The organism is Haemophilus haemolyticus, assembly GCF_003490595.1.
Lineage (GTDB): Bacteria > Pseudomonadota > Gammaproteobacteria > Enterobacterales > Pasteurellaceae > Haemophilus > Haemophilus haemolyticus_L.
The window spans coordinates 1-176,677 of sequence record NZ_QQGY01000005.1; the positions used below are offsets into that span (position 1 = coordinate 1).

Here is a 176,677-nt window from a genome sequence, read left to right on the forward strand (position 1 = left end):
AGCCATCACATTGGATACCACTTGGGTTGGCAATCACCACATCTGCTTTTTTGCCCGCCACTTCCACATAACCTTTTAAACGGCTTGGATTCGCTGAATTTACCTCGTTAAGAATCACTTTTGCTTCGCCGCGAGTAAGATTCGGGTTACCTTGCACCCAGCCCGCCATTTGCGTTTGTGTTGCTTTACGAGCATTGTTTAACACGGCACCTTTCTCTGCTACATCAAATTGTGAATACTGGTTACGTGATACGCCACCTGCACTTGGTGTTTGAATATTTACTTGCGGTAAACCATTCGCTGTTTGAAGTACTATGGGTTGTTGATTACCCGGTGCTGATTTATCTGCACGAATCGCCATATCTTCTGCATGAACAGAAGGCATTAAAAAGACGAAGCCTAATGCTAACATTAAGCTAAAATGAATGGAGTTGAGGGAGAAGGAAAGTGCGGTTGAAAATAATCCTATTTTTTCTTGTTCTGAGCTCACATTTTCACTTTGTGCTTTACCTTGCGATTTTGCCAGCTCAGAGGCCACCACTAGCTGGTTTAAAACTCTACTGAAGATGATTTTATAGTGCTTTTTATTCATTTAGTGAATCCTTAAAAGAGAAAATGGATCTTAATTATGGATTTAGCATTAAAACAATGAAAAAGGCTCTTTGACATTAGGTAAGAAAAGTAATGAGTTAGACGTTTTAGGTCAAGGATATAGAAAGAATTTTGAGATCTAGATCGCAAAATTATTTTAGGACGATAAAAAAATAAAGAGCTATACTAAATAAAGACTAAAAATTCCATTTGGGTTAAACCGACATGAGACAAAGTCGCCTATCAGGTATCACAGCGAGAAGAGACTGTGAACTAGTTAATGTAAACAAAAATACAGCAACTTACTATTTTCATCGTTTACTTTTATTTATCTATCAAGCTTGGAAATGTTTGAAGGAGAGATCCAAGTATATGAAATCTATTTCTGTAGTGTTCATAAGAGTAAACGAGGTCGCGTGCTACGGGTAAAGTCGCTGTATTCGATCTTTTCAAGCGAAACAGTAAGATTTATACCCTTGCGGTGCCAAGTACACAATCTGCAACATTACTACACTACCTATTATCCATGAACAAGTAAAGCCTGATAGTATTTGTTTACACCGATACTTACCGTAGTTATGATGTTCTATGTCAGCGAATTTAGCCATTTTTGAATCAATTACTGTACGTATTTTGCTGAAGATCATAATCACATAAATGGAATTAAGAATTTTAGTTATCAAACCAAACGTCATTTACGTAAGTTTAATGACATTTCCAAAGGGCATTTGGAGCTGTATTTGAATAGGAGCGAAGGGCATTTTAATAATAGTGACATAAAATCTTAGATTTCTATTTTAAAACAATTAATTAAGATAAGCTTAGTCTAGTTATCTAGTACAGCCCCTTTAAAATATAAATTTCAGTGTAAGTTTTATAAAGTTTACACCAATGTTATCTCATTCAACATATTATCCAAATACTTAAACTATCAAGGTAACTCTAGTTCACATGATAAAAGCTGAATTCTTGTAGTATTTTAAGTTGCAATCGTTCCCCACTCCATTCATAAAAGTGCGGTAATTTTTCTTGATGATTGACAAAAGCGGCTAAATAAACAGGGAGTTCATCAGTAAACCACAACTGGCCTTGCGGACAATAATCTGAAAAAATTTTCTGTTTTTTCGGAAAATGACGAACATTGGATAATTTTACGATTCCAAATCCTTGGGATTTCAATACGGCTTCGCGCAAACACCAACAACGATAAAAAGTCTTCAAAGAAGACTGCTGATGATGAAACCAATCAATTTCTTCTTTTGGTGCAATATGTTCCATCAACGCCGTAAAATTTCTTATTTTAGGAAATTCAATATCAATTCCAACCGCACTTTTTTCTTCATTTCTAATATCTAATATTACCGCCACCCAATCACCAGAATGGCTAATATTAAAATCTATTCGCTCATCAAGAAAATAAGGTCTGCCACTTTCAGTACGATGAATTTGAGATAAAAGTGCGGTGGATTTTCCTGATATTTTTAAAAGTTGAAAAAGTAATAAATGAGCAAGCCGACGGCACTGATGACGCTGAAATACACGGGAGCTATCCGTTTCAATTTGATATAGATTTTCTGGAATCAGTTCATCGGGTAAGGATTCCAAAGAAAAAGGTTGATTTATATTGCCGTAGGCGATGTAGGTTGTCATAAAAATAAAAGCACCATTCAAAGGTGCTTTTATATTAAAAGGATTTAGTTTGTGTGTAAATTAGCGAATCACTAATTCCGCTACAGAAACACCGACCAAGCAAGCGACAACAACCCCAATTAAACCTGGCACCATGAAACTGTGGTTAAAATAATATTTACCAATTTTCGTTGTACCCGTTACGTCAAAGTTTACTGTTGCAATGTCTGATGGATAATTTGGAATGAAGAAATAGGCATAAGTTGCAGGCATTAAACCAACCAAGATTGGCGCAGGAATACCTAAGCCAATACCAACAGGTAATAACATTACGGCTGTTGCTGCTTGGCTATTAATTACGACTGAAACTGCAAATAATGCTAACGCGAATGTCCAAGGATAAGTTTGAACCATATCAGTAATCGCGGCTTTAAATTCTGGCATTGCGTATTGGAAGTAAGTATCGCTCATCCAAGCAATACCATAAATCGCAATAGCTGCCACCATACCAGACTTAAATACCACGCCATTTGGCACGATTTGAGGATTCGTTTTCGTTGCGAGTAAAATCACACCACCAAAACAAAGCATCATCATTTGGATGATTAGCGACATAGAAATCGCTTTTCCGCTACCGATAGTGCGAATTTCAGGAATCATCGCAATCGCAACAATCACCACCAATGCTAATAAGAACAAATAAACTGATTTTTTGGCGCCTTGTGGAAGGGCTTCATTCAATGTTGTGCTTGTAGTATTTAAAATACGTTCGCGCCATACTGGATCTTGTAAACGACGTTGATATTCAGGATCTTGTTCTAACTCTTTACCACGACGCATACTATATAAAGAAAGCGCTATCGTACCCGCTAAGGTTGCAGGAACAGTCACACAAATAATATCTAACAAACTAATATGCTCAAAACCCGGCATTGCAGTAATTTTACCTAGATAGAAGACAACAGCTGCAGAGAGTGGACTAGATGTGATGGCTAATTGAGATGCAACCGAAGAGGCTGCCATTGGACGTTCTGGACGAATTTTGTTTTTCAATGCAACATCACCAATGATTGGCATAATTGTGTAAACAGAGTGACCAGTACCAAGCATAAACGTTAATAAATACACGACCAATGGGCCGAGTAAAGTTACACGTTTTGGATTTTTACGGAGAATGCGTTCGGCAATTTGTAACATAAATTTCAAACCGCCTGCAGCTTCAAGTACGGATGCACAAGTCACCACCGCAAGAATGATGAGCATTACATCAATCGGTGCTTTCCCCACTGGCATACGGAATACGAAAACTTCGATAGCAAGACCGATACCAGAAACAACGCCTAATCCGATACCACCGTAACGGCTTCCCATATAAAGCATTAATAATAAGAATAAAAATTCTAAATAAAGCATAAGCACCTCAAAAATAAAAAAACTGTAAAAATAATACCCTTTTTGAGGAATAAAACTAGATATTTTTTAAATTTTAGAGCAAGAATTTAATTAAAAGGTAATTCAGATCAATTTTACAATGTAGGAATAAGGGAAAAGTGCGGTGATTTTAGAAAGAAATTTTTGAAAAAAAATTAGGCGACTTAAAAAGTCGCCCAACTTGAAATTATTGATTGTTTTGCACGTAGTCAATCGCAGATTGAACAGTTGTGATTTTTTCAGCTTCTTCATCTGGAATTTCGATATCGAATTCTTCTTCTAAAGCCATTACTAATTCAACTGTGTCTAAAGAGTCCGCACCTAAATCTTCAACGAAAGAAGCTTCAGATTTAACATCTTCTTCTTTAACACCTAATTGTTCAACGATGATTTTTTTCACGCGTTCTTCAATACTCATTTGTTTTTCCTATTTTGTTGGTTTTAACTCATAAAAGAGCGGTTAGTGTATGTATTTTTTATCAACTTGCAACTATTTTATAGGCTGGTCGCACCACAAAATGGGCAATCTGAATACACACATTAAAAATAGTTACGTACCTTTGCATACGCTCAAGGCGTAACCAAGCTACACTGCGAATGGGATTCTAACATTATCTAAAATCTTTGGCTATGATTTTATGTTTAGAACGCCACTCAAGTCTAAATAAAGAGAAATGCTGATTTTCAGCATTAGCTCATATATAAACCACCATTTACATGCAACGTTGTACCAGTAATATAACCTGCATCATCAGAAGCTAAGAAAGCAACGGCTTTAGCAATATCTTTAGCTTCGCCTAAACGGCCAGCAGGAACATTAGATAAAATACCCGCTTTTTGTTCATCAGTAAGCACTTCTGTCATATCCGTTGCAATAAAACCTGGTGCAACCACATTTACAGTAATACCACGTGCAGCCACTTCTTTCGCTAAAGATTTAGAAAAACCAATCACACCCGCTTTTGCCGCACAATAGTTAGCTTGTCCTGGATTCCCCATTGAACCCACCACTGAACCAATATTGATGATACGACCAAAACGTTTTTTCATCATTGAACGTAACATGGCTTTAGAAAGATGATACACCGAAGTTAAGTTAGTTTGCATAATATCAAACCACTCATCATCTTTCATACGCATCAATAAATTATCGCGAGTAATACCTGCGTTATTCACGAGAATATCAATATCGCCAAAATCATTTTTAATTTGCTCAAGTAAAGTTTCAATAGATTCTTTATCCGTTACGTTTAAAACTAAACCTTTACCTTTATCTCCTAAATATGCAGAAATTGCTTCTGCACCTTTTTCAGATGTTGCAGTACCAATTACAAACGCACCTTTTGAGCTAAGTTCTTCTGCAATCGCACGACCGATACCACGAGTAGCCCCTGTCACTAAAGCAATTTTACCTTGCATTTTTCCTTCCTTTTACGCTAAAAATTCTTCTACAGCATTGAATGATGTAACATCATTTACAGATATTGCTTGTAAATCACCCACAATGCGTTTGGTTAAACCATTTAATACTTTACCCGGACCCACTTCAACAAGCGCTTGAACGCCATCTTGCGCCATTTTTTCAACTGTTTCAGTCCAACGAACTGGGCTATATAACTGACGAACAAGTGCGGTACGAATTTCGGCAGCTTCAGTTTCTGCTTTCACATCAACGTTATTTAATACCGATGTTGTTGGTGTATTAATTTGAATATTCTCAAGTGTTACCGCTAATTGCTCAGCTGCAGGTTTCATCAAGGCACAGTGAGAAGGTACGCTTACGGCTAACGGCAATGCACGTTTTGCGCCTGCTTCTTTACATAATGCAGCCGCACGCTCAACTGCAGCTTTCGCACCAGCAATAACGACTTGACCCGGTGAGTTAAAGTTCACCGCAGATACGACTTCGCCTTCCTCTGCTTGTTTACAAGCATTAATAATTGCTTCATTATCCAAACCAATAATCGCATACATTGCGCCAGTGCCTTCAGGCACAGCTTGTTGCATTAATTTTCCGCGCAATTCCACTAATTTAATCGCATCTTGGAAATCCAACACGCCAGCACAAACTAACGCAGAATATTCACCTAAGCTATGGCCTGCCATCACTTCTGGTTTTAATTGAGGAAATTTTTCTTGCCATACGCGATAAATAGCGACTGAAGCGGCCAAAAGTGCGGGCTGAGTTTGCCAAGTTTTATTAAGTTCTTCAGCAGGGCCTTGTTGAACAAGATGCCATAAATCATAACCAAGCGCATCAGATGCTTGTTTAAATGTTTCAGTAACGATTGGATATTCAGTTGCAAGATCAGCAAGCATACCGACAGTTTGGGAGCCTTGGCCTGGGAAGACCATTGCGAATTTTTTCATTATGTTTTGTCCTATTGTTTTTTAATTGAAAATTCTTCTTCGGTAATTAAAATCGGGTTTCGCCGATGGCGACTTACTTTTTCTTTGCCTCGCCAAAGAAAAAGTAAGCAAAAAGAAAAGCGACCCTGCTTTTCCTTGTTTCCTTTGTTCCATTGAATTTGCTTAACGGAAATTTTCTGAACTCGCTACGCTCAAACAGACGAAAATTTCCTACAAATTCAATTACACAAAGGTGGAAAAGAAGGGAACCCAATTTGTTCTTTATCCGATTTAAAGTGCGGTCAAAACTCAAAATATTTTTTGTTCTTAAAATGAATTCAAAATTAACCGCACTTTTTAAATAATGCTCCGATAAATTCGGGGCCCCATATAAATCGCCTTTGCGACTTTCAATTTTTAGGCAATTTGCGTCTGTTTGAGCGTAGCGAGTTCAGCAAATTGCCGTTAAGAAAATTGAAACAAAGCAAAGAACAGCGATTTAACTGGGGCGTGTTTTCTTTGCCTACTTTCTTTTACACGAGTAAAAGAAAGTAGGTCGCTGTCAGGCGAAACCTGACAACAAAATACCAAAAGTGCGGTCAAATTTTACCGCACTTTAAAATCATCAATAATTATATCAAATCAACTAAAATCTCACTAATGCTGAACCCCAAGTCCAACCACCGCCAAAGGCTTCTAATAATAATAACTGCCCACGTTGAATACGGCCATCTCGAACAGCTTCATCTAAAGCGACTGGCACGGTAGCTGCACTGTTGTTAGCGTATTTATCTAACGTTACCACCACTTGCGACATATCCATTTCTAATTTTTTAGCTGTTGCTGTAATAATGCGTAAATTTGCTTGGTGTGGCACAAGCCAGTCTAAATCTTTTTTATCTAAATTATTGGCTAAAAGGGTTTCTTCCACCACATTTGAAAGTTCACGAACTGCCAGTTTGAAGGTTTCGTTACCTTGCATCTCGATATATCCAGATTTTTCTATACCACGTTCTGGCTGAGCTAAAACAAGGGCATTATGTTTATCCGCTGAAGCATGCAAATGAGTAGAAATAATCCCTTCTTGTTCACTCGATTCAAGAATGACCGCTCCCGCACCATCACCAAATAACACAACAGTGCTACGATCAGTTTCATCTAATTTACGAGAATTGAGATCTGAGCCTATCACTAAGGCTTTTTTCACTTTACCTGCACGAATAAATTGATCTGCCACGCTCAATGCATAGACAAAGCCTGTACAAGCTGCGGCTAAATCAAAAGAAATCGTATCATCAATATTTAATAACCCTTGTACTTGGCATGCGGCACTTGGATAAGCGTGTGAATTACTTGTTGTTGCAACAATAATCAGTTCAATATCTTGAGGATTAATTTGAGCAGCTTCGATCGCATTTTTTGCCGCTTCAAATCCCATTGTTGCAACAGTTTCATCTGCCGCTGCGATACGACGTTCACGAATACCGGAACGAGTGACAATCCATTCATCTGATGTATCAACCATTTTTTCTAATTCCGCATTGGTGCGGATGTAGCTTGGTAAATAACTACCAGTAGATAAAATTCTGCTATTCATAATAAATAAAAATTAAGTCATTAATAACGAGCAAGCCCAGCCAATATTTTTTCTGGAAGTTGCTGGCGAGCTTGGAAAGCGGCATCAGCAATAGCATGTGCAAAAGCATTCACATTTGCGCTACCGTGGCTTTTTACCACCACAGCTTTTAAGCCAATAAGTGATGCGCCATTATATTCATCAGGATTAATTCGTTTCAAGCGTTTATAGCGTTGTTTAAATACAAAGCGAAAAATCCAAGCAAGAATGGGCTTTATAAAACGTGAATTCGCTTTATCTTTAAACAGAGATAACAAATTTCTCACTGCCCCTTCTAAGGTTTTCAACGCGACATTGCCTGCAAATCCATCACTCACAATCACGTCGGCTTTTCCATTCAGTAAAACGTCACCTTCGATAAATCCGACATAATTAAGTGCGGTTGATTTTTGCAGTAAATTAGCGACATCACGAATAGATTGATGGCCTTTAATTTCTTCAATACCAATATTCAATAATCCAATTCTCGGATACACCAAATTAAGTCGAGCTTCAGCAAAAATCACGCCCATTATAGCAAATTGATAAAGATTTTCCGCACTACACTCAATATTTGCACCAAGATCTAACATCACTGATTTTTCACCATCAATGGTCGGAATCAAAGAAATCAATGCAGGGCGTGCAATGCCTTGTAAAGGCTGTAATAAAATCTTCGATAATCCCATTAATGCAGCTGTATTGCCCGCACTTACACAACCTTGCGCTTCGCCACGTTGTACAGATTCCAATGCTAAACGCATTGATGTACCTTTACTATGACGCAATGCATAAGATATGCCTTGATTATTTTCGATAACACTTGAGCAATGTTGAACTTGTATTCGTTCTAAAATTGATTGAGAACACTTATTGAGAAGAGGAGAAATTTGTTGACTATCGCCAAAGAGGATTAAAGAAAGCTCAGGATCATTTTCCAACGCTAAAAGAGAGGCAGGGATAGTAATACGGGGACCAATGTCCCCGCCCATCACATCTAACGCCAAGGTTAGACGAGTCAAGTGAATACCTATAAGTAAAAATTACTTATTGATCACTTTACGACCACGATAGTAACCGTCTGCAGTTACGTGGTGGCGTAAGTGAGTTTCACCGCTTGCTTTATCTACTGATACAGCAGCAGTTGTTAAAGCATCGTGTGAACGACGCATATCACGACGTGAACGAGATTTTTTGTTTTGTTGAACAGCCATTGGCTATACTCCTAAATTTAATTTACTTTTGCTTTAAATTAGCTAATACAGCGAACGGGTTCGGTTTTTTTGCCAATTCTTCCGGCAATTCGCCAAAAACCTGTTCCTGCGCGGACACTTCACAGTGTTCAGATGAATGCATTGGGACAAGCGGTAGAGCTAAAATAAGTTCGTCTTCCACTGTACCAATTAAATCTATTTCGCCAAACGCATTAAATTCGATTGGTTCATAAATTTCGGGCAAGTCATCAGCCTGATCCCAATTAGCCACTGGACTATAAATAAACTCACACTCCAATGTTTGTTTGTAAGGCAAATTACAACGCTGACATTCAAGCTCGACATCAACCTGTACTTTACCTTTCATCACCACTAATTTTTGTGGATCAACATAAAACGATAATGTTACCTGTGCATCGCTGAGCACGTTTACCACTGATTCCGCCAAACGCTCAAGCTGATTAGCAGCATAATAGCCAACATAATCAAGCCGTCTTTGAGCATCTTTTACCGGGTCAACGGTTAGGGGTAGTTTTACCTTTTGCATAGGGCGTGAATATTACCTGTTGTTTCGAAGATAGTCAAAGAGAAATCGTGGATTTTCTAAAATTTACGCTGTAGCAACCGCACTTTTGACTCAATTTTATAATTTTCATCTTAGTTCACGTCGATTTCATTTACAGGAACGTCCAGAAGCAACGCGATTAACGCGATTAAAAAAACACCTCAAACAGCTCAAAAAAAAAACAATTAAGATTGGAATAGGATAAAAAACATACACCGCAAACATAAAAATGATCTAAAATAACAAAACCTTTTTTAGCGCATAAAATAATACCCCAAAAAAATATCCTACTGAGAACGGTTATCAATGAATAGCCTATCAATACATCTCAAGTAAGAAAATCAAAGGGAAAAATAACTATGAAAAATGAAACAATCGCCCTCTGCCTCCTTTCTGGCTGCCTGCTGGCTGCGGGTATGGAAAAAAGCATTGCCGCTTCCGGTACGATTTTGGAAAAACCCAATCATACGGCGGCGATAGCGGGCAAAAATCAGACCAACGAACATACTTTCGATTATTCGGGCGAAACTGCCGTCACGCCGATTAATTCCCTAGTTATTGCCGCCTATGACAAAGGCGCGAAAAATACCATTACAGTCAAGGGCAACCCGTCTGTCGGGGAAAAGGATTTGAAAGATGCAAGTGGTGAAGCGTCGTTGAAAGATGCAAGGGGCGAAGTGTTGAAAGAACCCGCGCATTGGACCATCGAAAAGACAAAACCTATAGGGCAGGTGCACAGCGGTCGATACACGCTTTCGTCAACTGTTGCTAATGCTGGGATTTTGTTGGCAGACAAAAGCTATGAAGGGAAGAACAATATTACTTTGGAAAACGTATCCGTCAAAAATACCTCCTCAAAGAATGCCATTCACGCAAACGATACTTTGACAGCCTCTGGTTTCGGTATGTCGGACACAACCCTGACTTTTAAGGGAAACAACTATCTTTATACAGACGGCACCAAAACAAGCGACAAAACCCAAGGGAACGGCATACATTTATTCAAGAATAATGGAACCAAACAATCCACAGAAACCAAAAACCATACCAAAATCGAGTCGGAAGCGGGTTCCAATCTGAACATATACGTCAAATCCGGAACGTCTAGAGGGCGCGGCATCGGGGTAACGCAATATAAGGACGTAATCATCAACACGTCGGGACCGAGAAAAACGGTTATCAATCAGACCGAAATGGATTTTCGCGGCGCGGTCAGCATCAAGGTGGATCGCGGCGATAATAAGAACGCCGAAAACTATGGTGTTTATGTGGGGAATCTGCCGAGAAAAATCGGAAACAGCGAGGATGTGCCGGACGATTCGTACAACCGCGTTACCTTTCATAGCGATGTGAAAATAGATGTGCAACCTGTACTTGATGAAGAGGGAAAACAAAAATCTATTGGAGATGCTTTCAATGTTGATGGTAAAAACAGTAAAGTTGAAGTTAAAGGCGATGGAAAAGTACAAATCGACGGTGATATTCACGTTCTGAATGGGGGCAAAATTGAATTAAATCTAAAAAACAAAGACTCCTATTTCCACGGAGAAGCTCATATTGGTAAACGACAATATGGTGGTGATCCAGATGACCCGAACGATAAACCAAATGGACAAAATCTGTTTGATGAAAACCGTGATGGTTCAGATCCTGATAAAGCTAATACTAAATTTAATTTTACTATGACCAACGGATCTCGTTGGGATGCGACGAATACATCGAAGATTAATAATTTTAATATTTCCGATGGTGCTACCGTAAACTTTGGCAATTCTAAGCGGAATATTAATATCTCCGTGGAAAATTTGAAAGGTGATAGTGGTACTTTCAATATGCATGGAAAGATTGCTGATTTTACTAGTGAGAATAAAGGTCAAGGTATAGCTGATAAATTAATCGTTCGTAAATCTAGCGAGGGCGATCATAAAATAATCTATAAAGATGATGGAACTGCGCCTACGAAAGGAAATGAATATATAAAGCTCGTAGAATATGTCACAAAAAATAAAGACGATATTAAAGGACATTTCAAGTTAATTAATGGCACCACTGATCAAGGAGCCTATGAGTTTACATTGACGCGTCCAGATGATTCTAAACTTGTTAAAATTGAAGGTAAAGATGAAAACGAAGTAGTTCGTGATGACTTTTACTTAAATCCAACAGGGCGGTTAAGCACTGGTGCACAAGGTGCGGTAATTTTAGGCGATATTATTTATCAATCTAATTTGACTTTAACTGAAAGTTTACATCAACGCTTAGGCGAAGTGCATTTTAATAAAGACCTCATCAAACAAAAAGATATTTGGGTTAAATATATTAATGGTGAATACAGTGGTTCGCGAAGTATTAAAGTGGGTCAATATACTAATCGTTATCAAGGCTTAAAAATAGGCCATGATTGGGTGAAAGAAAGAGGAAATTGGATAAATTATAATAGTCTATCATTTGGATATATCAGTTCCGCTGCAAAATCACAAATATATCCAGGTAAAATTAAACTTAATGGCTCAGAATTAGGCTTATATTCTTCTTGGTTAAACAAGAAAAATGACTGGTATTTTGATTTCTTTACGAAAGCAATAAGCTATGGTGGCGGTTATGACTTACTTAGCCCGTCAAAAAAATCGGTTAAATCCCCAACAATACACACTTTTACTTATATACTTTCCGCAGAAACAGGGAAACGGATTAACTTAAGTGAAACAGCTAAACGTGTAATCTATTTACAACCAGAGGCTCAATTAGCCTATCATGCCACTGGCGGATATGCGTTTAAAGCATCGAATGGACTTGATATTAAAACAGAAAAAGTCACCAGTTTAATTGGTAGAATTGGTTTTCGTGCAGGGCTGGATTATTTCAATGAGAAAAATCTACATCCTTATATCAAGCTAATGTATGAAAGAGAATTTTTAGGTGAAATGCAACACACATTTAATGAAGTTGCAGTTGAGAGATTCAGTAATAGAGGAAGTTGGTGGGTTTATGGCTTTGGGCTTTCTTATATGAATAAAGCGAAAAATACGCAACTCTATTTCGAGGCACAACGTTCTTCAACGCATAACTTTAAACAAAATTGGCAAGCTCATCTTGGTGTAAGATACTTGTTCTAATTAATACGCCACAATGGCACACGCTTTCAACGTGTGCCAATTTTTTTACCTTGATTATTTCCCCCAATCATCAAAAAAGTTGGCACATTGATAAAAATTGCTATAATCACGCCTCTTTTTTTAACAAGGAAAGATAATGATGACTTCAAATTCTTATTGGCAACGCTTGAAAGTGGCATTTCAATATATCATGCCGCAAATTTATTTAACTCAAATTGCAGGCTGGTTTGCTAAACAAAAATGGGGTGTGCTAACCCATGTTGTAATTAAAGCTTTTGCAAAAAAATACAACATTGATATGAGCATTGCGCAAAAAGAACAATTTTCTGATTACGCAAGTTTTAATGAATTTTTTATTCGCCCGTTAAAAGAAAACGCGCGTCCAATTAATCAAAATCCTACCGCACTTTGTTTACCAGCAGACGGTCGCATTAGCGAGTGCGGTCATATCGACGATACTCTTTTATTGCAGGCTAAGGGGCATTTTTTCAGCCTAGAAGACTTACTGGCAGAAGATCAAGAATTAGTGGAAGCCTTTAAAAACGGTGTGTTTGCTACCACTTATCTTTCTCCTCGTGATTACCACCGAGTACATATGCCGTGCGATGGTACGCTACGCAAAATGATTTATGTGCCAGGCGATTTATTCTCTGTGAACCCATTTTTAGCCCAACATGTACCCAATTTATTTGCGCGTAATGAACGTGTGATTTGTGTATTTGATACTGAATTTGGCACAATGGTACAAATTTTGGTCGGTGCAACTATCACTGCAAGCATTGGCACAACTTGGGCGGACGTGATTAATCCACCACGCCACAACGAAGTGAAAACTTGGACTTATGAAGGCGAAAGTGCGGTCAAATTATTGAAAGGTCAAGAAATGGGTTGGTTCCAACTTGGTTCGACAGTGATTAATTTATTCCAAGCAAATCAAGTCCATTTAGCTGATCATTTAAGCGTCAACGAACCTGTTCGCATGGGCGAAATTTTGGCATATAAAAAATAATTTTTTAACGAAAGGAAAACATCAAATGAATTTTGAACAAGTAAAATTAGAAAGCATTTCTGAAAAAGGTAGCTACGGGATTGGTTTACAAATTGGACAACAATTAGCCGATAGCAAAATGGAAATCACCGTTGAAGCGGTGGCGAAAGGCATTTTTGATGCATTAAATCATAATCAACCAGCATTAGACATCAATGAGTTAATGCAATCCGTTCAACAACTTCAACAGCAAGCAGCTGAGGCACAACAAGCACAATTTAAAGCCATTGAAGAAGAAGGCAAAAAATTCTTAGAAGAAAATGCGAAAAAAGCAGGCGTAAACATAACCGATAGCGGTTTGCAATACGAAATCATGACTGAAGGCAATGGCGCAAAACCATCTGCAACAGATAAAGTGCGAGTACACTACACTGGTACATTACCAGATGGCACCGTATTCGACAGTTCTGTTGCTCGCGGCACACCAGCTGAATTCCCAGTAAATGGTGTAATTCGTGGTTGGGTTGAAGCATTACAAATGATGCCAGTTGGTTCTAAATGGAAACTCACTATTCCACACGAACTTGCTTACGGTGAACGTGGCGCTGGCGCATCAATTCCGCCATTCTCAACACTCGTATTTGAAGTAGAATTATTAGATATTCTTTAATCGAAAAATATGATATCTATAAAGGCAAAGCTATAAAGGTTTTGCCTTTATTGTTAAAATAATGTTATCATTTTACCTGACAAATTTCATTTGTCTTATATCGCAAGTTTTGTGTATAGGAAAATGGGCACTTCTTTTTTCACTGCATTCATTATTTATACCTTTCTTGCAAATCTTTCTTTTCAATAAATTTAGGTTATCTTATGAAAGAGATTTGGCTACAATTTAAACAAAATTACTTAATTAAATACTGGAATCCGATTGTCGCAGTGACTGCAGCGGGTTTGCTTTCCGCTTATTACTTTGGGGTAACAGGCACTTATTGGGCTGTTACAGGGGAATTTACTCGGTGGGGAGGACATGCATTACAAGCATTAGGCGTTGATGTATCTGAATGGAGTTACTACAAAATCATAGGAATGCAAGGTAACATCTTCTCACGTGTTGATGGCGTAATGATCTTAGGCATGTTTGCAGGTTGTATTTCTGCAGCACTTTGGGCAAATAATGTAAAATGGCGCAACCAACCACATAAACGTCGGATTGTTCAAGCTTTAATTGGCGGTGCATTAGCAGGATTTGGTGCACGTTTAGCAATGGGATGTAATTTAGCTTCACTTTTTACAGGTATTCCACAATTTTCGGTACACGCTTGGTTCTTCACTATCGCAACAGCAATAGGTACTTATGCTGGTGTGAAAGTCACATTATTACCAATATTTCGCGTTAAATTAGAACTGAAAAAAGGCGCAGCGAAAATAAAAGAAACAGATCCTAAACAAGCACAACGCCGTTTCTGGATTGGTATGGTTGTATTTTTTGCTTATCTTATTGCTTCACTTTATGTAATGACTCAATCTATTAAACTTGGTTTTGCTATGGTTTGTGGTTTGGCTTTCGGGTTATTAATTGAACGAGCTCAAATTTGTTTTACCTCAGCTTTCCGTGACTTATGGGTAACTGGGCGTGCTTATATGGCAAAAGCTATTATTTTTGGAATATTAGTGGGCACAATTGGTGTATTTAGCTACATTCAACTTGGCGTCTCGCCTAAAATTATGTGGGCTGGCCCCAATGCTATTATTGGCGGTTTATTATTCGGCTTTGGTATTGTACTCGCTGGTGGTTGTGAAACAGGTTGGATGTATCGCTCAATGGAAGGTCAAGTACACTTTATGTGGGTTGGCTTAGGTAATGTAGTCGGTTCAACTTATCTCGCCTATGTTTGGGATGATATAGCCCCTGTTTTAGCACTTGATTACGAAAAACTTAATTTACTAAAATCTTTCGGGCCCGTAGGTGGCTTACTTGTGAATTACGGTTTATTAATTTTATGTTTAATTGCCGTAGTCTGGTGGGAACGTCGTTTCTTAGCCAAAGCAAAATCTCAAATAACCGCACAAACTGGCTGTGGATGTAATTAACCAAAAGGAGCATAATCATGGCATTTACTATTGTTCAAAAATTAGATAAAGATCCAAAAGACATTTCACCCGATTATACATTAGATACGTTAGGCGAACCCTGCCCTTACCCCGCTATTGTAATGTTAGAAACCATGCCACAATTACAAAAAGGTGAAATTTTAGAACTATTAAGCGATTGCGCACAATCTATCAACAACATTCCTATTGATACTAAAAATCATGGCTATACACTGCTAAGTGTAGAGCAAGATGGAACAAAATTACGTTACTTAATTCAGCGTTAAAAAATGGCTCCATAAGGAGCCATTTTTTATCTACCCATAAAATCAAATTAATCTTCGCCCCAAACCTCTTTAGCGATTTCTTCGCGTGTAACATAAATGCCCGTATCCCACTGAATAGGATACATTAATTGATTGGGACTAGGGATGGTATATTTAACTATGCTACGATCACCAACAATAACATTCAATTTCTTTAAATGCTCAATAAATAGATGATTTGGATACCTCATCTAACTGAGCTTGGAATAACTTTGTAATTTCTTGATCTTCAATCTCAGTTAATTGTTCACAAGAAATTTCACCTGATGAAAATTTTAAACGAGCCTATTTTAATCCTTATGAACGTAAATAAGAGCCTACAGTGTCTGCATGTAATGGGAGGATTTTTGACATTTTACTTCCTTATTTTATGATTTAATTAAAAGAATCCTAACGTATTTTCAACATCCCTTCTACTTTTCACTAATTCCTTGTGAACAAGCATAAGCTGAGCTCCACGCCCACTGGAAATTATAGCCACCTAGCCAGCCCGTCACATCTAATACTTCACCAATAAAATATAAACCGCTTACTTGGTTGCTTTCCATTGTTTTAGAAGAAATTACTTTAGTATCCACACCGCCCATTGTCACTTCAGCCGTTCGATAGCCTTCCGTGCCATTTGGGGTAAATTCCCAGTGATGAATAAAATCCACCAGATTTTTTACCCGCACTTTGCTGATGTTAGCGATAACTTCATCTTGCACAAGGCCTTGCTCAATCCAAAGCTCGACCAATTTTTTCGGAAGTAATCGAACCAAGATGGTTTTCAACATTTGTTTTGGCGAAGATTGTTTTGCTTGATTAATTTCCTCTTCCAAATTGTGGTTCGGTAATAAATCGATTTCCACTGACTCAGTGGGTTGCCAATAATTGGAAATTTGCAACACCGCAGGGCCTGAAATACCACGATGAGTAAATAAAAGCTGGTTGTGAAACGATTTTCCGCACTGCGCCGTGATCGTGACTGGTAAGCTAATACCTGAAAGTGCGGTTAAAAATTTGTCTGTTTCTCGATAAGTAAAAGGCACTAAACTCGCACGTGGAGGAATAACGGGAATATCAAATTGTTCTGCGATTTGATAGCCCAATGGCGTTGCACCAAGCCCAGGCATAGAAAGCCCACCTGTGGCAACAATCAAATTTTTACATTGCCATGGGGTTGAATTTACCTGTAAAACAAACCGCACTTTTTCATCATTTTGAATCCGTTCAACTTGAGAAACTTCGCTACGCAGTAAAATCTTAGCACCATATTTATCGCATTCAGATTTCAGCATTTCAACGATTTGTTCTGCGCCATCATCGCAAAATAATTGTCCCAATTCCTTTTCGTGATAAGCAATCCCCTGCTCCGTCACTAAAGAAATAAAATCCCAATTGGTATAACGAGCAAGAGCTGATTTGACGAAATGAGGATTTTGCGAAAGGTAATGAGCTGGCGTAACCTCTAAATTGGTGAAATTGCAAAATCCACCGCCCGACATCAAAATCTTACGTCCGATTTTTTTGCCGTTATCGAAAACTGTCACCGACTTGCCTAATTTAGCCAACTGTGCAGCGCAAAATAATCCTGCGGCACCTGCACCAATAATAATATTTTCAGAATATTGGCTCACGGATTTTGTCCTTTTTCACCACGTTGTAAAAAATCCAACATCTTCATTCGTTGAATAACTGAACGACGATCCACTGCCGCATTACCAGAATCTAATAATTGCTGTAAATAGGCACTGGCTTGTTGGTATTGGCGATTTTCTAAGGCAATTGTCGCCAGCAAAGAAAGGCTAGATACTTCATTTTTATCTTTTGCCAAAGCCTCATTCAAAAGTTGTTCTACTTTTGGGGTCACTTGCTGGCCTGCTTGATAATAAAGTGCGGTGGCTGCCAAGCCTAAAATATTAGGTTTACTGCCTGATATTTTTTCCGCATTAGAATAAGCCACAAGCGCGCTATCAAATTCATTATTCTGCACATAGGCTTCCCCAAGTTGAAGCCAAGTTTCCGCATTATTCGGATCAGTTCGCAGTTTATTTTGGATCTTCTCAATCACATTTTCATTTTTATGTTCATCATTCATTTCAACATTTTGATTATGTTGCTCAATCATTGATTGCTCGCCTTGTTGAACACGACTAAAACGATCAAGAGAAAAATAATAAGCGGTTGGAATAGCGATGAGTAAAGTAAAAAGCACAAAATAAATTTTGCTATTCACTTTTCCCCTAGAAAGTTTACTTGGCTCCCCTTGCTTGCGGGGGGAGCTGCCAAAGGCTGAGGGGGGAAAAATTATTTCATCATTCTCTAGTTGTTGTGCAACCACTTTTTCTGAAAACTGTTTTTTTCTATTTGAAAAATAAAGCAATGCGGCAGCTAAAATTAAAAGAGCGACTGGCAACAGCCACAATAACGCCGTATTCCATTTGAACGGTGGTTTATAATTCACAAAATCACCAAATCTAGCGGTCATTTGATCGATAATTTGCTGATTACTTTTGCCCTCATCCACCATTTTGTACACTTCAAGACGCAAGTCATACGCAATAGGTGAATTAGATTCCACCAAATTTTGGTTTTGACATTGTGGACAGCGTAAAGATTTTGCCAACTCTACGGCGCGAGTACGATCATCTTGATTTTGGAATTGATAGGTATCCACCATTTCCGCTTGGGCGAATAAGGAAAATGCGAATAAAAGTGCGGTCGCAAAAAAGACTGTTTTTTGAACCAGAATAAAACCGCGAGTAAAAATATCTAATATGCTTTTCATTTGTTCTTCAATGCTTCAATTTTGGGCAAAAATACCGTTTGCCAAGTTTCTTTATCCAGTAAACCTGAATGGCGATAACGAATCACACCATTTTCATCCACAAGATAAGTTTCTGGTGCGCCATCCACGCCTAATTTTAATCCCAATTCCCCATGACTATCATCAATGGTTAAGATGAACGGATTGCCCATTCTCTTAAGCATTTCAATGCCATTTTGCGGATTATCGCGATAATCTACGCCCACAATAGGCAACGTTTTTGAAATCTCAATTAACAGCGGATGTTCTTCTTTGCAATAACCACACCAACTGCCCCACACATTTAATAAAAATGGCTGTTTAGGAAAATCCTTCGGGCTTACGATTTGTGATGGCTCATGTAAATTAGCCTGATAAAACTCTGGAACAGGTTTATCAATTAAAGCCGACGCAATTTTTTTCGGATCTTGATTTAACCCAGCAATTAGTAATATACACACTCCTAAAAGCACAAAGAGCGGTGCAAAAAAGATAAGTTTTTTGTTCATTATTTTTCCTGTTTTCTGCGTAATCCGAAAACGCTACAAAGTGCGCCAAAGGCCATTAAAATACCGCCAGCCCAAAGCCAACGAATCAGCGGTTTATAATGTAAGCGGAAAGTAAATTCTCCTTTGCCGAGAGAATCGCCCATCACAATATATAAATCGCCCCAGAAACCGCCATCAAGCCCCACTTCGCTCATTGTCATTGTACGCACATCGTAATAGCGGCGCTCTGGGATAATTTCTGCATAAGGTTTACCATTTTCAGTTACGTCAAAAAAGGCAACTTCTGCCGTAAAGTTCGGACCGATTTCATTAGAAAATTGACGATAGTGAAATTCATATTGCCCCAACTTTTGACTTTGTTGCGGCGCTAAACGCACACCAATTTCACTGCCAAAATAACCGCTCATCACCGCACCAATGGTCACAATTGCCACGCCACTGTGCGCTAAAATCATACCAAATTGAGACAAACGAATTTGTCGCCAATTTTGCCATAACGTGACGAATAAAAGCCAAATCGCAAGAGTTAATAACACAAAGGCGAAAGCGTGAAAATTCAACGCAGAATTATGGCGTAGCTGTTGCCAAATCATCAAGCCAGCAAGAATTAAAGACGGAATAAGCAACCATACACAACGTATCAATAATACGCGCTCAAATTGCACCCAACGTATGGTAAGTGAAATCACCATTAGGATTAAAATCGCTGTAATAATTGGGAAGAAAATACTATTAAAATAAGGACTTCCCACCGAAATTGAGCCCCAATTCATCGCTTGGAATAACATCGGGTAAAAGGTGCCTAAAAAGGTGGAAACAGTGGCAATAGTCAGCAAAATATTCAGTAATAAAATGCCACCCGATTTAGAAACAAACTGAAACTTCACCGCACTTTCTGATGAACTGCCCGCACGCAAAGCGAATAAACCAAAGGCTAACACTGTCAAAACAAAGAAAATTAATAACAACACATAACCGCGCGTGTTATCCAATGCAAAAGCATGTACAGAAGTGAGTGCGCCAGAACGAACAATAAACGTGCCTAATACGCTAAAGGCAAAAGCAAGCAAAGAAAAAAGCGTAGTCCAATAACTAAATATGCCTTGTTTTTCCGTCGCCATTAAACTGTGTAATAACGCCAAACCAAGCAACCAAGGCATTAAAGAAGCATTTTCTACGGGATCCCAGAACCACCAACCGCCCCAGCCGAGTTCGTAATATGCCCACCACGCTCCAAGCACAATGCCAATGGTTAAAAACAACCAAGAAACCAACACCCAGCCACGCATTGAACGTGAAATTTGTCGTGCAGATTGGTTATAAATCAATGCACTCAAACTCATCGCAAAATTCACCGAAAAGCCCACATAACCAACATATAACAAAGGTGGATGAAAAATAAGTCCCACATCTTGCAACATTGGATTGAGATCGCGCCCTTCTGCGGGTGCTGGGAAAATGCGTCCAAATGGATTGGAATAAAATAAAATAAACACCGCAAAGCCAAAACAAATCAATCCCAATAAAGATAAAGATTGAGCTGAAAAAGTGCGGTCATTTTTTCGATTAAAAAAAGCAAAGGCAGCAAGCCATAAACTCAATGAAAATAACCAAAACAACATTGAACCTTCATGCCCGCCCCAAGTGGCAGCCACTTTAAAAAATGTAGGTAATTGGGAATTAGAATGTGCCGCTACATATTCAAGGGTAAAGTCATCCACCGCAAAAGAATAAGCAAGTAAACCAATTGAGAACGTCGTCGCAAGGGTAAAAATATAACTAAGCGGCCAAGCGGCATTAATTAAAGTCGAATTTTTTTTGAGTAACCCAAATTGAGGCACTAACGCAAGAAAAAACGCGCTAGCTGTTGCGAGTAAAAGAAGGAAAAAGCCAAGTTCTGGGAGCATAATGTCGTCGTTTTCTTCGTTGAGGTTCAGATTCGTCCATTGACGAGTTATTTACTAATTAAAAAAACACACGCCAATTTAAATCCGTATTAAAGTGCATTTTTCTCACCCGAATTCTACCGAAAATCCTAAATTTTGCACGCAGTTTGTGATTCACTTCAATAGGATAAATATGATTTGTACGGTAGATTTTTCACAAAAAAATAGCGCCCTATTGGCGCTATTCTAGTTATCGAAGAATTAATTATTAAATTCAGCACCTAAACAAGGGCGAATTTTATTTAACATTTCTTTTATTACACGTGATGGTGCGGCGATGATATTTCCGCTGCGTAAGTAGCCGTTACCTGCATCAAAATCACAGACTAAGCCTCCTGCTTCACGCACGATTAAATCGCCAGCGGCACAATCCCATGCTTTTAAGCCCATTTCAAAATAACCATCAATACGGTTTGACGCTACATAGCATAAATCTAATGCTGCAGAACCAGTGCGACGGAAATCCGCAGCATCTTCAATTAAGGCATTCATCATTGCAAATTGAGTTGGCATTAATTTTGGTTGTTTGAATGGGAAACCAGTCGCTAAAATTGAACCTTGAATTTCACGTTTACTATCTACACGCAAACGTATTTCATTTAATTTTGCGCCTTCACCACGCACAGCGGTAAATAATTCATTGCGGATTGGATCGTAAACAACCCCCACTTCAGTACGATTTTTTACACGAATTGCGATAGACACGGCAAAATGAGGAAGGCCCATCATAAAATTACGGGTACCATCTAGTGGATCAATCACCCATTGTACATCGCTATCTTTGCCTTCAAGCGCACCCGTTTCTTCACTGATGATGGTGTGATCAGGATAAGATTTACGAATAATTTCAATGATTTCTGCTTCTGCCGCTTTATCAACGTTTGTCACATAATCATTAATACCTTTTTGTGTGCTTTCGATAGCATCACGGCGTTCATAATTTTTAGCAATCACATTGCCCGCTTTTCGTGCCGCACGAATTGCGATATTTAACATTGGATTCATATTTCCACCAGATTTTAAAGAACAGAAAAATTCCGCGCCATTATAGCGAGATTTGCCAAAATAACCAGTTGAAAATTATAAAACAATGGTTTTTATAGGTTTTCAGAAAAAGTTTGCGATACAGATCGCAAAAATAGCATGAAGTGATTTTTAGACTGATTATTTGCCATTAAAGTGCGGTAGAAGATTGGAGTGTTTTATGCAGAAAGGTGTGACATTAGTAGAATTATTGATTGGGCTAGCAATCATCAGCATTGCGCTGAGTTTTGCCGTGCCATTATGGCAAACGGATTCACCTAAAACGATTTTAGCCAAAGAGCAATATCGCCTGTATTTATTTCTACGACAAATTCAGGCTCGGGCAGAAAATTCATCGGAAGTGTGGTTTTTACTTATCAATCGAAACCTTGCGACACAACAATGGTGCTTAACGGCACAAGTAAAAAACGATCAAACTTGCGATTGCTTAAACCCAACAAACTGCCCGAAAGAAACCTATGCTCATTTTTACTATCCTTATTTTCCTCAAAAAACGATGATTCAAAGCCATTATATTTATCCCAAAGAAATCACGCGATTTTATGGGGCGCGTAATACCAGTGTCACTCGTTGTTTTATTCTACAAGCAGAAAATGAACGTACATTATTTTCATTTTTCAATGTTGGCAGTATTCGTTTGAAAACCAATCAAGCGGCTAGTGCATGCAATCAATCATGAAAACATTATTAAAAGGGCAAACCCTATTAGCACTGATGATTTCGCTAGCATTGTCGTCTTTATTATTGCTAAGCATTTCGCATTTTTATGTGCAAATACAAAGGCAAAACCAACATATGTTATTGCATTTAAAACTACAAGCAGAATTACAACGAACATTACAGCTCATCGGTAAAGATCTTCGTCGATTAGGATTTAGAGCATTAAATACAAAAGCAACAGAAAGTAATTTATCTTTATTTGAATTAGATGAACAAGGCACTGCCATTTTCATTAGCCAAGAAGATAACGCACTACCTAATAGCTGCGTGTTGTTCTTTTATGATTTAAATAAAAATGGATGTATTGGCAAAGATTCGCCAAAAACCTGTATGAAAAATGGGAAAAATACCTCCAAAAACAGTACAGAAGAATTATTCGGTTATAAAGTGAGTAACAAAATGATAAAAACCAAACTGACTTATCAAAGTGTTATTCCAACTAATTGCACAGCAGAAACTTGTAAACGTGCTTTTCAACAAACCGCTTGCAACGCAGGAGGCGGTTGGACAGATTTATTAGATAACAATGAATACGAAGTCACTACCCTACAATTTAATTGGTTAATTGAAGGCAAAGGATTAGAAATCAAGCTAAAAGGAAATTTAAAACAAGCCCCAAACATCAGTTATGAAACATCCCTTGTCGTTGCGCTCTGGAATCAAAAACAATGAGAATACAAAAAGGCATTATTACGCTGACTATTCTGATTTTTATTTCAGGTTTATTAACCGTAATCTTATTGTTGGATGACAGTCATTTAAGTTTTTTTCGTGCGCAACAAAATCAACGAAAACACTATGTGGAAAGAACATTACAACTGCAAAACATGACAGAGGAGAAAAAACAAACTGCCTGCCTTGATTTACCGTTAAATAATAATGAAAGTGTAAAGCAAATCAGCATCACGCTTGATGGTGCTGCCGATGCCATTCAATATTTTCTTTGGTGTGAAAGAATGAGCCTATTTAAAAAATCTCCTACAAAAGGCGATAATCAAGGTGCATTGAAAGATTTTATTCACACAGAAAAACTAGCGGATTTTCGACTGCACTTTTCTTCCCTGCCCAAGATTTTAAACGCGAATAAAACCCCTAAACTTTATTGGTTTTCAGATTTTCAAGCGGAAATTGAAATTAATGGCACCGTGTCTGCCGTATTAATTGCGGAGGGAGATTTAAAACTAACGGGCAAAGGAAAGATTAGTGGCGCAGTGATCACCAACGGAAATCTAACTTTAGATGGAGTGACGTTGGCCTATGGAAAACCTGTCGTAACAACCTTAGTGCAACAATATAGTCAGTGGCAGTTGGCAGAAAAAAGTTGGAGTGATTTTAATGTTCCAGATGAATAAAGGCATGTCGCTCACTACCCTATTATTTTCCTTGGCTTTATTTAGCGTTTTATTTATTGCTTTCAATCAATGGACGGCAAGCCAAAGAAAAAGTGCGGTGAAAACTTATCAAGATTTTCAGGCGATACAGATTGCGGAGAATCAAGCTCAACGCCAATTTTTAGGGTTAGCTTGTGAACAATTAATACAACAAAATAGTTTAACTTTTCGTGTTCAATGTCAAAACGAACGCGTCATTGTACGCTATCCGATGGGTGAAATTTCGATAAAAACTAAGTAGAATGACCTTGTCTTTTTCTAGATTAAATCATCAAAAGGTCGCCATTGTGTTCATTGTTTACTACTCAAATCAACTCGAAAAACAAAAAGAAATTCTTTCGTCCTTATTCAAATCTTTACCGCCTGAAGATCCTTTTCAGCAGGATATTATCTTGGTGCAAAGCCCGGGTATGGCACAATGGCTGCAAATTGAATTAGCGAAAGAAACAGGCATTTCAGCGAACCTCAAATTTCCTATGCCAGCAAGTTTTATTTGGCAACTTTATGCTCAAAATTTACCCGCAACGGCATCGGAAAACCCTTTTGATAAAGATTCAATGATGTGGCGTTTAATGCGCTTAATCCCAACTTTTCTCGAGAAAGCAAGTTTTTCACCTTTACGCAATTATTTAGCGTCCTCGCCACATTCTGAACAATACAAACTTTATCAACTCAGCAGCAAAATTGCTGATTTATTTGACCAATATTTGGTTTATCGACCTGAATGGATTTTTGCTTGGGAAAAAGGCGAAGATGAACAAATTACTGCTCAAATACAAAAACAACAACCTAACCTAAACAATACTTTGTTTGAGCAAATTCAAGGCAACACAAAATGGCAAGGTGAATTATGGCGTGCATTGGTTGTCGATGTTAAATCAGATGTGGGTGATGCCACCCATCGAGTGGCTTTGCATAATCAATTCTTAGCCTTGCTTGCCGATAAAAAAGCACCGAAAAAATTACCTTCACGCATATTTATTTTTGGTATTCCTGCGCTTCCAACAGCTTACCTCAATATTTTGCAAGCGATGTCATCAGAAGTGGATATTCATTTATTTTTTAATAATCCATGCCAAGAGTATTGGGGAGATATTAGCGATTTACGCCTCGATTATTTGCGTTCTCGTCAGCGTTATCAATTGGATAAACAAGATAAAAATCAACCGCTCTTTTCCGAGGATCAACTTTCTCAACTAGAAAACGCTCAATTTGATGTCACTTATCAAAAAGAAAACCTTCAAGTAGGCAATCCGTTACTGGCTGCTTGGGGAAAAATGGGGCGAGATTTTCTTTACACCTTGGTGCGAGATGAAGAACATATTCCAACTTATCCCATCAATGCCTATCAAGAAATTGAATCGAACAGTTTGCTTGGACAATTACAGTCTCAAATTCTACATTTAGAAAATAAACCGCTAAATATCGCAAAAAATGACCGCACTTTAACCTTACATTCTTGCCACAGTGCTATGCGGGAAGTAGAAGTATTGCACGATTATTTACTGGATTTATTTAATCAAGATCCTAACCTTACGCCAAAAGATGTGGTTGTCATGGTGGCAGATATTAACCAATACACACCTTATATTCAGGCAGTTTTCGGGCAAAAAAATAGGGATGCGCCACAAATTCCATTTTCACTTTCGGATAATAAACTTTCAGAAAGCGATGTGTTGGTCTCAAGTTACTTAACTTTATTACGCTTAAAAGAAAGCAATTTTAGTGCCGAAGATGTCTTAGCATTGTTGGATATTCCTGCGATGCGAGAACGATTTAATATTTCTCTTGCTGATTTACCATTAGTGCGAGAATGGGTGGCGGATTCAGGGATTCGTTTCGGTTTGCAAAAAAATCAAGATTGTATCAATTTCAATTCTTGGCAGGCTGGATTAGAACGAATGATTTTAGGCTATGCAATGCGTGAAGAACACGGCATTTGGCAAGATAGTCTGGGCTTAAACAGCAGTTATGGCTTAAAGGGCGAGCTTGCTGGAAATTTATCTCACTTTTTCACCGCACTTTCCGCGCTGCATGAAACGCTGCAACAAGCGCATTCCATCGAAAAATGGCAAGAGATTTTAACCGAACTTTTATCAGATTTCTTCGTGCAAAATGAAGACACAAGCGACACGGTTTTCTATATTCAAGAGAAAATTAATGAATTAGCTGAACATCTAAAATCTCTCCATTTTACTGAAGAATTACAAGCAGATGTGATTGCCGATGTCATCACAATGAAATTGGAAGATTCACCAAATAGCCTCAAATTCCTTGCAGGGAAAGTAAACTTCTGCACCTTATTACCAATGCGTTCTGTGCCATTCAAAGTAGTTTGTTTACTTGGAATGAATGATGCGGATTACCCTAGAACACAAACACCAAACAGTTTTGATTTAATGCAATATCACCATCAAAAAGGCGACCGTGTTCGCCGTGATGATGATCGCTATTTGTTCTTAGAAGCCTTATTGGCAGCACGTGATTATTGCTATATCAGCTATGTTGGCCGTTCCATTACAGATAATCAACCGAAAGAACCTTCTGTATTAGTAAGCCAACTCCTAGATTATATTAATCAAGGGCAAACCGAACATACTCTTACGGTGATTGAGCATCCAATGACCGCATTTAGCCCAGATAATTTCAAATATAACGAGAAATTCACCCGCTCTTTTGCGACAAAATGGTTGCCAATCGCGCAATTTGACGCGACTGCTAGCAATTCAGAATTTGCCGTCACTATGACAGAAAACCCAGAAAAAATCGAAGAAATTGAACTAGATCGTTTAGTCAGCTTTGTGGAAAACCCAGTGAAATTTTTCTTTGAAAAACAACTCGGTGTCTATTTCCGTGATGAAGATGCTCGTATTGCCGACAGTGAAAACTTCACCTTAAGTGGGTTAGATAATTACGCACTCAATAATGACTTAATCTATCTTGATGAACAAAATTTTGCTGATTATTTTAGACAAGCAGAAGTTAAAGGCGTGTTACCTCGAGCCGAATTTGGAAAAGTTTGTGCTGAAAATATTCGGAACAATGTTCTTGAATTTAAAAAGAAAATAGCGGATCTTGACGAAGCTAAACATGCTTCCGTCGATTTCAATCTCTCCGTAGATTGGCAAAATGAAAATCAAGAAATTCGTCTATTTGGTTATATGGAGCCTTTATTTGGCGATGATTCACAGGTGATTCAGTGGCATTTTGCGAAATACAAAGATCGCTATTGCATCCGTCCTTGGATTTATTATTTGATTCAATGTGTCACACAAGAAAATGCGATACCACCAAAATTAATTACACAAGATCAAGTGATCGAATTACCGCCTATTGAGCGTGAAGTTGCACTTGCTCAATTACAAATTTACGTAAAAGATTATTTACAAAGTCAAATTGAAATCCAATTGGTGCCAACAGTAAGAAATATAAGTGATTTTATTGTAAGTGATGAAAATTCCGTTTCTGAAAAACTTCAGGAATTAACTGAAAGTAATGGTTTCGGGGCAAAAGCTGATCCATATTGGTCACGAGTATTAGCGCAGACCTCAAGATTTAAACAACCTGAAAATATTGAAAAATTATTAAAACAAACAAAAGATTGGTTTGGCTTATTATTCGTACAAAAGAAAACAAGAAAGGCATAAAGCTAATCGTCAAAGAACCGATTTTTTGCTAAGATAACTGCCCTTTTTTACGGAGAATTTTCTATGCGCTGTCCATTTTGTTTTACAGAAGAAACCAAGGTAATTGATAGCCGTTTGGTATCGGATGGCTATCAAGTTCGTCGCCGTCGTGAGTGCGGTCATTGTCATGAACGTTTTACTACCTTTGAAACAGCCGAATTAATCGTACCCAAAATTATTAAAACTGACGGCACTCGAGAGCCGTTCAATGAAGATAAATTACGCAGTGGTATTCAGCATGCGTTGGAAAAACGCCCTGTAAGTGCGGATGATATTGAACAAGCAATTAACCATATAATTTTTCAATTACGTGCGACGGGTGAACGTGAAGTACCAAGTAAACTGGTTGGAAAACTCGCGATGAATGAGTTAAAAAAACTCGATAAAGTGGCTTATATTCGTTTTGCATCGGTCTATTTGAGTTTTGATAACATTAATCAATTCACCAAAGAAATTGAGAACCTAAAGGATTAATCATGAGCGAATTTTCCGCACAAGATCGCAAATTTATGCAACGCGCCTTGGATTTAGCCGCCAAAGGACAATATACCACCACACCGAATCCATCGGTGGGATGCATATTGGTAAAAAATGGTGAAATTGTGGGGGAAGGCTTCCATTTTAAAGCGGGGCAACCTCATGCTGAACGTGTTGCCTTAGCTCAAGCTGGCGAAAATGCAAAAGGTGCAACCGCTTACGTCACCTTAGAGCCCTGCTCTCATTATGGTCGCACACCGCCTTGTGCATTAGGATTAATCGAGGCTGGTATAGTTAAAGTCATTGCAGCTATGCAAGATCCGAATCCTCAAGTCGCAGGGAAAGGTTTGAAAATGTTGTCTGATGCAGGTATCGAAAGTGCGATGAATTTATTAAACGATCAAGCGGAAAAAATAAATAAAGGCTTTTTAAAACGAATGCGTCAAGGTATGCCTTTTGTTCAACTCAAACTCGCCATGAGTTTAGATGGACGAACAGCAATGGCAAGCGGAGAAAGTAAATGGATTACGGGCCCTGATGCTCGTTCGGACGTTCAAAAAATGCGTGCAAAATCATCCGCACTTTTATCCACTTCTGCGACAGTACTTGCAGATGATCCAAGTCTGAACGTACGCTGGGATGAATTTCCTGAAAATCTTAAAACAGAATATAAAAAAGAAGATCTTCGCCAGCCTGTGCGAGTCATTTTAGATTCACAACATCGCATTCAGCCGACTCATAAACTTTTTTTAACTCATTCTCCCGTTTGGTTAGTCTCTAGTGAAACACGAGATTTAACAGGCTTTCCTGATTTCTGTGAACAAATTATTCTTCCAAAAGAAAATTTACTAAAAGAATTAATGCGAGAACTGGGAAAACGACAAATCAATACCCTTTGGGTAGAAGCTGGAGCAAATTTAGCGGGTAGTTTAATTGATGCAAAATTAGTAGATGAATTGATTATTTACGTTGCGCCCAAATTACTTGGCGACAATGCTCGTGGTTTATGCCAATTACCGAATTTAACTAAACTTGCCGATGCACCATTATGGCAACTCAATGAATTAGAACAAATCGGTGACGATATAAAATTAACTTACACACCGAAAGGAATCTAAATGCTTAAAAAACTTTTCCATTCCGCACTTTGGGGCTTGGCTGCTGCGGGCGTGATTTTGTTTGCGGTTCCAAGACTGAATAACAGCAATATTTTCACTTCAGACGATATTGTATCGTTCAAAAATGCGGTGCGGATTGCCTCTCCAGCAGTAGTGAATGTTTATAACCGCTCTTTTTCTTCCGCCAGCATTAATGATAATGATCAGCTACAAGTGAATAACTTAGGTTCTGGCGTGATTATGAGTAAAGATGGCTATATTCTGACGAATAAACACGTTATCCAAAATGCGGATCAAATTGTAGTAGCGTTACAAAATGGAAATATTTTTGAGGCTAGTCTTGTTGGTTCGGATAATCTCACCGATCTCGCTGTTCTCAAAATTCGTGCAAATAATCTTTCAACCATTCCACAAAATTCAGATCGCCAAGCTCACGTTGGTGATGTGGTATTAGCAATCGGTAATCCCTACAACTTAGGACAAAGCGTGTCTCAAGGTATTATTAGCGCAGTGGGACGTAATGCCGTAGGTGATTCTGTTGGTAGACAAAACTTCATCCAAACCGATGCTTCAATTAACCGTGGCAACTCAGGCGGCGCATTAATTAATTCTGCAGGGGAATTAGTTGGAATTAGCACCCTTAGTATTGGGAAAACCGCCAATGAAATCGCAGAAGGACTAAATTTTGCGATTCCAATGGATATTGCAAATGATGTTTTACAGAAAATTATACGAGATGGACGCGTTATCCGAGGTTATTTTGGTGTGCAAAGCGACATCAGTTCAAGTAGTGAAGAGGGCATAGTCATCACTGGTGTAAGCCCAAATAGCCCAGCAGCAAAAGCAGGAATTCAATTAGGTGATGTCATTTTGAAATTAAATAATCAAGAAGGCATTTCAGCCCGAGAAATGATGCAAATTATCGCAAATACAAAACCTAATTCAAAAGTTCTCGTCACCATTCTACGATTAGGAAAAATTTTACAACTTCCTGTTGTCATTGAAGAATTTCCGGTAAACTAAAGGTGGATAAAAATCCACCTTTCCAAACAATTCAATAATATAAATTAGAAGCGATAAGATACGCCTAAATTATATCGAATATCACGATAATTATGGGTGCCCATGTAATAGCCAACATTTGTCCATACGGAAAGATTATCTGTGATATGCCATTTATCAATCCCGACCTCAATATTTTTCAGATCTTTTATCCCTTTAATTGAAATCGCTTTTTCATCAGTGACTACACTTGTTTGATTTGTATGATGCCACCAATTTAATGCCAAATAAGGTTCGCCATGATTTGGGTGATTTAATGATTGTTGGTAAAAACGCACACCTAAACGTGTAATGAAATAACGAGGATTTAACACTGCCACTTCTTCACCCATATCTGGTTTATGGAAGTGATAGTAAATAACCTGACCCTGTGGCTGAACGTAATAAGCATAATTATCCGTTTGCTTTAATAACTTATTGTATCCAGCCTCTAATGAAGCTTGAAGTGCGGTCGTTTTATAATCCGATCTTTCATCGCTTGTATTCACTTTAGTTTTTAAGCGATTCACTTGGATCCAGCTATCCACATACCAGTTTGGTTTTTCCCATGTTGCGTAGAGCCCTAGAGAATATCCCTTTGTGCTACTGCGTACTCTTTCATCATCTTCAACCAAATAGGTTTCTGATTTTTGACGACCTAAACTCACATAGGCACCTGCTGTAAATTTGCTGGTTCCCTTGTTATATTTCAACGCATCATATCCCAACTGTAGGGTATCTGAATGCGCATCGGCTTTTGAATCTACACCATTAAGCTGATATTTCGTATTATGATGATAAACCCTCGCCCAAGCTGTATGCTCCTCTGGTAATTTATCTTTCGCTGCACGATCATGGAATGTGTGAGTAAACAAATTCTGGCTTGCCGCAAAGCCTGATACAATGCCTGCCACTTCCTTACGGAAAGTCGGGAGTTGTTCTAAATACCAGTTACTATAGCCGTCTGTATCATGAGCCACATTATAAAACTTATACTTATAACGACCATATTTTGATTCAACGAGAGAAAATGCATTTTCATCCGATGATTGGGTTTTAACCAATTTCACTCGATTTTTCATTTTAGCTGCTAACTTTGTAGGATCCCTAAACTCAATTTTAGTCGTACCACTTGCTTTTCCGCCGACATCAAGTAAATCGAATTCACTTTTGCCCGCACTTGCGTCCACATTCATTTTTAATAGGCTTTTTTCTCCCGCTCCAGTATAGTCACCCGAAGTCACAAGTTTTGTGCCTTGAAGACCATTATTAAATTCAATGGTGCTGCTATTTTCAACATTGCCTGAAGTAGTTAATGTACCTGTTAAACTCACTGTTCCCTGATTTGTAAAATTTCCTTTTACGTCAGCGTTAGATGTAACATTAATAGCACTACTTTCTGAATTTTTTACTTCTGGGCTATTTAATGTTTTACCTGCTAGCTCGATCTCAGCATTATTAAAAGTGATAGATTGATTGAATTTAGCATCATGTTCCTTAATATCCCATTTACCTTGCATTTCTAAATGCTCGAAACCAACATATTTATCCATACCGGCCTCAACATGATGAAGCTCACTATCTTTATCTCTGCTCACAACAAGGGTTTCATTGGCTCCATCCGCTTCTAAAATATCTTCAATAATTGTTTTTTCATTAACTATAACACGAGTTTCAGCTTGCTTTCGGTCAATATAAGAATTCTTTAAAAGTGTAGAGTTTTTTAAATCGACTGTTAATGTTTGTGTACCACCATATATATTTACTAATGCTGTACCGCGATTAACAAATAAGCCCTTATCAGCCATAAGGAGAAGCCCGTCAATCTTACCTGAATTAATAAAATATCCGTCCTTAAATGTCATTTGTATATAGCCACTTAGCTTTCCACTATTTACTCCATATAAGTTATTTGCGCTAATACGAGGACGTTCTGCAAATGGATCAGTCATAAAGCTTATCAGCTGATCATATGATCTGAAAAGTTCATTCAATCCGACAGTATTTATATATTCTCGTTTTGATATTGGATGCCCTCCACGGGTATTATTAAACTCTCCCGTATTAGAAAAATACAAATCGCCCCCATCAATACTCATGTCATCTAATTTACCGCTATTTAAAATAGCGGCCTCCCCCCCAGAAATACCATGTTTATAAAAATAACCTTTATTTTCTAATACCATTATGTTATTCGCCCGTATCCATCCACTGGTATTTGTTGTTATTTTTCCATTATTTTTAAAATAAAAATCATTTTTAGAACGTAAATGTATTGCAGATTCCTCACTTCTTGTTCCTTTTCCAGTAATATTTCCATTATTTTCAATATAAGCGAGATTATTTATTCCTGAACCATACTGCCCATTTTGTCCCCAACGCGTAGAAAAAACTTCTGTAATTGATGCAATATCAGTAATATTGATCAACTTTAGATTATTTACTGGGGGGCGCGATGATTGAAGAGCAAATAAATAAGATCTACCATCAATAGGCTTATTATAAAGTCCTGATACACTTTCATTTCCGTCAGAAAATACGGACTGTCCTTCAAGTTTACGATCATATACAATTTTTTCTTCTTCTTTCTTAATATGATCAACAGCATTGTTAATATGCTCTGTAATAGAGGCTTCTGCTGCCTTATACTCTTTTTCATTACTAGGTATTAAAGGTTTATTTTCTTCCGAATTAGAATCCTGAGAATATGCTGGAAAGGAAAGGAAAGGAAAGGAAAGGAAAGGAAAGGAAAGGAAATTTTCACAAATTTCACTATTAATAATCTATTTAATTCCATAATTTTTTATCCTTGTTTACTTTAGAGAAGATTTGAAATTATGACTAAATTTCATACAATAATCAATAATGCTTTTGAACTTTATCCTAAGATCTTTTCTGACATTTCGGGCAAAAGAAACTATTACGTTGCCCTATGACTAAACTTTCAATTTTTGTACCGCACTTCGGACAAGGTTTATCTTTATTGCCATAGACCAGTAATTCTTGCGCAAAATAACCGGGGCGACCATCGGGCTGTAAGAAATCTTTAAGTGTCGTCCCACCTTGAATAATAGCTTTTCTCAATACATCTTTAATCGTATTCACTAAGGAAATACACTGATTGCGGGTCAGATTTTTAGCGAGTTTAAGTGGATGAATACCACAAATAAACAAACTTTCATTCGCATAAATATTTCCAACGCCCACCACCACGGCGTTATCCATCAAGAAAGTTTTAAGTGCGGTGGATTTTTGACGAGATTTTTTGAATAAATATTCTGCATTAAATTCATCAGAAAGCGGTTCAGGTCCCAGCTTTAAGAAAAGATGAAAGTCATCTAAATTCTCCGTCCACAACCATGCACCAAAACGACGAGGATCGTTATAACGCAATAATTTGCCATTGTTCATCACAATATCAATATGATCATGTTTATCTATTGCGCTATCCTGTGGCACAATTCGCACCGAACCTGACATGCCCAAATGCCCGATGATATAACCTTTTTCAGTGTGAATAATCAAATATTTTGCTCGACGAGTGAGATCGACAATTTTTACATTTTTTAGCGTTATCAATTCCTCTGATACGGCCCAGCGCAATTTAGGCTGGCGCACGACAACTTTCTCAATCGTAAAATTCTTAAGATAAGGGCTAATACCACGTAGTGCAGTTTCGACTTCGGGAAGTTCCGGCATGATTTGTTCCTTAATAAATTCGTGATACAAAAAAACCCGAACAATGTCGGGCTTTTTCTAAATAAGCAAAATTATTTGATTTTTGCTTCTTTATAGATAACGTGTTTACGCACTACTGGATCAAATTTTTTGATTTCCATTTTTTCAGGCATATTACGTTTATTTTTATCAGTTGTGTAGAAGTGACCGGTCTCTGCAGTAGAAACTAAACGGATTTTCTCACGAGCGCCTTTAGCTGCCATTTTTTAGCTCCTTAGATTTTTTCGCCACGAGCACGGATTTCAGCTAATACTGCATCAATGCCTTTTTTATCAATAATACGCATACCTTTCGCAGTTAAACGTAAGGTTACGAAACGGTTTTCACTTTCAACCCAGAAACGGTGAGTATGAAGGTTTGGAAGAAAACGACGACGTGTCGCATTCATCGCGTGTGAGCGGTTATTACCCACAGCTGGACGCTTGCCTGTTACTTGACAAACTCTAGACATAATAATCTCCAATAATTAAATATAAGCTCGAGCTTACGGTTCGGATTGTTTAAAGCCAGTTAAAACTAGCTTGCTACCTCGTCAGGTCGCGCTAATCCGACCCGCTTACTATATTAAAGGTCGCAAATTATACTGGCTTTGTTTTCATTTCTCAAGTGTAAATGCGATTTTCCTGAATGTAATCGGTAAAAAAATGGTCAATATTATAAAAATTTATAATAAACAATTCTCCGCGAAAGAATAACAATCGCTTTTCCCTACAATTAAATGATCAAGCACGCGAATTTCCATTAGTTCAGCCGAATCTTGAATTTTTTTAGTAATAAGCTGATCCGAATAACTCGGCTCCGTTATACCCGAAGGATGATTATGCGCCAAAATTAAAGCTGCCGCATTACAATAAAGTGCTTCTTTAATTATTTCCCGAGGATAAACAGCTGATACATTAATTGTCCCTAAAAATAACCGCTCTTTTTTAATCAGACGATGTTGATTATCCAAAAATAAAACCATAAACACTTCTCTTTCCTCATGTTGCAATTCAGTGAGTAAAAAAAGTTTTACCGTTTCAGGATCATTAATAATTGGCGTACTTAACATCTCTTGCTTTAAATAACGCTTGGTCATTTCCGTAATTGCTTGCAGTTGAATAAATTGCGTAATGCCTAAGCCTTTTACGGAACAGAAGGCTTTTTCATCCGCAGAAAGTAAAGCATGCAAGGAACCAAAATGTGATAAGACATTTTTCGAAAGCTGAATGACTGGGCAGCCTTTTATGCCAGTTCGTAAAAAGATCGCCAGCAATTCATAATCAGCGAGAGTTTCTACGCCAAATTTAAGCAATTTTTCGCGCGGCATTAAATCATTGTTTTCCATAAAATATTGAACGCAAAATAGAAAAAATTTTGACCGCTCTTTTCTCATTTTACGAGCAACTTATACAAAGTCTGCGATATGTATCGCAAAAATAGCATTGGGCATTCAATAAAATTAAAGTAAAATAACGGAATTGTGGCTAAGTACTAACAAAGGTTGAAACATGAAATTAAACGGAAAGCATATTGTAGTTGGCATAACTGGCGGAATTGCTGCCTATAAAACAATAGAGTTGATTCGTTTATTACGTAAAGCAGAAGCTGAAGTACGTGTAGTATTAACCCCAGCTGCAGCAGAATTTGTTACGCCTTTAACGTTTCAAGCCATTTCAGGCAATGCTGTCGCACAATCTTTACTTGATCCACAAGCAGAGCTGGCAATGGGGCATATTGAACTCGCCAAATGGGCTGATGCCATCATTATTGCGCCAGCTAGTGCAGACTTTATTGCCCGTCTTACTGTCGGCATGGCGAATGATTTACTTTCAACAATTTGTCTTGCGACTAATGCGCCAATTTTTCTTGCGCCAGCAATGAATCAGCAGATGTATCACCAATCCATTACTCAACAAAATTTAACGACTCTTCAAACTCGAGGGATTGAGCTTATCGGCCCCAATAGTGGTTTTCAAGCTTGCGGCGATATGGGGAAAGGGCGTATGTCAGAACCAGAGGAAATTTTTACCGCACTTTCTGACTCTTTCTCTCAAAAACAAGATCTACAAGGATTAAATGTCGCCATTACAGCAGGCCCAACGCGTGAAGCAATCGATCCTGTTCGTTATATTTCTAACCATAGTTCAGGTAAAATGGGATTTGCAATTGCTGAAGCATTTGCCGAACGTGGGGCGAACGTCACGCTGATTTCAGGGCCAGTGAATTTAACAACACCAAAAAATGTAAATAGAATTAATGTCACCTCAGCACAAGAAATGTGGCAAGCCTCTCTTGAAAGTGCGGTGAAAAATCAAATTTTTATTGGTTGTGCGGCCGTTGCTGATTACAGAGTAGCTGAAGTTGCTGACCAAAAAATCAAAAAATCAGGGGATGAAATATCAATCAAGTTAATTAAAAATCCCGATATTATCTCAGATGTAGGACATTTAAAAACACATCGTCCTTTTACTGTTGGATTTGCGGCCGAAACCCAAAATGTTGATGATTATGCAAAAGATAAACTTGAACGCAAAAATCTTGATATGATTTGTGCCAACGATGTATCTGGCGGACAAGTTTTTAACGCTGATGAAAATGCCTTGCAGCTTTTCTGGAAAAATGGTTATAAAAAATTATCGCTAAAATCGAAAGTGGAACTTGCAGCTGATTTAGTTAATGAAATCATAGAACGCTATCAAAAAACCTTATAATTCCAACCGCACTTTTACCTAAAAATGAATTTCAAACGGAGTATGACATGAAAAAAATTGACGTAAAAATTTTAGATTCTCGCATTGGAAATGAATTTCCTCTGCCAACTTATGCAACTGAAGGTTCGGCAGGTCTCGATTTACGTGCATTGATCGATGAAAGCTTTGAAATTCAACCAGGTGAAACTAAATTAATTCCGACGGGCCTTTCAATTTATATTGCAGATCCAAATTTAGCGGCAGTAATTTTGCCTCGCTCGGGTCTTGGTCATAAACACGGCATTGTACTAGGAAACCTTGTGGGATTAATTGACTCCGATTATCAAGGGCCATTAATGGTATCAATGTGGAACCGTGGAAATGAGCCATTCAAAATTGAAGTCGGCGATCGCATTGCTCAACTTGTTTTCGTGCCAGTAGTACAAGCTGAATTTAATATTGTAGAAGATTTTCAACAAACCGAACGTGGTGAAGGTGGTTTCGGTCATTCAGGTAAACAATAATTTATGGTAGAAGAACAATTATCTTTATCAGGCGTAGAAGACATTGCGCCTAAAATTGAAACACCAAAAATTGAAAAAAGAACGGTAAAAGAACGTCGTCAGCAAGTGCTTACTGTGTTGATACATATGCTTCATTCCGAACGCGGCATGGAGCGTATGACAACGGCTCGTCTAGCAAAAGAAGTGGGGGTATCAGAAGCCGCGTTATATCGTTACTTTCCAAGCAAAACAAAAATGTTTGAAGCCTTAATCGAGCACATTGAAAATACCTTATTAAGCCGTATTACCGCTTCTATGCGTAACGAAACCCAAACAATGAATCGCATTCATGATATTTTACAAACAATTTTAGACTTTGCCCGTAAAAATCCTGGGTTAACTCGAATTCTAACGGGTCATGCATTAATGTTTGAAGACGCTCAATTACAAGTTCGAGTCGCACAATTTTTTAATCGTCTTGAAATGCAGTTTGTCAATATTTTACAGATGCGAAAATTGCGTGAAGGACGCGGCTTTAATGTGGATGAACGCATAATTGCTTCGCATTTAGTGACACTATGTGAAGGACAATTTATGCGCTATGTTCGTACTAACTTCCGTCTGAATGCAAGCCAGTCTTTCGAACAACAATGGCGTTTTATCGAGCCACTTTTTGCCTAATTGACTTTACCGAGTAAATATATGATTATTCCTTGGCAAGAACTGGAAGCAGAAACATTAGATAATATCGTAGAAAGCGTAATTTTACGCGAAGGAACCGATTACGGTATAGAAGAACTTTCACTCAACCAAAAAAAACAACTTTTACTGACTCAAATTCGCAATGGAATTGCGGTGATTGTATGGTCTGAATTGCATGAATCCATTGACATCAAAAATAAAACGGAATTTTTGAAACAGGAATGTAAGGAGCACGAATGTCAAATGAATTAACCGAAATTGATGAAGTTGTCACCTCCTCTCAAGAAGAAGAGACAACTCAACGAGATCCAGTTTTAGATTGGTTTCTTACTCACTGCCATTTACATAAATATCCCGCAAAATCGACTTTAATTCACGCAGGTGAAGATGCAACGACACTTTATTATGTCATTAAAGGCTCTGTAATGGTGTCAGCAAAAGATGATGAAGGTAAAGAGATGATTCTCACTTATTTGGGTGCAGGACAATTCTTTGGTGAGGCTGGATTATTTGATGAAGGTTCAAAACGCTCTGCTTGGGTAAAAACAAAAACAACATGTGAAATTGCTGAGATTTCTTATAAAAAATATCGCCAATTAATTCAAGCAAACCCAGAAATCTTAATGTTTTTAACCGCGCAATTGGCAAGACGTTTACAAAATACTTCACGCCAAGTCAGTAATTTAGCATTCTTAGACGTGGCAGGTCGTATTGCTCAAACGCTAATGAACTTAGCTAAACAGCCTGACGCAATGACACATCCTGATGGAATGCAAATCAAAATTACACGTCAAGAAATAGGGCAAATGGTTGGTTGCTCACGAGAAACTGTAGGACGTATTATTAAGATGTTAGAGGATCAGAATCTTATCCATGCCCATGGAAAAACCATCGTAGTGTATGGCGCAAGATAATTTTTCATCATAAATCATTCAAAATGAAACCATCCAAAATCAATTTGGATGGTTTTTGTTTAATTAGAAATAATATTCAAAACATTAATTGACAATTAATATAAAGGATTCTATCATTACCCAACTTCTTACAAATATAGTGGGAAGACAGGATTGGTCTCCTGATATAGTGGCTTTAAAGGTTTATAACCTTATTGCATAGTTTTATGCCGCAAAAGCTAGAACACCAAGATGCATTTTCTAATCTATGGTGGGCTAGGTAGAAATCCCGCAGGGATGCGTGCAGTAAGCCACTTGCTGTTAAGACCAATTCTGCTTAGTTCCACCACCCTTATTTCAAATTCCCTAGCTTTTTCTATCTCACCTTAATTAATCTTTTTTCTTTCTAGTAAAACTAATACCTCATAGTGAGATGTTTGCGGAAACATATCAAAAAGTTGAATTTTCAATGGTTTATAAAAAGTGAGATGCTGTAAATCTTTACCCATTGTCACAGCATTGCAGCTGGAATACAAGATAAAGTGCGGTTGAATTTGGTTAAGAAATTCACTTAATTCCTTTCCAATTCCACGACGAGGCGGATTTACAATCACAAGGTCTGGCTTATTCTCATCTTGATTTTTCATCACACTCGCCGCATCGAGGGATTGGAAATTTACATGTTCTAAACCCAATATTTTAGCGGAATGACTCGCAGCAAAAATAGCGGATGAGGAAATTTCAAGTCCAGTCAACTCAATACTTTTTCCCCATTTTTCCTGTAAAGCTTTCGCGCAATGTAAGCCAAATCCTCCCACGCCACAAAATAAATCCCAGACTTTATAGATTGGTAATTCTCTTACCCATTGCTGAGCGGTTGCATATAATCCCGCCGCCACTTTAGGATTGGTTTGAAAGAAACCTTGTGGGCGAATAAAGAGCGGAATACCGTTGAAATTCTCAGGTAAAAATTGTTGTTCTGTCAGAAAAATCTCTTGTTCACCTTCTAAGATAGCTGCGTGTTGTGGTTGTAAATTAATGCTAACCACTTCTAAGTGCGGTAATTTTTCCAATAATTTGGGTAATTCTCGACGAATTAATGGCAATTTATTTTCTGTGCGCAATACAAAGCGCAACATTAATTTTCCCGTCGCAATACTTTCTGTCAGCAAAATATATTTAAGCTCACCTTTTTGTTTAGCAATGTTATAAGGTACTAAACCAGCACGACCAATAAAATCCTTCAAAACTGGAAAAATCAATGAAAAATGAGTTGGATAAAGGGGACAATCACACAAATCAATCGCACTTTGCGGATCATTAGGATTTTTTAGAATGCCAAGTATCGGGCGTTCAACACTACCACTAACAACCATCTTAGCTTTATTACGAAAGCCTTGTTCATCAGATTGAAAAGGAGCCAACCATTGAGATCCATCGCAATTAATAGAAATCAGTTGCTGCTTTAAATGATGTTGTTTTTCAGTTAATTGTTGACTATAAGGTATGCCAAGCCATTGACAAGAACGACATTCATTTTGTTGATAGTATCGACAACCAATCATTTTCTTGCGGCCTGAATATCTAACCAACGGCCTTGAATATCTGCGAGATTTCGATGATTCAGTTTCCAACGTTGATCTAAAACCAAGTTATTCCACTTGATCACTCTACGTTTAAATAAATTTTGTAAGCGAGCTTGACGAGCCATAAAGTGCGGTTCATTTTCATTAAGTTTTAGATTATCTAATACTTGAATGACACCTTCACGTTCATTGCACAGTAACAAAAGATCACAACCTGCATTCAGTGCTTTTTTGCTACGCTCTACAAAATCACCCATTACACCGGCGCCTTTCATACCGAGATCATCGGAAAAAATTGCACCTTGGAAATTTAATTGTTTTCGTAAGATTTCTTTCAACCAATATTCTGAACCACTTGCAGGCTGACTATCACATTGTCTATAAATGACATGCGCAGGCATAATAGCATCGAGTTTATTTTGTGAAATCAACTGCTGGAAAGGTTGGAGATCGCCACTAAAAATTTCGTCTTTTGCGCGATCATCATAAGGTGTTTCTAAATGAGAATCGGCTAATACATGGCCATGGCCAGGGAAATGTTTACCTGTAGATGCCATACCAGCTTGATGCATACCATCAATAAAAGCGGTTGCTAAATTTACCGCACTTTTTACATCAGATGAAAAACTGCGATCACCAATCGCTCGACATTCATGCCCCAAATCCAGCACCGGCGCAAAACTCAAGTCAATATCCAAGGCAATCATTTCTGCAGCCATTTGCCAACCTGCTTCTTTAACGAAGTTCACTTGTTCAGTTGCTGACAATATTTCTTGAAAAGCCTGCATTGAAGGCAACATTGTGAATCCATCACGGAAACGTTGAACTCGTCCCCCTTCTTGATCTACCGTGATCAATAAAGGCTTTTTCACTCGTTGACGAACAGAACGAATTAATTCTTGAATTTGTTCTCTATCTTCAAAATTTCGAGTAAATAAAATCAATCCCGCAACAAGAGGATGAAAAAGTAGCTCAACCTCCTCTTGTTCCAACTCTTTTCCTTTTAAATCAATTAACAACGTGCTCATAAATTATTTTAAATAAAGGCGATAATTTCTACTTTCTACAGTGGGTTTAATTAAATCGATCGATTTCTCTTCTTGTGGTTTTAGCAACAATTGAGCGCAATAGCTCTCTTGCTGATTTTCCCAAGTTTGGGTTACCCCTAAATAATCGTACCAATACAAGTAGTAACTTATATTCAAAAGTTGCTGACTTTTATTTTTTATAAGCGCTGATTTTTGACTCGTTTCAACTTGAATTAAAGGCGAAAGATTAGATGTGATATTCAAAATCGGCTTCGTTGAATAAGTTAAGTTTTCTACTGAACTTGAACAAGCAGCGAGCACAAGGCTCGCCAAAATTAAAAAATATTTTTTCATTATTTCGCTAACATTCTACCTAAAGGTTCACCACCGACTAAATGCATATGTAAGTGGAATACTTCTTGCCCACCATGTTTATTGCAATTCACAATTAGGCGATAACCGTCTTCCGCGATACCTTCTTCTTTAGCGAGTTTAGCCGCCACGCTAAATAATCGACCTAGCGCTACTTCATCTTGCTCCGTTACATCATTCACTGTTGGGATTACTTTATTTGGAATGATCAAAATATGTGTTTTAGCTTGTGGTGAAATATCACGAAACGCAGTGACTAATTCATCTTGATAGACAATATTTGCAGGAATTTCTTTACGGATGATTTTACTAAAAATTGTTTCTTCTGCCATTGTTTGCTCCCTATAAAAAAGTGCGGTGAATTTACCGCACTTTTTATCAAAATTTATCTGAGATTGCAATTTAATCAATTATTGCTGTGCTTCATCATCTTGATTGATGAAAGAATCATTTACTTCAATTTTAGCTCTCTCACGCAATCCTTGCATTAATTGAGCTTGAACTTCTGCCTGACTTGTACGTAATAATTGAGCACTAAATTGACTTAATTCTTTATCGTTAAGTACGCCGTCTTCTACTTTATTTAAAGCAATAATAATCACATCGCCTTTCTCATTACGAGCCACTTGGTAAATCGTTTTACCTGATGCTGGTTTAGCAATTGAGAATACGCCATTTGTTAAAATTGGATCTTTATTTTCACTTAAAGTAAAAATTTGCTCACTTGAGAAATTAATTCCATCCACTTTCGATTCAGCATTTTCGCTTAATGCTTTCACCGCTTGTTGTGCTTTTTCGTTAAGAACATTTTCAGCCTTCTGGCGTTTTAAGAACATTTCAATATCTGCTTTCGCATCTTCCAATGTTCTCACACCTTCAGGTTTATGATCTAACACTCGCACTACAATAGCGTGATAATCGCCGACATTCAAAGGCTCTGAATTAGCGCCACCATTGGCAATATCAGATTCAAAAACGGCAGAAATTACATTAGGGAAATTTAATTCTGCAGGTACATTTTGACGAGAAAAATAACCGCTCTCTTGAACTTTAACACCTGCAACTTGTGCCGCGGTATTCAGTGATTTGCTATCCTCAAAAGCCTTATCACGCACTTGCTTTTCAATTGCATAATAACGATTTTCTAATAAGGATTTACGCACTAAATCAGCAACCTGTGCTTTCACTTCATCTAAAGTTTGAGCTTTACGTTCTTGCACTAAAACAATATGGTAATTGCCATCCACATTGATTGGTTGGCTATATTGCCCAACCTGCAACGCAGCTGCGGCATCTTCAAAGGCTTTTGGTAATTCATTCGCATTTACCCAACCCAAATCACCACCATTCTCACCAGAAACTTTATCTAAAGATTTAGCTTTAGCTACATCAGCGAAATTTGCACCTTTTTGTAATTCATCGTAAGCAGACTTAGCATCTTGCTCATTTGCAAATTGAATATGTGCTAAACGCTGAGTCATAAATTGAGCTTTATTATCTTGATAATATTGCGCAATTTCTACATCTTTAACTTCGATACCTTTTTCGATTTGGCTACCTGAGAGATCAATATATTGAACCTTCACTTGTTCTGGCTGAACAAAAGATTTTTGATTAGCTTCGTAATAAGCTTTAATTTCATCATCGGATACCGATTGCTTTGCCATTTCATCCGCAAGAGATAACGTCGCTAAGCGCGCTGAACGTTTTTGGAAGAAAACTTCTGCGGTATTTTTTGCCTGAACAGGCACGATAAACTCACTGTTAGCAACACCACTTTGCATTTGTTCAAGAGTCAATGCGCCACGCAAAATAGCCGCATAACCATCTGAACTTAAACGATTTTGTTGTAATACTTGTTGATAAACAGAGTTATCAAATTTGCCATTAACTTGAAAATTAGGATCTGTCACGATTGCTCGTTTAATCATTTCATCACTGACGCCTAATTTTAATTCTTTCGCATATTGACGAAGCAATTCTTGATCAATCATTCGATTGATGGTGCTTTGACGAAGTGCGGTAACAAATTCAGGAGAATCTGACTGAGCCATAAATGCTTCGCCTTCGCGTTGTGCACGAGCCTCAAATTCTTGGTTGTAGCGATTTAAAAAATCTTGTTGCGAAATCACTTCACCATTAACTTTTGCAGCATAAGTATCATTTGAACTAAAAAGATAGCCAGACATACCGCCGACTAAAAACGATAAAGTAATCAAACCCAAAATAAACTTAGCTGCCTTTGAATTTGATAAATTGTGCATTTTTTCAATTAACATTCTATAACCCTTGTTATAAACATAAAATTTTCCCCGATTATAATCTAAACGTAGAAAATTAGCATCTTAAAAAGTGAAAACACCGTGCTCATAAAGCAAGCTAATACCAATTCCAATCAGCACTATTCCACCAAAAATCTCCGCTTTTGATCTAAATTTTTGCCCAAGAAAATGACCGCTCTTTACGCCGAATAATGAAACGATAAAAGTAGTCAGTGCAATAATTACCATAGCCGAAAAAATATCGACAGAAAGAAAAGCAAAAGATATGCCAATTGCTAAGGCATCCACACTCGTAGCTAAACCCAAAGTCAATAAACGTTTCAAATTTATAGATGGCTCTACACTTGCTTCGGAATCAGCATTTAATCCCTCACGCACCATATTAATGCCAATTAATGCAAGTAAAACAAAACCAATCCAATGATCCCAATCTTGAATCATTGAACTGAATTGCAAGCCTACAAAAAAACCTATTGCAGGCATGATACCTTGGAAAAACCCAAAACAGAGAGAAATATAAAGAGCGTGTTTGCAACGAAAAGATCTTAATGCAGCACCTTTAGAAATGGATACAGCAAAAGCATCCATTGATAAGCCCAGTGCAATAATACAAAATGTATAAAAGCTCATAATTTAGAAATTATTTTCCAATACAGAAAGAGCTAAAAATATTACCTAGCAAGTCATCTGATGTGAATTCGCCTGTAATTTCACTCAAGTGAGCCTGTACTAAGCGTAATTCTTCCGCTAAAAGTTCTCCTGCATGAAATTCTGTAAGTTGAACCAAACCGATTTGCAAATGATCTGCGGCTTTCTCAAGTGCATCTAAATGCCGACGACGAGCTAAAAAGCCTCCTTCCATGCTTGTTTGGAAACCCATTGCTTGTTTCAAATGTTCACGTAAAAGTTGTACACCATCATGCGTTTGAGCGGAAAGACTAATTATTTGATAACCGGTCTCTTCGCTTTCACTTGCTTGTTCGCCATTTAAATCAATTTTGTTTCGAACAATAGTGACAGGCAACGTTGTGGGTAATTTTGCTAAAAATTCTGACCGCACTTTGCTTAAATCTGCACTTTCAGGATCGCTACTATCTAACATCAAAATAATACGATCGGCTTGTTCAATTTCCGTCCATGCGCGAGAAATGCCAATGCGCTCGACTTCATCGGTTGCATCCCGAAGACCCGCGGTATCAATAATATGCAATGGCATGCCGTCGATATGAATATGCTCACGCAGTACATCACGCGTTGTACCCGCAATATCTGTAACGATAGCCGCTTCGCGACCAGCAAGCGCATTAAGCAAGCTCGATTTGCCTGCATTCGGACGACCAGCGATCACTACTTTCATACCTTCACGTAAAATAGAACCTTGTTTAGCTTCAGAGCGAACATCTTCTAACTGATTAATAATACCGCGTAAGTTTGCTTCAATTTTTCCATCCGCCAAGAAATCAATTTCTTCATCAGGAAAATCAATGCTCGCTTCTACATAGGTGCGTAAGTAAATAACAGAATTAACTAATTCATTTACTTTCTTCGAAAATTCACCTTGCAAAGATTTTAATGCTGAGCGTGCTGCTTGTTCTGATGTTGCATCAATTAAATCCGCAATCGCTTCCGCTTGAGCAAGATCCAATTTATCATTCAAAAAAGCTTGTTCAGAAAACTCACCCGGTCTCGCCAAACGGATTCCGTCAATTTGCAAAATACGTTTGAGTAATAAATCTAATACAACCTGCCCACCGTGGCCTTGCAATTCCAGAACATCCTCACCAGTAAATGAATTTGGTGATTTGAAGTAAAGAGCAATCCCTTGATCTAAAACAGTGTCATCCGCATCCTTAAAAGGGAGATAATCAGCCATTCTTGGCTTAGGACATTTCCCCAACACCGCTTGTGCAACTTCTGTTGCTAAAGGCCCAGAGACTCTTAAAATCCCAATACCACCACGACCTGGCGCAGTAGCTTGAGCAACGATTGTTTCTTTCATATAAAACCTATTATTGTCTGGGGGTAGATATGTTTCCTAGGGTAGGTATACCCTAGGTTCATCCCAGTGCTACCCCTTTGGGGTAGAGCTTGATGTTCCCTAAAGGGGAACTACTATCACTATAATTAACCGTGGGTATACCTACCCACGGTTGATTACCTAGGGCAAGTGCTATTACCTAGGGTAGGTATACCCTAGATTCATCCCAGTACTACCCCTTTGGGGTAGAGCTTGATGTTCCCTAAAGGGGAACTACTATCACTATAATTAACCGTGGGTATACTTACCCACGGTTGATTGCCTAGGGCAAGTGCTATTACCTAGGGTAAGTATACCCTAGGTTCATTGCAGTGCTACCCCTTTGGGGTAGCGCTTGACGTTCCCCAAAGGGGAACTATTATAACTATAATTAACCGTGGGTATACTTACCCACGACAGCAAAATAAAGAAAGGCACTATTCGTGCCTTTCTTTTTGCCAGTTAGTGACTATTTCTTACGGGAATGTAACCCTTTTTTCTCTAACCCTCGATAAATTAATTGCTGTTGTGCAATTGTAATTAAGTTAGAAACTAACCAGTACAACACTAAACCAGCAGGAAACCATAAGAAGAAGAACATAAAGACTAATGGCATAAAGTTCATCACTTTTTGCTGCATTGGATCAGCCACTGGCGTTGGCGACATTTTTTGCAACAAGAACATTGAGATACCCATTAAAATAGGGAAAATATAATAGGGATCTTGTGCTGATAAATCTTGAATCCAACCAAAGAATGGAGCATGGCGTAATTCAACAGCTTCCATAAATGTCCAATATAATGCGATGAAGATTGGCATTTGAAGAAGAATTGGTAAACAACCACCGAGTGGATTTACTTTTTCTTCTTTGTAAAGTTTCATCATTTCTTGGCTCATACGTTGACGATCATCACCAAAACGTTCACGCATTTCTTGCATTTTAGGTTGCAACATACGCATTTTAGCCATTGATGTATATTGTGCTTTCGTAAGTGGATACAAAATTGCTTTCACAACGATTGTTACACAGATAATCGCTAAACCCCAGTTAGATACAATCCCTTGAATAAAGGTTAATAACCAGAATAACGGTTTAGCAATAAACCAAGCCCAACCGTAATCAACGGTTAAATCTAAGTGATTTGCCACAGTAGCCATTTGATTTTGAAGTTTAGGGCCAGTCCATAATGAACTTGTAATCGTCTCTTGGCCACCAGCAGGAATAGTGACAACTGGGCCACGATAACCGATTGAAGCAACATTATTTTTAGTATCTGTAATTGTGTAAAGTTGATTATTTACATCTTGATTAGGAATCCAAGCAGATACGAAATAATGTTGTAATACTGCAACCCAACCAGCTTTAGTATCAATAGAAAGATTATTATCCTTCATGTCACCAAAACTATATTTTTTATAGTTAGTTTCTGAAGAAGAATATGCGCCACCAGTATAAGTTGGCATTGCGACATTACCAGAGCTTTCAACAATAGAATGTTTTAATTGACCATAAGGCTCAACTTCAATAGCTTGACCACTTTGGTTATCAATCTTGTAATCTACGCCTAAATCATAGCTACCACGTTTTAATACGAAGATTTTTTGATAAGTCACACCATCTTTTTCAAAGAGAAGAGGAACAGAAAGAGACGCTTGACCATCTGCTAATTTAAAATTATCACCTTCAATTTGATATTGCGCACGACCAGAACGAGTATCGATACCGTTTTTACCAATTAAACCACTTTGTGCAATATACACATGTTCTTTGGTGTCTTTTAATAACTCAAATGGTGTTTTGGAATCCAATTCAGCATCATATTTTAATAATTCAGAACTAATTACATCACCGCCTAAAGTATCAACTTTCAAACGGAATACATCGTTTTCAAGGGTAATAATACGGCCATGAGTTTGAGAATCTGCTACGACTTGTGAATTAGAAGAAGGAGAACTTGCCGGAACATCAGAATTGGCAGTCATTGAAGTTGTTTGCTCAGTTGGCACCTGTGGATTTTTATCCAACTGCCATTGCTGATAAACAAGGAAAGAAATAAAAATTAGCGCTAACACTAATAGGCTACGTCTTGAGTCCATTATTTTTTCTCATCGTTATTATTGATTTTAGGTGGAACAGGATCGAATCCACCAGCGTTCAAGGGGTGACATTTTAATACACGTTTTAGAGTAAGCCAACTACCTTTTAACAATCCATGTGTTTTTAACGCTTCAATGCCATAGCAAGAACAAGTAGGCACAAACCGACAACGCGGTCCGATAAGAGGACTAATAACAACTTGATAGAAACGAATAAATCCAATTAAGATTTTTGCACCAAACGAATGTGTCGTTGCCATAATTTTTCTAAGATTTGCACAAAAGAGCTATTATCAAGCTTACCAATACCACCTTTTGCAACAAAAACAAAATCACATGCGGGTAAACGATGTTGCGATAAACGAAAGCTTTCTCGCACTAAGCGTTTAATACGATTACGATCATGGGCTCGTTTTAAATGTTTTTTAGCGACAGTCAAACCTAAGCGAGGATGCTCAAGATTATTTTTTCTGGCAAGGATGGTTATTTCTGGAGTGCTACCTCTGAACGGTTGTTCGAAGACATTTTTGAATTGAACGGGAGTTAACAAACGTAACTCCCTTGAAAAGTTCAGCTTAACCACTAAGAACGGTGATTATGCAGATAAACTTTTACGACCTTTAGCACGACGACGCGCTAAAACTTGACGGCCATTTTTAGTTGCCATACGAGCACGGAAACCGTGAGTACGACTACGTTTTAATACAGAAGGTTGAAATGTACGTTTCATTGTAATCTACCTAAATCCAGATTATGAGTTAATAAAAATAGAGCGCAATTCTAATCATAAAATACGCGTTCGTCAAATAAGAAACGGAAATTTTTCGGGAAAAACTCTCGGACTTCCAAAATCGGGGGGATTATACGGATTTTTGTATAAATCTCAAGCCGATTTTTTAGAAGATTTTTCCACGCATTTATTGTAAAATCTCCACCAATTTTTACCGCACTTTTCTCTATTACAAAAACAACAAGGATCCTTTTGTGAATCTCTCAAATCTTTGGCAAAGTTGCCTGTTACAACTTCAAGATCAAGTTTCAGCCAGCGATCTTAGCACTTGGCTTCGTCCTTTACAGGCTGATGTGGTGGCGGATAATCACATTGTTTTATATGCTTCTAATATGTTTGTGAAAGGTTGGGTGGAAACTCATTATCTCGCACAAATCCAGCAAATTTGTCAAACACTTGCACAAAATCCTGAACTTCGCATTTCATTAAAAGAAGGGGTCAAGCCTGCACCTAAAGTAGTAGAAAGTGCACCAAGTGGCAATCCTAAAACAGAAAGTGCGGTAGATTTTCAAGCTGAATCTAGTGCTTCAGTAAAATTTGAATCGCATCTCAATACTAAACACTTATTTGATAACTTTGTTGAAGGTAAATCGAACCAACTCGCACGCGCAGTCGGTCAAAAACTTGCTCAAGCTCCAGGCGAACCTTCGGCCAATCCTTTCTTTTTATATGGCGGTACAGGTTTAGGTAAAACCCACTTGTTACACGCCATTGGCAACGGCATTTTAGCCAATAAACCGAATGCCCGTGTGCTTTATATTCACGCAAATAACTTTATGCAACATATGGTAAAAGCAGTGCGTGATAATAAAATGGATCAGTTCAAAAAATTCTATCGTTCTCTCGATGCGCTTTTAGTGGATGACATTCAATTTTTCGCTGAAAAAGAAAAAACTCAAGAAGAATTCTTCCATATATTCAATAACTTATTTGAGACTGGTCGCCAAATTATCTTAACGTCAGATCGTTACCCTAAAGAAATTGAAAAAATTGAAGAACGTTTAAAATCACGTTTTGGCTGGGGCTTAACAACAGCCATTGAGCCGCCCGATCTTGAAACGCGTGTAGCAATTTTATTGAAAAAGGCGGAAGAACATAATATGAACTTGCCAGAAGAAGTTGCTTTCTTCATTGCTCAACGCTTGCGTACCAACGTGCGTGAACTCGAAGGGGCGTTAAATCGAGTAAAAGCAATGCAAGACTTCAAAGGCGGTGACATTGATATTGATTTCGTGCGTGATACCTTGAAAGATATTTTGGCTCTACAAGAACGCTTGGTTACCATTGAAAATATTCAAAAAGTGGTGGCTGAATATTATCGAATTAAGGTTTCAGATTTAAAATCAAAAAGTCGTGCACGTTCAGTGACTCGTCCTCGCCAAATTGCCATGGCATTAGCAAAAGAATTAACAAACCGCAGTTTGCCTGAAATCGGTCGCGCCTTTGATCGTGATCACACTACCGTATTAAACGCTTGCCGCGAAGTACCAAAATTCCGCGAGCAAGACAATAGCATTCAAGAAGATTGGGCGAATTTGATCCGCACTTTGTCCGCATAAAAGGAGAACGCAATGCAATTTAGTATTTCAAGAGAAAATTTATTAAAACCGTTGCAACAAGTATGTGGCGTATTGAGTAGTCGCCCAAATATTCCAGTATTAAACAACGTCCTGTTGCAAATTGAAGATAATCGATTGACTATCACGGGCACAGATTTGGAAGTCGAACTCTCTAGTCAAACTCAGCTTTCATCGTCCTCTGAAAATGGCACTTTTACGATTCCAGCAAAAAAATTCTTAGATATTTGCCGCACTTTATCTGATGATTCAGAAATCACGGTTACTTTTGAAGAATACCGTGCATTAGTGCAGTCTGGACGTAGCCGGTTTACACTAACAACTCAACCAGCAGAAGAATATCCCAACCTCACGGATTGGCAGTCTGAAGTAGATTTTGAATTACCGCAAAATACCTTTCGCCGTTTAATTGAAGCCACTCAATTTTCCATGGCAAACCAAGATGCGCGCTATTTCTTAAATGGTATGAAGTTTGAAACAGAAGGCAATTTATTGCGTACTGTGGCAACAGATGGCCATAGACTTGCGGTGTGCACCATCTCGCTTGAACAAGAATTACAAAATCATTCTGTGATTTTACCGCGTAAAGGCGTGTTAGAATTGGTTCGTTTATTAGAAACAAGCGATGAACCAGCACGTTTACAAATCGGCACCAACAATTTACGTATCCATTTAAAAAACATTGTATTTACATCAAAATTAATTGATGGTCGTTTCCCTGACTATCGCCGAGTGTTGCCTCGTAATGCAACGAAAATTGTCGAAGGCAGCTGGGAAATTCTTAAACAAGCCTTTGTACGCGCGTCAATCTTATCGAATGAGCGCGTGCGTAGTGTGCGTTTAAACTTAAGCGAAAACCAACTAAAAATTACAGCCTCTAACACCGAGCATGAAGAAGCGGAAGAAATCGTTGATGTCAATTACAATGGCGAAGAATTAGAAGTGGGCTTTAATGTCACCTATATTCTTGATGTGCTAAATGCGCTTAAATGCAATCAAGTTCGCATGCGCTTAACTGATGCCTCTTCTAGTTGCTTAATTGAAAACTGCGAAGACAGCAGTAGCGAATATGTAATTATGCCAATGCGTTTATAATATGGCGATTTCGCGTTTACTGGTCGAAAAATTTCGTAACTTAACAGCCGTGGATCTTGATTTTGATCCCGGCTTTAACTTTTTGGTCGGCAACAATGGCAGCGGGAAAACAAGCTTATTAGAAGCCATTTTTTATCTTGGTCACGGACGCTCATTCAAAAGTGCGGTAACAAATCGCATCATTTCTTACGACGAACCTCACTTTACCTTATTTGGACAAATCCAAGAAAGCCAACATCAATGGTCTGTGGGATTACAAAAACTTCGTCAAGGCAACACGTTAGTAAAAATTAACGGAGAAGATGGCAATAAAATTTCCGATCTTGCTCATCTTTTGCCAATGCAATTAATCACCCCAGAAGGCTTAACCTTACTGAATGGGGGGCCAAGTTATCGCCGAGCATTTTTGGATTGGGGACTTTTTCACCATCAAACAAGTTTTTATGCGGCTTGGAGCAACCTTAATCGATTACTCAAACAAAGAAATGCAGCACTTGCACAAAATCAGCCCTACTCCGCTATTAAAGTTTGGGATGTCGAGCTTGCCAAACTCGCTCATCAAGTGAGTCAATGGCGTGCCGAATATGCAGAAGCGCTACGCCCTGAAATCGAGCAAACTTGCCAACTTTTCCTATCTGAATTAGAAATTAATGTCAGCTTTCATCAAGGATGGGAAAAAAATACGGATTACGCTGAGATTCTTGAGCAAAATTTTGAACGAGATCGTGCCTTAAATTACACATTTTCTGGCCCTCAAAAAGCTGATTTTCGTTTCAAAGCACAAGGGTTGCCAGTGGAAGATGTGCTTTCTCGTGGACAGCTTAAACTTTTAATGTGCGCATTAAGATTGGCTCAAGGCGAGCATTTAATGAAAGAAAAACAACGCCATTGTATTTTTTTGATCGATGATTTTGCATCGGAATTGGATCAATATAAGCGAGCACTGTTGGCAGAACGATTACAACAAAGTGGCTCACAAGTGTTTGTTACAACCATTACTCAAGAACAATTAAAAGAGATGCAAGTCGAAAACAGAAAAATGTTTTCAGTCGATAATGGAATCATTAAAACCTTAGATTAGCTCCCAAAGTGCGGTGAAAAATAATTGAATTTTTAAAAGTTAGACATAATTGTCATTAGCCAGTAATTTATTGGTGAATATAATTCACTTTTTGAACAATTTATGGTAAATAACGCCCCTAAAATAAAACTGGCAAATTAACACCACAACATATCACCAAGATTTGAATCACCTCATAGCTTTATATAAAAACTGTGTCCTATCAAATCTACTTTTTAAAATCAATTTATAAGGACAGCCAACATGCTAAATAAAAAATTCAAACTTAACTTTATTGCCCTAACTGTCGCCTATGCGCTAACCCCTTATACAGAAGCCGCATTAGTTAGAGACGATGTGGATTATCAAATATTCCGTGATTTTGCAGAAAACAAAGGAATGTTCTCTGTGGGGGCAACAAATGTGCTGGTAAAGGGTAAAAATAATAAAGATTTGGGCACTGCCTTACCTAACGGTATTCCGATGATTGATTTTAGTGTGGTAGATGTAGATAAACGAATTGCCACGTTGGTGAATCCACAATATGTAGTAGGTGTGAAACACGTTGGTGGTAATGTGGATGAACTTCATTTTGGGAATTTAAATGGAGAGAGAAAGTATGGAAACTCCATTCAACATCGAGACGTATCATCAGAAGAAAATAGATACTTGACAGTTAATAGAAATGATTTTCCATCTACTCCTAGTGCAAAAGATGAGCAAAAACGTCGTGAAGACTACTATATGCCACGCCTTGATAAATTTGTGACCGAAGTCGCTCCTATTGAGCCATCAACCGAAAGTAGCAATAAGGGCGAATATAACAACGCCGATAAATATTCTGCTTTTGTAAGACTTGGAAGTGGTAGTCAATTTATTTATGAAAATGGAACACGCTATGAACTATGGTTGGGTGAAGAAGGCAAGAAGCATGATGTAGGTGGCTACAACCTCAAATTAGTTGGCGATGCCTATACCTATGGCATTGCAGGTACGCCTTATAAAGTGAATCACACAGACGATGGACTCGTTGGATTTGGTGATTCAACCGAAGATCATAACGATCCAAAAGAGATATTATCTCGCAAACCGCTTACTAATTACGCTGTTTTAGGCGATAGTGGCTCACCGTTATTTGTTTATGATAAAGCTAAAAAGAAATGGCTTTTCCTTGGGGCTTATGATTTCTGGGGTGGTTATAAGAAAAAATCTTGGCAAGAATGGAATATTTATAAGCCTGAATTTGCTACAACCGTTCTTAACAAATACGATGCAGGTTCTTTAAGTGGTGCTAACACACAATACAATTGGAATCCTACTGGCAAAACAAGCGTTATTTCTAATGGTTCTGAATCTCTAAATGTTGATTTATTCGATAGTAGTCAGGATACTGACTCTAAGAAGAACAATCACGGAAAAAGTGTGACTCTTAGAGGAAGTGGTACTCTTACCTTAAATGGCAATATCAATCAAGGTGCTGGCGGATTATTTTTTGAAGGTGATTATGAAGTTAAAGGCGCTTCAGATAATACTACTTGGAAAGGAGCTGGTGTATCTGTCGAAAAAGGAAATACTGTTGTATGGAAAGTGCATAACCCTCAATATGATCGATTAGCTAAAATTGGTGAAGGTACCTTAGTTGTACAAGGAAAAGGAGAAAACAAAGGGCAACTTAAAGTAGGGGATGGAAAAGTTATCCTAAAACAAGAGGCTGATTCTTCGGGAAAAGTTAAAGCTTTCTCTATGCTTGGAATTGTAAGCGGTCGCCCAACCGTTGTTCTCACAGATGAAAAACAAGTAGATCCTAGCTCTATTTACTTTGGATTTAGAGGGGGACGATTAGATTTAAACGGTAATTCACTTAAATTTGATCATATTAGAAATATTGATGAGGGTGCAAGATTGGTTAATCATAATACCAGTAAAGCCTCTAATGTAACTATTACTGGGGATAGTTTGATTACTGAACTAGGTAAGATAACTATATATCGCCCACAACCTGAAGAGGTAGAACAACCTTTTCTTAATCGAACTGCGAAATATGGACAAAACCTTTATTACAGTAATTATTGCTATAAATATTACACATTAAAAAAATCAGGTAGCCTCCGCGCTGAAATGCCTTGTAATGGAAAAGAAAGTAATCAAGATTGGCTATATATGGGTGAAAATGAAACAGATGCCAAAATAAATGTAATGAATCATATCAACAATGAGCGTATGAATGGTTTTAATGGCTACTTTGGTGAAGATGATGGTAAAGGTACAAATGGTGAATTAAATATCACTTTTAGCGGTAAAACCGATCAAAATCGCTTTTTATTGACAGGCGGAACAAACCTTAACGGTGAATTAAAAGTTGAAAAAGGTACATTATTCCTTTCTGGCAGACCTACACCACATGCAAGAGATATTGCTAATATTTCTTCAACGGAAAAAGATCAACACTTTACTGAAAATAATGAAGTGGTGGTAGAAAATGACTGGATTGACCGCACTTTTAAAGCAACCTCAATGAAAGTGAGTGGCAATGCCTCACTTTATTCAGGTCGCAATGTTGAAAGCATTACTTCAAATATCACAGCTTCTGATAATGCAAAAGTGCATATTGGCTATAAAACAGGCGACACAGTTTGTGTACGTTCTGACTATACAGGCTATGTAACTTGTACTAATAACCAATTATCTGATAAAGCATTAAAGAGTTTTTCACCTACCAATATGCACGGCGATGTAAATTTAACAGGTAATTCTGTATTTACATTAGGTAAAGCTAATCTATTCGGTACAATTCACAGCACAGAACAAAGTGCGGTGCATTTTGAGTCAAATAGTCAATGGCATTTAACCGGGAATAGCCAAGTTAACCAATTAGTAATGAATGGGGGGGATATTCATCTCAATGCTAATAATGCCCTAGAAACCACAACGGCTTACAACCAATTAACCGTAAATAATCTTTCAGGACAAGGGAGATTTTATTATTTCACCGATTTAAGCCGCCAACAAGGCGATAAAGTCGTGGTAAATCAATCCGCAAGCGGTCAATTTACCCTTCACGTTCGCAATAAAACAGGTGAACCAAAATACGATGCGTTGGAATTATTTAATGCGTCCACAGCACAACACAATAATTTAACTTTAACGCTAGATGGAGGAAAAGTCGATTTAGGTGCCTACAGTTATACACTTCAAGAAAAAGATGGAGTATGGCGACTTTATAATCCAAAAATTGAGGAAGAAATTAAAGCAAAACAGTTGGCTAAACGAACGGATGAACCTCAAAATACGCCTGTGCCAAAGGCACCAAATGTGGCTAGTTCAAACCAAAACGATCCTAATTTTAGTCGTACAGAAATTGGCAACTCAGCTAAAATTGAAGCACCTCAATTTGTGATGCTTACTTATAAAGATCCTAACGGAAATATTTTAGATGAAACAGTCGTATTAAAAACTTCATTTGATGAAAATACTGCGAAGAATCAAAAATCTTTTACAGGCTTAATTGTAGATTCAATTAAACCAAATGGTATCAATGCTTATGTGATTACCTATAAAAAAGATGACACGCAAGCATTAGCCGAGGCTGCACGTCAAGCGGAAGAGACTCGCAGAGCAGAAGAAGCCGCACGTCAAGCGGAAGAAGCTCGCAAAGCAGAAGAAGCCGCACGTCAAGCGGAGGAAGCTCGCAGAGCAGAGGAAGCCACACGTCAAGCGGAAGAAGCGCGCAGAGCAGAAGAAGCCGCACGTCAAGCAGAAGAAGCGCGCAGAGCAGAAGAAGCCGCACGTCAAGCGGAAGAAGCGCGCAGAGCAGAAGAAGCCGCACGTCAAGCAGAAGAAGCTCGCAGAGTAGAAGAAGCCGCGCGTCAAGCGGAAGAAGCGCGCAGAGCAGAAGAAGCCGCACGTCAAGCGGAAGAAGCTCGCAGAGTAGAAGAAGCGCGCAGAGTAGAAGAAGCCGCTCGTCAAGCGGAGGAAGCGCGCAGAGTAGAAGAAGCAGCGCGTCAAGCGGAGGAAGCGCGCAGAGCAGAAGAAGCCGCACGTCAAGCGGAGGAAGCTCGCAGAGTAGAAGAAGCCGCTCGTCAAGCGGAAGAAGCGCACAGAGCAGAAGAAGCCGCACGTCAAGCGGAGGAAGCTCGCAGAGCAGAAGAAGCCGCACGTCAAGCGGAAGAAGCGCGCAGAGTAGAAGAAGCCGCACGTCAAGCGGAGGAAGCGCGCAGAGCAGAAGAAGCCGCACGTCAAGCGGAGGAAGCGCGCAGAGCAGAAGAAGCAGCACGTCAAGCGGAAGAAGCGCGCAGAGCAGAAGAAGCAGCACGTCAAGCGGAAGAGGCTCGTAAAGCTGAAAAATCACCTCAGAATGAACAACGCGATCTCATTAGTAAAAATACCAATGCTGTACTTTCTGACTCAATGGCAAAAGCACAATTTGTTGCATTAAATGTTGGAAAAGCGATTTCTCAACATATTAATCAACTAGAAATGAATAATGAGGGGCAATATAGCGTTTGGGTATCTAATTCTTCGATGAACGAAAATTATACCTCAAGCCAATATCGTCGTTTTAGTTCTCAAAGTGTAAGAAGCCAATTAGGCTTAGATAAATCTGTGATGAGAAATATTCAACTAGGTGGTATATTGACTTATGTTCGGAATAGTAACAGCCTTGATGAGGCAACAAGTAAAAATACTCTAGCACAAGTTAATTTCTATTCTAAATATTATGCGGATAATCATTGGTATTTGGGCATTGATTTAGGCTACGGCAAGTTCCAAAGCAACCTACAAACCAATAATAATGCTAAATTTGATCGTTATACCACACAAATAGGCCTAATAGCTGGAAAAGCGTTTAACATAGGGAATTTTGGGATTAAACCAAGTGTAGGTATTCGTTATGGCTACTTATCAAGCTCTAATTTTGCATTAGGTCAAGATCGCATTAGAGTAAACCCTATATCCGTCAAAACAACCTTTGCTCAACTTGATTTAAGTTATACCTATAACTTAGGCGAGTTTTCCATTACACCAATTTTGTCTGCTCGATATGATGTAAATCAAGGCAACGGAAAAATTAATGTAAATGGATATGATTTTGCTTACAACGTTGAAAATCAACAACAATACAATGCTGGCCTTAAATTTAAATACTATAATGTAAAATTAAGTTTAATTGGCGGATTAACAAAAGCGAAACAAACAGAGAAACAAAAAACTGCCGAAGTAAAACTAAGTTTTAGTTTTTAATACGCCTCTTTGAATTAGCGTTCTAGATGGCAAAGCCCCATGTATGATTTGCACCCCAAAAGTTGAACGAAACAATCAACTGATTAAGGTGCAAATTTTTTATGGTAAAATCCCTCCGTCATTTAAACAACAAGTGATCAATTTTGATCTGTAACACAGTAAAAATTACTTTCAGTGTAAAATAAAAGGACTAAGCCCTGTGAGTTACAGAACTCAGTCCTTAATTTAACAATCTAACTTTTTGAGAGTTAATCAGTTATACACCTTCATTGTATCGAGTAAAACTTATCCTGTGAAATTGGCAAACCACCCTAAATTTGCGCCGACTTGTGCCACAATGTTTAACACACCGAATAAGATCACAAAGCCAACCATAAAATTGCCACCGTAAACTTTATAAGTCGCATTTGGGAATTTTTGACGGCTTGCTTTAGCAAGAAGTGCAGGTACGATTGCAGCCCAAATGGTTGCTGCTAATCCTGCATAACCAATGGCAATCACAAAACCATAAGGGAATTGTAAACTTAATAATAGCGGTGGTAAAAATGTCACCAATGTGGTTTTTGTTCGTCCTAACAAGCTGTCGTCAAATTTGAACAGATCCGCAATATAGTCAAATAAACCTAACGTTACGCCTAAGAATGATGTGGCAATCGCCATATAAGCAAAGAAATTTAATGCGACGGCAAGGTATTCTACTTCAATATATTTATGTAACGCCTCCAGTAATGCGGAAACATCGCCACCTTTTTCAATTACCGGAGCAAATTCGTTGCGTGGCAAATTACCTTGCACAGCAAGTTGCCATAAAATATAAATTACGAGTGCTAACCCCGTACCAATAAAGATTGATTTCATGACTCGGCGACCATCACGGTTGTAATATTTTACTAAGCTCGGCACATTTCCATGGAAACCAAAAGACACTAAGCAAACTGGAAGTGCGGTGAATAAATAAGGTAAATATGTTTGTTCACCCTCAGCAACAGTATTGAATAAAACTTCTGTTTTTACAGAGCTTAATAAACCGGTAGTAGAAAGGAAAAAAGCGACCACCATCCCGACAATTAACACGGTTGTGAAACGGTCCACAGCTTTGGTTGAAAGCCACACGAAGGCTGCAAGAATAAGGCAGAAAATTAAAGATCCTGAAGTTCTTCCAATATCCACCGCACTTTCAGCAGAACCGAATGCTTGGTTGAGCAGATTTTGTGTAATGCCTCCGCCAGAGGTGATGTAGGCATAAGTCAGAATATACAAGACGAAAGCAACGGAAAGACCATTGATAATATTCCAACTTTTTCCTAATAAATCTTTAACGATGGTGTCAAAACTTGAACCTGTTGGATAATGTAGATTAGCTTCTAGGATCATTAATCCTGATGTTGTCATACAAAACCAAGTATAAATTAAAGCGAGAATTGAACCAATAAACCATACACCAGCTGTTGAAGTTGGGTTAGCCAGCATGCCTGCACCAATAGCTGTACCAGCGATGATCATCGCACCACCGAAGAGAGAAGGTAATCTTTGTTGTGTCATAAAATGCCTCTAAAATAAATTTGCACTATTATAGTAGTGCAAAAGGAAAGTGCAATATATTTATATCGACAAAAAATAATAAATTCATATAATCTGCGTCAGTTCAAAAAAGGATCACTTATGAAAAAACAACTTAAAAGTTTTGCTTTTTCGCTATTAGCTAGTTCACTTATCACAGCTTGTGCTGATTCGGCTTCTATAAATCGAGAGGCTGCGAGTAGTTATGCTCAAGAAATGGGAAAAATTCGTACTCAGGGTGCAATTGATACTTCATCAAATACTGCAAAACGAATTCACCATGTGTTCCATAAAATGGTGAATTATGCAAACCAAGCTAATGAAACCGGACAGCAATTTAACTGGCAAATTAATGTTATTAAGTCAAAAGAATTGAATGCTTGGGCTATGCCGGGCGGTAAAATGGCGTTCTATACTGGGTTAGTTGATACTTTACAACTTAATGATAACGAAATCGCGGTGGTAATGGGGCATGAAATGGCTCATGCATTAAAAGAGCATGGTAAAGCTAAAACTAACTTTGGAACCGTTAGCAATATTGTTGGGGCCATTGGAGGGACTGCATTATCCATTGCAGTTGGGACGGATGTGACTGATTTGGTTTCGCTTACTAAAGATTTTGCTTTAGACAAACCTTATTCTCGTAGCGCTGAAACTGAAGCAGATGAAGTGGGATTAATGTTAATGGCTCGTTCTGGATACAACCCACAGGTAGCGCCAGGATTGTGGCAAAAAATGGCAAAAGCGTCTGGTGGTTCTCGAGGTGCTCTTGATGTGTTAGCTTCTACTCATCCTAGTGATCAGTCTCGTCAAGAAAACTTACAACGTTTATTACCTGAAGCGATGGAGCTTTATAAAGCTGCTAAAGATAAAAATGGCTAAATAAATTTAGTCAAAAAATGATCTGCCTCAAAATCTGGACGATTAATTCAAGGACTGACAACGATATCGTATCGGACTCCGTCCTTTTAATTTCAGTTGGATCCGACGGTGGTTATAATAGTCCAAATAATCCCTTACCTATTCACCTATCTATTCTTTCGTTTTATTGAGTTATACCCTGCTCGGCAAGTATTCTACGATAAGCACTCATCTGATACTGCCAGCCTTGGTCTGAATGTTAAATCAAGCCCTCAACCTTATTCTGGCGTTTGCCCGCCATGTTTAACATTGACTTGTGCCCCATCTTTTGCTTTACCGTTACCCATTTTTGATTCGGGGCAGTTATCGTAAAATTACGCTCAAAACGATTCGGGGCAATATGGCCTATTGTGCCTCGATAGGTCATGAATTTCTTGCGTTTTCTTAACCGCACTTGGCGTCCGAGTACCGCATTAGAAGTTGGATTTTCTTGTGATTTATCGTTGCCAGACAGGCTGAACACTTCGGTAGCCATAATCAGGATGATTGACTTTGATGCGTTTAATGGCCTTTTTCAGCTGCGCCCCCTTATCCAGTTTAATCTGAAGTTTAGCAAAAAATGCACTACGTGCTAACCGTACAAATCCTAAAAGCCATTTTAATGGGTAATGCGTTCTTAACCTTTGGATAATTTCCTTTACTCGGTTTCGTCCTGAAATCTGGGCCTTCTCAATTCATTTAGGTAGGCTTCAAGCTGTAAAATTCTCAGGCGTAAACGCTCTTCTTCAGTTTTGGGTGGCGGTGGCATTTTTGCATATTTGAGTTTCATCGGCGGTTGTCCTGATGGTTTACGGAGAATAAGTTCTTTTATGCCACTTTTTTCAAACCGTTTTAACCACATCCCAACTAGGGAGTTGGAAGGAATATTGTAAAAACGCGCGGCTTCTCTAATACTCATTTTTCCATTCAAAATAGGGTGGGGAGCCTGTAATTTAAATTCTATTGTGTAATGTTTACCCATAAAAAAATCTGCACCTCAATTGTTGGTTGTTGAGTCCAACTTTTAGAGTGCAGATCAAACTTTCACCGTTTTTTTCTTAACTAGGATTAGATTTGTGTTAAATCTACGTTTTTAGTTTCTTTTGACGCTAATAATGCCAATAGCGTCATGAGGGCATTGATTGCTAAATAAATACCTACGCCTATCACACCAAATGACGCATTAATTTTTAAAGAAATCATCGCCGCAATCGTTGCACCAATAATGGATGCCAAATTATAGGCGAGAGATGCGCCTGAATAACGCACTTCCGTTGGAAATAATTCTGGTAATAGCGCAGCCATTGGACCAAATGTCATCCCCATGATCGCCATACCAATTACTAAAAATGCAAATACGCTAACTGGAGTGCCATTTTCTAAGAATAACGGCATTGTTAAACCAAGCACACCGATAGCAATAGTCACCCAAATCAACCATTTACGGCGACCAATTTTATCGGCATAAACACCAGAAATACTGATAAAAATACCAAATACAATAGCACTAATTAATAACAAGCCAGTAAATGTATTTGCTGGGATTCCTAAACCAAGCGCATAACCTGCTTCAGAAAGCTTTGGTGCTGTTCGAGAATATGCCTGAGCAAAAGCCGTCATAATGTAAAACAGAGAATAAGTTGCCACCATAATAAATGTGCCAATGATCATTGGTTTTAAGTGTTTAGTAAAAACAACACTCACTGGTGCATTCAATTTTTTGCCTTTTTGCTCTGCTTCCACAAATACGTGGCTTTCGTGCAAAGTTAAGCGAACATATAAGCCGACAGCGACCAATAAAACAGAAGATACAAACGGAATACGCCACGCCCATTCAACAAGTGCATTATGACCAAGCAAATAGCTAACTAAGAAGAATGTTCCATTAGCGACAAATAAACCAATTGGTGCGCCTAATTGAGGGAAAGTACCGTACCAAGCTCGTTTTCCTTCTGGCGCATTTTCTGTTGCAACTAAAGCTGCACCGCCCCATTCACCACCGAGTCCAATACCTTGACCAACACGGCATACGCAAAGCAAAATCGGCGCCCAGATACCGATTTGAGCATAATTAGGAAGTAAACCAATTACTACCGTTGAACCACCCATTAAAACAAGGGAGGCAACCAAGGTTTTTTTACGACCAATTTTATCGCCAAAGTGACCAAATAATGCCGAACCAATAGGACGTGCAAAAAATGCTAAAGCAAGCGTAGAAAGAGAAAGTAAATCATTAGAAAGCGGATCATCGCTATGGAAGAATTGCGTATTGAAAACTAATACAGCGGCAGCCGCATAAATATAATAATCAAAAAATTCGATTGCCGTACCGACCATCGAGGCTAACGCCACTTTCATCGGATTATTACGAAGTTGTGTAGACATTGTGTTTCCTTAGTAGTTTATTATAAAGAGAAAGGATTGAATCCTAGCATTTTAACTAAGGTCTAGCAATTTTTAATATGCAATTTTCTATTTTTTTAGAGAAATATTTTGAATTTTCTAAATGTGAGTTATGCCCAGCGGAAGGAATGGTTACTAAATTAATTTGATTTTCTTTGGCTAAAACTTGGAACTTATGATCTCGTTCGCCACAAAAATAAAAAAATGGCAAAGCACTTAACCGCACTTTTTCACTAAAATCAGGTTGTTTCGATAGACTTGTCGCCAGCAGCATCTTGCCAATATTTTCACCGCAATTTAATTTTCGTTTTTCAACTAACTTCTGTCTTTCTTCTGCAGTCAAATGAGAAAACACGGGCTGTTGATACCAATCATTTAATACATTTTCTGGCGATTCTTGCATAAAACGTTGCGCCCAAGCAAAATCATGTTGAAAACGAGCCTGCTTTTCTTCGTCAGTTTTTAAACCTAGATTCGCGCCTTCTAAAATAACACCTTGCAAATTAGATCGTTCCACCTGAGCATGCAGTGCATAATACAAAGCGATCCGTCCACCTAGAGAATACCCAACAAGAAAATAGGGTTCATTTTTCACCACACTTTTGATTTGCTGAGATAAATACTCCGCCGAATCTTCAAAATTTGCGACTTCAATGTCTTTAGCTTGCCCATGAAAAGGTAAATCTAGCGCAATACAATTAAAGTGCGGTAGATTTTCAATGACTTGTTTCCAGTCGTTTTTTGCACCAAGAAGTCCGTGAAGAAAAATGATGTTTATCATTGAAGGGATTATTGATAGAAGTAATAAAATACGGCGGACTAAAGCCCGCCTACAGAATACTTAAGCACCAATCACGGCGTGACTAATTTGCTCGATTAAGCGTTTATACAAACTACTACCATCACTCGGATTCGTTTTAATTTCAATTAACGTTGCCTTGCGACGACTATAAGCCTGTTTAACAACGGAATTGAGATCCGCCCAAGTATAAGGATGAGCGTATTTAAGATCGAACATTGCCGCGATTTGAGAAAAATCGCCATTATGCGGTAATCGATAGAACTGATCTTTGACTTGTTCATCCACAGGTAACATATCAAAAATCGCGCCACCATTATTATTGATCACAAAGATTACCGTTGGTTGCGTAACGTTTTTGAATAATGCGAACGAATTTAGATCATATAAAGTGGACGTATCGCCAATCACCGCAACAACAGGTTTATTTGAACCAATACCTATTCCCGCAGCCGTAGCCAACAAACCATCAATTCCACTTGCGCCACGATTGGTATAAACGGGATAACTTTCTGGTAATTGCGTTAGTGCATCAACAAGACGAACAAGTAAACTATTACCTAAAAATAAAACACCGTTATAAGGTAAAAGTGTTGGTAAACGTAATGCGAGCGAGGCTTCCGTTAAATTTCCGCCTACTTGCTGTTCAATAAAAGTCGCACAGAACTTAGATAAAGCTAACGGCTCAAGTAACCAAGGCTTTTGGCGTAAAGGTGGATGCGCACGCAACCAATGATGCACTTTAGCATTGAATCTTGTCAATGAATGATGGTAAGGATCTAATGCTTTACCGCTTTGTTCAACTAGCCAAAATTCCCCTTTAAACGCCTGCAAGAATTGATTAATGCGTTTACTAATAAAACGCGCGCCAAATTGAATCACAATATCAGCTTGTAGAAGTTTTTCACGAACAGTTTGGTTTGCTAGCCAAATATCTTCATAAGGCGTCGTTGGAACAACACCCGATTGAATATCCGTCAGTAATACCCAGCCCATAGCACTTGCCCAAGAATTAATGCCCATCGCTTGTTCTGCAGGTAATTGACCAACCACAACTACACCACGTTTGGTACGCCAATGATCCCAATTTTCATGCATTAATACTTCGTGCTGTTGAGCTTCCACATTCATCCAAGGCTTAGTTTGAATTAACCAGCGTTGTAACGGCAGCAGCCAAGGGTGAGAATCTACTTCCTCATCAGTTGCATTATAAAGTGGCTCGGCAAATGGCACATTAATATGAACAACACCACCTTGTTGTTTTTGTTGGAAAGCTGCCTGTTCAAGTAGAGAAATCAACCACTGCGCAGAATAATCAGAGTTTGGTTTAGGTAAATTAACATTTGCAACCGGATACTGACCAAACATATTTTGCTGCAAAATAGCTTGATTTGCACCGCACTCCCAAAGTTCTGGTGGACGATCAGCAGTTAAAACAAATAAATTCACACCTGTTTGGCGTGCTTCAATAATTGCGGGATAAAGGTTTGCAGTCGCCGTACCTGATGTCACAATAATGGCAACAGGCGATTGAGTTGCCTTAGCAATACCCAAAGCAAAAAAACCTAAACCGCGTTCATCAAAATGCGTATGACAAGTGACTGAACCCGCATTTTGCAAACGTACGGCTTCAAGAGTTAAAGGTGTCGAACGCGAACCTGGCGCGATACAAACGTGAGAAACGCCTTGGCGCACCAAGGTTTCTAAAATCACTTTCGACCAACAACGATTAAACACGCTTACCGACATTTTTTTCTCCGTTATCATTTTTCTTCTGCAAACAAGGAAATTAACCCTGCTGCTTTACGTTCAATTTCTTTCCATTCTTCCAATGGCTGCGAGCCTGCCACAATGCCCGCTCCAGCAAATACACGAATACGATGACCTTCAATAAAGGCAGAACGAATCGCTACACAAAACTCTGAACATGCATCGCTCATCACGCCCAATGTTCCTGCATACCAGCCTCGATCAAAGGTTTCAATTTCTGACAAAATCATCTTGGCTTGTTGCTGTGGCAAACCCGATACCGCAGCTGTAGGATGAATCGCTTTTAATATATTTACATCTGCATAATGTGCGGTCAAATTTGCACGAATTTTACGAATCAAATGCTGTACTTTACGTAACGGTTTCAATTCCACATTGCTTACATCAAAACTTTCTACTTGCTTACGTAAATTCTGCGAAATATCTTCTACAACCAACCAATTTTCTTTTAAATTTTTCTCGTCATTTAACAACCAATTGGCTTGAGATTGCGTTTCTTCCTCACTTTCAGAAACCGATGCGGTTCCTGCCAAAGCCTCGGTTAGCAACAAGTTATACTCTCGAGCAAATAGGCGTTCAGGCGTAGAACCAACAAAAACCGAATAAGGATTTTCAGCCCACAAAAAATGATAACAACCTTGATTTTGTTTTTCGCTTTCTGCTAAAAAATCGTACGCATTAATCGCTTGCTTTAAATGGAAGGTGGTTTCATTGGCTAATACAATTTTTGTCAGTTCCCCACTTTTAATTTCTACCAAAGCCTGATTTACCCAATCACACCAAGTTCTTTCGTTAGCTCGAGGCTCTGTATGCAAAGGAATTTGTTTTGGCAAAGCAGAAAGTGCGGTGAGATTTTCAAAAGTTTTGAGGTGAGCTAAAGTATCATTCGCACCTTGCTCATCTTTCACAAAAAATGATACCAACGCACCTTTCTCATCCTGTTCAACAAGAATTTTTGGCAATACAAATTGTGCAGCGCCTTGAAATTGCAAACCGCCGACCAGTGGAAAACCACTTTCTTCAATAAACTCTTGCGCTAAATTTAACTGTGAAAATGACTGCACTTCACCAAGAGCAGCCAATGCTTTTTCTTCATCACGAAAATGTAAATAAAATTGAGGATACGCAGATTGACCTTTCAGCCACGCCAACAAATCGACCTTGTCCAGTTTCACCTGAAAACGGACAAGTTCATTCGTTGATTGCTGTAAATATGCGTGAATTTGCGATTTTAACTCGCCTATTGCCTGCGCTAAATCATTCATTAGATTTTGTTTTAAATACACAAAAAATTAGCCGTATTCTACCGCAGATTGTTAATGACAAAAAATTTTTTTACAAAATCTTTTCAATATTGAAAATTCAGCGTAAATTAACCGCACTTTTCTCGAAAAATTTATTAGAAACAAAAGGATTTCACTATGCGATTATTCCCAAAATCCGACAAATTAGAACATGTATGTTATGACATTCGCGGGCCAGTGCACAAAGAAGCACTACGCTTAGAAGAAGAAGGCAATAAAATTTTAAAACTAAATATCGGTAATCCCGCACCTTTCGGCTTTGAAGCACCAGATGAAATTTTGGTTGACGTATTGCGTAATTTACCGTCAGCTCAAGGCTACTGCGATTCAAAAGGTTTATATTCTGCTCGTAAAGCCATTGTTCAATATTATCAATCAAAAGGGATTCACGGCGCGACAGTCAATGATGTGTATATTGGTAACGGCGTATCTGAGCTTATCACAATGGCCATGCAAGCATTACTCAATGATGGCGATGAAGTGCTTGTGCCGATGCCTGATTATCCGCTTTGGACTGCGGCGGTAACACTTTCTGGCGGTAAAGCAGTGCATTATCTCTGTGATGAAGATGCGAATTGGTTTCCCGCTATTGATGATATTAAAGCCAAGGTGAATGCGAAGACTAAAGCGATTGTCATCATCAACCCGAACAACCCAACTGGAGCGGTGTATAGCAAAGAATTATTACAAGAAATTGTGGAAATCGCGCGCCAAAATAATTTGATTATCTTCGCTGACGAAATCTACGACAAAATTTTATACGATGGCGCGGTGCATCATCATATTGCCGCGCTTGCTCCTGATTTATTAACCGTTACGCTGAATGGGTTATCAAAAGCTTATCGAGTTGCAGGCTTCCGTCAAGGTTGGATGATTTTAAACGGTCCAAAACATAATGCGAAAGGTTATATTGAAGGCTTGGATATGCTGGCATCTATGCGTTTATGTGCCAACGTACCAATGCAACATGCAATTCAAACTGCACTTGGTGGCTATCAAAGTATTAATGAATTTATTTTACCAGGCGGTCGATTACTTGAGCAACGAAATAAAGCCTACGATCTCATCACTCAAATTCCAGGCATTACTTGCGTGAAACCAATGGGGGCGATGTATATGTTCCCCAAAATTGATGTGAAAAAATTCAATATTCACAGTGATGAAAAAATGGTGCTTGATTTACTTCGCCAAGAAAAAGTACTACTTGTGCACGGTAAAGGATTTAATTGGCATTCACCGGATCACTTCCGTGTTGTCACCCTTCCTTATGTGAATCAGCTTGAAGAAGCCATTACAAAATTAGCAAGATTTTTGTCGGATTACCGTCAATAATGTATGCGTTGACAAAATTATAAATAGGACAAATAATCTGCTCCTAAAGTTGGACTAAATAACCAACTCACTAAGGTGCAGATTTTTTTATTAACTAAATATCTTATCTTTCAAACAACAAGTGAAGTATTTTTATCTTCAACATAGTAAAAATTGTTTTCTCATCTAAACATATTTTCAACCGCCCGAACAAATATTAAATCGTCGAATTCTCCTTAATGTCCAATATATTTATCATACGTTGGACTTTCTTATGATTGATGTTGAGGAAGACTTAGAGCTAGAGTAATAAGAGGATAAACGTAACATTCATGATTATCACGATAATCCGTATAATTTGTTGTGATATCGTCTTATCTTTATCGATTTGTTCTTTCAAATGATAAAAGAAAATACTGAATAATCCCCCCATCAAATCAAGCAATATCTGAAGTGAAAAGCCATTATTCAATAATTGGACAGATTTTATTGCACTGTAGCGCAACCAAAGAAGGTAATATCAAATGAGAGGTTATCAATAAATCCTATTGAAAAACGGTATTCAACAAAGTATGTCGAGAAAAAGAAATTGTTTAGATAATACGGTGGCGGAGAGCTTCTTTGGGCAGTAAAAAAGGAAGACTACAATGGAAAACAATTTGATACTTTTGATCAACTCGAAAAATAATTCATGAGTGCATTCATTATTACAATCATGAGCGTACTCAGTGTAAACTAAAAGGACTAAGCCCCATGGAGGATAGAACTCAGTCCTTAATTTAATAGTCTAACTTTTAGAGTTAAATAAAAATCACCGCACTTTTATCTTTTTTAGCGCAAGAACGCTGGAATGTTTTTCTCGTATTCTGAGATTTTGTCTTCATGTTGGAGGGTTAAGCCGATGTTATCCAAGCCGTTTAACAAACAATGGCGGCGGAATTCATCCAGTTCAAAGTGATAGACTTTGTCACCTACAGTGACGGTCATCGCTGCCAAATCCACATGGATTTGTTTGCCTTCATTTGCCCACACCCATTGGAAGATTTCCTCTACTTCTTCTTCGCTTAAACGAATCGGTAACATGTGGTTGTTTAAGCTGTTGTTATAGAAAATATCTGCAAAACTTGGTGCGATCATTACTTTGAAACCGTAATCGGCTAATGCCCAAGGGGCGTGTTCACGAGACGAACCACAGCCAAGGTTTTTACGCGCCAACAAAATTGTTGCACCTTGATATTGTGGGTAATTCAATACGAAATCTGGATTTGGTTTAGTGCCTTCTACATCCAAATAACGCCATTCGTGGAATAAGTGTTTACCGAAACCTACGCGCGTAATGGCTTGTAAAAATTGTTTTGGAATAATCGCATCCGTATCCACGTTTGCTGCATCCAATGGCACTACTAAGCCTGAAAGTTGTTTAAATCCTGCCATTTTCTGCTCCTTAGTTTAATGTGACGTCACGAATATCAACGAATTTACCAAACATACCAGCAGCGGCAGCCATTGCTGGACTCACCAAGTGAGTGCGACCGTTACGACCTTGGCGACCTTCAAAGTTACGGTTTGACGTGGAAGCACAACGTTCCCATTCGCCTAAACGGTCATCGTTCATCCCTAAACACATGGAACAGCCCGGATTACGCCATTCAGCTCCCGCTTCTATAAAGATTTTATCCAAGCCTTCTTTTTCTGCTTGTTCTTTCACTAAACCGGAACCAGGTACCACTAAAATACGTTTTACGTTATCGGCTTTTTTGCGCCCTTTCATCACCGCCGCGGCTGCACGTAAATCTTCAATGCGCGAGTTGGTGCAAGATCCGATAAATACTTGATCAACTTTAATTTCTTTTAAATTAGTGCCAGCTTCCAAGCCAATATAATGTAAGGCTTTTTCCGCCGAAGCACGTTGTACAGGATCTGCCATTTCTTGCGGATTTGGTACGGTATCATTCACAGAAATGACCTGCCCTGGGTTTGTTCCCCAAGTTACCTGTGGTGCAATATCTTTCGCTTCTAATGTGATGACCGTGTCAAATTTCGCATCATCATCAGATTTTAAGGTTTTCCAATAAGCAACGGCATCATCCCAATCTTTACCTTTCGGCGCATGCGGACGGCCTTTTAAGTATTCGAAAGTGGTTTCATCAGGCGCGATTAAGCCCGCTTTCGCACCCATTTCAATCGCCATATTACAAACCGTCATACGGCCTTCCATGGAAAGGTCACGAATGGCTTCGCCACAGAATTCCACCACATGGCCTGTACCGCCAGCCATGGTTGTTTTGCCTATAATGGCAAGAATAATGTCTTTTGCGGTAATGCCCGGCGCTACTTTGCCACGCACTTCAATTTTCATACTTTTTGCACGGGCTTGCTTTAAAGTTTGAGTTGCTAATACGTGTTCTACTTCGGAGGTGCCGATACCAAATGCCAAAGCACCAAAGGCTCCGTGGGTGGCTGTGTGGGAATCACCACAAACAATTGTCATACCGGGTAAAGTTAAACCTTGTTCTGGCCCCATCACATGTACGATTCCCTGCTCTTTCGTTGTCATATCAAATAATTTGATACCCGTCGCCTTGGTATTTTTATCAAGTTCTAACACTTGAATTTTCGCTTGACCTTCAAGTTTATTGACATCTCGTACTTGAGTAGAAATGCTGTGATCCATTGTGCCGAAAGTTTTATTCACTTGGCGCACTTGGCGACCTGCAACACGTAACCCATCAAAGGCCTGCGGGCTGGTTACTTCGTGAATCAAATGACGGTTAATATACAAAATTGGCGTTTCGCCTTCAGCTTCGTACACCACATGGGCATCGAATAATTTTTCGTAAAGTGTTTTTGCCATAATTTTTCTCAATTCGTTAGAGTAGTAAGTGCGGTTAAATTTGACAGTGTTTTAAACCGCACTTTAATTGTTTTTATTAGATTGTGTTAGCGATCAATATCCACATTGATGGCGCGCGTCTTAAATTGCATCAGCAATCAATGTGCCCATTTCTGCCGTTGAAACAGGGGCAGAGTCATCGGCTAAATCACCCGTACGGTGACCGCTTGCTAAGACTTTTTGCACAGCGTTTTCAATCGCATCAGCTGCATCATTTAAGTTGAAGCTGTAACGCAACATCATCGCGGCAGAAAGAATTTGTGCGATTGGGTTAGCAATGCCTTTGCCTGCAATATCTGGTGCAGAACCGCCAGCAGGCTCATATAAGCCGAAACCTTCTTCATTTAAGCTAGCCGATGGCAACATCCCCATAGAGCCGGTGATCATCGCCGCTTCATCAGAAATAATATCGCCAAAAATGTTAGAGCATAGTAGAACGTCAAAAGATTCAGGCGCTTTGATTAATTGCATGGTCGCGTTGTCGATATAAATATGATCTAAGGTGACTTCAGGGTAATCTTTCGCCACTTCTGTCACGGTTTCACGCCATAAGATTGACGCTTGTAATACGTTCGCTTTATCCACAGAAGTTACATGTTTACGACGTTTCATTGCCGCATCAAAAGCCGCACGTGCAATACGTTCGATTTCATACTTGTAATAAACTTCGGTATCGAATGCTTTAGTTTGTGCACCTTCACCTTCACGGCCTTTAGGCTGACCGAAATAAATCCCGCCCGTTAATTCGCGCACAACCACCATATCAAACCCTTTCGCCGCGATGTCTGCTCGTAATGGGCAGAATTTTTCTAGTCCTTTATAAAGGGTTGCAGGACGAAGATTACAGAATAATTTGAAGTGTTTACGCAATGGCAACAATGCTCCGCGTTCTGGTTGTTGATCCGGTGGTAAATTTGTCCATTTAGGGCCACCTACAGAACCAAACAAAATTGCATCCGCATCATCACAACCTTTTAAGGTTTCTGCTGGTAATGGGCAACCACAATGATCAATAGCCGCACCGCCCACATAAAACTCGTTAAAGTTAAGTTTAAAACCAAATTTTTCTTGAACTCTGTTTAATACCTTAATGGCTTCCGCCATGACTTCGGGGCCGATACCATCGCCTGCTAATACTGCTATATTGTATGATTGCATATTATTTTTCCTATTTTTTACTTCAAAAGTGCGGTTAGTTTTTTTTGTATTTTTCCCCTCTTTGCTAAAGAGGGAGATTGAGTTAATGATGTTTATGATTCTTAATATCTGCCACCTTATGAGCACGATAAATGGCATTAATTGCATGAACTAAAGCAAGTGCGGAAGATTCAACGATGTCTGTCGCTAAACCAACACCATGGAATTTACGGCCTTCGTGTTCAATCACGATATCTACCTGACCTAACGCTTCAGCACCTTCGCCTTTTGCAGTTAAGTGATAGTGGGACATTTTGATATCTAAGCCGGTTAAATTCAAGATCGCATTGTAGACAGCATCAACCGGACCATTACCACCGATAGAAGAGGTACTTAATTTTTTACCATCCAATTCTACTTGAACAAAAGCAGTTGCTGGATATTCTTTAGTGGAGTGTGCAGAAAGTTTATCTAACACTAAACGATCTTCATCACCTTGTTGCATATCAATAAAGGCTAAGGCTTCCAAGTCATAATCGAACACTTGGCCTTTTTTATCCGCCAATTTTAAGAACGCGTCATACAATTTGTCTAAATCGTAATCTTGTTCGGTGTAACCCATATCCGCCATGTGGCCTTTTACTGCTGCGCGACCAGAACGCGCGGTTAAGTTTAATTTCTCTTTCTTCAAGCCAATAGTTTCTGGTGACATGATTTCGTAGGTATTTTTGTTTTTCAACATACCATCTTGATGGATGCCAGAAGAGTGCGCAAAAGCATTTGAACCCACAATGGCTTTATTCGGTTGAATCGGCATATTGCAAAGCTGGCTAACCATTTGACTCACACGATGAATTTCTTGGGTATTAATACGAGTATCCACGCCCATAAAATCTTGACGCACTTTCATTGCCATAACCACTTCTTCAAGGGAAGTATTGCCCGCTCGTTCACCAATTCCATTAATGGTACATTCAATTTGGCGCGCACCATTTTGTACTGCAGTTAAAGAATTAGCGGTTGCCATGCCTAAGTCATTATGGCAATGCACAGAAATCACAGCTTTATCGATATTCGGTACGCGATTGCGCACTTGAGCAATAATGTTGCCGTATTCATTTGGTAAGCAAAAACCTACTGTATCGGGAATATTTACCGTAGTTGCACCCGCATTAATTGCGGCTTCAACAATACGGCAGATATTGTCGATACCGGTACGGCCGGCATCTTCGCAAGAGAACTCAACATCATCCGTATAATTACGTGCGCGTTTCACTGCTGCAACGGCCATTCCTACCACATCATCAAAAGAACGTTTTAATTTCGCTTCAACATGCAATGCAGAACTTGCAATAAAAGTATGAATACGGAATGCTTCAGCAACTTTCAATGCCTCGTATGCGGCATCAATGTCTTTATCTACCGCTCGAGATAACGCGGCAACACGAGAGTTTTTAATATGGCGCGCAATGGTTTGAACAGACTCAAAATCGCCTTGAGAAGAAACCGGAAAACCGACTTCCATTACATCCACACCTAAGCGTTCAAGTGCTAAAGCGATCTGTAATTTTTCTTTTACCGTCAAACTTGCTTTTAACGCCTGTTCCCCATCACGCAAAGTCGTATCAAAAATAATAACGCGATCTGTCATAACAATGTCCTTACTAAATGTCCTTCTTAAATCACTCCAAAAGTGCGGTGCATTTTCCTATATTTTTTAGACAAAAAACCCGCCACTTATAAAGTGCGGGTTTAAAATTGGGTATTTACATCTGACTGTTTTTCATCCACAACTTAGCCGCACACCGAATGTGAGAGCAGCAGGTTGAGAGATAAAGAAACAATACGAGACATAAATAAAAATCCTTCTGTGTAAAACGTTTTCCATATTACGAATAAAAAACTGGCTGTCAAACTATTTTTTAGCGTTTTATATCAAAAACAATCATCTCAACACAAGATGTAATATATATTTAACTAATAAAATTAAAACAAAAAGAATATTCAACCAAATTAATTACAATCAGCAAACTTTTATTATTGAATTTTTTACATTTTCAAAATAAGAGAAATTTTGCAATTTTTTACTCATAAAAAAGAATTTTTGCGATCTACATAGCAAAATGCTTTCAAGTTAATCGTTTCTTTCACTCGTTTTTTCCATACTAAATTTTCAAATCAAAAAGGAAAAAGCATGCACGATATTACTTATACGCTACTCCGCCTAATGCAAGTCCCTAAACTTGGCGGAGTGGGCATTGATAAAATTTTATCCAATATTACGCTAGATGAGTTGCTCAATTATGATGATGTTGCTTTCCGACAAATGGGATGGGGAGCCATTCAAATTCGCCGTTGGTTCAAGCCTGAAGCAAAATTTATTGAACCTGCACTAGAGTGGTCACAAAAAGAGGGGAATCATTTGGTGAATTATTTTTCCCCTTTTTACCCCTTTCTATTGAAACAGATAGCAAGCTTTCCTCCTCTATTATTTGTAAAAGGAAATTTGACCGCACTTTCACAACGTCAAATTGCGATGGTGGGAAGCCGCTACTGCACGGCTTATGGTGAATATTGGGCTAAATATTTTGCTACGGAACTTTCATTGGCTGGCTTTACAATTACCAGTGGGCTCGCATTGGGAATAGATGGGCATTGCCATCAAGCTGTTGTTGATATTCAAGGACAAACCATAGCAGTTTTGGGAAGCGGATTGGAACAAATTTATCCCGTAAAGCATCGCAAACTTTCAGAACTTATTTTGCAAAACAACGGTACATTAGTTTCTGAGTTTTTACCAAACCAAGCACCAATTGCGACAAATTTCCCTCGTCGTAATCGGATTATTAGCGGGCTTTCTGTCGGGACATTAGTGGTTGAAGCCACAGAAAAAAGCGGCTCTCTGATTACCGCTCGGTATGCATTGGAACAAAACCGAGAGGTTTTTGCTGTGCCAGGCAATATTCAAAGTGAATTTAGCCAAGGTTGTAATCGCCTCATCAAACAAGGCGCAATGTTGGTGGAAAATGCAAAGAATATTTTGGAAACTCTCTACCAACATTCTATCCATAGCCAAACTGAAATCGATTTTGACCAGATCGCCGTGCCTAATTACACGCCACCACCCGATCCTCGCCGATTAGTAGAAGCACCAAGTCACCCGAAACTTTACTCGCGTATCGGTTACACGCCTGTGAGCATTGATGATTTAGCTGAAGAATTTAACTTGAGTGTAGATGTTTTACTTGTTCAGCTGCTCGATCTTGAATTGCAAGATCTCATCATGAGTGAAAATGGGCTATATAAACGCGTTTAGTGTAAATTTTTATGCTAATATACGCCCATTCTTTTTTCATAAAAGGACGATTATGTTAGCCATTATCTCCCCTGCAAAAACCCTTGACTTTGAAAGTGCGGTAAAAAATTTTCCTGTTTCTCAACCGCACTTTACTGATTACAGCGAACAACTTATTGAAGTTTGTCGTAAACTTTCTCCGCAAGATCTTTCATCGCTTATGTCTATCAGCGATAAGTTAGCCGGTCTAAATGTTGCACGCTTTGCAGAATGGACAAAAATTCACAATGAAAACAATTCCCGCGCTGCATTATTTGCATTTAAAGGCGATGTTTATACTGGTTTAGATGCTGATTCCCTTTCGGAAGATGATGTTGCCTTTGCACAATCCCATTTACGTATGCTTTCTGGGCTTTATGGGCTTTTAAAACCACTTGATTTAATGCAACCTTACCGATTAGAAATGGGCACAAAATTAGCCAATCCGAAAGGAAAAGATCTGTATGCCTTTTGGGGAAATGTGATTACCCAAGCGATTCAACAAGCTATTGATGAACAAGGCGATAATGTATTAGTCAATCTAGCCTCTGATGAATATTATAAATCGGTTAAAGAAAACCAACTTAAAGCCAAGATAATCAAGCCAGTTTTCTTAGACAATAAAAATGGAAAATACAAAGTAATCAGCTTTTATGCGAAAAAAGCTCGAGGCTTAATGTGCCGTTATCTTATTCAAAATCGTTTAACCAACATTGAACAGTTAAAAGAATTTGATTTAGGTGGTTATTGGTTTGATTCAGCATCATCCACTGAAACCGAATTTGTATTTAAGCGAGATATCAATGAATAAAATTTTTGTTATATTGACCGCACTTATACTCTCTGGCTGTGCAACTAAACTGACTCAATTAAATATTCCTACACAGTTAGAGCACAACGGTAAAAATTATGCCCTTACTGGCAGCCAAGATTTACAAACCATTGCACGCTATGTTTATATAGCTAAGCCAGATACGCTAGAAAATTGGCAATCTGAAATTGAAATTCTCTTTGATCGCAATCAATCAGCGCGTTCAATTAAAGAGCGGATCGCATTGAGAGAACGTATTTATCGTAATACAGGCGTAAAAGATTTCCATTTTGATGCTATTCCAGAAAATTCTATGAATCCACAGGAATTAAATGGATATGTCATCTATTCGCCAACAAAGGAAAATCCATCTTGGCAAGTCAATGTGATGAAAGGACGACAATTACCACAATGTGGCTTTGTTCAGTATCAATATTCACAAAAAGTACAGCAACCAACACTTTCTAAACATTTATCCATCGATAAAGTGCAACAACATTTGCAAAAATACGTTGTGGATATAGAAAGAAAGCACTTACAAGATTTGAAGTGGCAACTGTTTTGTCAAAAATAATGTAAAAAATTATGCCGGATCAAAATCTCATCAGATTTTGCTAGAGCAGATACCTCTAATGATGTAATCTTATGCCAGTTTCCAATTACGGTTAAAAGTAGGTAAATATGATTAAAAAAATTGCAGTTTTAACAAGTGGTGGCGATGCGCCAGGTATGAATGCCGCAATTCGTGGCGTAGTACGTTCTGCACTTGCAGAAGGCTTAGAAGTATTTGGTATCTATGATGGTTACCAGGGCTTATACAACAATAAAATCAAACAACTAAACCGCTACAGCGTATCAGATGTGATTAATCGTGGCGGTACTTTCTTAGGTTCTGCACGCTTTCCTGAATTTAAGGATCCAAATGTTCGTGCGAAATGTGCAGAAATTTTACGTTCTCACGGCATTGATGCACTTGTTGTTATCGGTGGTGACGGTTCTTACATGGGCGCAAAATTGTTAACCGAAGAACATGGTTTCCCTTGTGTTGGCTTACCAGGCACGATTGATAATGATGTTGCAGGTACTGACTATACCATCGGCTATCAAACCGCATTACAAACTGCAGTAGATGCAATCGACCGTTTACGTGATACATCAAGCTCACACCAACGTATTTCTATCGTTGAAATTATGGGGCGCCATTGTAGTGACTTAACCATTTCTGCAGGTATTGCTGGCGGTTGCGAATATATCGTCGCATCAGAAATTGAATTCAATCGTGAAGAATTAATTCAACAAATTGAACGTAGCATTATTCGTGGTAAACGCCATGCAATCATTGCAATCACTGAACTTTTAACCGATGTCCATTCTCTGGCAAAAGAAATTGAAGCTCGCGTTGGGCACGAAACTCGTGCAACTGTTTTAGGGCATATTCAACGTGGCGGCTCTCCTTGTGCATTTGACCGTATTCTTGCTTCACGTATGGGCGCATACGCGGTAGATTTATTGCTACAAGGTAAAGGTGGCTACTGCGTAGGCATCCAAAATGAACAACTTGTTCACCATGATATTATTGATGCCATTAATAATATGCAGCGTGTATTTAAGGCTGATTGGCTTAAAGTGGCAAAACGTTTGGAATAATCGTTTATTCACTTTATATAAATCACCAAAACTTAATTCATCTTTTTTATCTCACTTAAACAGACACAGCAATGTGTCTGTTTTTTCTTACAAAAGTGCGGTGATTTTTTCTTGAGTTTTCTATAAATCCTTTATCTTTTAAAGTTTAAAAATAAACGCGACTGCCAGTTCTTCCTAGATGATCTTTTTTGCTATAAAAATAGATATTAGATAAAATGCGCCAAGCAAAATAAGGTATAAAAATTATGACAAAGAAAAAAGTAAAACCAGGATCAAATACTATCGCACTGAATAAACGTGCGAGACATGATTATTTTATAGAAGATGAAATTGAAGCAGGTCTTGAACTACAAGGCTGGGAAGTCAAATCAATGCGCGCAGGCAAGGCAAACATTAGTGATAGTTATGTCATTTTCAAAAATGGCGAAGCCTTTTTATTCGGTGCAAGCATTCAGCCATTAAATGTTGCATCAACGCACATTGTTTGTGATCCAACTCGCACTCGTAAGTTATTATTAAATAAACGTGAACTAGCATCCCTATTTGGCAAAGCAAACCGAGACGGTTTCACCATCGTAGCACTTTCTCTTTACTGGAAAAGTGCATGGGCAAAAGTCAAAATTGGTTTAGCCAAAGGTAAAAAACAACATGATAAACGCGATGATATTAAAGAGCGTGAATGGAAAGTAACAAAAGATCGCATTATGAAAAATGCACATCGAGGATAATATATAGCAAAAAGCCCGAAATTATTCGGGCTTTTTATTCATATCTTATGACTATTTAGCAGTCGGAACTTTTAATTCTGGCTCATCTGGTTTTTCAATTGGTGCAAAGGTTTTATCTTTATTCGCATCAATAATTTTTTGGGTATCATTGGCTAATGCTGTTAAACCCATTTTTTCATACGCTTCTTTCATCAAAGATAAACCTTCATAAGTTGCTTTAGCATCAGGATATTGTTTCAACATTCCAACTACACGATTTGACACTGCAACCCAAGCATCACGTTTTGCATAGAATTTTGCAATATCTAACTCATGACGAGCAAGCGCATCTTTAATATAAGCCATACGCGCTAAAGCATCTTGAGCATAAGGGCTGTTAGGGAATACACGAACTAAATTTTGGAAATTAGAAAAAGCGGTACGCATAGAAGTGGTTTCACGTGTCGCACGATCAATTCCAAAGAAATCTTGAATAAAATTATCACCTGTTGCAGCATTGGTTAACCCCGCCATATACACTGCATAGTCTTGGTTAGGACTTTGTGGGAATTGGTGTAAAAAGCTATCTACCGTCAATAATACTTGCGTATAATCTTGTGCTTTATAGTTTGCATAAATTAAATCTAGCATCGCCTGTTCTTGATAAATACTACCAGGGAAACGTTCAGTCGCCGCTTTTAAATAACGAATAGCTTCAGAATAACCGCCTTCTTGTAATGATGTAACACCTTTAGTGTACAACTCATTTACTGATGCTTGCTCCACATCTTTTGAACCACTTGAACATCCAACAACCAATGCTGCCGCGGCAAGCAATGCCAAAGATTTTATTTTACGCATTGTTTTTTTCCTTAATTTTTACGAAAACCAATAAATAAGATACAATTGTCCGCTATTGTATAGAACATTAATCAATAAGCCAACTTTTAAAATTTTTGAGAGCTATTTATGCCACAAATTACCCTTTCGGCTGAAGTGCAGCCAGAACAAATCGGACAGCGTTTAGACCAAACACTTGCAGAGTTGTTCCCTGAATATTCTCGCTCCCGATTAAAAACGTGGATTGAAGCCGATCTCGTAAAACTTAATGATCGCATTACCAATATTCCGCGTGAGAAAGTACTCGGAGGAGAAAAAATAAAAATCACCGTTGAAGTGGAAGATGAGACACGTTTTGAACCAGAAAATATTCCATTGAATATCGTGTATGAAGATGACGACATTATTGTGATTAACAAACCCAAAGATCTTGTGGTACACCCTGGTGCTGGCAATCCAAATGGAACTGTGCTCAATGCACTACTCTATCATTATCCGCCAATTGCAGAAGTACCGAGAGCAGGAATTGTGCATCGATTAGATAAAGATACGACAGGCCTAATGGTTGTTGCGAAAACTATTCCAGCACAAACTAAGTTAGTACGCGACTTACAAAAACGCAAAATTACGCGTGAATATGAAGCTGTCGCTTCAGGCATTATGACCAAAGGTGGCACAGTAGATCAACCTATGGCTCGTCATGCAACCAAACGTACTTTAATGGCTGTTCATCCAATGGGAAAACCAGCTGTCACCCATTATCGTATTATGGAGAATTACCGTAACTACACCCGTTTACGTTTACGTTTAGAAACGGGTCGTACACATCAAATCCGTGTTCATATGGCACATATTGCCCATCCATTGCTAGGCGATCAGACCTATGGCGGACGCCCTCGTCCACCAAAAAATGCAAATGAAGACTTTATGGAAGTATTGCGTAATTTCAAACGTCAAGCTTTACATGCGGTCATGCTACGCTTAGCTCATCCAATTACAGGTGAAATAATGGAATGGTATGCACCATTACCAGATGACTTTGTTGAATTGCTTAATGTACTCAAAGCCGACTATCTCGAACATCAAGATGAGTTAGATTATTAATATGCAAGTGATTAACCCAAATTGGAACATTCCAAAGAATATTCATGCCTTTACCACTACTCGTGAAGGGGGCGTGAGCTTGGCGCCTTATTTTAGTTTTAACTTAGGCGATCATGTCGGTGATAACAAAAGTGCGGTAAAAACTAACCGCACTTTATTAGTCGAAAAATTTGGTTTGCCACAAACACCTATATTTCTAACTCAAACACACAGTACTCGAGTGATTCAATTACCTTATTCAGGACAAAATCTTGAAGCGGATGCAGTTTATACAAATGTTCCTCATCAAGTTTGTGCTGTTATGACGGCAGACTGTTTGCCGGTTCTATTCACTACAACATCTGGCAATGAAGTAGCTGCAGCACATGCTGGCTGGCGTGGTTTATGTGATGGAGTATTAGAAGAAACTGTCAAATGCTTTCAGGCTAAACCTGAAGATATTGTCGCGTGGTTTGGCCCTGCAATTGGACCAACTGCATTTCAAGTTGGAATCGATGTTGTAAAACAGTTTGTTGCGGTAGATGAAAAAGCCAAACTCGCCTTTCAACCAGATGTAACAGAAACAGGAAAATTACTAGGTAATCTTTATCAAATCGCGACTCAGCGATTAAATAATCTCGGCATTACGCAAATTTATGGTGGAAATCACTGTACATTCAATGAAAAAGAATTGTTCTTTTCTTATCGCCGAGACAATCAAACAGGTCGAATGGCAAGTGTCATTTGGTTTGAATAAATAGTCTAAAAGCGCATTTTACGCGCTTTTAGTATCTTTGTTTTATATTCTTTCTTCGATAATACCACCGCCCAAACAAACATCACCAAGATAAAATACGGCAGATTGCCCTGGGGTTACTGCTGATTGAGATTCATCAAAAATAACTCGAATAGTTTCATCATCAATCGGTTCAATCACACAAGGAATATCTTGTTGGCGATAGCGCGTTTTTACCGTGCAACGTAATAACTCTCGAATTGGTTCACGATCAACCCAATGTAATTGGCTAGCAATCAAACCTTTTGAAAATAAACGAGGATGCTCGTGCCCCTGCGCGACAATAAGTTCATTATTTTCTACATCCTTATCTACCACATACCAAGCCTCATCACCCGCATTTTTTAAACCCCCAATGCCTAATCCTTTACGCTGCCCCAACGTGTGATACATCAACCCATCATGACGACCAATAATTTCACCATCAACAGTACGAATATCGCCAGGTTGAGCCGGTAAGTAACGCGCTAAGAAATCCTTAAATTTACGCTCACCAATAAAACAAATACCGGTAGAGTCTTTTTTCTTTGCCGTAATTAAGCCAAGATCTTCAGCAATAGCGCGAACAATGGGTTTCTCAATTTCACCAACGGGGAATAAACTTTGCCCCACTTGTTTGTGGCTTAAGGTATAAAGAAAATAACTTTGATCTTTATTAGCGTCTAGACCACGTAATAATTTTGCATTTTCATCATCATCGGCTCTACGTACATAATGCCCTGTTGCAATGTAATGAGCACCAAGATCTTCAGCGGCATATTCTAAAAATGCTTTAAATTTAATTTCTTTATTACACAGAATATCTGGGTTTGGCGTGCGCCCTGCTTTATATTCAGTTAGAAAATGCTCAAAAACATTATCCCAGTATTCTGCCGCAAAATTAATTTTATGTAGTTTGATACCCAATTTATCACATACTGCTTGAGCATCTGCAAGATCAGCTGCTGCAGTGCAGTAATCCGTATCATCATCTTCTTCCCAGTTTTTCATAAACAGGCCTTCCACCTGATAGCCTTGCTGTTGAAGAATAAAAGCTGACACAGAAGAATCCACTCCGCCAGACATACCACAAATCACTTTTTTTGTCGCATTTCTCGCAAGCTGTTCTTGCGTCAATTGAGGAAAGTGTTGATTATAAGTATTTGAAATTAACATAGTTCTCCCGTAACTTCGGTTAAGGCGAAACACATTGGTAATTGAATGAGAAAACGGCAAAATAATTTTGCCGTTAAGTTTATTTTGCACATAAAGTGCGGTCATTTTTGAGCAAGTTATTTCACTTCATAAAATTGTGAGTCATCATCTTTTTTCGCAAATTTTTGCTCATATTCGGCTTTTGCTTGTTCATCGCCCGCATCTAATTTTGATTGAAGCGTATCGCAAGGTTTATCACAATCACAAGCTTTGGCAATACCAAGGGTAGATAAACCACCACAGCTGCCTTTTAAACTTTGTTTTTTGATAATAAATCCAATAGACATCAACAATATAATTGCGACGAAAGCGATTAAAGTAAAAAATAAAGTTTGCATAACTATTCTTTTGTTTCTGTTAATTTTTTGAACGCAGAGGATGATTTTGTGACAAAACCACTATCTGTTTTAATGATTAAGTAAATAGCAAAATTATTTTTCTCTGCCACTTCTAACGCCTTGTCTTCACCCAGTACAAATAACCCTGTTGATAGGCCATCTGCAGTCATTGAGGTTGGTGCAAGTACCGTAATCGAGGCTAAATGATGCTGAATTGGGTAACCTGTTTTCGGATCAATTTCATGAGCAAAGCGTTTACCATTTTCTTCAAAGTAAATACGATAATCGCCAGAGCTTGCCATTCCCATATTGTCTAATCCAATGACAGCTTCAACCGCTCTTTCACCTGTTGTAGTTGGTTTTTCAATTGCGATCTGCCAAGGTTTGCCTTCAATATTTTTTCCTTTCGCACGAATTTCACCGCCGATTTCAACCATGTAATTCTGAGCATTTAGTTCTTCTAACTTTTCAGCCACTTGATCAACACCAAAGCCTTTAGCAATCGAGGACAAATCGACATAAACTTGAGGAAGTGCTTTGCTTAATGTCGGTTTTGCACCACTCATATCGAGGGCAATTTTATCAATACCAACCCAAGCTTGGCGCTCAGCTAATTGTTCTGGTGTAGGTTGTTTTTCTGGGCGTTTTTCAGGGCCAAATCCCCATAAATTCACGACAGGGCCAACAGTTACATCCAATGCTCCTTCTGTCACTTTATTTAAACGAATCGCTTCTGCCAATACTTTGGCAAAATCTGCTGAAATCTCAATCGGTGTATTCACTTGGGTATTTTGATTAAAACGGCTCAGTTCCGAATCTTTTTTGTAAGTGGACATTTTAGCGTTGACATCTTTTAAGATTGCTTCAATTTCTTCATGCGTCTTTTCAGATGTTGCTTTCATTGAGCCTTCATCAAGGTATTTAACATGATAAGTTGTTCCCATTGTTTTACCACTTAATGAGATAACTTTTGTTTCTTTTTGACAGGCTGCTAGACTTAATGCCATTGCCACCGCCATAATACCGCTTATTAATTTTTTCATCTGGATTTCCTACATCTGTAAATTACGGGCATCTCAACAAAACTTACCTGTAATCATAGATAATTTTCTAAAAACACCTTAAATTTTGACCGCACTTCATCACAAAGTGCGGTCAGTTTTTATGATGAATTGACTAACTAAAATCAGCCACCAAAGTCATCTAATAAAATGTTTTCATCTTCAACACCAAGATCTTTCAACATTTTAATTACAGCTGCATTCATCACTGGAGGTCCACACATATAGTATTCACAATCTTCTGGTGCTTCATGATTTTTCAAGTAGTTTTCATAAAGTACATTGTGAATAAAACCGGTATAACCAGTCCAATTATCTTCAGGCAATGCGTCCGATAATGCAACATGCCATACAAAGTTTGGATTTTCAGCTTGTAATTGGTCAAAGTCTTCTTGATAGAAGATTTCACGTTTAGAACGAGCACCATACCAGAATGACATTTTACGTTTAGAATGAAGACGTTTTAACTGGTCAAAAATATGAGAACGCATTGGAGCCATACCTGCACCACCACCGATAAATACCATTTCTGCATCGGTTTCTTTCGCAAAGAATTCACCAAACGGACCAGAAATAGTCACTTTATCACCAGCTTTTAATGACCAAATGTATGAAGACATTTGACCTGGAGGTGCATCAGGTTGACGCGGAGGAGGCGTTGCAATACGTACGTTAAGCATAATGATGCCTTTCTCTTCAGGGTATGAAGCCATTGAGTAAGCACGAATAATATGCTCGTCAACTTTAGAGACATAACGCCATAAATCGTATTTATCCCAATCTTCGTGGTATTCTTCTGGAATATCGAAATCTTTATAGTTCACCACATGTGGATCAGCTTCGATTTGAATATAACCACCTGCTCGGAAAGGTACTTCTTCGCCTTCAGGAATCGCTAATTTAAGCTCTTTGATAAAGGTCGCTTTGTTATCGTTAGAAATAACAGTACATTCCCATTTTTTCACGCCGAAGATTTCTTCTGGAAGTTCAACTTCCATATTACCTTTCACGTTAACTTGACAAGCTAGACGATAACCTTCTTTTGCTTCACGTTTGTTAATGTGAGAAAGTTCGGTTGGCAGGATTTCTCCACCACCATTTTTCACTTTAACAATACATTGACCACAAGAGCCACCGCCGCCGCAAGCAGAAGATACGAAAATACCTTTACTTGCTAAAGCACCTAATAATTTGCCACCTGCAGGTAATGTGATCGCTTTTTCAGGATCGTCATTAATACCGATAGTAATATCACCAGAATCGACTAATTTTGATTTCGCAAATAAGATGATCGCCACTAACACTAATACAATAACTGTAAATGCGGCAATACCGAGTGCAAGAATTACTGAATCGCTCATTGATTACACTCCTTATAATTGAATACCAGAGAAAGACATAAAGCCTAACGCCATTAAACCAACAGAGATAAAGGTAATACCTAAACCTTTTAACCCAGCAGGAATATCCGCATATTTCATTTTCTCAGTTAAGCCAGCAAGCGCAACAATCGCCAACATCCAACCTAAACCTGAGCCAAAACCGTACACGATAGATTCAGGGAAATTGTAATCACGTTGAACCATGAAAGACACCCCACCAAAAATCGCACAGTTTACTGCGATTAACGGTAAGAAAATCCCTAATGCGTTATAAAGAGATGGCATAAATTTATCTAATACCATTTCAAGAATCTGTACTAAACCAGCAATAACCCCAATGAAGGTAATGAAGTTCAAGAATGATAAGTCCACACCTTCAATTAAAGCATTTTCTTTTAGTACATTTGCATAAATTAATTGGTTTACTGGCACGGCGATACCAAGAACGAAAGTTACCGCAATACCAAGACCGAACGCAGTTGATACCTTTTTAGATACTGCTAAGAAAGTACACATTCCTAAGAAGAAGGAAAGTGCCATATTTTCAATGAAGACTGCCTTAACAAATAGGCTAATATAATGTTCCATTGATTATTTCTCCTGTTGCTCTGGTTTCCAAGTTCTTAATCCCCAGATAACAAATCCGATGATAAAGAATGCACTTGGTGCAAGTAGGAATAAACCATTTGCTTGGTACCAACCACCATTCTGAATGGTTTCAAAAATAGTCATACCAAATAATTTACCTGAACCGATAAGTTCACGGAAAAATGCTACGATAATTAACATCGCACCATAACCTAAACCATTACCGATACCATCTATAAAACTTTCAACTGGAGGCGACTTCATCGCAAATGCTTCAGCACGTCCCATTACGATACAGTTAGTAATAATCAAACCAACGAATACTGAAAGTTGTTTAGATAAACCATAAGCATAGGCTTTTAATATTTGGTCAACAACGATTACAAGTGATGCAATAATCGCAAGTTGCACAATAATACGAATACTGTTTGGAATGTAGTTGCGAATCAGAGACACAAAGAAACTTGATAACCCTGTTACCAAACTTACTGCAATCGCCATTACAACAGCAGTTTCTAATTTTGTTGTTACCGCTAATGCAGAACAAATACCCAAGATTTGTAATGCAATCGGGTTGTTCTTAACAACCGGAGCTAACAACAGATCTTTATAATTTGCTTTTTCAGACATTAGTTTGCTCCCGCATGAAGTTTTTCAAGATATGGACCAAAACCGTTCGCACTAAACCAATAATCAAATGTACCTTGTACACCATTACCAGTTAAAGTCGCGCCTGATAAACCATCAATACTATGCTCATCTTGTGGAGCTTGCCCTTTCACGATGTGAATTGCAGGTTGATGTTGTTCATCAAACAATTTTTTACCTTTAAATAAACTTGCCCAGTTTGGATTTTCGATCTCACCCCCCAATCCTGGCGTTTCACCATGTTGGTAGTAAGTGATACCATTAATAGTATTACCATCTGGTTGAACAGATACTAGACCATACATCACTGACCACAAGCCAGTTCCATAAATTGGTAAAATAACTTGTTGAGTCTTACCTTGTTCATCTTTTACAAGATAAACTTCGGTCGTTTTGCTACGAGAACGGATACGTGCTTTATCGGCATCAGCAGGAATTGCTTGTTGGCTATCGTCTGCTTGTTGTGTGTATTCACCCGTTGCTAGATCAACGAAACGAGGCTCGATAAATTTTGCATAAGTTTCTTTTACATTAGTATTTTCTTGTAAAAGACCAGCTACATTTAAGATATTTTTTTGTTTATCGAGTAACTTTTGTTCTTCTTGTGCAGGCTTTAACATTACTGCGGAACCAGCAACAATAATGGAACAAACTAAACTCAGTAGCAATACGACAAGAATTGTGCCGCCTACGCTGTCTTTATTAAACTTAGCCATTTGTTCTTGCTCTCCGACGTTTGATATTTGCTTGAACCACGATGTAGTCGAAAATCGGTGCAAATAAGTTTGCAAATAAAATCGCTAACATCATGCCTTCTGGATAAGCTGGGTTTACAGTACGAATTAATACAGCCATTACACCAATTAATGCACCGTACCACCACTTACCTGCATTGGTAAAGGATGCTGAAACAGGGTCTGTTGCCATAAATACCATACCTAATGCAAATCCACCTAAAACAAGGTGCCAATGCCAAGGCATTGAGAACATTGGATTAGTATCAGAACCAACTAAATTAAATAGAGTTGAAGTTGCAATCATACCAATCATCACACCAGCAATGATGCGCCATGCCGCAATACGAGTGAACACAATCACTGCGCCGCCGATTAAAATTGCAAGCGTAGAAACTTCACCCATTGAACCAGGTAAATTACCAACAAAAGCATCCATCCAAGTAATTGGAGCACCAGTTACAGTATGTTGTAATGCACCCTGACCGCCTTGCGACCATTGTGAAAGGGCGGTTGCGCCAGAGAAACCATCAGCGGCAGTCCAAACAGTATCACCTGAAATTTGAGCTGGATAGGCGAAGAACAAGAAAGCTCGGCCTGCAAGTGCAGGGTTCATGAAGTTACGACCAACGCCACCAAAAATTTCTTTTGCAACAACGATACCAAAAGTAATACCTAATGCGGCTTGCCATAATGGCAATGTTGGTGGAACGATTAACGCAAATAAAATGGTTGAAACGAACATCCCTTCATTTACTTCATGACCACGCACAACTGAGAACAATAATTCCCAAATCGTACAAACGGTGAACACCACTAAGTAAATTGGTAAAAAGAAAATTGCACCCAGCGCCATTTTTGAGCCCCAAGTTGCATTGGCAGTTAAATCTAAACCTAATGAACTTGCAAGTGCATAGTGCCAATCATTAGCAATTAGTTGATCTAAATTGCCTAATTGATTTAAGGCAGGAATCGCTTGGTTACCCACATTGTACATCCCGTAGAAAATCGCAGGGAACAACGCAAGGAAAACCGTAATCATCATACGTTTTGAGTCTAACGCATCACGAACGTGAGTGTTTTTGTGCGTTACTGTACCTGGTGTATAAAGCAAGGTATAAATCGATTCAAAGATCGGATAAAGCTTGCTGTATTTACCACCTGGTAAAAACGCGGGTTCCATTTTTTCAAAAAGATTTTTCAAACCCATTTTTAACCTTCCTTCTCAATCTTATCTAATACTTGACGCAAGATTGAACCGTATTCATATTTGCCTGGGCAAACGAAAGAGCATAATGCTAAGTCTTCTTCGTCTAATTCGAGACAACCTAACGCTTGCGCGCCATCGGTATCACCCATGATTAAATCACGTAATAATAATGTCGGTAAAATATCCAACGGCATAACACGCTCATAGCTACCAATTGGAACCATTGCACGCTCACCACCGTTTTCAGCCGTAGTGAAGTTGAATAATTTCTTACCGAAGTGACCTAACACTGTACGAGTAATTGAATATTTATTAGATTGCGGTGTAATCCAACCAAGGAATTCTTTCTCATTACCTTCAGCGATTACCGATACTTGCAATGCATAACGACTTAAATAGTCATGCGCACCTTTTGCTGTTTGTCCACAAAGCACTGAACCTGAAATTACGCGATTTTTACCCGCACTTAATTCATTTTGGGTTAATTGAGAGAGATTAGCACCAATTACAGTGCGAATTAAACGAGGTTCTTTCACTTGCGGACCAGCAAGAGAAATAACGCGTTCAACATAAAGCTCGCCTGTTGTAAATAATTTACCCACTGCGATCACATCTTGATAATTGATGTGCCATACAGTTTTATTTACACCAACAGGATCAATAAAATGAATATGAGTACCAACAAGTCCTGCTGGGTGAACGCCACCGAAATCATGAATCTGTAAATTTTCAAGATCAACGGTTGGGATATTGGTATCACCTGCTTTACACAAGTGTAACGGTTTTGAAGGGAATAAACGACTTAATACCGTTAAACCATTCGTGAAATCTTGCCAAAATTCTTTTAGCACAATTGCAGGATCTGCGGCTAATGGATTGGTATCCATTGCATTCACGAAAATTGAGGACGGCTCACTATCAATCGCAGGCACTTTGCTAAATGGACGAGTACGTAATGCAGTCCATAAACCTGATTCAACAAGGTTTTGTTTTACTTGTTCAGAAGAAAGCGTATTCAATTGTTCTGCACTATATTTTGCGAAAATAATTTGCTCATGTCCTTCCACATTAATTACGACAGATTGTAATACGCGCTTCTCACCACGATTGATTACAGTGATAGTACCACTTGCAGGGGCTGTAAAAATCACACCTGGATTTTTCTTGTCTTCAAAAAGCACTTGGCCTTTCTTTACAATATCGCCTTCGCGCACCTTCATCGAAGGACGCATCCCCACATACTCCTCACCTAGAATCGCAACTTGATTCACAACATTTCCGTTGTGGATTACTTGTGCTGGTTTTCCCGCAATTGGGAGATCCAAGCCTTTCTTAATTGTAATCATACTGTTTGCACTACTTTTCAAGGTTAAAAATACAATTGCAAATAAGCAAGTTAAATGCAATCTCGTGTTTGAGCGTGGCAAAATGCCTATAAAAAGACATTAATGCCACAAAAATAAAAAACTCAAATCGGTTAACTTCACGATAAACATGCTTATCGAGAAATTGAATTTGGATAAAATTAAACGCCTTATTCTAGCGAAAATCTGCTTTTTTCGCTACTTAAACGCCTACTTTTTTGTAAAAACCTTTTGCGATATATCAAAAAAATGTTACATCTTCATAACATAAAAAATTAATGTCCAACGCCTGCGCATTTCGTTGAAGCGGGAATTTTCTCATTTAACTTGCCCCATTCCTCTACGGTAAACAAGTGCAATGCTAACGCATGAACACCTCTATTAAGCTCATCTGCAAGCGATTGATAAACACGTTGATGACGCTGCACTTTACGCATTCCTTCAAAAACATTACTCACAATCACACATTTAAAATGAGATTCCTCGCCACGACCAGAACTATGTAAGTGGCTTTCATTTTCTACACGAAAAAAGTGCGGTTGAAATTCTAGTTGAATTTTTTGTTCGATAGTTTGTTGAACAGACATCATAAATCTCCACAAAATCACAATGAAACGCTATACATTAGCAATGAAGTTTGCAAGAATAACACAGTTTTAACTGGCTCATTGGGGAAATTATGACATTATCAAACAAAATCAAAACATTATCAGCAATAAGTATTGCAGCCGCTACGCTGTTCCTTGCTGGCTGCCAAGCACAATCAAATACATTAACGTTCACACTACCAGCACCGAATGCCACAATGAACATTAATCAAAATGCGATTGTGTATGTAACAACGAAAGATAGCCGAACAACGCAAGATATCGCTAGCTATACCAAACGTGGAGAACTCATTAAATTAAATTCATCACCGAGTGTTACACAATTATTCCAACAAGTAATGCAACAAAATCTTATTAGTAAAGGTTTCAGAATTGGGCAATCCAATGGATCAAATGCGTGGGTAACTGTGGATGTGCGTGAATTTGCTACGCAAGTAGAACAAGGTAATCTTCGTTATAAACTTAATACCAAAATTCAAGCGACTGTTTATGTTCAAGGCGCGAAAGGCTCATACAATAAAGCATTTAATGCTACTCGCTCACAAGAAGGCGCATTAAACGCGGATAATGACGAAATTCAAAAAGTTCTATCTCAAACATTTAACGATATTGTGAATAACATTTATCAAGATCAAGAAGTATCCGCTGCGATTAATCAATATGCTAATTAATCGAATAGCTAATTAGAGATCTCTTAAGTGAGGAAGGTTAATATAACCTTCCTCATTTTTTATGATGTCATTTTATTCTACATACTACTTTTCACATAAAATCATCTAAAGCGAATCATCTATTCAAAAAGAATAAAAATATTCATAAAACCAATTACATCAATTTATAGCATTCTTTATAAAAATTAGGCAAAATACGGAAAGTTTTTGAGTTCAAAAAAGGATCAAACTATGACTAAACATTATGATTACATCGCTATTGGCGGTGGCAGTGGCGGTATTGCTTCTCTAAATCGTGCTGCAAGCTATGGAAAAAAATGCGCAATCATTGAAGCAAAACATCTTGGCGGTACTTGTGTAAATGTAGGTTGCGTACCTAAAAAAGTAATGTTTTATGGTGCACATATTGCAGAAGCAATTAACAATTATGCGCCAGATTATGGTTTTGATGTTGAAATAAAAAAATTTGATTTTTCAAAACTGATTGAAAGTCGCCAAGCCTATATTGGTCGTATTCATACATCTTATAACAATGTATTAGCAAAAAATAACATTGATGTAATTAACGGTTTCGGAAAATTTGTCAATGCTCATACTATTGAAGTAACACTTTCTGATGGTACAAAAGAACAAGTAACCGCAGATCATATTTTAATCGCAACAGGTGGTCGCCCATATCGTCCAAACATTAAAGGACAAGAATACGGTATTGATTCAGATGGTTTCTTTGCATTAACCGAATTACCAAAACGCGCTGCTGTTATCGGTGCCGGCTATATTGCCGTTGAACTTTCTGGTGTATTAAACAGCTTAGGCGTGGAAACGCATTTATTAGTGCGTCGCCATGCGCCAATGCGTAATCAAGATCCATTAATCGTAGAAACACTAGTGGAAGTGCTTGCGCAGGATGGAATTCAATTACATACCAATTCCACACCATCTGAAATTGTTAAAAATGCAGATGGTTCACTTACAGTAAAATGTGATGGTCAATCTGATGTTACTGTGGACTGTGTTATTTGGGCTGCGGGTCGTGTTCCAGCGACAGATAAAATTGGCTTAGAAAATGCTGGCGTAGAAACGAATGAACACGGCTATGTCAAAGTGGATAAATATCAAAATACTAATGTGAAAGGCATTTATGCGGTAGGCGATATTATCGAAAACGGCATTGAATTAACACCAGTTGCAGTTGCAGCAGGTCGTCGCCTTTCTGAGCGTTTATTCAACAATAAACCAACTGAACATTTAGATTACAATTTAGTTCCAACTGTTGTATTCAGCCATCCACCAATCGGCACCGTAGGTTTAACTGAACCTCAAGCTATCGAACAATATGGTGCTGAAAATGTTAAGGTATATAAATCCTCTTTCACAGCAATGTACACGGCAGTTACTCAACATCGCCAACCGTGCAAAATGAAATTAGTTTGTGTGGGTAAAGATGAAAAAGTTGTGGGTTTACATGGCATTGGTTTTGGTGTAGATGAAATGATTCAAGGATTTGCCGTCGCAATCAAAATGGGCGCAACAAAAGCTGATTTTGATAACACTGTAGCTATTCACCCAACGGGTTCAGAAGAATTCGTGACCATGCGTTAATCTTCAAAGCAAAGAAAAAAGAGCGGTAAAATTACTGCCCAGCCCAGAAAGTTAAACTATTAAATCAAGAAGAACTAAGCTCTCTAATTAATGAGCTTAGTTCTTTTAGTTTACACTGAATACGCTTATGATTGTAATCATGAATCCTTTTTCGACCTGCTCAAAAGTATCAAATTATTTTACATCGCAGCACGCTGTTTTTAACCGCCTCAAAAGCTCTCTATCGCCGCATTATCTGAACAATTTCCTTTTATCTACATACTTTGTCGAATACCGTGTTTCAACTGGGAACCATTAAGCCTTGTTATCTATTGCTCCATCATTCGGGTAATTTGCTAAAAATTCGGGCTTATTAATAAATCATAGGCAATAATTTCATGATTAAATCCTCCTTTAACTGGCGATAAATAAAGCTTACCTTCCGCACATTTAAATTCAGTGAGGCCTGTTACCAATTTTTCGTTTGGTTGGCTTGCGGTAAAGTGGCGTTCTAATAAATTATCAGCAATATGACCTATTTCAGCTTGGTAAATGCGGTATTTTTTCTCTTACTTTTCCCTTGTATGTTCAGTATATTCATCAGACGTTGGACTTTCTTATGATTGATATTTAGTTTTTTCTAATCTCCAGAGTACTACGACGATAACCATAACGTTTCAATAAATTTTCATAAGTTCTTGTGATATCGCACTATCTTTATTGATTTTTTCTTTCAAATGATAAAAGAAAACACGGCGTGCTAGCCCAATTAAATCAAGCAATATCTGAAATGAAAAGTCTATCCTTAATACTTTTACGATTTCGACTTTTGCTGCATTTTTTGTTGGTTTAGCATCTGCAACTTTTTTAGGATAGCATTCTGCACACGAAGTTTGAGGTTCTCTAATTACAACTAGTCTTCTCGTGTTTTGGGCTTAGGAGGCATTTTGGAATATTGGGGTTTCATACTGGGACGACCTTTAGGTTTTGTCATTAAGCCGTTTATACCTTGTCTTTCAGAGGCTTGCACCCATTGATTAATTATCCCTGAACTAGCAATACCGAAATGCAGATAGGTAGATTCTGCAGAGCATTTCCCTTGTTTAACCGCTTAAACAACATAGAATTTAAATTCAAGGAAGTACTTTTGGTTTCTTACCTAGTACTAATAATCCATTGATTCCATTGTGATGAAATTGTTTAATCCAACGCTTTAATATTCGTTCTGCAAGTTGAAAGTGCTTTAGTGGGATAGAACGATTTTTATCTTGTAGAAGATAAAAATCGATCACCTGTTGTTTGAAAGATTAGTTGTATTTAGTCATAAAAAATCTACACCTTAATCAGTTGGTTGTTTAGCCCAACTTTTGAGGTGCAGATCAAATCAAGGCTTTAGTTTTATATATGATAAATTGAATTGAGATTTTTATATTTAAGTACAAACAATTTTAACTGCAAGTCCGCCTTGAGATGTTTCGCGATACTTGGCGTTCATATCTTTGCCTGTTTCATACATTGTTTCAATCACTTTATCTAAGGTTACTCTTGGATTAGTGGTACGACGTAAAGCCATTCGAGACGCGTTGATTGCTTTAACTGAAGCAATCGCATTACGTTCGATACAAGGTACTTGAACTTGACCACCGACAGGGTCGCAAGTTAATCCTAAGTTATGCTCCATTGCAATCTCAGCTGCGATGCATACTTGCAGTGGATTACCTCCCAGAATTTCAGCTAGTCCTGCAGCAGCCATTGAACAGGCTACACCCACTTCACCTTGGCAACCCACTTCTGCGCCAGAAATCGAAGCATTCATTTTATAAAGTGAACCAATCATACCTGCTGCTAATAAATAGCGTTCAATGATTTCAGGTGTTAATGGTGAGATGAACTTCTCATAGTAAGCAAGTACAGCCGGAATAATCCCGCATGCGCCGTTGGTTGGTGCAGTGACTACGCGTCCGCCAGCTGCATTTTCTTCATTAACAGCAAGCGCAAACATATTGACCCAATCAATCACGCGCATTGGATCGTTAGATAAATTCGTATTAGCTTGCAACACACGATAAAGTGAAGCTGCACGACGTGGTACTCTTAAAGGGCCGGGTAATATGCCCTCTGTGTGAATACCGTGTTCAATACAAGCCTGCATCGTTTTCCAGACATTCTCTAGATGAGCACTTACAGCCTCTTTGCCATGCAAGGCAACTTCATTCTCTAGCATCACAGTCGAAAGCATTAAGCCGTTATCACTGCAATGTTTTAAAATATCTTCTGCATTTTTGTAAGGATAAGGCACTTGGACTGTGTTTTTTTCTTCTTGACCAAAATGAGCTTCATCGACAATAAAACCACCACCGATCGAATAGTAGGTTTGGCGATAAAGCTCTGTGCGATTTTCATCAAGAGCGGTAATTGTCATGCCATTTTCGTGCAATTTTAAAAAAGTGCGGTGGAAAATAAGATTATTTTCAAAATCAAATTTTACCGTCTTTTGACCAACATTAATTGGTAAAAGCGCAGTTTGTTTCACTTTTTCGATAAAACCTGGAATCATATCGATATCCACATTATGTGGTAAATAACCCGCTAACCCCATAATGATAGCGATATCAGTGCTGTGGCCTCTCCCTGTCATCGAAAGAGAACCATACACATCCACATGAATTTCAGCCGTTTGTTCAAATTGATTTCGTTCAATTAAGTCGTCTATAAATTGTTTGCCGGCTTTCATCGGGCCGACAGTATGGGAACTGGATGGCCCAATTCCCACTTTAAACATATCAAATACGCTAATCATAAATTTCTCAAAATTCGCTAAACTTTAAAGGGCGCTTATAATAATCCATAAACAACCGCAGAGATAGCGATTAATCCCATAATCGTTACAAAAACATTGCTGAAACGTCCGCTGTAGCGTTTCATCGCTGGGATTTTTCGAATCGCGTACATTGGCATGATAAACAAAATCATTGCAATGATTGGACCGCCAAGAGATTCGATTAAGCCTAAGATACTTGGATTAATAATCGCAACGCCCCATAAAGTTAATAAGAAGAAAAGAGCGGTCGCATAATTGAGTTTTTTTCGATTTACAGATTCGCCTTTCATTTTCAAATATAAGCCTTCTAAGCCTTCACGTGCACCCATATAGTGACCGAAGAATGAGCTAGTAATCGCTAAGAATGCGACAAGCGGGCCAAAATAAGAGATATATGGATTATCAAATTTATTCGCTAAGAAAGACAAGATACTGATATTTTGTGCTTTTGCTGCCACTAATTCTTCAGGTGTTAGTGTTAATACACAGCTAAATACGAAGAACATTACGAAGAATAACAAAATCGTTGAGGTACCTTTTTCTGTATGGCTGATATGGCGTTCTGCACCATCGAAAGTTTTGTATTCACGGAATTGTGAGCAAGTGAAAGATGAAATTGCTGGTGAATGGTTAAATGAGAATACCAATACAGGAATAGTAAGCCACAATGTGGTGACGAAACCGCCTGCTGTTGGGAATTCATGTAACATCGCACCATTCCATTCTGGAATTAAGTAAATAGAAAGTGCGAATAAAATTAATACTAATGGGTAAACAAGCCATTCTGTGATTTTTAACATTACTTTTTCATTAAATAGCATAACGGAAATCAATACTGCAATTAATACAAAAGAGAGAATGGCTCGGTTTGGCGATGCCATGCCAAGTTGATTCACAATGAAAGAATCGACTGTGTTAGTAATACCGTTGCCGTAAATTAAAAGAATGGGGAAAATCGCGAAGAAATAAAGTAGGGTGATAAGTTTACCCGCTGTTTTACCAAAGTGTTCTTCCACTACTTCAGTAATATCGCTACCAGGATTTTTTGATGAAAGCACAAAATAAGCTAAGCCACGATGAGCAAAATAAGTCATTGGCCCGACGATAATTGCCATTAAAACTAACGGCCAAAATCCGCCCATCCCTGCGTTAATAGGTAGGAATAAGACACCTGCTCCAACCGCCGTACCGAAAAGGTTTAACATCCATGTTGCATCAAATTTGTTCCATTTGAGTTTTTCTGTTGGTTTCATAGTTTGCTCCAAAGCATAAATTACTTAAATTTGTCAATTTGCAGAGCAAAATATGCCCTAACAAAATTTGAGTATTATGTTATGCCGATAAATAGAGAATCTCAAAGAGCAAATTCTAAAATTGTGATCAAGTTAAAATTTTTTTATAAAAAGTGCGGTAATTTTCAGCGACAAAAAAATCGGTGCGAGCACGACACCGATTGCGTATAAAAATAAATGAAATTAGAACCGCACTTTTTTCAATCTTAAGGCGTTCATCAATACGGAAATTGAACTCATCGCCATTGCACCTCCAGCAATCACGGGATTTAGAAAACCGAAAGCGGCAAGGGGGATGCCGAGAATATTGTAAATCAAAGCAAAAAATAGATTTTGTTTGATATTTTTCAAGGTTGCTCTTGCAATAAAAAGCGCATCCACAAGTTGATTCACCGAATGTTGCATAAGCGTTGCAGATGCGGTTTGTTCTGCAATATCTGAACCTGATTTCATCGCAAAACTGACGTTTGCAGCGGCCAAAGCAGGCGCATCATTTATCCCATCACCTACCATTGCAACAACATGACCTAGATCTTTCAGCTTTTGAATTTGTTCCGCCTTATCTCTAGGGCTGAGTCCACCAAAGGCTTTCTTAATTCCGAGTTGTTTAGCGATGTAATCCACGACAGATTGTTGATCGCCACTCATAATTACAACATCAATATTTTGCTGTTGTAAGCGTTGAATGGCGTGCAAACTATCGTTTTTTAAGGTATCCGTCAGCGCAAATGCACCAACTGGTTCATCATTTATAGATACCGCGACAATGCTCGCAATTTGCCAGATATCCTCTAAATTTTTAGGCAAGATTAAACCGCAATAATCAGGTTTACCAACTTTTATTGTTCCCACTTGTTCTAATTCGGCTTGAATGCCTTGACCGACTTCCATCTTTGCAAAAAGTGCGGTGGGAATGTCTAACATTTTTTGTTCTGCTGCTTGCACAATAGCTTTTGCAATTGGGTGGTTAGCTTGTTGTTCAACGGCTGCGGCAAAACGATACAAATCGTCTTCAGAATACACCGCACTTTGTGGCTGCCATAGAGCTGAGATTTCAAGTTCACCTTTTGTTAGTGTGCCAGTTTTATCAAGTACAACGGTATCCACATGGGCGGTTTCCTCCATTGCTGCCGCATCTTTAAACCATACGCCAGCATTGACCGCTTTACCTAAACCAACCATTATGGATGCTGGTGTGGCTAATCCCAAGGCACAAGGGCAAGCAATCACAAGCACAGATACAGCGTGAATAAGTGAAGATACACTATCATTCGTCAGAATATAAGTAAGTGCGAAAGTAACAAGTGAAATCACTAAAACGACAGGCACAAACACGGAAGCAACTTTGTCAGCAAATCGTGCGATTGGCGCTTTTGATCCTTGTGCATCTGATAATGCATTCATCATATCGCCAAGTAAGGTTTGGCTACCAAGCTGATTTGCTCGATAGATAATAGAACCTTCTGTTACCATCGCCCCCGCTAATACTTTTCCACCTTTCTGTTTTTCTTCTGGACGAGACTCGCCCGTTAAATGGCTTTCATCACACCATCCATTTCCACTTTCAATTATACCGTCTGCTGCAATACGCTCGCCTTGATTCGTACGAATGATTTCGCCGATATTTACTTGGTCAAGGGCAATTTCAGTCCATTTGTCATTACGTAGAGCAATGACTTTTTTCGGTGTCAGTTGCAAGAGCATACTCAAACTATTTAGGCTGTGCTTTTTAGTGCGATCTTCAAGAAATTTTCCAAGACTGACAAAACCAATTACCATTACAGAAGCTTCAAAATACACATGCCCCATTGCATGATCGGCGTGGTAAAACAGCATAAAAGCAGAATAAAGATAAATAGTGAGCGTTCCTGTGCTGACCAGTACATCCATATTGGCAAGTCCACCACGAATACTACCGATTGCTCCGCGATAAAATGGAATGGCTAACCAAAGTTGCACAATGCTCGCTAATGCAAATTGCCAAATAGGGGGTAACATCAAGTGATGGGAGCCACCTATCATACCAAGCATACCAATCAGAAATGGAATATTGATTATCCAAAGTACGATTAATCGCCAAGGGATTGATGTATTTTTTTCTATTGGTAATTCGTTGGTTTGTTTGATATGGGCAGAGAAACCTGTTTTATGGATAATCTCGATAATTTGAGTTTCGCTTGTTTGCGTAGCGTCAAATACAACTTGTGCTTCTTCGGCAGCAAAATTTACGCCTGCTTGTTGCACAAATGGTTTTTTATTTAAAACTTTTTCAATACGATTGGCACAAGATTGGCAGGTCATCCCACCAATCTGAATCGAAATTTTTTTACTCTGTGGCGTCAAATCCGGCATCTTCAATTACCTCAATCAACTGTGCAACATTAACTCGATTTTCATCAAAAGTAATATTTGCTTTACCCTCTAATTGCACATCAGCAGATTGTACACCATCTAATTCTGTTAAAACTTGAGTAAGACTTTTTACGCAACAGCCGCAATGTATGCCTTTTATGTTTAATGTGATAGTTTTCATTTTTACTCCTTGTTAGTTGTTTTATTGATGAATGCGATTGGCACAAGATTGGCAGACCATCCCACCAATCTGAATCGAAATTTTTTTACTCTGTGGCGTCAAATCCAGCATCTTCAATGACCTCAATCAGCTGTGCAACATTGACTCGATTTTCATCAAAAGTAATATTTACTTTACCCTCTAATTGCACATCAGCAGATTGTACACCATCTAATTCTGTTAAAACTTGAGTAAGACTTTTTACGCAACAGCCGCAATGTATGCCTTTTATGTTTAATGTGATAGTTTTCATTTTTACTCCTTGTTAGTTGTTTTATTGATGGCTACACTATAAACCTTTACATAAGGTTAAGGTCAAGAAGTTTTTTATGAATATTAGTGAAGCCGCAAAATTAGTAGGTTTATCTACAAAACAAATCCGTGATTATGAAAAAATGGGGTTAATTAAACCCGCTGTTCGCAGTTTGTCAGGCTATCGAAATTATGGAGAAAGTGATTTAGAAAGGTTGCATTTTATTCGACACTCACGCAATGTTGGGTTTTCGTTACATCAAATCGCACAATTATTAACACTACAAGATAATCCTAAGCGTAGCTGCCGAGAAGTGAAAGTGCTAACAGCTCAACATATTGCGACATTAAATCAACAAATAGAACAGTTACAAAAAATGGTACAAAAATTGCAGCACTGGCACGACAGTTGTCAGGGCAATGACAACCCTGAATGTTCAATTTTGAATGGCTTGAACGGATAAGTGAAAAGTGCGGTTAATATTCCCAACTTTCTGGATCGACACCTAATTCACGCATAAGCACTTTGGCATCTTCAGGGATTTCATCATTACGCTCTTTCATTAAATCTGCATCGGTGGGCAAAGGTTGACCGGTGAAAGCATGCAAAAATGCTTCGCAAAGTAATTCACTGTTAGTTGCATGACGTAAACTTTTTAATTGGCGGCGAGTGCGTTCATTTGTCAAAATCTCCAATACTTTGATTGGAATAGACACAGTAATTTTTTTTACTTGCTCGCTTTTTTTGCCATGTTCTGCATAAGGGCTGATATATTTTCCGTCCCAATCCGCCATAATTTACCTTAGTGCTTATTGATAACCTTACAAATTGTCCGTATTCTAATGAAAAATCAAATAAATAACAATCTAGACGGCTAAACTTCTATGTTAAAAAGAGAAAGAAAAGTGCGGTAATTTTTTAGATTAAATATAAAGAAACGCTAGACAGTACAGGGTTTTAGTGGTAATTTACGCGCCATTCAAAGGGTGCAAGCCCACCATTCGAATCATCAATTCTTATTAATTCCAATATTTATTCATTATGCATTTAACTGAACTTAAAAATACGCCTGTTTCTGATCTTGTGAAACTTGGCGAAGAACAAATGGGCTTAGAGAATTTAGCTCGTTTACGTAAACAAGATATTGTCTTTGCAATTTTAAAACAGCACGCCAAAAGCGGTGAAGATATTTTCGGCGGCGGCGTATTAGAAATCTTACCAGATGGTTTTGGTTTCCTTCGTTCTGCTGACAGTTCCTACCTTGCAGGCCCTGATGATATCTATGTTTCCCCAAGTCAAATTCGTCGTTTTAATCTTCAAACTGGTGATAAAATCGAAGGTAAAATTCGTCCACCAAAAGAAGGCGAACGCTATTTTGCACTTTTAAAAGTTGATCAAGTTAATGATGACAAACCTGAAGTTTCTCGTAGCAAAATCTTATTTGAAAACTTAACACCATTACATGCTAACTCTCGTTTAAGAATGGAGCGAGGAAATGGCTCAACAGAAGATTTAACCGCCCGTATTTTGGATTTAGCATCACCAATTGGTAAAGGTCAACGTGGTTTGATTGTTGCTCCACCAAAAGCAGGTAAAACCATGTTGCTGCAAAATATTGCGCAAAGTATCACGCATAATTATCCTGATGTGGAACTTATCGTATTATTGATTGATGAACGCCCAGAAGAAGTAACAGAAATGCAACGTTCAGTAAAAGGTGAAGTGATTGCTTCTACTTTTGATGAGCCTGCAACTCGTCACGTTCAAGTAGCTGAAATGGTAATTGAAAAAGCAAAACGTTCAGTAGAGCATAAAAAAGATGTGGTGATTCTGCTTGACTCTATTACTCGTTTAGCGCGCGCTTACAATACAGTAACCCCCGCTTCAGGTAAAATTTTGTCTGGTGGTGTGGATGCTAACGCGTTGCATCGTCCAAAACGTTTCTTTGGTGCAGCGCGTAACGTGGAAGAAGGTGGTAGTTTAACGATTATTGCGACTGCGCTAGTTGATACCGGTTCGAAAATGGATGAAGTTATTTTCGAAGAATTTAAAGGTACAGGTAATATGGAATTACACCTTTCTCGTAAAATTGCAGAAAGACGCGTATTCCCAGCTATTGACTTTAAACGCTCTGGTACTCGTAAAGAAGACTTACTCACAACAGCTGACGAATTACAAAAAATGTGGATTCTTCGTAAGATTCTTAATCCAATGGATGAAGTGGATGCAATGGAATTCTTGATTGATAAGCTCATGATGGCGAAAACCAACGAAGAGTTTTTTGAAGTGATGAAACGTTCGTAAAAGTAACCGCACTTCTATGAAGAACAAGGGGAAAATATTATGTTTTCCCCTTTTTAATATCCGTAATATTTGACGAAATAAATGATGATAGCCGACAAGTTCATAAAAGGGGCAAAAGGTAAAAATTCTTTTTTCTTCCTATGAATAAGCGAAAAACATATTCCAAGAACTGAGGCTAATAATAAAAAGTGCGGTAAAGTTTCTAAATAAATAAAACTTCCTAATGCCATTGCTAGCCAATAATCTCCCCGTCCAAAGGCTTCTTTTTTGTAATAGAATTTTGCAATCCAATAGATTGCGTAGAAAACAATAAAAAAACTTGCCGCACTTTTTATGCTTTCAGATAACGTAAGCAATGAAAAATTATTGTCTGCTCCAAATAAACCAAGAGTAAGTAACCATAAACAGGGAGTCGTAGAAATAAGTTGATAGTGCCAATCAAGATAACTGATTGCCCAAAGGATAAGAAGTGTGAGTCCGAACCATACAGTAAAAATAGAATCTTTGAAGGCAATTTGTAAAAATATAAATCCAATTCCAACACTTAAAAAATACCTCAAAATATGACCGCACTTTTTTTGTTGAATAGAGGCAAAGTGAGATTGAAATGGAGCCCGGTTTTGTGGAAATAATTCAACGTAAGTCGCATAAATCTCTTGCTGCAAACGTGTAATAAAACCAGATAGGTAGAACCACAATGCGATCCCTAAGATGCCGCCTAATAAAAACATTGCGAAGTAAATCATTGAATAACCGACCCCATATTAAAGATAGGTAAATACATTCCCATCATAATAATTCCAATCAGACTGCCGATGATCACCATCATTAATGGTTCTAGCATTTGTGATAGTAAGTCAATTTGATGATTAAGTTTTTCTTGGTAATTATCCGCTATGTGCTCTAGCATCAAAGCGAGTTTTCCGCTTTGCTCACCAATTTGTAACATTTGTTGTGCTTCCATCGGGAAAAGATTGCTACTTACACTATTAGAAAACGCATAGCCTTGAGAAACCCATTGTAAAATTGACCGCACTTCTTTATCTAATACGATGTCATTTACGAGAGTTTTCTTGGTTTGCCATGTTTGTGTGCGAGGGAGAAAACTGTCTAGTGCTTGATTAAGCGGTACGCCAGCTTGCAACATAATTTGTAAACTTTGACTAAAGTTCACTAAACGTGAAAGCTTTTGAATTGTTCCAAAAATAGGCGTGACAGAGATAAGTTGGTTTTTCTGTTGATGAAACCAAATCTGGCGTTTTAGATAGAAGTAATAAAATAGAAAAAAACTAAAGGAGAAAAATAGCAAAATACCAATCTTTTGCTTAAGAAAATTGGATATAGAGAGCAATATTGCGGTTATTGTTGGTAACTCAGCATTATTACCACTGTACATTTCAGCAAATTGAGGCACGATAAAAAGCAATAATGCGAGTGTTAGTAATAGTGAAATTCCTAACACTATTGAGGGATATAACATAATTTTCTGTAATTTACGTTGTAATGCTAAAGATTGGCTACGATGGGTGGCTATTTTTTTACAAACAACGGAAAGTTTTCCCGTCATTTCTCCCACTTGAATCAGTTGAATTTCTTGTTGTGTGAGATATTTTCCTTGTTGTTCAATGGCCTGTGAGAATGCTAAACCAGATTCAATAGATTGAATCAGTCGTTCAAGCCATTCGTTGAGCATAATTTGAGTACAATTTTGTTGCAAAATTTGCAGGCTGTTTTTTAACGGAATTGCGGATTGTAGCAATGTCGCTAATTGATTGAGTAATTCACTGATTTCTGAATTTTTGGGCTTTGCCCCAAATTGCCAGTTTTGTTGTAATTTGATGTGAGTAAGCCCACGGCTTATTAATTGAAAGTGTGCTTGTTGTTTCGTATCCGCAATAATTGAGCCTTTTTGTTTCTGATTTAATGCGTTACTACCTTGATAATAAAAGAGTTTTTTAGTCATGAGTTTTTACCTAACACACGTTCAATTTCTTTCTCATCTGTTATACCTTGGCTCACTTTTTCTAAACCACTCGCACGTAAATTTTTAAAATCCGTTTGATAGCCATTCTGTTGCCAATGTAGAAATTGATACACGCCGATTCGACCTCGATAACCTTGATGGCAATCACAAGAATTTATTAAATTTCCACCGCACTTTGGACAGATTTTTCGTACAAGACGCTGTGCAATGACGAGTAGTAAACTGTTTTCAATTTCATGTTGTTGAATACCGAGTTGTTGTAAGCGAGATATGGCAGATATTGCATCATTGGTATGTAAAGTTGAAAGCACTAAATGCCCCGTTTGGGCGGCACGTAGTGCAATCATTGCACTTTCTTCATCGCGAATTTCACCTAGCATAATAATGTCTGGATCCTGGCGTAAAAAAGCGCGCAATAGACGGCTAAAATCTAATCCAATCTGTGGATTAATTTGGCTTTGAATAATGCCATCAAGCTCAATTTCAATGGGATCTTCAGCGGTCATAATATGTTTATCAGGCGTATTTAGCCACTGAAGTGCGGTGTAAAGTGAGATACTTTTCCCACTTCCTGTTGGGCCAGTTACTAAAATTAATCCTTGTGGTTGGCTAAGGGCGTGTTGAAATGCCTGTTGTTGGCTTTCAGTCATGCCCAGTTCAGAAAAGCTGAGTTCTACTGGTTTATTTTGCTGTGCTCTCAGGACAACTTTCTCCCCCCAATGAGTTGGTAATGTTGAAAGACGGAAATCAAGAATATCGGAAAAAGTGGTTTTAAATTGAAATCGTCCATCTTGTGGAAGTCGGGTTTCAGTGATATCTAATTTAGCGAGCAGTTTTAGGCGAGAAATAATTCGATTAGACAAATTTTTGCTAAGTGGAGGCTGCGTTTGTAAAACACCGTCAATTCTAAACCGCACTTGGAAATGATCCGATAAGGTCTCCAAGTGAATATCTGAGGCATTATTTTGTAAAGCGGATTCAAAAATTTGATTAAGCAAGCGAATGACGGGCTCATCATCTTGTTGTTCAAGATGAGACTGTTCTTGATGTTGGTAATATTTAACTTGCTCTTCCACTTTAGGTTGATTAGGAGCAAGTTGCTGTAATAGTTCTTTGAGTTGAATGCTTTCTAATAAAACTGGCTCAACAAGCTTGCCAGTTATAAACGAAATAGTTTCACAGGCGGAAAGATTAGAAAGAGAATCGACACCTAGCCAAATACGATTATTTTCTTCTTTAAGTGGCAAAGCAAAATACCGCAAGAGTAGGGATTGTTGCTGCTGATTGCGTTCCCACAGGTTTGGCGAGATCGTAAATACCTCGCCATTTTGAGCGGTTACACGCTGAGTATGAAGTAAAGCATAGCTCGTCATTGTGTGATACTTCCGCAAAAATTTGCTGGAAATAAAGATGCATCCGTTCCTTTACAGGTAGTCGTCCAAGTTACACCTGTTGCAGCATTACCTGTAGCTTGCAGAATATATTCCATATTTGTTAATGTGCCATTCCCTTTTACTGTAATGCCACCTGATTGAGTGATCACTGAGGCTACATAGCCTTTTGCTGTCGTTATATCCGCTGCAATACCATTTTTTCCACCCGTACAGTTTGTTGTTTCATTTGTGCTATAAACGCATAATTCCACATCAGCCTTATAAGGCGCAGATGCTTGCAGTAATTCGGATACCGCTGCTTTTTTGGTATAATTTTGATAAGAAGGAATAGCGATAGTGGCTAAAATCGCGATGATGGCGATGACTATCATCAATTCAATTAAGGTAAAGCCTTTTTTCAAGGTAGTTTGTGTAGTTAGTTTCATTTATTTTCCTTTCGTTAAGCCTTTATTGGCTGAAATATTGTGAAAAAGGAAAATTGTTTTGTAAAACAGACCGCACTTTTTCTGCGATCCTGATCGCAAAAATAGGAAAAATGTATGCGAAAAATAAAAGATATTGAGAAAGGATTGCTGACTGATTGTCGACAAATTCCATCTCCTCATTTTGATGAACGTCCAGATTTACAAGATATTTCACTTCTGGTGATCCATTACATTAGCTTACCGCCAGAACAATTTGGTGGCGGATATGTGGATGATTTTTTTCAAGGAAAATTAGATCCTAAGATTCACCCTTATTTTGAAGAAATTCATCAAATGCGTGTTTCTGCCCATTGTTTGATTGAACGAGATGGGCGAATCACGCAATATGTTAATTTCAATAAGAGGGCTTGGCATGCTGGATTATCTTGCTTTCAAGGGCGAGAAAAATGTAATGATTTTGCCATTGGAATTGAGTTAGAAGGTAGTAATGAACAACCTTTTACTAATGAGCAGTATTTGGCATTGCAAGAACTTACTAACATAATCATGAAAAGTTATCCTAAAATTACGAAAGAGCGGATTGTTGGGCATTGTGATATTTCGCCAGGACGTAAGATCGATCCCGGCCAATATTTTGATTGGGAACGTTATTTTGCCTGCCTGAAATAATTTGTTCAAAAATTAGACATTAAAATTTAGAGACTTCTGTGTATTACAAATATTGTTATGTTTTGTTTATAAACCTCTGAATTTAAATGGGAAATTTTTTTCTAGGGATCGTCTAGGAAAGGTTTTTTTGAGTTATACAACATTATGGATTTTCTCAACCACAATTTTATCCACAGAAATATTGAATAACTCAAAGAGATTGCTAAAAGATCTTTGAGGAATGGCGTCCCTTTAAAAATTGTATTTTTTTACCGCATTTTCTTCCATTTTTATATGTGAAAAGTGCGGTTTATTTTTGTTTAAGATCTTTTGATTGGAAATAACCCAATTTATTTTTAAGTTCGATGAGATAAGGAGCCTTCCCTGTTTTTATGTGATCAATTCACAATCAGAAATCCGTTATTCACAATGTTATCCACAATCTGTGTATTTTCTTGTGTAACTAGCCCTTTGGTTGATAAAAACACTGATTTATGAAACAATCTGCAGACTATTTTTGTATGAAAAATTTAAGGTAAAACGATAGTGATCGATTTTGATGGCTACCGTCCAAATGTGGGTATTGTGATTTGTAATCGCAACGGGCAAGTGCTTTGGGCGAAGCGCTGTGGGCAAAATTCGTGGCAGTTTCCGCAAGGTGGCATTAATGATAATGAAAGTGCCGAGCAAGCGATGTATCGTGAACTGTACGAAGAGGTTGGTCTACAGCCTAAAGATGTGCGCATTTTATATGTATCTAAGCATTGGTTGCGTTATAAATTACCAAAACGTTTGTTGCGTTATGACTGCAAACCGATGTGTATAGGGCAAAAACAACGCTGGTTTTTGTTGCAGCTTGTTGGCGATGAAAAAAATATCAATATGCAAACAACCAAATCACCAGAATTTGATGGGTGGCGTTGGGTGAGTTTTTGGTATCCTGTTCGCCAGGTCGTATCTTTCAAAAAAGAAGTGTATCGCAAAGCGATGAAAGAGTTTTCAGGCGTGTTGTTCTCAGAAAATCCTCCTGTGTATCAACCTGCACGAGAATTGGAGCAAAAATCTTATACTCATCCTAAAAAATATAATGGTTCAAAATTTCCAAAACGTTCTTTTAATAAAACAAGGAATTCATAATGCTTAGCTTTATTCTACTTTGTTTGCTTGTGGGAGCTGTAGCTGGCTTTTTTGCGGGGCTTTTTGGTATCGGCGGTGGATTGATGATTGTTCCTGTATTGGTGTACTTACTACCAATAGTGGGCGTGCCAGAACCTTTATTAATGTCTACCGCACTTGGAACCTCTTTCGCAACGATTGTTATTACTGGCTTTTCTTCGGCTCAACGACATCATAAGTTAGGGAATGTTGTGTGGAGTGCGGTGAAGATCCTTGCTCCGAGTATCATGGTTAGCGTCTTTATTTGTGGTTTCTTTATCGGAAAACTTGATCGCGATATTTCTAGTAAATTATTTGCCTGTTTAGTGGTTTATCTCGCGGTTAAAATGGTCTTATCTATTAAACCTAAGACAAATAAAACAGTTAAACCTTTGACGACTCAATCATCTATTATCGGTGGTATTCTAATTGGCATGGCATCTAGTGCTGCAGGCATCGGTGGTGGTGGATTTATTGTACCGTTTTTAAATTCTCGCGGTATCGATATGAAAAAGGCTATTGGTTCTTCGGCTTTCTGTGGCATGTTACTCGGAACTTCCGGAATGTTCAGTTTTATGTTAAGCGGCTGGGGAAATGCTGCTATGCCAGAATATTCTTTAGGTTACATTTATTTCCCTGCAGTGTTATGTATTACTGCCACATCGTTTTTCACGTCAAAACTTGGTGCAACCGCCACCTCAAAACTACCCGTGCCAACTTTAAAGAAAGGGTTTGCACTTTTATTAATTACCATTGCTGTTGATATGTTTATTAGATAGAGAAAATTATGAATTCAAATTACTTGCTCCTGCCTCATTTTGATCCAACCATTTTTACTCTTGGTGATAGCAATATCGGCTTACGTTGGTATGGTTTGATGTACCTTTTGGGCTTTATTTTTGCACGCTGGCTTGCTGTTCGCCGTGCTAATCGTCCAAATAGCGGTTGGACAGTGGATCAAGTTGATACCTTACTGTTCAATGGTTTTATGGGTGTATTTATTGGCGGACGTGTTGGCGATGTATTTTTTTATAATTTGGATCGTTTCTTACAAGAGCCGCTTTATTTGTTCCGTGTTTGGGAAGGTGGAATGTCTTTCCATGGCGGCTTAATAGGCGTCATTGTTGCCATGATTTGGACATCTTATTCACAAAAACGTAATTTTTGGCAAACGGCTGATTTTGTTGCGCCTTTGATTCCGTTTGGTTTAGGTTTAGGTAGAATTGGTAATTTCATTAATCTTGAGCTATGGGGACGCGAAACGGATGTGCCTTGGGCTATGATTTTCCCGAATGATCCGCTCTTACTGCCTCGCCATCCATCACAACTTTATGAAGCTTTTTTAGAAGGCATAGTGTTGTTTGCAATTCTGAATATTTTTATTAAAAAGCCACGTCCAATGGGTTCCGTTGCAGGCTTATTCTTAATTGGTTATGGCGTCTTCCGTTTTATTGTGGAATATGTGCGTGAACCTGAAGTTGAAAATTTCTTTGGGGTCATTACAAGAGGACAAGCACTTTGTTTACCGATGATTATTGGTGGTGCCTTAATTATTGCTTGGGCTTATTCACGCAAAAGTGCGGTAATAAAATAGGAGATTTTTATGAAGCAATATCTTGATCTTTGTCGTCGCATTGTTAATGAAGGTGAATGGGTTGCCAATGAACGTACAGGTAAGCGTTGTCTCACGGTTATTAATGCAGATTTAGAATATGATGTAGCGAATAATCAATTTCCGCTGATTACTACACGTAAAAGTTATTGGAAAGCGGCAATTGCTGAATTTCTAGGTTATATTCGTGGATATGACAATGCTGCTGATTTTCGCGCACTTGGTACTAAAACTTGGGATGCTAATGCGAATGAAAATGCCGCATGGCTCGCGAATCCGCACCGTAGAGGCGTTGATGATATGGGTCGCGTATATGGTGTGCAAGGCAGAGCGTGGCGTAAACCTAATGGTGAAACCATCGATCAGCTACGCAAAATTGTTAATAATTTGACAAAGGGCATTGATGATAGAGGGGAAATTTTAACCTTCTTTAACCCAGGTGAATTTGATCTTGGTTGTCTTCGTCCTTGTATGCACACGCATACTTTTTCTCTTGTGGGCGATACTTTACATCTTACTAGTTATCAACGTTCCTGTGATGTTCCGCTTGGATTGAATTTCAATCAAATTCAGGTGTTTACCTTCTTAGCGCTTATGGCTCAGATTACGGGCAAAAAAGCAGGCAAGGCATATCATAAAATTGTGAATGCGCATATTTATGAAGATCAGCTTGAGTTAATGCGTGATGTACAACTTAAACGCGAGCCTTTCCCGTTGCCAAAATTAGAAATCAATCCAGATATAAAAACGCTTGAAGATTTGGAAACTTGGGTCACGATGGATGATTTTAAAGTTATTGGCTATCAATCTCATGAGCCGATTAAATATCCTTTTTCCGTCTAATGGTTGTAGCAAAAGTGCGGTCAGAATTTGACGAGAAAATGATGTTCTATGCCCTTACTCTTGCGGATAAAGCAGAAGCGTTAGGTGAGATTCCTGTGGGAGCGGTTTTGGTTGATGACGCTGGAAATATTATTGGAGAAGGTTGGAATCTCTCTATTGTTCAAAGTGATCCTACCGCCCATGCTGAAATTATCGCTTTGCGTGACGGAGCAAAACATCTCCAAAATTATCGTTTACTGAATACTACGCTTTATGTGACATTGGAGCCTTGCACAATGTGTGCTGGGGCAATTTTGCATAGCAGAATTAAACGCCTTGTATTCGGCGCTTCTGATTATAAAACTGGTGCGGTTGGATCACGTTTCCATTTTTTTGATGATTATAAGATGAATCATACTCTGGAGATTACATCTGGTGTATTGGCAGAAGAGTGTAGTCAGAAATTAAGCGCATTTTTTCAGAAAAGACGCGAAGAGAAAAAAATAGAGAAAGCATTGTTAAAAAAGTCTGATTGATATTAAATCTCCATTTTCTCTTATTCTTAGCTTTTAAAAACCAGGGTTTATTATTATCTCAAGTTGTTTTACATGCGGAAATTCTTCTTGAATGAGTTTCAACAATTCTGTCTGTCTAAATAGAATCCCTTGGCGAACAATGGCATTAGATACTTCAATAAAAATTGAATGATCAGTTATGTTGCCAATACGAAATTTGCCATGAAATTCTTGTGGAAAAATGCGGTTAAATTTTTGATTAAGTTCATTGATGGCAAGACCTTTTTTCATTATTTTGGCAAAGGGCGATTGCTCAAGCACATCCATAATATTAACTGCTTTTTGATAACGATCAGCCTTGTTTTCCATAAAGTCTGCCCCCAGTAAATGACATTAGTTTAGATTTCCGCTACAATACACGCAATTTTCATAATAAACAACGAGATGATGATTTCAGGCACTGTCAAACCGAATTTTTGGTCGCGATTACTTTTAAGTATCATCGCGATTTTTGCTTTGCCTAACGCACAAAGTTTTGAAAATCAAAATAATGCGGAAAATTATTCCTCGAGTGTTTCCATTCAACAAGCGTTAGAGACGGTAAAAGTTTCACGTGAAGTGCAACGACAAGCCATTCCTCAACCTTCAATTTCCCACCAAACTGAAAAACAACTTAAAATTCAACCGCACTTTTTTGCTGAAGCGTTGAATCTTAGTGCACCAATTCGAGCAGGCCCCTTGCTTATTTAATTTTTCTGTTTTTTGTGAAGAATATTGCTATTGAAATAGCGATATTTTAAAAAATTATTGTGCATGAAATAAAATATTTCATAAGCATTTAACTATTTAACTTATATATTTAAAAAGAGAAATTATGAGCATTTTAACAAGAATTTTTGGCAGTCGTAATGAACGCATTCTACGTAAATTAAAAAAACAAGTCGTTAAAATTAATAAAATGGAGCCAGCTTTTGAGGCATTAAGTGATGATGAATTAAAAGCAAAAACACAAGAGTTTCGTGATCGTTTAAGTGCGGGCGAAACTTTGCAACAAATTTTACCAGAAGCATTCGCAACAGTACGTGAAGCAAGTAAGCGCGTGCTTGGTATGAGACATTTTGATGTTCAGCTTATTGGTGGGATGGTATTGACTAATCGCTGTATCGCAGAAATGCGCACTGGTGAAGGTAAAACATTAACTGCAACTTTGCCTTGTTATTTAATTGCACTTGAAGGTAAAGGCGTTCATGTTGTGACGGTGAATGATTATCTTGCTCGACGAGATGCAGAAACAAACCGTCCATTATTTGAATTTTTGGGCATGAGTGTAGGCGTAAATATTCCTGGTTTACCGCCTGAAGAAAAACGAGCAGCTTATGCAGCAGATATTACTTATGCAACCAATAGTGAACTTGGTTTTGACTACTTACGTGACAACTTAGCCCACTCAAAAGAAGAACGTTTCCAACGTACTTTAGGTTATGCGCTGGTGGATGAAGTGGATTCCATCTTAATTGATGAAGCACGTACGCCATTGATTATTTCTGGTCAAGCTGAAGATAGTTCTGCGCTTTATATTGCAGTCAATAAACTGATTCCAAACTTAATTAAACAAGAAAAAGAAGATACGGAAGAATACCAAGGCGAAGGGGACTTTACTTTAGATCTTAAGTCTAAACAGGCACATTTAACTGAACGTGGCCAAGAAAAAGTGGAAGATTGGTTGATTGCGCAAGGTTTAATGCCAGAAGGTGATTCTTTGTATTCTCCTGGTCGAATCGTATTGCTTCATCATGTTATGGCTGCCTTGCGTGCGCACACATTGTTTGAAAAAGATGTCGATTACATTGTGAAAGATGGTGAAATCGTGATTGTTGATGAACATACGGGTCGAACAATGGCAGGTCGTCGCTGGTCAGATGGTTTACACCAAGCCATTGAGGCAAAAGAAGGGGTGGAAATTAAGAGCGAAAACCAAACTGTTGCGTCAATTTCTTACCAAAACTACTTCCGTTTATATGAGCGTCTTGCAGGTATGACGGGGACTGCGGATACCGAAGCGTTTGAGTTCCAACAAATTTACGGATTGGAAACTGTTGTGATTCCAACAAACCGCCCAATGATTCGTGATGATCGCACAGATGTGATGTTTGAAAATGAACAATATAAATTTAATGCGATTATTGAAGATATCAAAGATTGTGTAGAACGCCAACAACCAGTATTAGTGGGGACGATTTCAGTAGAAAAATCGGAAGAATTATCTAAGGCTTTAGATAAAGCGGGCATCAAACATAATGTATTGAATGCGAAATTCCATCAACAAGAAGCGGAAATCGTGGCAGAAGCTGGTTATCCTGGTGCGGTAACTATCGCAACGAATATGGCGGGTCGTGGTACGGATATTATCCTTGGGGGTAACTGGAAAGCACAAGCTGCTAAATTAGAAAATCCAACTCAAGAACAAATTGAAGCGCTTAAAGCTGAGTGGGAAAAGAACCACGAGATTGTAATGAAAGCAGGTGGTTTGCATATTATCGGTACAGAGCGTCATGAATCTCGCCGTATCGATAACCAGTTGCGTGGTCGTTCTGGCCGTCAAGGTGACCCTGGTTCTTCTCGCTTCTATCTTTCTTTGGAAGATGGCTTAATGCGCATTTATTTAAATGAAGGTAAACTTAATTTAATGCGTAAAGCGTTCACAGTGCCTGGTGAGGCTATGGAATCGAAAATGTTGGCGAAAGTGATTGCATCAGCTCAAGCAAAAGTTGAGGCCTTCCATTTCGATGGTCGTAAAAACCTACTTGAATATGATGATGTGGCAAATGACCAACGTCATGCAATTTATGAGCAACGCAATTATTTGCTTGATAATGATGATATTTCTGAAACTATCAACGCCATTCGCCACGATGTATTTAATAGCGTGATTGATCAATATATTCCACCGCAATCTTTGGAAGAACAATGGGATATTAAAGGGCTTGAGGAACGTTTGGCTCAAGAGTTTGGTATGGAATTACCAATTTCTCATTGGCTGGAAGAAGATAATAATCTACACGAAGAAAACTTGCGTGAACGCATCGTAGAAGTCGCCGAAAAAGAATATAAAGAAAAAGAAGCACTAGCTGGTGAAGAAACTATACGCAACTTTGAAAAAGGTGTCATGTTACAAACCCTAGATGAGCTTTGGAAAGAGCACTTAGCGGCGATGGATTATTTACGCCAAGGTATTCATTTACGCGGTTATGCGCAAAAAGATCCAAAACAAGAGTATAAAAAAGAATCTTTCCGCATGTTTACGGAAATGTTAGATTCTTTAAAACATCACGTTATCACGACGTTAACGCGTGTACGTGTGCGTACTCAAGAAGAAATGGAAGAAGCTGAACGAGCTCGTCAAGAAATGGCTGCTCGTATCAATCAAAATAATTTACCTGTGGATGAAAATGATCAGGCAATCCAAAATCCAGATTCTGAAGATTATTCAGAACGTCGTATTGGACGCAATGAGCCTTGTCCTTGTGGTTCGGGTAAAAAATACAAGCATTGTCATGGCAGTCGTGCTGCTCGTCATCAATGATTAGCCAAAGTGCGGTGATTTTTCACCGCACTTTTTTCATAGGTGCTATTGGATAGAAAAAATGGATAAAAAAATTATACAAGTCGCTGCAGGTATTATTCGTAATGAGTTTGGGCAGATCTATTTAACGCAGCGTTTAGAAGGACAGGATTTTGCCCAATCTTTAGAATTTCCCGGTGGAAAAGTGGATGCGGGAGAAACCCCAGAACAGGCTTTAAAACGTGAACTGGAAGAGGAAATTGGCATTGTGGTATTAAATGCTGAACTTTACGAGCGCTTCCAATTCGAATATCCAACAAAGATTATTTCTTTTTTCTTTTATGTCGTAGATGAATGGATTGGTGAGCCTTTTGGGCGAGAAGGGCAAGAAGGTTTTTGGGTTGAGCAACGCGCATTGGATGCCGGACAGTTCCCACCAGCTAATGCTAAATTAATTCATCGCTTATTGAATGAAGCTCTCCATCCCATAAAATAAAACCCTAGTCAGACTAGGGTTTATATAACATCTATTGATTTTTTCAAATTATTTCGGCATTGCGGCTTTCATTTGTTTAAGTTGCTCTGCCGCTTGATTACAAGCCTGATCTTGTGCCGCTACGGGCATTGATGCAAATTGTTGTTTGCTTGATTCATATTGAGCTTTCATCGCATTTGCTTGCGCAGCTGGCATTGATGCTAAGAAAGAATCAATTTCAGCGAAATAAGTTTTACAACTTGCAGACAAATCAGCTGCAGAAGCTGAAAAACCAAATCCCATTAAAATAAGTGTAGCTAGTGTTTTTTTCATCATGATATCCTCACGAAAGTTAATTAATAAAGTTATTGCCAAAGTGGCGACTTATTGTACCATTTTAGTGAAAAAAAAAAACAATAGCGATTACAAACAAATTTTCACAGACAAATCAGCGAGTTTAATCCACACTTCATCGCTAAATTCTTGTTTAGCAAGACGTTCAATATTGGCGAGCTCTTGGATAATTTCGTAGAGCTTTTGATAGGTTAAACGTTGAATCACACTTAAAAAGAGCGGTCGGCGATTTTGCCAGATTTTTAGACGGTCAAATTCAGTCTTAATTTGTTGAGTTGGAAGTTTTTCCGTTGTCATCGTATGTTGCTGTGGTTTTGTGAGTTCCAGCAACGTAAATAATTCTCGCTGTAGTGTGCGTAATAAAATAACAGGTTGCACATCTTCAGCTTGTAACCCTTTTAAAATGCGTTTGGCACGATTTGCCTTTCCAACAAGCAACGCATCAATCCATTGAAATGGTGTAAAAATTGAGGATTGTTCCACCACGCTAATAACACGATTGTAATTAAGTTTATGATCGGGATGAAGTAAATCTAAAAGCTGCAAAGTTTGCTTGAGTGCGAGCAGATTGTTTTCATAACTATAACAAAGTTGTTGGATTGCTTCATCATCAGCGTCTAATCCCATCGCTTTGGTACGATTTTTTACCCAACGAGGGAGATTTTCAGCCGTAGGTGTTTGGCAATTTACAAGAATTGCACTGGTTTCATATTGGTTTAGTTCAACAAACCATGCTTGGTTTTCATTTGCTTTTGCTAGCTTTGCAATTTGTAAAATCAGCAAGATATCGTCATGTAGAACCGAAATAAATTCTTGCAGATTTTTCTGTAAAAGTGCGGTGAAATTTTCAGGTAAATTTAATACCATGACTTGTTTATTAAAAAACAATCCTATGGACTGACAGGATTCTATGAGTTGTGCCCAGTCAGTTTGGCTATCAATCTGTATGCTATTTTTTTCATCGAATCCTTGTTGGTTGGCTGTTTTATAAATGGCATCTTCATTTTCACTCAGTAACAATGGATCTTGTCCTACCAAAAAGTAAACTTTGGCTAAACGTTGGGAAAGATGTTGATTAAGTTGCTCAGGGAAGATGCGATTCATTATTTGTTTTTCACTTGTTTTTCTAATGCAACCATTTTAGTAATGAGCTGACGTGCAGCTTGTTCGCGCATATCATTCCAAATTACTTCTCGTTCGGCGGATTTAGCTAATGCTGCGCGAGAATTATCAAAGAAAGTGCGGTTGACTTTTGCCGTGATTGGATGGCTTTCACCATTCGCTAAACGAATGCTAGCTTCCACTTCTAACATCAATACTTTTTCAGCTTCGCGTCCGCGTTTAAAAACAGAGGCAACTTCATCATTTGTGCGGAATTTATTTATGCGCAAAACAGGAATGCCTTGAGTCAAATTGACGAGTTGAACATTATTCGCTTGTAACTGATTGCGCATCGCTACTGACATTTCGCTATATGGATCGGGGCTTTCAAATGTAAGAGTACGTAATTCTTGTGGAATTAATGTACCGTTTTGAAAATGCCAGCCGCAAGCAGAAAGCGCGGTAATGCTTGTTACAATGAACAATGTTTTGATTGATTTAATCATAAAAATTACCTTTATTGTGGAGTGTATTAATTTAAAATCCATACACTAATAAAGATAGAATCTGTGAAATATCAATATTCCACAGATTCTACGGATTATGGTTTAACCACAAAATTCAACATTTTTAATGGAATATAGATTTCTTTAAGAATTTCTTTTCCATCAAGGAATTTTGCAACATTAGGATCTGCTTTGGCCGCCGCTTTAATTTCTTTTTCTGAAGAGGTTGCAGGAACAGTCACTTTTCCACGAACCTTGCCATTTACTTGCACAACAATGAGTTTTTCATCTTCTACCATTGCGGCTTCATCAGCTTTCACCCATTCAGCGGTATCGATGTTGCTTTCATTTCCTAGCGCTTGCCATAATTCAAAGCAGATATGTGGCGTAATTGGATAAAGCATGCGCACAACTGCACTTAACGCCTCCGCCATGACAGCCCGATCTTGATCACTTTCTAAGGAAGCCTTAGTGAGTTTATTCATCAACTCCATCACTGCTGCAATAGCAGTATTAAATGTTTGACGACGACCAATATCATCGCTCACTTTCGCAATGGTTTTATGTACTTCACGACGAAGCGCTTTTTGAGCTGCTGAAAGTGTGGTGGTATCTAGGCTTGTTTTTGCTGGATTTTGTTGATATTGATATACCAAATTCCAAACACGCCCTAAGAAACGTTTAGCACCTTCTACGCCAGATTCTTGCCATTCCAAGGTCATTTCTGCTGGAGAGGCAAACATCATAAAGAGACGAACAGTATCGGCACCATATTTCTCTACCATTTCTTGTGGGTCAATACCGTTATTTTTGGATTTCGACATTTTGGTCATGCCACTATGGACTAGTTCACGCCCTTCAGGATCGGTGGCTTTAATGATGCGACCTTTCTCATCACGCTCAAGGGTCACTTGAGTTGGACTTACCCAAATACGCTCGTTGGTCGGACTGGTGTAGTAGAAGGCATCTGCAAGCACCATACCTTGACATAATAATTTATCAGCTGGTTCGTCACTGGTTACAAATCCCGCATCGCGTAATAATTTGTGGAAGAAACGGAAGTAGAGCAAGTGCATTGTTGCGTGTTCAATACCACCGATATACTGATCCACTGGTAGCCAATAGTTTGCTTCTTCCGCATCTAGCATGCCATTTTGATATTGTGGACAAGTGTAGCGCGCGTAATACCAAGAGGATTCCATAAAGGTATCAAAGGTATCGGTTTCTTTGAGTGCTGGTGCGCCGTTAAGGGTTGTTTTTGCCCAATTAGGATCAGCTTTAATAGGGCTTTTCACGCCATCCATTACCACATCTTCAGGCAGAATAATAGGTAAATCTTCCATTGGTGCAGGTACTACATCGCCATTTTCAAGGGTTAGCATAGGAATTGGCGCCCCCCAATAACGTTGGCGAGAAACACCCCAGTCACGTAAACGGTAATTCACTTGACGTTTCCCAACACCTAATTTTTCTAATTTATCTGCAATGCCATTGAAAGCGCCATCAAAATCTAAACCATCAAACTCATCTGAGTTCACTAATTTACCGTGCTCAACGAAAGCTTGTTTAGTTAAATCAATTTCTTCATCAGCAATGGGTTCAATAACTTGCTTGATTTGTAAACCGTATTTTTGAGCAAATTCAAAGTCGCGTTGGTCATGAGCAGGAACGGCCATGACAGCACCTGTGCCATAGTGCATTAACACGAAATTCGCAACCCAAATTGGTAGTTTTTCACCCGTCAATGGATGAATGGCGAATAAGCCTGTTGCCATCCCTTTTTTCTCCATAGTCGCTAAATCAGCTTCTGCTACTTTGGCGTTTTTCGCTTCTTGGATAAAGGCGGCTAATTCAGGATTGTTTTGAGCTGCCAAACTTGCTAATGGATGTGCCGCCGCAATGCCTAAATAACTCACACCGTAAAAGGTATCTGGACGCGTGGTGTAAACCGCTACTTTTTCGTTGGTATCTGCAACATCAAAAGTAATTTCTACCCCTTCAGAACGGCCAATCCAGTTACGCTGCATAGTTTTTACCATGTCAGGCCATTGTGGAAGGGTATCTAAACCACCTAATAATTGCTCTGCATAGTCAGTAATTTTGATAAACCATTGTGGGATTTCTTTTTGTTCCACAGGTGTATCACAACGCCAGCAACAACCTTCGTGTACTTGCTCGTTTGCGAGTACGGTTTCATCATTCGGACACCAGTTTACGGTTGAGGTTTTTTTATACACTAAGCCTTTTTTGTAAAGCTCAGTGAAGAACCATTGTTCCCATTTGTAGTATTCTGGTTTACAGGTTGCGATTTCACGATCCCAGTCGAAACCAAAGCCTAAAAGCTGAAGTTGTTTTTTCATGTAGGCAATGTTTTCGTATGTCCATTTAGCAGGCGCAGTTTTGTTTTTGATCGCCGCACCTTCTGCGGGTAAGCCGAAAGCATCCCAACCAAATGGTTGTAATACGTTTTTGCCTAGCATGCGTTGATAACGAGAAATTACATCACCAATAGTGTAGTTACGCACATGCCCCATATGCAGGCGGCCAGAAGGATACGGGAACATAGAAAGACAGTAATATTTTTCTTTAGATTCGTCTTTGATTGCTTTGAAAACTTTATTTTCTGCCCAATATTGTTGAACCTTTGGTTCGATCATATCGGGGCGATATTGTTCTTGCATAAAATCACCTTAAATTTTAACCGCACTTTTGCAGCATTTTGACAATAGAAAATGTGGCATAGAATACCGTAAAACGGCATAAATTGATAGGGTGAGAGTCCAAAGTGCGGTGATTTTTTTCTTTGTTTTTACAATAGATTTTGAATTTCTTTTGGAATTAATTTGGGTTCAGGAATCCAAACTTGTTTGTGTCGGCTCAATTCCCCTTTTTCTAAAATAATACTGCTTTTGGGCACTTTGAAGGATTTACTTAAAAATTTCAATAAATGCGCATTTGCTTGACCATCAACAGGTGGCGCAGTAATGGTAATTTTTAATTCATCATCGTGAATGCCAGCAATATGATCTTTGCTGGCTTTTGGTTGTAAGAATATTCTTAATCTAATACCGTCTTTATTTTGTTCAATCGCAGACATAAATTCTTCGTTTTGTTTATTTTTCTTTATTATAAAAATGAATTATGTAAAAAATAAAGTGTGGATTAGGGCTCGCTAATCCATAGCAAGCAAATACAACTTATGATATAGTTCACAGCCGAATTTATAGGGATCTTTTTATAATAAAAATAATGATAGAACTCGATCAAAACAATATTCCAAAACACGTTGCCATTATTATGGATGGTAATGGGCGGTGGGCAAAACAGAAAAATAAAATGCGTATTTTTGGCCATACCAATGGCGTATCTGCAGTTCGCCGTGCAGTAAGTTATGCTCGTCAAACTGGCGTGAGTTTCCTTACACTTTATGCTTTTAGTAGCGAAAATTGGAATCGACCAGAGCAAGAAGTCAGCGCGTTAATGACGCTTTTTATGCAAGCTTTAGATCGCGAAGTGAAAAAATTACATAAAAATAATATTCGCCTGAAAATTATTGGCGATATATCTCGTTTTAGTGAATCTTTGCAAGAAAAAATTTCAAAAGCGGAAAATTTAACAGAAAAAAATACCGCACTTACGCTCAATATTGCTGCAAATTACGGCGGTTGTTGGGATATTGTGCAAGCAGCAAAACAACTTGCAGAAAAAGTAAAAAATAATGAAATTAGCGTTGAAGAAATTGATGAAATTGCTTTTCAGCGTCATTTGGTTACACAAGATGAACCACCAGTTGACCTATTGATTCGTACCAGCGGTGAACAACGCATTAGTAATTTTTTATTATGGCAAATTGCATATGCAGAACTTTATTTTTCCGATGTGCTGTGGCCAGATTTTGATGAGGCGGAATTTAACCGCGCCATCGCCTGTTATCAACAACGTCATCGCCGTTTTGGTGGGACAGAATAATTCAATAAATGGATTAAAATTATGCTTAAACAACGAGTTTTATCTGCCATTGTCTTAATCGTAGCGGTGCTATGTGCGCTATTTTTATTCACGCCTTTTTATTTTGCCCTCGCGTTAGGTGCTGTGGCGACTTTAGGCGTTTGGGAATGGACTCAGTTTGCTCGCCTTAAACAGCCTTTAGCGCGTTTTTGTGTTGCTGCTTTTTTAGGTGCCTTTATTTTTTTATGGCTCTATACTGAGGGCAACTATTTAGACGCAGGTCGTGTGTTTGAACAACATCTCCAGCTTTTATTAATGAATGCTGTTGGTTGGTGGATTTTAGCTTTATTGCTTGTGGTGAGTTATCCTAAATCAGCTAAATTTTGGTCTAAAAATCCTCTTTTACAGCTTTTATTTGCCTTTTCTACTTTAATCCCATTTATCGCGGGCGTATTACGTTTACGTTTAGAACACTATACCCATGATCCTTATCACGGCTTATTTTTATTACTTTATGTATTTGTGCTTGTTTGGGCGGCTGATTCTGGTGCTTATTTTAGCGGACGAGCATTTGGTAAACGCAAACTTGCGCCAAAAGTGTCACCAGGTAAAAGCTGGGAAGGCGTTGTTGGTGGTTTAATTACAGCGTTAGTGCTTGCTTTTGTGTTTATCCATTTCTCTGGCGATGCTTTAGTTGGTGAGCGAAATATCACTGGATTCGTTATTCTTTCCGTTGCAACAGTTGCAATTTCGGTATTGGGTGATTTAACTGAAAGTATGTTTAAACGTGAGTCTGGAGTTAAAGACAGCAGTCAATTAATTCCGGGTCATGGTGGTGTATTAGATCGCATTGATAGCTTGACTGCCGCGGTACCTTTTTTCAGCTACTTCTATTTCTTTGTGTTATAAGGATTCTGAATGTCATTTTTGTGGTCGCTAGGTTCTTTTATCATTGCTATTGCGGTATTAGTATCCGTTCACGAATATGGTCACTTTTGGGCTGCTAGAAAGTGCGGTATAAAAGTCCATCGTTTTTCAATTGGCTTTGGTAAGGTAATTTGGAAACGAATCGATAAGCACGGTACAGAATTTGCGATTTCAATGATTCCTTTAGGCGGTTATGTAAAAATGCTTGATGGACGTAATGAAGCGGTTCCAGTTGAACAAAAGTCACAAGCATTTGACAGTAAAAGCGTATTACAACGCGCATTTGTGATTATTGCAGGCCCTTTGGCGAATTTTATTTTTGCGATTTTTGCCTATTGGGTCATCTACCTTTATGGAATGCCAAGTGTTAAACCTGTGATTGAATCAATAACACCAAGTTCAATCGCAGCACAAGCTCATATTGAACCTAATACACAAATTCTTGCTGTTGATGGTGAAGAAACTCAAGATTGGGAAACCATCAATATGCTACTTGCCACAAAAATGGGTGAGCCTAATGTTGAGATTGCCCTTTCTCTTTTTGGTTCTAATATTGAACAACAACGTACTTTAAATCTTACAAATTGGACTTTTGATCCTGAAAAAGAAAGTGCGTTTGAGGCATTAGGGATTATGCCTATGCGTCCTAAAGTTGAAATGGTGCTTTCTAAAGTTGTTCAAGGTTCTCCAGCTGAGAAAGCAGGTTTACAAATCGGTGATAAAATTTTAAAAGAAAATTTAACCGCACTTCCTTGGCAAGATTTTATAAAACAGGTCGAACAAGGTGAATCTTTTTCTATTAAAGTTGAACGTAATGGGGAAACGCTTGACAAAATTATCACGCCAGTGCGTAATCAGAGTGGAAAATGGTTTGTAGGTTTAAGCCCAACTTTCGTAAAATTATCTGATGAATATCGTACTGAATTAAAATATGATATTCTTAACTCTTTGCAAAAAGGCATTGAAAAGACTGGCCAACTTTCTGTGTTAACCTTGAAGGTGTTAGGAAAACTAATTACGGGTGATTTGTCATTAAACAATTTAAGCGGTCCGATTTCTATTGCAAAAGGTGCTGGTGCATCCGCTAATATTGGATTGGTGTATTTTTTAAGTTTTATGGCATTGATTAGTGTTAATTTAGGCATTATGAATTTATTCCCATTGCCTGTATTAGATGGCGGTCATTTAGTTTTTTTAGCAATGGAAGCTGTTAAAGGAAAACCTGTTTCTGAGCGGGTGCAAAGCATCTGTTATCGAATTGGCGCAGCACTGTTATTAAGCTTAACGGTGTTTGCATTATTTAATGATTTTTTACGTCTATAATTTATATAGGATACAATCGATGAAAAAACTTCTAATCGCAAGTTTATTATTCGGTACGACAACGACTGTGTTTGCCGCACCTTTTGTGGCAAAAGATATTCGCGTGGATGGTGTTCAAGGTGACTTAGAACAACAAATCCGAGCAAGTCTACCTGTTCGTGCCGGTCAGCGTGTGACTGACAATGATGTGGCTAATATTGTCCGCTCTTTATTCGTAAGTGGTCGATTCGATGATGTGAATGCACATCAAGAAGGCGATGTACTTGTTGTTAGCGTTGTGGCTAAATCGATCATTTCAGATGTTAAAATCAAAGGTAACTCTGTTATTCCAACTGAAGCACTTAAACAAAACTTAGATGCTAACGGTTTTAAAGTTGGTGATGTTTTAATTAGAGAAAAATTAAATGAATTTGCCAAAAGTGTAAAAGAGCACTATGCAAGCGTAGGTCGCTATAATGCAACAGTTGAACCTATTGTCAATACGTTACCAAATAATCGTGCTGAAATTTTAATTCAGATCAATGAAGATGATACTGCAAAATTAGCATCATTAACTTTCAATGGTAATGAATCTGTTAGTAGCAGCACGTTGCAAGAGCAAATGGAATTACAACCTGATTCTTGGTGGAAATTATGGGGTAATAAATTTGAAGGCGCTCAGTTCGAGAAAGATTTACAGTCAATTCGTGATTATTATTTAAATAATGGTTATGCCAAAGCACAAATCACTAAAACTGATGTTCAGCTAAATGATGAAAAAACGAAAGTGAATGTAACCATTGATGTAAATGAAGGTTTACAGTATGACCTTCGTAGTGCTCGTATAGTTGGTAATGTGGGCGGTATGGCTTCTGAACTTGAACCTTTGCTTTCTTCATTACATTTAAATGACACTTTCCGTCGTAGCGATATCGCAGATGTTGAAAATGCGATTAAAGCAAAATTGGGTGAACGTGGTTACGGTAGTGCAACGGTGAATGCTGTACCTGATTTTGATGATGCGAATAAAACCTTAGCAATTACTTTTGTTGTTGATGCTGGTCGACGTTTAACTGTTCGTCAACTACGCTTTGAAGGAAATACTGTTTCAGCAGATAGTACTTTACGTCAAGAAATGCGCCAACAAGAGGGGGCGTGGTATAACTCGCAATTAGTTGAGTTAGGTAAAATCCGTTTAGATCGTACAGGATTCTTCGAAACCGTAGAAAATCGAATTGATCCTGTAAAAGGCACTGATGACGAAGTAGATGTGGTGTATAAAGTTAAAGAGCGTAATACAGGTAGTATCAACTTTGGTATTGGTTACGGTACAGAAAGTGGTATTAGCTATCAAGCTAGTGTTAAACAAGATAATTTCTTGGGAACAGGGGCAGCAGTAAGTATAGCTGGTACGAAAAATGATTATGGTACGAGTGTCAATTTAGGTTATACCGAACCCTACTTTACTAAAGATGGCGTAAGTCTTGGTGGAAATGTTTTCTTTGAAAACTATGATAACTCTAAAAGTGATACATCTTCTAATTATAAACGTACGACTTACGGTGGTAATGTCACTTTAGGTTTCCCTGTAAATGAAAATAACTCTTACTATGTTGGATTAGGTTATACTTATAATAAGATTAGTAACTTTGCTCCAGAATATAACCGTGAATTATATCTTGATTCCATGAATTTTAATGGAAATTCAATCAAAACCAGTGACTTTGATTTTTCTTTTGGTTGGAACTATAACAGCCTTAATAGGGGATATTTCCCAACTAAAGGGGTAAAAGCAAGTCTTGGTGGACGAGTTACAATTCCAGGTTCGGATAACAAATACTACAAACTAAGTGCAGATGTACAAGGTTTCTATCCATTAGACAGAGATCACCGTTGGGTTATATCTGCAAAAGCATCTGCAGGATATGCAAATGGTTTTGGAAACAAACGTTTACCGTTCTATCAAACTTATACAGCTGGTGGCATTGGTTCATTACGTGGTTTTGCTTATGGTAGTATTGGACCTAATGCAATTTATGCCGATCAACATGGTAATTTTAATAAGATCAGTTCTGATGTGATTGGTGGTAATGCAATCACAACTGCGAGCGCGGAACTTATTGTACCAACACCGTTTGTGAGCGATAAGAGCCAAAATACAGTCCGAACTTCCTTATTTGTTGATGCGGCAAGTGTTTGGAATACTAAATGGAAATCGGATAAGAGTGGGTTAGATAACAATGTATTGAAAAGCTTACCCGATTATGGAAAAGTTAGTCGTGTTCGTGCCTCTGCGGGTGTAGGCTTCCAATGGCAATCCCCTATTGGGCCATTGGTATTCTCTTATGCCAAACCGATTAAAAAATATGAAAATGATGATGTAGAACAATTCCAATTTAGTATTGGTGGTTCTTTCTAATTAGATTGAACTTTTTTCATCATTCGAATGTCAAAGATAGCATTCTCTGCCTAATTTTGTTAGGCAGAGAAAATACTAAACTAACCACAATTTAATTAAGGATCTTTATCAAATGAAAAACATCGCAAAAGTAACCGCACTTGCTTTAGGTATCGCACTTGCTTCAGGCTATGCTGCAGCTGAAGAAAAAATTGCTTTCATTAATGCAGGTTATATTTTTCAACATCACCCAGACCGTCAAGCTGTAGCGGATAAACTCGATGCTGAATTTAAACCTGTAGCTGAAAAGTTAGCTGCAAGCAAAAAAGAAGTTGATGATAAAATTGCAGCTGCTCGTAAAAAAGTAGAAGCAAAAGTTGCGGCTTTAGAAAAAGATGCACCTCGCTTACGTCAAGCAGATATTCAAAAACGCCAAGAGGAAATTAATAAATTAGGCGCGGCTGAAGATGCTGAATTACAAAAATTAATGCAGGAACAAGATAAAAAAGTTCAAGAGTTCCAAGCGCAAAATGAAAAACGTCAAGCAGAAGAGCGTGGTAAATTATTAGATAGTATTCAAACTGCTACAAATAATTTAGCAAAAGCGAAAGGTTATACTTATGTACTTGATGCAAATTCAGTTGTATTTGCGGTAGAAGGTAAAGACATCACAGAGGAAGTGTTAAAATCTATTCCTGCTAGTGAAAAAGCAGCACCTGCTAAAGCAGAAGAGAAAAAATAATAGGTTCTCATAATGCAAAAATCCTATTCTTTGCAAGAATTGGCAACTCAAATCGGCGCTACCGTTCGCGGTAACGCCGATGTTGTTGTTGAGAATATCGCTCCACTCGATAAAGCCCAATCAAATCAACTTACTTTTATTTCTAACGCAAAATTTCGTGCATTATTGAAAGATTCTAAAGCAGGAATTTTGGTTGTTTCTGAAGAGGATGTCGAACACTGTTCTTCAGAAAGCAATTTACTTATTGTTAAAGATCCTTATGTAGCTTATGCAATTTTGGCTCAATATATGGATAGCACACCAAAGGCTGCGCAAGGCATTGCAAAAAGTGCGGTAATTTCTGATAGTGCTTCTTTAGGTGAGAATGTTTCAATTGGTGCGAATGCTGTGATTGAAGAAGGTGTTGTACTTGGTGATAACGTGATCATTGGTGCAAATTGCTTTGTTGGTAAAAATACCAAGATCGGTTCAGGCACTCAACTTTGGGCTAATGTAACTGTTTACCATAACGTTGAGATTGGCACTAATTGCTTAATTCAATCAGGAACAGTCATCGGTAGTGATGGTTTTGGTTACGCAAATGATCGTGGTCGTTGGATTAAAATTCCACAAGTAGGGCAAGTAATAATTGGTAATAACGTTGAGATTGGTGCGAATACTTGTATCGATAGAGGCGCATTAGACGCAACGATTATTGAAGATAACGTGATTATCGATAACCTTTGTCAAATTGCACATAATGTTCATATCGGCACTGGTACAGCTGTTGCTGGTGGCGTTATCATGGCGGGTAGTTTGACTGTTGGGCGTTATTGCTTAATTGGCGGTGCAAGTGTGATTAATGGCCATATGGAAATTTGCGATAAAGTCACGATTACTGGAATGGGAATGGTTATGCGCCCAATTACAGAGCCTGGCGTATATTCCTCTGGTATTCCATTGCAGACGAATAAAGAATGGCGTAAAACAGCAGCACTGACGTTAGGTATTGATGGAATAAATAAACGTTTAAAAGCGTTAGAAAAGAAAATTTCTTAATTTCTTTTGAAGTTTTATTACAAAATCCACATTTTAAAATGTTTACTATTAAAGTGTGGATTTTTTATTTTATTAAACGTAACTAAAAAAGTTTAAGCCCGTTAATTAAGCAGCTTATCCTATAAAACAAATAAGCCCAACTTAAGTTGGGCTTATTAACATATCGTTATCTTTAAATAATTACGCGTTACCGCCAGTAATTTTTGCAACTTCAGCTGCGAAATCTTCTTCTTTTTTCTCGATACCTTCACCTACTTCTAAACGGATGAAGTTAGACACTGAAGTATTTACTGATTTTAAGAAGTCGCCTACAGATACAGAAGGATCCATTACGAATGGTTGACCTGTTAATGAAACTTCACCAGTGAATTTCTTCATACGACCTTCAACCATTTTCTCTGCGATTTCTTTTGGTTTGCCAGAGTTAACTGCGATATCAATTTGGATTTGACGCTCGTGTTCAACTACTTCTGCAGGTACATCTTCTGGGTTCACGAATTCTGGTTTAGATGCCGCTACGTGCATAGCTACTTTTTTAAGTTCATCTGCAGAACCTTGACCTGCAACTAATACACCGATTTTCGCGCCATGTAAGTATTGAGCAATTACTTGACCATCTAAGTAAGCAACACGACGGATGTTCATGTTCTCACCGATTTTAGCTACTAATGCAGCACGTTTTTCTTCGAATTGTGCTTGTAATGCTTCGATAGTTGTACCTTTGTTTGCTGCTGCGAAATCAGCTACTTCGTTTGCTAAACCTAAGAAACCAGCATCTTTTGCCACAAAGTCAGTTTCACAGTTCATTTCAACTAATACACCGAAACCATTTTCTACACGAGCAAGGATAACACCTTCAGCTGCAACACGGCCTGCTTTTTTAGCTGCTTTAGCTTGACCAGATTTACGCATGTTGTCGATTGCTAACTCAATATCACCGTTTGCTTCAACTAATGCTTTTTTACATTCCATCATACCGGCACCGGTACGTTCACGAAGTTCTTTTACTAATGATGCTGTGATTTCAGCCATTTTTAAAATCCTCTGTCGAAAATGCGATTTATTTTGACCGCACTTTTAGATAAAAATATAGGGGCTAAACTTTAGCCCCTATGCCAATTAATCGTTTGATTATTAAGGGCTTCGCCTTATTGCAAAACTTAAATTATTCTGCGTCAGCTGCTAATTCTTCAGCAACTTGAGCTTCGTTACCACGACCTTCTTTAACCGCTGCTGCAGCTGCAGAAACATAAAGTTGGATAGCACGAGTGGCATCATCGTTACCTGGGATAACGAAATCTACGCCAGCTGGAGTTGAATTAGTATCAACGATAGCAAATACAGGAATACCTAGGTTGTTTGCTTCTTTAACAGCGATATGTTCGTGGTCTGCACCGATAACGAATAACGCATCTGGTAAGCCACCCATATCTTTGATACCGCCAAGGCTTAATTCAAGTTTTTCCATCTCACGGCTACGCATTAACGCTTCTTTTTTGGTTAATTTATCAAAAGTACCGTCTTGAGATTGAGTTTCTAAATCTTTTAAACGTTTAATTGATTGACGAACGGTTTTCCAGTTAGTCAACATACCACCTAACCAACGGTGGTTTACGTAATATTGCTGACAATCTAATGCTGCCGCTTGAACTGCTTCAGACGCTGCACGTTTTGTACCAACGAATAATACTTTACCGTTGTTGCTAGCAATGCGAGTTAATTCCGCTAAAGCTTCATTGAATAAAGGTAAAGTTTTTTCTAAGTTGATGATGTGAACACCGTTACGAGCACCAAAAATGAAAGGTTTCATTTGTGGGTTCCAGTAACGAGTTTGGTGTCCGAAGTGTACGCCTGCGTTGATCATGTCGCGCATTGAAACTTGTGCCATAATATTTTCCTTTTGTTGGGGTTGAGCCTCCACATATCAGCTAATCGACCGTTTGGCACCCCGATTAAGCCTTAATGATATGTGTGTGTTGTTAATAATTAAAAACGCTGCTTTTGAAACCCAAAAACAGCGGTGCGATTTATACCATAAAGTGCGGTCAAAAACCAGTTTATTTTGTTTATTTCTCCACTTTTCTTACTTTGATAAATAACAATGATGGGCGGTGTGATAAATCTTTAAATTCATTATGCCATTGCGGTTGGTCGGCAAGCATTGGTTCTTCCATTTGCTCGATTTGAAACCCTGCATGAATTAAATTATTGATAATTGTCGCTGTTGTTCGATGATAGGTTTGAAAAGGTTGTTTGAACCAATTTCTATTGCGTTCGCCCTCTTCTCGGTAATGATTTAAACGATAAGCAACTTGCTGTTTTTTGTCATTTTTTTCCCAGCGTTCCCCTTCTTTGTGGCAAGTGGTTATCGGATGTTCTTGTGAGAAAACCAATATGCTATTAGACGAGAGTTTGTCATAGATAGTTGATAATAATGCCGGAAAATTTTCAATATAATGAAAGGCAAAAGAGCTAGTAATCACATCAAAATGATGTTCTGGTAACTCAGCTAATTTTTCCATTGGTAAGTGATATAAGGAAAAACGCCCTGAAAATTGACCGCACTTCTGCAGATCTTTTTCAGCTTGTTCAAGCATTTTTTCTGAAAAATCGATTCCAATTACTTTAGCTGCTCCTCGTTCTAAATAAAGTTGTAAATGTCCTCCTGTACCACAGCCTAAATCGAGTAATTTTTTCCCTTTTAAATCAGGCAACAGTGAGAGCATGGTCGGCTTTTCGACAATTTCATTGAGACTAATTGGATTTGCGCGGAGTTTCTGATAAAGCTCAAAGAAGTTTTCTTTGTCATAAACGCTAGTTTTATTATTCATCTCGTATCCTATATTACAAATAAAAAAGGGGAATATTGTTCTGCTGCCCCCAAATTTATTATTAAACAACTAACTGATTAAAGTGTAGATTTTTTGTGACTAACTACAACCAACTCTTCAAACAACAAGTGAGCAATGTTTATCTTCAATGCAATAAAAATCATTCTCTCCCCTAAGGCATCTTAAACGTCCCGAACAAACATTACATCGTTGAATGTAAATAATTTAAGGGGCTGACGTAGATTAGCCCTAAATAACCAAATGAAAGGTGAGTATTCATTATCATCACCATGAGAGTATTCGGTGTAAACTAAAAAACTAAGCCCTGTGAATCACAGAGCTTAGTCCTCGATTTAATAACCTAACTTTTTTGGATGGATAAAATTTCACCGCACTTTTGCTTTTCTTTCTTTAGTTTATTTTCAATATTAACTTTCAAACGAATCTTTTAATCGTTCATCTGCTCGACGAGATTCACTTTTATGTTGAAGTTTATTAAGCTGGCGCTCCAATTTTTCCTCAACTTCATTAATTGCTTTATACATATCATCTGAGGTTGCACTTGCCAATAAATTGCCCAGTGGTGTGCCAATAGATGCTTCTACAGTAAATCCATTCGGTACTTTGTTTAAAACAAAATGGGGGTTAATTAACTGTGTTTGCCATTTACCTAATTTCGCGAGTCTTTCCTCCACGTGTTCACGAATTGCAGGGGTGATTTCCATTTGTTTGCTGGTGATATTAAGTGTCATAGCATTTACCTCTTTGTTGCGTGATTTACAATTTTCTTTAATTACAAAATAGCTTTCTTAATTCGGGTTTTCAAGGGCTTTAAGAGAAAATGTCAAAGTAATTTTTAAAAATATGATCTATGTCTAATTTCTGAAAAAAGCTGCTTTTCTTTCTAAGATAAGTTGTTAAGATGGGAAATTGTGATAAGAAAAAAAGGTGTAGATATTGACTATATCCACACCTTTTTTCATTTGATTATTCTAGGATTTCGTCTTGATCGTGATGATTTATTTTCAATCGTTGGAAATAATCTTTTGTTTCTTCAATCACAACTTTTCGCAATCCAATGAGCGCGATGAGATTTGGAAAGGCCATTAAACCATTTACGATATCGGCGATAATCCAGATTAAATTTAAGTGTAAGAATGAGCCTAACCCCACCAACACAATATAAGCTAAACGATATAGTTTTACGCCACGAATACCAACGAGATAAACAAAGCAACGTTCACCGTAGTAACACCAGCCTAAAATAGTTGTGAATGCAAAAAATAATAAACCGACGGTTACAATCGTTGCGCCAATTGATGCCCCTAAACCTTGTGAAAAGGCGTAGTTTGTTACTGTTGCACCCGCTAATTCAGGATTGTTCCATGCCCCAGTTAATACCAAGACAATACCTGTCATTGTACAAACGATGATGGTATCCAAGAATGTTCCTGTCATAGAAATTAAGCCTTGTCGAACAGGCTCACGAGTTTGTGCCGCTGCGGCTGCAATTGGTGCGCTTCCTAAACCTGATTCATTGGAGAAAATGCCTCGAGCGACGCCTGATTGAATCGCCTTCATTACGGTAAAGCCAACAGCTCCGCCTAGCGCCGCTTGCGGATCAAAAGCACTATAAATAATTAATGAGATCGCATCTGGTACTTTTTCTATATTTAAAAGGATAATAACCAGTGAAGTAGTGACGTATAAAATCGCCATAAACGGCACAATTACCGATGATGCGGTTGCAATACGCTTTACACCACCAAGAATGATTAAGCCGACTAAAAGTGTAACAATGATTGCAGTAACTAAAACAGGAATATTAAAAGTATCTTGCATTGCATGGGTAATCGCATTGACCTGTGGGAATGTACCGATCCCGAAAAAGGCAACCATTACACCAAATAATGCAAATAATTTTGCTAGCCATTTGATACCTAACCCGCGTTCAATGTAATACATTGGACCGCCAGCCATAAAGCCATTTTTATCGCGAACACGGTATTTAACCGCGAGTAAACATTCGGCATATTTTGTTGCCATTCCTAATAAGGCGACTAGCCACATCCAAAAAATAGCGCCAGGCCCACCTGCTTGTACAGCAGTTGCAACACCCACAATATTCCCAGTTCCAATCGTTGCGGCTAATGCGGTACAAAGTGCGGCAAAAGATGAGACATCACCTTTTCCACCTTTATCTTTTTTAAATAAATAACCCAGCGCACGTGGTAAATAGCGAATTTGAATAAAGCCTAAACGTAAGGTTAAATAGAGCCCAGTGCCCGATAAGAGTATGAGTAGCGGCGCACCCCAAATAAAGCTATCAATAGCTGAAAGAATTGACTCAATTGTCATGTGATTCCTCGTCGTTTAAATCAAAAATAAACACGACAAGAAGACGAAAAGATACAATGGAAAAGAAAGTGCGGTGAAAAGATAGATAATTTCCACACTTACGATAGATTGTCTTTTGCCCCTGTCCTTTTGCCTGAGCGTTTGAAAAACGATTGAAAAATTAACCGCTCTTTTGCGCCTTCGGCGTCCATTTCTAAAATGGATCTCTCCAAGGGTTCGTCCAGTAACAGTCCCTGCCATCGCACCTGAAAGATTTTACATCGTCGGTGTGGGGTCAATTCCCCGCTCTCCAGCTACCTTCATCCGAACTCACTTTTCATTGTGACAATCACAATAAAAACGTATGAATTCTATCAAAATGGGAAATTAATTTCAAAAAGGAATTTTAAAATAGTCTCTCAGTTGATAGAAATAATGACTTTATTCTATATCCCCACAAAAACGATATCCTTCACCATGCACCGTCATAATGATATTTGGGGTATTAGGATGATCTTCAAAATGTTTTCTAATGCGTCGAATTGTGACATCTACGGTACGATCCTGAGGTTTTAATTCACGTCCCGTCATTTTTTTTAGTAATTCTTCGCGAGTTTGTAATTTTCCTGGATTTTCACAGAAATGCAGCATTGCACGAAATTCACTACGTGGAAGTTTAAATTCTTCACCTTCTGGCGTAATTAAACTGTGACTATTTAAATCTAATTTCCAGCCATTAAAACGATAGAATTCTCGACCAAATGTATTTTCTTTTTCTTGATGTGGCATTGTGCGATGCAATAAATTTCGTGCACGGATAGTCAATTCTCGAGGGTTAAAAGGCTTGGTTAAATAATCGTCGGCACCGATTTCTAGCCCTAGAATTTTATCGACTTCATTATCACGACCAGTTAAGAATATAAGCGGCAAGTTGAGTTCTTCGCGGAGCTCTCTTGCTAATAATAAACCGTTTTTACCCGGTAAATTAATATCCATCACAACTAAATTTATATTGTGGTTTTCTAACATATGATGCATCTCTGCACCATTTTCTGCTTCAAGTACATCATACCCTTCCGCTTCAAAAATCCCTTTAAGCGTATTTCGGGTAACGATTTCATCTTCAACAACGAGAATTTGTGGAGTAGCCATTTTCCATCCTTATACTTATTTTGGTGTATGCTATCATGATTCCATTCTAGCGGTGTAACATTGTTGTAACAATAAAAAAGTGCGGTTATTTTTTATAAGATTTTCTTTTTTATGATCTAAATCATAGTTTTAGATATTCAAATTTCTTTGTGATAGAATTTTGCGCATTTTTACTTTTCCTTTCAATTCTATGAAAAAACTTTTTCTTTTTTTTACACTGATTTTTACCACACTTGCAGCGAATGCTGGTCTATTTGATAAAAAACAATCTTTCTTGAAAGTAGATGATGCTTTTGCATTTTCTGCCACTTTATCTGCGGATAAAAGCCAATTAGAAGCTCATTGGGATATTGCCGATGGCTATTATCTATATCAAGATAAGATTAGTGCTGAATTAGTTGGTAAATCGGATGCTCTTACTTTACATGCTCAACAAGCAGCTGAATTACATCAAGACCCTTATTTTGGTAAAGTGAAGGTGTTTACTCGCTCAATTGATGGCGTATTTAGCGGCGCATTTAGCAATGCTGATGAGCAGGTTGAAATCAGTTATCAAGGATGTACCGAAGGTTTTTGCTATCCGCCTGAAACTAAAGTATTACGAATTGGGGATTTAGCTGTTTCTCAAGAGAAAACTGTCGAAAAAACAGTTGAAAAAAATACCGCACTTTTATCTGAACAAGATCGTTTAGCTGATGGTTTATTCCATAGTAAATGGGCGATTTTTGGTTTCTTCTTATTGGGATTAGGATTGACTTTTACGCCTTGCGTATTGCCAATGTTACCGTTGCTTTCTGCCATTGTTATCGGTCAGCAACAACGTCCAAATATGATGCGAGCATTTAGTTTAGCTTTTCTTTATGTTCAAGGCATGGCACTGACTTACACCTTGTTAGGGCTCGCAGTAGCGGCTATCGGTTTGCCGTTTCAAATTGCCTTGCAACATCCTTATGTGATGATCGGGCTTTCTATTTTATTTGTTGTTCTTGCCCTTTCAATGTTTGGCTTATTTACTATTCAATTGCCAAATAGCTTACAAAATAAATTGAATACATGGAGCCAAAAACAAACCTCAGGTGCTTTTGGCGGTTCCTTTGCGATGGGCATGATTGCTGGGCTTGTGGCATCACCTTGCACATCTGCACCACTTTCTGGTGCTTTACTTTATGTTGCGCAAAGTGGTGATTTATTCACAGGCGCAGCAACCCTTTATTTACTCGCACTTGGTATGGGCGTGCCGCTAATGTTAATCACATTGTTTGGTAATAAAATTTTGCCAAAATCAGGTGAGTGGATGAACACAGTGAAACAAACATTCGGCTTTGTTATGTTAGCGTTACCTGTGTTTTTACTTTCTCGTATTTTGCCAGAAGTATGGGAGCCACGCTTATGGGCTGGATTAGCAACAGCATTCTTTATTTGGTTTGCGTTGCAGATGCCTAAGAGTGGTTTTGGCTACGCCATTAAAATTATTAGTTTTGCGTTGGCTATGGTTTCCGTACAACCTTTGCAAAATTGGATTTGGCAAACTCAGACTACAACACAAAGTGCGGTAGAAAATAAGTCTGTTTCTCAGGTTAAATTTAAGCAAATTAAAAATATTGAAGAACTTGACCGCACTTTAGCGGAAAATCCGCATTCGATCGCGATGCTGGATTTATACGCGGATTGGTGTGTGGCTTGTAAAGAATTTGAAAAGCTGACTTTTTCAGATCCAAAAGTGCAACAGCAATTTCAAAATATCTTATTGTTACAAGTGAATATGACAAAGAATAGCCCAGAAAATAAAGCATTAATGGAACGTTTTAATGTGATGGGATTACCCACAATTTTATTTTTTGATAAGCAAAATAATGAAATTCAAGGAAGTAGAGTAACGGGCTTTATGGATGCTGATTCTTTTTCTAATTGGATTGAAAAGCTACTTTAGTTATTTTTTACTTTTGGTAAAAAGTATTTTTCGATTTTGATTATTGTTTGACTATCCGTTAAAGATTAATATGACGCCGTTTTAATTCATCTTTAAACAAAAGGAAAGCAAATGAACAATCTTGAAAAATATCGCCCTTATGTATTAGCGCTATTACGCATCACTGCTGCTTACATGTTTATCTTACATGGCACAGCAAAATTCTGGGAGTTCCCAATTTCCATGACGGGTGGAAATGGCCCGGTCGGTGACTCAATGATGATTGTAGGTGGCGTGATTGAAATTATCGGCTCAATCTTATTAATTTTAGGATTATTTACGCGTCCAGCTGCGTTTATTTTATCTGGCCAAATGGCTTTTGCGTATTTCTTTATGCATGTGGCTGGAAAAGGGAATTTACTATTTCCAATTGTAAATGGCGGTGAGCTTGCGTTACTTTACTCTGTACTCTTCTTCTATTTTGTATTTTCTGGTGCAGGTGCTTGTGCCTTAGATAACAAGTTTTTTAAAAAGTAGTTTAGTTGTAGTTTCATAATTTAATCCTTTTATTTGCCCACATTTATGTGGGCTTTTTTATGCTTAAAATTTACCGCACTTTATTATGATTACATTTTATTTAATCTTTTCTATATTTACGCAAACGTTTGCGCTATAATTCACTCCACTTATTTTTAACCATTTAATGAAGGAAAATGTAATGACAGATCGTCCAATTCGTCAGGCTTTACTGAGTGTTTCTGATAAAACCGGTATCGTAGAATTTGCTCAAGGATTAGTACAGCGTGGTGTAAAACTACTTTCCACAGGCGGTACCGCAAAATTATTGGAGCAACATGGTTTTCCGGTGACTGAAGTGTCTGATTATACGGGGTTCCCTGAAATGATGGACGGTCGTGTGAAAACCTTGCATCCAAAAGTGCATGGCGGGATTCTTGGTCGTCGTGGTACAGATGATGCCATCATGCTGCAACATGGCATTGAAGGCATTGATATGGTGGTGGTGAATTTATATCCATTTGCCGCCACCGTGGCTAAACCAGATTGTACCTTGGCAGATGCAGTAGAAAATATCGATATCGGTGGACCAACCATGGTGCGTTCTGCCTCGAAAAACCATAAAGATGTGGCGATCGTGGTGAATAATCATGATTTCAATGCAATTCTTGCGGAAATGGATAAACACCAAAACAGCCTAACACTTGAAACTCGTTTTGACCTTGCGATTAAAGCCTTTGAACATACCGCTCAATATGATTCCATGATTGCCAACTACTTTGGACAAATGGTGAAACCGTATCATGTAGCTGAGGAAGAAGATGCGAATGCGAAGTGCGGTCAATTCCCACGGACTTTAAATCTTAACTTCGTGCGTAAACAAACTATGCGTTACGGTGAAAATTCTCATCAAAATGCAGCCTTTTATGTTGATTTAAATGTGAAAGAGGCGAGTGTAGCTACAGCTCACCAACTACAAGGTAAAGCCTTGTCTTACAATAATATTGCTGATACTGATGCAGCACTTGAATGCGTGAAAGAATTTGATGAGCCGGCTTGTGTGATCGTTAAACATGCCAATCCATGTGGCGTGGCTTTAGGAAAAGATATTTTAGACGCCTATAATCGCGCTTACCAAACCGATCCAACTTCTGCATTTGGCGGCATTATTGCTTTCAACCGTGAATTAGACGAAAAAACCGCGAATGAAATTGTGGAACGCCAATTCGTTGAAGTGATTATTGCGCCGAAAGTTTCTGCTGAAGCACAAGAAGTCGTGAAACGTAAGAAAAATGTTCGTTTGCTTGAATGTGGTGAATGGACTTCTCGTTCTGAACGTTTAGATTTCAAACGTGTAAACGGCGGTTTGTTAGTACAAGATGCAGATTTAGGCATGGTTGGCGTGGATGATTTAAAAGTCGTGAGTAAACGTCAGCCAACTGAACAAGAATTAAAAGACTTATTATTCTGCTGGAAAGTGGCGAAATTTGTGAAATCGAATGCCATTGTTTACGCCAAAGACAATCAAACTATCGGCATTGGTGCAGGTCAAATGAGCCGTGTGTATTCTGCGAAGATTGCGGGTATTAAAGCGCAAGATGAAGGCTTAACCGTAGCCGGTTGTGTAATGGCATCTGATGCGTTTTTCCCATTCCGTGACGGCATTGATGCAGCGGCGAAAGTAGGGATTCAATGTGTGATCCATCCAGGTGGCTCAATGCGCGATCAAGAAGTCATCGATGCAGCAGATGAACATAATATGGTGATGGTATTGACTGGAATGCGTCATTTTAGACATTAATTTATGTCGTCACTTCGCTCAATGAGCGACTTATTCCTCCCCCTCGTAAAGAGGGGGTTAGGGGGAGATTTAAACGATGCTAAATATACTATGAGGTTGAAATAACTTCTGCCAAATCTCCCCTACCCCTCTTTGCTAAAGAGGGGATTAAATTCAAAAAGATACAAGGAGCATTATGAACATCCTCATCATCGGAAATGGCGGGCGTGAACACGCCTTGGCTTGGAAAGCTGAACAATCTCCATTAGCAGATAAAGTTTTTGTTGCGCCAGGCAATGCGGGTACTGCATTGGAACACAAAGTAGAAAACGTGAATATTTCTGCAACAGATATCCCCGCATTAGTGAAATTTGCTCAAGATAAGCAAATTGGGCTGACAATTGTGGGACCGGAAGCCCCGTTAGTGATTGGTGTGGTGGATGCATTTCGCGAGGCTGGATTAAAAATTTTTGGTCCAACTAAAGCAGCTGCACAATTGGAAGGTTCAAAGGCATTCACTAAAGATTTCCTCGTTCGTCACAAAATTCCAACGGCAGAATATCAGAACTTCACCGAGGTAGAGCCTGCCTTGGCGTACTTACGTGAAAAAGGTGCGCCAATTGTCGTAAAAGCAGATGGTTTGGCGGCGGGCAAAGGGGTAATTGTTGCAATGACATTGCAGGAAGCGGAAGAGGCTGTGCGTGATATGCTTTCTGGCAATGCTTTTGGCGAAGCGGGTAGTCGAGTGGTGATTGAAGAGTTTCTAGATGGCGAAGAAGCAAGTTTTATCGTCATGGTAGATGGTAAAAACGTCGAACCTATGGCAACTAGTCAAGATCATAAACGCGTGGGCGAAAATGATACAGGTTTAAATACTGGCGGTATGGGGGCATATTCACCAGCCCCAGTGGTGACACCAGAAATTCATGATCGCATTATGCGTGAAGTGATTTATCCAACAGTCAATGGCATGGCGGCAGAAGGTAATGTTTACACCGGTTTCTTGTATGCCGGTTTGATGATCATGCCAAATGGTCAACCGAAAGTGATCGAATTTAACTGCCGTTTCGGTGATCCGGAAACCCAACCGATAATGTTGCGTTTGGAATCGGATTTGGTGGAACTTTGTCTTAAAGCTTGTGATGGCAAATTGGACGAAGTGAAATCCCAATGGAACCCGAAGGCTTCTTTAGGTATCGTATTGGCAGCAGAAGGTTATCCGGGAGATTATCGTAAAGGCGATGAAATCAGTGGTTTGCCTAAAAGTGCGGTCGAAAATGAGAAAGTTTTCTTAGCGGGCGTTGCAGAACAAGAAGGCAAGTTAGTCACAAACGGCGGTCGTGTACTTTGTGTGACTGCATTGGGTGAAAGCGTATTTGAGGCACAACAGAAAGCGTTAAAATTGGCTGAGCAAATTCAATGGTCTGGGCGTTTTTATCGTCGAGACATTGGTTACAGGGCTGTGGAACGAGAGTTGCAAAAATAATTCATATCATTATGATGAATTAATTTCATTTAAGTGATGAAAATTTAGGAATGAAATTTTAATTAAGTTTTTATCCATAAACAGTTAAACTATCTGTCATAAATTACATAACAGGAGAACACAATGTTTACTAGAAATATGACTATCGCTGATTACGATCCTGTATTGTGGCAAGCGATCCAAGATGAAAATCGTCGTCAAGAAGAGCATATCGAACTAATTGCATCTGAAAACTATGCTAGTCCGCGTGTGATGGAAGCGCAAGGTTCACAATTTACTAATAAATACGCTGAAGGCTATCCAGGTAAACGTTATTACGGTGGTTGTGAGTATGCAGACATTGTGGAGCAGTTAGCAATTGACCGCGCGAAAGAATTATTTGGTGCAGATTACGTGAATGTTCAACCGCACTCTGGATCACAAGCAAACGCTGCAGTGTATGGTGCATTGATTAATGCGGGTGATACAATTTTAGGTATGGATTTGGCTCACGGTGGGCACTTAACTCACGGTGCAAAAGTCAGTTTCTCAGGCAAGATTTATAACTCTGTGCTTTATGGAATTACTGCGGATGGCTTAATTGATTATGAAGATGTTCGTCAAAAAGCATTAGAATGTAAACCAAAACTTATCGTCGCTGGTTTCTCGGCTTATTCGCAAGTTGTGGATTGGGCGAAAATGCGTGAAATCGCAGATGAAGTTGGTGCGTATTTATTTGTGGATATGGCGCATGTAGCGGGATTAATTGCAGCGGGTTTATATCCAAATCCACTACCGCATGCACATGTTGTGACAACAACAACTCACAAGACATTGGGCGGTCCGCGTGGTGGTTTAATTCTTTCATCTTGTGGCGATGAAGAAATCTACAAAAAATTACAATCATCCGTATTTCCTGCAAATCAAGGTGGTCCATTAGTTCATATTATTGCGGCAAAAGCAGTTTGCTTTAAAGAAGCATTAGAGCCTCAATATAAAGAATATCAAGCTAACGTGATTAAAAATGCGAAAGCAATGGTTGAGGTATTTAAACAACGTGGTTATGACGTTGTATCAAATGGTACTGAAAACCACTTGTTCTTAGTAAGTTTCATTAAACAAGGATTAACAGGTAAAGCAGCTGATGCGGCATTAGGCAAAGCAAATATTACCGTGAATAAAAATGCTGTACCAAACGATCCGCAAAAACCATTTGTCACTTCAGGTATCCGTGTAGGTACACCATCTGTAACTCGCCGTGGTTTCAATGAAAATGATGTGCGTGAATTAGCTAGCTGGATGTGTGATGTTTTAGATGCTTTAGGCAAAGAAAATGAAGAACAAGTGATTGCTGAAACTAAAGAAAAAGTATTAGCAATTTGTAAACGTCTTCCAGTTTATCCGAAATGATTTATTTTCTTTCGTTGATTATATGGTTAGCGGCGATAAATATCGCCGCTTATTTTTTTATGTGGAGAGATAAAATTCGGGCCGTACGTAACGAGTGGAGAATCCCTGAAAAAATGTTTTTTCTTCTAAGCCCTTTAGGTGGTTTTATGGGAATACATTTGGCTATGAAACATTTTCGTCATAAAACGCTGCATTTTAGTTTTAAATTTATTGTTGTCATTAGTGCATTTCTTTGGGTTGTTATTTTTCCATGGTTATATTTTTCTTTTATTTTTCAATATGTAAAGGCTATCTAATGTAGACAAACTAATTTGTTATGCCTCACTGAACATTGTGCTTGGAGAACTGATTCTTACTAGCGTTATTTTGTATAATATCGGGGATTTTTTATGGGAAATCATATGACTTATATTGTTGGCTTAACTGGTGGCATTGGTAGTGGTAAAACAACGATTGCTAATTTATTTGCTGATCTTGGCGTACCTCTAGTGGATGCGGATGTGATTGCTAGAGAAGTTGTCGCGAAAGATTCTCCCTTATTGTCAAAAATTGTTGAACATTTTGGTGCTCAAATTTTAACGGAACAAGGCGAGCTTAATCGTGCGGCTTTACGAGAGCGAGTGTTTAACCATGATGAAGATAAATTGTGGTTAAATAACCTTCTACATCCCGCTATTCGTGAACGAATGAAACAACAACTCGCTAAACAAACTGCGCCTTACACATTATTTGTCGTCCCTTTATTAATAGAAAATAAATTGACCGCACTTTGTGATCGTATTTTGGTGGTGGATGTGAGTCCACAAACTCAACTTGCTCGTTCAGCTCAACGAGATAACAATAATTTTGAGCAAATTCAACGAATTATGAATTCTCAAGTTTCTCAACAAGAGCGTTTAAAATGGGCGGATGATGTGATTAACAATGATGCTGATCTGGCCCAAAACTTACCGCACTTGCAGCAAAAGGTGCTAGAATTGCACCAGTTTTATTTACAACAAGCGGAAAATAAAAATGTCTGACGAAATTATTGAAGTACCTTGTCCGATTTGCCAGAAATCTGTGCCTTGGACAAATGAAAGTACTTTTCGACCTTTTTGTAGCAAACGTTGCCAGTTAATCGATCTTGGCGAATGGGCGGCTGAAGAAAAAGCGATTCCAAGTGATACAGCTGATTTTGCAATGGATCCAAATGTGAGTGACGAATGGAGTATTAAATAGAGATTAACCGATAGGAAACCCTATCGGTTAATTTTTATAAGTGCGGTCCTTTTTGAGGATTTTCCCTAAGCATGCTATGCTAAACGTAATTTTATTATTCTAAAATGTGATTTTTATGCAACAAGATTATTTAAGCCAACAACGATTCTCCGATCTTCCTCTACATCCGATTGTACGAGATGCTTTGGCAAAAAAAGGCTTTGATTTTTGTACCCCAATTCAGGCTTTATCCTTGCCTATCAGTTTAAATGGACGAGATGTCGCAGGACAAGCTCAAACTGGTACAGGCAAGACAATGGCTTTTTTAACGGCTACTTTTCACCATCTTTTAACTCACCAAGATCCTAATTTTGAATATCCTCACCCAAGAGCTTTGATTTTAGCACCTACTCGAGAATTAGCGGTGCAGATTAGTAATGACGCAGAATTTCTTGCAAAAGCGAGTGGATTAAAGACCGCACTTGCCTATGGTGGCGATGGTTATGATAAACAACTACAAGCGATTGAGCGTGGCGTAGATATTTTGATTGGTACGACGGGGCGAGTGATTGATTATGTAAAACAAGGTGTGATTGGTTTAGATGAAATTCAAGTTGTCGTGCTAGATGAGGCGGATCGAATGTTCGATCTTGGATTTATCCGTGATATTCGTTATTTATTGCGTAAATGCCCCGCTCCGCAAGCGCGTTTAACGATGTTATTTTCAGCGACGCTCTCTTATAAAGTGCGTGAATTAGCATTTGAAGATATGAATGATCCTGAATATATTGAAATTGAACCAGAACAAAAAACGGGTCACCGAATTAAAGAAGAACTGTTTTATCCATCTAACCAAGACAAGATGGCTTTGTTGCTAACTTTAATGGAAGATGAATGGCCTGAGCGCTGTATTGTATTTGCGAATACGAAACATCGTTGTGAAGAAATTTGGGGTTATTTGGCGGCTGATGGACATCGTGTTGGTTTACTGACTGGCGATGTAGCCCAGAAAAAACGTTTATCGTTATTAAAACAATTTACTGATGGTGATTTAGATATTTTAGTGGCAACAGATGTTGCCGCCCGTGGCTTGCATATTTCTGATGTGACGCATGTTTTCAATTATGATTTACCCGATGATCGGGAAGATTATGTTCACCGAATCGGCCGTACTGGACGAGCAGGGGAAAGTGGTGTTTCTATTAGTTTTGCTTGCGAAGAATATGCGATGAATTTACCTGCAATTGAAGAATATATAGGTCATTCTATCCCAGTGAGCCAATATGAAACAGAAGCCTTGCTTGAACTGCCGAAACCATATCGTTTAAAACGTTCGGTGCCACCGCAAGGGCATACAAGACATCGTTCTTATCACACAAAATAGTGATATAATTTTTTTAGTCTCAATAATTAATAAGGAAATCATTATGGCCATTTTAGTGACAGGTGGCGCCGGTTATATCGGTTCTCACACAGTTGTAGAATTATTAAATGCTGGCAAAGAGCTGGTGGTATTAGATAATCTTTGCAATTCATCGCCAAAATCCCTTGAGCGCGTAAAACAAATTACAGGCAAAGAAGCAAAATTTTATGAGGGTGATATTTTAGATCGTACTTTGTTACAAAAAATCTTTGCAGAAAATGAGATTAACTCCGTTATTCACTTTGCTGGGTTGAAGGCCGTAGGGGAAAGTGTTCAAAAGCCGACAGAATATTACATGAACAATGTCGCTGGCACCCTTGTATTAATTCAAGAAATGAAAAAAGCGGGTGTTTGGAACTTTGTATTTAGCTCATCTGCAACGGTTTATGGTGATCCAAAAATTATTCCAATTACAGAAGATTGTGAAGTCGGCGGTACAACCAACCCTTATGGTACCTCTAAATATATGGTTGAGCAGATTTTACGCGATACAGCAAAAGCGGAACCAAAATTTAGTATGACTATCTTGCGTTATTTTAATCCAGTTGGGGCACATGAAAGTGGCTTAATCGGTGAAGACCCAAATGGTATTCCAAATAATTTATTACCTTATATTAGCCAAGTTGCTATCGGTAAATTAGCACAACTTTCTGTATTTGGTAGTGATTACGACACTCATGATGGAACAGGTGTGCGTGATTATATTCATGTAGTGGATTTAGCTGTGGGGCATTTAAAAGCGCTTCAACGTCATGAAAATGATGCTGGTTTACATATTTATAACCTCGGTACAGGCCATGGTTATTCTGTATTAGACATGGTAAAAGCCTTTGAAAAAGCCAACGACATTACCATTGCATATAAACTTGTAGAACGCCGTCCTGGTGATATTGCGACATGCTATTCTGATCCAAGTTTAGCTGCAAAAGAGCTTGGTTGGGTGGCAGAACGTGGTCTTGAAAAAATGATGCAAGATACGTGGAACTGGCAGAAAAATAATCCAAAAGGGTATCGAGATTAATATTCTCTAATATTTGTTTTTCTTTTTTAGGAAGAAGAACGCTAAACATTGGGGGATGTGATAAAAAATCCCCCTAATTTTTACACTTATCCTTTAATTGAAAGGCGAAGTTTCTAAAATACAACCAAAATTAACCGCACTTTATGTCAAATTCCCTTTCTTCCCAAATTTTTACGCGCAAAATGTTGATTTGCGTATTCACAGGTTTTAATTCTGGTTTGCCATTATTTGTGTTATTGCAAATGTTGCCTGTTTGGCTGACAGATAAACATCTTTCAATTGAGCTTATTGGTGCGGTAACGGGTGTGATGTTGCCTTATGGATTGAAATTTTTGTGGGCACCATTATTGGATCGTTATTTCCCGAGTTTTTTAGGGCGTCGTCGTAGCTGGATGTTGCTTTCACAAGTGGCATTATTGATCTTACTTTACATAATTAGCCTTTTTGATCCACTCACACAACTGAGCATGGTAGCAAATATTGCGTTGCTTATCGCTTTTTTTTCAGCCACACAAGATATCGTGTTGGATGCGTATCGTCGTGAAATTTTGAGTGATCATGAATTAGGTTTAGGAAACACTATTCATATTAATGCTTATCGAATTGCGGGATTAATTCCTGGTGGATTATCGTTATATTTGGCGGAGATTTATCCTTGGGAAACTGTATTTTTATGGACCGCGCTTTGTATGTTAGCGGGTATCTTCATGACACTATTTTTAGCCAAAGAGCCCAAAATCAACGTGCAACAATCTAATCAGCCATTCTATCAAGCATTTTGGATTCCATTACAAGAATTTTTCCAGCGTAAGGGTGTTATTCAGGCTATCGGTTTTTTACTGTTTTTGTTTTTGTATAAGTTCGGGGATTCTTTTGCCACAACGCTACAAACTAAATTTATTTATGATATGGGGTTTAGCAAAGAGGATATAGCCATTGTTGTAAAAAGTACCGCACTTTGGTCAAGCATTTTATCTGGGCTTGCTGGTGGTGTGATAATGCTAAAACTAGGTATTAACCGTGCATTGTGGCTATTTGGGCTTGTACAGATGGTAACAATTGGTGGGTTTATTTGGTTGGCTGCTTTCGGTCATTTTGATGTTATTACATCAGCCGAGTTATGGAAACTGGGTGTTGTGATTGCCGCAGAATATATCGGCGTTGGACTTGGCACTGCTGCTTTCGTGGCTTTTATGGCGCGTGAGAGTAATCCTCTTTATACCGCAACACAGCTTGCACTTTTTACAAGCCTTTCAGCTTTGCCAAGTAAAGTTTTAGGTATGCTTTCTGGTTATGTTGTGGGAGCAGTGGGGTATTATCAGTATTTTTGGTTTTGTTTATTTTTAGCGATTCCAGGCATGCTTTGTTTATTTTGGGTAGCGCCTTGGAATCAAGAAAATAATACGGCCAATTCACTATAAAAGTGCGGTAAAAATTATAAAAAATTTGACCGCACTATGCTTTATCAGTATCTTAACCACGTTTTTTATTAATGGAGATTTTTATGAAAATTATTCTTTTAGGTGCACCGGGCGCAGGTAAAGGCACTCAAGCACAATTTATTATGAACAAATTTGGTATCCCACAAATTTCAACTGGCGATATGTTCCGTGCTGCAATCAAAGCGGGGACTGAACTTGGCAAACAAGCCAAAGCATTAATGGATGAAGGTAAATTAGTACCAGATGAATTAACCGTTGCGCTTGTAAAAGATCGTATTGCTCAACCTGACTGCGCAAATGGTTTCTTATTAGATGGTTTCCCTCGTACTATTCCACAAGCGGATGCATTGAAAGATTCAGGCGTTAAAATTGACTTTGTTTTAGAATTCGATGTGCCAGACGAAGTGATTGTTGAACGTATGAGTGGCCGTCGTGTACACCAAGCATCTGGCCGTTCTTACCACATCGTTTATAATCCACCAAAAGTGGAAGGTAAGGATGATGTAACTGGTGAAGATTTAATTATTCGTGCAGATGATAAACCAGAAACTGTGTTAGATCGTTTAGCCGTATATCATAAACAAACCAGCCCATTAATTGATTATTACCAAGCAGAAGCGAAAGCGGGGAATACTCAATATTTCCGTTTAGATGGTACACAAAAAGTAGAAGAAGTTAGCCAAGAGTTAGATAAAATCTTAGGTTAAAAATAATCTAAAAAAATAAACCGCACTTTGGGTGACCTAAGTGCGGTTTGTTTTTTCTATGTTTTAATTAGTGGGTTGTTTTATTTTCATCAAAAACTGGTAATGGTTTATGTTCGGTTGCGACATAGCTATATACTACAGGCAATACGAACAAGGTGAAAATAGTACCAATGGATAATCCCGCTACAATCACTATCCCCATACTAAAGCGAGATACCGCTCCAGCACCAGTTGCATAGAGTAATGGAATTAAGCCGGCTACCATTGCCGCCGTTGTCATTAGGATTGGGCGTAAACGCACTTTTGCCGCGTGAGTAATGGCTTCGATACGTGTTTTGCCGTGGTGGAGCTGTTCTTCTTTTGCCACTTCACACATTAGGATCCCGTGTTTGGTGATTAATCCTACGAGAGTAATCAACCCAACTTGAGAGTAGATATTTAATGTTGTTCCCGCGATACCAAAGAAGGATAAAATATTTAAGCTCACTAATGCACCACTTACGGCTAATGGTACGGAAATCATAATTACCATTGGATCCCGTATAGATTCAAACTGAATGGCAAGTACCAAGAATATGATGATAACCGCTAATGCAAAAGTGACAGCTAATGCGTTACCTTCTTGTACTAATTGACGTGCTTCAGATTTAAAGTCAAACGTATAGCCTTGCGGTAAATTGTCAGTCGCATATTGTTGTAACCATGCAACAGCATCGCCCGTTGATGAACCTGGCATTGGTACTGCGCTAATCTGTGCTGCATTTAATTGGCTAAAGCGTGATAATGAAGTTGGCTGTGTTTCTAGCTTCATCGTGATTAAACTGCTTAATGGCACAGATTGTCCATTACTTGCTGTTAAGTAATAGTTTTTGAATGCTTCAGGCGATAAACGGTCGTCACGTTTGACTTGTGAAATAACCTTATAGGCACGTCCATCGACATCGACTCGCGTAATTGTTGCTCCAGATAAGAAACTCCCTAAAGTATTACTAATTTGTTGCATCGTAATACCGTAAGTACCTGCTTTCTCTTTATCGACTGAGATTGTCATTTGCGCCGTGTCATAGGTCAAATCTAAATTTGTATAAATAAATTTGCCAGAGGCTTTCATCGCACTTAGGAATTTCTCAGCGGTATTTGCCAAAGATTTATAATCTTGAGCCGTTTTTAACACAATAGCGATTGGAGGGCCTTGTTCCCCTGTATCAATTTCAGGAAAGTTAAATGCAGATACGGAGACTTCTGGAATTGATTTCGCTTTTGCGTTGATTTCATTCATTACGGCAGATTGCTTGCGTGAGCGTTCTTTCCAGTCTTTCAATGTGATGATATTTAACGAACCATTAGAATTTGGTGCGCCTGCAATACTCATACCAAAAGAGACTTCCGGTGTTTCCATTACATTTTTCATGTATGGTTGCATTGCATTTTGAATATAATCCACATTTACGCTAGATGGCGCATTACCAATCGCAATAAATGCACCTTTATCCTCATTTGGTGTTAATTCATTAGAAAGTGAATTAAACAAAAATGGGAGCGTTGAGAAAATCACCACAGCAAAAGCCAGCATTGATTTACGATTGAGCATAACGAGATCAAGCATGTATTCGTAAATACGATTTACTTTACCTAAGGTATGTTCTACGCGTTCTTCCATCCATGTTGGTTTAGCGTTGGATTTGAGTAATTTACTACTCATCATTGGCGATAACGTTAATGCCACAACACCAGAAATAAATACCGCACCAGCAAGGGTTAAAGCAAACTCTTTAAACAATGTGCCAGTAATCCCTCCCATTAAAGCCATTGGTGAGTAAACCGCGATCAATGCGATAGTCATTGAAATTACAGGCACGGCAATTTCACGAGTACCAATAATTGCTGCGCGGAATGGAGTTTCCCCTTCTTTAATATGGCGATCTACGTTTTCTAACACAACAATCGCATCATCAACGACTAAACCGATAGCGAGAATAAGTGCTAATAGTGTCATTAAGTTAATAGAAAAATCTAAACTTTGTAGCATCATTAAAACACCGATCAACGAAATCGGAATGGTGAGAACTGGAATTAAAATTGCGCGAAGCGATCCGATAAACATCAAAATAACCACTAATACAATAACAGTTGCTTCCACAATAGTTTTAATTACTTCATGGATTGAACTATTAATCGCAATAGTACTGTCATAAAGAATGTCAGTTTCCATACTATCCGGTAGTTGCTTTTTAATATTTTCAAAGAGCGGTCGGATTTTTTCTGCAACGGTTAATGGATTAGCTGATGAAGTTGGATTAATGCCTAATACGACAGAATCTGCACCATTTGCAGTTGCGCGAGAATTATCGCTTTCTTTGTTCAATTCAATGGTCGCAATATCGCGCAGGCGTACTAAATTATCACCACGAGAAGCAACAATTAAGTTACCTAATTGCTCAACAGATTTGGTCGTTGTTTCAACTTTGTTGCGGTAAGTGACATAGTAGCCGTTGTCATTACCAGCCGCAGTTTGTACATTATTTGCAGAAAGGGCAGACATCACTGTTGGCGCAGAAAGATTTTGTGACGCCATTTTTTGAGGATCTAGCCAAATACGTAATGCATATTCTGCTGCACCAAATACTTGTACTCCAGCCACGCCTTCAATCGTAAAGAATTGAGGTTTGACTACACGATTAATGTAGTCAGTTACTTGACTTGAGTCGAGTTTGTTGGATCGGAAACTTATATACATAATCCCCGTCCCACCAGAGGAAGAGGCGACGCTTGGTGCTTCAATTCCACTTGGTAATTCAGAACGCACAGCATTTACTTTTGCCAATACATCAGCTAGTGCTCCAGCAGGATCGGTATTCAGTTTCATTTTGACTGTAATAGTCGATGAATTTGGCGCACTGCTGGATGACATATAGTCAATGTTATCTGCTTGAGCGATAGATTCTTCTAATATAGAGGTAACAAATGCTTGAATTAGATTTGCATCAGCGCCAGGGTAGGCGGTTGTTACCGTAATTACCGTGGTGGTCATTTTAGGGTATTCACGCACTGCCAATTTCGAAATAGCTTGCAAACCTAAAATAATAATAAGCAAGCTAATTGAAATCGCTAAAACAGGACGACGAATAAATATATCGGTAAATTTCATTCGTATTTCCTAGTTAATTAAAGGTTAGTTTTATTTACTGGCTCTGTTGCACCTACAATGTCTTTTTCAATCCATTCTACAAGACTGCCATTGCCGATACCTTGCTGACCACCAGTGATAATTTTATCTCCAGGTTTTACTTCATTACCTTGTAATTGAGAATAAATGCCTTGGCGATCTTTAGTGAATACAGTGATTTGTTTTGCTCGATATAAACGATCTAATTTTTTATTCTCAGCCATTTTCTCTTTATCTTCATCAGATAATGGTGTGAGTAAATAAGCAATTTCACCATACATGTTGTAGCTAATAGCTACTTGTGGAACGACAACTTGATTTGTTTCAGTTGGAAGAGCAATGCGTAAACGAGAGAACATGCCTGAAAGCAATTTACGTCCATCTTCAGGATCAAATGTAGCCTGAACATCAACTAAACCAGTTGAGGAATTAATGGCGGGTTCAATCGCGGTGATTCGAGCTGAAAATGTTTCGCCCAAGCGAGCATCTGTTGTCGCTGTGACGCGTTGACCGATATGCAATTTATCTAAATCATTTTGTGAAAGGGCAAAATCCACTTTCATTGAGCTAGTATCTTCTACACGAACAATTTCTGTTCCAACATTTACATATTGACCAACGTTTACTTTCACAATACCTGCTTTGCCATCAAATGGCGCAACGATTTTACGGCGTTCAATTGCTGCTTTTAAAGATTCGATATTGGCTAGTTGAGCGTCATAAGCCGCTTTTGCGTTATCCATTTCTTGTCGTGAAACGGCATTGCTTTTCAATAAATTCGCATAACGTTGATAAGTTTGGCGAAGAGCTGGGAGTTGTGCCTGTGCGGCTTGAAGGCTAGCATGTTCTACTGAACTGTCGAGTTCAATGAGTAAATCGCCTTTTTTCACTTGTTGGCCATTTTGCACAAGTACTTGAGAAATCGTACCTGCATTTTGTGTACTGAGCATTGCGCCTTGATTTGGACGCACAAGACCTGTTGTGTTAATAACTGGCGTCCATTCACGAGGTTGAACTTCAAGTGCAGTCACTGGGCTTGAAGGTTCTGGCATTCCTGCAATTGCTCGGCTTATCATTACGCCTTTTATCATATTAAAACCGATGACACTGGCAAAAATTAAGACAAATACCACTAAAATTATTTTCATAAAGAAAATATGTGAGCGTTTTGGTCTTTGATGTTGAGTTTGACTCATGTTTTAAAGCTCCGTTATAAAAATAACAACAATTATTTCTGAATCGCACGCCAAGAGCGTTCAATCACAGATTCTAAAATTTCAGGCTTAAGATCGAAATCGATAAATTTTGTATCAGAGGCTAAATTTATCGCTGTTTTCAAACTTAATAAAAAGAGAATATCTTCAGATAATTCAGCTAATAAGCCAGCTTTTTGTGCTTGATGACAAAATAAATCCCAACGGCAATTTTTAACGTTTTTACAAATATCCTTGAAATTAGGCAAAGATTCATATTGCTTTAAATTGGATAAGATAGTGGGATTTTCCTGTAAGAAATACCAAATGTTTTTCCACATTTGTCGATACTGTTCGAAAAAAGGCTTAGTTTCATCAAAATCTTTTTCAAGTGTTGCCATAAACATTGAAAACACTCTGTGTGCAAATTGTTCAAGCAACTCATCTTTGTTTTTGAAATAAAGGTAAATCGTTCCTGCTGCTACATTTGCTTCTTTCGCAAGTTTGTGCATAGAAAGTTGATTCAACCCTTCTTTTGCCATTAAACGATCTGTCGCTGAAAAAATCTGTTCAGCTAAGTCTGTTTTAGCTTGTCGCATAAGATCCTTGAGTAAAATAAGGAGCAATAATTGCTCAAAATGAATGAGCGTTCATTTTATTTATTTTTTGCTTTTTGGCAAGTTAAAAAACACAAAAGCACAACGAAAATGGGCAACATTTAAAAGCTAGATTTTTGAATCAACTTTTAAATGTTGCCCATTTTGACCGCACTTTTGATTGTGAGGAATAAAAAGCTAAATTGGCTCTAGTCCTAACACTTTACGACCGTTAATACTTGCGATATTGACCATTTCGTCTAAGTGTGGGAAACGGCATCCTGCAGCCAATAGGCTTAATTCTTGCCATAAATCACCTTCACATAGAGGAACCATGTAATCACAAATATTATCCGTGCCTAGGGCAACAGTGATACCTTCTGGAATCATTTCATCTGCAGGCGTTAATGCATTGTGGAATGGCATAAGATCTTCTTTGCGATTACTATCAATCCATGCCATAGGACAGGCGATCATCATCATTTTGGCTTTACGCATTTTTTCGTAAAGTTTGTAGCGATATTCTTTTGAATGTGAGCCAATGGAAATACCGTGGATACCCACAACTCGCCCCTCCATTCCGTGTTCAATGGTTTTGTCGCAAAGTTGCTCAGTTTCTTTTTCACTAGGGTTATTGAATTGGTCTACATGTACATGACACATAATTCCAAGAGATTTGGCCTTATCTAACAAGATATCCATAGCCTCTAGGCCGCGTCCATAATCCAATTCATCACGATATGGTAAGCCACCAATCATATCTACCATTTCTGCACCAATATCAAACCATTTACGCGCAGTGGGTTCGATTACCCCTTTTAAAGTTTGATTGGCAAATTTCAAAATAATGTCATGTTTATACACTTCGCGGGCTTTATGTGCGGCAATAATTGCACGATCTTCACAAATTGGGTCTATATCGACAAAAGTACCAAATGCGGTTACACCTTGGGATATCATTAATTCAATAGATTGGCAAAAACGTGCGTAATAATCATCAACACTGGAAGTGCGTTTTACTTCATCCACTAAATCCCATTTTTGTTGCAAATTACTACTATGATAAATCCCAATTTTCTCTGGCGTCATCGTAAAAGCGCGGTCAGCATGTGCATGGGCATTTACCCATCCGCCTTTTTTGATAATTTCATCGCGAATATAGGTTTTAAAACTACGAACGTGGCTTTTCATACAAACTCCGTAAAAAAGAAAGGATAAAAAGACGAGAATGTATATTAATTGAAAGGTGCTGTAAGTACGGCGAGAAGCATTATGATAATGTTATGAAAAACTCACGGATTTTCATTAATAACATTTTTCAGTCTTAAACTGAGTCGTGAGTATAAAGGCTTAAGGGCAAAAAATCTATTCTTTTTATGCCCTTATAGATTATTTTTCAAAGAAGAAATTTTGTAATTGGAAGGCTTCTAAGAAGATTCCAAGTGGCGGTCTGTCTGAAGATTGCTCGATATAATCTTTATCAAATTTTTTGTAATTACCTTTGCGATCAATGTGATATTGTGTTCCATCAGGTTGAATTACCACATTCCAGTGGAAATTAGAGGCAAGCACCCAGTCATCCCCCTTAAGCTCAAAGAGATTACGTCCTTGACTATAATCCATCAACGGGTTTTCTACACGGAATACTGTTTGCATTAATGCAGAGAAAATATCAGCATGGTTACTTAATCCATTTTGTTTGCCTACTGGTAAATCTTTCCAATATACAAGCAATGGCACTTGAACCTCATCGCGCCCAAAGTAGTTTTCTCGCTCTTTTTCATTCATTTCATTAAAGGTTAAACCATGCTCCGATGTGATGATGACTAATGCATTTTCAAGTGGTGTACTTTCTAACGCTTTTGCTAAAAGAGAATCAATATCCTGCAAAGTGCGGTCATAGTCTGATGGAGTTTTAGCCTCCAAGACTAAATCCAAATAAGCAAACCAAGGTGAGTCTGTTTTTTGTGCTTTAATAAAATCATTGAGATTTTTTACCGAACTTTCATTATTTGGTTTGTTGGTTTTATTCGATGAAAGTTTTATTTCACGAAATAATGCTTGGCGGAAGACGCTATCTTTGAAATTCGTAGCAGAAAATAAACCCAATTGATAATTTTCAGCACGTAATTTTTCGATTAAAGCTGATTGGGTATGATTGCTTAAAATGCTATCGGTGTAATTTGCATTTAAGCCATAAAATAATCCTACTAACCCTGCATTATTACTATTCCCAGTACTGTAATGATTCGTAAATTCTGTTGCACTCGTTGCAAATTCAGCTAACTTGGGCATTTTGCCTTGAGAAATGGCATCGTAACGCAATCCAGAAACAGTGATCATCAAAATGTTTGGTTTATTGTCAATTGGTGCAAAAGCGAGCATTTTTTTAGGATAATCAATTTTTAAGGCATCTAAACGCCCCTCTTGTTTTAATGTTTGTGCGTGCTGCTCGCCATCAATGAAACCGTGTTTTTCTAAAAAAGAACGGGCTGTCATTGGATAAGAAAGAGGGAAATTGGAGCGTTGCATGGTGATAGGACGATACAAATAAGCATCTGCCCAAGCATAAATTAAATGCGTCGCAATGAACGTTGCGGTTAAGAATATGCCAGTACCTTTTAGCCATTTTTGGCGTTCAAGACTACGTAATTTTTCCCAACTCCAGCGAGAAAATAACATTTGTGCCAGTAAAATTATAGGCATTGGTGCAAAGAAAATTTGCCAATCGCGGGACATTTCGCCATTTTCTGGATTGACCAGCAAATTCCATACCACAGAGGATAAATGCAGATTAAAACGATTGAAAACGGCGGTATCAAATAACAATAAGGTTGTACAAATCGTGGAAAAAATCACGGTTAATCCGCGAAAAGTGCGGTGATTTTTAACAATAAAACTCATTGGAAAGACAACGAGTAAGTACAACGCAAAAACGTTGAAACTGAAATGCCCGAGCAAACTCACAAAGAAATAAAGTTTTCCTGCGAGAGTATCTGGCCAGTCAATGATAAAGGCATAACGAGTGCCAATAAGAATAGCAACAATAATATTAAAAAAGGCAAACCAATGACCCCACGAAATTTTTCGTGAAACGTCATCGCGGTATTGTTTGCCGCTGAAGGTGCCTTTTTTAATCCATTTCATATTAACGTGTTTTTACCGCATTAATTAAGGAGTTCGAAAACGCTTGAGCCAATGCCTCACGTTGAGTTTGCGGCACGCTAGTGGTTAATAAATTACTCGCCATATTACCCAGAGCGATTAACGAAAGATCTACAGGGGCTTTATGCTTTTCTAGCACTGCGATCATATCGTTTACAATCGCACTTAATTGAGCATCAGAATATTTAGAATGTTGAGCCATAATGTTAAAAATAAAACAAAAAATTTGGCTTATGATACCCGATTATTTGGTAGAACCTAAATAATTTCTTTTTTCTTGCTTAAAAAGTGCGGTTATAATTTGCGGCAAATTTTTCAAAGGTGACAAAAATGAGTATTACCGTTAATCAAATTGTTTTGCATCAGTTAGTCAAAAATGTGGATGGCGACAGCGTAAAAATGGAAAGCGTATTACGCGACGAGTTGCTGTCAATTACTCCAGAAGTAGAACAAATGATGTTGCAACTTCATCAAGGCTATCAAAATAAAGCTAAGGCTTTTGGCGTGTTTCAGGAAAAGTCTATCTTTGCACAACATTTAAATCGTTTATTAGAGCAAGAAATTGATTTTTTAGGATTTAGTCAATATTCAACAAAATTGCTTGCAGATGAGCTAGGTAAATATAACTTTGCCGAAAGTGGTACTTTGATTTTATGCCAATATAATTTTTTGGCGACAGATTATTTGTTTATTGCATTGCTTGATAGTCGTCATAGTATGTTAGTCGATGAGCATTTAGATATTCACCGTACAGAATATTTGGATATAACTCAGTTTGATATTGCGGCACGGATAAATTTGACGGATTTGCAAGTAAATGCGAACTCTAATCGTTATTTAACCTTTATAAAAGGTCGTGTAGGTCGCAAAATTAGTGATTTTTTCATGGATTTTTTAGGTGCTGAAGAAGGATTAAATCCACAGGTTCAAAATCAATGTTTATTGCAAGCGGTGAGTGATTACTGCGATCAAGGCGAACTCAACAAAGAGCAAACTCAAGCAGTAAAAAAACAAGTGTTTGAATATTGTAAAGGTCAGCTTTCAAACGGTAACAATATTGAATTAAGGGAACTTTCTGATTCATTACCCACTCTAAACGAACAGCCTTTTGTCGCCTTTACGGAAGAACAGAATTATGGTTTGGAAGAGAGTATTCCACCAATACGTTCAACATTGAAATCGCTAACAAAATTCTCTGGGTCAGGAAAGGGCGTTACCCTAAGTTTTGATGCGGAATTATTGAATACACGTATTCAATGGGATCCTATGACAGATACCCTAACCATCAAAGGTTTACCGCCAAATTTAAAAGATCAATTACAAAAGGCTTTAAAATCAGAGAATTGATTTGGAAATACACCCGATTTTGGATATTATTTGACAGAACTTTTGCACAAATTAAGGTAAAGAAAATGCAAGTTAAAACACTTTTAAGCGCAACATTTTTAGCATTAAGCGTCGCTTCTTGTTCCACTGTTGAAAAAGTTGTATATCGAATTGATGTACCGCAAGGCAACTATTTAGAGGCGACTACCGTTGCTCAAGTTAAAGAAGGCATGACTGCTCAACAAGTACAATATTTGTTGGGTACGCCAGTATTAATCGACCCTTATAATAACTACACTTGGTACTACGTGTTCTTACAACAACGTGCTTATGAAACACCTGTTCAACACACTTTCACAGTAAAATTTGATCAACGTGGGATTGTGACAGAAACCAATCTTGATAAACCTTTGCCAGAAGTTTCACAACAAGGCGAAAATAACACCATTATTGAAACAGGTGAGAAACCAAAATCAAGCTGGTGGAAATTCTGGAAATAATCTCTTTATTTTCACCGCACTACAATAAGAATAATTGGTAAAAGGAATCTCCAATGTCAAAACTCTTGCTCGTTGATGACGATGTTGAACTAACGGAATTACTTTCATCCCTTTTAACACTAGAAGGGTTTGACGTTCAAACAGCAAATAATGGATTAGAGGCATTACAAAAACTTGATGAAAGCCACGAGTTGGTTTTGCTTGATGTAATGATGCCAAAGTTAAATGGTATCGAAACACTAAAAGAAATTCGTAAAGTCTCTAACGTGCCAGTGATGATGCTGACAGCAAGAGGCGAAGACATTGATCGCGTATTAGGCTTAGAATTGGGAGCGGATGATTATTTACCCAAGCCTTTTAACGATCGTGAGCTTATTGCAAGAATTAAGGCAATTCTACGTCGTAGTGTATCTCCTTCAAATAATACCGCAAATGTAGAAATCCTTTCTTTTGACGGAATTACTCTCAACTTTTCTCACGGAATTGCAACCTATAATGAAGAAAATCTAAATTTAACTGATTATGAGTTTAAGATTCTTTGTTTATTGCTTAAATCTAAGGGAAATATGGTAAGTCGAGAAGAATTAAGTTTAGAAGTAATGGAAAAACCACTCACTCCATTTGACCGCTCTCTTGATATGCACATCTCTAATTTGAGACGCAAATTACCAGAACGAAAAAGTAAACTGCCTTGGTTTAAAACCTTACGTGGAAAAGGATATCTTTTAGTGACCTAGTTTTATGAAATTGCGCAGTCTTTTCAGTTTAAATCAACTTGCGATCAGAACATTTGCTATATTCTGGTTTGCTTTTTTTGCCATGATGAGTCTTGTGATCGCTGTGCCTACTCTCGATCTCAGAGTCTATTCGCCTTTAAAAGAAGCCGATGTTGTTACCTATCAAAAAAAAATTATCGATATTATCCGCAACGGTCAATTAAAAGGGCTTATTGCGGAAATTCCCGTTTTACATACAGATAAATTTCAACCCTCCAGACCCATTCTTATTAATTTACAAACTAAAGATATTCTAGGGGAACTACCAGAGGAAGTGCCTTATATCCGAAGATTTGCGGATGTATCAAGTGATTTTTCAGAACCCAAACGTAAAAACTTCAATGAAGTTCAGATTTCAGGTCCATTTCAAGTGTATTTGGAAAATGAGGCAAATTCTTATGCCTTGTACTTTATATCTTACGTTAATCCACAACGAGAAATGTTTAATTACATTTTTGATAGACCTATTATATTGATTTTGCTTATTCTTTTAATCACCAGCCCATTGCTTTGGTGGTTCACAAGAATGCTGACTAAGCCTATTTCTCGCTTGCAAGAAGCGGCGAATTCAGTGGCATTAGGCAATTTCAAAATTGATAAGAGCTTAGTGGCTAATGGTCCATTAGAGCTACGCCAAGTCGGTCAAAGTTTTAATCGAATGGCATCTTCTATTGATCATTTAATCTCTAATCAACAAACACTACTTTCATCGATTTCACATGAATTAAAAACGCCACTCACTCGTTTACAGTTGGCTACAGCGCTTGTTCGTCATGAATGTGGTGAAACAGAGAGCGTAAAACACATTGAAAGAGAAATAGGGCGAATGGATAAAATGATTAGTGAGCTACTTCTACTTTCACGCCAGAAAATGAATAGTCAAATGGAACGTGATATATTTTATGCTAATACGCTTTGGACTGATATTATCAATGATGCAAAATTTGAGGCTGAGCAACGTGGTATAACGTTTCTCACAAATATTCGTTTACCCAAAAATGAATTACAACTTAACGGCAATTTTAGATTACTAGAAAGTGCGGTTGAAAATATCGTGACAAATGCACTTAAATACACCAAGGATAAGATCGAACTTCATATTTTTATCCAAGAAGAAGAATTTCTCAGGATCCGTATAGATGACAACGGATCTGGAGTCCATCCAGATGAATTTGAAAAAATCTTCAAACCATTTTATAGAGTAGATGAGACGCGAACTAGAACGACTGGCGGCACAGGACTAGGATTGGCGATTGTGTCTAATGTTATTCAGGAGCATCAAGGAAAGGTCTGGGCGGAAAAAAGCCCACTAGGCGGACTTGCTGTTACTATACGATTGCCATTATGGATCAGTCACTAAAAATCAAAAGTGCGGTAAATTTCTCACCGCACTTTTCGTCTAGGCATTATCCACAGCAAAAGAAATCACTTCATTAATTTTCTCACAACCTAACGCAACCATAATTAGGCGATCGACTCCCATCGCAACACCAGAAGAGTTTGGTAAGCCAGCTTCTAATGCAGCCAGAAAACGTTCGTCAATATCTCGAATTGGTAACCCATGTTTTTTTCTTTGCTGATTATCTAATTCAAAACGATGTCTTTGTTCTCGAGCATCTGTCAATTCATGGAAACCATTTGCCAGTTCTAACCCTTTGTAATAGAACTCAAAGCGTTCTGCAACTCGCTGATCTTCTGGGCTCACTTGTGCCAGAGCTGCTTGCGTTGAAGGGAAATGATAAACCGCCACAGGTCGATCTTTTCCTATTTGAGGTTCAACGATTTCACTAAATAAGAACTGTAATAAAGTATCGCGCTCTTCATCATCTTCAGCCACAAAGTTATGTTTACGCGCCGCTTCGATTAATTCTGAACGTTCTGCTGATAAGGGATCTAAGCCTACATATTCTTGGAAAACAAACTGATAGCTTAAACTTTCTGCAGGTGGGCAATCTAAAATTTGTTGGAGTAAATCATCCACTTCATTAATTAAACGATGCATACTAAAGTGCGGTCGATACCATTCCAACATGGTAAATTCTGGATTGTGGCGATTACCGGCTTCTTCATTACGGAACACTTTGGTGATTTGGAATATTGGTCCACTGCCTGCAGCAAGCAAGCGTTTCATGTGATATTCAGGGCTTGTAGAAAGCCAAAGTGTTTTGGATTGTTCACCGAAAGGCGCGAGAAATTCTGTGCTAAATGTGGAAAGGTGTAAATCAGTGACGCCAAATTCACTTAGAACAGGCGTCTCAACTTCAAGTAAGCCTCGTTCTGTAAAAAATTGACGAATCTCAGCAATAATTTTTGCACGTTTAAGAAGATTTTTTATATCGGCAGAAGGTTGCCAATGAGTAAGTGCGGTCATTTTTATTTCCATTTTTAAATTTGTATCATTGTAAACGAGAGCTCTTCTCAACTCAATCTAAGCTTTTTTGAGGTAGATCACAAAATCATCCTTTTCCTCTTTCCCTACATAAAAAACGTTATTAATTTGTAACAAAAAATGGCAGAATGGACTCACTAGATTACCCTTTTAGGGTGATTTCTATTTTTTACTTTCTACATTTATTGGAGGATATCGTGCAAACAGTTAATGTCGATATTGCGATTGTTGGTGCAGGTGGTGGCGGTTTACGTGCAGCGATTGCAGCAGCAGAAGCAAATCCTAACTTAAAAATTGCATTAGTTTCAAAAGTGTACCCAATGCGTAGCCATACTGTGGCAGCAGAAGGTGGCGCAGCGGCAGTTATCAAAGAAGAAGATTCTTACGATAAACACTTCCAAGATACTGTTGCGGGTGGTGACTGGCTTTGCGAACAGGATGTTGTGGAATATTTCGTACAACATTCACCAGTGGAAATGACCCAATTAGAACGTTGGGGATGCCCTTGGAGCCGTAAAGCAGATGGCGATGTAAACGTACGTCGTTTTGGTGGAATGAAAATTGAGCGTACTTGGTTCGCTGCTGATAAAACAGGTTTCCACTTATTACACACGCTTTTCCAAACTTCTATTCAATATCCACAAATCCAACGTTTTGATGAACACTTCGTATTAGATATTCTTGTTGATGATGGCCATGCTCGTGGTATGGTTGCGATGAACATGATGGAAGGTTCGCTTGTTCAAATTAATGCAAATGCGGTTGTTATTGCAACTGGTGGTGGTTGTCGTGCATTTAAATTTAATACCAACGGCGGTATTGTAACGGGTGACGGCTTATCCATGGCGTATCGTCATGGTGTACCTCTTCGTGATATGGAGTTTGTTCAATATCACCCAACAGGCTTACCGAATACCGGCATCTTAATGACTGAAGGGTGTCGTGGTGAAGGTGGTATCTTAGTGAATAAAGATGGCTATCGCTATCTTCAAGATTACGGCCTAGGACCAGAAACACCAATTGGCAAACCTCAAAATAAATATATGGAACTTGGTCCTCGCGATAAAGTTTCTCAAGCATTCTGGCAAGAATGGAAAAAAGGTAATACCTTAAAAACTGCGAAAGGCGTAGATGTTGTGCATTTAGATTTACGTCATCTTGGTGAAAAATATTTACATGAGCGTCTGCCATTCATTTGTGAGTTAGCAAGTGCTTATGAAGGTGTTAATCCAGTTAATGAACCAATTCCTGTTCGCCCAGTTGTTCACTATACCATGGGCGGTATTGAAGTCGATTTCAATAGCGAAACTCGTATCAAAGGTTTATTTGCTGTAGGTGAGTGTGCATCTTCAGGTTTACATGGTGCAAACCGCTTAGGCTCTAACTCTTTAGCTGAACTTGTTGTGTTAGGTCGTGTTGCAGGGGAATATGCGGCACAACGTGCAGTTGAGGCTCAATTTGTAAATCAAAGTGCGGTTGATGCTCAAGCAAAAGATGTTGTTGCTCGTTTAGAAGCCCTTCATAAACAAGAAGGTAATGAATCTTGGTCTGAGATTCGTGATGAAATGGGTTCTGTAATGGAAGAAGGTTGTGGTATTTACCGTGACCAAGCAAGCATGCAAAAAGCAGTAGATAAAATTGCAGAATTAAAAGAACGTTACAAACGTATTCGCGTAGCAGATAACTCAAGCGTGTTCAATACAGATGTACTTTACACAGTTGAGTTGGGGTACATCCTAGATGTTGCACAATCTATTGCAAATTCAGCGATTGAACGTAAAGAATCTCGTGGTGCCCATCAACGCCTAGACTACACTGAACGTGATGATGTGAATTATTTAAAACACACCCTTGCTTACTACAATGGCAATGATGCACCGCGTATTGAATACAGTCCGGTGAAAATTACTAAATCTCAACCTGCAAAACGTGTTTACGGTGCGGAAGCAGAAGCTCAAGAAGCAGCTGCGAAAGCTAAGGAGCAAGCAAATGGCTAATTCACCGGTAATGACTGTAGAAGTATTACGCTACAACCCAGAAAATGATCAAGAGCCACATTTAAGCTCTTATCAAGTACCTTATGATAACCAAACTTCTCTTTTAGATGCGTTGGGTTACATTAAAGATAAACTTGAACCATCTCTTTCTTATCGTTGGTCTTGCCGTATGGCGATCTGCGGTTCCTGTGGGATGATGGTAAATAACAAACCGAAATTGGCTTGTAAAACGTTCTTACGTGATTACAGCGGCCATATGCGTATTGAGCCGTTAGCAAACTTCCCAATTGAACGCGACTTGGTGGTTGATTTAAGCCACTTTATCGAAAGTTTAGAGGCAATTAAACCTTATATTATTGGTAACGAAGCACCAGCATTAGATGGTAAACCACACCCATCAAAAGAATTGCAAGTTAGCCGTACTAAACAAACGCCTGCACAACTTGAGAAATATCGTCAATTCTCAATGTGTATCAACTGTGGTTTATGCTATGCCGCTTGCCCTCAATTTGGTTTAAATCCTGAATTCTTAGGCCCTGCAGCTATTACAATGGCTCATCGTTATAATCTTGATAACCGTGACCATGGTAAAGCAAAACGTATGTCATTGTTAAATGGTAAAAACGGGGTTTGGAGTTGTACTTTCGTTGGCTATTGCTCAGAAGTTTGTCCAAAACATGTGGATCCTGCTTCTGCAATTAACCAAGGAAAAGTGGAAAGTGCCAAAGATTATGTTATCTCTATGCTAAAACCAAAAAGCTAAGGGGGAAGGAATGTCAGTAACAGTGAGTAAACGTAAAAAATATGTTCGTCCAATGACAGCGACTTGGTGGCAAAAATTGGACTTTTATAAAGCTTATATGCTACGTGAGGCGACTTCAATCTTTGCTGTATGGTTTTGTATTGTATTGCTTTATGGTGTTCTTTGCCTTGCAAGCAATCCAATGCCAGGCTTAGGCATCTTGAGCTTTATTGAGTTTTTAAGAAATCCAATTGTGGTGTTCTTAAATATTATTACGCTTATCGCAACGCTTTATCATACGGTGACATATTTCTTAATGACACCAAAAGTGATGAATATCATTGTGAAAAATGAACGCTTACCACACAGCGTTGTAAGAAATGCACTTTGGGCGGTAACCGCATTAGTTAGCGTGATTGCGTTAGTTTTAGTTTATATCTAAGGGAGAGAAAAAATGGTTGATCAAAATCCAAAACGCTCCGGCGAACCGCCAGTATGGTTAATGTTCGGTGCAGGCGGCACAGTGAGTGCAATTTTCTTCCCTGTGGTTATTTTAATTATCGGTTTGTTATTACCATTTGGTTTAGTCGATGCGCATAATTTAATTACTTTTGCTTATTCTTGGATTGGTAAATTAGTTATTTTAGTGCTTACTATTTTCCCAATGTGGTGTGGTTTACACCGTATTCACCATGGTATGCACGATCTTAAAGTGCATGTACCAGCTGGTGGATTTATCTTTTATGGTTTAGCCACAATTTATACCGTTTGGGTGTTATTTGCGGTAATAAACCTGTAATAAAAATGCTATAAATAAAAAAAACGAGTCTTAGACTCGTTTTTTTTATCTTTTGTATCAAGTAAACATTTTTTAGTTTGTTTTACTTTAGAAATTCGATTGGATTTTTCATAAATGGCTTAAGTATTCAGTACCTAAATTTCCCATTTGTCTCAAAATCCAAGTTTGTTTTTTACGAACTAATAAGCTTGGCTTATTTACTTTATAAATGATTGGATTGGGCAACACGGCAGCTAAAAGTGCGGCTTCATTTTGAGATAAATTTTTAGCTGATTTTTTAAAGTAATAGCGACTTGCCGCTTCCACACCAAAAATGCCATTCCCAAATTCTGCAATATTTAAATACACTTCTAAAATACGTTTTTTTGACCAAGTCAGCTCGAGCAACATAGTTGCTGGAACTTCTAAACCTTTTCGTAGCCAATTTTGTCCGTGCCAAAGCATTAAGTTTTTAGCGGTTTGCTGGGAAATGGTTGATGCTCCTCGGATTCCTTTTTTAGATTTTTCGTTATACCGAATTGCTCGTTGGATAGCCTCAAAATCAAAGCCTAAATGTTCAGGAAAACGCTGATCTTCTGATGAAATCACAGCTAATTGAATGTTTGGGGAGATATTTTCTAGACTGACCCAGTTATATTGGATTTGATATCGAAAATCGCCTTGTAAAAGATTAGCGATTTTTTGTTGTACCATATAAGCGGAAAAGGGAATAGGTACAAATCGAAAAATCAGCAACAAAGCAAAAACGGCGAAAAAAAAACGAAAGACAACTCGCTGCCAGTTTTTTTTCCACCATTTAAGACTAAATAAGTGAGAAAGCGCGGTAAAAATTCGCTTAGTTTTTTTCAATGAGATCAAGATGTTGTTTCATCCATTGCATAAAATCAGGATCCATCGTTTTAATCATATTGGAACCTCGAGTGATTGTAGCGGCACTTGTATTCAGATTTTGTTGAATTTCACGCTGAGGCATATTTTTATCAATCAGCTGAGAGACAATCTGTAAGCGTAATCCCACCGCATCCCGTTCGTCTGCCGTTAATAATAAGGTTAGAAACTCCTGTGCTTTATTTTCTTCAAAGGCAATTTTTAGCATTTGAAGAAAGGCATTCCATTGTTCTAAATTGCGGCTGATATACATAATTACGCTCCCATTCCACACTATTAAACTAGTGCGTTTAGTATAGCTGATACAATTCTTCTTGGCTAAAGATTTGTGGGTTTTCTTGATTTTGTAAAATTTGATAGTAAAAGTCATAAGTGACTACATTTTGCACATAACCACGAGTTTCGTAAAAAGGAATAGATGCGACAAATTCGTCTAATGCTAATTTTCCATTAGCACGACTTAACCATTTTTCTACTCGATTTGCCCCGGCATTGTAAGCGGCTGCAATCAATATTCGATTATTAGGATATTTTCCATTGAGTTCATTAAGATGTGCGGTACCTAGCAAAATATTATTCAATGGTTTGAATAAATCTTGTTCACCTTGATAAGGAAGCTGATTATTCTCTGCAGTCAATTTTGCCGTGCTTGGCAGAAGTTGCATTAAGCCCCGCGCATTTGCAGAAGATTGTGCCATTGGATTCCAAGCACTTTCTTGACGGGCGATTGCCATAGCAAAAGTTTTGCTGATATTTAAATTCTGTAATGCTGCATTGAAGTATTCAGGATAAGCATTTGGCAGACGAAGGGAGAGGTAATCCCACGCTTTTGCAACAATAGAAGCATCAACAGCTAATTCAAACCATTGTTGGTTTTTAGCATATTCTGCAAGTTTTAGCTGAGTCGTGAAATCAGTATTATCAAGTAAAATTCGCCAACGTTGTTTTGCTAAACCATTTCGTCCCAGTTCTCTCAATTCTCGAATCATGGCGAAAACTTGCTCGAAAGGAAGTTGTTCCTCCACATTAAAACTTGGTGCTACTGGAAAATCAACTTTATATACTTGCTTTAATTGTGCAGCAGCTAACATTGGATAGAATCCCCGCTCTTTTGAAAGTACGGTCAGTTTTTCTATATTTTTTGATATATCTTGTTTGGCTTCCCAATAACGCCATTCTTGTTTTGCTTTTCCTTCAGTTGTAAGTGAATTAAGCCACGGAGAAAGGTCTGTCTTCTGCCAAATTGCCATTCGTAAACGGCGTTCGGTTAGATTATCAGTTTTTAATTGTTGGATTTGTTCATCACGCCATTTTTGAAAATCAGCGTTTTCATTATCAAAAAAACGATTTAAAAAGGCTATTTTCCACTGTTTGATTTCATCTTCAGAGAGTTGCCAGGTATCACCCCATTGCTGATAGAGCTCAAAATTTGGATTCTCTATTTGTTCCGATAGTGTTTTTAGATAACGAGGAAAAGCATCGATTAATACACTTTTATCTAACGTGCTAGAATTACTGTTCTTTATAATCTCAGCAAGCTGTTTAGGATTTTCTACTGGATTTTGTTCTTTTTGATTCGTGTTATTTTCTTTAGCATTATCTGGCGTTGCTGAGGTTTGTTGTTCCTCAAGCGTGGATAGCTTTTGTAATAAGGCTTGAAATGCTGGCGTTACAAAAGGGTAATTTTGTTGCACCAACATATTGAGTTCATTTATTGCTTGTTGTTTTCCTTGAATATCATCACTTTTCAAAAAGGCGACTTTCGTTTCCCAAAAGCGTGCTAGCAAATCGTATTGCAAAGGATAGCCTTGCAATGAGTCTATTAAGGTTTTTGTGATATTTTGAGTCGCTTCAGAAAATTGCTGGTTTTTTACCGCACTTTTTAGTAAACCTTCAACTTGCAAAAAGACTTCACGTTGTTTTAGACGTTTTAAATAGCCTTGATGCTGCGCTAGCTCCCAGTTTTGTTTTTCTTGCTCAAAATTGATGGATGCTGTCGTATTAGGCGAATTGGCAAAAGCAGAAAGTGCGGTCAAAATACAAAGTGAAATTAAAGCGACTTTTTTCATATTACGTTATTTAAATTAAAAGACTTTTTTAAACGGTTTTACAATAACATCCGCATATACGCCAGCTTCTACATAAGGATCTTGTTCAGCCCAGTCTTTTGCTGCTTGTAGATTTTCAAATTGAGCAATAACGGTTGAACCAGTAAAACCTGCCTCTCCAGGATTTTCATCGTCGATGGCTGGATTGGGACCTGCCGTAAGTAAACGGTTTTCTGCTTGAAGTTGTTTTAAACGAGCTAAGTGTTGCTCGCGTACGGCAAGACGTTTTTCTAATGTATTTGGAATGTCTTGAGCAAAAATCACATAGAACATCATTATTTCCTTCTATTAACAAGCGTTTTGTTCAGCCTCTAACTCCGCAATTGAGGCTAATGCTTTTTCTAATTCGTGGTTATTTTCACGGGGAATCGTGCGAGAGCGACCATTATTATCAACTGCAACAAAAGTAAATACCGCATCTGTGACGCAATAACGTTCACCAATTGGTTCACTCGCCACTTTTTTCACCCATACTTCCACTTTAATTTTAATGGAAGAACGCCCAACTTTGAGGCATTGTCCGTAGCAACAGACGACATCCCCCACAGAGATTGGTTTGATAAAATTCATACTTTCAACGGCAACGGTAACCACGCGCCCGTGTGCGATTTCTTTTGCTAAAATCGCACCACCCATATCCATTTGAGACATGATCCAACCGCCGAAAATATCTCCGTTGGCATTAGTGTCAGAAGGCATCGCCAAAGTTCGTAGTAATAGAATCCCTTTGGAATGGCGGCCATTTTTATCAGTAAAATTGGAAGACATTATTTTTCTCCATCTTTTGAATTTGAATCATCTTTAGGTAAATAGCGATAGATATAAGCACCTGAAATAATCGTTGCAATCACCGTCATACCAATAATTCCGAAAGATTTGAAATCAACCCAAGCTTCTTCCGACATATTATGGCTGATATAAATATTCACCAACATGCAAATAATAAAGAATACAGCCCAACCGAGGTTAAGTGTATTCCAAGCCTTTTCGGGCAGTTGTAGCTCTTTGCCAAGTAATTTTTTAATTAATGGAGTTTTAAATTGAAATTGTGCGACGAGCAAAACAATGGCAAACAAGGCATTGATAATCGTCACTTTCCATTGCAAATAGCGGATTTCATTAAAGTAAGCGGTTAAAAGTCCAAAAAAAACGACCGCACTTGCCATGATTTTTTGTTGTTTTTCAACGGTTCCATATTTCCATTTTAAAATCACGATCTGCAAAATTGTTGCCACTACTAATACGATGGCTGCTTCACGTACACCACCGAGTTTGTAAGTGACAAAAAATAAAATTAAAGGGATAAAGTCAAGGAGTTGTTTCATATTGATTAATCCTTCATAAATAAGCTGTAGAAACGATAAGTCACTACTAGCATAAAAATATTGAGTAATGCGGTGAAAATTCCTATCACCATATCAAACACAGCATTATTGGAAAATGCGCTTAATTGGAAAATGAGGACTGGCACTAGAAAATAAACCAGTAGGGTGTAAATAAACAATACGCCTTTTCGAGTATTTCCTCGCATCCAAATTTTTCGGATAGTTTGCGAAAGTGTATCTTGAGTCGAAAGATAATGTACTACCGTCAAATTTAAACGGACGAAGAACCAAACGCCAACAAGCATCGCGATAAGTGACATGATAGAGGGCGATTTTTTTGTGAGTAATGCAGCAAATGCTTCACCAAGACCAAGTAACATTGGTGCAACCATTAATAGATCTAACAGAATTACACCTGCAAAACGGCGCAAGGTAAGCGAGAAAGTTTGCCCTAAAGTGCGGTAATTTTGTAGGCTAATTTTGTGGATTGAGGTTAATCCCCAAGCGGCGATAAAACTCGTTAAAATCTGAGTGATTGCAACTGAAAAGAGAAAACTCGTGATATCTGTATTGGCGAAATTTAATACATCATTTTTATTTTCATCATTAACTGGAAAACTTAAAAGTGCACTCGCGCTTTGCACAATAAATAAAATTGCGACAAATTGCAGCATGATTTTTTGTTGATTACGGAAGAAGTTCCAACTGTCTTGCAATACTTGTGTAAAGTTAATTTGCATGATTATCTCTCTATAAAAATGGTGGCGCAATTATACAAGGTTTGCTGATTATTGCATAAATATCCTTAATTCAGAATTGAATAGATAAAATAAAAGTGGACAAATTTGTCCACTTTTCATTCATTTTATTAAGATTGCGTCAGCTTTATTTTTTCTTCGCGTATTTTAATGAGTCAATGGCTACCGCTAGAATGATAATGCTACCTTTGATGATATATTGCCAGTAAGGGTTTACACCGATGTAAGTTAAACCGTAGTTGATAACTGTAAAGATGATAACCCCAGTGATTACACCAATTACGGTACCTACACCACCTGCGAAGGATACGCCACCTACCACGCAAGCGGCGATCGCATCTAATTCATACATGAAACCTAAGTTGTTAGTTGCAGAACCGATACGACCAGCTTCGAGCATACCACCGAATGCATAGAACATACCTGCAATCATGTAGATGACAACTAAGTTACGAGCAACGTTTACACCTGATACTTTCGCAGCTTCTGGGTTACCACCGATAGCAAATACGTTTTTACCGAAACGAGTTTTGTTCCACATCACCCAAACTAAGAATGAGGCAATGGCTGCATAGATTGTGATGTAAGAGAGTTTAAAACTGCCGATTCGGAAGAATCCTTGAGCAAATGTTGAGAAATTTTCGCTAAAACCTGCGATTGGCGAACCACCCACAGCATCATAATAAAGTGAGTTAAAACCATATACGATAATCATCGTACCCATTGTTGCAATAAATGGAGTAACGTTTAAATAAGCGATAACTAACCCATTAATCAAGCCAATTAGCGCACCCACAGCACAAACTGCAAGAATTACCACAGGAATTGGAATTTCACCCATTTCAGGGAATACGCGGTTCATATTTTCCATTGATTGCAACATGGTTGCAGAGATAACCGCAGCCAAACCAACTTGACGACCAGCAGATAAGTCAGTCCCTTGTGTAATCAACAATCCGGCAACCCCGAGAGCAATAATTAAGCGCACAGAAGATTGGGTTAAGATGTTACTGAAGTTAATTAAATTTAAAAAGGTTGGATCTTGCGCAATAATAATGCCGAGCAAAATCAGCAAGACAAAATAAATCGCATTTTGTTTTAATAAATCAAAGGATTTGTTTTTTTGTAAGGCACTCATGATTTGTTCCTTTTATCTTTATAAATATTTCGCAGCGAGTTGCAAGATTTCTTCTTGTGAAGTTTTTGCAGTTTCTACAATACCCGCCAATTTACCGTTACTCATCACTAAAATACGATCAGTTACACCTAGTAATTCAGGCATTTCTGATGAAATCATAATAATGCCTTTATCTTTTTTAGCGAGTTCTTGAATAAGTTGGTAAATTTCAAATTTTGCCCCGATGTCGATACCACGAGTCGGCTCATCAAGCATCAGAATTTCAGGTTGAGTTAAAAGCCAACGACCGATAATGACCTTTTGTTGGTTACCGCCAGAAAGAGAACCAATTGTTGTTCTATGTGATGGCGTTTTAACATTCATTGAATCAATTACCCACTGGGTATCACTTTTCATTTTCTTCGTGCTAAGTAATTTCCATGGTGTGAGATAAGATTTCATATTTGAAATCAATGAGTTAAATTCAATGCTTAAATTAGAGTAAATACCAGTTGAACGACGTTCTTCAGTTACCAATGCAAAGCCATTATTAATCGCTTCAAGTGCGGTATGATTTTTCACGGTTTTTCCGTGTAACTTGATAGTTCCTTCGGTTAATTCACGTACGCCAAAAATAGCTTCAACGATATCAGTACGTTTAGCCCCCACAAGGCCTGCAATACCGAGAATTTCACCTTTTCGTAATTCAAAAGATACGTCTTGAATGGATGGTTGATTTTTAGCGGTAAGATTTTCCACCTGTAAAATTACTTCTTTTGGCGTGTTTGTTTTTTCAGGGAAACGCTGTGTTAATTCACGACCTACCATCATTCCGACAATTTGTTCCATGCTGGATTCTTTCACGTTTACCGTGTTGATCCATTTACCGTCGCGTAAAATAGTAATTTCATCACAGATTTTGAAGATTTCATCCATTTTGTGAGAAATATAAATAATTCCGCAACCGCGTTGTTTTAATTTGTCGATAATTTTAAACAGATGCTCAACTTCTTTTTCAGAAAGCGAGGATGTTGGTTCATCCATGATGACGATTTTAGCGTTGTATGAAAACGCCTTCGCAATTTCGATCATCTGCATTTGAGAAACTGAAAGTTTGGCGACTTTTTCTTTAGGATCTACATCAATATCCAATTCATCAAAAATCGCTTTAGTATCACGGTACATTTTCGCGTGATCGACAAAAGGTCCTTTAAGTGGATAGCGTCCAAGCCACAAATTATCCATTACGCTAGTTTGACGTACTAGGTTGAGCTCTTGGTGCACCATTGAAATCCCATTCTCAAGGGCTTCTTTAGATGTTTTAAAATTGACGGGTTGGCCTAAGAAAAGGATTTCGCCTTCATCTTTGGCATAAATGCCAAATAAGCATTTTAATAATGTAGATTTGCCCGCGCCGTTCTCACCCATTAAGGCATGAACAGAATGTGAACGAACCGTTAAGTTTGCGTTATCTAAGGCTTTTACACCTGGAAAGGACTTGCAGACATTGGTCATTGTGAGCAGCACTTGGCTGTCTTGACTTTGAGTTTGAGATGTCATATCCAACCTCGTTAAAAAGGGGAAGGGCAACTTCCCCTTGGATTACAACAAAAATTGATGAGAAATTATTTTAAGAAGTCGCCCAAGTTGTCTTTATCTACACCAACATAAGGGATACGTACAACACGATCTTTTAATTCCCATTTTGTACCTTCAGTTGCTGCTTTGCCTTGTGCTAAGTTGTTAGATAATTGAACAACTGCTTTACCTTGGTTCACACCATCGTTTAACACGGTACCTGCAAGTTCACCTTTTTTGATGAGTTGCAATGCTTCTGGTAATGCATCCACACCGAAGATAGGGAGTTTTTTACCATGTGCTTTGGTTGCTTCTAATGCGCCTAATGCCATACCATCGTTGTTAGAAATAATGACTTCAATGTCATTCGCTTTAGAGCTAGATAACCAAGCATCTACTTTATCTTTCGCCATTGCAGCATCCCACATACCAGTATCAATAAATAATTGTTCAGTTTGGATACCTTTTGCATTAAGTTCTTCAACTACGAATTTTGTACGTGCTTCAGCATCTGGGTGACCTGGTTCACCTTTTAATAACACGAATTGAATTTTGCCATCTTTATTTAAGTCTAGAGCTGGATTCGCTTTCCATTGTTTTGCAATTAAATCCCCTTGAATTAAGCCTGATTCTTTTGGATCAGTACCTACATAGTAAGCGTGTTCATAAGAACCGATAGCTTTTGCACCTGGGTCTTTATTAAAGAATACAACAGGAATGTTATCTGGTTTTGCTTTGCTAATAATGGTTGGTGCTGCAGCAGGGTCAACTAAGTTAATTGCAAGAGCTTTCACACCTTTGGAAAGTAATACATCAACTTGGTCATTTTGAATTGATTGTGCATTTTGGGAGTCATTCATTAATAAGTTAATGCCACCAAGTGCTTTAGCTTCTTTGTCGATTTCTTTACGCATTAAAGACATGAAGTTGTCATCGTATTTGTAAATGGTTACACCAATTTTGTTACTTGCTGCGAAGCTAGAAGATGCTGCACCTAAACCGATAGCCAAAGCAACTGCACTTAATACTGCTGTTTTTTTCATAATAACGCTCCTATTTTGGAATGTTGATGTTAGAGATAAATATTGCATTACATTCTGCAATTGATGCCATATTAGCGAATAATCTGCTTGGAATCTGTGATCAAACTCACATAAATGAAAACGATTACATTAAAAGTTCGAATTTGTGATCGCTATCACATTTTATGAGTGCGTTCACCTTCGAATTTAGATAGATTCCACAGAAAAACGGCGTACTAATGTTGGGTTAAATTGAATTGTTGATGGCGTTCTCACCTCATTATCAACAAGGCTTAATGCAAGGTTAGCTGCATAAGTTGCCATTAAATCAATAGGATAGCGAATGGTCGTCAATTTAGGAATTAAATAACGAGCAATTGGCATATCGTCAAAACCAATGATTGAAAATTGGCTTGGTACACTAATATTGTTTTCATTGAGAACTGAAATGGCTCCCGCCGCCATTGAATCGTTATAAGCGACCACAGCAGTAAGATCTTTGTTATAACTAAGCAAATCAATCATTGCTTTTTCACCACCTTCGAAGTCTGGTGAATTGTGCGTTATGGCATGCTCAATAATTGGATAATTGTGATCTTTTAATGCGGTAAGATAACCATCTCGACGCTCAATTTCATCGAAAATAGCATGGTTAGATCCAATATATGCAATATGTTTATGGCCACAACGGATAAGCATTTCCGTTGCTAAGTAGGTTCCTTTTTTATTATCTAAACTTACGCAACGATTTTCATAGCCTTGAATCACCCGGTTGATAATCACCATTCCTGGTACTGTTTTCAAATAATGGCTAAGCTCATCGTCGGATAACGCTTTGGAATGCACAACTAAACAACTACAACGCTTGCGAAGTAAAGTATCAATAGCTTCACGTTCCTTCTCTGCATGGTGATAGCCAATGCCAATCAAGATTGTTTTACGGTGTGCTTCTGCGACTTTATCTACGGCTTTTACTAAAATAGCAAAAAACGAGTCTGTTACATCGGTAACAACCACACCAATAGTATCGGTGTTTTGTATTGCAAGGGCTTTAGCATTTGCATTAGGCTGATAATTAAGTTGTTCAATTGCTTGTTTTACGGCAAGGCGAGTTTCTTCACTCACAGAGGGATGTTGATTTATAACACGAGAAACAGTAGCAATAGATACATGGGCTAGCTCGGCTACATCATGAATGGTGCTCATAGAATACTTTCCATAATGGAATTACGTTTCTTAATTATGTTCTTTCTAAATAAAATTGAAAGCGATTACTTTCTGATTTGTAACTGAGATCACAAAAAACTTTCAGAGATTTTCATATTATGTGATACGGATCACGGTTTATTTTTGTGAATTTGCTATCTTATGCGCAGCATTTTGTGTAATCGTTTACAATTTAGAAAGGGAGCCAATTATGAGTGATATTTTTGAACCAACCGAGCATCCACATCGTCGCTATAATCCGTTAATTGATCAATGGGTTTTGGTATCACCACATCGTGCTAAACGTCCATGGCAAGGGCAAAAAGAAAAAGTGAATGAAGAACAAAAACCAAGTTATGATCCAACTTGTTATCTTTGTCCGAGTAATAAGCGTATTACAGGTGAATTAAATCCAGATTATCGTAAACCTTATGTGTTTAAAAATGATTTTTCCGCGCTTTTAGAAGATACGCCAGCCCCTGAAAAATCCTCAGATCCACTTTTCCAGAGTTCTCAAGCTCGTGGTGAAAGTCGAGTCATTTGTTTCTCTCCAGATCATAGTAAAACATTGCCATTATTAACCGAACTTCAGATTGAAGAAGTGATTAAAGTATGGCAAGAGCAACTTCGTGAACTTGGTGCAAAATACCAATGGGTGCAAATTTTTGAAAACAAAGGGGCAGCAATGGGGTGTTCTAACCCACATCCACATGGTCAAATTTGGGCGAATAGTTTCTTGCCAAATGAAGTTGCTCGTGAAGATCGCACACAACGCGATTATTTGCTAAAACATGGTTCAGTAATGTTGGTTGATTATGTAAAACGAGAACTGGAGTTAAAAGAACGTATTGTCGTTGAAACTGAACATTGGGTAGCTTTAGTGCCTTATTGGGCTGTTTGGCCATTTGAAACATTGCTTTTACCAAAAGCTCATGTAAAACGTTTAACTGAATTAAGTGACGAACAATTAAAAGATCTTGCGGTTATTTTGAAAAAATTGACGACCAAATATGACAATCTATTTGAGACCTCTTTCCCATATTCAATGGGATTCCATGCTGCACCATTTAATGGCGAAGATAATGAACATTGGCAGCTACACGCTCATTTTTATCCTCCTCTTTTACGCTCAGCAACCGTGCGTAAATTTATGGTGGGATATGAAATGTTAGGCGAAAGCCAACGCGATTTAACGGCAGAACAGGCTGCTGAGCGATTACGTGCTTTGAGTGAAGTTCATTATAAAGAAAGAACTAAATAATATAGACAGTCCCTCTCTTTACAAAAGAGGGGAGCAGATCGAGTACAGATTTGATATAAAGGATAGAAATATGACCCCAATCCCAAATGCTCAACAAATTTTCAATAAACAGCATAAAAATTTTCCAGAAATTACCGTCTATGCGCCTGGCCGAGTAAATATCATCGGTGAACATACCGACTACAACGACGGCTTTGTTATGCCTTGTGCGATTAATTTTGGTACGGCCGTTTCTGGTACAAAACGAGATGATCATATTTGGAATGTTTATGCGGCGGATCTTGATGAAACTGATGAATTTTCTCTCAATGTTGAAATTCCTAAGAGTGAACACAAATGGGCTAATTACGTGCGTGGAGTTGTAAAATTTATCCAAGAACGTTACCCGCACTTTCAACAAGGTGCAAATTTAGTGATTTCTGGAAATGTACCCCTTTCTTCAGGATTAAGTTCATCTGCAGCGTTAGAAGTTGCGGTGGGTAAATTCTGCCAACAACTTGGCGGTTTACCGCTTTCTCACACGGATATTGCATTGAATGGGCAAAAAGCGGAAAACCAATTTGTTGGCGCAAATTGTGGCAATATGGATCAGTTAATTTCCGCACTTGGGCAGGAAAATCACTTACTGATGATCGATTGTCGTAGTCTTGAAACCACTCCAACACCCGTGCCACAAGATGTCGCCGTTATTATTGTGAATTCAAATGTACCGCATGATTTGGTAACGGGTGAATACAATACTCGCCGTCAGCAATGTGAAGAGGCTGCAAAATTTTTTGGAGTAAAAGCATTACGTGATGTTTCAGTTGAACAATTCCGAAAAAGAGAAGCGGAATTGACCGCACTTTCTCCGTTAGCAGCAAAACGTGCCCGTCATGTCGTAACTGAAAATCAACGAGTACTCGATGCAGTGGAAGCATTGAAGAAGAATGATTTGACCCGTTTAGGTGAGTTAATGGGGGAATCTCATGATTCAATGCGTGATGATTTTGAAATCACCGTGCCACAAATTGATTATTTAGTTGAATTGGCTCAACTTGTTATTGGCAAAAGTGGTGGTGCACGTATGACGGGCGGCGGTTTTGGCGGTTGTATTGTCGCACTTGCGCCGCATGATAAAGTCGATGCAGTTCGTAAAATTATTGCGGATAATTACGAGAAAACGACTGGTTTAAAAGAAACTTTTTATGTGTGCACAGCATCACAAGGTGTTCGAGTAATTTAAGAGAAAATGATGTTAGAACAAACCACTTTTAATGCGCCTGATGGTGCACCTTATCAGCTTATAACCCTGCAAAATGAAAATGGAATGCGTGTTCAATTTATGGATTGGGGAGCAACTTGGCTTTCTTGTAAAGTGCCAGTAAACGGCAGTTTACGCGAGGTTTTATTGGGTTGTAAGGTAGAGAATTATCCCACTCATCAAAGCTATTTAGGCGCAAGCGTAGGGCGTTATGCAAATCGTATTGCAAACGCACAATTTGAATTGAATGGTGAACTCATTCAGTTGAAAAGTAATCAAGGTAAACATCAGCTTCATGGTGGAGAGGGTTTTGATAAACGCCGTTGGAAAATTCAAGAGTGCGGTGAGAATTTTGTGTGTTTTTCATTACATTCAGAGCATGGTGATCAAGGTTTTCCTGGTAATGTGGATGTGTCTGTAACCTATACGCTAACGGATGATAATAGCTTAAAAATTGAATATGCAGGGATGTGCGATAAGGATACCGCATTGAACTTAACGAATCATGCTTATTTCAATTTAGAAAATGCAGAGCAAGGCAGTGACGTGCGTGAACATACATTACGTTTAAATGCTGATTTTTATCTGCCTGTAGATAATGAGGGGATTCCTAATTCTCCATTAAAGCACGTAGTGAATACAAGTTTTGACTTCCGTATTGCTAAACCCATCAAACAAGATTTTTTACAAGGGGATCAGCAAGCAACAAAAGGTTACGATCATTCCTTTATTGTCAATAAAGCTTGGCAAAAGCCTTGTGTGTTACTGACTTCTCCAACTGGTGATTTAAGTTTGGAAGTAAGAACTTCGCAAGCCGCATTGCAGGTTTATACGGGTAATTATCTTGCAGGTACACCAACGAGAAATGGCGAATTATATGCCGATTTTTCTGGCGTAGCACTAGAAACTCAATGTTTACCCGACACGCCTAATCATCCTGAATGGCAAAATTACGGTGGGATTCAAAAAGCAGGCGAGCAATATTATCAATGGACGGAGTTTAAGTTCTTATAGAATTGAAGTGCGGTAGAAAATAAAGAGATATTTGATCTGACCCCAAAAAGTTAGACTGTTATTTAAAGGATTGTTTTCGATATTGTATCGGACTCAGTCCTTTTAATTTTAGTTGAATCCGTCGATGATTATAGTAATCCAAATAATCTCTGACAGCATCAACTATCTCTTCTTTTGTTTTAAATTCCCGACCATAAAA

The 176,677-nt window shown here is 38.3% G+C and carries 168 protein-coding genes, 4 pseudogenes and 1 riboswitch; of the genes and pseudogenes, 75 read left to right on the forward strand and 97 right to left on the reverse strand.

The annotated features are described in order from the left end of the window. A partial coding sequence (locus DV415_RS04600) for a two-partner secretion domain-containing protein (RefSeq protein ID WP_118789822.1) occupies positions 1 to 592 on the reverse strand: 592 nt, incomplete at its 3' end. Positions 593 to 816: 224 nt separating this feature from the next. On the opposite strand from DV415_RS04600, the pseudogene DV415_RS04605 reads away from it, so the two are divergent. Next, a pseudogene (locus DV415_RS04605) lies at positions 817 to 1,379 on the forward strand (IS1595 family transposase). Between the two features lie 154 nt (positions 1,380 to 1,533). On the opposite strand, the gene DV415_RS04610 reads toward DV415_RS04605, so the two are convergent. The 9 genes from DV415_RS04610 to yceD all read right to left on the reverse strand — a co-directional run bounded on the left by DV415_RS04610 (position 1,534) and on the right by yceD (position 9,376). Then, positions 1,534 to 2,241 carry a 4'-phosphopantetheinyl transferase family protein gene (locus tag DV415_RS04610; RefSeq protein ID WP_118789823.1) on the reverse strand — a complete coding sequence of 236 codons (708 nt, stop codon included), beginning with the start codon at positions 2,239 to 2,241 and terminating at the stop codon, positions 1,534 to 1,536. A 60-nt stretch (positions 2,242 to 2,301) separates the two neighbouring features. Further along, positions 2,302 to 3,633, reverse strand: a complete 1,332-nt coding sequence (locus tag DV415_RS04615; protein ID WP_005631480.1) for an anaerobic C4-dicarboxylate transporter — start codon at positions 3,631 to 3,633, stop codon at positions 2,302 to 2,304. A gap of 205 nt (positions 3,634 to 3,838) precedes the next feature. Next, positions 3,839 to 4,069: an acyl carrier protein gene (acpP, locus tag DV415_RS04620; protein WP_005627318.1), complete on the reverse strand. Its 231-nt coding sequence runs from the start codon at positions 4,067 to 4,069 to the stop codon at positions 3,839 to 3,841. Between the two features lie 272 nt (positions 4,070 to 4,341). Next, the gene (gene fabG, locus DV415_RS04625; RefSeq protein ID WP_065246106.1) at positions 4,342 to 5,070 is read right to left on the reverse strand and encodes a 3-oxoacyl-ACP reductase FabG; all 729 of its coding nucleotides are present in this window, start codon (positions 5,068 to 5,070) and stop codon (positions 4,342 to 4,344) included. Positions 5,071 to 5,082: 12 nt separating this feature from the next. Further along, a complete protein-coding gene (gene fabD, locus DV415_RS04630) occupies positions 5,083 to 6,021 on the reverse strand; it encodes an ACP S-malonyltransferase (RefSeq protein WP_118789824.1) in 939 nt (312 codons plus the stop codon). 625 nt (positions 6,022 to 6,646) lie between these two features. Next, positions 6,647 to 7,597, reverse strand: coding sequence for a beta-ketoacyl-ACP synthase III (locus tag DV415_RS04645; protein ID WP_118789825.1), 951 nt, complete (start codon positions 7,595 to 7,597; stop codon positions 6,647 to 6,649). A gap of 20 nt (positions 7,598 to 7,617) precedes the next feature. Next, positions 7,618 to 8,637 carry a phosphate acyltransferase PlsX gene (plsX, locus tag DV415_RS04650; protein ID WP_118789826.1) on the reverse strand — a complete coding sequence of 340 codons (1,020 nt, stop codon included), beginning with the start codon at positions 8,635 to 8,637 and terminating at the stop codon, positions 7,618 to 7,620. A gap of 21 nt (positions 8,638 to 8,658) precedes the next feature. Further along, positions 8,659 to 8,829 carry a 50S ribosomal protein L32 gene (gene rpmF / locus DV415_RS04655; protein ID WP_005544470.1) on the reverse strand — a complete coding sequence of 57 codons (171 nt, stop codon included), beginning with the start codon at positions 8,827 to 8,829 and terminating at the stop codon, positions 8,659 to 8,661. A gap of 22 nt (positions 8,830 to 8,851) precedes the next feature. Beyond that, positions 8,852 to 9,376, reverse strand: a complete 525-nt coding sequence (yceD, locus tag DV415_RS04660; RefSeq protein ID WP_118789827.1) for a 23S rRNA accumulation protein YceD — start codon at positions 9,374 to 9,376, stop codon at positions 8,852 to 8,854. Positions 9,377 to 9,753: 377 nt separating this feature from the next. On the opposite strand from yceD, the gene DV415_RS04665 reads away from it, so the two are divergent. The 5 genes from DV415_RS04665 (at position 9,754) to yedF (ending at position 15,879) form a co-directional block, all read left to right on the forward strand. Continuing rightward, the gene (locus tag DV415_RS04665) at positions 9,754 to 12,510 is read left to right on the forward strand and encodes an autotransporter outer membrane beta-barrel domain-containing protein (protein ID WP_118789828.1); all 2,757 of its coding nucleotides are present in this window, start codon (positions 9,754 to 9,756) and stop codon (positions 12,508 to 12,510) included. A gap of 139 nt (positions 12,511 to 12,649) precedes the next feature. Further along, positions 12,650 to 13,519 (forward strand): archaetidylserine decarboxylase, encoded by an 870-nt coding sequence (asd, locus tag DV415_RS04670; protein WP_192877143.1) that lies wholly within the window; start codon positions 12,650 to 12,652, stop codon positions 13,517 to 13,519. Between the two features lie 25 nt (positions 13,520 to 13,544). Beyond that, on the forward strand, positions 13,545 to 14,168 hold the full coding sequence (locus tag DV415_RS04675) for a BamJ family beta-barrel-assembly machinery protein (RefSeq protein WP_118789830.1): 624 nt from the start codon (positions 13,545 to 13,547) through the stop codon (positions 14,166 to 14,168). A gap of 203 nt (positions 14,169 to 14,371) precedes the next feature. Further along, complete coding sequence (yedE, locus tag DV415_RS04680; protein WP_118789831.1) at positions 14,372 to 15,592, forward strand: selenium metabolism membrane protein YedE/FdhT; 1,221 nt, start codon at positions 14,372 to 14,374, stop codon at positions 15,590 to 15,592. Positions 15,593 to 15,609: 17 nt separating this feature from the next. Continuing rightward, positions 15,610 to 15,879, forward strand: coding sequence for a sulfurtransferase-like selenium metabolism protein YedF (gene yedF, locus DV415_RS04685; RefSeq protein ID WP_005627337.1), 270 nt, complete (start codon positions 15,610 to 15,612; stop codon positions 15,877 to 15,879). Positions 15,880 to 15,941: 62 nt separating this feature from the next. On the opposite strand, the pseudogene DV415_RS10475 reads toward yedF, so the two are convergent. The 6 genes and pseudogenes from DV415_RS10475 to suhB form a co-directional block, all read right to left on the reverse strand. After that, positions 15,942 to 16,272 (reverse strand): annotated as a pseudogene (locus tag DV415_RS10475) (5-methyltetrahydropteroyltriglutamate--homocysteine S-methyltransferase); the annotation flags it as partial. A gap of 59 nt (positions 16,273 to 16,331) precedes the next feature. Continuing rightward, a complete protein-coding gene (locus DV415_RS04695; RefSeq protein WP_118789832.1) occupies positions 16,332 to 17,537 on the reverse strand; it encodes a BaiN/RdsA family NAD(P)/FAD-dependent oxidoreductase in 1,206 nt (401 codons plus the stop codon). Beyond that, positions 17,534 to 18,688 carry a heme lyase NrfEFG subunit NrfF gene (gene nrfF, locus DV415_RS04700; protein ID WP_118781906.1) on the reverse strand — a complete coding sequence of 385 codons (1,155 nt, stop codon included), beginning with the start codon at positions 18,686 to 18,688 and terminating at the stop codon, positions 17,534 to 17,536. The genes DV415_RS04695 and nrfF overlap by 4 nt, the downstream gene beginning before the upstream one ends. Then, a complete protein-coding gene (locus DV415_RS04705) occupies positions 18,685 to 19,215 on the reverse strand; it encodes a DsbE family thiol:disulfide interchange protein (protein WP_118781907.1) in 531 nt (176 codons plus the stop codon). Before DV415_RS04705 ends, nrfF begins: the two co-directional genes overlap by 4 nt. Further along, positions 19,215 to 21,122, reverse strand: coding sequence for a heme lyase NrfEFG subunit NrfE (gene nrfE, locus DV415_RS04710; protein WP_118781908.1), 1,908 nt, complete (start codon positions 21,120 to 21,122; stop codon positions 19,215 to 19,217). Before nrfE ends, DV415_RS04705 begins: the two co-directional genes overlap by 1 nt. 240 nt (positions 21,123 to 21,362) lie before the next feature. Then, positions 21,363 to 22,166 carry an inositol-1-monophosphatase gene (gene suhB, locus DV415_RS04715; protein ID WP_118781909.1) on the reverse strand — a complete coding sequence of 268 codons (804 nt, stop codon included), beginning with the start codon at positions 22,164 to 22,166 and terminating at the stop codon, positions 21,363 to 21,365. Between the two features lie 199 nt (positions 22,167 to 22,365). On the opposite strand from suhB, the gene DV415_RS04720 reads away from it, so the two are divergent. The 8 genes from DV415_RS04720 to degS all read left to right on the forward strand — a co-directional run bounded on the left by DV415_RS04720 (position 22,366) and on the right by degS (position 30,620). Then, complete coding sequence (locus DV415_RS04720; protein WP_118781910.1) at positions 22,366 to 22,884, forward strand: type II secretion system protein; 519 nt, start codon at positions 22,366 to 22,368, stop codon at positions 22,882 to 22,884. Continuing rightward, positions 22,878 to 23,597: a PulJ/GspJ family protein gene (locus DV415_RS04725; protein WP_118782083.1), complete on the forward strand. Its 720-nt coding sequence runs from the start codon at positions 22,878 to 22,880 to the stop codon at positions 23,595 to 23,597. The genes DV415_RS04720 and DV415_RS04725 overlap by 7 nt, the downstream gene beginning before the upstream one ends. Continuing rightward, positions 23,594 to 24,277, forward strand: coding sequence for a DUF2572 family protein (locus DV415_RS04730; protein WP_118781911.1), 684 nt, complete (start codon positions 23,594 to 23,596; stop codon positions 24,275 to 24,277). The genes DV415_RS04725 and DV415_RS04730 overlap by 4 nt, the downstream gene beginning before the upstream one ends. Next, on the forward strand, positions 24,270 to 24,557 hold the full coding sequence (locus DV415_RS04735) for a DUF5374 domain-containing protein (RefSeq protein ID WP_192879094.1): 288 nt from the start codon (positions 24,270 to 24,272) through the stop codon (positions 24,555 to 24,557). Before DV415_RS04730 ends, DV415_RS04735 begins: the two co-directional genes overlap by 8 nt. 46 nt (positions 24,558 to 24,603) lie before the next feature. Then, positions 24,604 to 27,963: an exodeoxyribonuclease V subunit gamma gene (gene recC / locus DV415_RS04740; protein WP_118782084.1), complete on the forward strand. Its 3,360-nt coding sequence runs from the start codon at positions 24,604 to 24,606 to the stop codon at positions 27,961 to 27,963. A gap of 63 nt (positions 27,964 to 28,026) precedes the next feature. Continuing rightward, the gene (gene nrdR, locus DV415_RS04745) at positions 28,027 to 28,476 is read left to right on the forward strand and encodes a transcriptional regulator NrdR (RefSeq protein WP_118781913.1); all 450 of its coding nucleotides are present in this window, start codon (positions 28,027 to 28,029) and stop codon (positions 28,474 to 28,476) included. A gap of 2 nt (positions 28,477 to 28,478) precedes the next feature. Then, positions 28,479 to 29,597, forward strand: a complete 1,119-nt coding sequence (gene ribD / locus DV415_RS04750; protein ID WP_114908769.1) for a bifunctional diaminohydroxyphosphoribosylaminopyrimidine deaminase/5-amino-6-(5-phosphoribosylamino)uracil reductase RibD — start codon at positions 28,479 to 28,481, stop codon at positions 29,595 to 29,597. Next, positions 29,598 to 30,620: an outer membrane-stress sensor serine endopeptidase DegS gene (degS, locus tag DV415_RS04755; protein WP_009499846.1), complete on the forward strand. Its 1,023-nt coding sequence runs from the start codon at positions 29,598 to 29,600 to the stop codon at positions 30,618 to 30,620. Between the two features lie 44 nt (positions 30,621 to 30,664). Here the strand turns inward: degS and DV415_RS04760 are convergent, their stop codons facing one another. The 5 genes from DV415_RS04760 to radC all read right to left on the reverse strand — a co-directional run bounded on the left by DV415_RS04760 (position 30,665) and on the right by radC (position 35,703). Next, the gene (locus DV415_RS04760) at positions 30,665 to 33,067 is read right to left on the reverse strand and encodes an autotransporter family protein (RefSeq protein WP_118789833.1); all 2,403 of its coding nucleotides are present in this window, start codon (positions 33,065 to 33,067) and stop codon (positions 30,665 to 30,667) included. 454 nt (positions 33,068 to 33,521) lie between these two features. Continuing rightward, a complete protein-coding gene (gene mutM, locus DV415_RS04770) occupies positions 33,522 to 34,337 on the reverse strand; it encodes a DNA-formamidopyrimidine glycosylase (protein ID WP_118781915.1) in 816 nt (271 codons plus the stop codon). A gap of 71 nt (positions 34,338 to 34,408) precedes the next feature. Then, positions 34,409 to 34,579 carry a 50S ribosomal protein L33 gene (gene rpmG, locus DV415_RS04775; RefSeq protein ID WP_005613503.1) on the reverse strand — a complete coding sequence of 57 codons (171 nt, stop codon included), beginning with the start codon at positions 34,577 to 34,579 and terminating at the stop codon, positions 34,409 to 34,411. Positions 34,580 to 34,590: 11 nt separating this feature from the next. Beyond that, positions 34,591 to 34,827 carry a 50S ribosomal protein L28 gene (rpmB, locus tag DV415_RS04780; protein WP_005542826.1) on the reverse strand — a complete coding sequence of 79 codons (237 nt, stop codon included), beginning with the start codon at positions 34,825 to 34,827 and terminating at the stop codon, positions 34,591 to 34,593. 213 nt (positions 34,828 to 35,040) lie between these two features. Continuing rightward, positions 35,041 to 35,703 carry a RadC family protein gene (radC, locus tag DV415_RS04785; RefSeq protein ID WP_118789835.1) on the reverse strand — a complete coding sequence of 221 codons (663 nt, stop codon included), beginning with the start codon at positions 35,701 to 35,703 and terminating at the stop codon, positions 35,041 to 35,043. A 163-nt stretch (positions 35,704 to 35,866) separates the two neighbouring features. Here radC and coaBC point away from each other — a divergent pair, with 163 nt between their 5' ends. The 5 genes from coaBC to crp are packed head-to-tail and all read left to right on the forward strand — an operon-like array spanning position 35,867 to position 39,167. Further along, entirely contained in the window at positions 35,867 to 37,069 is a 1,203-nt protein-coding gene (gene coaBC / locus DV415_RS04790; RefSeq protein WP_118789836.1) for a bifunctional phosphopantothenoylcysteine decarboxylase/phosphopantothenate--cysteine ligase CoaBC, read from the forward strand. 47 nt (positions 37,070 to 37,116) lie between these two features. Further along, the gene (gene dut / locus DV415_RS04795) at positions 37,117 to 37,572 is read left to right on the forward strand and encodes a dUTP diphosphatase (RefSeq protein WP_005631431.1); all 456 of its coding nucleotides are present in this window, start codon (positions 37,117 to 37,119) and stop codon (positions 37,570 to 37,572) included. Between the two features lie 3 nt (positions 37,573 to 37,575). Next, positions 37,576 to 38,232 carry a nucleoid occlusion factor SlmA gene (slmA, locus tag DV415_RS04800; RefSeq protein WP_118789837.1) on the forward strand — a complete coding sequence of 219 codons (657 nt, stop codon included), beginning with the start codon at positions 37,576 to 37,578 and terminating at the stop codon, positions 38,230 to 38,232. Between the two features lie 21 nt (positions 38,233 to 38,253). Continuing rightward, positions 38,254 to 38,505: a YheU family protein gene (locus tag DV415_RS04805; protein ID WP_005631427.1), complete on the forward strand. Its 252-nt coding sequence runs from the start codon at positions 38,254 to 38,256 to the stop codon at positions 38,503 to 38,505. Then, positions 38,490 to 39,167 (forward strand): cAMP-activated global transcriptional regulator CRP, encoded by a 678-nt coding sequence (crp, locus tag DV415_RS04810; RefSeq protein WP_005633332.1) that lies wholly within the window; start codon positions 38,490 to 38,492, stop codon positions 39,165 to 39,167. The genes DV415_RS04805 and crp overlap by 16 nt, the downstream gene beginning before the upstream one ends. Positions 39,168 to 39,532: 365 nt before the next feature. Here crp and rlmC read toward each other — a convergent pair whose 3' ends face one another. From rlmC to rpmH, 11 genes are all read right to left on the reverse strand, one after another. Beyond that, a complete protein-coding gene (rlmC, locus tag DV415_RS04815) occupies positions 39,533 to 40,711 on the reverse strand; it encodes a 23S rRNA (uracil(747)-C(5))-methyltransferase RlmC (protein ID WP_118789838.1) in 1,179 nt (392 codons plus the stop codon). Then, a complete protein-coding gene (gene nagZ / locus DV415_RS04820; RefSeq protein ID WP_118789839.1) occupies positions 40,708 to 41,760 on the reverse strand; it encodes a beta-N-acetylhexosaminidase in 1,053 nt (350 codons plus the stop codon). Before nagZ ends, rlmC begins: the two co-directional genes overlap by 4 nt. A gap of 3 nt (positions 41,761 to 41,763) precedes the next feature. Further along, complete coding sequence (locus DV415_RS04825) at positions 41,764 to 42,114, reverse strand: YcfL family putative periplasmic lipoprotein (protein WP_118789840.1); 351 nt, start codon at positions 42,112 to 42,114, stop codon at positions 41,764 to 41,766. After that, positions 42,114 to 42,464: a purine nucleoside phosphoramidase gene (hinT, locus tag DV415_RS04830; RefSeq protein ID WP_065249363.1), complete on the reverse strand. Its 351-nt coding sequence runs from the start codon at positions 42,462 to 42,464 to the stop codon at positions 42,114 to 42,116. The genes DV415_RS04825 and hinT overlap by 1 nt, the downstream gene beginning before the upstream one ends. A 78-nt stretch (positions 42,465 to 42,542) precedes the next feature. Next, a complete protein-coding gene (gene ppiD / locus DV415_RS04835; RefSeq protein WP_118789841.1) occupies positions 42,543 to 44,411 on the reverse strand; it encodes a peptidylprolyl isomerase in 1,869 nt (622 codons plus the stop codon). Positions 44,412 to 44,477: 66 nt separating this feature from the next. Further along, entirely contained in the window at positions 44,478 to 45,044 is a 567-nt protein-coding gene (locus DV415_RS04840; RefSeq protein WP_118789842.1) for a manganese efflux pump MntP, read from the reverse strand. Between the two features lie 10 nt (positions 45,045 to 45,054). After that, the gene (gene mnmE / locus DV415_RS04845; RefSeq protein WP_118789843.1) at positions 45,055 to 46,413 is read right to left on the reverse strand and encodes a tRNA uridine-5-carboxymethylaminomethyl(34) synthesis GTPase MnmE; all 1,359 of its coding nucleotides are present in this window, start codon (positions 46,411 to 46,413) and stop codon (positions 45,055 to 45,057) included. Between the two features lie 487 nt (positions 46,414 to 46,900). Further along, positions 46,901 to 48,529 carry a membrane protein insertase YidC gene (gene yidC, locus DV415_RS04850; protein WP_106013506.1) on the reverse strand — a complete coding sequence of 543 codons (1,629 nt, stop codon included), beginning with the start codon at positions 48,527 to 48,529 and terminating at the stop codon, positions 46,901 to 46,903. Next, positions 48,529 to 48,789 (reverse strand): membrane protein insertion efficiency factor YidD, encoded by a 261-nt coding sequence (yidD, locus tag DV415_RS04855; RefSeq protein WP_005627402.1) that lies wholly within the window; start codon positions 48,787 to 48,789, stop codon positions 48,529 to 48,531. The genes yidC and yidD overlap by 1 nt, the downstream gene beginning before the upstream one ends. After that, entirely contained in the window at positions 48,753 to 49,112 is a 360-nt protein-coding gene (rnpA, locus tag DV415_RS04860) for a ribonuclease P protein component (RefSeq protein WP_118789844.1), read from the reverse strand. Before rnpA ends, yidD begins: the two co-directional genes overlap by 37 nt. Positions 49,113 to 49,124: 12 nt before the next feature. Continuing rightward, positions 49,125 to 49,259 (reverse strand): 50S ribosomal protein L34, encoded by a 135-nt coding sequence (gene rpmH, locus DV415_RS04865; RefSeq protein ID WP_005539760.1) that lies wholly within the window; start codon positions 49,257 to 49,259, stop codon positions 49,125 to 49,127. 254 nt (positions 49,260 to 49,513) lie between these two features. On the opposite strand from rpmH, the gene dnaA reads away from it, so the two are divergent. From dnaA to DV415_RS04885, 4 genes are all read left to right on the forward strand, one after another. Continuing rightward, the gene (gene dnaA / locus DV415_RS04870) at positions 49,514 to 50,878 is read left to right on the forward strand and encodes a chromosomal replication initiator protein DnaA (protein WP_005645860.1); all 1,365 of its coding nucleotides are present in this window, start codon (positions 49,514 to 49,516) and stop codon (positions 50,876 to 50,878) included. Positions 50,879 to 50,890: 12 nt separating this feature from the next. Beyond that, on the forward strand, positions 50,891 to 51,991 hold the full coding sequence (gene dnaN / locus DV415_RS04875) for a DNA polymerase III subunit beta (protein ID WP_118789845.1): 1,101 nt from the start codon (positions 50,891 to 50,893) through the stop codon (positions 51,989 to 51,991). A gap of 1 nt (position 51,992) precedes the next feature. After that, the gene (gene recF, locus DV415_RS04880; RefSeq protein ID WP_118789846.1) at positions 51,993 to 53,072 is read left to right on the forward strand and encodes a DNA replication/repair protein RecF; all 1,080 of its coding nucleotides are present in this window, start codon (positions 51,993 to 51,995) and stop codon (positions 53,070 to 53,072) included. Positions 53,073 to 53,315: 243 nt separating this feature from the next. Beyond that, a complete protein-coding gene (locus DV415_RS04885) occupies positions 53,316 to 58,292 on the forward strand; it encodes a S6 family peptidase (protein ID WP_118789847.1) in 4,977 nt (1,658 codons plus the stop codon). Positions 58,293 to 58,577: 285 nt separating this feature from the next. On the opposite strand, the gene mtr is transcribed toward DV415_RS04885, so the two are convergent. After that, a complete protein-coding gene (gene mtr / locus DV415_RS04890) occupies positions 58,578 to 59,834 on the reverse strand; it encodes a tryptophan permease (RefSeq protein WP_118789848.1) in 1,257 nt (418 codons plus the stop codon). 120 nt (positions 59,835 to 59,954) lie between these two features. Between mtr and DV415_RS04895 the strand changes: the two genes are divergently transcribed. Beyond that, a complete protein-coding gene (locus tag DV415_RS04895; protein WP_118789849.1) occupies positions 59,955 to 60,734 on the forward strand; it encodes a M48 family metallopeptidase in 780 nt (259 codons plus the stop codon). A 42-nt stretch (positions 60,735 to 60,776) separates the two neighbouring features. Here DV415_RS04895 and DV415_RS10480 read toward each other — a convergent pair whose 3' ends face one another. The 7 genes from DV415_RS10480 to DV415_RS04930 all read right to left on the reverse strand — a co-directional run bounded on the left by DV415_RS10480 (position 60,777) and on the right by DV415_RS04930 (position 66,989). After that, positions 60,777 to 60,860 carry an IS3 family transposase gene (locus DV415_RS10480; protein WP_114908753.1) on the reverse strand — a complete coding sequence of 28 codons (84 nt, stop codon included), beginning with the start codon at positions 60,858 to 60,860 and terminating at the stop codon, positions 60,777 to 60,779. Between the two features lie 112 nt (positions 60,861 to 60,972). Continuing rightward, positions 60,973 to 61,248 (reverse strand): hypothetical protein, encoded by a 276-nt coding sequence (locus DV415_RS04905; RefSeq protein ID WP_118789850.1) that lies wholly within the window; start codon positions 61,246 to 61,248, stop codon positions 60,973 to 60,975. Between the two features lie 162 nt (positions 61,249 to 61,410). Then, positions 61,411 to 61,734 carry a helix-turn-helix domain-containing protein gene (locus DV415_RS04910; RefSeq protein ID WP_118789851.1) on the reverse strand — a complete coding sequence of 108 codons (324 nt, stop codon included), beginning with the start codon at positions 61,732 to 61,734 and terminating at the stop codon, positions 61,411 to 61,413. An 86-nt stretch (positions 61,735 to 61,820) separates the two neighbouring features. Beyond that, complete coding sequence (locus DV415_RS04915; RefSeq protein ID WP_118789852.1) at positions 61,821 to 63,137, reverse strand: MFS transporter; 1,317 nt, start codon at positions 63,135 to 63,137, stop codon at positions 61,821 to 61,823. A gap of 55 nt (positions 63,138 to 63,192) precedes the next feature. Then, on the reverse strand, positions 63,193 to 63,936 hold the full coding sequence (menH, locus tag DV415_RS04920; protein WP_118789853.1) for a 2-succinyl-6-hydroxy-2,4-cyclohexadiene-1-carboxylate synthase: 744 nt from the start codon (positions 63,934 to 63,936) through the stop codon (positions 63,193 to 63,195). A 60-nt stretch (positions 63,937 to 63,996) separates the two neighbouring features. Next, the gene (gene menD / locus DV415_RS04925) at positions 63,997 to 65,703 is read right to left on the reverse strand and encodes a 2-succinyl-5-enolpyruvyl-6-hydroxy-3-cyclohexene-1-carboxylic-acid synthase (protein WP_118781937.1); all 1,707 of its coding nucleotides are present in this window, start codon (positions 65,701 to 65,703) and stop codon (positions 63,997 to 63,999) included. 14 nt (positions 65,704 to 65,717) lie between these two features. Continuing rightward, positions 65,718 to 66,989, reverse strand: a complete 1,272-nt coding sequence (locus tag DV415_RS04930; RefSeq protein WP_192879093.1) for an isochorismate synthase — start codon at positions 66,987 to 66,989, stop codon at positions 65,718 to 65,720. A 156-nt stretch (positions 66,990 to 67,145) separates the two neighbouring features. Here DV415_RS04930 and DV415_RS04940 point away from each other — a divergent pair, with 156 nt between their 5' ends. Then, positions 67,146 to 68,360: a pyridoxal phosphate-dependent aminotransferase gene (locus DV415_RS04940; protein ID WP_005627528.1), complete on the forward strand. Its 1,215-nt coding sequence runs from the start codon at positions 67,146 to 67,148 to the stop codon at positions 68,358 to 68,360. A gap of 497 nt (positions 68,361 to 68,857) precedes the next feature. Beyond that, positions 68,858 to 69,122 (forward strand): annotated as a pseudogene (locus DV415_RS04945) (transposase); the annotation flags it as partial. A 48-nt stretch (positions 69,123 to 69,170) separates the two neighbouring features. On the opposite strand, the gene leuD reads toward DV415_RS04945, so the two are convergent. From leuD to leuA, 4 genes are all read right to left on the reverse strand, one after another. Continuing rightward, positions 69,171 to 69,773: a 3-isopropylmalate dehydratase small subunit gene (leuD, locus tag DV415_RS04950; protein ID WP_118781940.1), complete on the reverse strand. Its 603-nt coding sequence runs from the start codon at positions 69,771 to 69,773 to the stop codon at positions 69,171 to 69,173. A gap of 10 nt (positions 69,774 to 69,783) precedes the next feature. After that, positions 69,784 to 71,193 carry a 3-isopropylmalate dehydratase large subunit gene (gene leuC, locus DV415_RS04955; RefSeq protein WP_118789854.1) on the reverse strand — a complete coding sequence of 470 codons (1,410 nt, stop codon included), beginning with the start codon at positions 71,191 to 71,193 and terminating at the stop codon, positions 69,784 to 69,786. A gap of 120 nt (positions 71,194 to 71,313) precedes the next feature. Further along, entirely contained in the window at positions 71,314 to 72,390 is a 1,077-nt protein-coding gene (gene leuB / locus DV415_RS04960; RefSeq protein WP_118789855.1) for a 3-isopropylmalate dehydrogenase, read from the reverse strand. Positions 72,391 to 72,472: 82 nt separating this feature from the next. Next, entirely contained in the window at positions 72,473 to 74,020 is a 1,548-nt protein-coding gene (gene leuA / locus DV415_RS04965) for a 2-isopropylmalate synthase (protein WP_118789856.1), read from the reverse strand. A 543-nt stretch (positions 74,021 to 74,563) separates the two neighbouring features. On the opposite strand from leuA, the gene dprA reads away from it, so the two are divergent. From dprA to smpB, 5 genes are all read left to right on the forward strand, one after another. Then, positions 74,564 to 75,685, forward strand: a complete 1,122-nt coding sequence (gene dprA / locus DV415_RS04970) for a DNA-processing protein DprA (protein WP_118789857.1) — start codon at positions 74,564 to 74,566, stop codon at positions 75,683 to 75,685. 52 nt (positions 75,686 to 75,737) lie between these two features. Beyond that, the gene (yaaA, locus tag DV415_RS04975; RefSeq protein ID WP_118789858.1) at positions 75,738 to 76,514 is read left to right on the forward strand and encodes a peroxide stress protein YaaA; all 777 of its coding nucleotides are present in this window, start codon (positions 75,738 to 75,740) and stop codon (positions 76,512 to 76,514) included. Then, entirely contained in the window at positions 76,507 to 77,088 is a 582-nt protein-coding gene (locus tag DV415_RS04980) for a hypothetical protein (RefSeq protein WP_118789859.1), read from the forward strand. The genes yaaA and DV415_RS04980 overlap by 8 nt, the downstream gene beginning before the upstream one ends. A gap of 107 nt (positions 77,089 to 77,195) precedes the next feature. Then, positions 77,196 to 78,161 carry a 6-phosphofructokinase gene (gene pfkA / locus DV415_RS04985; protein WP_011272327.1) on the forward strand — a complete coding sequence of 322 codons (966 nt, stop codon included), beginning with the start codon at positions 77,196 to 77,198 and terminating at the stop codon, positions 78,159 to 78,161. Between the two features lie 245 nt (positions 78,162 to 78,406). Beyond that, the gene (gene smpB, locus DV415_RS04990; protein ID WP_005633362.1) at positions 78,407 to 78,889 is read left to right on the forward strand and encodes an SsrA-binding protein SmpB; all 483 of its coding nucleotides are present in this window, start codon (positions 78,407 to 78,409) and stop codon (positions 78,887 to 78,889) included. Between the two features lie 51 nt (positions 78,890 to 78,940). Here the strand turns inward: smpB and DV415_RS04995 are convergent, their stop codons facing one another. After that, entirely contained in the window at positions 78,941 to 79,729 is a 789-nt protein-coding gene (locus tag DV415_RS04995; RefSeq protein WP_118789860.1) for an outer membrane protein assembly factor BamD, read from the reverse strand. A gap of 108 nt (positions 79,730 to 79,837) precedes the next feature. On the opposite strand from DV415_RS04995, the gene rluD reads away from it, so the two are divergent. Together rluD and pgeF are read left to right on the forward strand one after the other, a co-directional pair. After that, on the forward strand, positions 79,838 to 80,812 hold the full coding sequence (rluD, locus tag DV415_RS05000) for a 23S rRNA pseudouridine(1911/1915/1917) synthase RluD (RefSeq protein ID WP_118789861.1): 975 nt from the start codon (positions 79,838 to 79,840) through the stop codon (positions 80,810 to 80,812). A gap of 1 nt (position 80,813) precedes the next feature. Then, positions 80,814 to 81,548, forward strand: coding sequence for a peptidoglycan editing factor PgeF (pgeF, locus tag DV415_RS05005; protein ID WP_118789862.1), 735 nt, complete (start codon positions 80,814 to 80,816; stop codon positions 81,546 to 81,548). A gap of 42 nt (positions 81,549 to 81,590) precedes the next feature. Here the strand turns inward: pgeF and mnmA are convergent, their stop codons facing one another. The 10 genes from mnmA to DV415_RS05055 form a co-directional block, all read right to left on the reverse strand. Next, a complete protein-coding gene (gene mnmA, locus DV415_RS05010; protein WP_118789863.1) occupies positions 81,591 to 82,742 on the reverse strand; it encodes a tRNA 2-thiouridine(34) synthase MnmA in 1,152 nt (383 codons plus the stop codon). A 116-nt stretch (positions 82,743 to 82,858) separates the two neighbouring features. Further along, positions 82,859 to 83,119, reverse strand: coding sequence for a (Na+)-NQR maturation NqrM (gene nqrM / locus DV415_RS05015; protein ID WP_005629187.1), 261 nt, complete (start codon positions 83,117 to 83,119; stop codon positions 82,859 to 82,861). A 2-nt stretch (positions 83,120 to 83,121) separates the two neighbouring features. Continuing rightward, positions 83,122 to 84,162 (reverse strand): FAD:protein FMN transferase, encoded by a 1,041-nt coding sequence (locus DV415_RS05020; protein WP_118789864.1) that lies wholly within the window; start codon positions 84,160 to 84,162, stop codon positions 83,122 to 83,124. 143 nt (positions 84,163 to 84,305) lie between these two features. Next, a complete protein-coding gene (gene nqrF, locus DV415_RS05025) occupies positions 84,306 to 85,541 on the reverse strand; it encodes an NADH:ubiquinone reductase (Na(+)-transporting) subunit F (protein WP_005629183.1) in 1,236 nt (411 codons plus the stop codon). Between the two features lie 12 nt (positions 85,542 to 85,553). After that, positions 85,554 to 86,150 (reverse strand): NADH:ubiquinone reductase (Na(+)-transporting) subunit E, encoded by a 597-nt coding sequence (gene nqrE, locus DV415_RS05030; RefSeq protein ID WP_005631374.1) that lies wholly within the window; start codon positions 86,148 to 86,150, stop codon positions 85,554 to 85,556. A 3-nt stretch (positions 86,151 to 86,153) separates the two neighbouring features. Then, positions 86,154 to 86,780, reverse strand: coding sequence for an NADH:ubiquinone reductase (Na(+)-transporting) subunit D (gene nqrD / locus DV415_RS05035; RefSeq protein WP_118789865.1), 627 nt, complete (start codon positions 86,778 to 86,780; stop codon positions 86,154 to 86,156). Beyond that, entirely contained in the window at positions 86,780 to 87,514 is a 735-nt protein-coding gene (locus DV415_RS05040; RefSeq protein ID WP_005629176.1) for a Na(+)-translocating NADH-quinone reductase subunit C, read from the reverse strand. The genes nqrD and DV415_RS05040 overlap by 1 nt, the downstream gene beginning before the upstream one ends. Next, positions 87,507 to 88,742 carry an NADH:ubiquinone reductase (Na(+)-transporting) subunit B gene (locus tag DV415_RS05045; protein WP_005631373.1) on the reverse strand — a complete coding sequence of 412 codons (1,236 nt, stop codon included), beginning with the start codon at positions 88,740 to 88,742 and terminating at the stop codon, positions 87,507 to 87,509. Before DV415_RS05045 ends, DV415_RS05040 begins: the two co-directional genes overlap by 8 nt. A gap of 2 nt (positions 88,743 to 88,744) precedes the next feature. Beyond that, positions 88,745 to 90,088, reverse strand: a complete 1,344-nt coding sequence (locus DV415_RS05050) for a Na(+)-translocating NADH-quinone reductase subunit A (RefSeq protein ID WP_118790036.1) — start codon at positions 90,086 to 90,088, stop codon at positions 88,745 to 88,747. Between the two features lie 293 nt (positions 90,089 to 90,381). Continuing rightward, positions 90,382 to 90,693 carry a BolA family protein gene (locus DV415_RS05055; RefSeq protein ID WP_118791573.1) on the reverse strand — a complete coding sequence of 104 codons (312 nt, stop codon included), beginning with the start codon at positions 90,691 to 90,693 and terminating at the stop codon, positions 90,382 to 90,384. 92 nt (positions 90,694 to 90,785) lie between these two features. Here DV415_RS05055 and DV415_RS05060 point away from each other — a divergent pair, with 92 nt between their 5' ends. Both DV415_RS05060 and gorA read left to right on the forward strand, forming a co-directional pair. Further along, positions 90,786 to 91,385: a YajG family lipoprotein gene (locus DV415_RS05060; protein WP_118789867.1), complete on the forward strand. Its 600-nt coding sequence runs from the start codon at positions 90,786 to 90,788 to the stop codon at positions 91,383 to 91,385. A 231-nt stretch (positions 91,386 to 91,616) separates the two neighbouring features. Beyond that, a complete protein-coding gene (gorA, locus tag DV415_RS05065; RefSeq protein WP_118789868.1) occupies positions 91,617 to 92,987 on the forward strand; it encodes a glutathione-disulfide reductase in 1,371 nt (456 codons plus the stop codon). Positions 92,988 to 93,051: 64 nt separating this feature from the next. Here gorA and DV415_RS05070 read toward each other — a convergent pair. The 6 genes and pseudogenes from DV415_RS05070 to DV415_RS05095 form a co-directional block, all read right to left on the reverse strand. Then, positions 93,052 to 94,258: pseudogene (locus tag DV415_RS05070) on the reverse strand (IS3 family transposase). A gap of 140 nt (positions 94,259 to 94,398) precedes the next feature. After that, positions 94,399 to 95,766 (reverse strand): L-serine ammonia-lyase, encoded by a 1,368-nt coding sequence (locus DV415_RS05075; protein WP_118789869.1) that lies wholly within the window; start codon positions 95,764 to 95,766, stop codon positions 94,399 to 94,401. 35 nt (positions 95,767 to 95,801) lie between these two features. Then, positions 95,802 to 97,040: an HAAAP family serine/threonine permease gene (locus DV415_RS05080; protein WP_118789870.1), complete on the reverse strand. Its 1,239-nt coding sequence runs from the start codon at positions 97,038 to 97,040 to the stop codon at positions 95,802 to 95,804. A 222-nt stretch (positions 97,041 to 97,262) separates the two neighbouring features. After that, positions 97,263 to 99,431 (reverse strand): heavy metal translocating P-type ATPase, encoded by a 2,169-nt coding sequence (locus tag DV415_RS05085; RefSeq protein ID WP_118794423.1) that lies wholly within the window; start codon positions 99,429 to 99,431, stop codon positions 97,263 to 97,265. Beyond that, positions 99,406 to 99,612 carry a heavy-metal-associated domain-containing protein gene (locus tag DV415_RS05090; protein ID WP_005631184.1) on the reverse strand — a complete coding sequence of 69 codons (207 nt, stop codon included), beginning with the start codon at positions 99,610 to 99,612 and terminating at the stop codon, positions 99,406 to 99,408. Before DV415_RS05090 ends, DV415_RS05085 begins: the two co-directional genes overlap by 26 nt. An 85-nt stretch (positions 99,613 to 99,697) precedes the next feature. Continuing rightward, the gene (locus DV415_RS05095; protein WP_005666693.1) at positions 99,698 to 99,904 is read right to left on the reverse strand and encodes a heavy-metal-associated domain-containing protein; all 207 of its coding nucleotides are present in this window, start codon (positions 99,902 to 99,904) and stop codon (positions 99,698 to 99,700) included. 76 nt (positions 99,905 to 99,980) lie between these two features. Here DV415_RS05095 and cueR point away from each other — a divergent pair, with 76 nt between their 5' ends. Then, complete coding sequence (gene cueR, locus DV415_RS05100) at positions 99,981 to 100,367, forward strand: Cu(I)-responsive transcriptional regulator (protein WP_118789872.1); 387 nt, start codon at positions 99,981 to 99,983, stop codon at positions 100,365 to 100,367. Between the two features lie 13 nt (positions 100,368 to 100,380). Here cueR and metJ read toward each other — a convergent pair whose 3' ends face one another. Next, complete coding sequence (metJ, locus tag DV415_RS05105; protein WP_005634287.1) at positions 100,381 to 100,698, reverse strand: met regulon transcriptional regulator MetJ; 318 nt, start codon at positions 100,696 to 100,698, stop codon at positions 100,381 to 100,383. A gap of 247 nt (positions 100,699 to 100,945) precedes the next feature. Between metJ and rho the strand changes: the two genes are divergently transcribed. Further along, positions 100,946 to 102,208, forward strand: a complete 1,263-nt coding sequence (gene rho / locus DV415_RS05110) for a transcription termination factor Rho (RefSeq protein ID WP_005648966.1) — start codon at positions 100,946 to 100,948, stop codon at positions 102,206 to 102,208. 53 nt (positions 102,209 to 102,261) lie between these two features. Here the strand turns inward: rho and DV415_RS05115 are convergent, their stop codons facing one another. The 4 genes from DV415_RS05115 to DV415_RS05130 are packed head-to-tail and all read right to left on the reverse strand — an operon-like array spanning position 102,262 to position 106,011. Next, on the reverse strand, positions 102,262 to 102,954 hold the full coding sequence (locus tag DV415_RS05115; protein WP_118789873.1) for a prepilin peptidase: 693 nt from the start codon (positions 102,952 to 102,954) through the stop codon (positions 102,262 to 102,264). Beyond that, positions 102,951 to 104,171, reverse strand: coding sequence for a type II secretion system F family protein (locus DV415_RS05120; protein WP_118789874.1), 1,221 nt, complete (start codon positions 104,169 to 104,171; stop codon positions 102,951 to 102,953). The genes DV415_RS05115 and DV415_RS05120 overlap by 4 nt, the downstream gene beginning before the upstream one ends. Continuing rightward, entirely contained in the window at positions 104,168 to 105,565 is a 1,398-nt protein-coding gene (locus DV415_RS05125; RefSeq protein ID WP_118789875.1) for a GspE/PulE family protein, read from the reverse strand. The genes DV415_RS05120 and DV415_RS05125 overlap by 4 nt, the downstream gene beginning before the upstream one ends. Beyond that, positions 105,562 to 106,011, reverse strand: a complete 450-nt coding sequence (locus DV415_RS05130) for a prepilin-type N-terminal cleavage/methylation domain-containing protein (protein WP_118789876.1) — start codon at positions 106,009 to 106,011, stop codon at positions 105,562 to 105,564. The genes DV415_RS05125 and DV415_RS05130 overlap by 4 nt, the downstream gene beginning before the upstream one ends. Before the next feature lie 114 nt (positions 106,012 to 106,125). Here DV415_RS05130 and ampD point away from each other — a divergent pair, with 114 nt between their 5' ends. From ampD to tadA, 6 genes are all read left to right on the forward strand, one after another. Continuing rightward, positions 106,126 to 106,680, forward strand: a complete 555-nt coding sequence (gene ampD, locus DV415_RS05135) for a 1,6-anhydro-N-acetylmuramyl-L-alanine amidase AmpD (protein ID WP_118789877.1) — start codon at positions 106,126 to 106,128, stop codon at positions 106,678 to 106,680. A gap of 525 nt (positions 106,681 to 107,205) precedes the next feature. Beyond that, positions 107,206 to 107,796 carry an RNA pyrophosphohydrolase gene (rppH, locus tag DV415_RS05140; protein WP_118789878.1) on the forward strand — a complete coding sequence of 197 codons (591 nt, stop codon included), beginning with the start codon at positions 107,206 to 107,208 and terminating at the stop codon, positions 107,794 to 107,796. Continuing rightward, positions 107,796 to 108,593, forward strand: coding sequence for a sulfite exporter TauE/SafE family protein (locus tag DV415_RS05145; protein WP_118789879.1), 798 nt, complete (start codon positions 107,796 to 107,798; stop codon positions 108,591 to 108,593). The genes rppH and DV415_RS05145 overlap by 1 nt, the downstream gene beginning before the upstream one ends. Before the next feature lie 8 nt (positions 108,594 to 108,601). Then, positions 108,602 to 109,408: a prolipoprotein diacylglyceryl transferase gene (lgt, locus tag DV415_RS05150; protein WP_118789880.1), complete on the forward strand. Its 807-nt coding sequence runs from the start codon at positions 108,602 to 108,604 to the stop codon at positions 109,406 to 109,408. Positions 109,409 to 109,417: 9 nt separating this feature from the next. Next, on the forward strand, positions 109,418 to 110,269 hold the full coding sequence (locus tag DV415_RS05155; protein ID WP_118789881.1) for a thymidylate synthase: 852 nt from the start codon (positions 109,418 to 109,420) through the stop codon (positions 110,267 to 110,269). Next, positions 110,269 to 110,784, forward strand: coding sequence for a tRNA adenosine(34) deaminase TadA (gene tadA, locus DV415_RS05160; RefSeq protein ID WP_118789882.1), 516 nt, complete (start codon positions 110,269 to 110,271; stop codon positions 110,782 to 110,784). Before DV415_RS05155 ends, tadA begins: the two co-directional genes overlap by 1 nt. A gap of 33 nt (positions 110,785 to 110,817) precedes the next feature. On the opposite strand, the gene DV415_RS05165 is transcribed toward tadA, so the two are convergent. After that, the gene (locus DV415_RS05165; RefSeq protein ID WP_118789883.1) at positions 110,818 to 111,132 is read right to left on the reverse strand and encodes a DciA family protein; all 315 of its coding nucleotides are present in this window, start codon (positions 111,130 to 111,132) and stop codon (positions 110,818 to 110,820) included. A gap of 78 nt (positions 111,133 to 111,210) precedes the next feature. Here DV415_RS05165 and secM point away from each other — a divergent pair, with 78 nt between their 5' ends. The 3 genes from secM (at position 111,211) to mutT (ending at position 114,821) form a co-directional block, all read left to right on the forward strand. After that, positions 111,211 to 111,513, forward strand: a complete 303-nt coding sequence (gene secM, locus DV415_RS05170) for a secA translation cis-regulator SecM (RefSeq protein ID WP_114908714.1) — start codon at positions 111,211 to 111,213, stop codon at positions 111,511 to 111,513. 124 nt (positions 111,514 to 111,637) lie between these two features. Continuing rightward, the gene (secA, locus tag DV415_RS05175; protein WP_114908713.1) at positions 111,638 to 114,346 is read left to right on the forward strand and encodes a preprotein translocase subunit SecA; all 2,709 of its coding nucleotides are present in this window, start codon (positions 111,638 to 111,640) and stop codon (positions 114,344 to 114,346) included. Between the two features lie 61 nt (positions 114,347 to 114,407). After that, positions 114,408 to 114,821, forward strand: coding sequence for an 8-oxo-dGTP diphosphatase MutT (mutT, locus tag DV415_RS05180; RefSeq protein ID WP_005627484.1), 414 nt, complete (start codon positions 114,408 to 114,410; stop codon positions 114,819 to 114,821). 48 nt (positions 114,822 to 114,869) lie between these two features. On the opposite strand, the gene DV415_RS05185 is transcribed toward mutT, so the two are convergent. The 5 genes from DV415_RS05185 to yggU form a co-directional block, all read right to left on the reverse strand. Further along, positions 114,870 to 115,133 carry a DUF5339 domain-containing protein gene (locus DV415_RS05185; protein WP_032803225.1) on the reverse strand — a complete coding sequence of 88 codons (264 nt, stop codon included), beginning with the start codon at positions 115,131 to 115,133 and terminating at the stop codon, positions 114,870 to 114,872. A gap of 90 nt (positions 115,134 to 115,223) precedes the next feature. After that, on the reverse strand, positions 115,224 to 116,258 hold the full coding sequence (gene holA, locus DV415_RS05190; protein WP_118789884.1) for a DNA polymerase III subunit delta: 1,035 nt from the start codon (positions 116,256 to 116,258) through the stop codon (positions 115,224 to 115,226). Next, positions 116,258 to 116,761 carry an LPS-assembly lipoprotein LptE gene (locus tag DV415_RS05195; RefSeq protein WP_118789885.1) on the reverse strand — a complete coding sequence of 168 codons (504 nt, stop codon included), beginning with the start codon at positions 116,759 to 116,761 and terminating at the stop codon, positions 116,258 to 116,260. Before DV415_RS05195 ends, holA begins: the two co-directional genes overlap by 1 nt. A 95-nt stretch (positions 116,762 to 116,856) precedes the next feature. Continuing rightward, complete coding sequence (gene leuS, locus DV415_RS05200; RefSeq protein WP_118789886.1) at positions 116,857 to 119,442, reverse strand: leucine--tRNA ligase; 2,586 nt, start codon at positions 119,440 to 119,442, stop codon at positions 116,857 to 116,859. Between the two features lie 128 nt (positions 119,443 to 119,570). Then, a complete protein-coding gene (gene yggU / locus DV415_RS05205; RefSeq protein WP_005631228.1) occupies positions 119,571 to 119,858 on the reverse strand; it encodes a DUF167 family protein YggU in 288 nt (95 codons plus the stop codon). A 152-nt stretch (positions 119,859 to 120,010) separates the two neighbouring features. Between yggU and uppS the strand changes: the two genes are divergently transcribed. From uppS to lpxD, 6 genes are all read left to right on the forward strand, one after another. Continuing rightward, a complete protein-coding gene (gene uppS / locus DV415_RS05210; protein ID WP_118789887.1) occupies positions 120,011 to 120,730 on the forward strand; it encodes a polyprenyl diphosphate synthase in 720 nt (239 codons plus the stop codon). 21 nt (positions 120,731 to 120,751) lie between these two features. Continuing rightward, complete coding sequence (locus tag DV415_RS05215; protein WP_118789888.1) at positions 120,752 to 121,618, forward strand: phosphatidate cytidylyltransferase; 867 nt, start codon at positions 120,752 to 120,754, stop codon at positions 121,616 to 121,618. A 9-nt stretch (positions 121,619 to 121,627) separates the two neighbouring features. After that, positions 121,628 to 122,959, forward strand: coding sequence for a sigma E protease regulator RseP (gene rseP, locus DV415_RS05220; protein ID WP_118789889.1), 1,332 nt, complete (start codon positions 121,628 to 121,630; stop codon positions 122,957 to 122,959). Between the two features lie 19 nt (positions 122,960 to 122,978). Beyond that, on the forward strand, positions 122,979 to 125,357 hold the full coding sequence (bamA, locus tag DV415_RS05225; RefSeq protein ID WP_114908706.1) for an outer membrane protein assembly factor BamA: 2,379 nt from the start codon (positions 122,979 to 122,981) through the stop codon (positions 125,355 to 125,357). A 112-nt stretch (positions 125,358 to 125,469) separates the two neighbouring features. Next, positions 125,470 to 126,078 carry an OmpH/Skp family outer membrane protein gene (locus DV415_RS05230; protein WP_114908705.1) on the forward strand — a complete coding sequence of 203 codons (609 nt, stop codon included), beginning with the start codon at positions 125,470 to 125,472 and terminating at the stop codon, positions 126,076 to 126,078. Between the two features lie 12 nt (positions 126,079 to 126,090). Next, positions 126,091 to 127,116 carry a UDP-3-O-(3-hydroxymyristoyl)glucosamine N-acyltransferase gene (gene lpxD / locus DV415_RS05235; protein WP_118789890.1) on the forward strand — a complete coding sequence of 342 codons (1,026 nt, stop codon included), beginning with the start codon at positions 126,091 to 126,093 and terminating at the stop codon, positions 127,114 to 127,116. Positions 127,117 to 127,296: 180 nt separating this feature from the next. On the opposite strand, the gene tsf is transcribed toward lpxD, so the two are convergent. The 6 genes from tsf to arcA form a co-directional block, all read right to left on the reverse strand. Continuing rightward, positions 127,297 to 128,148, reverse strand: a complete 852-nt coding sequence (tsf, locus tag DV415_RS05240; RefSeq protein WP_118775346.1) for a translation elongation factor Ts — start codon at positions 128,146 to 128,148, stop codon at positions 127,297 to 127,299. Between the two features lie 133 nt (positions 128,149 to 128,281). Beyond that, positions 128,282 to 129,004, reverse strand: coding sequence for a 30S ribosomal protein S2 (gene rpsB, locus DV415_RS05245; RefSeq protein WP_005645552.1), 723 nt, complete (start codon positions 129,002 to 129,004; stop codon positions 128,282 to 128,284). Positions 129,005 to 129,182: 178 nt separating this feature from the next. Next, positions 129,183 to 129,947, reverse strand: coding sequence for a class I SAM-dependent methyltransferase (locus DV415_RS05250; protein WP_118789891.1), 765 nt, complete (start codon positions 129,945 to 129,947; stop codon positions 129,183 to 129,185). A gap of 428 nt (positions 129,948 to 130,375) precedes the next feature. Then, positions 130,376 to 130,699: a ribosome-associated translation inhibitor RaiA gene (gene raiA / locus DV415_RS05255; RefSeq protein ID WP_009499739.1), complete on the reverse strand. Its 324-nt coding sequence runs from the start codon at positions 130,697 to 130,699 to the stop codon at positions 130,376 to 130,378. Between the two features lie 235 nt (positions 130,700 to 130,934). Beyond that, the gene (locus DV415_RS05260; protein ID WP_118789892.1) at positions 130,935 to 132,305 is read right to left on the reverse strand and encodes an alanine/glycine:cation symporter family protein; all 1,371 of its coding nucleotides are present in this window, start codon (positions 132,303 to 132,305) and stop codon (positions 130,935 to 130,937) included. Positions 132,306 to 132,416: 111 nt separating this feature from the next. Continuing rightward, a riboswitch (glycine riboswitch) is annotated at positions 132,417 to 132,527 on the reverse strand. A 198-nt stretch (positions 132,528 to 132,725) separates the two neighbouring features. Further along, positions 132,726 to 133,436: a two-component system response regulator ArcA gene (gene arcA, locus DV415_RS05265; protein ID WP_065245785.1), complete on the reverse strand. Its 711-nt coding sequence runs from the start codon at positions 133,434 to 133,436 to the stop codon at positions 132,726 to 132,728. Positions 133,437 to 133,626: 190 nt separating this feature from the next. On the opposite strand from arcA, the gene DV415_RS05270 reads away from it, so the two are divergent. The 12 genes from DV415_RS05270 (at position 133,627) to adk (ending at position 146,309) form a co-directional block, all read left to right on the forward strand. Then, the gene (locus DV415_RS05270; RefSeq protein WP_118794424.1) at positions 133,627 to 135,366 is read left to right on the forward strand and encodes a protein-disulfide reductase DsbD; all 1,740 of its coding nucleotides are present in this window, start codon (positions 133,627 to 133,629) and stop codon (positions 135,364 to 135,366) included. Positions 135,367 to 135,477: 111 nt separating this feature from the next. Further along, on the forward strand, positions 135,478 to 135,882 hold the full coding sequence (locus DV415_RS05275) for a DoxX family protein (RefSeq protein ID WP_118794425.1): 405 nt from the start codon (positions 135,478 to 135,480) through the stop codon (positions 135,880 to 135,882). Between the two features lie 181 nt (positions 135,883 to 136,063). After that, entirely contained in the window at positions 136,064 to 137,662 is a 1,599-nt protein-coding gene (purH, locus tag DV415_RS05280; RefSeq protein ID WP_118794426.1) for a bifunctional phosphoribosylaminoimidazolecarboxamide formyltransferase/IMP cyclohydrolase, read from the forward strand. Between the two features lie 175 nt (positions 137,663 to 137,837). Next, a complete protein-coding gene (gene purD / locus DV415_RS05285; protein WP_118794427.1) occupies positions 137,838 to 139,127 on the forward strand; it encodes a phosphoribosylamine--glycine ligase in 1,290 nt (429 codons plus the stop codon). A 123-nt stretch (positions 139,128 to 139,250) separates the two neighbouring features. Then, on the forward strand, positions 139,251 to 140,516 hold the full coding sequence (gene glyA / locus DV415_RS05290) for a serine hydroxymethyltransferase (RefSeq protein ID WP_118794428.1): 1,266 nt from the start codon (positions 139,251 to 139,253) through the stop codon (positions 140,514 to 140,516). After that, positions 140,513 to 140,812: a DUF1294 domain-containing protein gene (locus DV415_RS05295; protein WP_118794429.1), complete on the forward strand. Its 300-nt coding sequence runs from the start codon at positions 140,513 to 140,515 to the stop codon at positions 140,810 to 140,812. The genes glyA and DV415_RS05295 overlap by 4 nt, the downstream gene beginning before the upstream one ends. A gap of 105 nt (positions 140,813 to 140,917) precedes the next feature. After that, positions 140,918 to 141,538, forward strand: a complete 621-nt coding sequence (gene coaE / locus DV415_RS05300) for a dephospho-CoA kinase (RefSeq protein ID WP_118794430.1) — start codon at positions 140,918 to 140,920, stop codon at positions 141,536 to 141,538. Next, on the forward strand, positions 141,531 to 141,737 hold the full coding sequence (gene yacG, locus DV415_RS05305; RefSeq protein ID WP_005645697.1) for a DNA gyrase inhibitor YacG: 207 nt from the start codon (positions 141,531 to 141,533) through the stop codon (positions 141,735 to 141,737). The genes coaE and yacG overlap by 8 nt, the downstream gene beginning before the upstream one ends. A 115-nt stretch (positions 141,738 to 141,852) precedes the next feature. Further along, entirely contained in the window at positions 141,853 to 143,100 is a 1,248-nt protein-coding gene (gene rhlB, locus DV415_RS05310; RefSeq protein ID WP_192878789.1) for an ATP-dependent RNA helicase RhlB, read from the forward strand. A gap of 43 nt (positions 143,101 to 143,143) precedes the next feature. Next, on the forward strand, positions 143,144 to 144,160 hold the full coding sequence (galE, locus tag DV415_RS05315) for a UDP-glucose 4-epimerase GalE (RefSeq protein ID WP_118794432.1): 1,017 nt from the start codon (positions 143,144 to 143,146) through the stop codon (positions 144,158 to 144,160). Positions 144,161 to 144,303: 143 nt separating this feature from the next. Further along, positions 144,304 to 145,581 carry an MFS transporter gene (locus DV415_RS05320; RefSeq protein ID WP_118794433.1) on the forward strand — a complete coding sequence of 426 codons (1,278 nt, stop codon included), beginning with the start codon at positions 144,304 to 144,306 and terminating at the stop codon, positions 145,579 to 145,581. Positions 145,582 to 145,664: 83 nt separating this feature from the next. After that, a complete protein-coding gene (adk, locus tag DV415_RS05325) occupies positions 145,665 to 146,309 on the forward strand; it encodes an adenylate kinase (protein WP_005631284.1) in 645 nt (214 codons plus the stop codon). 67 nt (positions 146,310 to 146,376) lie between these two features. Here adk and acrB read toward each other — a convergent pair whose 3' ends face one another. From acrB to DV415_RS05355, 6 genes are all read right to left on the reverse strand, one after another. Then, positions 146,377 to 149,457 (reverse strand): multidrug efflux RND transporter permease subunit AcrB, encoded by a 3,081-nt coding sequence (gene acrB / locus DV415_RS05330; protein WP_118794434.1) that lies wholly within the window; start codon positions 149,455 to 149,457, stop codon positions 146,377 to 146,379. 17 nt (positions 149,458 to 149,474) lie between these two features. Then, positions 149,475 to 150,671 (reverse strand): multidrug efflux RND transporter periplasmic adaptor subunit AcrA, encoded by a 1,197-nt coding sequence (acrA, locus tag DV415_RS05335; protein WP_192878788.1) that lies wholly within the window; start codon positions 150,669 to 150,671, stop codon positions 149,475 to 149,477. Between the two features lie 32 nt (positions 150,672 to 150,703). Further along, a complete protein-coding gene (gene acrR, locus DV415_RS05340) occupies positions 150,704 to 151,267 on the reverse strand; it encodes an efflux transporter AcrAB transcriptional repressor AcrR (protein WP_118794435.1) in 564 nt (187 codons plus the stop codon). 195 nt (positions 151,268 to 151,462) lie between these two features. Continuing rightward, positions 151,463 to 152,455, reverse strand: coding sequence for an amidohydrolase family protein (locus DV415_RS05345; protein WP_005631292.1), 993 nt, complete (start codon positions 152,453 to 152,455; stop codon positions 151,463 to 151,465). 198 nt (positions 152,456 to 152,653) lie between these two features. Continuing rightward, positions 152,654 to 154,411: a DUF3413 domain-containing protein gene (locus DV415_RS05350; RefSeq protein WP_118794436.1), complete on the reverse strand. Its 1,758-nt coding sequence runs from the start codon at positions 154,409 to 154,411 to the stop codon at positions 152,654 to 152,656. Position 154,412: 1 nt separating this feature from the next. Beyond that, complete coding sequence (locus tag DV415_RS05355) at positions 154,413 to 154,631, reverse strand: YejL family protein (RefSeq protein ID WP_005625990.1); 219 nt, start codon at positions 154,629 to 154,631, stop codon at positions 154,413 to 154,415. 128 nt (positions 154,632 to 154,759) lie between these two features. Here DV415_RS05355 and yejK point away from each other — a divergent pair, with 128 nt between their 5' ends. The 4 genes from yejK (at position 154,760) to cpxA (ending at position 158,391) form a co-directional block, all read left to right on the forward strand. After that, complete coding sequence (yejK, locus tag DV415_RS05360; protein ID WP_118794437.1) at positions 154,760 to 155,776, forward strand: nucleoid-associated protein YejK; 1,017 nt, start codon at positions 154,760 to 154,762, stop codon at positions 155,774 to 155,776. Positions 155,777 to 155,841: 65 nt separating this feature from the next. Beyond that, positions 155,842 to 156,255, forward strand: a complete 414-nt coding sequence (gene bamE / locus DV415_RS05365) for an outer membrane protein assembly factor BamE (RefSeq protein ID WP_118781982.1) — start codon at positions 155,842 to 155,844, stop codon at positions 156,253 to 156,255. Positions 156,256 to 156,308: 53 nt separating this feature from the next. After that, on the forward strand, positions 156,309 to 156,992 hold the full coding sequence (locus DV415_RS05370; RefSeq protein ID WP_118794438.1) for a response regulator: 684 nt from the start codon (positions 156,309 to 156,311) through the stop codon (positions 156,990 to 156,992). Between the two features lie 4 nt (positions 156,993 to 156,996). After that, complete coding sequence (gene cpxA / locus DV415_RS05375) at positions 156,997 to 158,391, forward strand: envelope stress sensor histidine kinase CpxA (RefSeq protein WP_118794439.1); 1,395 nt, start codon at positions 156,997 to 156,999, stop codon at positions 158,389 to 158,391. A gap of 39 nt (positions 158,392 to 158,430) precedes the next feature. Here the strand turns inward: cpxA and epmA are convergent, their stop codons facing one another. Then, entirely contained in the window at positions 158,431 to 159,402 is a 972-nt protein-coding gene (epmA, locus tag DV415_RS05380) for an elongation factor P--(R)-beta-lysine ligase (protein WP_118794440.1), read from the reverse strand. 215 nt (positions 159,403 to 159,617) lie between these two features. On the opposite strand from epmA, the gene frdA reads away from it, so the two are divergent. From frdA to frdD, 4 genes are read left to right on the forward strand one after another with little or no spacing between them, the layout of a single operon-like run. Then, complete coding sequence (gene frdA, locus DV415_RS05385; RefSeq protein ID WP_118781986.1) at positions 159,618 to 161,417, forward strand: fumarate reductase (quinol) flavoprotein subunit; 1,800 nt, start codon at positions 159,618 to 159,620, stop codon at positions 161,415 to 161,417. Next, complete coding sequence (locus tag DV415_RS05390; RefSeq protein ID WP_118789908.1) at positions 161,410 to 162,180, forward strand: succinate dehydrogenase/fumarate reductase iron-sulfur subunit; 771 nt, start codon at positions 161,410 to 161,412, stop codon at positions 162,178 to 162,180. Before frdA ends, DV415_RS05390 begins: the two co-directional genes overlap by 8 nt. A 10-nt stretch (positions 162,181 to 162,190) precedes the next feature. Next, the gene (gene frdC / locus DV415_RS05395; protein WP_118781988.1) at positions 162,191 to 162,601 is read left to right on the forward strand and encodes a fumarate reductase subunit FrdC; all 411 of its coding nucleotides are present in this window, start codon (positions 162,191 to 162,193) and stop codon (positions 162,599 to 162,601) included. A 12-nt stretch (positions 162,602 to 162,613) separates the two neighbouring features. After that, entirely contained in the window at positions 162,614 to 162,958 is a 345-nt protein-coding gene (gene frdD, locus DV415_RS05400; protein ID WP_005631316.1) for a fumarate reductase subunit FrdD, read from the forward strand. 108 nt (positions 162,959 to 163,066) lie between these two features. Here the strand turns inward: frdD and mtgA are convergent, their stop codons facing one another. From mtgA to DV415_RS05455, 11 genes are all read right to left on the reverse strand, one after another. Beyond that, complete coding sequence (gene mtgA / locus DV415_RS05405; RefSeq protein ID WP_118789909.1) at positions 163,067 to 163,807, reverse strand: monofunctional biosynthetic peptidoglycan transglycosylase; 741 nt, start codon at positions 163,805 to 163,807, stop codon at positions 163,067 to 163,069. Next, positions 163,794 to 164,099, reverse strand: a complete 306-nt coding sequence (trpR, locus tag DV415_RS05410) for a trp operon repressor (RefSeq protein WP_005629736.1) — start codon at positions 164,097 to 164,099, stop codon at positions 163,794 to 163,796. Before trpR ends, mtgA begins: the two co-directional genes overlap by 14 nt. 37 nt (positions 164,100 to 164,136) lie before the next feature. Next, a complete protein-coding gene (locus tag DV415_RS05415) occupies positions 164,137 to 165,915 on the reverse strand; it encodes a transglycosylase SLT domain-containing protein (protein ID WP_118789910.1) in 1,779 nt (592 codons plus the stop codon). 15 nt (positions 165,916 to 165,930) lie between these two features. Beyond that, positions 165,931 to 166,227, reverse strand: a complete 297-nt coding sequence (locus tag DV415_RS05420; RefSeq protein WP_118781991.1) for a YciI family protein — start codon at positions 166,225 to 166,227, stop codon at positions 165,931 to 165,933. A 15-nt stretch (positions 166,228 to 166,242) separates the two neighbouring features. Further along, positions 166,243 to 166,722, reverse strand: coding sequence for an acyl-CoA thioester hydrolase YciA (gene yciA / locus DV415_RS05425; protein WP_046953245.1), 480 nt, complete (start codon positions 166,720 to 166,722; stop codon positions 166,243 to 166,245). After that, entirely contained in the window at positions 166,722 to 167,279 is a 558-nt protein-coding gene (locus tag DV415_RS05430; protein ID WP_005636812.1) for a septation protein A, read from the reverse strand. Before DV415_RS05430 ends, yciA begins: the two co-directional genes overlap by 1 nt. Positions 167,280 to 167,284: 5 nt before the next feature. Beyond that, on the reverse strand, positions 167,285 to 168,019 hold the full coding sequence (locus tag DV415_RS05435; protein ID WP_118781993.1) for a hypothetical protein: 735 nt from the start codon (positions 168,017 to 168,019) through the stop codon (positions 167,285 to 167,287). A 145-nt stretch (positions 168,020 to 168,164) separates the two neighbouring features. Further along, positions 168,165 to 169,175 carry a galactose/methyl galactoside ABC transporter permease MglC gene (gene mglC, locus DV415_RS05440; RefSeq protein ID WP_005631332.1) on the reverse strand — a complete coding sequence of 337 codons (1,011 nt, stop codon included), beginning with the start codon at positions 169,173 to 169,175 and terminating at the stop codon, positions 168,165 to 168,167. Positions 169,176 to 169,193: 18 nt separating this feature from the next. Beyond that, positions 169,194 to 170,714 carry a galactose/methyl galactoside ABC transporter ATP-binding protein MglA gene (mglA, locus tag DV415_RS05445; protein ID WP_005633425.1) on the reverse strand — a complete coding sequence of 507 codons (1,521 nt, stop codon included), beginning with the start codon at positions 170,712 to 170,714 and terminating at the stop codon, positions 169,194 to 169,196. Between the two features lie 65 nt (positions 170,715 to 170,779). Continuing rightward, complete coding sequence (gene mglB, locus DV415_RS05450; protein ID WP_005628316.1) at positions 170,780 to 171,775, reverse strand: galactose/glucose ABC transporter substrate-binding protein MglB; 996 nt, start codon at positions 171,773 to 171,775, stop codon at positions 170,780 to 170,782. 186 nt (positions 171,776 to 171,961) lie between these two features. Continuing rightward, positions 171,962 to 172,960, reverse strand: coding sequence for a substrate-binding domain-containing protein (locus DV415_RS05455; RefSeq protein WP_118789912.1), 999 nt, complete (start codon positions 172,958 to 172,960; stop codon positions 171,962 to 171,964). A gap of 211 nt (positions 172,961 to 173,171) precedes the next feature. Here DV415_RS05455 and galT point away from each other — a divergent pair, with 211 nt between their 5' ends. The 3 genes from galT (at position 173,172) to galM (ending at position 176,478) form a co-directional block, all read left to right on the forward strand. Further along, entirely contained in the window at positions 173,172 to 174,221 is a 1,050-nt protein-coding gene (gene galT, locus DV415_RS05460; RefSeq protein WP_118789913.1) for a galactose-1-phosphate uridylyltransferase, read from the forward strand. A gap of 70 nt (positions 174,222 to 174,291) precedes the next feature. Beyond that, positions 174,292 to 175,446 (forward strand): galactokinase, encoded by a 1,155-nt coding sequence (gene galK / locus DV415_RS05465; protein ID WP_118789914.1) that lies wholly within the window; start codon positions 174,292 to 174,294, stop codon positions 175,444 to 175,446. A 9-nt stretch (positions 175,447 to 175,455) separates the two neighbouring features. Beyond that, positions 175,456 to 176,478, forward strand: a complete 1,023-nt coding sequence (gene galM / locus DV415_RS05470; RefSeq protein WP_118789915.1) for a galactose-1-epimerase — start codon at positions 175,456 to 175,458, stop codon at positions 176,476 to 176,478. 58 nt (positions 176,479 to 176,536) lie between these two features. On the opposite strand, the gene DV415_RS05475 is transcribed toward galM, so the two are convergent. Further along, on the reverse strand, positions 176,537 to 176,677 hold a 141-nt coding region (locus tag DV415_RS05475; RefSeq protein WP_153063408.1), incomplete at its 5' end, for an IS3 family transposase.

Excerpts from the sequence above, each read along its gene's own strand:
- DV415_RS04610 (WP_118789823.1), bottom strand. The coding sequence starts at position 2,241 with ATGACAACCTACATCGCCTACGGCAATATAAATCAACCTTTTTCTTTG.
- DV415_RS04615 (WP_005631480.1), bottom strand. The coding sequence starts at position 3,633 with ATGCTTTATTTAGAATTTTTATTCTTATTATTAATGCTTTATATGGGA.
- acpP (WP_005627318.1), bottom strand. The coding sequence starts at position 4,069 with ATGAGTATTGAAGAACGCGTGAAAAAAATCATCGTTGAACAATTAGGT.
- fabG (WP_065246106.1), bottom strand. The coding sequence starts at position 5,070 with ATGCAAGGTAAAATTGCTTTAGTGACAGGGGCTACTCGTGGTATCGGT.
- fabD (WP_118789824.1), bottom strand. The coding sequence starts at position 6,021 with ATGAAAAAATTCGCAATGGTCTTCCCAGGCCAAGGCTCCCAAACTGTC.
- DV415_RS04645 (WP_118789825.1), bottom strand. The coding sequence starts at position 7,597 with ATGAATAGCAGAATTTTATCTACTGGTAGTTATTTACCAAGCTACATC.
- rpmF (WP_005544470.1), bottom strand. The coding sequence starts at position 8,829 with ATGGCTGTTCAACAAAACAAAAAATCTCGTTCACGTCGTGATATGCGT.
- yceD (WP_118789827.1), bottom strand. The coding sequence starts at position 9,376 with ATGCAAAAGGTAAAACTACCCCTAACCGTTGACCCGGTAAAAGATGCT.
- DV415_RS04665 (WP_118789828.1), top strand. The coding sequence starts at position 9,754 with ATGAAAAATGAAACAATCGCCCTCTGCCTCCTTTCTGGCTGCCTGCTG.
- asd (WP_192877143.1), top strand. The coding sequence starts at position 12,650 with ATGACTTCAAATTCTTATTGGCAACGCTTGAAAGTGGCATTTCAATAT.
- DV415_RS04675 (WP_118789830.1), top strand. The coding sequence starts at position 13,545 with ATGAATTTTGAACAAGTAAAATTAGAAAGCATTTCTGAAAAAGGTAGC.
- yedE (WP_118789831.1), top strand. The coding sequence starts at position 14,372 with ATGAAAGAGATTTGGCTACAATTTAAACAAAATTACTTAATTAAATAC.
- yedF (WP_005627337.1), top strand. The coding sequence starts at position 15,610 with ATGGCATTTACTATTGTTCAAAAATTAGATAAAGATCCAAAAGACATT.
- nrfF (WP_118781906.1), bottom strand. The coding sequence starts at position 18,688 with ATGAAAAGCATATTAGATATTTTTACTCGCGGTTTTATTCTGGTTCAA.
- DV415_RS04705 (WP_118781907.1), bottom strand. The coding sequence starts at position 19,215 with ATGAACAAAAAACTTATCTTTTTTGCACCGCTCTTTGTGCTTTTAGGA.
- nrfE (WP_118781908.1), bottom strand. The coding sequence starts at position 21,122 with ATGCTCCCAGAACTTGGCTTTTTCCTTCTTTTACTCGCAACAGCTAGC.
- suhB (WP_118781909.1), bottom strand. The coding sequence starts at position 22,166 with ATGAATCCAATGTTAAATATCGCAATTCGTGCGGCACGAAAAGCGGGC.
- DV415_RS04720 (WP_118781910.1), top strand. The coding sequence starts at position 22,366 with ATGCAGAAAGGTGTGACATTAGTAGAATTATTGATTGGGCTAGCAATC.
- DV415_RS04730 (WP_118781911.1), top strand. The coding sequence starts at position 23,594 with ATGAGAATACAAAAAGGCATTATTACGCTGACTATTCTGATTTTTATT.
- DV415_RS04735 (WP_192879094.1), top strand. The coding sequence starts at position 24,270 with ATGAATAAAGGCATGTCGCTCACTACCCTATTATTTTCCTTGGCTTTA.
- nrdR (WP_118781913.1), top strand. The coding sequence starts at position 28,027 with ATGCGCTGTCCATTTTGTTTTACAGAAGAAACCAAGGTAATTGATAGC.
- ribD (WP_114908769.1), top strand. The coding sequence starts at position 28,479 with ATGAGCGAATTTTCCGCACAAGATCGCAAATTTATGCAACGCGCCTTG.
- degS (WP_009499846.1), top strand. The coding sequence starts at position 29,598 with ATGCTTAAAAAACTTTTCCATTCCGCACTTTGGGGCTTGGCTGCTGCG.
- mutM (WP_118781915.1), bottom strand. The coding sequence starts at position 34,337 with ATGCCGGAACTTCCCGAAGTCGAAACTGCACTACGTGGTATTAGCCCT.
- rpmG (WP_005613503.1), bottom strand. The coding sequence starts at position 34,579 with ATGGCAGCTAAAGGCGCTCGTGAGAAAATCCGTTTAGTTTCTACTGCA.
- rpmB (WP_005542826.1), bottom strand. The coding sequence starts at position 34,827 with ATGTCTAGAGTTTGTCAAGTAACAGGCAAGCGTCCAGCTGTGGGTAAT.
- radC (WP_118789835.1), bottom strand. The coding sequence starts at position 35,703 with ATGGAAAACAATGATTTAATGCCGCGCGAAAAATTGCTTAAATTTGGC.
- coaBC (WP_118789836.1), top strand. The coding sequence starts at position 35,867 with ATGAAATTAAACGGAAAGCATATTGTAGTTGGCATAACTGGCGGAATT.
- dut (WP_005631431.1), top strand. The coding sequence starts at position 37,117 with ATGAAAAAAATTGACGTAAAAATTTTAGATTCTCGCATTGGAAATGAA.
- slmA (WP_118789837.1), top strand. The coding sequence starts at position 37,576 with ATGGTAGAAGAACAATTATCTTTATCAGGCGTAGAAGACATTGCGCCT.
- DV415_RS04805 (WP_005631427.1), top strand. The coding sequence starts at position 38,254 with ATGATTATTCCTTGGCAAGAACTGGAAGCAGAAACATTAGATAATATC.
- crp (WP_005633332.1), top strand. The coding sequence starts at position 38,490 with ATGTCAAATGAATTAACCGAAATTGATGAAGTTGTCACCTCCTCTCAA.
- rlmC (WP_118789838.1), bottom strand. The coding sequence starts at position 40,711 with ATGATTGGTTGTCGATACTATCAACAAAATGAATGTCGTTCTTGTCAA.
- nagZ (WP_118789839.1), bottom strand. The coding sequence starts at position 41,760 with ATGAGCACGTTGTTAATTGATTTAAAAGGAAAAGAGTTGGAACAAGAG.
- DV415_RS04825 (WP_118789840.1), bottom strand. The coding sequence starts at position 42,114 with ATGAAAAAATATTTTTTAATTTTGGCGAGCCTTGTGCTCGCTGCTTGT.
- hinT (WP_065249363.1), bottom strand. The coding sequence starts at position 42,464 with ATGGCAGAAGAAACAATTTTTAGTAAAATCATCCGTAAAGAAATTCCT.
- ppiD (WP_118789841.1), bottom strand. The coding sequence starts at position 44,411 with ATGTTAATTGAAAAAATGCACAATTTATCAAATTCAAAGGCAGCTAAG.
- DV415_RS04840 (WP_118789842.1), bottom strand. The coding sequence starts at position 45,044 with ATGAGCTTTTATACATTTTGTATTATTGCACTGGGCTTATCAATGGAT.
- mnmE (WP_118789843.1), bottom strand. The coding sequence starts at position 46,413 with ATGAAAGAAACAATCGTTGCTCAAGCTACTGCGCCAGGTCGTGGTGGT.
- yidC (WP_106013506.1), bottom strand. The coding sequence starts at position 48,529 with ATGGACTCAAGACGTAGCCTATTAGTGTTAGCGCTAATTTTTATTTCT.
- yidD (WP_005627402.1), bottom strand. The coding sequence starts at position 48,789 with ATGGCAACGACACATTCGTTTGGTGCAAAAATCTTAATTGGATTTATT.
- rpmH (WP_005539760.1), bottom strand. The coding sequence starts at position 49,259 with ATGAAACGTACATTTCAACCTTCTGTATTAAAACGTAGTCGTACTCAC.
- dnaN (WP_118789845.1), top strand. The coding sequence starts at position 50,891 with ATGCAATTTAGTATTTCAAGAGAAAATTTATTAAAACCGTTGCAACAA.
- recF (WP_118789846.1), top strand. The coding sequence starts at position 51,993 with ATGGCGATTTCGCGTTTACTGGTCGAAAAATTTCGTAACTTAACAGCC.
- DV415_RS04885 (WP_118789847.1), top strand. The coding sequence starts at position 53,316 with ATGCTAAATAAAAAATTCAAACTTAACTTTATTGCCCTAACTGTCGCC.
- mtr (WP_118789848.1), bottom strand. The coding sequence starts at position 59,834 with ATGACACAACAAAGATTACCTTCTCTCTTCGGTGGTGCGATGATCATC.
- DV415_RS04895 (WP_118789849.1), top strand. The coding sequence starts at position 59,955 with ATGAAAAAACAACTTAAAAGTTTTGCTTTTTCGCTATTAGCTAGTTCA.
- DV415_RS04905 (WP_118789850.1), bottom strand. The coding sequence starts at position 61,248 with ATGGCTACCGAAGTGTTCAGCCTGTCTGGCAACGATAAATCACAAGAA.
- DV415_RS04910 (WP_118789851.1), bottom strand. The coding sequence starts at position 61,734 with ATGGGTAAACATTACACAATAGAATTTAAATTACAGGCTCCCCACCCT.
- DV415_RS04915 (WP_118789852.1), bottom strand. The coding sequence starts at position 63,137 with ATGTCTACACAACTTCGTAATAATCCGATGAAAGTGGCGTTAGCCTCG.
- menH (WP_118789853.1), bottom strand. The coding sequence starts at position 63,936 with ATGATAAACATCATTTTTCTTCACGGACTTCTTGGTGCAAAAAACGAC.
- menD (WP_118781937.1), bottom strand. The coding sequence starts at position 65,703 with ATGTCGGTAAGCGTGTTTAATCGTTGTTGGTCGAAAGTGATTTTAGAA.
- DV415_RS04930 (WP_192879093.1), bottom strand. The coding sequence starts at position 66,989 with ATGAATGATTTAGCGCAGGCAATAGGCGAGTTAAAATCGCAAATTCAC.
- DV415_RS04940 (WP_005627528.1), top strand. The coding sequence starts at position 67,146 with ATGCGATTATTCCCAAAATCCGACAAATTAGAACATGTATGTTATGAC.
- leuD (WP_118781940.1), bottom strand. The coding sequence starts at position 69,773 with ATGGCAGGATTTAAACAACTTTCAGGCTTAGTAGTGCCATTGGATGCA.
- leuC (WP_118789854.1), bottom strand. The coding sequence starts at position 71,193 with ATGGCAAAAACACTTTACGAAAAATTATTCGATGCCCATGTGGTGTAC.
- leuB (WP_118789855.1), bottom strand. The coding sequence starts at position 72,390 with ATGCAATCATACAATATAGCAGTATTAGCAGGCGATGGTATCGGCCCC.
- leuA (WP_118789856.1), bottom strand. The coding sequence starts at position 74,020 with ATGACAGATCGCGTTATTATTTTTGATACGACTTTGCGTGATGGGGAA.
- dprA (WP_118789857.1), top strand. The coding sequence starts at position 74,564 with ATGCACGATATTACTTATACGCTACTCCGCCTAATGCAAGTCCCTAAA.
- yaaA (WP_118789858.1), top strand. The coding sequence starts at position 75,738 with ATGTTAGCCATTATCTCCCCTGCAAAAACCCTTGACTTTGAAAGTGCG.
- DV415_RS04980 (WP_118789859.1), top strand. The coding sequence starts at position 76,507 with ATGAATAAAATTTTTGTTATATTGACCGCACTTATACTCTCTGGCTGT.
- pfkA (WP_011272327.1), top strand. The coding sequence starts at position 77,196 with ATGATTAAAAAAATTGCAGTTTTAACAAGTGGTGGCGATGCGCCAGGT.
- smpB (WP_005633362.1), top strand. The coding sequence starts at position 78,407 with ATGACAAAGAAAAAAGTAAAACCAGGATCAAATACTATCGCACTGAAT.
- DV415_RS04995 (WP_118789860.1), bottom strand. The coding sequence starts at position 79,729 with ATGCGTAAAATAAAATCTTTGGCATTGCTTGCCGCGGCAGCATTGGTT.
- rluD (WP_118789861.1), top strand. The coding sequence starts at position 79,838 with ATGCCACAAATTACCCTTTCGGCTGAAGTGCAGCCAGAACAAATCGGA.
- pgeF (WP_118789862.1), top strand. The coding sequence starts at position 80,814 with ATGCAAGTGATTAACCCAAATTGGAACATTCCAAAGAATATTCATGCC.
- mnmA (WP_118789863.1), bottom strand. The coding sequence starts at position 82,742 with ATGTTAATTTCAAATACTTATAATCAACACTTTCCTCAATTGACGCAA.
- nqrM (WP_005629187.1), bottom strand. The coding sequence starts at position 83,119 with ATGCAAACTTTATTTTTTACTTTAATCGCTTTCGTCGCAATTATATTG.
- DV415_RS05020 (WP_118789864.1), bottom strand. The coding sequence starts at position 84,162 with ATGAAAAAATTAATAAGCGGTATTATGGCGGTGGCAATGGCATTAAGT.
- nqrF (WP_005629183.1), bottom strand. The coding sequence starts at position 85,541 with ATGAGCGATTCAGTAATTCTTGCACTCGGTATTGCCGCATTTACAGTT.
- nqrE (WP_005631374.1), bottom strand. The coding sequence starts at position 86,150 with ATGGAACATTATATTAGCCTATTTGTTAAGGCAGTCTTCATTGAAAAT.
- nqrD (WP_118789865.1), bottom strand. The coding sequence starts at position 86,780 with ATGTCTGAAAAAGCAAATTATAAAGATCTGTTGTTAGCTCCGGTTGTT.
- DV415_RS05040 (WP_005629176.1), bottom strand. The coding sequence starts at position 87,514 with ATGGCTAAGTTTAATAAAGACAGCGTAGGCGGCACAATTCTTGTCGTA.
- DV415_RS05045 (WP_005631373.1), bottom strand. The coding sequence starts at position 88,742 with ATGGGTTTGAAAAATCTTTTTGAAAAAATGGAACCCGCGTTTTTACCA.
- DV415_RS05050 (WP_118790036.1), bottom strand. The coding sequence starts at position 90,088 with ATGATTACAATTAAGAAAGGCTTGGATCTCCCAATTGCGGGAAAACCA.
- DV415_RS05055 (WP_118791573.1), bottom strand. The coding sequence starts at position 90,693 with ATGTCTGTTCAACAAACTATCGAACAAAAAATTCAACTAGAATTTCAA.
- DV415_RS05060 (WP_118789867.1), top strand. The coding sequence starts at position 90,786 with ATGACATTATCAAACAAAATCAAAACATTATCAGCAATAAGTATTGCA.
- gorA (WP_118789868.1), top strand. The coding sequence starts at position 91,617 with ATGACTAAACATTATGATTACATCGCTATTGGCGGTGGCAGTGGCGGT.
- DV415_RS05075 (WP_118789869.1), bottom strand. The coding sequence starts at position 95,766 with ATGATTAGCGTATTTGATATGTTTAAAGTGGGAATTGGGCCATCCAGT.
- DV415_RS05080 (WP_118789870.1), bottom strand. The coding sequence starts at position 97,040 with ATGAAACCAACAGAAAAACTCAAATGGAACAAATTTGATGCAACATGG.
- DV415_RS05085 (WP_118794423.1), bottom strand. The coding sequence starts at position 99,431 with ATGCCGGATTTGACGCCACAGAGTAAAAAAATTTCGATTCAGATTGGT.
- DV415_RS05090 (WP_005631184.1), bottom strand. The coding sequence starts at position 99,612 with ATGAAAACTATCACATTAAACATAAAAGGCATACATTGCGGCTGTTGC.
- DV415_RS05095 (WP_005666693.1), bottom strand. The coding sequence starts at position 99,904 with ATGAAAACTATCACATTAAACATAAAAGGCATACATTGCGGCTGTTGC.
- cueR (WP_118789872.1), top strand. The coding sequence starts at position 99,981 with ATGAATATTAGTGAAGCCGCAAAATTAGTAGGTTTATCTACAAAACAA.
- metJ (WP_005634287.1), bottom strand. The coding sequence starts at position 100,698 with ATGGCGGATTGGGACGGAAAATATATCAGCCCTTATGCAGAACATGGC.
- rho (WP_005648966.1), top strand. The coding sequence starts at position 100,946 with ATGCATTTAACTGAACTTAAAAATACGCCTGTTTCTGATCTTGTGAAA.
- DV415_RS05115 (WP_118789873.1), bottom strand. The coding sequence starts at position 102,954 with ATGATTTACTTCGCAATGTTTTTATTAGGCGGCATCTTAGGGATCGCA.
- DV415_RS05120 (WP_118789874.1), bottom strand. The coding sequence starts at position 104,171 with ATGACTAAAAAACTCTTTTATTATCAAGGTAGTAACGCATTAAATCAG.
- DV415_RS05125 (WP_118789875.1), bottom strand. The coding sequence starts at position 105,565 with ATGACGAGCTATGCTTTACTTCATACTCAGCGTGTAACCGCTCAAAAT.
- DV415_RS05130 (WP_118789876.1), bottom strand. The coding sequence starts at position 106,011 with ATGAAACTAACTACACAAACTACCTTGAAAAAAGGCTTTACCTTAATT.
- ampD (WP_118789877.1), top strand. The coding sequence starts at position 106,126 with ATGCGAAAAATAAAAGATATTGAGAAAGGATTGCTGACTGATTGTCGA.
- DV415_RS05145 (WP_118789879.1), top strand. The coding sequence starts at position 107,796 with ATGCTTAGCTTTATTCTACTTTGTTTGCTTGTGGGAGCTGTAGCTGGC.
- lgt (WP_118789880.1), top strand. The coding sequence starts at position 108,602 with ATGAATTCAAATTACTTGCTCCTGCCTCATTTTGATCCAACCATTTTT.
- DV415_RS05155 (WP_118789881.1), top strand. The coding sequence starts at position 109,418 with ATGAAGCAATATCTTGATCTTTGTCGTCGCATTGTTAATGAAGGTGAA.
- tadA (WP_118789882.1), top strand. The coding sequence starts at position 110,269 with ATGGTTGTAGCAAAAGTGCGGTCAGAATTTGACGAGAAAATGATGTTC.
- DV415_RS05165 (WP_118789883.1), bottom strand. The coding sequence starts at position 111,132 with ATGGAAAACAAGGCTGATCGTTATCAAAAAGCAGTTAATATTATGGAT.
- secM (WP_114908714.1), top strand. The coding sequence starts at position 111,211 with ATGATTTCAGGCACTGTCAAACCGAATTTTTGGTCGCGATTACTTTTA.
- secA (WP_114908713.1), top strand. The coding sequence starts at position 111,638 with ATGAGCATTTTAACAAGAATTTTTGGCAGTCGTAATGAACGCATTCTA.
- mutT (WP_005627484.1), top strand. The coding sequence starts at position 114,408 with ATGGATAAAAAAATTATACAAGTCGCTGCAGGTATTATTCGTAATGAG.
- DV415_RS05185 (WP_032803225.1), bottom strand. The coding sequence starts at position 115,133 with ATGAAAAAAACACTAGCTACACTTATTTTAATGGGATTTGGTTTTTCA.
- holA (WP_118789884.1), bottom strand. The coding sequence starts at position 116,258 with ATGAATCGCATCTTCCCTGAGCAACTTAATCAACATCTTTCCCAACGT.
- DV415_RS05195 (WP_118789885.1), bottom strand. The coding sequence starts at position 116,761 with ATGATTAAATCAATCAAAACATTGTTCATTGTAACAAGCATTACCGCG.
- leuS (WP_118789886.1), bottom strand. The coding sequence starts at position 119,442 with ATGCAAGAACAATATCGCCCCGATATGATCGAACCAAAGGTTCAACAA.
- yggU (WP_005631228.1), bottom strand. The coding sequence starts at position 119,858 with ATGTCTGCGATTGAACAAAATAAAGACGGTATTAGATTAAGAATATTC.
- uppS (WP_118789887.1), top strand. The coding sequence starts at position 120,011 with ATGATAGAACTCGATCAAAACAATATTCCAAAACACGTTGCCATTATT.
- DV415_RS05215 (WP_118789888.1), top strand. The coding sequence starts at position 120,752 with ATGCTTAAACAACGAGTTTTATCTGCCATTGTCTTAATCGTAGCGGTG.
- rseP (WP_118789889.1), top strand. The coding sequence starts at position 121,628 with ATGTCATTTTTGTGGTCGCTAGGTTCTTTTATCATTGCTATTGCGGTA.
- bamA (WP_114908706.1), top strand. The coding sequence starts at position 122,979 with ATGAAAAAACTTCTAATCGCAAGTTTATTATTCGGTACGACAACGACT.
- DV415_RS05230 (WP_114908705.1), top strand. The coding sequence starts at position 125,470 with ATGAAAAACATCGCAAAAGTAACCGCACTTGCTTTAGGTATCGCACTT.
- lpxD (WP_118789890.1), top strand. The coding sequence starts at position 126,091 with ATGCAAAAATCCTATTCTTTGCAAGAATTGGCAACTCAAATCGGCGCT.
- tsf (WP_118775346.1), bottom strand. The coding sequence starts at position 128,148 with ATGGCTGAAATCACAGCATCATTAGTAAAAGAACTTCGTGAACGTACC.
- rpsB (WP_005645552.1), bottom strand. The coding sequence starts at position 129,004 with ATGGCACAAGTTTCAATGCGCGACATGATCAACGCAGGCGTACACTTC.
- DV415_RS05250 (WP_118789891.1), bottom strand. The coding sequence starts at position 129,947 with ATGAATAATAAAACTAGCGTTTATGACAAAGAAAACTTCTTTGAGCTT.
- raiA (WP_009499739.1), bottom strand. The coding sequence starts at position 130,699 with ATGACACTTAATATCACCAGCAAACAAATGGAAATCACCCCTGCAATT.
- DV415_RS05260 (WP_118789892.1), bottom strand. The coding sequence starts at position 132,305 with ATGACAATTGAGTCAATTCTTTCAGCTATTGATAGCTTTATTTGGGGT.
- arcA (WP_065245785.1), bottom strand. The coding sequence starts at position 133,436 with ATGGCTACTCCACAAATTCTCGTTGTTGAAGATGAAATCGTTACCCGA.
- DV415_RS05270 (WP_118794424.1), top strand. The coding sequence starts at position 133,627 with ATGAAAAAACTTTTTCTTTTTTTTACACTGATTTTTACCACACTTGCA.
- DV415_RS05275 (WP_118794425.1), top strand. The coding sequence starts at position 135,478 with ATGAACAATCTTGAAAAATATCGCCCTTATGTATTAGCGCTATTACGC.
- purH (WP_118794426.1), top strand. The coding sequence starts at position 136,064 with ATGACAGATCGTCCAATTCGTCAGGCTTTACTGAGTGTTTCTGATAAA.
- purD (WP_118794427.1), top strand. The coding sequence starts at position 137,838 with ATGAACATCCTCATCATCGGAAATGGCGGGCGTGAACACGCCTTGGCT.
- glyA (WP_118794428.1), top strand. The coding sequence starts at position 139,251 with ATGTTTACTAGAAATATGACTATCGCTGATTACGATCCTGTATTGTGG.
- DV415_RS05295 (WP_118794429.1), top strand. The coding sequence starts at position 140,513 with ATGATTTATTTTCTTTCGTTGATTATATGGTTAGCGGCGATAAATATC.
- coaE (WP_118794430.1), top strand. The coding sequence starts at position 140,918 with ATGACTTATATTGTTGGCTTAACTGGTGGCATTGGTAGTGGTAAAACA.
- yacG (WP_005645697.1), top strand. The coding sequence starts at position 141,531 with ATGTCTGACGAAATTATTGAAGTACCTTGTCCGATTTGCCAGAAATCT.
- rhlB (WP_192878789.1), top strand. The coding sequence starts at position 141,853 with ATGCAACAAGATTATTTAAGCCAACAACGATTCTCCGATCTTCCTCTA.
- galE (WP_118794432.1), top strand. The coding sequence starts at position 143,144 with ATGGCCATTTTAGTGACAGGTGGCGCCGGTTATATCGGTTCTCACACA.
- DV415_RS05320 (WP_118794433.1), top strand. The coding sequence starts at position 144,304 with ATGTCAAATTCCCTTTCTTCCCAAATTTTTACGCGCAAAATGTTGATT.
- adk (WP_005631284.1), top strand. The coding sequence starts at position 145,665 with ATGAAAATTATTCTTTTAGGTGCACCGGGCGCAGGTAAAGGCACTCAA.
- acrB (WP_118794434.1), bottom strand. The coding sequence starts at position 149,457 with ATGAAATTTACCGATATATTTATTCGTCGTCCTGTTTTAGCGATTTCA.
- acrA (WP_192878788.1), bottom strand. The coding sequence starts at position 150,671 with ATGAGTCAAACTCAACATCAAAGACCAAAACGCTCACATATTTTCTTT.
- acrR (WP_118794435.1), bottom strand. The coding sequence starts at position 151,267 with ATGCGACAAGCTAAAACAGACTTAGCTGAACAGATTTTTTCAGCGACA.
- DV415_RS05345 (WP_005631292.1), bottom strand. The coding sequence starts at position 152,455 with ATGAAAAGCCACGTTCGTAGTTTTAAAACCTATATTCGCGATGAAATT.
- DV415_RS05350 (WP_118794436.1), bottom strand. The coding sequence starts at position 154,411 with ATGAAATGGATTAAAAAAGGCACCTTCAGCGGCAAACAATACCGCGAT.
- DV415_RS05355 (WP_005625990.1), bottom strand. The coding sequence starts at position 154,631 with ATGGCTCAACATTCTAAATATTCTGATGCTCAATTAAGTGCGATTGTA.
- yejK (WP_118794437.1), top strand. The coding sequence starts at position 154,760 with ATGAGTATTACCGTTAATCAAATTGTTTTGCATCAGTTAGTCAAAAAT.
- bamE (WP_118781982.1), top strand. The coding sequence starts at position 155,842 with ATGCAAGTTAAAACACTTTTAAGCGCAACATTTTTAGCATTAAGCGTC.
- DV415_RS05370 (WP_118794438.1), top strand. The coding sequence starts at position 156,309 with ATGTCAAAACTCTTGCTCGTTGATGACGATGTTGAACTAACGGAATTA.
- cpxA (WP_118794439.1), top strand. The coding sequence starts at position 156,997 with ATGAAATTGCGCAGTCTTTTCAGTTTAAATCAACTTGCGATCAGAACA.
- epmA (WP_118794440.1), bottom strand. The coding sequence starts at position 159,402 with ATGACCGCACTTACTCATTGGCAACCTTCTGCCGATATAAAAAATCTT.
- DV415_RS05390 (WP_118789908.1), top strand. The coding sequence starts at position 161,410 with ATGGCTAATTCACCGGTAATGACTGTAGAAGTATTACGCTACAACCCA.
- frdC (WP_118781988.1), top strand. The coding sequence starts at position 162,191 with ATGTCAGTAACAGTGAGTAAACGTAAAAAATATGTTCGTCCAATGACA.
- frdD (WP_005631316.1), top strand. The coding sequence starts at position 162,614 with ATGGTTGATCAAAATCCAAAACGCTCCGGCGAACCGCCAGTATGGTTA.
- trpR (WP_005629736.1), bottom strand. The coding sequence starts at position 164,099 with ATGTATATCAGCCGCAATTTAGAACAATGGAATGCCTTTCTTCAAATG.
- DV415_RS05415 (WP_118789910.1), bottom strand. The coding sequence starts at position 165,915 with ATGAAAAAAGTCGCTTTAATTTCACTTTGTATTTTGACCGCACTTTCT.
- DV415_RS05420 (WP_118781991.1), bottom strand. The coding sequence starts at position 166,227 with ATGTTCTATGTGATTTTTGCTCAAGACATTCCAAATACATTAGAAAAA.
- yciA (WP_046953245.1), bottom strand. The coding sequence starts at position 166,722 with ATGTCTTCCAATTTTACTGATAAAAATGGCCGCCATTCCAAAGGGATT.
- DV415_RS05430 (WP_005636812.1), bottom strand. The coding sequence starts at position 167,279 with ATGAAACAACTCCTTGACTTTATCCCTTTAATTTTATTTTTTGTCACT.
- DV415_RS05435 (WP_118781993.1), bottom strand. The coding sequence starts at position 168,019 with ATGCAAATTAACTTTACACAAGTATTGCAAGACAGTTGGAACTTCTTC.
- mglC (WP_005631332.1), bottom strand. The coding sequence starts at position 169,175 with ATGAGTGCCTTACAAAAAAACAAATCCTTTGATTTATTAAAACAAAAT.
- mglA (WP_005633425.1), bottom strand. The coding sequence starts at position 170,714 with ATGACATCTCAAACTCAAAGTCAAGACAGCCAAGTGCTGCTCACAATG.
- mglB (WP_005628316.1), bottom strand. The coding sequence starts at position 171,775 with ATGAAAAAAACAGCAGTATTAAGTGCAGTTGCTTTGGCTATCGGTTTA.
- DV415_RS05455 (WP_118789912.1), bottom strand. The coding sequence starts at position 172,960 with ATGAGCACCATTCATGATGTAGCCGAGCTAGCCCATGTATCTATTGCT.
- galT (WP_118789913.1), top strand. The coding sequence starts at position 173,172 with ATGAGTGATATTTTTGAACCAACCGAGCATCCACATCGTCGCTATAAT.
- galK (WP_118789914.1), top strand. The coding sequence starts at position 174,292 with ATGACCCCAATCCCAAATGCTCAACAAATTTTCAATAAACAGCATAAA.
- galM (WP_118789915.1), top strand. The coding sequence starts at position 175,456 with ATGTTAGAACAAACCACTTTTAATGCGCCTGATGGTGCACCTTATCAG.